193 protein-coding genes, 2 tRNA genes and 1 riboswitch (2 of these 196 only partly in view) are annotated in these 230,686 nt (G+C 63.5%); of the genes, 91 read left to right on the plus strand and 104 right to left on the minus strand.

The window, feature by feature from the left end; all coding sequences use genetic code 11:
• Positions 1–60, plus strand: partial view of a TRAP transporter permease gene (locus tag ACN0X7_RS00250; protein ID WP_417512886.1) — the 3' portion only. It extends 1,707 nt beyond the left edge of the window; the window shows 60 of its 1,767 coding nt (coding positions 1,708–1,767); its start codon lies beyond the left edge, outside the window; it ends in the stop codon at positions 58–60.
• 9 nt (positions 61–69) lie between these two features.
• Here the strand turns inward: ACN0X7_RS00250 and ACN0X7_RS00255 are convergent, their stop codons facing one another.
• Complete coding sequence (locus ACN0X7_RS00255; protein WP_417512888.1) at positions 70–1,290, minus strand: EAL domain-containing protein; 1,221 nt, start codon at positions 1,288–1,290, stop codon at positions 70–72.
• Between the two features lie 75 nt (positions 1,291–1,365).
• Positions 1,366–2,259, minus strand: a complete 894-nt coding sequence (locus tag ACN0X7_RS00260) for a bile acid:sodium symporter family protein (RefSeq protein ID WP_417512890.1) — start codon at positions 2,257–2,259, stop codon at positions 1,366–1,368.
• A 95-nt stretch (positions 2,260–2,354) separates the two neighbouring features.
• Between ACN0X7_RS00260 and ACN0X7_RS00265 the strand changes: the two genes are divergently transcribed.
• The 3 genes from ACN0X7_RS00265 (at position 2,355) to ACN0X7_RS00275 (ending at position 5,057) form a co-directional block, all read left to right on the plus strand.
• Positions 2,355–3,551, plus strand: a complete 1,197-nt coding sequence (locus ACN0X7_RS00265; protein WP_417512892.1) for an FAD-dependent oxidoreductase — start codon at positions 2,355–2,357, stop codon at positions 3,549–3,551.
• Positions 3,548–4,243 carry a VOC family protein gene (locus ACN0X7_RS00270; RefSeq protein WP_417512894.1) on the plus strand — a complete coding sequence of 232 codons (696 nt, stop codon included), beginning with the start codon at positions 3,548–3,550 and terminating at the stop codon, positions 4,241–4,243. Before ACN0X7_RS00265 ends, ACN0X7_RS00270 begins: the two co-directional genes overlap by 4 nt.
• Before the next feature lie 340 nt (positions 4,244–4,583).
• Positions 4,584–5,057, plus strand: coding sequence for a 2TM domain-containing protein (locus ACN0X7_RS00275; RefSeq protein ID WP_417512896.1), 474 nt, complete (start codon positions 4,584–4,586; stop codon positions 5,055–5,057).
• Positions 5,058–5,132: 75 nt separating this feature from the next.
• Here ACN0X7_RS00275 and ACN0X7_RS00280 read toward each other — a convergent pair whose 3' ends face one another.
• The 9 genes from ACN0X7_RS00280 to acnA all read right to left on the minus strand — a co-directional run bounded on the left by ACN0X7_RS00280 (position 5,133) and on the right by acnA (position 17,620).
• The gene (locus ACN0X7_RS00280; RefSeq protein ID WP_417512898.1) at positions 5,133–7,082 is read right to left on the minus strand and encodes a hypothetical protein; all 1,950 of its coding nucleotides are present in this window, start codon (positions 7,080–7,082) and stop codon (positions 5,133–5,135) included.
• Positions 7,079–7,714, minus strand: coding sequence for a 2OG-Fe(II) oxygenase (locus ACN0X7_RS00285; protein ID WP_417512900.1), 636 nt, complete (start codon positions 7,712–7,714; stop codon positions 7,079–7,081). The genes ACN0X7_RS00280 and ACN0X7_RS00285 overlap by 4 nt, the downstream gene beginning before the upstream one ends.
• Entirely contained in the window at positions 7,711–8,649 is a 939-nt protein-coding gene (locus ACN0X7_RS00290) for a mitochondrial fission ELM1 family protein (protein ID WP_417512902.1), read from the minus strand. The genes ACN0X7_RS00285 and ACN0X7_RS00290 overlap by 4 nt, the downstream gene beginning before the upstream one ends.
• Before the next feature lie 169 nt (positions 8,650–8,818).
• Positions 8,819–10,588 carry a 30S ribosomal protein S1 gene (gene rpsA / locus ACN0X7_RS00295; RefSeq protein ID WP_417512904.1) on the minus strand — a complete coding sequence of 590 codons (1,770 nt, stop codon included), beginning with the start codon at positions 10,586–10,588 and terminating at the stop codon, positions 8,819–8,821.
• Between the two features lie 96 nt (positions 10,589–10,684).
• Positions 10,685–11,338, minus strand: coding sequence for a (d)CMP kinase (cmk, locus tag ACN0X7_RS00300; protein ID WP_417512906.1), 654 nt, complete (start codon positions 11,336–11,338; stop codon positions 10,685–10,687).
• 19 nt (positions 11,339–11,357) lie between these two features.
• Entirely contained in the window at positions 11,358–12,263 is a 906-nt protein-coding gene (locus ACN0X7_RS00305; RefSeq protein WP_417512908.1) for a 4-(cytidine 5'-diphospho)-2-C-methyl-D-erythritol kinase, read from the minus strand.
• A complete protein-coding gene (locus ACN0X7_RS00310; RefSeq protein ID WP_417512910.1) occupies positions 12,247–14,010 on the minus strand; it encodes a tetratricopeptide repeat protein in 1,764 nt (587 codons plus the stop codon). Before ACN0X7_RS00310 ends, ACN0X7_RS00305 begins: the two co-directional genes overlap by 17 nt.
• 111 nt (positions 14,011–14,121) lie before the next feature.
• A complete protein-coding gene (locus ACN0X7_RS00315) occupies positions 14,122–14,856 on the minus strand; it encodes a DUF1223 domain-containing protein (RefSeq protein ID WP_417512912.1) in 735 nt (244 codons plus the stop codon).
• 97 nt (positions 14,857–14,953) lie between these two features.
• Positions 14,954–17,620, minus strand: a complete 2,667-nt coding sequence (acnA, locus tag ACN0X7_RS00320) for an aconitate hydratase AcnA (RefSeq protein ID WP_417512913.1) — start codon at positions 17,618–17,620, stop codon at positions 14,954–14,956.
• A gap of 391 nt (positions 17,621–18,011) precedes the next feature.
• On the opposite strand from acnA, the gene ACN0X7_RS00325 reads away from it, so the two are divergent.
• Genes ACN0X7_RS00325 through ACN0X7_RS00335 form a run of 3 tightly spaced genes read left to right on the plus strand, consistent with a single transcriptional unit; the run spans position 18,012 to position 21,726 of the window.
• Entirely contained in the window at positions 18,012–19,352 is a 1,341-nt protein-coding gene (locus tag ACN0X7_RS00325) for a tetratricopeptide repeat protein (protein WP_417512914.1), read from the plus strand.
• On the plus strand, positions 19,352–20,326 hold the full coding sequence (locus ACN0X7_RS00330) for a HEAT repeat domain-containing protein (RefSeq protein ID WP_417512915.1): 975 nt from the start codon (positions 19,352–19,354) through the stop codon (positions 20,324–20,326). The genes ACN0X7_RS00325 and ACN0X7_RS00330 overlap by 1 nt, the downstream gene beginning before the upstream one ends.
• The gene (locus tag ACN0X7_RS00335) at positions 20,323–21,726 is read left to right on the plus strand and encodes a glycosyltransferase family 2 protein (protein WP_417512917.1); all 1,404 of its coding nucleotides are present in this window, start codon (positions 20,323–20,325) and stop codon (positions 21,724–21,726) included. Before ACN0X7_RS00330 ends, ACN0X7_RS00335 begins: the two co-directional genes overlap by 4 nt.
• 33 nt (positions 21,727–21,759) lie before the next feature.
• Here ACN0X7_RS00335 and ACN0X7_RS00340 read toward each other — a convergent pair whose 3' ends face one another.
• The 3 genes from ACN0X7_RS00340 to ACN0X7_RS00350 form a co-directional block, all read right to left on the minus strand.
• On the minus strand, positions 21,760–22,812 hold the full coding sequence (locus tag ACN0X7_RS00340) for a hypothetical protein (protein WP_417512919.1): 1,053 nt from the start codon (positions 22,810–22,812) through the stop codon (positions 21,760–21,762).
• Between the two features lie 82 nt (positions 22,813–22,894).
• On the minus strand, positions 22,895–24,073 hold the full coding sequence (locus ACN0X7_RS00345; RefSeq protein WP_417512921.1) for a vWA domain-containing protein: 1,179 nt from the start codon (positions 24,071–24,073) through the stop codon (positions 22,895–22,897).
• 109 nt (positions 24,074–24,182) lie between these two features.
• Positions 24,183–25,031, minus strand: a complete 849-nt coding sequence (locus ACN0X7_RS00350) for an AAA family ATPase (RefSeq protein ID WP_417512923.1) — start codon at positions 25,029–25,031, stop codon at positions 24,183–24,185.
• A gap of 185 nt (positions 25,032–25,216) precedes the next feature.
• On the opposite strand from ACN0X7_RS00350, the gene ACN0X7_RS00355 reads away from it, so the two are divergent.
• From ACN0X7_RS00355 to ACN0X7_RS00365, 3 genes are read left to right on the plus strand one after another with little or no spacing between them, the layout of a single operon-like run.
• Positions 25,217–25,579, plus strand: coding sequence for an Hpt domain-containing protein (locus tag ACN0X7_RS00355; RefSeq protein WP_417512925.1), 363 nt, complete (start codon positions 25,217–25,219; stop codon positions 25,577–25,579).
• Between the two features lie 27 nt (positions 25,580–25,606).
• Positions 25,607–25,975 carry a response regulator gene (locus ACN0X7_RS00360; RefSeq protein ID WP_417512927.1) on the plus strand — a complete coding sequence of 123 codons (369 nt, stop codon included), beginning with the start codon at positions 25,607–25,609 and terminating at the stop codon, positions 25,973–25,975.
• A 3-nt stretch (positions 25,976–25,978) separates the two neighbouring features.
• Positions 25,979–26,893 carry an NAD-dependent epimerase/dehydratase family protein gene (locus ACN0X7_RS00365; RefSeq protein WP_417512929.1) on the plus strand — a complete coding sequence of 305 codons (915 nt, stop codon included), beginning with the start codon at positions 25,979–25,981 and terminating at the stop codon, positions 26,891–26,893.
• 60 nt (positions 26,894–26,953) lie between these two features.
• Here the strand turns inward: ACN0X7_RS00365 and mscL are convergent, their stop codons facing one another.
• Positions 26,954–27,370 (minus strand): large conductance mechanosensitive channel protein MscL, encoded by a 417-nt coding sequence (gene mscL, locus ACN0X7_RS00370; protein ID WP_417512931.1) that lies wholly within the window; start codon positions 27,368–27,370, stop codon positions 26,954–26,956.
• Between the two features lie 91 nt (positions 27,371–27,461).
• Positions 27,462–27,638 carry a hypothetical protein gene (locus ACN0X7_RS00375; RefSeq protein ID WP_417512933.1) on the minus strand — a complete coding sequence of 59 codons (177 nt, stop codon included), beginning with the start codon at positions 27,636–27,638 and terminating at the stop codon, positions 27,462–27,464.
• Between the two features lie 71 nt (positions 27,639–27,709).
• Between ACN0X7_RS00375 and ACN0X7_RS00380 the strand changes: the two genes are divergently transcribed.
• Positions 27,710–30,142, plus strand: coding sequence for a ligase-associated DNA damage response DEXH box helicase (locus ACN0X7_RS00380; protein ID WP_417513697.1), 2,433 nt, complete (start codon positions 27,710–27,712; stop codon positions 30,140–30,142).
• A gap of 158 nt (positions 30,143–30,300) precedes the next feature.
• Here the strand turns inward: ACN0X7_RS00380 and folD are convergent, their stop codons facing one another.
• The 5 genes from folD to ACN0X7_RS00405 all read right to left on the minus strand — a co-directional run bounded on the left by folD (position 30,301) and on the right by ACN0X7_RS00405 (position 33,404).
• Positions 30,301–31,185, minus strand: a complete 885-nt coding sequence (gene folD, locus ACN0X7_RS00385) for a bifunctional methylenetetrahydrofolate dehydrogenase/methenyltetrahydrofolate cyclohydrolase FolD (protein ID WP_417512935.1) — start codon at positions 31,183–31,185, stop codon at positions 30,301–30,303.
• Positions 31,182–31,484, minus strand: a complete 303-nt coding sequence (locus ACN0X7_RS00390) for a DUF167 domain-containing protein (protein WP_417512937.1) — start codon at positions 31,482–31,484, stop codon at positions 31,182–31,184. Before ACN0X7_RS00390 ends, folD begins: the two co-directional genes overlap by 4 nt.
• Positions 31,477–31,773 carry a YggT family protein gene (locus tag ACN0X7_RS00395; protein ID WP_417512939.1) on the minus strand — a complete coding sequence of 99 codons (297 nt, stop codon included), beginning with the start codon at positions 31,771–31,773 and terminating at the stop codon, positions 31,477–31,479. Before ACN0X7_RS00395 ends, ACN0X7_RS00390 begins: the two co-directional genes overlap by 8 nt.
• Before the next feature lie 78 nt (positions 31,774–31,851).
• The gene (locus ACN0X7_RS00400; protein WP_417512941.1) at positions 31,852–32,253 is read right to left on the minus strand and encodes a Zn-ribbon domain-containing OB-fold protein; all 402 of its coding nucleotides are present in this window, start codon (positions 32,251–32,253) and stop codon (positions 31,852–31,854) included.
• Positions 32,250–33,404, minus strand: coding sequence for a thiolase family protein (locus ACN0X7_RS00405; RefSeq protein ID WP_417512943.1), 1,155 nt, complete (start codon positions 33,402–33,404; stop codon positions 32,250–32,252). The genes ACN0X7_RS00400 and ACN0X7_RS00405 overlap by 4 nt, the downstream gene beginning before the upstream one ends.
• Before the next feature lie 68 nt (positions 33,405–33,472).
• On the opposite strand from ACN0X7_RS00405, the gene ACN0X7_RS00410 reads away from it, so the two are divergent.
• The gene (locus tag ACN0X7_RS00410; RefSeq protein ID WP_417512945.1) at positions 33,473–34,720 is read left to right on the plus strand and encodes a thiolase family protein; all 1,248 of its coding nucleotides are present in this window, start codon (positions 33,473–33,475) and stop codon (positions 34,718–34,720) included.
• Between the two features lie 54 nt (positions 34,721–34,774).
• Entirely contained in the window at positions 34,775–35,482 is a 708-nt protein-coding gene (locus ACN0X7_RS00415; RefSeq protein ID WP_417512947.1) for a DUF899 domain-containing protein, read from the plus strand.
• A 19-nt stretch (positions 35,483–35,501) separates the two neighbouring features.
• Here the strand turns inward: ACN0X7_RS00415 and ACN0X7_RS00420 are convergent.
• Together ACN0X7_RS00420 and ACN0X7_RS00425 are read right to left on the minus strand one after the other, a co-directional pair.
• Positions 35,502–35,576 (minus strand) — tRNA-Gln (locus ACN0X7_RS00420).
• Between the two features lie 59 nt (positions 35,577–35,635).
• Positions 35,636–37,906 (minus strand): xanthine dehydrogenase family protein molybdopterin-binding subunit, encoded by a 2,271-nt coding sequence (locus ACN0X7_RS00425; RefSeq protein WP_417512949.1) that lies wholly within the window; start codon positions 37,904–37,906, stop codon positions 35,636–35,638.
• 328 nt (positions 37,907–38,234) lie between these two features.
• Here ACN0X7_RS00425 and ACN0X7_RS00430 point away from each other — a divergent pair, with 328 nt between their 5' ends.
• Entirely contained in the window at positions 38,235–38,594 is a 360-nt protein-coding gene (locus tag ACN0X7_RS00430; protein ID WP_417512951.1) for a MarR family transcriptional regulator, read from the plus strand.
• The gene (locus ACN0X7_RS00435) at positions 38,587–39,450 is read left to right on the plus strand and encodes an NlpC/P60 family protein (protein WP_417512953.1); all 864 of its coding nucleotides are present in this window, start codon (positions 38,587–38,589) and stop codon (positions 39,448–39,450) included. The genes ACN0X7_RS00430 and ACN0X7_RS00435 overlap by 8 nt, the downstream gene beginning before the upstream one ends.
• Here the strand turns inward: ACN0X7_RS00435 and ACN0X7_RS00440 are convergent.
• A complete protein-coding gene (locus tag ACN0X7_RS00440) occupies positions 39,447–40,271 on the minus strand; it encodes an enoyl-CoA hydratase-related protein (RefSeq protein ID WP_417512955.1) in 825 nt (274 codons plus the stop codon). The genes ACN0X7_RS00435 and ACN0X7_RS00440 overlap by 4 nt on opposite strands.
• Before the next feature lie 25 nt (positions 40,272–40,296).
• On the minus strand, positions 40,297–41,337 hold the full coding sequence (locus tag ACN0X7_RS00445; RefSeq protein WP_417512957.1) for a glycosyltransferase family 4 protein: 1,041 nt from the start codon (positions 41,335–41,337) through the stop codon (positions 40,297–40,299).
• A 281-nt stretch (positions 41,338–41,618) separates the two neighbouring features.
• On the opposite strand from ACN0X7_RS00445, the gene ACN0X7_RS00450 reads away from it, so the two are divergent.
• Together ACN0X7_RS00450 and ACN0X7_RS00455 are read left to right on the plus strand one after the other, a co-directional pair.
• The gene (locus ACN0X7_RS00450) at positions 41,619–42,827 is read left to right on the plus strand and encodes an O-antigen ligase family protein (RefSeq protein ID WP_417512959.1); all 1,209 of its coding nucleotides are present in this window, start codon (positions 41,619–41,621) and stop codon (positions 42,825–42,827) included.
• Between the two features lie 3 nt (positions 42,828–42,830).
• Entirely contained in the window at positions 42,831–43,463 is a 633-nt protein-coding gene (locus ACN0X7_RS00455) for a sugar transferase (RefSeq protein ID WP_417512961.1), read from the plus strand.
• Here the strand turns inward: ACN0X7_RS00455 and ACN0X7_RS00460 are convergent.
• The 3 genes from ACN0X7_RS00460 to ACN0X7_RS00470 are packed head-to-tail and all read right to left on the minus strand — an operon-like array spanning position 43,443 to position 46,191.
• Positions 43,443–44,537: a DegT/DnrJ/EryC1/StrS family aminotransferase gene (locus tag ACN0X7_RS00460; protein WP_417512963.1), complete on the minus strand. Its 1,095-nt coding sequence runs from the start codon at positions 44,535–44,537 to the stop codon at positions 43,443–43,445. The genes ACN0X7_RS00455 and ACN0X7_RS00460 overlap by 21 nt on opposite strands.
• Positions 44,537–45,127, minus strand: coding sequence for a DapH/DapD/GlmU-related protein (locus ACN0X7_RS00465; RefSeq protein ID WP_417512965.1), 591 nt, complete (start codon positions 45,125–45,127; stop codon positions 44,537–44,539). Before ACN0X7_RS00465 ends, ACN0X7_RS00460 begins: the two co-directional genes overlap by 1 nt.
• Positions 45,128–45,129: 2 nt before the next feature.
• Positions 45,130–46,191, minus strand: a complete 1,062-nt coding sequence (locus tag ACN0X7_RS00470) for a Gfo/Idh/MocA family protein (RefSeq protein ID WP_417512967.1) — start codon at positions 46,189–46,191, stop codon at positions 45,130–45,132.
• Between the two features lie 186 nt (positions 46,192–46,377).
• Here ACN0X7_RS00470 and ACN0X7_RS00475 point away from each other — a divergent pair, with 186 nt between their 5' ends.
• The 9 genes from ACN0X7_RS00475 (at position 46,378) to asnB (ACN0X7_RS00515) (ending at position 57,581) form a co-directional block, all read left to right on the plus strand.
• Positions 46,378–47,424, plus strand: a complete 1,047-nt coding sequence (locus tag ACN0X7_RS00475) for a class I SAM-dependent methyltransferase (protein ID WP_417512969.1) — start codon at positions 46,378–46,380, stop codon at positions 47,422–47,424.
• Between the two features lie 39 nt (positions 47,425–47,463).
• The gene (gene asnB, locus ACN0X7_RS00480; RefSeq protein ID WP_417512971.1) at positions 47,464–49,344 is read left to right on the plus strand and encodes an asparagine synthase (glutamine-hydrolyzing); all 1,881 of its coding nucleotides are present in this window, start codon (positions 47,464–47,466) and stop codon (positions 49,342–49,344) included.
• 30 nt (positions 49,345–49,374) lie between these two features.
• Positions 49,375–50,184: a class I SAM-dependent methyltransferase gene (locus tag ACN0X7_RS00485; protein WP_417512973.1), complete on the plus strand. Its 810-nt coding sequence runs from the start codon at positions 49,375–49,377 to the stop codon at positions 50,182–50,184.
• A gap of 369 nt (positions 50,185–50,553) precedes the next feature.
• Positions 50,554–52,119 carry a glycosyltransferase gene (locus ACN0X7_RS00490; RefSeq protein ID WP_417512975.1) on the plus strand — a complete coding sequence of 522 codons (1,566 nt, stop codon included), beginning with the start codon at positions 50,554–50,556 and terminating at the stop codon, positions 52,117–52,119.
• Between the two features lie 39 nt (positions 52,120–52,158).
• Positions 52,159–52,866 carry a WbqC family protein gene (locus ACN0X7_RS00495; protein WP_417512977.1) on the plus strand — a complete coding sequence of 236 codons (708 nt, stop codon included), beginning with the start codon at positions 52,159–52,161 and terminating at the stop codon, positions 52,864–52,866.
• Positions 52,863–53,381, plus strand: a complete 519-nt coding sequence (locus ACN0X7_RS00500; protein ID WP_417512979.1) for a GNAT family N-acetyltransferase — start codon at positions 52,863–52,865, stop codon at positions 53,379–53,381. The genes ACN0X7_RS00495 and ACN0X7_RS00500 overlap by 4 nt, the downstream gene beginning before the upstream one ends.
• A complete protein-coding gene (locus ACN0X7_RS00505; protein ID WP_417512981.1) occupies positions 53,374–54,153 on the plus strand; it encodes a hypothetical protein in 780 nt (259 codons plus the stop codon). The genes ACN0X7_RS00500 and ACN0X7_RS00505 overlap by 8 nt, the downstream gene beginning before the upstream one ends.
• Positions 54,140–55,615, plus strand: coding sequence for an oligosaccharide flippase family protein (locus tag ACN0X7_RS00510; protein ID WP_417512983.1), 1,476 nt, complete (start codon positions 54,140–54,142; stop codon positions 55,613–55,615). The genes ACN0X7_RS00505 and ACN0X7_RS00510 overlap by 14 nt, the downstream gene beginning before the upstream one ends.
• 40 nt (positions 55,616–55,655) lie before the next feature.
• The gene (asnB, locus tag ACN0X7_RS00515) at positions 55,656–57,581 is read left to right on the plus strand and encodes an asparagine synthase (glutamine-hydrolyzing) (protein WP_417512985.1); all 1,926 of its coding nucleotides are present in this window, start codon (positions 55,656–55,658) and stop codon (positions 57,579–57,581) included.
• 9 nt (positions 57,582–57,590) lie between these two features.
• Here the strand turns inward: asnB (ACN0X7_RS00515) and ACN0X7_RS00520 are convergent, their stop codons facing one another.
• Genes ACN0X7_RS00520 through ACN0X7_RS00560 form a run of 9 tightly spaced genes read right to left on the minus strand, consistent with a single transcriptional unit; the run spans position 57,591 to position 67,779 of the window.
• Complete coding sequence (locus ACN0X7_RS00520) at positions 57,591–58,784, minus strand: glycosyltransferase family protein (RefSeq protein WP_417512987.1); 1,194 nt, start codon at positions 58,782–58,784, stop codon at positions 57,591–57,593.
• Positions 58,781–59,827, minus strand: a complete 1,047-nt coding sequence (gene wecB / locus ACN0X7_RS00525; RefSeq protein ID WP_417512989.1) for a non-hydrolyzing UDP-N-acetylglucosamine 2-epimerase — start codon at positions 59,825–59,827, stop codon at positions 58,781–58,783. The genes ACN0X7_RS00520 and wecB overlap by 4 nt, the downstream gene beginning before the upstream one ends.
• A gap of 1 nt (position 59,828) precedes the next feature.
• Entirely contained in the window at positions 59,829–60,911 is a 1,083-nt protein-coding gene (locus tag ACN0X7_RS00530; protein WP_417513699.1) for an NAD-dependent epimerase/dehydratase family protein, read from the minus strand.
• Positions 60,912–60,942: 31 nt separating this feature from the next.
• The gene (locus ACN0X7_RS00535) at positions 60,943–61,800 is read right to left on the minus strand and encodes a class I SAM-dependent methyltransferase (RefSeq protein ID WP_417512991.1); all 858 of its coding nucleotides are present in this window, start codon (positions 61,798–61,800) and stop codon (positions 60,943–60,945) included.
• A complete protein-coding gene (locus ACN0X7_RS00540) occupies positions 61,797–62,729 on the minus strand; it encodes an NAD-dependent epimerase/dehydratase family protein (RefSeq protein WP_417512993.1) in 933 nt (310 codons plus the stop codon). Before ACN0X7_RS00540 ends, ACN0X7_RS00535 begins: the two co-directional genes overlap by 4 nt.
• Before the next feature lie 4 nt (positions 62,730–62,733).
• Positions 62,734–63,672: an NAD-dependent epimerase/dehydratase family protein gene (locus tag ACN0X7_RS00545; protein WP_417512995.1), complete on the minus strand. Its 939-nt coding sequence runs from the start codon at positions 63,670–63,672 to the stop codon at positions 62,734–62,736.
• A 37-nt stretch (positions 63,673–63,709) separates the two neighbouring features.
• Complete coding sequence (gene asnB, locus ACN0X7_RS00550; RefSeq protein ID WP_417512997.1) at positions 63,710–65,638, minus strand: asparagine synthase (glutamine-hydrolyzing); 1,929 nt, start codon at positions 65,636–65,638, stop codon at positions 63,710–63,712.
• Between the two features lie 6 nt (positions 65,639–65,644).
• The gene (locus tag ACN0X7_RS00555; RefSeq protein ID WP_417512999.1) at positions 65,645–66,811 is read right to left on the minus strand and encodes a DegT/DnrJ/EryC1/StrS family aminotransferase; all 1,167 of its coding nucleotides are present in this window, start codon (positions 66,809–66,811) and stop codon (positions 65,645–65,647) included.
• Positions 66,808–67,779, minus strand: coding sequence for an NAD-dependent epimerase/dehydratase family protein (locus tag ACN0X7_RS00560; protein ID WP_417513001.1), 972 nt, complete (start codon positions 67,777–67,779; stop codon positions 66,808–66,810). The genes ACN0X7_RS00555 and ACN0X7_RS00560 overlap by 4 nt, the downstream gene beginning before the upstream one ends.
• Positions 67,780–67,935: 156 nt before the next feature.
• Here ACN0X7_RS00560 and ACN0X7_RS00565 point away from each other — a divergent pair, with 156 nt between their 5' ends.
• The 6 genes from ACN0X7_RS00565 (at position 67,936) to ACN0X7_RS00590 (ending at position 75,921) form a co-directional block, all read left to right on the plus strand.
• Positions 67,936–69,675, plus strand: a complete 1,740-nt coding sequence (locus ACN0X7_RS00565) for a feruloyl-CoA synthase (protein ID WP_417513003.1) — start codon at positions 67,936–67,938, stop codon at positions 69,673–69,675.
• 208 nt (positions 69,676–69,883) lie between these two features.
• Positions 69,884–71,974 (plus strand): flagellar hook-associated protein FlgK, encoded by a 2,091-nt coding sequence (flgK, locus tag ACN0X7_RS00570; RefSeq protein ID WP_417513005.1) that lies wholly within the window; start codon positions 69,884–69,886, stop codon positions 71,972–71,974.
• Positions 71,975–71,990: 16 nt separating this feature from the next.
• Positions 71,991–72,947 carry a hypothetical protein gene (locus tag ACN0X7_RS00575; protein WP_417513007.1) on the plus strand — a complete coding sequence of 319 codons (957 nt, stop codon included), beginning with the start codon at positions 71,991–71,993 and terminating at the stop codon, positions 72,945–72,947.
• Positions 72,948–73,029: 82 nt separating this feature from the next.
• On the plus strand, positions 73,030–74,265 hold the full coding sequence (locus ACN0X7_RS00580) for an acyl-CoA dehydrogenase family protein (protein WP_417513009.1): 1,236 nt from the start codon (positions 73,030–73,032) through the stop codon (positions 74,263–74,265).
• A gap of 22 nt (positions 74,266–74,287) precedes the next feature.
• The gene (locus tag ACN0X7_RS00585) at positions 74,288–75,208 is read left to right on the plus strand and encodes an alpha/beta fold hydrolase (RefSeq protein ID WP_417513701.1); all 921 of its coding nucleotides are present in this window, start codon (positions 74,288–74,290) and stop codon (positions 75,206–75,208) included.
• On the plus strand, positions 75,205–75,921 hold the full coding sequence (locus ACN0X7_RS00590) for a response regulator (protein ID WP_417513011.1): 717 nt from the start codon (positions 75,205–75,207) through the stop codon (positions 75,919–75,921). The genes ACN0X7_RS00585 and ACN0X7_RS00590 overlap by 4 nt, the downstream gene beginning before the upstream one ends.
• On the opposite strand, the gene ACN0X7_RS00595 is transcribed toward ACN0X7_RS00590, so the two are convergent.
• Both ACN0X7_RS00595 and ACN0X7_RS00600 read right to left on the minus strand, forming a co-directional pair.
• Complete coding sequence (locus tag ACN0X7_RS00595; protein ID WP_417513013.1) at positions 75,918–76,406, minus strand: DUF1772 domain-containing protein; 489 nt, start codon at positions 76,404–76,406, stop codon at positions 75,918–75,920. The two genes, ACN0X7_RS00590 and ACN0X7_RS00595, sit on opposite strands and share 4 nt — an antisense overlap.
• Before the next feature lie 7 nt (positions 76,407–76,413).
• Entirely contained in the window at positions 76,414–76,869 is a 456-nt protein-coding gene (locus ACN0X7_RS00600) for a GatB/YqeY domain-containing protein (RefSeq protein WP_417513015.1), read from the minus strand.
• A gap of 216 nt (positions 76,870–77,085) precedes the next feature.
• Between ACN0X7_RS00600 and carA the strand changes: the two genes are divergently transcribed.
• The 9 genes from carA (at position 77,086) to sigJ (ending at position 86,910) form a co-directional block, all read left to right on the plus strand.
• Positions 77,086–78,279, plus strand: coding sequence for a glutamine-hydrolyzing carbamoyl-phosphate synthase small subunit (gene carA / locus ACN0X7_RS00605; protein WP_417513017.1), 1,194 nt, complete (start codon positions 77,086–77,088; stop codon positions 78,277–78,279).
• A 193-nt stretch (positions 78,280–78,472) separates the two neighbouring features.
• Complete coding sequence (locus ACN0X7_RS00610; RefSeq protein ID WP_417513019.1) at positions 78,473–78,835, plus strand: endonuclease domain-containing protein; 363 nt, start codon at positions 78,473–78,475, stop codon at positions 78,833–78,835.
• 87 nt (positions 78,836–78,922) lie between these two features.
• A complete protein-coding gene (gene carB, locus ACN0X7_RS00615; RefSeq protein WP_417513021.1) occupies positions 78,923–82,171 on the plus strand; it encodes a carbamoyl-phosphate synthase large subunit in 3,249 nt (1,082 codons plus the stop codon).
• Positions 82,172–82,262: 91 nt separating this feature from the next.
• Positions 82,263–82,736: a transcription elongation factor GreA gene (greA, locus tag ACN0X7_RS00620; protein WP_417513023.1), complete on the plus strand. Its 474-nt coding sequence runs from the start codon at positions 82,263–82,265 to the stop codon at positions 82,734–82,736.
• Positions 82,737–82,799: 63 nt separating this feature from the next.
• Positions 82,800–83,309 (plus strand): DUF2059 domain-containing protein, encoded by a 510-nt coding sequence (locus tag ACN0X7_RS00625; protein ID WP_417513025.1) that lies wholly within the window; start codon positions 82,800–82,802, stop codon positions 83,307–83,309.
• Between the two features lie 100 nt (positions 83,310–83,409).
• Positions 83,410–84,402, plus strand: a complete 993-nt coding sequence (locus tag ACN0X7_RS00630; protein ID WP_417513027.1) for a hypothetical protein — start codon at positions 83,410–83,412, stop codon at positions 84,400–84,402.
• A 116-nt stretch (positions 84,403–84,518) separates the two neighbouring features.
• Entirely contained in the window at positions 84,519–85,466 is a 948-nt protein-coding gene (locus tag ACN0X7_RS00635; RefSeq protein ID WP_417513029.1) for a hypothetical protein, read from the plus strand.
• A gap of 72 nt (positions 85,467–85,538) precedes the next feature.
• Positions 85,539–86,063: a hypothetical protein gene (locus ACN0X7_RS00640; RefSeq protein WP_417513031.1), complete on the plus strand. Its 525-nt coding sequence runs from the start codon at positions 85,539–85,541 to the stop codon at positions 86,061–86,063.
• On the plus strand, positions 86,056–86,910 hold the full coding sequence (sigJ, locus tag ACN0X7_RS00645) for an RNA polymerase sigma factor SigJ (protein ID WP_417513033.1): 855 nt from the start codon (positions 86,056–86,058) through the stop codon (positions 86,908–86,910). The genes ACN0X7_RS00640 and sigJ overlap by 8 nt, the downstream gene beginning before the upstream one ends.
• Before the next feature lie 14 nt (positions 86,911–86,924).
• Here sigJ and ACN0X7_RS00650 read toward each other — a convergent pair whose 3' ends face one another.
• Entirely contained in the window at positions 86,925–87,224 is a 300-nt protein-coding gene (locus ACN0X7_RS00650; protein ID WP_417513035.1) for a putative quinol monooxygenase, read from the minus strand.
• Positions 87,225–87,339: 115 nt separating this feature from the next.
• On the opposite strand from ACN0X7_RS00650, the gene ACN0X7_RS00655 reads away from it, so the two are divergent.
• Positions 87,340–88,371: a putative metalloprotease CJM1_0395 family protein gene (locus ACN0X7_RS00655; protein ID WP_417513037.1), complete on the plus strand. Its 1,032-nt coding sequence runs from the start codon at positions 87,340–87,342 to the stop codon at positions 88,369–88,371.
• Between the two features lies 1 nt (position 88,372).
• Here the strand turns inward: ACN0X7_RS00655 and ubiG are convergent, their stop codons facing one another.
• Positions 88,373–89,116, minus strand: coding sequence for a bifunctional 2-polyprenyl-6-hydroxyphenol methylase/3-demethylubiquinol 3-O-methyltransferase UbiG (ubiG, locus tag ACN0X7_RS00660; RefSeq protein WP_417513039.1), 744 nt, complete (start codon positions 89,114–89,116; stop codon positions 88,373–88,375).
• A gap of 121 nt (positions 89,117–89,237) precedes the next feature.
• Here ubiG and ACN0X7_RS00665 point away from each other — a divergent pair, with 121 nt between their 5' ends.
• From ACN0X7_RS00665 to ACN0X7_RS00700, 8 genes are all read left to right on the plus strand, one after another.
• On the plus strand, positions 89,238–90,458 hold the full coding sequence (locus ACN0X7_RS00665) for an aspartate kinase (RefSeq protein ID WP_417513041.1): 1,221 nt from the start codon (positions 89,238–89,240) through the stop codon (positions 90,456–90,458).
• Between the two features lie 57 nt (positions 90,459–90,515).
• Positions 90,516–92,777, plus strand: a complete 2,262-nt coding sequence (gene ptsP / locus ACN0X7_RS00670) for a phosphoenolpyruvate--protein phosphotransferase (RefSeq protein WP_417513043.1) — start codon at positions 90,516–90,518, stop codon at positions 92,775–92,777.
• A gap of 156 nt (positions 92,778–92,933) precedes the next feature.
• Positions 92,934–94,133, plus strand: coding sequence for a helix-turn-helix domain-containing protein (locus tag ACN0X7_RS00675; protein ID WP_417513045.1), 1,200 nt, complete (start codon positions 92,934–92,936; stop codon positions 94,131–94,133).
• A 125-nt stretch (positions 94,134–94,258) separates the two neighbouring features.
• Positions 94,259–95,386, plus strand: coding sequence for a flavodoxin-dependent (E)-4-hydroxy-3-methylbut-2-enyl-diphosphate synthase (gene ispG / locus ACN0X7_RS00680; protein WP_417513047.1), 1,128 nt, complete (start codon positions 94,259–94,261; stop codon positions 95,384–95,386).
• Positions 95,387–95,408: 22 nt separating this feature from the next.
• Positions 95,409–96,665 carry a histidine--tRNA ligase gene (hisS, locus tag ACN0X7_RS00685; RefSeq protein ID WP_417513049.1) on the plus strand — a complete coding sequence of 419 codons (1,257 nt, stop codon included), beginning with the start codon at positions 95,409–95,411 and terminating at the stop codon, positions 96,663–96,665.
• Positions 96,662–97,747: a peptide chain release factor 1 gene (gene prfA, locus ACN0X7_RS00690; protein WP_417513051.1), complete on the plus strand. Its 1,086-nt coding sequence runs from the start codon at positions 96,662–96,664 to the stop codon at positions 97,745–97,747. Before hisS ends, prfA begins: the two co-directional genes overlap by 4 nt.
• Positions 97,737–98,591 (plus strand): peptide chain release factor N(5)-glutamine methyltransferase, encoded by an 855-nt coding sequence (gene prmC, locus ACN0X7_RS00695; protein ID WP_417513053.1) that lies wholly within the window; start codon positions 97,737–97,739, stop codon positions 98,589–98,591. The genes prfA and prmC overlap by 11 nt, the downstream gene beginning before the upstream one ends.
• A 176-nt stretch (positions 98,592–98,767) precedes the next feature.
• Positions 98,768–99,367 (plus strand): DUF4167 domain-containing protein, encoded by a 600-nt coding sequence (locus tag ACN0X7_RS00700; protein ID WP_417513055.1) that lies wholly within the window; start codon positions 98,768–98,770, stop codon positions 99,365–99,367.
• 27 nt (positions 99,368–99,394) lie between these two features.
• Here the strand turns inward: ACN0X7_RS00700 and ACN0X7_RS00705 are convergent, their stop codons facing one another.
• Positions 99,395–99,835, minus strand: coding sequence for a tetratricopeptide repeat protein (locus tag ACN0X7_RS00705; RefSeq protein ID WP_417513057.1), 441 nt, complete (start codon positions 99,833–99,835; stop codon positions 99,395–99,397).
• Between the two features lie 133 nt (positions 99,836–99,968).
• On the opposite strand from ACN0X7_RS00705, the gene ACN0X7_RS00710 reads away from it, so the two are divergent.
• Both ACN0X7_RS00710 and ACN0X7_RS00715 read left to right on the plus strand, forming a co-directional pair.
• Entirely contained in the window at positions 99,969–101,423 is a 1,455-nt protein-coding gene (locus tag ACN0X7_RS00710; protein WP_417513059.1) for an aldehyde dehydrogenase family protein, read from the plus strand.
• Positions 101,424–101,568: 145 nt separating this feature from the next.
• On the plus strand, positions 101,569–102,186 hold the full coding sequence (locus tag ACN0X7_RS00715; RefSeq protein ID WP_417513061.1) for a histidine phosphotransferase family protein: 618 nt from the start codon (positions 101,569–101,571) through the stop codon (positions 102,184–102,186).
• 68 nt (positions 102,187–102,254) lie between these two features.
• Here the strand turns inward: ACN0X7_RS00715 and phbB are convergent, their stop codons facing one another.
• The 3 genes from phbB to ACN0X7_RS00730 form a co-directional block, all read right to left on the minus strand.
• Positions 102,255–102,977 carry an acetoacetyl-CoA reductase gene (gene phbB / locus ACN0X7_RS00720; protein WP_417513063.1) on the minus strand — a complete coding sequence of 241 codons (723 nt, stop codon included), beginning with the start codon at positions 102,975–102,977 and terminating at the stop codon, positions 102,255–102,257.
• An 87-nt stretch (positions 102,978–103,064) separates the two neighbouring features.
• Complete coding sequence (locus ACN0X7_RS00725; RefSeq protein ID WP_417513065.1) at positions 103,065–104,240, minus strand: acetyl-CoA C-acetyltransferase; 1,176 nt, start codon at positions 104,238–104,240, stop codon at positions 103,065–103,067.
• Positions 104,241–104,420: 180 nt separating this feature from the next.
• Positions 104,421–105,656, minus strand: coding sequence for an alpha/beta fold hydrolase (locus ACN0X7_RS00730; protein ID WP_417513067.1), 1,236 nt, complete (start codon positions 105,654–105,656; stop codon positions 104,421–104,423).
• Between the two features lie 264 nt (positions 105,657–105,920).
• Here ACN0X7_RS00730 and phaR point away from each other — a divergent pair, with 264 nt between their 5' ends.
• Positions 105,921–106,511, plus strand: a complete 591-nt coding sequence (phaR, locus tag ACN0X7_RS00735) for a polyhydroxyalkanoate synthesis repressor PhaR (RefSeq protein ID WP_417513069.1) — start codon at positions 105,921–105,923, stop codon at positions 106,509–106,511.
• Here the strand turns inward: phaR and ACN0X7_RS00740 are convergent.
• From ACN0X7_RS00740 to cobD, 4 genes are all read right to left on the minus strand, one after another.
• A complete protein-coding gene (locus ACN0X7_RS00740) occupies positions 106,508–107,239 on the minus strand; it encodes a L,D-transpeptidase family protein (RefSeq protein ID WP_417513071.1) in 732 nt (243 codons plus the stop codon). The genes phaR and ACN0X7_RS00740 overlap by 4 nt on opposite strands.
• A 54-nt stretch (positions 107,240–107,293) precedes the next feature.
• Complete coding sequence (locus ACN0X7_RS00745; protein WP_417513073.1) at positions 107,294–108,652, minus strand: aminotransferase class III-fold pyridoxal phosphate-dependent enzyme; 1,359 nt, start codon at positions 108,650–108,652, stop codon at positions 107,294–107,296.
• A 100-nt stretch (positions 108,653–108,752) separates the two neighbouring features.
• Positions 108,753–109,691, minus strand: coding sequence for an adenosylcobinamide-phosphate synthase CbiB (cbiB, locus tag ACN0X7_RS00750; RefSeq protein WP_417513075.1), 939 nt, complete (start codon positions 109,689–109,691; stop codon positions 108,753–108,755).
• Positions 109,691–110,683, minus strand: coding sequence for a threonine-phosphate decarboxylase CobD (gene cobD, locus ACN0X7_RS00755; RefSeq protein WP_417513077.1), 993 nt, complete (start codon positions 110,681–110,683; stop codon positions 109,691–109,693). The genes cbiB and cobD overlap by 1 nt, the downstream gene beginning before the upstream one ends.
• Positions 110,684–110,943: 260 nt before the next feature.
• Here cobD and ACN0X7_RS00760 point away from each other — a divergent pair, with 260 nt between their 5' ends.
• The 8 genes from ACN0X7_RS00760 to ACN0X7_RS00795 all read left to right on the plus strand — a co-directional run bounded on the left by ACN0X7_RS00760 (position 110,944) and on the right by ACN0X7_RS00795 (position 119,082).
• Positions 110,944–111,201, plus strand: coding sequence for a DUF6732 family protein (locus tag ACN0X7_RS00760; RefSeq protein WP_417513079.1), 258 nt, complete (start codon positions 110,944–110,946; stop codon positions 111,199–111,201).
• Between the two features lie 26 nt (positions 111,202–111,227).
• Entirely contained in the window at positions 111,228–112,232 is a 1,005-nt protein-coding gene (locus tag ACN0X7_RS00765; protein WP_417513703.1) for a sirohydrochlorin chelatase, read from the plus strand.
• Between the two features lie 7 nt (positions 112,233–112,239).
• Complete coding sequence (locus ACN0X7_RS00770) at positions 112,240–112,884, plus strand: precorrin-8X methylmutase (protein WP_417513081.1); 645 nt, start codon at positions 112,240–112,242, stop codon at positions 112,882–112,884.
• Positions 112,881–114,083, plus strand: coding sequence for a precorrin-6y C5,15-methyltransferase (decarboxylating) subunit CbiE (gene cbiE / locus ACN0X7_RS00775; RefSeq protein ID WP_417513083.1), 1,203 nt, complete (start codon positions 112,881–112,883; stop codon positions 114,081–114,083). Before ACN0X7_RS00770 ends, cbiE begins: the two co-directional genes overlap by 4 nt.
• Complete coding sequence (cobI, locus tag ACN0X7_RS00780; RefSeq protein WP_417513085.1) at positions 114,080–114,769, plus strand: precorrin-2 C(20)-methyltransferase; 690 nt, start codon at positions 114,080–114,082, stop codon at positions 114,767–114,769. The genes cbiE and cobI overlap by 4 nt, the downstream gene beginning before the upstream one ends.
• Before the next feature lie 3 nt (positions 114,770–114,772).
• Positions 114,773–116,560, plus strand: coding sequence for a precorrin-3B C(17)-methyltransferase (gene cobJ, locus ACN0X7_RS00785; protein WP_417513087.1), 1,788 nt, complete (start codon positions 114,773–114,775; stop codon positions 116,558–116,560).
• The gene (gene cobM / locus ACN0X7_RS00790) at positions 116,557–117,324 is read left to right on the plus strand and encodes a precorrin-4 C(11)-methyltransferase (RefSeq protein ID WP_417513089.1); all 768 of its coding nucleotides are present in this window, start codon (positions 116,557–116,559) and stop codon (positions 117,322–117,324) included. Before cobJ ends, cobM begins: the two co-directional genes overlap by 4 nt.
• Positions 117,325–117,606: 282 nt before the next feature.
• Positions 117,607–119,082: a sensor histidine kinase gene (locus ACN0X7_RS00795; protein ID WP_417513091.1), complete on the plus strand. Its 1,476-nt coding sequence runs from the start codon at positions 117,607–117,609 to the stop codon at positions 119,080–119,082.
• A gap of 12 nt (positions 119,083–119,094) precedes the next feature.
• On the opposite strand, the gene ACN0X7_RS00800 is transcribed toward ACN0X7_RS00795, so the two are convergent.
• Complete coding sequence (locus tag ACN0X7_RS00800) at positions 119,095–120,504, minus strand: PilZ domain-containing protein (protein ID WP_417513093.1); 1,410 nt, start codon at positions 120,502–120,504, stop codon at positions 119,095–119,097.
• A 348-nt stretch (positions 120,505–120,852) separates the two neighbouring features.
• The gene (locus ACN0X7_RS00805) at positions 120,853–121,644 is read right to left on the minus strand and encodes a hydroxyacylglutathione hydrolase (protein ID WP_417513095.1); all 792 of its coding nucleotides are present in this window, start codon (positions 121,642–121,644) and stop codon (positions 120,853–120,855) included.
• A gap of 117 nt (positions 121,645–121,761) precedes the next feature.
• Here ACN0X7_RS00805 and ACN0X7_RS00810 point away from each other — a divergent pair, with 117 nt between their 5' ends.
• From ACN0X7_RS00810 to ACN0X7_RS00820, 3 genes are all read left to right on the plus strand, one after another.
• The gene (locus tag ACN0X7_RS00810; protein ID WP_417513097.1) at positions 121,762–122,565 is read left to right on the plus strand and encodes a crotonase/enoyl-CoA hydratase family protein; all 804 of its coding nucleotides are present in this window, start codon (positions 121,762–121,764) and stop codon (positions 122,563–122,565) included.
• 27 nt (positions 122,566–122,592) lie between these two features.
• Positions 122,593–124,074: a flavin-containing monooxygenase gene (locus ACN0X7_RS00815; RefSeq protein WP_417513099.1), complete on the plus strand. Its 1,482-nt coding sequence runs from the start codon at positions 122,593–122,595 to the stop codon at positions 124,072–124,074.
• A 61-nt stretch (positions 124,075–124,135) separates the two neighbouring features.
• Positions 124,136–124,813: a nitroreductase gene (locus ACN0X7_RS00820; RefSeq protein WP_417513101.1), complete on the plus strand. Its 678-nt coding sequence runs from the start codon at positions 124,136–124,138 to the stop codon at positions 124,811–124,813.
• Positions 124,814–124,818: 5 nt separating this feature from the next.
• Here ACN0X7_RS00820 and ACN0X7_RS00825 read toward each other — a convergent pair whose 3' ends face one another.
• Positions 124,819–125,760: a calcium/sodium antiporter gene (locus ACN0X7_RS00825; protein WP_417513103.1), complete on the minus strand. Its 942-nt coding sequence runs from the start codon at positions 125,758–125,760 to the stop codon at positions 124,819–124,821.
• Positions 125,761–125,859: 99 nt separating this feature from the next.
• Here ACN0X7_RS00825 and ACN0X7_RS00830 point away from each other — a divergent pair, with 99 nt between their 5' ends.
• On the plus strand, positions 125,860–127,467 hold the full coding sequence (locus ACN0X7_RS00830) for a flavin-containing monooxygenase (protein WP_417513105.1): 1,608 nt from the start codon (positions 125,860–125,862) through the stop codon (positions 127,465–127,467).
• A gap of 3 nt (positions 127,468–127,470) precedes the next feature.
• Here ACN0X7_RS00830 and ACN0X7_RS00835 read toward each other — a convergent pair whose 3' ends face one another.
• The 3 genes from ACN0X7_RS00835 to ACN0X7_RS00845 form a co-directional block, all read right to left on the minus strand.
• Positions 127,471–128,088, minus strand: a complete 618-nt coding sequence (locus ACN0X7_RS00835) for a hypothetical protein (protein WP_417513107.1) — start codon at positions 128,086–128,088, stop codon at positions 127,471–127,473.
• A 73-nt stretch (positions 128,089–128,161) separates the two neighbouring features.
• Entirely contained in the window at positions 128,162–129,592 is a 1,431-nt protein-coding gene (locus ACN0X7_RS00840) for a sigma-54-dependent transcriptional regulator (protein WP_417513109.1), read from the minus strand.
• A 101-nt stretch (positions 129,593–129,693) separates the two neighbouring features.
• A complete protein-coding gene (locus tag ACN0X7_RS00845; protein WP_417513111.1) occupies positions 129,694–130,599 on the minus strand; it encodes a transcriptional regulator GcvA in 906 nt (301 codons plus the stop codon).
• A 142-nt stretch (positions 130,600–130,741) separates the two neighbouring features.
• On the opposite strand from ACN0X7_RS00845, the gene ACN0X7_RS00850 reads away from it, so the two are divergent.
• On the plus strand, positions 130,742–130,975 hold the full coding sequence (locus ACN0X7_RS00850) for a DUF1127 domain-containing protein (RefSeq protein WP_417513113.1): 234 nt from the start codon (positions 130,742–130,744) through the stop codon (positions 130,973–130,975).
• Positions 130,976–131,039: 64 nt separating this feature from the next.
• Here ACN0X7_RS00850 and ACN0X7_RS00855 read toward each other — a convergent pair whose 3' ends face one another.
• The 3 genes from ACN0X7_RS00855 to ACN0X7_RS00865 all read right to left on the minus strand — a co-directional run bounded on the left by ACN0X7_RS00855 (position 131,040) and on the right by ACN0X7_RS00865 (position 137,883).
• Positions 131,040–131,762: a hypothetical protein gene (locus ACN0X7_RS00855; protein WP_417513115.1), complete on the minus strand. Its 723-nt coding sequence runs from the start codon at positions 131,760–131,762 to the stop codon at positions 131,040–131,042.
• Between the two features lie 181 nt (positions 131,763–131,943).
• Positions 131,944–134,277, minus strand: a complete 2,334-nt coding sequence (locus ACN0X7_RS00860) for a tetratricopeptide repeat protein (RefSeq protein WP_417513117.1) — start codon at positions 134,275–134,277, stop codon at positions 131,944–131,946.
• Positions 134,278–134,394: 117 nt separating this feature from the next.
• A complete protein-coding gene (locus ACN0X7_RS00865) occupies positions 134,395–137,883 on the minus strand; it encodes a S8 family serine peptidase (RefSeq protein WP_417513705.1) in 3,489 nt (1,162 codons plus the stop codon).
• 230 nt (positions 137,884–138,113) lie between these two features.
• Here ACN0X7_RS00865 and ACN0X7_RS00870 point away from each other — a divergent pair, with 230 nt between their 5' ends.
• On the plus strand, positions 138,114–138,641 hold the full coding sequence (locus tag ACN0X7_RS00870; RefSeq protein WP_417513119.1) for an adenylyl-sulfate kinase: 528 nt from the start codon (positions 138,114–138,116) through the stop codon (positions 138,639–138,641).
• Here ACN0X7_RS00870 and ACN0X7_RS00875 read toward each other — a convergent pair.
• The 5 genes from ACN0X7_RS00875 to ACN0X7_RS00895 form a co-directional block, all read right to left on the minus strand.
• Positions 138,631–139,860: a hypothetical protein gene (locus ACN0X7_RS00875; protein WP_417513121.1), complete on the minus strand. Its 1,230-nt coding sequence runs from the start codon at positions 139,858–139,860 to the stop codon at positions 138,631–138,633. The two genes, ACN0X7_RS00870 and ACN0X7_RS00875, sit on opposite strands and share 11 nt — an antisense overlap.
• Before the next feature lie 60 nt (positions 139,861–139,920).
• The gene (locus tag ACN0X7_RS00880; RefSeq protein WP_417513123.1) at positions 139,921–140,646 is read right to left on the minus strand and encodes an NTP transferase domain-containing protein; all 726 of its coding nucleotides are present in this window, start codon (positions 140,644–140,646) and stop codon (positions 139,921–139,923) included.
• 23 nt (positions 140,647–140,669) lie between these two features.
• Complete coding sequence (locus ACN0X7_RS00885; RefSeq protein WP_417513125.1) at positions 140,670–141,275, minus strand: type 1 glutamine amidotransferase; 606 nt, start codon at positions 141,273–141,275, stop codon at positions 140,670–140,672.
• The gene (locus ACN0X7_RS00890) at positions 141,272–143,587 is read right to left on the minus strand and encodes a PEP-utilizing enzyme (protein WP_417513127.1); all 2,316 of its coding nucleotides are present in this window, start codon (positions 143,585–143,587) and stop codon (positions 141,272–141,274) included. The genes ACN0X7_RS00885 and ACN0X7_RS00890 overlap by 4 nt, the downstream gene beginning before the upstream one ends.
• An 81-nt stretch (positions 143,588–143,668) precedes the next feature.
• Positions 143,669–144,451 (minus strand): class I SAM-dependent methyltransferase, encoded by a 783-nt coding sequence (locus ACN0X7_RS00895; RefSeq protein ID WP_417513129.1) that lies wholly within the window; start codon positions 144,449–144,451, stop codon positions 143,669–143,671.
• Positions 144,452–144,901: 450 nt separating this feature from the next.
• On the opposite strand from ACN0X7_RS00895, the gene ACN0X7_RS00900 reads away from it, so the two are divergent.
• On the plus strand, positions 144,902–146,188 hold the full coding sequence (locus ACN0X7_RS00900; RefSeq protein WP_417513131.1) for a nucleotide sugar dehydrogenase: 1,287 nt from the start codon (positions 144,902–144,904) through the stop codon (positions 146,186–146,188).
• Here the strand turns inward: ACN0X7_RS00900 and ACN0X7_RS00905 are convergent, their stop codons facing one another.
• From ACN0X7_RS00905 to ACN0X7_RS00940, 8 genes are all read right to left on the minus strand, one after another.
• Positions 146,189–146,581 (minus strand): type II toxin-antitoxin system death-on-curing family toxin, encoded by a 393-nt coding sequence (locus ACN0X7_RS00905; protein ID WP_417513133.1) that lies wholly within the window; start codon positions 146,579–146,581, stop codon positions 146,189–146,191.
• On the minus strand, positions 146,578–146,802 hold the full coding sequence (locus tag ACN0X7_RS00910; protein WP_417513135.1) for an AbrB/MazE/SpoVT family DNA-binding domain-containing protein: 225 nt from the start codon (positions 146,800–146,802) through the stop codon (positions 146,578–146,580). The genes ACN0X7_RS00905 and ACN0X7_RS00910 overlap by 4 nt, the downstream gene beginning before the upstream one ends.
• Positions 146,803–146,861: 59 nt before the next feature.
• Positions 146,862–148,454: an acyl-CoA carboxylase subunit beta gene (locus ACN0X7_RS00915; RefSeq protein ID WP_417513137.1), complete on the minus strand. Its 1,593-nt coding sequence runs from the start codon at positions 148,452–148,454 to the stop codon at positions 146,862–146,864.
• A gap of 163 nt (positions 148,455–148,617) precedes the next feature.
• Positions 148,618–150,300: an N-acyl-D-amino-acid deacylase family protein gene (locus ACN0X7_RS00920; protein WP_417513139.1), complete on the minus strand. Its 1,683-nt coding sequence runs from the start codon at positions 150,298–150,300 to the stop codon at positions 148,618–148,620.
• A complete protein-coding gene (locus ACN0X7_RS00925) occupies positions 150,293–151,441 on the minus strand; it encodes an amidohydrolase family protein (protein WP_417513141.1) in 1,149 nt (382 codons plus the stop codon). The genes ACN0X7_RS00920 and ACN0X7_RS00925 overlap by 8 nt, the downstream gene beginning before the upstream one ends.
• Before the next feature lie 97 nt (positions 151,442–151,538).
• Complete coding sequence (locus ACN0X7_RS00930; protein WP_417513143.1) at positions 151,539–153,701, minus strand: PAS domain-containing sensor histidine kinase; 2,163 nt, start codon at positions 153,699–153,701, stop codon at positions 151,539–151,541.
• A gap of 126 nt (positions 153,702–153,827) precedes the next feature.
• Positions 153,828–156,113: an NADP-dependent malic enzyme gene (locus ACN0X7_RS00935; protein WP_417513145.1), complete on the minus strand. Its 2,286-nt coding sequence runs from the start codon at positions 156,111–156,113 to the stop codon at positions 153,828–153,830.
• 242 nt (positions 156,114–156,355) lie between these two features.
• Positions 156,356–157,561 (minus strand): acyl-CoA dehydrogenase family protein, encoded by a 1,206-nt coding sequence (locus tag ACN0X7_RS00940; RefSeq protein WP_417513147.1) that lies wholly within the window; start codon positions 157,559–157,561, stop codon positions 156,356–156,358.
• Between the two features lie 157 nt (positions 157,562–157,718).
• Here ACN0X7_RS00940 and ACN0X7_RS00945 point away from each other — a divergent pair, with 157 nt between their 5' ends.
• Positions 157,719–158,819, plus strand: a complete 1,101-nt coding sequence (locus ACN0X7_RS00945; RefSeq protein ID WP_417513149.1) for an iron-containing alcohol dehydrogenase — start codon at positions 157,719–157,721, stop codon at positions 158,817–158,819.
• A gap of 198 nt (positions 158,820–159,017) precedes the next feature.
• On the opposite strand, the gene ACN0X7_RS00950 is transcribed toward ACN0X7_RS00945, so the two are convergent.
• The 3 genes from ACN0X7_RS00950 to ACN0X7_RS00960 all read right to left on the minus strand — a co-directional run bounded on the left by ACN0X7_RS00950 (position 159,018) and on the right by ACN0X7_RS00960 (position 162,482).
• Complete coding sequence (locus ACN0X7_RS00950; RefSeq protein WP_417513151.1) at positions 159,018–160,139, minus strand: serine/threonine protein kinase; 1,122 nt, start codon at positions 160,137–160,139, stop codon at positions 159,018–159,020.
• A 134-nt stretch (positions 160,140–160,273) separates the two neighbouring features.
• Positions 160,274–161,203, minus strand: coding sequence for a DMT family transporter (locus ACN0X7_RS00955; RefSeq protein WP_417513153.1), 930 nt, complete (start codon positions 161,201–161,203; stop codon positions 160,274–160,276).
• A gap of 100 nt (positions 161,204–161,303) precedes the next feature.
• Positions 161,304–162,482, minus strand: coding sequence for an EAL domain-containing protein (locus ACN0X7_RS00960; RefSeq protein ID WP_417513155.1), 1,179 nt, complete (start codon positions 162,480–162,482; stop codon positions 161,304–161,306).
• Between the two features lie 142 nt (positions 162,483–162,624).
• Between ACN0X7_RS00960 and ACN0X7_RS00965 the strand changes: the two genes are divergently transcribed.
• The gene (locus ACN0X7_RS00965; protein ID WP_417513157.1) at positions 162,625–163,167 is read left to right on the plus strand and encodes a glutathione peroxidase; all 543 of its coding nucleotides are present in this window, start codon (positions 162,625–162,627) and stop codon (positions 163,165–163,167) included.
• A 171-nt stretch (positions 163,168–163,338) separates the two neighbouring features.
• Positions 163,339–164,025, plus strand: a complete 687-nt coding sequence (locus tag ACN0X7_RS00970; RefSeq protein ID WP_417513159.1) for a S24 family peptidase — start codon at positions 163,339–163,341, stop codon at positions 164,023–164,025.
• 6 nt (positions 164,026–164,031) lie between these two features.
• On the opposite strand, the gene ACN0X7_RS00975 is transcribed toward ACN0X7_RS00970, so the two are convergent.
• Positions 164,032–164,904, minus strand: a complete 873-nt coding sequence (locus ACN0X7_RS00975; protein WP_417513161.1) for a TauD/TfdA dioxygenase family protein — start codon at positions 164,902–164,904, stop codon at positions 164,032–164,034.
• Between the two features lie 118 nt (positions 164,905–165,022).
• On the opposite strand from ACN0X7_RS00975, the gene ACN0X7_RS00980 reads away from it, so the two are divergent.
• Together ACN0X7_RS00980 and ACN0X7_RS00985 are read left to right on the plus strand one after the other, a co-directional pair.
• Entirely contained in the window at positions 165,023–165,910 is an 888-nt protein-coding gene (locus ACN0X7_RS00980) for an ABC transporter substrate-binding protein (protein ID WP_417513163.1), read from the plus strand.
• A 14-nt stretch (positions 165,911–165,924) separates the two neighbouring features.
• Entirely contained in the window at positions 165,925–166,824 is a 900-nt protein-coding gene (locus ACN0X7_RS00985; protein WP_417513165.1) for a phytanoyl-CoA dioxygenase family protein, read from the plus strand.
• 327 nt (positions 166,825–167,151) lie between these two features.
• Here the strand turns inward: ACN0X7_RS00985 and ACN0X7_RS00990 are convergent, their stop codons facing one another.
• The 5 genes from ACN0X7_RS00990 to ACN0X7_RS01010 form a co-directional block, all read right to left on the minus strand.
• On the minus strand, positions 167,152–167,544 hold the full coding sequence (locus ACN0X7_RS00990; RefSeq protein ID WP_417513167.1) for a rhodanese-like domain-containing protein: 393 nt from the start codon (positions 167,542–167,544) through the stop codon (positions 167,152–167,154).
• A 76-nt stretch (positions 167,545–167,620) separates the two neighbouring features.
• Positions 167,621–168,697, minus strand: coding sequence for a BMP family ABC transporter substrate-binding protein (locus tag ACN0X7_RS00995; RefSeq protein ID WP_417513169.1), 1,077 nt, complete (start codon positions 168,695–168,697; stop codon positions 167,621–167,623).
• Positions 168,698–168,771: 74 nt separating this feature from the next.
• The gene (locus ACN0X7_RS01000) at positions 168,772–169,692 is read right to left on the minus strand and encodes an ABC transporter permease (RefSeq protein WP_417513171.1); all 921 of its coding nucleotides are present in this window, start codon (positions 169,690–169,692) and stop codon (positions 168,772–168,774) included.
• Positions 169,692–170,765, minus strand: coding sequence for an ABC transporter permease (locus tag ACN0X7_RS01005; RefSeq protein WP_417513173.1), 1,074 nt, complete (start codon positions 170,763–170,765; stop codon positions 169,692–169,694). Before ACN0X7_RS01005 ends, ACN0X7_RS01000 begins: the two co-directional genes overlap by 1 nt.
• Positions 170,762–172,285, minus strand: coding sequence for an ABC transporter ATP-binding protein (locus tag ACN0X7_RS01010; protein ID WP_417513175.1), 1,524 nt, complete (start codon positions 172,283–172,285; stop codon positions 170,762–170,764). The genes ACN0X7_RS01005 and ACN0X7_RS01010 overlap by 4 nt, the downstream gene beginning before the upstream one ends.
• Before the next feature lie 132 nt (positions 172,286–172,417).
• Between ACN0X7_RS01010 and ACN0X7_RS01015 the strand changes: the two genes are divergently transcribed.
• The 5 genes from ACN0X7_RS01015 (at position 172,418) to cobO (ending at position 179,722) form a co-directional block, all read left to right on the plus strand.
• Positions 172,418–173,122, plus strand: a complete 705-nt coding sequence (locus ACN0X7_RS01015) for an SDR family oxidoreductase (protein ID WP_417513177.1) — start codon at positions 172,418–172,420, stop codon at positions 173,120–173,122.
• Between the two features lie 49 nt (positions 173,123–173,171).
• Positions 173,172–173,390, plus strand: a riboswitch (cobalamin riboswitch).
• A gap of 37 nt (positions 173,391–173,427) precedes the next feature.
• Positions 173,428–174,066 carry a HupE/UreJ family protein gene (locus ACN0X7_RS01020; protein ID WP_417513179.1) on the plus strand — a complete coding sequence of 213 codons (639 nt, stop codon included), beginning with the start codon at positions 173,428–173,430 and terminating at the stop codon, positions 174,064–174,066.
• A 77-nt stretch (positions 174,067–174,143) separates the two neighbouring features.
• Positions 174,144–175,175, plus strand: coding sequence for a cobalamin biosynthesis protein CobW (cobW, locus tag ACN0X7_RS01025; protein WP_417513181.1), 1,032 nt, complete (start codon positions 174,144–174,146; stop codon positions 175,173–175,175).
• Entirely contained in the window at positions 175,175–178,987 is a 3,813-nt protein-coding gene (cobN, locus tag ACN0X7_RS01030; protein WP_417513183.1) for a cobaltochelatase subunit CobN, read from the plus strand. The genes cobW and cobN overlap by 1 nt, the downstream gene beginning before the upstream one ends.
• 117 nt (positions 178,988–179,104) lie before the next feature.
• Positions 179,105–179,722: a cob(I)yrinic acid a,c-diamide adenosyltransferase gene (cobO, locus tag ACN0X7_RS01035; RefSeq protein WP_417513185.1), complete on the plus strand. Its 618-nt coding sequence runs from the start codon at positions 179,105–179,107 to the stop codon at positions 179,720–179,722.
• 144 nt (positions 179,723–179,866) lie between these two features.
• Here cobO and ACN0X7_RS01040 read toward each other — a convergent pair whose 3' ends face one another.
• From ACN0X7_RS01040 to ACN0X7_RS01050, 3 genes are read right to left on the minus strand one after another with little or no spacing between them, the layout of a single operon-like run.
• Entirely contained in the window at positions 179,867–180,337 is a 471-nt protein-coding gene (locus ACN0X7_RS01040) for an acyl-CoA thioesterase (protein ID WP_417513187.1), read from the minus strand.
• Positions 180,337–181,359, minus strand: coding sequence for a 2-oxoacid:ferredoxin oxidoreductase subunit beta (locus tag ACN0X7_RS01045; protein ID WP_417513189.1), 1,023 nt, complete (start codon positions 181,357–181,359; stop codon positions 180,337–180,339). The genes ACN0X7_RS01040 and ACN0X7_RS01045 overlap by 1 nt, the downstream gene beginning before the upstream one ends.
• The gene (locus tag ACN0X7_RS01050; RefSeq protein ID WP_417513191.1) at positions 181,356–183,233 is read right to left on the minus strand and encodes a 2-oxoacid:acceptor oxidoreductase subunit alpha; all 1,878 of its coding nucleotides are present in this window, start codon (positions 183,231–183,233) and stop codon (positions 181,356–181,358) included. Before ACN0X7_RS01050 ends, ACN0X7_RS01045 begins: the two co-directional genes overlap by 4 nt.
• Before the next feature lie 197 nt (positions 183,234–183,430).
• On the opposite strand from ACN0X7_RS01050, the gene ACN0X7_RS01055 reads away from it, so the two are divergent.
• From ACN0X7_RS01055 to ACN0X7_RS01065, 3 genes are all read left to right on the plus strand, one after another.
• On the plus strand, positions 183,431–184,216 hold the full coding sequence (locus ACN0X7_RS01055; RefSeq protein ID WP_417513193.1) for a pseudouridine synthase: 786 nt from the start codon (positions 183,431–183,433) through the stop codon (positions 184,214–184,216).
• Positions 184,197–184,775, plus strand: coding sequence for a 16S rRNA (guanine(966)-N(2))-methyltransferase RsmD (rsmD, locus tag ACN0X7_RS01060; protein WP_417513195.1), 579 nt, complete (start codon positions 184,197–184,199; stop codon positions 184,773–184,775). Before ACN0X7_RS01055 ends, rsmD begins: the two co-directional genes overlap by 20 nt.
• Before the next feature lie 63 nt (positions 184,776–184,838).
• On the plus strand, positions 184,839–185,045 hold the full coding sequence (locus ACN0X7_RS01065; protein ID WP_417513197.1) for a dodecin: 207 nt from the start codon (positions 184,839–184,841) through the stop codon (positions 185,043–185,045).
• A gap of 9 nt (positions 185,046–185,054) precedes the next feature.
• Here the strand turns inward: ACN0X7_RS01065 and ACN0X7_RS01070 are convergent, their stop codons facing one another.
• The 4 genes from ACN0X7_RS01070 to ACN0X7_RS01085 all read right to left on the minus strand — a co-directional run bounded on the left by ACN0X7_RS01070 (position 185,055) and on the right by ACN0X7_RS01085 (position 189,274).
• Positions 185,055–185,633, minus strand: coding sequence for a GNAT family N-acetyltransferase (locus ACN0X7_RS01070; RefSeq protein WP_417513199.1), 579 nt, complete (start codon positions 185,631–185,633; stop codon positions 185,055–185,057).
• Positions 185,634–185,694: 61 nt separating this feature from the next.
• Positions 185,695–186,957: a M16 family metallopeptidase gene (locus ACN0X7_RS01075; protein ID WP_417513201.1), complete on the minus strand. Its 1,263-nt coding sequence runs from the start codon at positions 186,955–186,957 to the stop codon at positions 185,695–185,697.
• The gene (gene thrC, locus ACN0X7_RS01080; RefSeq protein WP_417513203.1) at positions 186,954–188,360 is read right to left on the minus strand and encodes a threonine synthase; all 1,407 of its coding nucleotides are present in this window, start codon (positions 188,358–188,360) and stop codon (positions 186,954–186,956) included. The genes ACN0X7_RS01075 and thrC overlap by 4 nt, the downstream gene beginning before the upstream one ends.
• Positions 188,361–188,431: 71 nt before the next feature.
• A complete protein-coding gene (locus ACN0X7_RS01085; RefSeq protein ID WP_417513205.1) occupies positions 188,432–189,274 on the minus strand; it encodes a PhzF family phenazine biosynthesis protein in 843 nt (280 codons plus the stop codon).
• Between the two features lie 107 nt (positions 189,275–189,381).
• On the opposite strand from ACN0X7_RS01085, the gene ACN0X7_RS01090 reads away from it, so the two are divergent.
• Positions 189,382–190,707: an aspartate aminotransferase family protein gene (locus ACN0X7_RS01090; RefSeq protein WP_417513207.1), complete on the plus strand. Its 1,326-nt coding sequence runs from the start codon at positions 189,382–189,384 to the stop codon at positions 190,705–190,707.
• Between the two features lie 13 nt (positions 190,708–190,720).
• Here ACN0X7_RS01090 and ACN0X7_RS01095 read toward each other — a convergent pair whose 3' ends face one another.
• The 3 genes from ACN0X7_RS01095 to folK form a co-directional block, all read right to left on the minus strand.
• On the minus strand, positions 190,721–192,835 hold the full coding sequence (locus ACN0X7_RS01095; protein ID WP_417513209.1) for a RelA/SpoT family protein: 2,115 nt from the start codon (positions 192,833–192,835) through the stop codon (positions 190,721–190,723).
• A 78-nt stretch (positions 192,836–192,913) separates the two neighbouring features.
• Positions 192,914–193,228 carry a DNA-directed RNA polymerase subunit omega gene (gene rpoZ, locus ACN0X7_RS01100; RefSeq protein ID WP_417513211.1) on the minus strand — a complete coding sequence of 105 codons (315 nt, stop codon included), beginning with the start codon at positions 193,226–193,228 and terminating at the stop codon, positions 192,914–192,916.
• 43 nt (positions 193,229–193,271) lie between these two features.
• Complete coding sequence (folK, locus tag ACN0X7_RS01105; protein WP_417513213.1) at positions 193,272–193,844, minus strand: 2-amino-4-hydroxy-6-hydroxymethyldihydropteridine diphosphokinase; 573 nt, start codon at positions 193,842–193,844, stop codon at positions 193,272–193,274.
• Positions 193,845–194,020: 176 nt separating this feature from the next.
• On the opposite strand from folK, the gene ACN0X7_RS01110 reads away from it, so the two are divergent.
• Both ACN0X7_RS01110 and ACN0X7_RS01115 read left to right on the plus strand, forming a co-directional pair.
• Positions 194,021–194,638: an NYN domain-containing protein gene (locus tag ACN0X7_RS01110; protein WP_417513707.1), complete on the plus strand. Its 618-nt coding sequence runs from the start codon at positions 194,021–194,023 to the stop codon at positions 194,636–194,638.
• 11 nt (positions 194,639–194,649) lie between these two features.
• Positions 194,650–195,291, plus strand: coding sequence for a uracil-DNA glycosylase (locus ACN0X7_RS01115; protein WP_417513215.1), 642 nt, complete (start codon positions 194,650–194,652; stop codon positions 195,289–195,291).
• 110 nt (positions 195,292–195,401) lie between these two features.
• Here ACN0X7_RS01115 and ACN0X7_RS01120 read toward each other — a convergent pair whose 3' ends face one another.
• The gene (locus tag ACN0X7_RS01120) at positions 195,402–196,190 is read right to left on the minus strand and encodes an SDR family NAD(P)-dependent oxidoreductase (protein WP_417513217.1); all 789 of its coding nucleotides are present in this window, start codon (positions 196,188–196,190) and stop codon (positions 195,402–195,404) included.
• 60 nt (positions 196,191–196,250) lie between these two features.
• Positions 196,251–196,661, minus strand: coding sequence for a response regulator (locus tag ACN0X7_RS01125; protein ID WP_417513219.1), 411 nt, complete (start codon positions 196,659–196,661; stop codon positions 196,251–196,253).
• Positions 196,662–196,845: 184 nt separating this feature from the next.
• On the opposite strand from ACN0X7_RS01125, the gene ACN0X7_RS01130 reads away from it, so the two are divergent.
• Together ACN0X7_RS01130 and ACN0X7_RS01135 are read left to right on the plus strand one after the other, a co-directional pair.
• Entirely contained in the window at positions 196,846–197,733 is an 888-nt protein-coding gene (locus ACN0X7_RS01130) for an N-formylglutamate amidohydrolase (protein WP_417513709.1), read from the plus strand.
• Between the two features lie 263 nt (positions 197,734–197,996).
• On the plus strand, positions 197,997–198,686 hold the full coding sequence (locus tag ACN0X7_RS01135) for a transglycosylase SLT domain-containing protein (RefSeq protein WP_417513221.1): 690 nt from the start codon (positions 197,997–197,999) through the stop codon (positions 198,684–198,686).
• A gap of 4 nt (positions 198,687–198,690) precedes the next feature.
• On the opposite strand, the gene ACN0X7_RS01140 is transcribed toward ACN0X7_RS01135, so the two are convergent.
• Entirely contained in the window at positions 198,691–199,926 is a 1,236-nt protein-coding gene (locus tag ACN0X7_RS01140) for an MFS transporter (protein ID WP_417513223.1), read from the minus strand.
• A gap of 155 nt (positions 199,927–200,081) precedes the next feature.
• On the opposite strand from ACN0X7_RS01140, the gene ACN0X7_RS01145 reads away from it, so the two are divergent.
• Positions 200,082–201,254: an acetyl-CoA C-acetyltransferase gene (locus tag ACN0X7_RS01145; protein WP_417513225.1), complete on the plus strand. Its 1,173-nt coding sequence runs from the start codon at positions 200,082–200,084 to the stop codon at positions 201,252–201,254.
• 90 nt (positions 201,255–201,344) lie between these two features.
• Here the strand turns inward: ACN0X7_RS01145 and ACN0X7_RS01150 are convergent, their stop codons facing one another.
• The 3 genes from ACN0X7_RS01150 to ACN0X7_RS01160 all read right to left on the minus strand — a co-directional run bounded on the left by ACN0X7_RS01150 (position 201,345) and on the right by ACN0X7_RS01160 (position 206,608).
• The gene (locus ACN0X7_RS01150) at positions 201,345–203,813 is read right to left on the minus strand and encodes a heparinase II/III family protein (RefSeq protein WP_417513227.1); all 2,469 of its coding nucleotides are present in this window, start codon (positions 203,811–203,813) and stop codon (positions 201,345–201,347) included.
• Between the two features lie 81 nt (positions 203,814–203,894).
• A complete protein-coding gene (locus tag ACN0X7_RS01155; RefSeq protein WP_417513229.1) occupies positions 203,895–204,848 on the minus strand; it encodes a D-Ala-D-Ala carboxypeptidase family metallohydrolase in 954 nt (317 codons plus the stop codon).
• Between the two features lie 5 nt (positions 204,849–204,853).
• Positions 204,854–206,608: a L,D-transpeptidase family protein gene (locus tag ACN0X7_RS01160; protein ID WP_417513231.1), complete on the minus strand. Its 1,755-nt coding sequence runs from the start codon at positions 206,606–206,608 to the stop codon at positions 204,854–204,856.
• A 191-nt stretch (positions 206,609–206,799) separates the two neighbouring features.
• Between ACN0X7_RS01160 and ACN0X7_RS01165 the strand changes: the two genes are divergently transcribed.
• Positions 206,800–206,876, plus strand: a tRNA-Ile gene (locus ACN0X7_RS01165).
• Between the two features lie 206 nt (positions 206,877–207,082).
• Here the strand turns inward: ACN0X7_RS01165 and ACN0X7_RS01170 are convergent.
• Positions 207,083–207,958, minus strand: a complete 876-nt coding sequence (locus tag ACN0X7_RS01170) for a hypothetical protein (protein WP_417513233.1) — start codon at positions 207,956–207,958, stop codon at positions 207,083–207,085.
• A gap of 94 nt (positions 207,959–208,052) precedes the next feature.
• Between ACN0X7_RS01170 and ACN0X7_RS01175 the strand changes: the two genes are divergently transcribed.
• The 3 genes from ACN0X7_RS01175 to ACN0X7_RS01185 all read left to right on the plus strand — a co-directional run bounded on the left by ACN0X7_RS01175 (position 208,053) and on the right by ACN0X7_RS01185 (position 222,435).
• A complete protein-coding gene (locus ACN0X7_RS01175) occupies positions 208,053–219,185 on the plus strand; it encodes a beta strand repeat-containing protein (RefSeq protein WP_417513235.1) in 11,133 nt (3,710 codons plus the stop codon).
• A gap of 216 nt (positions 219,186–219,401) precedes the next feature.
• Complete coding sequence (locus tag ACN0X7_RS01180) at positions 219,402–220,670, plus strand: acyl-CoA dehydrogenase family protein (protein ID WP_417513237.1); 1,269 nt, start codon at positions 219,402–219,404, stop codon at positions 220,668–220,670.
• Between the two features lie 91 nt (positions 220,671–220,761).
• A complete protein-coding gene (locus tag ACN0X7_RS01185; RefSeq protein ID WP_417513239.1) occupies positions 220,762–222,435 on the plus strand; it encodes a class I adenylate-forming enzyme family protein in 1,674 nt (557 codons plus the stop codon).
• Between the two features lie 19 nt (positions 222,436–222,454).
• Here the strand turns inward: ACN0X7_RS01185 and ACN0X7_RS01190 are convergent, their stop codons facing one another.
• The 7 genes from ACN0X7_RS01190 to ACN0X7_RS01220 form a co-directional block, all read right to left on the minus strand.
• The gene (locus tag ACN0X7_RS01190; RefSeq protein ID WP_417513241.1) at positions 222,455–223,705 is read right to left on the minus strand and encodes a dienelactone hydrolase family protein; all 1,251 of its coding nucleotides are present in this window, start codon (positions 223,703–223,705) and stop codon (positions 222,455–222,457) included.
• Positions 223,706–223,730: 25 nt separating this feature from the next.
• Positions 223,731–225,302: an SDR family oxidoreductase gene (locus ACN0X7_RS01195; RefSeq protein WP_417513243.1), complete on the minus strand. Its 1,572-nt coding sequence runs from the start codon at positions 225,300–225,302 to the stop codon at positions 223,731–223,733.
• Entirely contained in the window at positions 225,299–226,153 is an 855-nt protein-coding gene (locus ACN0X7_RS01200) for an ABC transporter ATP-binding protein (protein ID WP_417513245.1), read from the minus strand. Before ACN0X7_RS01200 ends, ACN0X7_RS01195 begins: the two co-directional genes overlap by 4 nt.
• Entirely contained in the window at positions 226,150–227,007 is an 858-nt protein-coding gene (locus tag ACN0X7_RS01205; RefSeq protein ID WP_417513247.1) for an ABC transporter permease, read from the minus strand. The genes ACN0X7_RS01200 and ACN0X7_RS01205 overlap by 4 nt, the downstream gene beginning before the upstream one ends.
• A gap of 171 nt (positions 227,008–227,178) precedes the next feature.
• The gene (locus ACN0X7_RS01210; RefSeq protein WP_417513249.1) at positions 227,179–228,186 is read right to left on the minus strand and encodes an ABC transporter permease; all 1,008 of its coding nucleotides are present in this window, start codon (positions 228,184–228,186) and stop codon (positions 227,179–227,181) included.
• Positions 228,187–228,389: 203 nt separating this feature from the next.
• Positions 228,390–229,931 (minus strand): ABC transporter substrate-binding protein, encoded by a 1,542-nt coding sequence (locus ACN0X7_RS01215; RefSeq protein ID WP_417513251.1) that lies wholly within the window; start codon positions 229,929–229,931, stop codon positions 228,390–228,392.
• A gap of 74 nt (positions 229,932–230,005) precedes the next feature.
• A protein-coding gene (locus ACN0X7_RS01220) for a P1 family peptidase (RefSeq protein ID WP_417513253.1) crosses the window boundary here: on the minus strand, positions 230,006–230,686 show its 3' portion. Its footprint extends 300 nt past the window's final position; the window shows 681 of its 981 coding nt (coding positions 301–981); its start codon lies off the right edge, out of view — the gene reads right to left on this strand; it ends in the stop codon at positions 230,006–230,008.

Consider the following 230,686-nt stretch of genomic DNA (forward strand, 5'->3'; position numbering starts at 1 on the left):
CGGGTGATTTCGTTCGTCACGGGCGCGCTGGTGATCTTCGCCCAGCCCCTGGTTCTTTGAAGTGCTGCGTCAGGCGACGCGCGTGTTTCGTTCGGCCGATGCCACCCAGGCCAGCAGATCACCGGCCGCCATCGGGCGCGCCATCAGGAATCCCTGGCCGTAGGCGCAGCCACTCGCTGCCAGCAGATCGTATTCCGCCTGCTGTTCGATGCCTTCGGCGACGGTCGTCATGCCGAGACCGCGTGCCATCTCGACGATGGTGCGCACCAGCTGGCGCGCGCTGCTTTCCTGATGCATCCGGCTGACGAACGCGCGGTCGATCTTCAGCGTATCGAACGGGAAGCGATGGAGGTAGCTGAGGCTGGAATAGCCCGTGCCGAAATCGTCGATGGCGAGCTTCACGCCAGTCCGCTTCAGACGCGTGAGCGCCAGCGCCGCGTGATCCGGGTTCTCGACCAGCAGGCTTTCTGTGAGCTCCAGCTTGATCAGACAGGGGGGCACGTTGCTGGCCGCGATGATGCCGGCGAGCCTTTCGGTCTCTTCGAGATCAATCAACTGGGCTGCGGATACGTTGACGCTGATGAAGGCGGGCGGCGCACCGGTCGGCAGGGCAGCCAGCAGGGCGGCATGATCGCTCAGGCTTTGCGAGAGCGCCCAGCGCCCCATCTCCACGATCATGCCGGTATCTTCGGCCAGGGGAATGAAGTCACCGGGGGAGATGAATCCGTTCTCCGGATGGGTCCAGCGCATGAGAGACTCGCAACCCGCGAGCACACCCGTGTCGAGATCGATGATCGGCTGGTAATGCAGCGAGAACTGCCCGGCCTCGATGGCGCGGCGGAGCTCCCGCTCGACGCCGATCCGCTTGAGGGCGAGGTCGCGCACCTTCTGCAGGGCAATCTGGCCCGCCTCGGTCGCGCGGTCGGTGACGCGCCGCCCGCCGGCCCGGCGCGATGCCTCGGTCAGGCGTTCGGACATCATCTGCAGCATCAGCCGGGTCAGCGGATCCGCATTCTCGATAGGCTTCATCAGGCGGTTGCGACGCAGCACCAGCAGGGTGGTTGATCTCAGGGCACGCGCGGTTGCCGATCGCGGCGCATTTGCGATCAGGGCCATCTCACCGAAAATCTCGCCGGGACCGAGCGTCGCGATGCTGCGCTGATCGTCGCCGGTGCCGATGCAGATTTCGATCAGGCCATGTTCGACGATATAGGCGTCATCGCCGACGTCCCCCTCGCGGAAGACCGTTTCCCCGGCTGTGAGTTCCTGCGCGTGTATGTAATCGGTCATGCTGTTGGCTGCCGCTCGGACGTTCTGGGAACGTGATCGTCGCCGATTAACGTTACGGAAACGTCAACATGCGTGTCAATCTTCGTCGCGGGCCGTCACCTGTCGCCAGACGATGAACGGCGTGATGATGATGTACATGGTCAGCGCATAGACACCGGCGGGCAGGGCATAGAGCGCATATCCGTCGACGGTCTCGACGGCGATGTAGCCGGCCAGGGCTGCCGCGACGGTCAGACCCAGCAGGACGTTCTGCAGGCCTGTCTCGACCGAGATCGTCGCGGCGACCTTGCGGTCGAAGCCGAGCAGGCGCGCGCTGAACCAACCCAGCGCCAGCAGCACGACCGTCAGCGCGACGAGACTTGGACCCAGCGTCGCGATCTGTGCCTCGACGGTCGACCAGTTTGCGATGAATGCCTGCACGACGACGATGGCGAACAGGATGTTGGCGATCCGGCTGATCCAGGGTTCGGCGCGCCGGGCGAAGCCGGTTGCGAAGCGTCTGACCGCGAGACCGATCAGGACGGGAACCGTGGTCAGCAGGAAGATCTTCACCGCCAGACCGGCGACCGGGATTTCGGCGGCGAAGCTCTCGCCCTGGAAATGGCGTACCGCGACGGTCACCAGAAAGGGCACCGTGACGATGACGACCAGGCTGATCACGGCGGTCAGCGTGACCGAAAGCGCGACGTCGCCCCGGGCGTATTTGGCCAGAACGTTCGACGTGATCCCGCCCGGCAGGAACGACAGCAGCATGAAGCCGACCGCGATCGGACCGTCCATACCGAACAGGATGACAATGCCATAGGCGATGACCGGCAGCAGCACGAGCTGGTTCACCGCCCCCAGGGCGAAAGCCTTCGGGCGTGTCAGGACGCGGCTGAAATCGGCAAAGGTCAGGCCGATCCCCAGCGAGAACATGATGAAGGCGAGCGACAGCGGCAGAACCACATCGACCAGAACATTACCCATGCGCGTTTCCCCCTCGCGGCTGCACGACTTCCGGCATACAGCCTATCGACGGACAGGGCCAGCCGTTCCAGAATGGCCGAAGGGGAGAAGGTGCAATGCAACATGTCATCGTCGTGGGTGGCGGGATCGGCGGGCTGACGGCAGCGCTCTGTCTCGCGGCAAAGGGATTCCGCGTCGCCGTGCTGGAACAGTCGGATCGCATCACCGAGATCGGTGCCGGTATCCAGATCAGCCCGAACGGCAACCGCGTACTGTTTGATCTGGGTCTGAGCGATGCACTGGAAGCTGTCGCCTTTCGCCCGCAGATGTCCGAGCGGAGGGACTGGCAGACCGGTGAGGTGCTGGCCGGCGGTCCCCTGGGCGACAGCGTCGTCGAGAAGTATGATTTCCCCTATTACCATATTCACAGGGCTGACCTGATCCGTGTGCTCGCCGACGCTGCGGGTGCCTCGCCCCACATCGAGCTGTACACCAATCTGGGGGTGGCGGACTTCCAGCAGGACGCAGACGGTGTTCGCGTGCATGATCGTTCGGGCGGGGTCCACCGGGCCGATATCCTGGTCGGCGCGGACGGTATCCGCTCGGTCGTGCGCGAGGGCCTGTTCGGGCCGGCCGCACCGACCTTCACCGGCAACATCGCCTGGCGCAGCCTGATCCCGACCGGGAAGCTGCCCGACGGGCTGGTGCGGCCCGCGGCGACGGCCTGGTGGGGGCCGGGCCGGCATTTCGTGCACTACTACGTGCGCGGCGGGGCTTTCGTGAACTGCGTCGCAGTCGTGGAGAAGGAAGGCTGGGAGGTCGAATCCTGGACCGAGAAAGGTGACATTGCGGAATTGCGCGCCGATTTCGCTGGCTGGCACGACGATCTGCAGACCCTGATCGATGCCATGGATTCCGATGCCTGTTTCAAATGGGCGCTGTTCGACAGGCCGCCGATGAATCAGTGGGGCAGTGGACGGGTGACGCTGCTGGGCGATGCCTGTCATCCGACCCTGCCGTTCATGGCGCAGGGGGCGGTGATGGCGATCGAGGACGGTGCCGTGCTGGCCGGTTGTCTGTCGATGGGCATGGATGTCCCCGACGCCCTGCAGCGCTATGAAGACCTGCGCAGGGATCGCACGGCATCCATCCAGAACGGGTCACGGCGCAACGCGAAGCTGTTTCACCTGCACGGAGACGACGCCGTGGACCGCAACCAGTCGGCCGGGGATGACTATCGCGCGACCATCGACCGGCTTTACCGCTATGATGCGCTGACGGCGCATCTGGGCGAACAGGAGAGAACATCATGAACAAGGTTGGTGGACTGCATCACATCGCGATCACGACGGCCGACATGAAAGGGCAGATCGAGTTCTTCACCGACAAGCTGGGTATGGAACTGGTGGCGCTGTACTGGATGCACGGCGTCGAGAACACGTTCCACGGGTTTTTGCGCCTGAATGACGAAAGCTCCATCGCCTTCGTGCACAATCCCGATATCGCGGCGATCCCGGTCAAGCTGGGGCAGACCCATTCGGGGAATCCCGGCGCGAACAGTGCCAGGGGCGTCATGCAGCATCTGGCCCTGAAGGTGGCGGATCATGACGAACTGCTGGCCATGCGCGACCGGCTGCGTTCCAAGGGCGTGCCGGTGATCGGACCGAAGGACCACGGCTTCTGCATGTCGATCTATTTCGCGGGGCCGGAAAACCTGTCGCTGGAACTGTCCTATTCCACCGAACCCATCAACGCGGAAGCCTGGATCGATCCGGAAGTCGTCGGCCTGTGCGGGATCAGCGACGCGGAGCTGGCGCGTTACAAGGTCTCGTCGGATTACACCAACGACGGCGGCCCGGTGCCGCAACCCGGGCCGGACGCGCCCGGCCCGCACATGACCAACTACCCGCCGAAAGTCTATGAGGCGATCCTGAGAACCTCCGACGAGAAGATGCTGGCCAACAGCGAGAACCAGCCGCCGGTAAAGGTCGCGGCAGCGGAGTAGCCAGGAGTTCGGGACACGGCTATCGCATGAAGCATCGAACCCCGGTCGACGTCCCGTGCCATCGCAGGCTTTTCGGGGGCCTCGTCGTGCCGTCCACGGCCCGTCCCCGGACCATGAAGCCGCGACAGTGTCGGGTGCGTGTCGTGTTGCTGTCGCGGCTGGCGTCAGCGACGAAACTGCGCCCGCGCGGCTGTTGCAGGGTCTTTCTCTCGGCGCTCGCGAGTCACCTCCGGATCGTAACGTCGCGATGGCGTCGAGGCTGTGTCATGCTGCTGTCGTGGCAGGCATCCTCTCCTTCTCGCACTGTTTCAGCACGGAGCCGATGATGAGAAAAACAGAGATGATCGTACGCAAGCTCAGGCTCGACAAGGGATGGTCGCAGGAGACGCTCGCGGAAGTGAGCGGTCTCAGCGTGCGCACTGTCCAGCGTGTCGAGCGAGGCGGACAGGCAAGCCTGGAAACGCTCAACGCCCTGGCATCGGTTCTGGAGACCGACGTGAAAACCCTGTCAGGAGAGAATTCAATGACCGCAGAGAAAGCCATGACGGATGAGGAAGCCGACGCACTGGAATATGTGCGCGAGATAAAGGGCTTCTACTTTCACCTGATGTCCTACGTGTTCGTCATCGCGTTGCTGTTTTTCCTTTGGCTGATCGGCGATGCCAGCCATCCATGGTTTTTCTGGCCGGCTTTCGGTTGGGGCATGGGTGTCGCCGCCCACTGGATCGCAATCACGCGCAGCGTGCCGCTGTTCGGCGCGCACTGGGAACGCCAGCAGGTCGAGAAACAACTGGCAAAGCAACGCAAATCATAAACGGAAGATCCCGTCGTGGCGGATGTCGCCGCGACGGGACTCATCTGCGAGAGGTTTCTGTCCGCCGGGGCCGCCTCAGTAGCCGAACATGTGGTCCAGGCTGAAGGCGACGCCGGGGCGGATCAGGCCATGAAAGCCGAACAGGCGGCAGGTGACGTCGCGGATCTGGATATAAGCGTTCTCGCCGGCCCTGGCACGGGTGACGTCGTCGAACACTTCCGAATAGCGGAAATGCCGTGAACCGCCGCGCGGTATCTCGATCCGCGTGGTCGCGATCTGCTCGCCCCGGCCGCTGAACAGGTTCAGGTCCGTGGCGGAATGATCGGCCCAGCGCATGGACGCCGGATAGAGCAGATGGCACATCGTGTCCGCCGTCTCGTCGCCCAGGCGCAGGAACAGGCGCGTGGTCAGTCCGGGTGGCCGGCCCGCGTAGGACTGGGGCTCATCGCGGAAGACGATGGGCATGTTGAACATGTGTGCCCCGAAGATGGTCTCGGCCCGGTGTCCGCTGGCGCGCTGTTCGATGCGGGCGAGCGCGTGCAGCCACCCGTCCGCACCGCCGCCGTCCCGGAAGTCGTACAGGAACTCGACGTGGCCCGTTCCCGACGGCAGTGAGGCCCCCGCCTCGCGCATCCAGTCGTCGATGTCGAGCGCGATCGAGTCGCGCCGCTGAACGCGACCGAGGTATTTCTCGGCGGCCTTGGTCCCGTCCGCGTCGAACAGTTCGATGCGGATCGGCATCTCCATCTGACCGGTCGCCATCGGCGTCGGCAAGCAGGTTGTCGAGAACTCCTCCACCGGCAGCACGGGCAACGGCATGATGTAGCCGCGGCCCAGATGCGGCATGTTCGCCTCGATCTCGGGGTCGGGCTGCAGGTCTGTACGTTCCACGTTCGCATGGGCGATCCGGCGACGGTTCGAACCGGAACGGATGACCTCGTAGCGCGGGCGCACGAAATACTCGCCGGCGCGGATCTCGATCTGGTCGGGAAACCGGGCGTCTGGCAGCAGCGCGCCGACATCGATCATCCGCGTGCCGAACGGGGGGATCGCTTCCGGGTAGGTGCCGACATCCTGGCCGCCCACCAGATTGAAGCCGATCGCATTGGCCGGGATCGGGATCGGGTGGCTGTTCTGGACCCAGAGGACCAGTTGTTCGTCCGCATCCGGTGCCGGCACGCCGGCGTAATACTCAGCGGGCCAGGCATTCGCATCATGCGTGCACGAAAGCTGCTCGACCGCATCGCCGTAAACGTCCAGCGCATATTTGACGATCTCGTGGAACGGCGCACCGACCGCATGCAGGAACAGCGATCCGCAGAAATCGCCCAGGCCGAACCGCTGCCGCACCTCCTGGCTGTCGATGACGATGGTGCTGCCCGCCGGACCCACGTCCTGATCCCATTCGGCCAGAAGCCGCCCGTCCTCGCCCATCAGGCGGCACCACAGGACCGGTGAGCGGTCCCCGACCGACCAGTAGTTCGCCGTGACGACACGCGTGTGCAGCCCCCCGCCGTCGCGCAGCAGGGCGAAGTTGGTCGCGAAGTTCTTCGGGTCCAGATAAGCGTGTTTCACCGTGATCCTGTCGTCGGACAGGCGCAGGACGTCGAGCGTCTCGATGCGCACGCCCTCCGGCAGCACATGGTTCAGGTGGCTGGCCAGCTTGCCGCCGTCATCGAAGGCAGTCATCAGAAGCACATCGAAGGAACCGTCGATATCGGAAATCAGGCGTGCCGGCAGGCCGGCGAAGCTGCGGTCCAGATGTTCGACCTGCTGCACGAAATAGGCGTCGGGCTTCAGCGCCTGCAGGTTGTAGAGCGCATTGACCGTCTGCACTTCGCCCAGCGGATCGTAGATCGCCAGCCGTCCGGCCTGTTCCAGTCCGGCGCGCCAGGCGCGGCCCTGATCGGCGACGGCCGGATGGCCCAGCGCCTTGAACAGCGACGTGCCGCCCGAATTGTTGCCGGGCCGCCAGCCGCTGGAATGATCGGCATTGTTGAAGGTGTTGATATCAAGCTTGTTCATGCCGTTCTCGTCGCGAAGGGGTTGAGACGTTTCAGTGTCGCCGAGAGCCGGTGCCGCTTGCGTTCGCGGTCGGCGACCGCCTGACTGGTGACCCAGTTGATCTGTATCGCCCGGCGGCGGCCCTGAAACGGTTCGTGGCCGTGCCATGAATTCTCCGACCGCCGGAAGATCAGCATGTTGCCGGACGAAGGTTCGATCTCTTCGGCATAGTCATCCAGATCGGTGCCGCTGTTCAGCACGCGCAGACGGCCCCCTTCCTCCCCCCAGGGCGGGTTGAGATAGACAAGCACCGTGATCAGCTTGCTGAGGGAATCGGTGTGAATCTGGCCGTCCTTCAGTTGCGTTGCCCCGCGCACGGTGCAGGTCATCGGGCGGCCGGTCAGGTCGATATCGAACTTCTCGGCGATGGCGTCGCGGAAGTCGGACTGCTCCAGCCGTTCGATCAGCGCATTGAAGGCCGGGCCGCCCTTGAGATCGGCAAGTGGAAAGGAACCAGGCTGCGAAATATCCGGAAAGTCGGCGCCGATGGCGTCCAGACAGTCCAGCGGCACGAACTCCGGCACCAGGACATAGTCGTAAGGTTCGGTCTTCAGCGGCGTCTCTCTCAGGCGCTCCATTTCGACACGGATCATGTGCGCGGTCTTTCCAGCTTCTGCAGATGCTCCGCAAATCGCTGCTTTACGATAGCGGCAACCTTGGCGGTATCATCGAGAACCGGGTAAGTCCAGTGCGCCAATTGGCCGTCCAGCGGGCGCACCATATGCGCCTCTCGCAGGGCCTGGTGAAACCGTTCGAACTTCGCATTTCCGCCGGGCAGGTCATGGACGAACACCGGCTTGCCGGTACCGCAGGCCTCCGAGACCATGTTCACGGAGTCGGACGTCACCACGAACGCATCCCCCAGGCCCATCCAGCCCAGATAGGGATTCGGCTGTCCCTCCTCGTGCCAGACATGGGGCAGGTCGGCCAGGGCGTCGCGGATGATCTTCTCGTTCACGGCTCCTGTGCGGCGCGACGGGGTGACGGCCAGCCCGGCCCCGCTGCTTTCGCACAGGTTGCGCAGTTTTGCCGCAAGGTCACGGCAACTGGCCTCGGTCATCCGATAGACCTTGTTGTCGCCGCCCAGCAGCACCACGATCAGCGGTCGTGGCAGGTGGCTCACGCCGCCGGAGAACCGTTCCGCCGCGGTCGCGATGGCCGCAGCGCTGACCCTGTTCAGCGCACCGAAGGTTTCGATGACATTGTGACCGCGCAACCGATCGTGTTGCGGCGCGACCACCATGTCGAAATTTGAAGGGGTTACGACGGGGTTCTGGATCTGGACGGAGAAGGTCCGGCCTTCCGACGCCTTCCTGATCGCCGTGGACAGGGCCACGGTCTGCCGCCCCGTCGCGATCAGCAGATCGGGCCACGGCGGCTGCAGCGGATCGGACGTATCCGAGAGGGCCTGGAACGGGCGCAGCCAGAGCTGCGGCGGCAGGCTGCGCCATGGATTGCGGACCGCGATCCGTTTCACCTCGGGATCGGCACCCATCGTCTCCGCGAGCCCGAGGCACTGGTTTTCCATGCCCGGCTTCCCGTCGGACAGAACCCAGCACGTGATGTCATTTTCTGGACTCACCCGGAAGCCTCGCCTGTCCCGTTCCCTGAAATGAAAACGGGGAACGGCATCACCGTCCCCCGCTCCATATCATGTCGTGATCGACGCGCTGCAACGTGCAGCCCGTCTGGTGCGATCACTTGTCGTCGTTCTCGTCGTCGCTCTTGGCCTCGGCTTCGGCCTCGGCCTCGGCATCGTCGGTCGAGCCTTCCATGCGGGCCTTCAGGGCCGCGCCCAGAATGTCGCCCAGGCTGGCACCCGAATCGGAGGAGCCGTAGTTCGCAACGGCTTCCTTCTCTTCGGCGACTTCCAGTGCCTTGACCGACAGGTTCACCTTGCGGGTCTTGGCATCGACGCTGATGACGTTGGCGTCCACCTTGTCGCCGACGGCATACCGGTCAGGCCGCTGCTCGGAACGATCCCGTGACAGGTCGCCCTTGCGGATGAAGCCCGACAGCCCGTCCGACGTCTCGACTTCCAGACCGGCTTCCAGCACGCGGGTGATCGAACAGGTGACCGTGTTGCCGCGCTTCAGCGACTTGGCACCTGCGAACGGATCGGACTCGAGCTGCTTGATGCCCAGGCTGATCCGCTCCTTGTCGGTATCGACGTCCAGAACGGTCGCCTGCACGATGTCGCCCTTGTTGAACTGCTCCATCGCCTGCTCGCCGGACATGTCCCAGCTCAGGTCGGACATGTGGACCATGCCGTCGATGTCGCCGTCCAGGCCGACAAACAGGCCGAACTCGGTCTTGTTCTTGACCTCGCCCTCGACCGTCGAACCCACCGGATGCTGGTCGGCGAAGCTGTCCCACGGATTGTCCATGGTCTGCTTCAGGCCCAGGCTGATGCGGCGCTTGTCCGGATCGACTTCCAGAACCTGAATGCTGACTTCCTGGCTGGTCGAAACGATCTTGCCGGGATGCACGTTCTTCTTGGTCCAGGACATCTCGGAGACGTGGATCAGACCCTCGACACCGGCTTCCAGCTCCACGAACGCACCGTAGTCGGTGATGTTCGTGACACGGCCTTCCAGACGCGCGCCCACCGGATACTTCAGTGCAACGCCATCCCACGGGTCGGCCTGCAGCTGCTTCATGCCCAGGCTGATGCGCTGGGTTTCCTTGTTGATCTTGATCACCTGGACCTTGATCGTCTCGCCGATGTTCAGAACCTCGGTCGGATGGTTCACACGGCGCCACGACATGTCGGTGACATGCAGCAGGCCGTCGATGCCGCCCAGGTCCACGAACGCACCGTAATCGGTGATGTTCTTGACCACGCCTTCGATGACCATGCCTTCTTCCAGACGCAGGATCAGTTCCTGGCGGGCTTCGGCACGGGTTTCTTCCAGAACGGCGCGGCGCGAGACCACGATGTTGCCCCGGCGGCGATCCATCTTCAGGATCTGGAACGGCTGCGGCGTGTTCATCAGCGGTCCGACATCACGGATCGGACGAATGTCCACCTGGCTGCCCGGCAGGAAGGCCACGGCGCCCGACAGGTCGACGGTAAAGCCGCCCTTGACCCGTCCGATGATCATGCCCTCGACCCGCTCGCCGGCGTCGTTGGATTTTTCCAGCTTGGCCCAGGCTTCCTCGCGGCGTGCCTTCTCGCGGCTGATGACCGCTTCGTGCTGGCCGTTCTCGATCCGCTCCAGATACACCTCAACGGCGTCGCCGACCTTGATCTCGGCTTGGTTGCCGCCGAATTCGCGCATCGGAATGCGGCCTTCGGTCTTCAGGCCGACATCGACGACGACGAAATCGTTCTCGACGGCCATGACGGTTCCCTTGACGACGGAACCTTCAAGATTGTCTTCAGAGCCATAGGTTTCGTCCAGAAGGGCGGCAAAATCGTCCTGGCTCGGGAGCTGCTCGGCAGCTCCGATTGATACATCACTCATGTAAGAGTATTCTCCTTTCAGCGGCCCGCGGTTTGAATTTGCCGTGCCAGACTGTTGTTTTCACAACCTGATCACCGCACCGTCCGGGCCTTTCCATCAGCCGACGCTGCTCCCGCTCCAACGGGCCGCACACGCCTCAAGGGCTGTGGAAAACGCCGTTTCTATATCCAATTCGGACGTGTCGATCAACACCGCATCTTCCGCGGGCCGCAACGGAGCGCTGCTGCGGGAGCGGTCGCGGGCGTCGCGGGCCTGCAGATCGGTCATCACGTCGGCCAGGCTGACCGAGATGCCCCGGCCGCGCAGTTCCTCGAAGCGGCGGCTGGCGCGGACCTCCGGCGAAGCCGTGACGAACAGCTTCACGTCGGCGTCCGGGCAGATCACCGTGCCGATGTCCCGGCCATCCAGAACTGCGCCCCTGCCGCCGGGCGGGCGGGCGGCGAAGTCCCGCTGGTACCGGAACAGTGCGTCGCGCACGGGCTGCATGACCGCGACGCCCGACGCCAGGTTGCCGGTGGCTTCATCGCGCAGGGCCGGGTCGGCCAGATCGTCGGCAGAGATGCCTTTGGCGGCATCGACCGCAGCATCCGCCGAAGGCTCCGGATTTCCTGATCTCAGCAGCCTCAACGCCGTCGCCCTGTAGAGCGCTCCCGTGTCCAGCCAGTCGAAATCGAAATGTACGGCCAGCCGACGGGCCAGCGTGCCCTTGCCCGAGGCCGTTGGTCCATCCACTGCGATGACACGCGTCATGCTGCTGTCTCCCTGCCGATCACAGAAGCCTGCCGGGCGCGACCCACCATTCCGGATGTGCGCCGGAAAGCTGATCCGCCCGTCGTGCCGCTGTCTGCCAGTCGGCGAAAAGCCCGAAGCAGGTCGCACCGGAACCCGACATGCGCGCCAGAAGGCAATCCCCGGTCTGCGAAAGCGTATCGAGGATGTTCGAGATCCGCGGCAGCAGACGGCGCGCCGGTGGCTCAAGACTGTTGCACGTCCGACCGAGCTGATCGAGCCAACCCTGCCGGTCGCGGGTCGATTGCCAGTCGAAACGTCCGACGGGGGCGAAATGCCCGAAGGATCTGAAATCCGCAAAAACGGCAGGTGTCGGCAGCGGCAACAGCGGATTGACCAGCACAACCCCCAGACCCGACGGCATCGGGACCGTCGCCAGTTCTTCGCCGATGCCCTGCATCATCACCGCCGACCGGTGCAGGCAGGCCGGCACATCGGCACCGAGGGACAGGCCGATCGCGGCCAGCGCGTCCCGGTCGAGGCCCAGATTCCAGAAGCGGTTGAGCGCGATCAGCGTGGCCGCTGCGTCGGCCGAACCGCCGCCGACCCCCGCCGCGACCGGCAAATTCTTTTCCAGGCGAACCAGAATGTCGCCGGACGTCCCCGCCATGCCGCGCAGGGCGGCCGTGGCGCGGATCGCCAGATTGTCGCCGGGGTCACCGCCGATCATGTCGGCGAAGCGGCCCGTGACCGACAGGGTCGCTGACGAGGTGGTACCGGGCAACGGTTCGATGCTGACCCGGTCACCAACGCTGGCGAAGGCGACAAGGCTTTCCAGCAGGTGATAGCCGTCGTCCCGCCGCCCCACGACATGCAGGAAGAGGTTGATCTTCGCCGGTGCCAGTTCGGTGCAGGTAGAGGCCGTGTCCTCAGAAACGGCAGCCACGGAAGTCCTTCGCGCCCGGCTCTAGGCCCTTGGACATCTTTGCACGGATGACCGGAACCGTCTCCTCGTCGGGGTCCAGGGCCAGTGCGTGACGCCACTGGAAGCAGCTCTCCATGCGCCGGCCGACATGCCAGTAGGCATCGCCGAGGTGATCGTTGATCACCGGATCCTCGGGGCGCAGTTCCGCCGCCCGTTCCAGATGCCGGACCGCGGTTTCATAGTCGCCCTTCTGGTAGTAGGCCCAGCCCAGACTGTCGACGACATAGCCGTCGGCGGGACGCAGATCGACGGCCTTCTGGATCATGGCGACCGCCTCGGGAAGCCGGATCTTCTTGTCCGCCCACGAATAGCCGAGGTAATTCATCACCAGCGGCTGATCGGGATTGAGTTCAAGCGCCTTGATCAGGCTCTTCTCGCCTTCTTCCCAGCGGCCCGTACGCTCCAGCGCGATGCCATGGGCATAGAATATCGACCAGTGACGCGCGCCCGGCGTCTCCATCCGCTCGATCGTCTCGGCGTAGACTTTCGCGGCTTCCTCGAAACGCTTGTGGCCCCGCAGCATGTCGGCGAGGGTGGCGAGCGTTGTCAGGTTATCGGGCCGTTCTTTCGACATTTCCCGCAGGATGACGGCTGCTTCGTCGGTGCGCCCGACGCTGTCCAGCGCCCAGGCGCTGCGGATGCGGGCGGCCCATTTGTAGGGCGAATCGTCACTGATCGCCCCGAACGCCGCGATGGCTTCTTCCCAGTGGCCGTCTTCTTCCAGCATGTCGCCCAGAAGCGCCTGCGCCACATCCATATCCGGCTTCACGTAAAGGGCCAGCCGCAGGTAGATCATCGACACGTCGCTCACGGACTCGCGAGAGAGCGCCGAGGCCGCGCCGTACAGCGCTTCCGCCAGTCCGTCGGTCGCCGTCGTCACCGGAAAGGCCTCGGCAATCGGACGGCCGTGATACAGGTAGGCGCGCAGGACCGGGTTCTCGCCATAACGGGCCGTCAGCCCCTTCAGGTACGCCATCGCCGCGTCGGGGCCGTCGCGTTTCTCCAGCAGGGCCGCGTAGACCAGCCTCGATCGCAGGTCCAGCGACACGCCATCGGGCAGGGCGTCGAGCGCATCCAGTGCGCCGGCCGGGTCGCCGGACGCGCCCAGCAGCATGGCCTTGTGATAGGCATGAAACGGCGCGAACGACTTCTTCTTTTCGAGCGGCTTCAGACGCGCCAGCGCCCGCTTCACATCGTCGGACCCGTAGGCCGCCCATGCGCGGAACAGGGGCGCGAGCAACTGCATGCTGCCACGCGCGCTGGCCTTGTCGACCAGAGCTTCGGCCTTGCCATAGCGCTTGTTTACGATGTGATCGGTCGAGATCACCAGGTTGGCGACGGGTGACTGTTCGTAGCGGTTCAGCACGCGCTGGGCGAGCGGCAGCGCACGATCGATGCGGCCGGCCGCCACATCCAGCAGGAACGATCTGCGCACCAGCCATTCATTGTCGGGATCTTCCGCCAGTGCGCGGGCGAAATAGCTGGAGGCCACGGCGGTATCGCCATCCAGTTTTGCCTGTCTGCCAGCCAGAAACGCCCCGATGCCCTCGCCCGAGATGACCGGGAGCGACGAAGATGCGCCGGAATCCTGCGTATCTGCCTTGGCGACCGCAGTTGACTGGGAGAGGCGGATTTCATGCCCGGCGATTTCAGCCTGGGCAAGTGTGGCGGTCAGCAGCAGGATGCCGGTGCCAATGGCGAGTCGCATCCCGTGCCTGGGGAGAGATATCGAACGGTTCATGCAGCTATTCTCTGCGCTGCGCCGCGTCCTGCAACCCGAAATCGTGGCAATTGCGACAACGGTCGCGAAAAAAACCGGTCAACCTTGCGGATTGGCCAGTTGCACTGCGCCCAGAACCGGACCGAAGCCGCCCGCCTGAACGATCACGGCGCAGCCATCGCGGCCTTCGGACCATGCGCGACGCATGTCGACGGGCACCATCAGGCCGGTCGAGCCGTCCCATGTGGCGATCCGTTCGATCTTCCGGACGACGTTGAAATACGACAGGGTCTTGCCGCCGTTCTCGCCGCGCTTGATCTCGACGTCGTGGCGGCTGTCGAAGGTGACAAGCCAGACCCAGGCGGTCTCGTTCAGGTCTCGCGGCTGCAGGTGAACCTGATACTGCCCGTCCCCCAGCGGCTGTGTGCTGATCTCGACCGGCGTGGGGGCCTTTACGTTCCGGATGGCCGTTTCCACCGAATGGCTGCGGCTGCCCACGACCTGATCCTGTCCGCCGATCACGATCTGCGGCGTGTAGGCGTACCGACCGCCCGCACGACCGACATAGTTGCGCTGGCGGGTCGATGATTCGGGCAGCGAAAAGGTGTCACGCCAGCCGATATAGTCCCAGTAGTCCACATGAAAGCTGAGTCCCAGCACATCGTCGCGCTTCACAAGCTCTCCCATCAGCCTGTCGGCGGGCGGGCAGGAGTTGCACCCCTGACTCGTGAACAGCTCGACAACCGTGATCCGGTTGTCCTCGGCCTGGACATTGGCTGACAGTAGCATCAGCGCGGACCCGGCGATGGCGATCAGTCTGGCTGCAGTTTTCATGGCTCAAAAATAGGCAGATGAATGAAAACGGGCGAGTCACATGCGGGTGACTCGCCCGTCATTCGCGACACTGTGATGTCAGCCGGTCCGTGCCTGATCAGGCGGCCAGGCGGCGCAACACGTAGTGCAGGATGCCGCCGTGGCGGTAGTAATCGACTTCGTCAGCCGTATCGATCCGGCAGAGGAGCTGGATCTCTTCGGTCGAGCCATCGCTGCGTTTGATCGTGCAGGCGACGTCCTGTCTCGGCTTGATGCCGTCGGCGATGCCGCTCAGCGAGATCTCCTCCGAACCGTCGAGCTTCAGGCTCTTGCGGGTCTGGCCGTCCTTGAACACCAGCGGCAGCACGCCCATGCCGACCAGGTTCGAGCGATGGATACGCTCGAAGCTTTCGGCGATGACCGCCTTGACGCCCAGCAGGCTGGTGCCTTTCGCGGCCCAGTCCCGTGACGATCCCGTGCCGTATTCCTTGCCCGCGATCACGACCAGGGGCCGACCCTCTTCCTGATAGCGCATGGCCGCATCGTAGATCGACATCTGGTCGCCCGACGGCATGTGGCGGGTCACGCCGCCCTCGGTGCCGGGTGCCATCTCGTTGCGGATGCGGATGTTGGCGAAGGTGCCACGCATCATCACCTGATGGTTGCCGCGGCGCGAGCCGTAGGAATTGAACTCGCGCGGCGGGACCTGATGGTCGGCCAGATAACGTCCGGCGGGATGTTCCTCGCGGAACGAGCCCGCCGGCGAAATATGGTCCGTGGTCACCGAGTCACCCATCATCGCCAGGATGCGGGCGTCCTCGACATTGCTGAAGCCGCCGGGCTCCGCCGACATGCCTTCGAAGTACGGGGGATGCTGGACATAGGTCGACGTGGAATCCCAGTCGTAGGTCAGGCCGCCGGAAACGTCGATCCGCTGCCAGTTCTCGTCGCCCTTGAAGACGTCGCCATAGCGCATCTCGAACATCGATTCCTTGACGCAGGAACGGACGGTTTCGCTCACCTCCTTGTTGGACGGCCAGATGTCCTTCAGGAACACGTCGTTGCCGTCGCTGTCCTGACCCAACGGGTCGTTCAGCAGGTTGATCTTCATCGAACCGGCGATGGCATAGGCGACCACCAGCATCGGCGAGGCGAGATAGTTCGCCTGCACGTGCGGGTTCACGCGGCCTTCGAAGTTGCGGTTGCCCGACAGCACCGAACAGGCCACCAGATCCTTCTCGTTGATCGCGTTGGCGATCGGTTCGGGCAGGGGCCCGGAGTTGCCGATGCAGGTCGTGCAGCCATAGCCGACCAGATCGAACCCGAGCTTGTTCAGGTCATCGGACAGACCGGCGGCGTCCAGATAGTCGGTGACCACCTGGCTGCCCGGTGCCAGCGATGTCTTCACCCACGGCTTGACGGTCAAGCCCCTGGCGGCGGCGTTGCGCGCCACCAGACCGGCGCCGAGCATGACGCTGGGGTTCGACGTATTGGTGCACGATGTGATGGCAGCGATGACCACGTCGCCATGGGTCAGATCGCAGTCCAGTTCCTTGACGCGGGCGGTTGCACCCTTGTCGGCGACGTCGAAGACTTCGGAAAGGGCCTTCTCGAAATCCGTGTCCGCGGTCGACAGCAGCACGCGATCCTGCGGCCGCTTGGGCCCGGCTAGGGCCGGTTCGACCGTCGAAATGTCCAGTTCCAGTGTATCGGTGAAGACCGGATCCACATCGTCCAGCCACAGTCCCTGTTCCTTGGCGTAGGCTTCGGTCAGGGCCACCAGATCGTCCGGGCGTGCGGTGGAACGCATGTAGGCCAGCGTTTCCTCGTCGATCGGGAAGAAGCCGCAGGTCGCGCCATATTCCGGCGCCATGTTCGCGATGGTGGCGCGGTCGGCCAGGCTCATCTGACGGACGCCGTCGCCGAAGAACTCGACGAACTTGCCGACAACGCCCTTGGCACGCAGCATCTGAGTGACGTTGAGCACCAGGTCGGTCGCCGTCGTGCCTTCCTTCAGCTTGCCGGTCAGCTTGAAGCCGACGACTTCGGGAATCAGCATGGAGATCGGCTGGCCCAGCATGGCGGCTTCGGCCTCGATCCCGCCGACGCCCCAGCCCAGCACGGCCAGTCCGTTGACCATCGTGGTGTGGCTGTCCGTGCCGACCAACGTGTCGGGATAGGCGACGGTCTTGCCGTCCTCTTCCTTGGTCCAGACCACCTTGGCCAGATATTCCAGGTTCACCTGATGGCAGATGCCGGTGCCCGGCGGCACGACCCGGAAGTTGTCGAATGCCGTGGAACCCCAGCGCAGGAACTCATAGCGTTCCTTGTTGCGGGCATATTCCAGATCGACGTTGGTCTTGAACGCGGTCGTATCGCCGAATGCGTCAACCATCACCGAATGGTCGATGACCAGATCGACGGGGCTGAGCGGATTGATCTTCTTGGGGTCGCCGCCCATCGATTCGATGGCGGCACGCATGGCGGCCAGATCGACAACGGCAGGCACCCCGGTGAAATCCTGCATCAGCACGCGCGCGGGACGGTACGCGATCTCGCGGTCCGAACGGCGCTCGTTCAGCCACGCGGCGGCGGCCTTGATGTCTTCGACGGTGACGGTGCGGCCGTCCTCATAGCGCAGCAGGTTTTCCAGCAGCACCTTCAGGGACTTCGGAAGGGTGGACAGATCGCCCAGTTCGGCCTCCGCAGCCTTCAGGCTGTAGTAGTCATACGAATGTCCGCCGGCTTCCAGACTGCGGCGTGTCTTCAGCGTGTCCTGGCCCAATTCAAGTCTCCTTCCATGGCATGCAAGGCAAGCGTCAAGACCTCCCGACCCCTGTCGCGATCCCGCTTCCGCCTCTTTTCCCAATCTTCTGACCGCTCTTGTACCAGTTGCCGCCGCCACGACAAACGGACAATCAGGCGCGGCAGGCCTGAAACGTGATCGATAGCCGCGCGCTGGATTTTTTCCGGTCGCCTGCCGGATATTCTGTCCTGGCACAAGCGCGCGTGTTTCCGTCGTAAAACTGGGGGATGGCGTTCATGTACTACTGGAATACCTAAATACAGATGTTTTGAATGCTTCCGCCCAGCGCCCCCTTTTCAACTGCAAGTCCGTTCAATACTGATCGGAGGGAGATTGCCCTTCGGGCGAGTGCGTAGCAGTAGGCCGTTTCATGATTTTCGTTCGTCTTCTCATCCTGCTGATCAGCCTGTCTGCCTGGGCAGGATCGGCCACGGCAGAAACCTTCAAGCAGTTCTACGATCAAGGGCGCGCTGCCCGCGAGGCGGGTGATCTGGATCGTGCCGAAGCACTTTTCAGGGCGGCGATGGACAAGGCACCCGGGAATCCCGACGCCGCCCTGTTTCTGGGACTGACACTGAACGGTCTGGGGCGTCCGGAAGAGGCGGTGCGCCTGCTGGAACCTTTCGTCGAACGGTTTCCCGACTATGTCGGGCTGGATCTTGCGCTGATCCGGGCGATGGCGGCGGTCGGCGATCATGATCGCGCCGAGCGCCGGATGGATGCCCTGTTGCAACGGTTCCCTGACAATGCCGCCGCGCGGGCCCTCGACGCGCGGATCGACCTGTATCAGCAGCGCCCGGCGGAGGCTGAACGCAAGTATGCCGCGCTTCTGTCCGACGAACCCGACAACCGTGCCGCGCAGGTGGGATCGATTGATGCGGCCCTGGCCCTGCCGGATATCGCACGCGCTGAACGCAGGCTCCAGCGGCTGGAGGCAACTTTCCCCGGCGATCCGGCGATTACGTCCCGGCGGGAGCGGCTTCGCGGTCTGAAACAGGCGCGTGATGCCCGCGAGGACTGGATCGTCGCGCTGGGTTACCGGGTCGGCGATTTCGATCCCGACCTGAAACGTCACGAAGGTGTGCTGGACATCGTCCGGGAACGGCCTGGAGACATCTACCGCCTGAGGCTGGAGACCGAGAGCCGGAACGGCGAGGTGGACGCGATCGCGGATGCTTTCCTGACCCCGTGGCGCAACGAGATATATGTACCGACGCTGAGGCTGGGCATCGGACCCGGCAACGACTTCCTGCCCGATTACCGGGTGGGCGCGGATGTCTCGGTGCGGGTGCGCGACGCTGGAGGTCTACTGCCGGTCACCGTGCTGGATGCGGGCATTCTGGCATCGGGACTGAACGATGGTCAGGCCGAGCGGCTGTCGCTCGGCGCGGTTCAGTATTTCGATGTCGGATACGGGTCATTCTACACCACCTTTCGCGGCTTCCTGACCAATGACGAGAACGGCAACAATATTCTCGGCTGGGTCGGGCAGGCGGATTGGCGGTTTCCGGGCGGATGGGCGATCCGCGGTGGCTATGGCGTTGCGCCAGAGGATTCCGAAGGCCGGACGATCGTCATCCGGACGGCTTTTTCGGCTGTCGAGCTTCCATTGTCCGACCGGACGACCGTGATCGGTTCGTTCGCGCGGGAGGATATCCGGGATATCACCCGGCGGTACTTCATCGGTCTGACGTTGAAGTACGAATTCTGATGTTCTTGCTGACCGTGCCGCAGATCATCTGGATGGCCGCCGTCGTGCTGATCGCGATCGCATTGCTGGTGTTCGCCGTTCTTCTGCTGCGCAGGTTTGTCAACGAACTGTTCGAAGCACGCCGCAAGCGGATCCGCAAACAACGGGTGCGCACGCTGCTGACGGAGATACGGGAGCATCCTGATCGCGCCCCTGACTCCATCGATCTGCCGCGCCGAAAACGCGCCGCGTTCGAGAAGACGGCGCTGGCCCTGCTGGACGATCTGAAGGGGCCGGAACGCGACGCGCTGATCCGGTTCCTGATGGCCATCGGCACCATGACGCGCGCGATCAACCGCATGCAGAGCCGGCGCGCAGTCGTGCGTGAGCGATCCGCTGCAATGCTCGGGATTTTCCCTGATGACCGCGCCAGACACCAGCTCACCCTGGCATTGGGCGATCGGGACCTGGCGGTCCGACTTGCGGCGGCTTCCTCGCTGCTGATGTCCGGGGCGGAGATGGATATCACCCGGATCATGGCGGAAATGGATCGCGACGGTGCCCTGTCGCGCGCGCGCGCGTTGTTTCACGGCAAGGGCAGCGTCGAACTTGCCCAGGCGGCGGAACCGCATCTGGACGAGGCGAAGACCAAACTCTTCGGCCTTGAAATCTTCGGCGGGTCGAGCGGGCGGATTGCCGCCCAGACGCTGGTCAGGGAAATCGGGCATCCGGACGGGTCTGTCAAAGCGACGGCGTTGCGCGCGATCCGTGACGAGGACCATCCGGCGCTCGCCGAGGCGGTGATCGACGCCATCGACAATGACGACTGGAAGGTACAGGTCGAAGCCGTGGCCGCGGCGGGGCGGCTGGGACTTGAGGATGCCCGGCCGGCGCTGGAGCCGCTGATCGAGAACGGCGAATGGCAGGTCCGCAATGCCGCTGCCCATGCGTTGAACCGGATCGGGCCGAATTCGGATTCGGCGGCGGATCGATGACCTGGACCGGGTTCGCGGTCGAGTGGCTGCTGCCGGCAGCCAACGTGATCATGCTGATGATCCTGGCAACGGGCGTGTTTCAGTATACGCTCTATTTCGCCCAGATGCTGGTCGCATTCATCGTGTTGCGGCAGGAGCGCGCGCAGCGGCGCGCACTGCGGCGCTTCGAACTGACGAACCGCATTCTGCCGCCTGTCTCGATCATCGTTCCGGCTTTCAACGAAGCGGACCACATCGTCGACAACATCAATTCGATGCTGGCGCTGGACTATGCCTCTCTCGAAATCGTGGTCGTGGACGATGGTTCGACCGACGACATGTTTGCCGAGATCGATCGCCATTTCGAGCTTGAAGAAGCGGAGATGGAGATCGACGAGGCGTTCTCCAGCGAGGAAATCCATACCACTCATCTGTCGCGAAAGCATCCCAATCTGGTCGTCATACGCAAGGAAAACGGCGGACGTGCCGACGCCCTGAATGCCGGTCTCGCGGTTTCCCGTGCCCCGTTTTTCTGTGCGCTGGACGCGGACAGCATGCTGGAGCGGGATGCCCTGCATCGTGCGGTCGGGCCGTTCGTCCACGCGCCGGACAAGGTGATCGCCGTAGGCGGCACGTTGCGTGTCGCAAACGGGTCGATGTTCGTGGCCGGACGCCTGTCCGATGTGCGGCTTCCGGGCAGGCTTCTGCCGCTGATCCAGACGCTGGAGTATCTGCGCTCGTTCCTGATGGCCCGCCTGTCCTGGAGCCGTTTCAACACCGTCATCTGTGTCAGCGGCGCCTTTGGCGTGTTTCTGAAAGAACCGGTGCGCGACATTGGCGGGTTTCGTCCGGGCGCGGCCGGCGAGGACATGGATCTGGTGGTACGGCTGCATCGGCTGATGCGCGACCGGGACCGGGCGTATCTCATTCACTACATCGCCGAGCCTGTCTGCTGGACCCATGTGCCTGAAACCTGGCGGGATTTTGCCAGCCAGCGCATCCGTTGGCAGCGGGGTGCGCTGGAGGTCTTCTTCCGGAATGCGGACATGCTCGTGAAGCCCCGGTACGGTCGTGTCGGCTGGTTCGGACTGCTGCATGGTTTCATTCTGGATGTCGCCAGTCCGGTCCTCGAAGTGCTGGGCTATGTGCTGTTTCCGCTGCTGTGGATTTTCGGTCTGCTGAACCAGGACTATGCGTTCGCCTTCATCGCGATCGTGTTCGCGTTCGGCTTCTTCATCTCGGTGCTTGGCATCGTCATGGACGAGATCGAACTGAAGCGCGTGACCAGCGCCCGGCAGCTTCTGACCCTGCTGGGCGTCGCGGCGGTCGAGAACGTCGGTTTCCGCCAGTATCACAACATCTGCCGCTTCATCGGTACGTGGCAGTATCTGAGAGGGGTCAGGGGATGGAAGAACGGATGAGTCATCGTGAGATACGTGGAAAAACAGAGCGAGTCAGCTTACAAAGCTAGACTCTCTGGCGGCAGTTAGCAGGGGGTTGTCCGAGCGTCTATCCTGTATTTTCTCAAGTGCTTCAGTTAGCTCTATAATCGCGCTGTAGACATTTTTTAGCATTGACACTCTTGCATCATTTTTCGTCTTACTCTGGACATCAAGCCCATCAATGATATCTGTTAAACGTTCTATCCAGACATAATCATTGGACTTTGAATTGGAGAGAATCTCTTCAAATTCGCGAAAGCCAATAACTTCAAATCTTCTGGTCCCCCAACTCGATTCCTTAATCATCATGTCGCCAATTCCATGCTGGAAATCTCGATAAAGCCAACTTTCCCTAGTTGAAACAGCTTGCATCGCTCTTTCAACTGTCTCATCAATCACACTTTGTGAGATATCTGCTCCAAGCGTTCTTTGTGATATCTCAGCAGCCAAATCTTTTGCAAGGCTAGCTTTTTCGTCAGCTTCTAATCCAGTCGCAATTTCAGCGCTGTGCTGGCTGAGATGCCGCTGTAAAATGACATCCAAGTGTGCTGCTATTTCTGCAGGTCGAATGTCAAAATTTTGGTCTATTCTCCATAACTCGCACAGAGCCTGCATCCTTTGGCGCTCGATAAAAGATCCATCTGACAAGGCATGCGAGATGGAACCTAATGCATTCTCGAAATCAAACGCGAAATCTGGTGCATTCAACGAAAAGCCATTAATTTCTCTGCGATATGCACGGATCCATCCAAGAAGTGCTGCGATTCGATATAACGTACTATCAAATTTGTATTTTTCATATTTTGTTGCAGTTTCTCGATTGGAGAAAAATGAATCTCTGCCACGATAAACGAGAAATTCGTTTAGTCGCCAAAAAAGATCAGAAGAAGCTGACTCAATTGGGTCAAAATAGGACGAAAAAATTTTTCGTGAAAGCTTTTCTTCTTTGCGTTCTTCCAAAAAAATTCTGACAACAACTTCTTTCAAAAAAATCCCAATAATCGCGCCACCTATGGAGAGTGCAGCGACAACTAAACGTGGATCATGGCCAAGCAATGTCTCCATCAATCACATTCCGATCATCTTGCATTGAGAATTAGCCCGAATGTGATTGCGATATTAGTTATCTCTGATGTCAATAAAAAAACTACTTCGACAGTTGCTTCATGCCCGCTTCGAGACCTTCGAGCGTCAGCGGGTGCATGCGGTTGCCCATCATCTCCTGGATCAGCTTGATCGACGGCGTGTAGTCCCAGTATTTCTGCGGCACGGGGTTCAGCCAGATCGACTTCTGATAGACGTTCAGGAAGCGCTTCATCCAGACCTCGCCGGATTCCTCGTTCCAGTGCTCCACCGAACCGCCCGGATAGACGATCTCGTAGGGGCTCATGGTGGCGTCGCCGACGAAGATCAGCTTGTAGTCGGCGGGGAACGTGTGCAGCACCTGCCAGGTATCCACATATTCGGTGTGGCGGCGGCGGTTGTCCTTCCACAGCTTCTCGTAGAGGCAATTGTGGAAGTAATAGTATTCCATGTGCTTGAACTCGGTCTTCGCGGCCGAGAACAGCTCTTCCAGGGTGCGGATGTGGTCGTCCATCGATCCGCCGATGTCGAGCAGCAGCAGCACCTTCGCCGTGTTACGGCGCTCCGGCACCATCTTGATGTCCAGATAACCGGCATTGTCGGCGGTCGACTTGATGGTGTCGGGCAGGTCCAGTTCCATGTCCGCGCCTTCGCGGGCGAACCGGCGCAGGCGGCGCAGCGCCACCTTGATGTTGCGGGTGCCGAGTTCCAGTTCGTCGTCGAGGTTCTTGTACTCGCGCTTGTCCCAGACCTTCACCGCGCGGCGATGGCGGCTTTCCTTCTGGCCGATGCGCACGCCTTCGGGGTTGTAGCCGTGGGCGCCGAAGGGCGAGGTACCGGCGGTGCCGATCCACTTGTTGCCGCCCTGATGGCGCTTCTCCTGCTCCTCAAGGCGCTTCTTCAGCGTCTCCATCAGCTTCTCGAACCCGCCCAGGGCTTCGATTTCGGCCATCTCTTCGGGGCTCAGGACCTTCTCCGCCAGCTTCTGCAGCCATTCCTCTGGGATTTCGTGGCTCGCCTCTTCAGAGACGAAATCCAGTCCGTTGAAGCACTTGCCGAAGACCTGATCGAACTTGTCGATGTTCTTCTCGTCCTTCACCAGCGTGGCGCGGGCGAGATAGTAGAACTCGTCGACCTTGTAGCCGGTGACGTGCTGTTTCATGGCTTCAAGCAGCATCAGGTACTCGCGCAGGGTCGCGGGTACCTTGTTGTTCCTGAGTTCCAGGAAGAAATTGACGAACATGTCCGCCTCCCAACTCTGCTGTCCTCGGACTTAGGTCCGGGGCGCTGTGAACCAAACGGTCCGCCTCGACACAGACCCTCGGGTCAGGCCCGGGGCATGCACCAAGATCCTACTTGTTCTGCTCGCGCTTGGCGAGGAAGGCCAGCCGTTCGAACAAGTGCACGTCCTGCTCGTTCTTCAGCAGCGCGCCATGCAGCGGCGGGATCAGCTTCTTCGGATCGCGCGACTTCAGCGTGTCCACCGGCAGATCCTCGCTCATCAGCAGCTTCAGCCAGTCGAGCAGTTCCGACGTCGACGGCTTCTTCTTCAGACCCGGCACATCGCGGATCTCGTAGAAGATGCGCATGGCCTCGGACACCAGTTCACGCTGGATGTCGGGATAATGCACCTCGACGATCTCGCGCATTGTCTCGTCGTCAGGGAAACGGATGTAGTGGAAGAAACAGCGGCGCAGGAAGGCGTCGGGCAGTTCCTTCTCGTTGTTCGACGTGATGATGATCAGCGGGCGCTGCTTCGCGACGACCGTCTCGCCGGTCTCGTAGACGAAGAACTGCATGCGGTCGAGTTCCAGCAGCAGGTCGTTCGGGAATTCGATGTCGGCCTTGTCGACCTCGTCGATCAGCAACACCGGACGCTTCTCGGCCGTGAAGGCCTCCCACAGCTTGCCGCGCTTGATGTAGTTGCTGATGTCCTTCACACGCTCGTCGCCCAGCTGCGAATCGCGCAGGCGGCTGACGGCGTCATATTCGTACAGGCCCTGCTGCGCCTTGGTGGTCGATTTCACGTGCCATTCGATCAGGTTGGTATCGAACGCCTTCGCGACTTCATGCGCCAGGACCGTCTTGCCGGTGCCGGGCTCGCCCTTGATCAGCAGCGGACGTTCAAGGGTGGATGCCGCATTGACCGCGACCATCAGGTCTTCGGTCGCGACGTAATTGCTGGTGCCTTCAAAGCGCATGTTGTCTCCCCGTCCGCTTCGTATGGATGTCTTTAAATCAGATGCTGGGCAAACTAGGTCTACTGACCGGTACGATCAAGTGCGGGTAACCGGGGGCAGCCTGCGGGCTGGCCGGTCTCGCCTTGGCATCCGACTTGCTGTAGCGTGCCGCAAACGCCGGAAAAGCGGATTCGGGGAGACGGGAAATGTCGGAATCAACAGCTGAACAGTTCGACGACGCGGCCTACGGCGCGCTCAAGTCGGCGCTGGGCGATCAGATGGTCGAGATGCTGATGGCCAAGTTCGTGGTGCAGATGCACGAGAAGATCGAACTGCTGAAAGCGGGCATCGCGGCACGCGACATGGCTGTGGTCAAGCAGCAGGCCCATGACCTGACATCCAGCTCGGGTTCGGTCGGCCTGAAAGCCATGAAGCTGGTTGCCAGCGCCTGCGAGTTCGCTGTCAAGGATGGCGAGGAGGAAAAGGCACTGGCGCATGCCCAGGAACTGGTCGACATGGCCCCCGAAACCGAAGCGGCGATCCGCGCCGAACTACCCAATATGGCCTGAACGGCCCTGAAGAAGGCAGAAGTGTAAATGGACAAGCGTATTCTGGTCGTCGAGGACAACATGCTGGTGCAGGAGGTCTATGCCTCCGCCTTGCAGTCGCTGGGCTGCGAGGTGGTGACGGCAGACGACGGCAACGAGGCGCTGGAACTCGCCGATGAGGAAACGCCGGATCTGATCATCATGGACATCATGCTGCCGGGTGTGTCCGGGCTCGATCTGGTCCAGACGATGAAGAAGGACCCGAAGCTGAAGGACGTGCCGATCATCGTGGTCACGACGATGGCGATGGCGGGCGATCAGGAGAAGATCAAGGCGGCGGGTGCCGATGCCTATCTGCCCAAGCCCATTCAGGTCGACGAGTTCATCGAAGCCGTCCGCAAGACCCTCGAAGGATAAGACATGGCTGACTGGCTCGTGACCGGGGGCTGCGGCTTCATTGGCTCGCACCTCTCCGACGCCCTGATCGCGCGCGGCGACCGGGTGACCATCGTCGACGACCTGTCGACCGGCAACCGGTCCAATCCGCCCGCCGACGCCGAGATCGTCGTCGGCGACATCCGCGACGCCGATCTGATGAATCGGCTGATGCAGGGCAAGGATGGCTGCTTTCACCTGGCAGCTGTCGCATCTGTCCAGAAATGCACCGAGGAATGGGCCGACAGTCACAAAGTGAACCTCACCGGCACGATCAACGTGTTCGAGGCGGCGAAACAGGCGGGCCGCAAACCGGTGGTCTACGCCTCGTCGGCCGCGACCTATGGCGACAATCCGAATGTGCCGCTTTCCGAAGACGAGATGATGAAACCCCTGTCGGCCTACGGTGCCGACAAGCTGGGGTGCGAACTTCATGGCCGCGTGGCATTTGGTGTCCACGGCGTGCCGAACACGGGCTTCCGTTTCTTCAACGTCTTCGGCCCACGGCAGGATCCCAAGTCACCCTATTCCGGTGTCATCGCGATCTTCACCGACCGCATCCGCGCCGGGCAGGGGATCACGATCTTCGGCGACGGCGGACAGGTGCGTGATTTCGTCTTCGTCGGCGATGTGGTCCGGCACCTGATCGCGGCGATGGATGCGGGCGGCGGACAGGGCGAGGCCTACAATGTCTGCACCGGCGTCGAGACGTCCGTGCTCGACCTGGCGAACATCGTGGCGGAAATCTGCGGGACCGAGGCGGACATCACCTTCGCGGATGCGCGGACCGGCGACATTCGCACATCGATCGGCAACCCGGCCAAGGCGACGGCGGCCTTCAATGTGCCCGCGCAGATGGCTTTCCGGGACGGCCTGAAACTGACGCTGGAGTCCGAGTAGTTCAGTTTTGTCTGGAATAAAAAGGGGCCGCAGCCGGCATGGCTGCGACCCTGATTGCGATCAGGCCTTTTTCAGGATATCGCGGATCTCTTCCAGAAGCTGGACATCGCGCGGCGGGGGCGGTGCCTCTGCCGGGGCTTCTTCCTGCTTCCGCTTCATCTTGTTCATCTGCTTCACGAAGATGAAGATCACGAAGGCGATGATGACGAAATCGACAATCGTGTTGATGAAGATGCCGTAATTGACGGTCGCGGCACCGGCTTCCTGGGCGGCGGCCAGGTTCGGATAGGTGCCGCCCGACAGGTTCACGTAAAGCTCGGTGAAATCGACGCCGCCGGTGAACATGCCGACGAACGGCATCACGATGTCCTTCACCAGGGACGACACGATCTTGCCGAACGCCGCGCCGATGATGATGCCGATGGCCATGTCCATGACATTGCCGCGCATCGCGAATTCCTTGAATTCCTTGAGCACGCTGCTTCCCTCCTCGTCTTGTGTTGTTCATGCTCCCGCATGCGCCGGAGCGGCCTGATCCCGAAAGCGAATCAGTGTTCGGAATAGGCTATCATAATCCGTGCCAGTTACGGATCATGTCGAGAAAGGGCGCAAGACTGCCTTTCCGGCTCCGGATCGACCAGGCCGGTCGCCAGGCGAGCCGTGTGACCTTGGTCCAGTCCAGCACGCCGTCCGTGTCGGCAGGCGTCGCATAGATGTCCGGGTCATCGGGCTTTTCGGTCTTCATGTCGGCATCATGCGGACAAGAGCCGCCTCATGCCGCATGAACAAAGCCGGAAAAGCGATTACATTCGCCTGATGGATACCGCCGCCGCCTTTGCAAACGCCGGAAATCTGCCGCAGGGCTTCGTCGACTGGTTCGACGGGCGTGGATGGCAGCCCCGACCGCACCAGCTGGCCCTGCTGGATCTGGCGCGGCAGGAACGCAACGCGCTGTTGATCGCGCCGACCGGCGGCGGCAAGACGCTGGCCGGGTTCCTGCCCAGCCTGGTTGACCTGGCCGAGAACCCGCGACCGGGCCTGCATACGCTCTACGTCTCGCCCCTGAAGGCGCTGACCTATGACATTCAGCGCAATCTGGAAGCCCCGGTCCGCGAGATCGGTCTCGACCTGACGCTGGAGAGCCGGACCGGCGACACGCCCCAGTCGAAGCGGGCGCGTCAGCGGCACACACCACCGAACATCCTGCTGACTACACCGGAGCAGCTGGCGCTGATGCTGGCCTCGCGCGACACGCTGAAGATCTTCCGGCACCTGCACACGGTCGTGGTGGACGAGTTGCACGCCTTCGCCGATTCGAAGCGCGGTGACCTGCTGGCTCTGGGTCTGGCAAGGCTGGCGACGCTGGTCCCTGACCACCGGCGTGTCGGCCTGTCGGCGACCATTGCCGATCCCGACCGATTGGCGCACTACATCGGGCTTGCGGGCGCAGAGGCATCCATCGTGCGCGGTGCGCCGGGGCCGAATCCGGAGGTCAGCATCCTGCGTGCCGAGGGGCGTATTCCGTGGTCGGGTCATTCGGCACGTCATGCGATCCCCGAAATCTACGAGACGATCAAACGCCGGAAAACGGTTCTGATCTTCGTGAACACCCGCAGTCAGGCCGAGATCATCTTTCAGGAACTCTGGCGGGTGAACGAAGATGCGCTGCCCATCGCGCTGCATCATGGCAGTCTGGATGTGGAGCGCCGCCGCAAGGTCGAGACCGCCATGGCGAAGGGAGCGCTGCGCGCTGTGGTCTGCACATCGACGCTGGATCTGGGCATCGACTGGGGCGATGTCGATCTGGTGGTGCAGATCGGTGCGCCGAAGGGCGCGGCGCGCACGCTGCAGCGAATCGGCCGCGCGAACCATCGCCTCGACGAACCCAGTCATGCCATGTTCGCGCCCGCCAACCGGTTCGAGGAAATGGAATGTCTCGCCGCGCTGGAGGCGCTGGACAAGCGCGAGGTCGATGGCCCAGAGCGCCGAGCGGGCGGGCTGGATGTACTGGCACAGCACATACTGGGCATCGCCTGCGGTGCGCCTTTCGCGCCGGACGAGGTGTTTCAGGAGATCGCGCGCACCGAACCCTATGGCGATCTGGACCGCGAGACATTCGATCGCGTCGTCGATTTCGTGGCGACCGGTGGCTATGCGCTGAAACGCTACGAACGCTACAACCGGCTGAAGCAGACCGGCGATGGCCGCTATCGCGTCGCCAATCCGCGCATTGCCCAGCAGTACCGCCTGAACGTCGGCACCATCGTCGAGGCCCCGATGCTGAAAGTGCGGCTGAACGGCGGGCGGCAACTGGGCGAGGTCGAGGAATATTTCATCGAACAGCTTTCGCCCGGCGACACGTTCGTCTTCGCGGGCGAGGTGCTGCGCTTCAAGGCGGTACGGGAGACCACGGCCATCGTCACCCGCGCACCGGGCGAGGAAGCCAGCGTCCCCAGCTACATGGGCGGCAAGTTTCCGCTTTCGACATTTCTGGCCGCGAAGGTGCGGCGCATTCTGGCCGATCCGCAGAAGCATCCGGGACTGTCCGAGCAGACGCTGGAGTGGCTGCGGCTGCAGAAGTGGCGGTCCATCCTGCCACGCCCCGACCAGTTGCTGGTCGAGACCTTTCCGCGGGGCAGCAAGCACTACATGGTCGCCTATCCGTTCGAAGGGCGACTCGCGCATCAGACGCTGGGCATGCTGCTGACCCGCCGCATGGAGCGCGCGCGGCTCAGACCGCTCGGTTTCGTGGCCTCCGACTATGCGATTGCCGTCTGGTCTCTGCGGCCGGTCGAGGACGTCGACGGCCTGTTCGACAGGGATATGCTGGGCGACGATCTGGAGGACTGGCTGGATCAGTCGATCCTGATGAAACGGACATTCCGCAACGTCGCGACCGTCGCCGGGCTGATCGAACGCCGGTTTCCGGGGCAGGAGAAGTCAGGCCGCCAGATGACGATCTCGTCGGATCTGATCTACGATGTCCTGCGTGAGCATGAACCCGACCACGTGCTGCTGCGGGCGACATGGGCCGACGCGGCGACAGGCTTGCTGGATGTGCGCCGCCTCGCCGACATGCTGGTGCGTGTGGCGGGCCATATCACGGTCCAGCGCCTCGACCGCGTATCGCCGCTGGCTGTGCCGGTGCTGCTGGATATCAGCAAGGAACCCATACGCGGCGAAGCTCTGGAAGACCTGGTTGCCGAAGTCGCCGACGACCTGATGGCCGAAGCGACGCAGCTGCTCTGACGTCTGTTCAGCCTTCAACTGAAACGGTCAAACGCACTGAGCGTCACCCCTGCCTCCGTGCGCGGGCAACCGTCGATTCAGCGAACGCCGTGCGTACCGGATATTCAGGAAGGCCCCCGGATAAACCGGGGGTGACAGCCCGGGAGTCGGCGATGGCTCTAGGCAGGCTCGTCGATGCCGTTCGCCATGCAGGCGGCGGTGATCGTGTTGGCCAGCAGGCAGGCGATGGTCATGGGGCCGACGCCACCGGGAACGGGCGTGATGGCACCGGCGCGGGGCAGGGCGGCATCGAAGTCCACGTCGCCCACCAGCCGGGTCTTGCCGTCGTCCTTCGGGATGCGGTTGATGCCGACGTCGATCACGGTCGCACCTTCGGCGATCCAGTCGCCTTTCACGAAATGCGGGCGGCCCACGGCGGCGACGACGATATCCTGCCGGCGGCACAGCCCGGCCAGATCCTTCGTGCGGCTGTGGGCGATGGTTACCGTGCAGCTTTCCTGCAGCAACAGCATGGCCATCGGCTTGCCGACGATATTGGAACGTCCGATGACGATGGCGTTCCTGCCCGACAGGTCGCCCAGCCGCTCTTTCAGCATCATGATGCAGCCGCGCGGGGTGCAGGGTACCAGCGCGGGCAGGCCGACCTGCAGCCGTCCGGTGTTGATGACATGAAAGCCATCGACATCCTTGGCCGGGTCGATGCGGTCCAGAACCGCGTTCTCCTCGATCTGATCGGGCAGGGGAAGCTGTACCAGAATGCCGTGGATGCCCGGATCGGCGTTCAGACGGTCGACAACCGCCAGCACCTCTTCCTGGCTGGCGGTCGCGTCGAGCCGGATCTCGTCGGAACGCATCCCTGCTTCCTTGGTCTGCCTGGCCTTGTTGCGGACGTAGACCTGACTGGCCGGATCCTCCCCCACCAGAACGACGGCCAGACCCGGTGTGATGCCGTGATCCTTCTGCAACGCCTCGACCTGCGTCTTCACGCGGGCGCGGACAGTGGCGGCGAATGCCTTGCCGTCGATGATCTTGTCGTCGCTCATGCTGCGGGCTCCCCGAAGGTTTGCGTGATCCGTTGCGCGGTATCTATCGGATCAGCGGCAAACTGCAACGTCTTCAGCCGCGCCGTTTCACCGCGCACGACCTCAATCGTGCCCGGTGCGACTTTCAGCGTCTTCGCGATCAGTTTGACGACGGCCCTGTTCGCCTTGTCCTTTTCCGGGGCGGCGGTCACCGCGACCTTCAGGCGGGCCTTGCCGTCGGCATCGATCTGCCAGCCGTCGATGCTGTTGGCGCGGGCGCCCGGCGTGACCTTCAGTTCCAGACGAACCGCGTCAGGCAAACTGCCCGTAGCCGAGAAGATCGACCAGAATCAGGTTCTTCAGCACGATCAGGATCACGATCAGGATGACCGGCGACAGGTCGATCCCGCCGAGGTCGGGCAGGATACGCCGGATCGGGGCCAGCACCGGCTCGGTCACGCGGTACAGGAAATAGCCGACCTGGCGCGCGAACGGGTTCTGCGGGTTCACCACGTTGAAGGCGACGAGCCAGCTCAGGATCGCGTTCGCGATCAGGATGTAGATGAACAGGGTGACCGCAAGGTCGATCAGGGTCGCAAGCGCGTGCATGGCCGGTCCTCAGAAGGGTGCGTTCCGTCCCGGACAGATAGCCGCGCACGCGCCGATGCGCAAGGGAGCCGCGCAGACTCAGGCGGGCGTCGCCTGCGGGATCTTCATCTCTCCGCGCTGTTCGAAGACCACCCGGACCTTCATGCCGATCTTCACCTCCGATGCGGGGCAGCCGATGACGTTCATCATCATCCGCGGGCCCTCGTCCAGATCGACCAGGGCGATCACATAGGGCGCGTCGGCGGCGAAGGCCGGTGTCGGTGCGCGGTGGCTGACCGTGTAGGTGAAGACGGTACCGGTGCCTGCCGCATCGATCATCGTGAGATCGTGGCCGTTGCACGAGGTGCACAGGCTGCGCGGATAGAGCTGTACCGCACCGCAGGCGCCGCACTTCTGGATGGTCAGGCGCTCATCCGTGCAGGCGGCCCAGAAGGCTTCGGAATCGATGGTGGTTTCGGGGGCGGGTTTCTGCACGCTCATGCCACTTTCTCCAGGATCAGGGAAACATGGGCCGAAAGTGCCCCGCCATCGCCGTGTACGAAACAGGTGGCCGCGTCCGGCACCTGCCGGTCGGCAGCCTCGCCACGCAACTGCTGCACGCCCTCGACGATGTGGAACGATCCGCCCGCCGCGCCGGAATGCCCGAAACTCAGAAGCCCGCCGTGGGTGTTGCAGGGCAGGCTGCCGCCCAGATCCAGCGCGCCCTCGGCGGCCGCCGGTCCCACCGTGCCCTTCTCGAAGAAGCCGATGGATTCCAGTTCGATGGCCAGAGTGATGGTGAAACTGTCGTAGATCTCGGCGACGTCGATGTCGTCGACGGTCATGCCCGCGTCGGCGAAGGCCATGGCCGAGGACTGCTTGCACCCGAAGCTCTGCAGGTCGCGCGGCGCGCCGATCAGATGTTCATGGGTGCCCTTCTGCCCGGCACCGGCGAGACGGATGGACCGGGCCGGGTCGGTCGCTTCCGCCGAGACCAGAATGCCCGCCGCGCCGTCGGAAATCAGCGCGCAGTCGTACAGGCGCAGCGGCTCGGCGATGGGGCGGCTGGCCATCACCTCCTCGACCGTCAGCGGTTTCTTCATCTGGGAATCCGGGTGACGCCGCGCGTGATTGCGGGTGGTGACGGCGATATGGGCCATCTGCTCCAGCGTCAGGCCGGTGTCGTGCATGTAGCGTTGGGCGACCATGCCGTAGGCGGCGGGAATGGTGATGCCGTAGGGCACCTCGTACTGGCCATGTCCGAAATTCGCCAGCGCCGCGACCGCGCTGCCCGGTGCCATGCCGGTCAGCCGGTTGTCGCCGGTCAGGCAGAGCACGTGCTTGCACATGCCGGCCTCGACCAGCGCCTTGGCGGTCATCACCTGCAGGGCACCCGACGTCCCGCCGGCGCTGACGCAGGCCGCGTAGGCGGGCTGGATGCCCAGATATTCGGCGACGACGTGGGCCAGCATCGGATGCGGTTCGGTGAAGGAGTAGGCGCACAGCAACCCGTCCACATCCTTCAGGCTGATGCCCGCGTCCGCGACGGCACCCTGGGCCACGGTCGCGTGCAGCGACAGGCAGCTTTCCTCTGGCAGTTTCCCGCACGGGGTATTGGCGACCCCTGAAATCACGGCTTTCCTGTTGGTCATGCGCTGGCTTCCTCCCCGAAGCCATAGTGCGATATGGTACGCATACGTACAAGCTGGGGAGGCATGCAATGACCGAAGTCTATGTGACGGGGGCGAGCATGACCCCGTTCGGGCGTTTTCTGGAAAAGTCTGTGAAGGATCTGACGCGGGAGGCGGTTTCCGAAGCGCTTGCGGATGCCGATCTTGAGGTGAGCGATGTGGAGGCCGCCTGGTTCTCCAACACCACGCAGGGCGTGCTGGAAGGACAGACGCTGGTGCCCGGGCAGATGGCGCTGCGGGACATGGGTTTCGAAGGCATCCCGATGGCCAATGTCGAGAACGCCTGCGCCTCCGCCTCGACGGCGTTCAACATGGCCTACACCGCGATCAGGGCGGGTCAGTGCGACATCGCGCTCGCGGTCGGTGCGGACAAGATGTACCACGCCGACAAGGCGCGCTCGTTCGAGATCTTCGACGGGGCTATCGATGTACACGACCGCGAGGCGACGTTCGCGCGGCTGAACGCGCTGGGCGACGGCGTGGAAACTCCACCCGAGGCGGTCCTGCCGAACGGCCAGCGCAGCCCTTTCATGGACATCTATGCCAACTGGGCGAAGTTCCACATGAAGAACTTCGGGACCACGCAGAAGCATCTGGCGCATGTGGCGTCGAAGAATCATTTCCATTCGACACTCAATCCCAAATCGCAGTACCGCGACGATATCTCGGTGGAACAGGTCATGGGCGCGCGGCTGGTGTCCTGGCCCCTGACCCTGCCCATGTGCTCACCGATTTCGGACGGCGCTGCGGCGGCGATCCTGGTGTCGGAAAGGATGGCGAGGAAGCTGGGCATGGGCCGGGCCGTGCGCGTCGCGGCGGCGGTGATGGGCACCAGCGTCAATCGCGAACCGGACGATCTGGAGAACCACGTGACCCGGCGTGCCTCGAAAAAGGCTTACGAGTTCGCGGGCTTTGGCCCGGAAGATATTCACGTCGCCGAAGTGCACGATGCGACCGCGATGGGCGAGATCCAGCAGGTCGAGAACATGGGTCTCTGCGCGTTCGGTGAAGCCGGACCGGCAGCCGAACGGGGCGAGACACGGCTGGGCGGACGCGTGCCGGTCAATCCCTCGGGCGGGCTGGAATCCAAGGGCCATCCGATCGGCGCGACCGGCCTGGGTCAGATCTACGAACTGGTCACGCAAGTGCGCGGCGAAGCCGGTGCGCGTCAGGTCGAGGGCGCGCGCCGCGCGATCGCCGAGAATGGCGGCGGCGTCTATCGCTTCGAGGAGGCGACCTGCGCCATCACCGTGCTGGAGGGACCCGCCGCCGCTTGACTGTGGGCATGATCTCCTTAATTTAACCAAATGGTTATTTAATGGAGAGCTGACATGCCCGAACCCGTGATCGCATCGCGCGACGAATGGCTGGCGGCCCGCAAGTCGCTGCTGGCCGAAGAGAAGGCACATCTGCGACGGTCCGACGAACTGGCGGCGAAGCGGCGCGCACTGCCCCGGGTCAGGGTCGAGAAGGACTATCGCTTCATCACGAACGGGGGCGAGAAATCGCTCGGCGACCTGTTCGGCGGCTACAGCCAGTTGATTGTGCAGCACTTCATGTTCGGGCCCGACTGGGAACAGGGCTGTCCGAGCTGTTCGCTCTGGGCCGACAGCTACGACGGCACAGTCGTGCACATGAACCAGCGCGACACCGGCTTCGTCGCCGTTTCCCGCGCGCCGCTGGAGAAACTCAACGCCTACAGGGAACGCATGGGCTGGCGGTTCGAGTGGGTGTCATCGCTGGGCAGCGACTTCAACTTCGACTTTGGCGTCAGCGCGACCGAAGCGCAGATCAAAGCCGGGACGGCCTCCTACAATTTCTCGGAAACGTCGCCGCACGGGGAGGAGATGCCGGGCGCAAGTGTGTTCGCTAAGGATCCGGAAGGTTCGGTCTTCCATACCTATTCCACGTATGCGCGGGGTCTGGATCCGCTGAACGGCATGTATGCCTATCTGGATCTGCTGCCGAAGGGGCGCGACGAGGACGATCTGCCGTTTTCGATGAGCTGGGTGCGCCGCCATGACGAATACGACAACTGAAATCGTCCGCGTGGAGGAGTGGCTGGGGCGGCAGGATTCGAACCTGCGAATGACGATACCAAAAACCGTTGCCTTACCACTTGGCCACGCCCCAACACGCTGCGGGAGATAGCGCATTTTGCTTCGGCCTTACAATGCCGAATTCACCGCCCCTCACGTCGCTTTCCGAAGTGCCTGCCATACCCTGGCGGGTGTGAAGGGTGGCTCCAGGTCGGTGATACCGTCGGCAGTCAGCGCGTGGAACACGGCATTGCCGACTGCAGCCGGCGCACCGTTTGCGCCCAGTTCGCCGATCCCGCGAATGCCGAGGATATTGGTCGGTGACAGGGTTTCGATGAAGCTGGTCTCGATGGCCGGCAGATCATCGGCGCGCGGCATTGCGTAGTCCATGAAGGAGCCCGCCAGAAGCTGGCCTGTTCCGTCCTCGTAGACGGCGTGTTCCAGCAGGGCCTGCCCGACCCCCTGCACCAGAGATCCCTGGGACTGCCCATGCAGCAGCAGCGGATTGACGATCCGTCCGGCGTCATCGCAACTCACCAGTCGCGCCAGCGTGACCTGACCGGTATCGGGATCGATCTCGACCTCGGCGGCGACAACGCCGTAAGGAAAGGCCGAAACCTCATCGGCAAAATCATGTTCGGCTTCCAGCGGCTCGGTCTCGGCCAGGTCGAAGATGCTCACGCGGCGGTCCGTGCCGGTCACCGTGAACGTGCCATCGGCATAGTCGATGTCCGCTGCCGCCGTTTCCAGATGGTCGGCGGCGCGGTCCTTCGCGATGCGGATCACTGCGTCGGCGGTCCGCGCCAGCGTCGTGCCCGAGATCGTCGTCGATGATGACCCGCCCGTGCCGCCACCACGCCGCAACAGCGCCGTATCGCCCTGCCGGACATCGATCCGGTCGAACGGGATCTGCAGCCGCTCGGCGAGGATCTGCGCGTAGACGGTCTCATGTCCCTGGCCGGTCGACTGCGTCCCGGTCCAGGCGGTCACGCGACCGTCGGTGCCAAGGGTCACGCGACTGGTCTCGTTGGTGGAACCCCCGATCCCGTGCAGGTTGCAGGCGAGACCGATGCCGCGGCGCAGGCCCCGGCTTTCGCTGTCCTTCCGGCGTGCGTCGAAGCCATGCCAGTCGATGGCTTCGACCGTGTGCGTCAGCGCGGCGGGATAGTCGCCGCCGCCGTCGAGCACCTTGCCCAGCGCGGTGGTGTAGGGCAGGGCCTGCGGCTGCACCAGATTGATGCGCCGGATTTCCGCGCGGTCCATGCCCAGACGCGCGGCCGCCATATCGGCGAGTCGTTCCAGGCAGTAGATGCCCGGCGGCTTGCCCGCGCCGCGATAGGCATCGACGGGCACGGTGTTGGTGTAGAAGCCGCGCACATGCAGACCGGCGACCGGGATCGTATAGAGACCGGTCAGAACCTTCGCCAGACCGTCCGTGGGCACGCCCGCTGCAAACGACGACAGGAACGCCCCCATGTCCGCATCCGACTGCATCGAAATGGCCTGAAACCTGCCGCTCTCGTCGAAGCCCAGACGGGTGCGGACCACCTGATCGCGCGCATGGGTCTCCGAGACGAAGCTCTCGGTGCGCTCGGAGACCCACCGGACGGTGGCCTTCAGACGCCAGGACGCCCATGCGACCGCAGCCTGCTCGGGATAGACGAAGAATTTCGGACCGAATCCGCCCCCGACGTCGTGGACGCGCACCCTGAGTTGCTCCTTCGGCCATTTCAGCGCGAACCGCGACAGCATGACGTGCGCCGTGTGGGCCCCCTGACAGGCCAGATGCAAGGTGACCGACGGGTCGTCCGCCACGTACTCGCCGATGGCGACCCTGCCCTCGATGGGCGCGCCGGCCATGCGGTTCTGATGGAAGGTGATCTCGACGGCGTGGGAGCAGGCGTCGACGGCCCGGTCGGCGGCCTCGAAATCACCCGCACCCCAGTCGAAGGCCAGATTATCCGCAATGTCGTCGTGGATCCGGGGCGATGTCGTACAGCCCAGGGCGGGGGGCCGGTCATCGATGTCGACCATGACCAGATCCGCAGCTTCCAGGGCGATGGCGCGGGTTTCGGCGACGATCAGCGCGACGGGTTGTCCGACATGATGCACCTGTTCGGCGGGCAGCACGGGGCGCGGGGCCTCGCTGAACGGCGTGCCGTTCCGGTTCTGGACGGGGGCGCCGGTGGGGATCGTCCCCAGCCCGTCGGCATCCGCATCCGCGCCCGTCAGCACCGCCCTGACACCCGGCAGCGCGAGTGCCGCGGAGGTATCGATTGAGACGATGCGGCCGCAGGCGACCTGCGCGCGCACGAAGCAGGCTTCGAGTGCGTTCGGCAGTTCCAGATCGGCGGCAAACCGGCCCGCGCCGGTCAGGAAACGAAAGTCTTCTCGCCGGCGGACCGGATCACCCATCTTCGTCATGTCATCGCTCCGTGCTGAGAAACACCATGAGACGCCGGATTGCCGTACTGCGTCCACATGGTTCTGCCTCCCTTCGCCAACCGGTTCCACGCGACCGCCGGATCGGGTATCATGGTAGTCAACTCAAGATTGAGTATTTCGATTCCGGAAAGGATCGTTGCTGCCGACCCGCGGGGCCAGAATGTGCGCAACCTCCGGAAGAGTGTCCGATTTGCTTTGTACTATCCAATGCTTACGCGCATCCCTCTCATACCGTAGCGTTCATTGCGCGGTGTCTGAACCTGTGACAGGCTCCGTTCACGTTCGGAAATCGGGAGTTTAGAGTGTCATGGGCGATTCAGGTCAGAATCTGGGTCTTCTGTCGGTCTGGTGCGGCGCGCTGACGGAATTTGTCGCGTCGGATTCGCCGGATCTTTCGACCCGTCAGCTCGCGATCATGCTGAACGTCTATCTGCGCCCGGGGCCGCACACGGTGCGGGGGCTCGCCGAGACCCTGAACATCTCGAAACCGGCGGTCAGCCGGGCTCTGGATGCGCTGGGGACGCGGGGACTGGCGCGCAGACAGCGCGACGAGACCGACCGCCGGAACGTGCTGGTGCAGCGCACCGAGGCGGGGTTCGCCTGCCTCAACGGCTTTTCCGAAATGGTGCGGGAATCCCAGCGCGCCGAACTGCGTCTTGATGGCTGAACGGCTCGACAGCCGCCGGCATCCTTTCCGCGCCGATCTGGCCGCCGCCTATCTGCAGGGCCGGGTGGCCGCCGACCGTTTTCAGACACCGCGACGCGCAGTCGTGACGACCGAGATTGCCGCCATCCGCGCCGGGAAAGACGGCCAGTCCATGCAGATTTCGGAGCTGATTTTCGGCGAACCGGTGGACGTCTACGAGACCACCAACGGTTGGTGCTGGTGTCAGGGGGCACTCGATGGCTATGTCGGCTATGTCGAGGACTCTTCGCTCGGCGATCCGGTCGCCGCGCCGACGCATATCGTTTCCGCGCGGCTGAGCCATCTGTTCCCTGAACCGAGCATCAAGCTGCGCCCCGCCGGCCGTGTGACGCTGGGTGCCCGGATTGCGATAAAATCGGTGAACGGCAAGTTCGCCGAGCTTGCCGATGGCACCCACATCATCGCCAGCCATATCCGTCCGCTGGGCAAACCCGAGACCGACCCGCTCGATATCGCGATCCGCTGCATGGGAGCCCCCTATCTCTGGGGCGGGCGTTCATCGCACGGGCTGGACTGCTCCGGCCTTGTGCAGGTCGCCCATCAGGGCTGCGGTCTGATGCCGCCCCGCGATTCGGACATGCTGCGCGACGAACTGGGCGAAGGGAAACCCGTGCCGGACTCGCCTGCCGGACTGGCGCGCAACGATGTGGTGTTCTTTCCGGGCCATTGCATGATCGCGGACGGAGAAGGCGGTCTGGTCCACGCCAACGCTTCGCACATGATGGTGACGCACGAGCCCGCCGAGACCGTGTTTGAACGGACACGAGGTGGCTGGGGATCGGTCACTGCAATTCGGAATGCTTCGCCTCGGAGCTAACGCACCTGCACCGTGCCGAAGACCGGCGTCCGCTTTTCGACGAAGGCGGCCACGGCTTCCCTGTGATCGGGATGTTGCGCGGCGGGTACAAGGATCTCGGCTTCCTGATCCAGCGCTTCGAGAAATTCGGCGTGCGCAGCCCGATCCAGATTGGCCTTGATCCCGGCCAGGGCCGTGCGCGGTCCGGCCGCAATCCGGCGTGCAAAGGCGAAAGCCGTATCGAACAGGTCGTCGAAAGGCACGACCTGGTTCACGATGCCCAGACGCTCACAGCGATCAGCGTCCACCTTGTCGCCGGTGAACATCAGTTCCCGCGCCCGGGCCGTGCCGACCAGCCGCGTCAGCAGCCACGAGATGCCATAATCTCCCGTCAGGCCCACCCGGGCGTAGCCCGTCGCGACGAAGGCGCTGTCGGCAGCGAAGCGGATATCGCAGGCCAGCGCGATGGCGAGACCGGCACCTGCCGCCGGGCCGGGCAGGGCCGCGATGGTCGGTTTTGGCAGTCCGACAAGCGTGCCGGTCAGCGTCCGCTGCCGGTGCTTCAGATCGGCGATCTTCTCCTCGGTGCTCATCGCGGCCTTCGCGGGCGTTCGACCGGCCATGCCCTTCACATCGCCGCCCGCACAGAAGGCTGTCCCGGCGCCGGTGATCAGCAACGCCCCGACGCGGTCATCGTCCCCCATCTGGCGGATCATTCGGCGCAGGGCGGGGGTCAGGTCGTCCGACAGCGCGTTCCGTGCCTCCGGCCGGTTCAGCGTGATGATGGCAACCCCATCGCGAATCTCGCAGAGCAACTGCCCGGTGCCGGTATCGATATTCATGTCTGTCCCTCCCGAAAAGTCTGGCCTACAGATCGAGCGCGTCCAGAATGGTCGCATTGACCTTGTGAACGTCGAAGCGGTCCTCGGCGATGTCCCGCGACCTGTGGCCGTGTTCCGTGGCCAGAGCCGGTGTCCGAATGTATCTCACCATGACGTTATATAAGGCGTCTGCGTCGCCGACCGGAACCAGATAGCCGTTTTCACCGTCGTTCACCGTCTCCCGGCATCCGGGGGCGTCGGTCGTGATCACTGCCCTGCCGGTTGCCATGGCTTCGAGCACCGATCGCGGCGTGCCCTCGCGGTAGGAAGGCAGCACGTAGACGGCGCAGGCGGCGAGGTGCGGACGGACATCCTCCTGAAAGCCCAGGAATTCCATGCCGGACGATTGCCATGCCGCCAGTTCGTCCTCGCCGATGGAATCCGAAGAGTCATCCAGCCAGCCGATCAGCCGGCAGGGGACGGCGGGATGGTCCCGGGCCAGTCGCCGGACGGCCTCGGCATATTCGCGTACGCCTTTCGCCTTGAGCAGCCGCGCGACCATCAGGAAGGATATCTGCGCCGGGATCGGATGTGCCTCGAAGCGGTCGAGGTCAATGCCCGAACCGCCCGTCAGAACCGTCGGCTTTTCGGCGTCCAGAAGGGCGCGGTCCTGCAGCAGTGCGCGGTCATCCGGGTTCTGGAAGAACACCACCTGCGCCTTCTTCAATGCCGCTTTGAGCAGAAACGACAGCACGCCCTGCACCATGCGCTGTCTGAATGACGGTGCGCCGGTCAGCCCGTAGCCGAGCCCGGTCATCATGGGTGCGAACCGCACATTGTGCATCGTCCGGCACGCCAGCCCGCCCCAGACCACCGGCTTGATCGTGTAGGCGAAGACGACATCGACCCGCTCGCGGCGAATCAGTGCCCCGATCCGGGTCCACAACGCCAGGTCGGCCAGCGGGTTCAACCCGGTACGCTGCATCCGAATTTCGTGCGGTTCGGCACCCAGATCCGTCAGTCCCTGACGCGTTGCCTTGTCGATGTCAGGCGCAGCGGCGATCACCCGGTGACCCCGGCGCGTCATTGCCGAAATCAGCGGGCCTCTGAAGTTGAGCAGCGAGGGCGCATAGGACCCGAGGACCAGCACTGTCCCCGGCTCAGCGGCACGATCTGGAGCAACATGTGGAATGCCCTTCGCTCCCTCACCGTCCCGGAATGCGCCCTTTGACCCTGTCTGCATGTACCATTGCCCGGACGGGCCGTCCATGCTCCGGCGGGCCTCTGACGTGCTGCGTCCACTGGACAGCGTGCGCCGCAGAAGGCAAGAGACGGGCAGCACGCGTGGGCATCTTTGGTGGAGCCGTGATGACAGCCGGACGAAACAATGGACTGCTCTGGTCGGGATCGATGTTGTGCATCGGGGCCGCAGCGCCGTTGCTCACCATGGGACGGATCACGATGCTCGCCGTCTTCGCGCTCGGTATTGTGCTGGGGCTGGTGGCCGTGTTCCGCGACAGGCGCCGGGAAATTGTCCCTGTTGCCGTATCGGCGCGGGTTTCCGTTTTGCTGCTGCTCGGCTTTCTTGTCGTGGCAGCGCTTTCCAGCGGCATGAGTCCGTGGCCGGAAGACGCGCTGTTGAAGACGGGAGATCTCGCGCTCCAGATTCTGCTGGTACTGTCGGCCTTGCTGATCGTGCATCTCTGTCCCGACGAATCGCGCCGTCTGCTCGTGCTTGTCTTTCTGACCGCTGTTGCCGTGGCGTCGCTTTTCGCCCTGGGCGACAGCGCCAATTGCGTTGCCAACGCCGAGATCAACGAACTGTATCGCTGGTGCACCAAGCGATCCCGGCACAGGGGGACGGCCTTTGCCGTTCTGCTGCCTCTGATGGTGGGACTGCTCGCTTCATCAAACCGCACAGGCTCGCGACAGCACATCGGCACTCTTGAAGCTCTTTGTGTCGGTGCGTTGGCGATGGTCGTGTTTCTGTCGGGCAGTCGCTCGGGCATGATCGCGGCAACCGGTGGACTGGCGGTCTTGACGGTGTTTGCCGTCGTCCAGGGCTACTTCGGGTTGATCTGGAAGGCGCTTGTCGCGGTGGTCTTGGCATTCGGTGCATCGCTTGCGGCGCTGGCACTTTATGCGCCGCTGATAGTTGAACAGCGGCTGGTCACGTCACACACCGAGTTTGGCGCGTTCAACGGACGTGAGGCCGCATGGCGCGCGGCGATCCAGATGTGGTCAGAGAATCCGTTGCTGGGTGTCGGCGTCTGGAATTTCCGGCAGTTTGCCGACGGCTTTTCGCACCCTCACAATTTCGTCCTCGAGGTCATGGCGGACACGGGCACCCTCGGCGCGCTGGTGCTTGGCGGGGTGCTGCTGCTGCTCGCGGTCCGGTTGCTGGCACGCGTCCGCCTGGGGCCGGCCTCGGCCGGCCTTGCCGCCAGTGTAGCTACCTTCTTTGCGGCGGCTTCTGCAGCGACATCCTTCTTCTACGGCTGGTGGCTGTGCATCCTGTTCGCGGCGCTGGCCATCGGCATGGCTGCGTCGAAACTGGAAGCCGACAATGGACGCTAGGCGGTGAAGCGGCTTTTCGACATCGTGCTCACCCTGCTGGCTGCACCGGTCATTCTGCCGGTGTGTCTGGTGACGGCCCTGCTTGTCGCCAGGCGGCTGGGCAGACCGGTCCTGTTCACCCAGCAGCGCGCGGGCAGGGATGGCCGGATCTTCACGATCTTCAAGTTCAGGTCCATGACCGATGCCCGCCATGCCGATGGCGTGCTGCTGCCCGCCGAGGACAGGCTCACTCCGTTCGGTCGGCGGCTGCGGTCGACCAGTCTGGATGAACTGCCGCAACTGCTGAATGTTCTGCGGGGGGACATGAGCCTTGTCGGGCCGCGACCCCTGCTGCCTGAGTATGTCGCGCGCTACAGCCCTGAACAACGCCGCCGTCTGGATGTGCGTCCCGGGGTCACCGGTCTGGCGCAGGTGCTGGGCCGCAACCGTCTGAGCTGGGATGAGAAGTTCGCGCTGGATGTCGCATATGTCGACAGGCAGAGCCTCTGGCTGGACATCCGGATCATCCTGATGACGGTCGGTGTGCTGCTGAAGCGCGGCGGCGGTGTCGAGCCGGAGGACAAGGCGATCATGGAGGAGTTTCGCGGCAGCGACGATGGCCGTGAACAGCGCGGTTCAGGCGAGAGCGACCTTTAACGCCTGAGCCACCTGGTCGATGTCTTCCTCTGTCAGATCGGGATGCATCGGCAGGCTCATGACCCGTTCGGCGACAGCGTCTCCGACCGGCAGTATCGCGTCGGGATCTGCCACCGCAGGCTGGCGGTTCAGCGGGTAGGGGTAGTGCACGGCGGTGGGGATGCCCGCCGCGGACAGGCTGGCGATCACATCGTCCCGTTTGTCGACCTGGATCGTGTACTGCGCCCAGGCGCTGGTATTGCCTTCGCGAACGTGGGGCAGCGTGTCGATCCCGATCCCGATCGCGCCGAGCCGGGTGTCGTAGAGACGGGCCGCCCGCTGCCGTCCGGCGATGTCGGCCTCGAACACCTCCAGCTTGGTCAGGACGACCGCAGCCTGCAGCGTGTCCAGGCGGCTGTTGATGCCCACCCGGATGTGATGATAGCGCCGGTCCTGGCCGTGGCTGGCGATTTGCCGCATCACAAGTGCCAGTTCGTCGTCGTCGGTGAACATGGCACCACCGTCGCCGTAGCACCCCAGCGGCTTGGACGGAAAGAAGCTGGTGGTCGAGATCGTCGAAAGGGCGCCGGACCGCCGGTTGTTCTGCGTCGCGCCGAAACTCTGGGCCGCATCCTCGATCACGGGCAGGCCATGGCGCTCGGCGATGGCGTTGATGGCGGGGAAATCGGCGCACTGGCCGTAAAGCGACACCGGCATGATCGCCTTCGTCCGCTCGGTGATCGCCGCTTCCAGCAGCCCGGGGTCCATGTTGTAGGTGACCGGATCGATATCGACGTAGACCGGCTTCGCACCCAGCACGGCGGCGGCTTCGGCGGTCGCGATATAAGTGAAGCCGGGCACGATGACTTCATCGCCATGGCCGACACCCACGGCCATCAGCGCGATCTGCAGCGCGTCGGTGCCATTGCCGCAGGCGATGCAGTGCTTCACCCCGATGAAATCGGCCAGCTTGCCCTCAAGCTCTTTTACTTCCGGGCCGTTGATGAACTTGCCATGCGCCAGTACGGCGGCCATGCGGGCATCCATCTGCGGTTTCAGGCGGGCGTACTGTGCCCCGAGATCGACGAACTGCATCAGTTCGGTTTCCGCTTCGAGACGCTCAGCACGCCGTCTTTCAGCGTGTAGCGGTCGCCCAGATTCGGGCATGTCCAGGTGCCCTTGCCTTCGACCGGCAACGGAATCCGCTCGCCGTACAGGCTCATCCAGCCGATCTGCTTGCCCGGCACGCCACCGATCAGGGCGAAGTCCGGCACGTCGTTGCGAACGACCGCGCCGGCGGCGATGAAGGCATGCGCACCCACGGTCGACCCGCAGATGATGGTCGCGTTTGCGCCGATGGTCGCGCCCTTGCGGACCAGCGTCGGGCGGTATTCGTCCTTGCGGCTGATGGCCGAGCGCGGGTTGTAGACGTTGGTGAAGACCATGCTGGGCCCGCAGAAGACGTCGTCTTCCAGGGTCACACCGTCGTAGACTGAGACATTGTTCTGGATCTTCACGTTGTCGCCGATGGTCACATCGTTGCCGACGAACACGTTCTGTCCCAGCGAGCAGCCCGCGCCGATCCTCGCCTGTGCGCAGACATGGACGAAGTGCCAGATGCGGCTGCCTGCGCCGATCTCTGCGCCGTCATCGACGATGGCGGACGGGTGAACGGTGTAGTCCATGTTCAATACTCCAGCGGCAGGCTGATGCGCTGTCCGTCGCGGGCCGACAGATAGGCGGCGATCAGGACTTCGAGCGATTTCAGACCCTCGCGGCCGTCGGTCTCCGGTTCGGCCTCGCCGCGCAGCACCTTGATCACATTGTCATAATACAGCGGGTGCCCGAAGCCATAGACAGATGTCGTCGCATAGCTCGCGTTGGCGACTTCCTCGTCCATCGGGTGGGGTTCGGCGAACTTCCAGTGATCGATGCGGTTCACGGCGACGCCGCCGACGCGCACGGTCCCCTTCTCGCCCAGAATGGTGATGGAGCCCTCAAGGTTCTCCGGATAGGTCAGCATGGACACGTTGACGGTACCGATGGCGCCGGAACGCCAGCGGACCAGCATGGCGCCGGTGTCCTCGACCTCGATGTTGCGGGCCAGGGTCGCGGTCTGGGCCTGGATGCTCTCGATGGGACCGATGAGCCATTCCAGCAGATCGATGTAGTGGCTGGCCTGATTCATCAGTGCGCCGCCGTCGAACTCCCAGGTGCCCCGCCATCCTGCGCTGTCGTAATAATCCTGCGGTCGGGTCCAGAACACGTTGATGGCCACGGAATAGATGCGCCCGAAGCGCCCGCCGCTGACCGCCTTCTTCAGCAGTTGCAGCGTGGCGTTGCGGCGGTTCTGCTTGACCACGAACAGGCGCACGCCGGCGCGGTCGCAGGCGTCGACCATGGCGCGGCCATCGGCCCAGCGCGTGGCCATCGGCTTCTCGGTCATCACGTTGACGTCCATGCGCGCCGCCTCGATCGTCTGCTGCGGGTGCAGGCCGCTGGGGGTCGCCAGCACGACGACATCCGGCTTCACCGCCTCGATCATCTCGGCCTGCGTCCTGAAACCAGGCACATTGTGTTCTGCCGTCACCCGGTCGCGGACGGCGTCCTTCGTTTCGCAGACACCGACCAGCTCTGCGCGGTCCGTATGCTCGGCCAGGGCCGAAAGATGCTTCTCCGCAATCCGTCCGCAACCGGTCACGGCAAAGCGAATCTGGCGGTCACGAAGGTCGGCGGCAGTGGCGGGCATCGGCACAACTCATCTGGTCAATCTGCGATGCCAGTGGTTTAGGCCCTATGTGGGCGGTCCCGCAAGAGTCTAGCCTTCAGGCACCCGGCGCATGAGATCAATTCACAGGCAGCACGGATTGGGATAGACACGCTGCCAGGGGGTGCCTGTATCGCGCCGCCAGAATCAACAAGCCGGACCATTGCCATGTCATCAGCGCCAGACAATACCGATACGCCGATCGAAGCGCCGCCAGAATGGTTGTTCGAGTTGATCGGTTTTCCGAACCTTGGCGAGGGTGAGAAGGCGAAGCAGGCCGGCACCCCGATTGCCGTTCGGGACGGGATTGTCCGTGTGGGACGTGCATTCACCGATGAGCAGACCCAGACGCGCGATGCGTTCGACTTCAAATGGCACCAGCGTGCCACCTACGACAGTCCGCATTTCCGGGCCAAGATGAAGGCATGGCTGATCGGCAAGTACGGCGACCCGGCTGACGAACCCTGGTTGAACGCCGTCCGTGATCGCAAGCCGGTCGTGCTGGATGCCGGGTGTGGCGCGGCCTTTTCGGCGCTGGAATATTTTGGCCCCTACGGTGATCGTATCAACTACGTTGGCGTCGACATATCCGAAGCCGTCGATGTCGCGCGCATGCGTTTTGCCGAAGAGGGTATCCCGGGTGCCTTCATGCAGTGCGACCTGATGCAGATGCCGTTCCCGGATGGATCGGTCGATGCGATCTTTTCCGAAGGCGTGCTGCACCATACGCCTTCGACGCGCGATGCGATCATTGCGGTAGCCCGCAAGCTGCGGTCCGGTGGGACGTTCATGTTCTATGTCTACAAGCGGAAGGGGCCGATCCGCGAATTTACAGACGATTACATCCGCGACCGCATTGCGGACATGAACCCGGAAGAGGCCTGGGCTGCCATAATGCCACTCACGAAGTTGGGGCATTTGCTGGGCGAACTGGATATCGAGATCGATGTGCCTGAAGCGATTGATGTGCTGGATATTCCGGCGGGGAAGATCAATCTCCAGCGGCTGTTCTACTGGCATATCTTCAAGGCGTATCACGATCCCGATTTCTCGATGGACGAGATGAATCACATCAATTTCGACTGGTATTCGCCGGCCTACGCATTCCGTCAGTCTCCGGACGAGGTCCGCGCATGGTGCGCCGAGGCAGGCCTGAACATCCGCAAGATACATGTTGAAGAAGCTGGTATCACCGTGGTTGCGGACAAGGTCTGAAGGGACCACCTTGCGTCTGATGGAAGGGGCCAAAGGTTCATGTGTGGCATTGCCGGATATCTGACACTGGACCGATCCCCGGCCGCGCACCCGGTTGTCGGACGTATGACGGCGGCTATCGCCCATCGCGGTCCGGATGGCGAAGGCACGTATGTCGACGGACCGGTCGGTCTTGGCCATCGGCGGCTTTCGATCATCGACCTGTCAGATGCTGGACGTCAGCCGATGACGGCGCAGGAAGGCCGCTACGCGATTACCTACAATGGTGAGGTCTACAACTTTCAGGAACTGCGCGCCGATCTGCAGGCGTTGGGGCACCAGTTTCATTCGCGTACCGATACCGAGGTTGTTCTGAAGGCTTGGGTCGAATGGGGTGAAGATGCCCTGCTCAAATTCAATGGCATGTTCGCATTCGCAATCTGGGACCGTCGCGAGAAGCAGCTTCTGCTGGCGCGCGACCGCCATGGTGTGAAACCACTCTACTGGACGATTTCCGGCAACACGCTTCTCTTCGGTTCGGAGATCAAGGCGCTGCTGGCGCACGGCAATCTGAAGACCCGCATCGACAAGCCGGGCCTGATGGAATACCTGACCTTCCAGAATTTCTTCTCGGACCGGACGTTGTTCGACGGCGTTCAGATGCTGCCGGCGGCGGCGATTCTGCGTATTGCCGCCGATGATGCGTCGCCGCGGATCAGCCGCTACTGGGATTATCAGTTCACCGAACCCGAAGAGGGTACGCGGCGGTCGCGCGAGGACTACCGAGCGGAACTGGAGCATCTGTTCCAGCAGGCCGTCACACGACAGCTGGTGTCGGATGTACCGGTTTCATCGTATCTCTCAGGCGGCATCGACTCCGGCAGTGTCACGGCTGTGGCGGCCGGGCAATTGCCCCACATGCGCAGCTTCACCGTGGGCTTTGATCTGCATTCGGCGTCCGGGCTTGAGCTGGGCGTCGATGAGCGCAAACCCGCTGAGCACATGTCCTATCTGTTCGGGACCGAGCAGTACGAGATGGTGCTGAAAGCCGGAGACATGGAGCGCGCGATGCCCCATATCATCCGGCACCTGGAAGAGCCCCGCGTCGGCCAGAGCTATCCCAACTACTACGCCGCGGGGCTGGCATCGAAGTTCGGCAAGGTTGTCCTTTCCGGGGCAGGTGGCGACGAGATGTTCGGCGGCTATCCCTGGCGCTATTACCGTGCTGTCGTGAACAGCGACTTCGAGCAGTATATCGACAAGTATTATGCCTACTGGCACCGCCTGATGCCGAACTCGATTCTGAAGAAGCTGCTTGCGCCCGTGATTGGCGATGTTGAGCACATCATGACGCGGGATATCTTCCGTGACGTCTTCGACGGTCACGCCGATCGCCTCACGCGGCCCGAGGACTACATCAATCATTCGCTCTACATGGAGGCCAAGACCTTCATGCACGGCCTGCTGGTGGTCGAGGACAAGCTGTCGATGGCGCACGGTCTGGAGACCCGGGTGCCGTTTCTGGACAATGACCTGGTCGATTTCGCCATGCAACTGCCGGTCAGCATGAAGCTGGGAAATCTGGGCGAAGTCGTGCGGCTGAACGAGAATGAACCCGGTCGCAAGACGCGGAAATATTTCGAAAAGACCAAGGACGGCAAACTGCTGATGCGCGAGGCCATGCGCGCCTTTCTGCCCGACGACATCGTCGACCGCGAGAAGCAGGGGTTCTCGGCACCAGATGCAAGCTGGTTCCGGGGCGAGAGCATCGAATATGTCCGCCGCCGCCTGCTGGAACGCCGTCCGCGCGTTGCCGAGATCTTCGATCTGGACGTGATGCGCGGGCTGGTCGACGAGCACCTTGATGGCAAACAGAATCGCCGCCTTCTGATATGGTCTCTGCTGTATCTGGAACAGTGGTGCGAAACCTATCTCGATTGACCCCTGACGAAGACTGGAAATGGAAGCGACATGAGCAGCGAAAAGAGAACTCCTGAAGAGGTGCGGGCCTATTGGACCGATGCGGCAACGAAGTCGGTCGATCAGGATGGGCTGCGCCCGACGGCCCGTGATCCCTTTCTGCAGCAGGCTGTCGAGGATGCCATGGAACGGCTGATCGGTCCGGGTGCACGTCTGCTGGACGTCGGATGCGGAGATGGGGAGTCAACCTGCCGTTTCGCGGTTCGCGCCGCGAACGTGGTCGGCGTCGACTACATTGACGAATATGTCGAACGTTCGGTCAAACTGGCCAAGGACCGAGGGATCACCAATGCGAGCTTCATGACAGGCGACGTACAGGATCTTTCACCCGTGATCGAGAAGCACGGGCTTTTCGACATCGCGACCTCTATCAGATGCCTGATCAATCTGACTGACTGGGACATGCAGAAGCGCGGTCTGCACCAGATCGCGTCCTGCGTGAAACCGGGTGGTCTTTATGTCACCTCCGAAGGCTGGACCGACGGCGTCGATGGTCTCAACAGGATGCGCGAACGCCGTGGCCTGCCGCCATTCAACGTTGTCGGCTACAACCGCACCATGACAAGGCTCGCTTTCGAGGAGGAAGCCCGCGAGGACTTCATCATCGAAGATTATGTCAGTCTTGGATTCTACATCTTCATGTCTCGCGTGTTCCAGCCGGCCTTCACCGCGCCCGAACAGCCACGGCACGATCATGACATCAACCGGATTGCCGCCGACCTGCAGAACATGCCGGAGATGCGCGGCGTCTTCGATTCCTGCGACTATGCCGGTGTCTATGTGCTGAGACGGAAAGGCTGACGGTTTGATCAATCGGTCGTTCAAGCCGCTCGAACGACGGACATCTGACCGATGCCGAGCCTGAAAACCGGACTCCGTTCTGTCGCGCGCTGGGGGATCTCAAAGTCTCCAGCAGCACTGCTCTTGCTGATGCGTGGCGCACAGCGGCTGCCCGGGCGCTTGCATGGTCGTCGAGTTGCCCTGTCGCGTGGGATCGCGCGCCAGGCCGACCGCCGCCGCGTTCGGGCCTGGCTGGCAGCAGGTGGAGAGGCTTCAGCAGCCGATTTTCGCGAACGGTTGCGGGCTATCAGCGAACCGGGCGTGGCCGCGCTCGTGTCCGCCATTGCCGGAGCGCGAATCGCATTGGCGATCCGCAATCGGACGCTTCTGATGTTTGCGTTCGGTGAAAACCACGGGGATGAGGCAGGGCGTGGCGAAGACCCGCTTCTGATCATGCGTCACATTCGCGATGACGCCGTGGATGAGTTGGTGATTGTCATGGATGGCAGCTATCAGCGCGCCGACTGGCTGCTGGAGGAAATCAGACGCGCTCCCGGTGACGCGTGTGCGTGGTTTTCGGAGAACCGGTGCACCGAGGGCATTTTGACGGCACGCTATTTCGATCATCTGTCGGAACTGATCCGCAAACCTCATCTGCTCGACCTTCATGCCGCGGCGGGCGACGGCGGCCACGACCGATCGATATTCCCGTTCAATCAGCCCGACGTGCTGCCGCCATTGCTTCCGGCGCAGGTCCGGCAGCGGACCGCGCTTTTCCTGCACAACAGTTATTATCACTTCAATCATTTGTCCGATGGTCTGAAGCAGCGCGGGTGGGAGACACTGACGGTTTCGGTTGAATCGCCGCAGTCCGCCAGTCAGCAATTCTATCACGGCGAGGACATGAACCTGTTCGACCCGGACCCGGCGGTCATGGATCAGAAGCTGAGCGCCTTCTTCCAGACGGTGCCGGAACGTTTTGGCGCGATGCATTTCTACGGGTCTGGCAATGCGAGTTTCAATCCCCGCAGCTTTGAACGGTCTGCGCGACCGACACAGCTCCCATGGGATTTTCTGGAACTGCGACGTCACCGGACCGTCATCGGCTACATGCCGAGCGGTTGCATGGATGGCGGGTTGCAGTCGTCGGTGCGTGACCTGACCGGTGGCCTGTGCAGCAAATGCGTCTGGGAGAAGCGCCCGGACGTCTGCAGCGATGCCCTGAATGGCGCGTGGAACCGAAAGCTGCTGCACATCTGTGACTGGATCGGCCTGGAGGCGGACCTGGCGACGACCGAGCGGGTGACGCCAAAAACGGTCTATGGCCCCGTGGCAACGGCGATTGATGCCGCACGCTGGTCACCCGGAATAGACGTGTCCGCAGACATGCGAATCGATCGGGCACCTGACGAGATCCTGATCTATCACGCGGTCGGCAACTATCAGGCCCGCAGGCACGGAGGCCGGGACATCAAGGGTACCGGAGCCGTTTTCGCCGCGATCGAACGGCTGAAACAGGAGGGATTGCCCGTTCGCCTGATCTTTGCGCATGACATTCCCAGTTCGCATGTCCGGTTCCTGCAGGTGCAGGCCGATATTGTCGTGGACCAGCTCAACTATGGCCGCTATGGCGCGAATGCCCGCGAAGCCATGATGCTGGGGCGACCGACGATCTGCCGGTTGGATGCGAATCAGGCGGCACCGCAGTCACCGCTGCGTGCCATCGCCGATGCGCCGTTGATCGATGCCGACGAGGACAGTCTGCACGAGCGACTCAGGGAGCTTGTGCTGCATCGGGAACTGCGCGACATGTTCGGCGCGCGCGCCCGGAAATATGCCGTCGCCTGGTTTTCGTCGGATGCCTGTGCCGCGCGCTACGAAAGGGTGATCGAACGTATTCGCGAAGGGCTGCCGCCCGAGGCGGAAGAGCTCTATCCCCACGACTGGGCGGACTGAGCTTGTGGCAGACCATCGGATAGGCTAGTCGCTCGGCTCATGACCCATATCGTCGCCATCCATCAGCCGAACTTCTTTCCGTGGCTGGGCTATTTCGACAAGATCCGGCGCGCGGACACTTTCGTTTTTCTGGATGCGGTCGATTACCCTCGATCCGGGTCGAAGGGCATGGGGTCATGGACCAATCGCGTGCGCATCGATGTCCAGGGACAGCCGCACTGGATCAACTGCCCGCTGCAGCGGCTGGGCGCGAATCATCCCATCAACGCCTACCAGATTGATGATCGGCAGCCCTGGCGGAAGAAGTTGCTGAAGACGCTGCGCGCCAGCTATGGACGCAGTCCGAATTTCGATGATGCATTTGCCCTGCTGGAACCCCTGATCGCTGATGGTCCCGCAGGTCTGGCGGATTTCAACATCGCAGCAATCAAGACTCTTGCAGGTCATCTTGGCTGTCAGGCGACCTTCGTGCGTCAGTCGGAAATGGCCGTCGAGGGCAAGGCGACCGCGCTTCTGATTGCACTGGTCAAGTCCGCAGGCGGCGACGCCTATCTGGCGGGGGGCGGTGCGGATGGATATCAGGAAGACGGGTTGTTCGCTGAGAAGGGCGTTGACCTGGTTTACCAGAACTTCAGTCCCGCGCCGTACGGCCCTGCCGAGAGCTACCTTCCCGGTCTGTCGGTGATTGACTACCTTATGCGGGACGGCAGCCCGCTCTCAGCGCGCGAACAGGCAGGGGACCAATGATCCAAGGTGACATCGTAGCACTGACCGAGATGCGAAGTCCGGATTCGGAAACCTTGTTCGGATGGATCAATACGCCCGAGACGGTGCGGATGAACGCGCCCTACAGCCCCGTGCACCAGCCTGGACACGAAGCCTGGATGGCGGCTCTGGGTGCCGACCCCGCGCGGGTTGTTTTCGCCATTCGGGACGGAACCGGAGAGCGGCTGCTTGGCATGGTTCAACTGATCGACCTGCATCCGGTCCACCGGTCCGCTGAACTGATCATTCGCATCGGCGAAGAAGGCGAGCGCGGCAAGGGGGCCGGAAGCGAGGCGGTTCGGTTGGCAGTGGAATATGCCTTCCACGATCGAAACCTGCAGCGTGTGTGGCTGACTGTCTTCGCAGACAATGCGCGTGCCATCCGTGCGTATGAAAAAGCCGGGCTGCAGATCGAAGGCACGAAACGGCGCGCCTATTTCATCGACGGGCAATGGCGGGACGGGCTGATCATGGCGGTGCTCCGGGACCATGTCTGAGCGGGACTGGCAGTTGTCCGACTTTCAGGACTTCACCGAGGATGGCTTTCGCACCCTGCTCAAGGCGCTGGCGCGAGGCGGATATCGCTTCGCGGCCTATGGCGATGCAGCAGACGACCGGCATGTGATCTGGCGCCATGATATCGACATGTCGGTACATCGCGCGGCGCGGCTTGCGCAGATCGAGGCGGAAGAGGGGGCATTTGCCACCTATCTCGTCAATCCGCGATGCGACTTCTACAATGTTCTGGAACCAGCCATCTCGGACCTTCTGCGCGGCATCCGTGATCTGGGGCACGAGATCGGTCTGCATTTCGACAGCACCCGATTTGGCGACACGACCTGGACGAGAACAACATTGGTAGCGACGCTGAAGAAGGAAAAGGCGTTGCTCGAGACCATCCTGGAACATCCGGTTCGAGTCGTGAGCTGGCACAATCCGAGCCTCTCAAATCTGATGGACTTCGAAGACGAGGAAATTGGGGGGCTGTGCAGTGCCTACAGCGGGCCGTTGCGCCGCGATTACACCTATTGCTCCGATTCGAACGGATACTGGCGGTTCCGCCCAATGGGAGAGGTGATCGGTGAAGGTCATGAGAAACTGCATCTCCTGACTCATCCCGTCTGGTGGACGCCGGAGGTGATGACGCCGTCGGATCGGATCGACCGCGCGATTCAGGGCAGGGCCGACCGGATCCGGGCGGACTACGATCACATTCTTGGACGGTCAGGACGCGAGAACGTGGGTAGCGGCATCAATGGAACCCGCTAGGGTCGGTCTGGGCCAACTCGCTTCAAGCTCGGTCGTCTATGGCGTCGGCGGTGTCGTGCAGAGATTTCTGGCGTTTCTTCTGCTACCCTTTTTTACCGATGTCCTGACACCCGTCGAATATGGCGTTTTGGCGCTTGTGGGCGTGGTTCAGATCGGACTGTCGACGATCTTCAGCCTCGGCACTGGCAATTCCATCGCGGTGCTCTATTTTCGCGCCGAAGCATCCGCACGGCAGGCAATCATCTGGTCATGTGCGCTCGTGTTGCTGGTTATTGGCGCGCTGAATTTCGCCGTGCTGTTCTATATCTCGCCGTCGATCAGCACACTCGTTTTTGAAACGTCTGAACATGCTGGTCTGCTGCGCATTGCCTTCGCCAGCCTTGTCGTCGCAACCCTGTCCGAGCCGTTTCTGAACTACCTGCGCATGGAACAACGGCCGATGACCTTCGTGAAGCTGACCATCGCCGGCAGCGGTGCCGGCCTTCTCGCAAGTGTTGTCTTCGTCATTCATCTGCAATGGGGGGCGGCGGGGATGTTGCTCGGGACGTTGCTCGGGCATGCGTTCACCATTCTGCTGATTGCCGCAACCGTGGCTCCGCGCATGCGGTTTGCCCTGAACATTTCCATGTGCTGGCCGCTGATCGCGATCGGTTTTCCGTCGATTTTTGGTCAGTTCGCATTTTTGCTGATCGATTATGCCGACCGTCAGATGCTGCAGCGGATGGCCGGCCTCGACCAGGCGGGAATCTATGCCGTCGGCTACAGTATCGGCATGATCATGATTGTCTTCGTCGGTGCGTTCGGGTCGGCATGGCCGCCTTTTTTCGCGTCATATATCGAAAGGCAGTCGGAAGCGCTGGAGGTCTTCGCCCGGGTCCTGCGGCTCTTTCTGGCGCTTTTCGGCTGGCTGACCCTGGGGATGTTCGCCGCCGCCGCACCGATCGTCACGCTCATGACGGCACCTGAATTTCATGCGGGCTGGGCTGTCGTCGGACTTGTCGCCGCAGGCTTCATGCTGAAGGGCTGCTATCTGATCTTCCTGCCGGGTCTGTATTACAACAGGAAACTCTGGCTACAGTCGCTGATCGAATGGATCGCGGCCTTCGCCAATCTTGGACTGAATTTCTGGCTCATCCCGCGTCTTGGTATCGTCGGTGCGGCGCTGGCCACAATCCTGAGCTACTTCGTTCTGGCGGCGCTCGCGTGGCTGGCCGGGCGCCATTTCCTGCCCGTGCGCCATGACTGGTGGCGCAACGTGCTGGCGACGGGTGTTCTGTTGTCTTCCGGGGCCGCACTTTTCCTGCTCGGTCAGCGGGGCGGCATGGGTGCGCAGATCGGTTTCGGGGGTGCGATCATGCTGCTGTCGGGGACCGCACTCTGGTTTCTTGTCGTGACATCGGCGGAAAGAGAGGTCGCACTTCAGCGTATCAACGCCCTGATCGGCAAGGTGGCGCGGCTATGACGTTCCTCAGCCCGAAGCTTGTTTCACTCGGTGCCGCGCCATGTGTGGAATAACAGGGTTCCTGACGCTGCCCGACGGGGCACCGCCGGACAATGCGCTCGCCCGCATGATGGCCACGATCGATCATCGCGGTCCGGACAGCAACGGCACGTTCTGCAAGCCTGAGCACGGTCTGCATCTGGGGCACACGCGGCTGGCCATTGTCGATCTTTCCGAAGCCGGTGCGCAGCCAATGACATCGCACAGCGGTCGTTACACCATTGTCCTGAACGGCGAGATATACAATTTCCGGGAACTGCGGGCTGAACTCGAAACGGCCGTACCCGTCCGGTGGCGCGGTACATCGGATACGGAAGTCCTGCTGGAGATATTCGAACGCAACGGCATTCATGTCGGTCTGCAGCGTGCCGAAGGCATGTTCGCGCTGGCGCTCTGGGACAATCAGGAGAAGGCGCTTTATCTGGCCCGTGACAGGTTCGGCGAGAAGGGGCTTTATGTCGGCCAGGTCGGTAGCACGATCCTGTTCGGATCCGAACTGGGCGCGGTGATGGCCTATCCCGGATTTCGGGGTGACGGCGACAGCAATGCCACCGATCTTTTTCTGGCGCTGAGCTACGTGCCTGAACCTCACACACCGTTCCTGAATGTCCGGAAGCTGCCGCCCGGTACATTTGCCAGGTTCGATCAGGCCCATCGCGACCTGCAACCCGTTTCGTACTGGGACGCGTTCGAGGTTGCTGCCACCGCCCGCAGTTCGGACACCGATCTGACAGGCATCGAGGATCGGATCGAGCAACGGCTGCGGCAGGTGATCCGCAATCAGATGATCGCCGACGTTCCGCTGGGGGCGTTTCTGTCCGGCGGTATCGATTCCTCCCTGATCGTTGCCTTGATGCAGGAAGAAAGCGACCGGCCGGTGAATACATTCACCATCGGTTTCACCGACAAGGCCTATGACGAATCTTCTGACGCGCGCGCGGTGGCCGAACATCTTGGCACCAGCCACACCGAAGTCATGCTCGACTGGACCGATGCACTGGACATCGTGGAACGGTTGCCGGACATGTACAGCGAGCCGTTTGCCGATTCATCCCAGCTTCCCACGCATCTGGTGTCGGCAGTGGCTCGTCGCTCAGTGACCGTTGCTCTGTCCGGCGATGCGGGGGACGAGGTGTTCGGCGGATACAACCGACATGTCCTGGCAGGCCGGTACGAACGGATCAGATCGCGGTTGCCCGCGGCGCTGCGGAAAGGAGTGGGCAAGGCACTGCTTGCTGCAAGCCAGCCCCGGTTCGATCGGGTGACGCGCGGACTCATGTCAGTTGCAGGCAATGGGAGGCTCCGGCTACCGACGGAAAAGCTGAGCAAGGCCGGGGCGGCTCTGGCGGCGGAGCGTGATCTGGATCTCTACCTCCATCTGGTGCGTCGTGATGCGCATTGCGTCGGCGGTGCGGCGTCAGAGCGCCATTTTGAAGCGTTGGCTAGACGTGCCGAACTGCAGGGTCTGTCGCTCTCTGAATTCATGATGCTGATGGATACGGTCACCTATCTACCGGGCGACATCCTTCACAAGGTCGACCGGGCGGCCATGTCCGTCTCTCTGGAGACGCGCGTGCCCTATCTGGATCACCGGCTGTTCGAACTGGCCTGGTCGATGCCCATCGCGCACCGGATCCGAAACGGTGAAGGCAAGTTCGTCCTTCGGAATCTGCTGGCCAAGCGCCTTCCTCGGCACCTGTTCGAGCGGCCCAAGGCTGGCTTCGGCGTGCCAATCGAAAGCTGGTTAAAAGGCCCCCTGAAGGACTGGATGAGTGACCTCGTCTCCGCGTATGCTGCTGCGGAGCCGCGCCATGCCGCGATCGTTCTGTCGGCGCGCGACGACTTCCTCGCGGGCCGGGGCCATTTGCATCATTTCATCTGGAACGTGGTCATGCTGCAGGCGTGGAAGACACGCCACGGCTTCTGATCTGACCGATCAGGCGACCAGTTCAGCGATCCGGGTCATGCGATGGGCGTGGGTATGCTCGGCCAGGACGTATTCATGCGTTCGCCTGACCATCGCCTTGCGCTCGGTTTCGTCCCGCATACGGGCGACCGCGTCGTGGATGTTGCTCAAGTCCACTTTAACAGGAATGTAGTGTTCATCGGCCTGCAGGATATCGTTGTAGCGGCCTTCGATCATGATCTGGCAGGTCATGGTGCCGATGGCGTCGAAATGTCTGGACGAAATACATTTTCCGCTGACTTCCGGCGGAAACGGCTTGGTGTCGAAGAACAGACGCCGGACCTCTTCGAAATCCTTCTCGTCGCCGATCAGCGACTCGTGCCGGATCAGGCCTGATTTCAGACGCTTGACCAACGCCTGACGCATTGACCATGGCAGCATGTGCGCCAGGCGGCGAAGCCATGAGTTGGATGAGATGGTGATTCCGCCCGAACGACGCGCCTTCAGCCATGCTGTGATCGCATTCAGGGTCGCATCATCCCGTTCGATCCAGTAGCCACCGGCCTCGTTGCTGATGGTGGCTTTGCTGGCATTCAGAAAGGCCGCCCATTCGGCGCGATCCATCCGGCTCTCTGTACTCAGATCGAGTGTCAGATCCATATTTTCGCCATGACGTTGGAAATGATCAATCAGCCTGTTGCGATCGTCGTCGCCCAGAAACACCGACGGATACCGGAAGGAACGCAGTCCGATATCGATGGGGCGGTTGTCCAGGGGGCCGGGCCGAAACGCCTCCGGGTTCAGCGCATGCGGCACTGCAGCAGCACGTGCGCCCGTCCCCGCATAGAGAAACGCGCCCGCCTCGGCGAGCAGCTGTGTCCCGACGACATCGGCATTTATCCGTGTGAGGTAATCGATCTTTGGTGCCATCGGTGCGCCGGGAAGATTCACCTCGTTGCCGACAAAGGAGAACAGCTTTCCCTTCCGCGACTGCAGCGCGCCGACAATCATGTTGGCGTAGAGCAGATGATCGGCGTTCACCGAATGCAGCATCGCGATCAGGTCGAATTCGCCAACCCGGCGCATGAAGTCTTCCCGTGGTCCGCCGACCGCGATGTTGAACGTGGTCGTGTCGAACGCGGGTGCATTCACGAAAGCATCACGCCAGTCATCATAGTAGGACGCGCGGCTGCCGTATTCACAATAGAGAACGGCGGTCTTCACGCCAGATACCTGTCGATCTCGGCAACGATCCGGTCAGCCGCACGACCGTCCCCATACTCTGCAATATCCTTGCGCGGCAGGTAGTCCGGGTTCTGCCAGAGCCGGTTCCAGCCGTTCTGCACCGTCTCCACCCATTCGGTCTCATCGCGCAGGGTGACGCATGGCTTGCGGTGGAAATAGGCTTCCTTCTGAAGGCCGCCTGAATCCGTGAACACGTCAGTTGCGCCGCTGAGCAGACGGTTCATGTCGAGATAGCCGACCGGGTCGCAAAGCAGTATGCCGTCGAAATCCAGCCCGAACCGGTCGGCAGCAGCACGCGTGCGCGGATGCAGAGGCCACACGACTGGCCGCCGTCCGGCTTCGGCCTTCAACCAGTCAAGAACGGCGGACAGGTGATCGGCGCTGTCGGTATTCTCGGCGCGATGGATGGTAGCCAGGGCATAACTGCCGGGCGTCAGCGCGAGGGTCTGCAGGATATCGGAATGCTGCTTTGCCTTTTCGATCGCGAACAGCGTGGAATCGAACATGACATCGCCGACATTGTGCACGCCGCTCGTGATCCCTTCGTTGGATAGATTGTCGACGGCCGCAATTGTGGGACAGAACAGCAGGCTGCTCACATGGTCAGCCACGACACGGTTGATCTCTTCGGGCATCGCCCGGTTGAAGGATCGAAGGCCGGCCTCGACATGGGCGACCGGAATGTTGAGCTTGGCCGCGGCAAGAGCGGCCGCCAGCGTAGAGTTGGTGTCGCCGTAGATGAGCACCAGATCGGCGCGCTCGTCCTGCATCACATGTTCGAGGCCGGCAAGCATGCGGCCGGTCATCTCGCCGTGTGAGCCACCGTGAATGTCCAGGTTATGCGCCGGTTTCGGAATTTCCAGTTCGTCAAAGAAGATGTCCGACATCCCGGCGTCGAAATGCTGACCTGTATGAACCATTACCTCGTTCAGGCCCTGAACCCTGCCGAAGGCACGACTGACCGCAGCCGCCTTGATGAACTGCGGCCGTGCGCCGACGACGGTGAGGACGCGCTTTGTCATATCAACGCGGCGTGTCGCCGGTGAGGTGGGTCATGAAGTAGTCGTGCTGGCGCATGCAGCGTTCGATGGTTTCACGGTTCTGCCGTGTCCACGCGACGGTCTTTTCCAGTCCTTCGCGCAGGGAAGTGCGCGCTTCGAAGCCGATCTCGCGCCGGGACTTTTCCGTTGAACCGAAGCGGCAGCCGGACCGGTCCCAGGGGCGGGCCGGGCGGATCTCCATCTCGACCGGGTTGCCGGTCAGGTCATTGATGGTCTCCGCCAGTTCACGGATCGTGGTTTCGACACCGGACGCCAGATTGTAGTTCTCGCCGGGCTGACCGTGTTTGGCGGCGCACATCAAGCCCCGTGCCATGTCCTCGACGAAGATGAAGTCGCGCGTGGTCTGCCCCCCGTTGTCGAGACCCAGCGTCTCGTTGTTCAGGGATTTCCAGACAAAAGTCGGCGTCACGTTGCGCCAGACCGTGTGCGGGGTCCCCCGCCAGCGTCCTGCCCCCAGGATTTCGCGCGGACCGAACACATTCTGGAAGCGGGCCTTCACGACGGGAAGCTGATGCTGCAGGAAGTAGTAATTGCCATAAAGTTCCCCGACCAGCTTGGAGATCGAGTAGGGACTGTCATGGAACAGTGATACCGGCGCGTCTTCCGTGGTTGCACTGGCGTCGTCATAGGTCTTCTCGGCCACAGCGCAGCCCGCCGCAGCGTAGACCACCTTCGTAAGGGACCTGATGTCCTTCAACCGCTCGAAGAGCTTCAGCGAGGTCAGCGTGTTGTTTTCGTGGTCTGCCAGCGGATCGTGGATCGACGACTGATTGCCGTGATAGCAGGACAAGTGCCAGACATAATCCAGATCCTCCGGCAGGGCCTTCAGGATCGTGTCGTCTGTGATCGACCCGAACACGAAGGTCACCCGCGGGTCGTCGGGCACATTCGAGATGTCCGAGGACAGCAGATTGTCGACGATGATGATCTCGCGCGGGTCAGTGTCCAGCAGCGCGGCGACCAGATTGCTGCCCACGAACCCGGCGCCGCCAACAACCATCAGCTTCTTGCCCGCGAAGGTGGAGAAATCGGTCTCTATATCCATCATTGTGCTGCTCTTTGTGTCTGAAGACAGGTCAGCCGCTGGTCGTATCCAGCGGCTTGTAGGCCTCGATATACAGGTTCCAACCCAGCCGCCGGGCGAAGAAATTGTCGCTGCTCCGCGGCAGGACGGGCTTCAGCAGACGGGCCAGCGGGGGGATCAGCAGAAGTTGCTTCCAGCTCAACTGGTTCAGCCTGAAGCGATGCCGTTCGAAAGCCGAAAAAAGGTCCTTCGCCTCGGCTTTGCTGTACACCAGCGCCAGCGGACAGTCGTCGCCGTCGTTCATGTTCAGCGCCTGTTGCTGTGTCTTGCCCCGGTACTTCGGATGCACAAGCCGCTTCAGCCGGATGATCACAATCGTTTTCCAACTGTAGCGATAATAGAGCATGGCGATCAGCTTGCCGCCCGGTTTGAGCACACGATACATCTCGGCGACCATCGGGGACGGGTCCTCGATATGATGCAGCACCCCCATCGAACAGGCGATGTCGAAATGATTATCGGGGAAAGGCAGCTTCTCGCCATCTGTGGTTTGAAAACTACCCTCCAGACCGGCCAGTTCGAACCGCCGACGACTCAGTTCGATGGCTTTGGGTGTGATGTCGACGCCCTCGACTTCCGCCCCGTGCATGGCATAGCGCGACAGCACGTAGCCATTGCCGCAACCGACATCCAGCACGCGCTTGCCTGCGGACGTCGAATAGCCATGGATCATGTCGGAATAGTCGTAGGCCTCGCAGTCGTCATCCTCGCGAATGGCATCGAAGCGGGCGTAGAATTCCGGTGTGCCGGGTTCAGCCGCAATGCCTTCGGCGGCGACCGGGTTGCCGTCCCAGAACGAGCGAACCTCGTCGTTGCTGACCGACTGCGATGATTCAGTGGTACGCGTCATTTTTCCGGCGTGGCCAGATGGCTGTAGATCGCGCTGACGCCGTGTTTGTCATACCAGGTCAGCATCTTCCGGATCGTCTCGTCGAAGCCCACAGCCGCCTTCCAGCCGAACGCGGTCTCTGTGGCTGTCGGATCCAGCACGACGGCGGGCACATCGTCATCGCCGGGCGGAACGACGGGGACCGGCTGGTCGAGACTGATGCCCAGATAATCCACGACGGTGTCGAAGATGTCCTTGATCGAATGGCCCTGACCGGTCGAGACGTTGAAGATGCCTGTCGGCGCTTCCGCTTCCAGCACGATGTCCATAAGCGACAGGAAATCGCTCATGTCGAGGAAGTCGCGGACGGTGTCCGAACAGAAGCAGCCCTTGCCCTCTCGCAGCCGCGTGTAAAAGGTCGGGATCGGTCCGATGGCCAGCCGAGGGCCGGTTACATTGGCCAGCCGCAGCGAAACATGGGGCAGATCCGACATGGCCAGATACTGCTCACCCGCTGTCTTTGAAATACCGTAGCTGGTGAAGGGCGCGGTGGGGGCGGTCACGGGAATAGGCACCTGCGAGGGGCGTCCGTAGCACAAAGCTGTCTGGAAATTGACGAACCTCTGGACACCGGCTTTTGCTGCGGCGTTCACGACATGGATGGTGCCTGTCACGTTGGTCGTGGCGTCCTCCAGCCAGTTGTCGGGCTCCTTGTAGGCGGCGGCACTGTGGATGACATGTGTCGGTAAGAAGTCTGCAAAACAGCGGTCCACCAGCACGGGATCGGCGACCGATCCCTCCACGACTTCCAGACCGTCCATCTCCGGCACCACTTCGCGCCGTCCGGTCGCGAAATTGTCGATGACCAGAATCTCGTGACCCTGCGGCAGGTAGTGCTCGATCAGGTTCGAACCGAGGCATCCTGCGCCCCCTGTGATAAGCAGGCGCATCCGATCACTTCTTCTCTTCGTGTTTCAGATGCGTGTAGCCGCCATGGACGCCGTGTTCAGCGTAATACTCGACACCCCGGCGCACGGTCTCTTCCAGCGGCGTGAAATCCACATCGCCGAAATCCCTGAAGGTGCGCGATGGATCCAGAAGGATACTCTCGGCGTCGTCCGGTCCCAGCTCGCGCACATCCGGTTTCGGATAATCGTTGAGCTTCATCGCCTTCACCACGGCATCATAGAGCTCGATGATCGCGACATCGGTCCCCGACGAGAAATGATAGGCACCGTGACCGGTTCCGTCCGCCGCCTTCACGACGTAGCGCGCCAGGTCGCCGACATAGACGAAGTCGCGGCGTGACTTGGTGACGAAGCACTGCTTGCCCTGGCTCAGACGGTCGAAAAAGATCGGTAACGGTCCGCTGACGTTGCGCGGTCCGATGACGTTCGCCAGCCGGAAAGTGACATAGTCGAGGCCGGACAGACGCAGATACTGCTCGGTGACGGTCTTCGAGATCGAATAGCTGGAATTGTCCGGATCAATCGGGTGATCGAGCGTCACCGGCTGCTCCATCGGCTTCAGGCCATAGCAGAGCGCAGTCTGGAAATAGATGAACCGCCCGACATTGTTCTCCTTGGCGGCCTTGATCAGGTTCGATCCGCCAACCGCGTTCGTCAGCGTGTCGCTGTACCAGTCATCCGGGTCCTTGTAGGACGCGGCGGTATGCACGATCACGTCGGGCTTGAAGTCTCCGATCAACTGATCGACCAGTGGCTTGTCCGCGATCGACCCTTCGACCTGTGTCAGCCGATCCTGGGCCGTCAGATGCTCTGGCCGACCGGTGGCGAAATTGTCGATGCTCAGAACGTCATCGCCGCGCGCCAGCAGGTTCTCGGCCACGTGCGAGCCAACCTGTCCGCAGCCTCCGGTGATCAGGGCTTTCATGCTTCCCTCGCCTTGCAATAGAGGTTCGACACCCGCGTCACGACGCAGGTCCAGATGTCAGCATCTGTCGATATTCGGCTGCCCTATCATGGAATTGCTGATGCCACAATTCCAGACTCAGAAGACCCCACGTCTTGCGGGAGAACTGGCTGGCGTTGCCGAAATTCTTCAACACGGCGTCCTGATTGATGAATTCGCGTGTGCCGGCCTTCGTGCTGCGGAATATGTCCTGCACCATGTCAGACAGTTCGCCGGAGAACCATTCACGCAGAGGGACGGGGAAACCCATCTTGTCGCGGCGCTCGAGAAGGCTCCGTGGCAGTACGTCGGCATAGGTCTGCTTCAGCATGTGTTTCATGTTGCCGTTGGTGAATTTCACGTCGGCGGGAACGGTTGCGGCGAATTCGACCAGTGGATGATCCAGCAGGGGTACGCGACTCTCCAGACCATGCGCCATGCTCATCCGGTCCTCGACCTGCAGCAGCGCCGGCAACAGGCACTTGAAGTCGAAATGGGTCATGCTGTCGAAATAGGCTTCCTTCCGGACATTGTTGTCATTGTTGAAGATCGCGCGGAAATCCTCGAAGACCTTTTCCCGGCCCAGTCCTTCCCATTCGATCTCGCCGTCCATGTCGTTGGAACGATTGACCAGCCGGAAGTAACGGGCATCCAGTTCCCCGAACAGGCCTTCGCGCCAGAACTCCTTGATCAGGGGTTTGTATTCCCGCAGTACGCCCAGGTTCGGAATGATGGATTCCGGTGTCACGACGAAATTGCCGTTCTTGTAGGTGCCGTCGATCGCCGCCTTGATGGCCTGTTCGAAATAGGCAACCACATAGCGCGCATAACCGCCGAAGATCTCGTCGCCGCCCTGACCGCCCAGAACAACCTTCACGTGCTCGCTGGCCAGCTTCGAGACCATGAACTGCGGGAACGACCCGGGTCCGGCGACCGGCACGTCCAGGTGATAGATCACCTTGTCGATATGGTCGCGGAAATCATCTGCTGTGATATCGATCTGATGCAGGGTCGAACCGGCCTTTTCGGCTACGGTTTCCGCGTGTGGGCTTTCGTCGTATCCGGGGAAGCAGGTGAACTTGCCGTGGAAGGCCTGGTCGTTTGCCGGGTCATGCCGCTTCGCCAGCAGTGCAATCAGGCTGGAATCGATGCCGCCCGACAGATAGCTGCCGACGGGCACATCGCTGCGCAGGTGGATGTTGACGGAATCGTCGACCAGCTCTTCCAGCCGGTTGTTGAAGAACGTGGCCGTGTGCTCGAAATCAATCTCGTAGTTCACGTCCCAGTAGCGAGCGATGTGCATCTCACCGTTGCGCACGGTCAGGAACTGACCGGGCAGAAGCTGTTTCACGCCCTCGAACAGGGTTTCCTGCCCGATGGTGTACTGGAACGTCAGATATTCGGCGAAGGCGCTGGCGTTCGTCCGGACATCGGGCAGCATTGGCAGCAATGCCTTGATCTCCGACGCAAAGATCAGCTGTCCATCGACGAGCGTGTAATAGAACGGCTTGATTCCGAAGCGATCCCGCGCGGCCAGCAGGGTCCGGTTCTTCTGATCCCAGAGCGCGAAGGCGAACATGCCGCGCAGATGCTGCAGGCAGTCCGCGCCATGACGGTCATAGGCGGCCAGAATGGTCTCAGTGTCGCTGGCGCTCTGGAAATCCCAGTGACTGGCGAGGGCACGGGTCAGTTCCGGGTAGTTGTAGATCTCGCCGTTATAGGTGATCACCGTGCCGTTTGCGGCCTGCATCGGCTGGGCACCGTGGTCGGTCAGATCGATGATGCTCAAGCGCCGGTGCGCAAAGCCGGACGTCTGCTTCTCATCCATCCAGATGCCGTCACCGTCGGGCCCGCGATGTGCGATCAATCGGCTCATCACTGACAGCTTGCGGTGCAGGTCAGGGACGGGACGACCCTGCAGGTCGACGATGCCGGCGATACCGCACATCGCCTGTCAGACTCCCCTGGCCAGGTCGCGTACGGCGTCGATGACGTAGGCGAAGTCGTCATCGTTCATGCGGTTGTGCAGCGGGATGGCCATGGAGTTGTCGTTGCAGTCCCGTGCAGCCGGAAAGTCGTCGGCCTGCACACCCAGCCGGTCCCGGTACAGACCCAGCATGTGAACGGCATGGGTGCCGGGCCGCGTGGCGATGCCGCGTTCCTGCAGCTTTTCCATCATGGCGTTGCGGGCCATGGGCGCGCCGTCCGGGTCGACATACAGCACGTAAGCCTGCCAGCCGTGGCGTCCGCCGTCCGGTTCGGTGGGGCAGGTCAGCCAGTTGATGTCGGCGAAGGCCTCATTGTACTGCTGCGCACGCACGGCACGTTCATCGATGAAGCCGTCCAGCTTGTCGAACTGCACCAGGCCGACCGCGCCCTGCAGGTCCGTCATCCGGTAGTTGAAGCCCAGAATATCGAAGTCAGGCAGCAGATAGGGGCGCGGACCGTTGTGGCGCTGCTCCTCGGATATGGATGCGCCGTGGTTGCGCATCATGTCCATCCGCGCGCCGAGGTCGGCATCGTTCGTGGTGACCATGCCGCCCTCGCCGGTGGTCACCGACTTGCGGGGATGGAAGGAGAATGCGCCGGCGATCCCCATGCTGCCGGCGGGCCGACCGTTCCAGTGGGCTCCCGCGGCGCAGGCCGCATCCTCGACGATGGCGACGTGGGCGGGCAGGGCGGCGCGCAGCGCATCCATGTCCATGCAGCGGCCGAACAGATGCACGGCGATGACGGCTTTCGTCCGATCCGTGACCCGTGCCGCGACCGAGGCGACATCCAGATTGAAGGTGGCGCGATCCACATCGGCCAGCACCGGTGTTGCGCCGCAGTAGAGCACGACGTTGGCCGTCGCGACCCAGGTGAAGGCGGGCACGATCACCTCGTCGCCGGGGCCGATGCCCATGGCGGCCAGGATCAGGTGCAGCCCGGTCGTGCAGGACGTCACGGCGAGCGCGCGCTCGATCTCGTGGCGCGCGGCAAAGCGCTTTTCGAACTCGGCCACCTTCGGCCCCTGCGTCAGCCAGCCCGACAGGATCGGTTCGCGCACGGCTTCCAGTTCGGCCTCGCCGGTCGACGGCAGCGCGATATGGATCGTGCGTTTTTCTCCGCTGCCGCTCACGCTGCGTTCCTCTGGCGCCAGTTGATCAGACGCTGCAGGCCTTCGGTCAGGTTCAGCCGATAGGTGAAGTCCAGATCCGCTGTCGCCTTTTTCGGACAGCCGATCCGGTTCTGGACCATGCGGCGCGCATCGTCGGCGGAGTAGGGCTTGTATGCGACTTCCAGATCGGAGCCGCGCAGTTCGAGGATCAGATCGCAGAGTTCCTTGATCGAGGTCTGTACGCCGGTGCCGACGTTGTAGAATTCATCCGTCGCCTCGGCCCGCATCGCCTGCACGTTGCAGTGCGCCACATCCTCGACATAGATGAAATCATAGGCCTGACTGCCGTCGCCGTTGATCGTCGGCGCTTCGCCCTCGTCGATCTTGTTCAGCATGATCGGGATGACGCCGGTATAGGCGGCGGTCTGGTCCTGATGCGGCCCGTAGACATTCATGTAGCGCAGACCGACATAGTCCAGCCCATAGCGGTCATGGAACGCCCGGCACATGGCCTCGCAGGAAATCTTGGTCGCACCGTAGAAATTGCGGTTGTTGAACGGATGCTCCTCGGTCATGGGCACCTCGACCGCGTCGCCGTAGACGGACGCCGAAGACGAATAGACCAGCCGCTTGATGTCGTTGTTCACGCAGGCTTCCAGCACGTTGAAGGTGCCTTCGATATTCACGTGAAAGGCGGTGCGGGGGAAATCCTTGCAGTGCAGCAGCCACATCGCGGCCAGATGGAACACGCAGTCCATCCCCTTCATGGCATCGTTCAGCAGGTCGATCTCGCGGATGTCGCCGCCGTTCGGATACATGCGGCATCGCGGATCGGACAGCTGTTCGGCGATGTTGCTCATCTCGCCCCGGGCCAGATTGTCGTAGATCACGACCTCTTTCACGTCGGTCTTCAGCAGTTCCGAGACGACGAAGCTGCCGATGAAACCGGCCCCGCCGATCACGAGTACGCGTGCACCATTCAGATCCATGAACCGTTCCTTCGCTTCAGCCCTGAAAACCCATGCCGCGGCGGGCATCTGCGAATCCGGGACTGTGATATTGATCTGCCCGTCACCTATCATCTATTGCGCCGGATCGCCATGGCAGGTGAGGTACCGGATGACGCAGGACCGGGAGTGGAGCGAATGAACCCGATCGTGAAGACAATGCTGGCGCGGCGCGCCGAGCGTCGTGACATGCCGGACGGCGGTTTCGTGATTTCCTCGCCCGAACCTCTGGGCGATCATCCGGACTCGCTTGGAGCAGTCCTGAGAGATCAGGCGAACCGGAAGCCGGATGCGCCGTTCCTGCGGTATCGGCAAGGTGAAGGCTGGAACAGCCTGAACTATGCCGAGGTTCTGGCGCGCGCCAACGGCATCGCGGCCCGGCTTCTGGAGATGGGACTGACCCCCGAAAAGCCGCTGATGATCCTGTCGGGCAATTCCGTCGGCCATGCACTGGTCATGCTGGGCGCGATTCTGGCGCGGATCCCGGTCGTGCCCGTCTCGCCCGCCTACAGCCTGATGAGCAGCGATCTGGCGAAGATCGATCACATCGCGCGGCTGGTGCGTCCCGGCGGTCTGTACGTCGAATCCCGAGAACCGTTTGTCAGGGCTATCGAGAAGGTCGGTGCGGGCCTGCCCGTGCTGGCGTCGGTCGACGTGATGGCCATCCCGTTCTCCGGCTCAGGTCCTGAAGCGCAGGTCGGGCCTGACGACATCGCGAAGATCCTGTTCACCTCCGGCTCGACCGGCATGCCGAAGGGCGTCATCAACACCCATCGCATGCTCTGCGCCAATCAGGTCATGGCGGCCAAGGGCTGGGGCACGATCGCTGCGGAGGGGCCGGTGCTGGTCGACTGGCTGCCCTGGAACCACACGTTCGGCGGCAACATGTGCTTCAACATCGTGCTGTGCAACGGCGGGGTCCTGCACATTGATGAAGGCAAACCCGCGCCGGGACTGATCGAGAAGACAGTCGAGAACCTGCGGCTGGCGTCACCGACGATCTATTTTAATGTGCCTGCGGGGTTTGCCGCCCTGCTGCCCTATCTGGAGCGCGACGGCGACCTGCGGGAGAGCTTCTTCCGCGATTTGAAGATGATCATGTATGCGGGCGCGGCCCTGCCACAGGATCTTTGGGAACGCCTTGAGGCCGTCGCAGAGTTGGCTGGGCATCAGCCGCCGCTGATGGTCTCGGCCTGGGGTTCGACCGAGACCGCTCCCATGGCCACGCAGGTGCATTTCCAGATCCCGCGCGCGGGCAACATCGGGCTGCCCTGCGCCGGTGTCGAGGTGCGCTTCGCCCCGGTCGGCGGCAAGCTGGAACTGCGGGTGAAGGGCCCGAACGTCACCCCGGGCTATTTCCGGCAGCCCGACCTGACGAAGGCGGCCTTCGACGAGGAAGGCTACTACCGTATGGGCGACGCGGGCACACTCGCCGACCCAGACGATCCGTCTGCCGGAATCATCTTCGACGGCCGGGTTTCGGAAGACTTCAAGCTGACGACGGGCACCTGGGTCAATACGGGCGCGCTACGCACGCGGCTGGTCGCCGCCTGTTCGCCGCTGGTACAGGACGCGGTCGTCTGCGGACATGACCGTGAAGAGATCGGCATCCTGATCTGGCGCAGCGCGGCGGCGGCGGAACTGGACGATGCCGACCTTGCGGCGCAACTTTCCGAAAGGCTCCGGGCCTGGAATGGTGACAATCCGGGCTCCTCAACCGCGGTCCGCCGCTTCCGCATCCTGCCGACGCCGCCCTCGATCGATGCGAATGAAATCACCGACAAGGGCTATGTGAATCAGCGCGCCGCGCTTGCCGAGCGCGCCGATGAGGTCGCGGCCCTGTTTGACGATCGGGACGACACGACTTTCCGCCTTTGAGGTGAACTGGCCCCGGCGTTGCACATTCAGTCTCAGACGATACCGGACAAACCATGGTCCGCAGGTCGATTGGAGACTGAAAAGCGATGTTTGTTCAAAGGCTTGATGCAGAAACAGGTTTGACTCGGGAGCCCGGCAGGAATTGCCGCCGGTGTCAGGTTCCGTCCGTTGTTCCGGCAAGCCTTGCCTGTCTGACGGAGGGTAGCCGATGAGCCTCACCGCTTCACTGAACAGTGCCCTGACGGGTCTGAACGTCGCCCAGCGCGGCCTTGCCGTGGTCTCCGACAATGTGGCCAACGTCAACACGGAGGGGTATGCGCGCAAGGAAGTCGTCCAGACGTCGATCACCCTGTCCGGTCTGGGCGCGGGCGTCGATGTCGAGGCGGTACGGCGCGTCACGGATCAGTTCCTGAACCGGGAATTTCGCATCGCCACCGCCGAGTTCCACCGCTTCGACACCGCAGGCAGCCTGAACGATCAGGTCGTCTCCCTGCTGGGTGATCCGACCGGCGACCGCAACGTGGTCGCCCTGATGGACAAGGTCCTGACCGAGGCGGGCACGCTGGCCGCAAATCCCGAGACGACCGCCGTGCGCGCATCCGCCATCGAGGCGATGCAGCGTCTGACCGAGGATGTCGACCGTCTGGCCGATGGCGTCCGCGACCTGCGCAGGCAGGCCGATCTTCGTGTCAACGAGCGCATCTCGGACGTCAACGTCCTGCTGACGGAAATCCAGAGTCTGAACCAGCGTCTCAGTTCACAGCCGAATGACGATGCGAAGGTCAATCTGATCGACCAGCGCGCGCGGAAGCTGGATGAACTGGCCAGCATCATCGATATCCAGACGACGGGCCAGAATGCCGACCGGGTGCTCATCTCGACCACGGGCGGTCTGCCCCTGATCGATCAGAACGCACGGCAACTGGTGCACGGCGGCGCGAATACGGGTGAGATCGGCGAGGTCTTTCAGCCGATATCGATCCAGCGCATCGATCCCGCCACCCGCATTGCCACGACCATCAGTACCAATGTCGATGACCAGATCCTGTCCGGTGAACTGAAAGGTCTGCTGGAAACGCGGGACGGCAGCCTGAACGATCTCAGCATCGAACTGGGGGCATTCGCGGGACGGCTCGCCGATGAGATGAACCGTGTCCACAATGAATTCACGGCAGTCCCGCCGCCCGCCACCCTGACCGGCAACAACACCGCGACGCTGGCCGGCGACCCGCACGGCTTCACAGGCGTTGCCGCTTTCCATGCCTTCGATGCCAACAACAATATCGTGGCCACGGCCACCATCGACTTCGGTGCCATCGGTGGCACGGTCGGCGACGTGATCACGGCGGTGAACGCAGGGCTGGGCGGTTCGGGGACGCTTTCACTGACCGACGGCACCATGCGCCTGAGCGCTGCGGGCGCGGCGACGGGGGTGGCCATCGCCCAGGACGCGACGACGCCGTCCCAGGCCGACGGACGCGGTTTCGCGCATCGCTTCGGGATGAACGATCTGGTCAGGACATCGGCGGGCCCGCATTTCCAGACAGGCGTCCAGACCGGCACGGCGCACGGCTTCACAGGCTCCGCGACCTTCGAACTGATCGGTCCGGAAAACCAGCGCCCGCGCGCGACGACCATCGACATGGGCGCCATCGGGGCCACGGTGGGCGATCTGGTCACCCAGCTGAACACGGATTTTGCCGGGGTCGCGAGTTTTGCGCTGAGTGCGGAAGGCGAACTGGTCACGACGCCGAATGGCGCGTTCAGCGACTTCCGTCTGGAGATGAGCAATGACGCGACCGAACGCGGCACCAGCGGCACAACGGTGCAGAGTTTCTTCGGAATCGGCACCGAACCGAAAGCGAATGTCGCCGCTGGCATGGAAGTGCGCGGTGATATCGTCAGCAACACGGCGCTGCTGTCGCTCGCCAGCGTCGATGCGACCGGTGCGCCGGCCGTGTTCAATGGCGACAACGCCGGTGCCGTGGCCCTGCAGTCCCTGTCCTTCGTGACATCGGACTTTGAAGGCGCGGGGCGGCTGTCGGCGATGAACGGAACACTGGCCGAGATCGGCGGCGAGTTTCTGGGCCGCGCCGGACAGGCCGCGAGGGATATCGAGGTCCGCACGACCGACCGGGAGGCGCTGATGGAAGATCTGGCGCTGCGTGTCGGCGAGGTGTCCGGCGTCAATATCGATGAAGAGATGGCTCAGTTGATCGAGCTTCAGGCGGCGTTCAATGCCGCGACGCGCGTGATCTCGACGACGAACGAGATGATCGACGCGCTGTTGCAGATTTAAGCGAGGAACGGATCGGATGCGAATAGGTACAGCCAGTCAGAACGACCTGATGGTGCAGCAACTGATGCGCCAGCAGGTTGAGGTTTCCGACACCCAGAGCAAGATCGCGACGGGCAAGAAATACAATGACGTGGGCGGTTTCGGCGCGCGGTCCGCGCACATCGTCAACTCGCACTCGCTGATGAACCAGCTTGACGGCTTCAGGACTGCGAACACGGCCCTGCAGGGCAGGCTGGCGGCGTTCGATACCGGCCTGCGCGAACTGGAGAACATCGGCGGCGAGTTGCGCGATGCGATCCAGCAGGCGCGGGGTATCGGCAACGGCACCGGGTTGCAGTCCGAAGTGCGCGGTCTGCTGGAGCGGGCGGCTTCCGTGCTCAACACCCGTTTCGAGGGGCGCTTCCTGTTCGGTGGCACCAACACCGACAGCCCGCCGGCGCTGGTGACGAACGAAGCCGATATTCTGGCGCTCGCCGAACCGCCCGCAGGGGACTTCTTCGGCGACAGCGGTGTGGTTCCAAGGGTCCGCCTGGACGAGCGCGCGACCATCGATGTGGGCGTCACCGCCTCCGGTGTGGCAGGCGATCTGCTGCATTCGATGCAGCGCATCCTGATGTTCGCCGACGGCACTGTCCCGGCAGGCGCAGGCGCGTTCGCACCGGCGGGCGATCTGGAAGGCCAGCTTTCGGTCAATCAGACCGGCTTTCTGGAAAACGAACTGGCCCAGGTCTTCTCGGCGATCGACACGCTGCAGACGGCGGCGACCGACAACGGTCTGGACATGAAGGCCGTCGAGGCCGTTCAGGCCCGGCTGGGCGAGCAGACCGTCTCGCTGACCGAGATCATCGCCAACGAGGAAGACGTGGACCTGGCCGAGGTCGCCAGCCGTCTGAACCAGCAGCAACTGACGCTGGAGGCCAGCATTCGCATGATTGCGGAGATGCGTTCCATCAGCCTGCTGAACGTCCTGTAGCGCTCCCGTAGTGGTTTTCCCTTAACGCGCCCATCGCCAGACGACATACTCCCGGCCTGTCTGTTGCGCGGGGGAGGGAAGCGTGTCGGCCATTGCGTTCGATTTGCCGGATGATGTGAAAGACGTCGTCGAGGGCCTGCAGGCCTTCGCGCGAAAGGAAGTTCTGCCGCGCCACGAAAAACACCGGGACCTGCTGGAAGATTCGCGTCTGAAGTACAGCGAGGACGGACGTGTTGCGCCCGACGTGCAGAACATCATCCGCGATGTCCGGATGGCGGCGTCCGACGCGGGTTACTATCAGATGTGTGTGCCAGAAGCGCTTGGCGGCGGCGGTCTGGGGATGCAGGCCTACTACGCGGGCTGGCAGGCGCTGTTTCACATGTGCGGGCCGCAGCACTGGCTGATGCTGTATTGCATCAGTCACTGGGCGTTCGGACCCAGCCGCCTGCTGGAGCGGGTCACCGATCAGGCGCGCGCGGAAATCCTGGCCCCGCTGATGTCCGGCGAGAAGGGCATGTGCTTCGGATTGTCCGAGCCCGGCGCAGGTTCCGACGCCAGCATGATCCGGACCCGTGCCGTGCCTGACGGCGACGGCTGGGTGATCGAGGGACGGAAGATCTGGACCACGAACTCACCGACCGCCGACTCCTGCATCATCTTCGCGGTCACCGATCCGGAACGGGCGAAGGCCAAGAAGGGTGGCATCTCGGCGTTTCTGGTGCCGACCGATGCGCCCGGCTTCGAAGTGCAGCGCATCGTCAAGATGTTCGGTCATATCGGCGGTGACGAGGCCGAACTGCGGTTCGAGAACCTGAAGGTCGAACCCTGGCAACTCGTCGGCGAACTGCACAACGGCTTTGCGACCGCGCTGTACGGCGTTTCGCTGGGGCGCGTGTACAATTCGGCGCGCGCGGTAGGGTACGGACGCTGGGCGGTCGAGATGGCGCTGGAGTACTGCAAGCAGCGCGAGGCCTTCGGTCAGCCGATCTCGGAATATCAGGGCGTGACGTTCCCGCTGGCCAGCTCGGCGATGGAACTGCACGCTGCGCATCTGATGGGCCTGAATGCGGCAAGGCTGCTCGATACCGGCGCACCGGCGGTCAAGGAACTGTCGATGACGAAGGCCTATTCGGTCGAGACCGGCGTGAAGGCGGTCGATCGTGCGATGCAGACACATGGCGCGATGGGCTTTACCAATGAACTGGGACTGACTGACGCCTGGCACACCCTCAGGCTCATCAACGTCGCCGACGGCACCAATGAAATTCTGCGTCGCACCATTGTGCAGCGCATGCTGAAAGGCGATGTGGACCTGTGATCGGAACCGGAGAAAGACCGTGATGGACTGGCAGGTCGAAGGCGCTGGCGGCACCATCCTGCGCGGCAGGCGCTGGGATGTGGAAGCGCCGCGCGGTGCTGTCTATCTGGCACATGGCCTTGCCGAACACATCGAACGCTACGACCGGTTCGCGCGGGCGCTGAACGCCGCCGGACTGGCGGTGGCGGGTCACGATCACCGGGGGCATGGACGCACCGCCGCCAGCGAGAACGATCTGGGGCATTTCGCCGATCGGGACGGGTTCGACCTGATGGCGGGCGATCTGGCGGCGGGCATGCGCGCCTGGAGAACCGAACAGCCCGATCTGCCGTTGATCCTGTTCGGTCATTCCATGGGGTCCTTTCTGGTCCAGCAGCTCATGGCCGACGCGGGAGCCGGGTTCGACATGGCGATCCTTTCCGGCTCGAACGGTCCGCCGCCGCCCCTGGCTGCCGCCGGGCGGCTGATCGCGCGCATCGAACGTCTGAGACTTGGCCGGCGGGGGCGCAGCAATCTGATTCACGCACTGGCCTTCGATGCCAACAACAAGCCGTTCGAGCCCGCGCCGACGAAGGTCGAATGGCTCAGCCGCGACCGCGCCGAAGTCGATGCCTATGTTGCCGATCCGCTGTGCGGTTTCGTTTCCACCACGGCGAGCTGGATTGCGCTGCTGGATGCCTTGCCGGGTCTCACAAGCGCCGCCAGTGTCGCCCGCATTGCCTTCGACCTGCCGGTGCTGCTCGCGTCCGGCGACCGCGATCCGGTCGGCGGCATGGGCGACGGCGTGCAGCGCCTGCACGACATCTATGCCGAACACGGCGTCGGCGATCTGACCCTCAGGCTGTACGACGGTGCGCGGCACGAGATCCTGAACGAAACCAATCGCGATGATGTCACCGCGGACATCTGCGGCTGGATCGACGAGAGGCTGCCGTCGAGATGAGCGATCCCGCCTCACTGACGGTTCTGGTCGCCGATGACAATCCTGCGGCCCGCGCGCAGATCGTCGCGATCCTGAACGATATCGGCCACGAGGCGGTGCCGGTGGACAATGGCACGGAAGCGATCTCGGCGCTCTCCGCACTCAGCTTCGACCTGGCGATTCTGGATTTCCAGATGCCGGGTGCGGGCGGCGATGAGGTCGCCCGGCAGGCCGGCGGGACCATGCGGCTGATCGGCCTGTCATCGTCAGGCGCAGATCGGTCCGAATGGGGCGATGCACCCGTGCATGGCTGGCTGGCGAAGCCGGTCGACGCGCGTGCGCTGGCGCTGATGATCCGGTCGGTCATGGACGATGAGGCTGCCGGAGACGGCGAGTCGGAAGAACCTGTCGATCTGGCGCATCTTGCGACCTACACGGCGGGGGAACGGGGTCTGGAAGGCGAACTGGCGGCCCTGTTCAGCGCATCCTGTGAGCGGTACTTCGACGAGATGGCCGGTGCGACCGATGACCGGTCCTGGCGCGAGGCCGCACACGGCCTGAAGGGCGCCGCGCGCGGCATCGGCGCCAATGAGCTGGGGCGCCTGGCGGCCTTTGCCGAGACGCTGGTCGGGGGGCACGCATCGAACCGGCGGCGTGCGGAAACGCTGCAGCAGATGCGGACGGCCGCGGAGCGGGTGCGCCAGTTCTTCGCCGAGCATCTGGGCGACGGTTAGTTCCGCCGGTCTGCCCGGAAGGCGAGCACCAGGAACAGGCACCCGAGGAGGCTGGTCAGGCTGCGCAGATGATTCCATTCGGTCCACGGACCCGAATAGCCGGCCCAGAGCTGCGCGGCGGCCTCGGCGGTGGCCGGAACCGTCTGGACGGCCAGTTCGTCATTCCACGGGACATGCACGCCGGCCGTGACGGCAACGGTGGCCGCCAGGGCGAGAAAGCCCAGCCCGGCGAGAACGCCCGCCGACCGGCTTCCGAAGGCGAAAACGATGATGGTGGTCACCAGCGCCGCCAGCGGTGCGCCGAAGAAGACGATGCCGAACGGCACATTGCGGATATTGGCGTTGACGGACTGCATTGCCGCGATGGCGACATCCGGCGACGCGGCGTCGAGCCCGTTCATCACGGTGAACGACCAGGTGAAGAAGAAGCCCGCGTGCAGGCCCGCCAGCAGCACCGAGGCCAGGAGACAGAGAGCGGAAAGCATCCGCATGTCAGGTCAGGGCGGTTTTCATGGTCTTGCTGGCTTCGCCCATGTCGAGCTGTCCGGCGTAGCGTTCCTTGATGACGCCCATGCAGCGGCCCATGTCCTTCAGGCCGGACGCGTTCAGTTCGTCCCGCACCTCGGCGCACAGCGCATCGACCTCTTCCGGGGACATCTGTTTCGGCAGGTAGTGCTCGATGACGGCAATCTCCGCCTTCTCCTGTTCCGCCAGATCGACACGGCCGCCTTCCTCGTACAGACGGATGGAGTCCCGGCGCTGCTTCACCATCTTCGAGAGAATCTGGATGATCTGCTCGTCCGTGGCTTCCGGGCGCTCGGAATCGGTCCGAGCGCTGATTTCCAGTTCCTTGATGGCGGCCAGGATCAGCCTGAGCGTCGAAATCCGCTGGGATTCCTTAAGCCGCATAGCGGCTTTCAGATCGTCGTTGAGTTTCTGCTTCAGCATTGGAGCCTCCAATGGCAGGAAAGGCGGCGAACCATAGTGGAAATCATTCCGTATGGCAAAGGAGTTTTGAAACTACTAACATATTGAAAATAAACAAAAAAATAGGAATTCACTGCGCTTGACCCACGCGGGCGGAAACACTATCGTCCCGCCAATTTGCGCGAGGATGTCAAAACCCTTCGCGCCCCTTTCCTCGCCGCCCCAAGCACGAGACATATGTCACAGAACGAAAAAAACACCGACCCGCCAGCATCGTCCGGCGGGGCGCTATTCAACGCGGCTGCCCTTGTGCTGGCCGATGGAACTGTCTTTCACGGTGCCGGCATCGGTGCCATCGGCGATGCCGTCGGCGAGGTGTGTTTCAACACCTCCATGACCGGCTATCAGGAGATCATCACCGATCCTTCCTATGCCGGGCAGATCATCACCTTCACGTTTCCGCACATCGGCAATGTCGGCACCAACGACCAGGACATCGAGACGACGACGCCCGCCGCGCGCGGCGTGGTGCTGCGGATGGACATCACCCAGCCTTCCAACTGGCGGGCGACGCGCCATCTGGATGCCTGGCTGAAATCGCACAATCTGGTCGGGATCAGCGGGATCGACACCCGCGCCCTGACACGCCGTATCCGCGACGGCGGCCCGCCCAATGGGGTGGTGGCGCAGGCCGCACCGGGCGCGGCACTGGATATCGATGCCCTGATTGGAAAGGCGAAGGCCTTCCCCGGCCTTGAGGGCATGGACCTCGCCAAGGATGTCACCTGCCGTCAGACCCACGGCTGGTCCGAAGGGGCCTGGTCGATCGGGGATGGCTATGCGGGTGCCGGTACGCCGAAACGCAAGGTCGTTGCCATCGACTACGGCTGCAAGCGCAACATCCTGCGCTGTCTGACGGATGCAGGTTGCGACGTGACCGTGGTGCCCGCGACGGCCACCGCCGAGGACGTGCTGCGGCACGAACCGGACGGCATCTTCCTGTCGAACGGGCCGGGCGATCCGGCGGCGACGGGCGAATATGCCGTGCCGGTGATCCGGGACCTTATCGACAGCGGCAAGCCGGTTTTCGGGATCTGCCTGGGGCACCAGATGCTGGCGCTGGCGCTGGGCTGCGAGACCGAGAAGATGGAACTGGGCCACCGGGGCGCGAACCAGCCGGTCAAGGACTTCACCACCGGCAAGGTCGAGATCACCAGCCAGAACCACGGGTTCCGGGTGAAGCGCGAGAGCCTGCCCGACAGCGTCGAGGAAACCCACAAGTCCCTGTTCGACGGGACGCTGGAGGGCATCCGCCTGAAGGGCCGCCCGGTCTTCTCGGTGCAATACCATCCCGAAGCCAGCCCCGGCCCGCGCGACAGCCACTACCTGTTCCGCCGCTTCACCGACATGATCGACGGGGAGGCGAACTGATGCGGAGCGCTGGCGGTGATACGCGTCCATCTTCTTCTTCCCCCCTGGTGGGGGAAGTGGCCGCGCAGCGGTCGATGGGGGGGATACGGCGTGTCCGGACTGTTCCCAGCGATGTCATAGCACCACCCTTCCGTCTTTCACCCAATAATGGCGAGGGAGGACTCGTGGCACCGGCTCACTTAAACTACGCAGCATGTCAGCCGGTCGCGCGCAGTTCCTCAGGAGAAACCAGACAGAGGCGGAACGCCTTCTCTGGTCACGGTTGCGCGGGAAGCAGGTTGATGGCGCGCGGTTCCGTCGTCAGGTGCCGCTCGGCAGATATACAGCCGACTTCTGCAGTTTCGAGCGCCGTGTGGTCATCGAACTGGATGGGGGGCAACACGCGAAACAGCAGGTGCACGACGAAATCCGAACCCGTTGGATGGAAGCAGAAGGTTTTGTTGTTCTCAGATACTGGAACAGATCGGTATTCGAGCAGCTTGACGACGTACTCTCCGAGATTTTTAAGGTCTGCGTTGAGCGGCGTGGTATCGCGACCCTGTATCCGAAACGGTAACACCCCCACCCCGACCCTCCCCCATCAAGGGGGAGGGAGCAGCCGCGCCATGTACCTGATTGAATCGATCGACGGGGGGACGAACTGATGCCCAAACGTACTGACATCTCCTCCATCATGATCATCGGGGCGGGGCCTATTGTCATCGGCCAGGCCTGCGAGTTCGACTATTCGGGGACGCAGGCGTGCAAGGCGCTGCGCGACGAGGGCTACCGGATCATTCTGGTGAACTCGAACCCGGCGACGATCATGACCGACCCGGAATTTGCCGACGCGACCTATGTCGAACCGGTCACGCCCGATGTGGTCGCCAAGATCATCGAGAAGGAGCGGCCCGACGCCCTGCTGCCGACCATGGGCGGGCAGACGGCGCTGAACACGGCGCTGGCGCTGGCCGAGGATGGCACGCTGGAGAAGTACGGCGTCGAACTGATCGGCGCGGACAGGTTTGCCATCGCCAAGGCGGAGGATCGCGACCTGTTCCGTGAAGCGATGACGAAAATCGGGCTGGAGATGCCGAAATCCGCCATCGTCACCACGCTGGAAGAGGGCCGCGAGGCCATGAAGGAGATCGGTCTGCCCGCCGTGATCCGTCCGTCCTACACACTGGGCGGCACCGGCGGCGGCATCGCCTATAACCGGGACGAATATGATGCCTTCATCGTCAGCGGTCTGGATGCCTCGCCCGCCAATCAGGTGCTGGTCGACGAGAGTGTGCTGGGCTGGAAGGAGTACGAGATGGAGGTCGTTCGCGACAAGGCGGACAACTGCATCATCATCTGTTCCATCGAAAACGTGGACCCCATGGGCGTGCATACCGGCGATTCCATCACCGTCGCGCCCGCGCTGACCCTGACCGACAAGGAATATCAGATCATGCGGGACGCCTCGATCGCGGTCCTGCGCGAGATCGGCGTCGAGACCGGCGGGTCGAACGTCCAGTTCGCGGTCAGTCCCGAGAACGGGCGTCTGGTGGTCATCGAGATGAACCCGCGCGTGTCGCGCTCGTCCGCGCTGGCATCCAAGGCAACCGGTTTCCCGATCGCCAAGGTCGCCGCCAAGCTGGCGGTCGGCTACACGCTGGACGAACTGCAGAACGACATCACACAGGTCACCCCGGCCAGCTTCGAGCCGACCATCGACTATGTCGTGACCAAGATCCCGCGCTTCACCTTCGAGAAGTTCCCCGGTGCCGAACCGGTGCTGTCGACCGCCATGAAGTCGGTGGGCGAGGCCATGGCTGTGGGCCGCAATTTCCAGGAGAGCCTGCAGAAGGCCTTGCGGTCCATGGAGACGGGTCTGACGGGCCTCGATGACATTCCGTTCGAGGGCGACGACGAGGATGCGCTGATCGCGGCGCTGGGCCGCCCGACACCGGATCGCCTGCTGCTGACGGCGGAAGCCTTCCGGTTCGGGCTGGAGAAGGAACGGATCGCCCGCATCACCAGCTACGATCCCTGGTTCCTCGATCAGATCGAGGAAATCGTCGAGACCGAGGAGCGGATCAAGCTGAACGGTCTGCCGACCACAGCCGCGGGGTGGCTGGCGCTGAAGAAGCAGGGATTTGGCGACGCCCGGATCGCCGCCTTGGCCAGAACATCCGAACCCAGGGTCACCGCTGCCCGCCGGATGGCGGGGATCCACGCCGTCTTCAAGCGGATCGATACCTGTGCGGCCGAGTTCGAGAGCGACACGCCCTACATGTATTCGACCTACGAGGGCTTTCCGGCGCCCGATGGCTCGATCCAGGCACCGGAGTGCGAATCCCGGCCGACCGATCGCGAGAAAATCATCATCCTCGGCGGCGGTCCGAACCGGATCGGTCAGGGGATCGAGTTCGACTATTGCTGTGTCCACGCCGCCTTCGCCCTGAAGGAAGCGGGCTTCGAGACCATCATGGTCAACTGCAACCCCGAGACCGTCTCCACGGACTACGACACGTCCGACCGGCTCTATTTCGAACCGCTGACCATCGAGACGGTGCTGGAGATCGTCAGGGTCGAGGAACAGTCAGGCAGCGTGAAGGGCGTCATCGTGCAGTTCGGCGGCCAGACGCCGCTGAAGCTGGCGCAGGGGCTGATGGACGCGGGGGTGCCGATCCTGGGCACGTCGGTCGATGCCATCGACCGGGCCGAGGACCGCGACCGGTTCCAGGACCTGCTGCAGCGCCTCAACCTGCGGCAGCCCCCCAACGGCATTGCGCGCAGTCACGAGGAAGCGCGCGAGCACGCCGAGCGTCTGGGCTTTCCGGTGTTGCTGCGCCCGTCCTACGTGCTGGGCGGCCGGGCGATGGAGATCGTGCACGACATGCCGGGTCTGGACCGCTACATCCGCGAGGCCGTGAAGGTTTCCGGCGATAGTCCGGTACTGGTGGATTCCTATCTGGCGAACGCGACGGAGGTCGACGTGGACGTACTGTCCGACGGGACCGACACCTTCGTCGCCGGCATCATGGAACACATCGAGGAAGCCGGCGTGCATTCCGGCGACAGCGCCTGTGCCCTGCCGCCGTTCTCGCTCAGCCGGGATGTGATCGCCGAGATCAAGCGCCAGGCGTCGCTGCTGGCCACCGAACTGGGTGTGGTCGGGCTGATGAACGTCCAGTTCGCGGTGCAGGACGGGCTGGTCTACATTCTGGAGGTCAACCCACGTGCCTCGCGTACCGTGCCGTTCGTCGCCAAGACCATCGGCACGCCGATCGCCAAGATCGCGGCGCGGCTGATGGCCGGGGAGAAGCTTTCGACGTTCAGTCTGACCGGCGATCCGACGGAGCTCGACTATATCGCGATCAAGGAAGCGGTGTTCCCGTTCGCCCGTTTCCCGGGCGTGGACATCATTCTGGGGCCGGAGATGCGGTCCACGGGCGAGGTCATGGGGCTGGCCAAGGATTTCGGCATGGCCTTCCTGAAATCGCAGCTTGGCGGCGGCACGAAACTGCCGCAGGAGGGCACCGTCTTCATCTCGGTGAAGGACGGCGACAAGGAAATGGCGGTCGGGATGTGCCGTGACCTGACGGAGATGGGGTTCAGCATCGTGGCGACCCACGGCACCTCGCGCCATCTGCAGGATCACGGCATCGCGTGCAAACCGATCAACAAGGTGCTTGAGGGCCGCCCGCACATCGTCGACGCGCTGAAGAACGGCGACGTGCAGCTGGTTTTCAACACCACGGACGGCGAGCAGGCGATCAACGACAGCTTCTCGCTGCGCCGGACCGCGTTGCAGTTCCACATTCCCTACTACACGACGGCGGCGGGCGCGAAGGCGTCCGTTGCGGCGCTGCAGGCCCTGAAAACCGGGCGTCTTGAAGTCGCTCCGCTACAGGACTATTATTAGGCCCGAGGCGCCGGTTGCTGGAAAAGCGACCGGCGCAGCCGTTTCCGGGATCTGACGGAAACCGGCGAACCCGAAAAACTGGAAGTGCCTGATGGAACGAGTGCCCATGACGCTTGAGGGGCAGCAGCGCCTTGAAGCCGAACTGAAGAATCTGAAATCCGTCGAACGGCCTGCCGTGATCCAGGCGATTGCCGAAGCGCGCGCGCACGGCGACCTGTCCGAGAACGCGGAATATCACGCTGCCAAGGAAAAGCAGGGCTTTATCGAAAGCCGGATCGCCCAGCTTGAGAGTGGTCTCAGCCGTGCCGACGTGATCGATGCGGCGGCCATGTCAGGCGATACCATCCGGTTCGGTGCGACAGTCGTGCTGGCCGACGTCGATACAGATGACGAGAGCACCTATCAGATCGTCGGCGGCGAAGAAGCCGACATCGACGAGGGCCGTATCTCGAATACCTCGCCGATTGCCCGTGCCATGATCGGCAAATCGGTCGGCGATGTCGTCGATGTCACGACACCGCGCGGCGAGAAATCCTATGAGGTCGTAGAGGTCCGCTGGGTCTGAGGGCATCTGGCGCTGGCTGCGCCCGGAGGTTTGTGTAGGATGTCGCCTTTTCGGGAGACATTCATGCTCAGACTGCTTCTTACGGCCCTGTCGATTAGCCTGTGTCTGGCGCTGCCGCTGCGCGCGGAAGAAGCGTCCCGCGATCAGGTTCTGAAACTTTACGAACTGACCGGCGTCGAGAAACAGATCGACGCGACGCTGGATTCGCTGCGCGCGCCGCTTTCGAAGATGCTGACACCCGCCTTGCGCCAGGCCGCGCAGAGCCGGAAACTGATTATCCCGGAAGACTTCGACGGGATCGTCGCCGAAGAAATGGATGTCGCCTTCGAGCGGATAAAAGCGGATTTTCTGGCCGAACTCGTCCCCCTGCACCAGCGCGCCTTCACCGAAGACGACATCACGCGTCTCATCGAATTCTACGAATCCGACCTTGGCAGGCGGCTGGTCGCAACGTCGCTGGAAGTTCAGAAGGTCGCGGGCGCCATGGGCCAGGTGATCGGTCAGCAGGTCGGACAGGATCTGGTCAGGGCGGTGCTCACGCGCCTGAACAGGGACGCGCCCGTCGAGAACTGATCGCGCCAACGGTTCAGCGTCAATTGGTAGCGCGCACCTTCCACTCTCGGAAGGCCTCTCCATATTCTTGTCACAACAATAAGAAAGAAGGGGAAAGTTCATGTTCCGCAGGGTTTTACTGGCGGCTGCAGTTGTCTCTTCAGGGTTCGGGGCAGCCGAGGCACAGACACGCACCTACAACGAATGGCAGGACCCGGCCGCGCAGCAGGCGCGGGAACGGCAGACCGACCAGCTCATTTCCGAACTGAGGCAGATTCTGGCGGCCGGTCGCCGCGACCGCGCGGCTGACCCCCGGTATCTCGATGACCTGCAGAGACTGCTGGACCGCCACGAAGCCGCCGAACGTGCCGCAACCGCCGCCACGCCTCCCGCGCCGCAGACCGAGCCGGCGGCTCCGCGCGCGGACATCACGCCCGACCGGGGCCGCTGGCGCCATGTCCAGGACGATTTCTCGGACGGTGACTTCACGAACAACCCCCGATGGATCGTGGCGCAGGGAGAGTATTTCATCACGCGCTCGGGGCGCCTGTCGTCAATCGTGCGGCTGAACGAGACCAACAGCCGCCGCAACGAGCGCCTCGACCCGGTTGCGGAACTGTTCGGGCGGCTGCTGGGCCGGCCGCTCGGCGACCAGCGCCAGGGCCGGGACGACCGCGTATCCACCGAACAGGCTGCGATCTTCCTGCCTCATCGCCTGACCAACGCGTTCGATCTGACCGCGACGCTGGCAAGCGATGCCCGTGCGGGCGGCCTGCTGGAGATCGGCGTGTATCAGGGCGACGATGGCCGCAACGGATACCGGCTGCAGTTCACCGATCAGGGCGTGGTCAAGCTGGTCCGGGTCGGTCAGTCGGTGGTCCAGCTGCGATCCGCCGCGTTCACTTTTCCCGCCCGCGTCAACAACCGTCCGGGGACATATGCGGTGCGCTGGGTGCGTTCCAAGAAAGGCCGGATGCACGTCTGGGTCAGCGGCACGAAGGTCTTCGACGTGACCGACAACGCGTTCCGCGACGATTTTCACGGGTTCCGGATGGTGAACGCCAACGGGCGTCACGGCCTCGATTCCGTGGCGATCAAGGTCGTGAACCGCTGACACGCCTGCCGCGCCGGGGGATGTGCGCACGCGTCAAATCCGCCGCATGGGGTGACCTCGCGTCACTCAATGACCATCTGAACGACCAACAACAATAAGCAACAAGGGGAGCAAACATGTTCCGCAAAGCCGCTCTGGCCGCAGCGATTGTCTCGCTCGGCATCACATCCGTCCCGGCAACCGCCCAGAAATACGAGGCGTGGAAGGACCCGGACAACCGTTTCGAGGAATATCCTGAACATACGCAGAAGCTTCTCGATGAACTCGACAGCCTGATCAGGCAGGGCAAGCGCGACAAGGCTGCCTCGCCCAAGTTCCTGTCCGACCTGGAAGAGGCGCTGAAGCGCCACCGCAAGGCTGAGCGCAAGCAGGATCGCAGGGAAGCCCGCAGGGACGAGCGTGAGGACTCCCGCGATTCAGCGGTTCCGAACATCTCCGACAATTTCGCCGACGGAAACTTCACCGCCAATCCGCGCTGGAACCTGGTGCAGGGCGACTGGTTCATCGCGCGCGGCAATCGGCTGTTCTCGTTCGTGGCGTTCGAGAAGGACAAGCCGCTGACCGAATCCGAAAAGCTCGGCCAGCTGTTCGGTGCGCTGCTGGGTGCCAACACCCGGTCCAGCGAACAGTCCGTCAGCGAGCCTTCCACCATCTTCCTGCCCGGCAAGATCACCAATGCGTTCGATCTTTCTGCCAAGCTTATGAGTGATGATCGGGCGGGTGGTGTTCTGGAAGTCGGTGTGTATCAGGGATCGGATGGCCGGAACGGCTACCGGATTCAGTTCACCGACGGCAAGGCCAAGCTCATCCGTGTCGGCAGCTCTGTGACTCTGATCGGTCAGACGAATTTCCGCTTCCCCGCCTCCGCGAACAACCAGCCAGGGACCTATGACCTGCGCTGGGTCCGCTCGCCGAGCGGGCGTATTCAGGCCTTCGTCGGCCGGGACCGTCTGTTCGACGTGACCGACAACGGGTTCCGCGATCCGTTTGACGGTTTCCGCATGGTGAATGCGGGCGGTCGACACGGACTCGATTCCATCAACATCGACATGTCCGACGGCTGATCCGGCTTCGGTGTCACAAAATCCGGGCCTCCTTCGTCAATGGATCGAACGATCTTTGCGAAGGAGGCTCGGATGGGCATCGGACTGACGGCAATCTATGACGGACGGATCGACAGGGAGGAGCGGCGGCTCGGCGAACCCCTCGACCTCGCCCGGGAAATGCTCGCGGCATCGCCGGGACTGCTGACGAAATATCTCATGGCCGCGCCGCTGATGACCTATCAGCGGGTCGCGCCCGTGGCGGCGGCACATGTCTGCCGGATCGCCGCCCTGCGGTCGGAGGACTGCGGCCCGTGCGTTCGGATCGGGATCGGCTACGCGCGCATGGCCGGGCTGAAAGAATCCGATCTGAAGGCCGCACAGGCGGGCCGCTACGATGATCTTCCGCACGATCTCAGCCTGGCTGCATATTTTGGTGAGGCCATTGCGCTTTCGCTCCCCGAGGTTGTCGAGCTTGGCGAGGCGATCGAGCGCGAATGGGGCCGCGCGGCACGCGTGGAACTTGCGCTGGCTGCGGCCACGGCCCGGATTCATCCTGCGATGAAACGCGGTCTCGGCATGGCCCAGAGCTGTGCCATTCTGAATCTCGATGATTGACCCCACACAAGTTTTCGAATGCGAGCGATCCCGGCTGCTGTCCATCGGTTACCGCATGCTGGGGTCTCTCAGCGCGGCCGAGGATCTGGTGCAGGACTGCTGGCTGCGCTGGCAGGCGCAGGATCACGGATCGATCCGCACACCCGCCGCTTGGCTCACGACCGCCATGACGCGCCTGTCCATCGACCGTCTGCGCGCCGAAAAGACAGTGCGGGAACGCTACATCGGCCCCTGGCTGCCCGAACCGCTGGTGAGCGACGGACAATCCCCCGTGGACCGCGTGGCGCTGGCCGAGGGTCTGACGATGGCGCTGCTGGTGGTGATGGAGGCGCTGTCACCCGCCGAGCGCGCGGCCTTCATCCTGCGTGAGGCCTTCGACTACGACTATGCCGATATCGCCGGTGTGCTCCAGACGACGCAGGCGAACGCCCGCAAGCTGGTCTCCCGCGCACGGGCGCATGTCGACGACGGCGCACCGCGCGAGAAGCCGGCACCGGATATCGCCATCCGGCTTGCGGCGGCATTTCAGAAGGCGTCCGCGGACGGCGATCTGACGCCGCTTGAGGCGCTGCTGCACGAAGACGTCCTGTTGCGGTCCGACGGCGGCGGCAAGGTCATGGCGGCGCTCAATCCGATCACTGGCCGGCAGAACGTCATCCGCTTCCTGCTCGGCCTGGAACGCAAATCCCAGGGCGCGCTGGACTATCGCCTCGCCTTCGTGTCAGGCGGTCCGGGTTTCGTGATCACGGCCGGAACCGACACCTTCGCCGTGGTCTCGCTCGCGACCCGCGACGGCCGCCTGAGCAACATCGATCTGGTGCGCAACCCGGAGAAGCTGGGCGGCTGAGGGTCGCCTGCGGATCAAAGCCCCTCGACATCCGCGACCACATACTTCTTCACATTGCGCTCCAGCACTTCCAGTTCGCCGAGACGGGCGCGAAAGGTCTTCATGTGGGCGACCTCGAAGTGGGCCTTCAGGTGGACATCGCTTTCCCATTCCTCGAACACGCGGAAGGTGGTTGGCTCCTCGATGCTCTGGAAGAAGGCATAGGTGATACAGCCGTCTTCCTTCCGGGTTTCCCTTGCCATTTCGATGGCGGCGGCCTTCGCCGCCTCGACGCTGCTCGCACCCAGTCTGAACGTTCCGCTGACGACGATCATGTTCTTGCCTCCCCTTTTGAAGGCGCAGCTTATGCCGGGTTTACGATTTCTTAAAGCCGGCTGTGCAGGGTGGGAGCATGACCGGAACTCTGTTCGATACAGGACGGGCCGACGCATGATCACGGCCCTGCAGACCTCGACACCGATCGCCCAGTCGGCGCCGGCTGTTGCCGCGCGTCCGGTGCGCGAGGCCGAGCGGGCACCCGTGCCTGCGCGCCCGGAGGAACAGCAGCCCGGTCGCCGCTTCATCGAGCAGCGCGGCCTCACCGTCGCTGGCAGCACGCTGGTCGCGGCACAGGAAGAGGCCGGCAAGCCCCGTCAGACAACCGAAGAGCAGCCGAAACCCGAGACCGGGCTCTCCAGCGATCTGAGCGACGCCGACCGTGACCGGGTGAGGGAGCTTCAGGCCCGCGACCGCGAGGTCCGCGCCCACGAACAGGCGCACGCCCGTGTCGGCGGACAGTATGCGGGTTCTCCGGAGTATGAATTCGAGCGCGGCCCCGATGGCCGCTCCTACGCCGTGGGTGGCCACGTCTCCATCAGCACCTCTCCGGTGCCGGGCGATCCTGCCGCCACGGTGCGCAAGATGGAAGTCGTCAAGCGCGCTGCGCTGGCACCGTCGGAACCCTCGGGACAGGATCGCAGTGTCGCGGCGGATGCCGAGGCGAAGCGTGCCGATGCCAGAGCTGAACTGAACAGTATCCGCGCGGAAGAACAGAGAGCGCGGTTCTCGGGCGAGGACGACGCCGGAGACGCGACCAGTGGACCGGAAATCGCTGCGTCCACGACCGGTATCGACCGGACGGCGGGCGAGGCGGGGCCGGTTGGCGATCCGGGCAGCCTGCCGACCGACAGAACGTCGCCGGGGCAGCAGGATGACAGGCAAACGGGCTTCGGCCCGCAGGCCTCCGACACGATCGGCAGCGGTTTCGGCGATCGTGTCGGAACGGATGGTGTGGAGAATAGCTTCGGTGGACTGCCGGGCGTCTCCGCCTCTTTCGAGACGGCCGCGAACGCCTTCGGTCAGTCTGTCGAGCGCGCATCGGGTGGCCTGACAGGCGGGATCGGCGGTCAGGATATCGCGGCGGCCACACAGGCCGAGGCGCTGTCTCCGACACGCCGCACCGGCATCGACATCCGCGTCTGATTCAGCCGGGTTTCGTCGCGCTGGCGAAATAGTTCACATCGATGTCCGTGGCACTCAGCGAGAAACCGGACAGCGGTGAGTAGACCAGCCCCGTCAGGTCGTCGACCTTCAGACCCGCAGCGCGGCAGTGACGCGCCAGCTCCGATGGTTTCACGAACTTCGAATAGGTGTGCGTGCCCCGTGGCAGCCACCCCAGAATGTATTCGGCACCGACGATGGAGAGGGCGTAGGCCTTGGGCGTGCGGTTGATCGTCGAGAAAATGACCAGGCCGCCGGGTTTCACAAGCTGCGCGATCGAGGACACGAACAGCGCCGGATCGGCGACATGTTCGATGATTTCCAGCGCCATCACCGCGTCGAACTGCTCACCGGCCGCGGCCAGGGCCTCGGCGGTATCGTGGCGATAGGTGACCGGCAGTCCGGCTTCCGCGGCGTGCATACGGGCGGCCTTGATGTTCTTCTCAGAAGCATCGACGCCGGTCACGGAGGCGGCGAGCCGCGACAGCGGTTCCGAAACCAGTCCGCCGCCACATCCGATATCCAGAATGTCGAGATCCGTGAGGGCTTCCCCGCCTTCCGGCCTGTCGAAATGGCGGGTCAGGCGGTGCGTCAGATAGCGCATCCGGGCCGGGGTCAGCCGATGCAGCGGCTTCATGGGGCCTTCGGGATCCCACCATGTCTCGGCCAGTGCCGAGAAGCGCTCGATCTCGGCGTCATCGACTGTCGTTGCAACGGTTTCGGACACGTCTGGCACTGCCTTTCTGCGGCGCCGCACTTGCGGGACGCCTGTCCGATAGTTAAGAGGTGCGCGCGGCTCCGGCAAGGCCGCATGATCTGCAATCCATCTGATTGAACGGCGGTTGGCTATGGCGCGCATCGTCATGAAATTCGGCGGTACATCCGTCGGCGACATCGAACGCATCCAGCGCGCTGCGTTGCGGGTGAAGGCCGAGAGCGACGCAGGGCACGAGATCGCTGTCGTCGTCTCCGCCATGTCGGGCGAGACGAACCGTCTGGTCGACCTGACCCGGGCCGCGGCCCCGATGCACGACGCCCGCGAATACGATACCGTCGTTGCCGCGGGCGAGCAGGTGACGATTGGCCTGATGTCCATGGCGCTGCAGGATCTGGGCGTGAACGCGCGCTCCTGGCTGGGTTGGCAGTTGCCCATCCACACGACCGACGTGCACAGCGCGGCCCGGATCACCTCGATCGAGACCGGCGAAGTCATCCGCCGTTTCGGCGAGGGCCAGGTCGCGGTGGTGGCCGGCTTTCAGGGCATGGCACCGAACGGGCGCATCACGACACTTGGGCGTGGCGGATCGGACACCTCGGCCGTGGCGCTTGCCGCGGCGCTGAAGGCCGACCGGTGTGATATCTATACCGACGTGGACGGCGTCTACACGACCGACCCCCGCATTGTCCCGGCGGCGCGCAAGCTGGACAAGATCACCTACGAAGAGATGCTGGAACTGGCATCTCTGGGCGCCAAGGTGCTGCAGACGCGCTCGGTCGAGCTGGCCATGAACCATGGCGTGCGCGTGCATGTGCGCTCCAGCTTCAGTGACGAACCCGGCACGCTGGTTGTCGACGAGGAGGAAATCGTGGAACAGCAGATGGTCAACGGCGTTACCTATGCGCCGAACGAAGCCAAGATCACCCTGCGCAATGTGGCGGACAAGCCCGGGGTCTCGGCAGGCATCTTCGGACCGCTTGCCGATGCAAACATCAATGTTGATATGATCGTTCAGAACGTTTCCGAGGATGGCGCGACCACGGACCTGACCTTCACGGTACCGCGCGACAGTCTCGACCGGACGCGGAAGGTCCTGGACGGCGTGCGCGAGACGCTGCAGTGGTCGGACATGACTGCCGACCCGAATGTGGTGAAGGTATCCATCGTCGGGGTTGGCATGCGCAGCCATGTCGGCGTGGCAAAGACGATGTTCCAGGCGCTGGCCGAGAAGGGGATCAACATCCAGGTCATCACCACGTCCGAGATCAAGGTCAGTGTGCTGATCGCGGATGAGTATACTGAACTTGCCGTACGCGCCCTGCATACGGCCTTCGAACTGGATGCCGCGTGACGGAATGACCGATGATCCGATGAACCACAGGCCCTTCAATCCCGGAGACGGCTGACCATGAGCGCTGGTGCCATGACCGGACCGCAGTTCCTGATGCGCAGGCTTCGCGAGATCATGCGGAGCAGCGACACGCCCGAGGAACGGCTCAGCAAGGTGGTCCGGCTTGTCGCCGGTGCAATGGTCGCCGAGGTCTGTTCGGTTTATCTGATGCTGCCCGGCAACGTGCTGGAACTGTTCGAGACCGAGGGTCTGAACCGTGACGCGGTGCATCAGACGCGGCTTCAGGTCGGTCAGGGGCTGGTCGGCCATATCGCCGCGACATCCAAGCCGCTGCGGCTGAGGGATGCCCAGGCGCACCCCTTGTTCGAATTCCGCGAAGAGACAGGCGAGGAGATCTACAGTTCCCTGCTGGGTGTGCCCATCATGCACTCCAGCAAGGTCGTCGGTGTGCTGGTGGTCCAGAATGCGCGCAGCCGCGACTATGCGGATGACGAGCAGGAAGCGCTTGAGACCGTCGCCATGGGGTTCGCCGAGATGATCGGTAACGGCGCGCTGGTTTCGCCCAACGTGCTGGCCGAATCGCTGAACGCCAACGCCGGGCCGACACGGCTTACCGGCCGACGCCTGACGGACGGTGCCGCGCTGGGTATGGCGGTTCTGCATGCCCCCCGGATCGAGATCACCCGCACCATCGCAGACGACCCGCGGATCGAACTGGAGCGGCTGAACGCGGCCATTCAGGATGTTCAGGCCCAGATCGACGAAATGCTGTCCCAGCCGGTGCTGGCGGCCGGCGAATCCCGTGAGGTAATGCAGGCGTTTCGCATGTTCGCCCACGATCCGGGCTGGCAGCGTCGCATGCGGGAGGGTGTCTCTGCCAACCTGACCGCCGAAGCCGCCGTCAAGCGGGCCCATGACCAGACCCGGGCGCGGTTCCAGCAGGTGCCGGACCCCTACATCCGTGCGCGCCTCGCCGATATGGACGATCTGGCCAACCGGCTGATCAACCGGTTGCAGGGCGGGTCCAACGTCTTCAACCCCGCGCTGCCCGACAATGTGATCCTGGTGGCGCGCGATCTGGGCCCTGCCGAGATGCTGGATTTCGGGACCGGCAAGCTGAAGGGCGTCATCCTGGAGAACGGATCGGCGGGTTCGCACATGGCAATCGTCGCACGCGCCATGAACATTCCGGTGATCGGGGGCGTCAACGGTGCCACGGAAGCGATCGATCCGGGCGATCAGGTGATCGTCGATGCCGAGCACGATCAGGTCTTCATCCGCCCCGAACAGGACGTCATCAGCGCCTTCGACCAGATCGAGGCCGTCCGGGCCGAAGAACTGGCACGCTGGCGCTCGCTGCGCGATGTGCCGGCGGTCTCCAGGGATGGCGTGCCCGTCGATCTGTTGAGCAATGCCGGCCTCCTGCTGGATATGCAGCATGTCGCCGAGGCGGGCGCGGTCGGTGTCGGCCTGTTCCGGACGGAACTGCATTTCATGGTCCGCGGACGCCTGCCGCGATTCATCGAACAGACCAACTATTACAAGTCCGTGCTGGAACTGGCGGAGGGCAGGCCGGTGACATTCCGCACGCTGGATGTCGGCGGGGACAAGCTGCTGCCCTACATGAAACGCGAGAAAGAGGAGAACCCGGCCATGGGCTGGCGGGCGATCCGTATCTCGCTGGATCATCCGGGCCTGTTCCGGATGCAGCTGCGCGCCCTGCTGGCGGCGTGCTCGGGGCGCGAGCTGTCGCTGATGTTCCCGATGGTCGCGGATGTGGCCGAGTTCAAGGCGGCCCGCGAAGTGCTGAACAAGGAGATCGACTGGGCCCGGAAACAGGGAAGGGAACCGCCGTCCCGGATCCGGCTTGGCGTGATGGTGGAAGTGCCCGCGCTGGTCTGGCGTCTGCCGGCCTTGCTGCCGATGGTGGATTTCATTTCGATCGGGTCGAACGATCTGATGCAGTTCCTCTATGCGGTCGACCGGGGAAGCGCACGGGTCTCGAACCGGTATGATTCCCTCAGCCCGGCGTTTCTTTCGATCCTGCGCCGCATCAGCAGGTTGTGCGAACAGTCCGGGACGCCCTTCAGCATCTGCGGCGAGATGGCCGGGCGGCCGCTGGAGACGCTGGCCCTGCTGGGGCTGGGTTTCACGCAACTGTCGATGCGCTCGAACGCCATCGGCCAGATCAAGGAACTGATCCTCTCGACCGATATCAGGCAGTTGCGCCACGAAATGGAAAGCTGGCTGGGTCGGGACGAACGGACGCTGCGGCCGCTGCTTCAAGAATTCGCCAGCCGCAATCACATAGAGACCTGAAGAACGGGACCGCCTTTCCGGTGCTATCACCCGGAATCGCTTCATTTTTTGCTCTGACTGAGGTATGCAGGTGACGATTCTGACCGGCCTTATTCCGGTCAAGAAGTGCGATCAGAATATTCACGGCTCTTTTTTGAAAAGGACCAAGAAAGCGCGATGGCGGAAAGCAACCGCAGGTTTCAGGACAGTGAACAGTCTGGCGCGCCCCGGCTGAATATTCACGGTATTGAGCCGGACGGGCACGATGACGGGTCCTACTACGACGGTATCGGTGCGGAACTGCGTGCCGAACGCCTGCGCTGTGGACTGACGCTGGACGATGTGTCCAGCCGCCTGAGGATCCGTACCTCGCACCTTGAAGCGATCGAGGCGGGCCGTTTCGGCGATCTGCCCGGCCAGATCTATGCCATCGGCTTCATACGCTCCTATGCCGAATTCCTGGGCGCGGATGGCGATGTCTGCGTCAGCCTGTTCAAGACCGAGGCCGGTCCGGGCGGACACAGCCGCAAGCTGACTTTTCCGATCCCGGCCGACGAGAGCCGCCGGCCCGGCGTGCTGACGATCGTGGTGTCGCTCATGCTGGCGGGGGCGGTCTACGGCGGTTGGTACCTGTATCAGCAGCAGGATGTCGAGGTCGTCGAACTGGTGCCCGAGGTGCCGCCACGCTTCGTCGAGCAGGCGGCGGATGCGGAACGGCGTGCGGAGGTCCGCGCGAACACCCTGGCCGCAGCGAATGCCGCCGAGACGCCGATGCCCGACCTGGCGGAAGGTGCGCCCGATGACCTGCCTGTCGTCGGGCAGGACGGCGAAGTCCCGGCTGAGGGCGTCGCTGAGAACAGCGGTGCCGCTGGTACTGTTCCCGAGCCGATGCCGCTGGAAGTGGCGACCGAGACTGCCGCACCACCGGCGACCGATCAGGAGGCACCGGCACCAGCCCCCGACACGGTCGGGACTGCAGACGGGCCCGTTGCCGATGCGCCGGAATCCAGCGCGACGCCGCTCGCCGACGTGGCGGCAGCACCGCCGCCGGTTCCCGACATCGAGCCCGAGAACGAGACGGCCCCGCGTGTTCTGGGGATCGCGAACCGGGACTCCCGTGTGATCGTGCGGGCGACCGAGGAGACCCGGATCATGGTGCGACTGTCGGGCGGTGGCACCCTGCTGCCGTCGCGCATCCTGAAGCCGGGCGATATCTACCGGTCGCCGGACCTGTCGGGTGTGGTGCTGCAGTCGAGCAACGTGGGCGGACTCCAGATCATCGTGGACGGCCGCTTGCTGGGGCGTGCAGACCGTCTTTCCAGCGACGGCGGGATGCTTTTGCTGGATCCCGACAAGCTCAGATCTGCCGCACAATAGTCGCTGTCGGGCCACCCGGAGCGGGAAACTGATGCCGCGACCGCAGGTCAGCTTGATTGGCCGGTCCCGACACGACATGTTAGCCACAGAATTGTGGACCTTCTCAGAACCATAGGACCTGACCGATGAGCGTTCGTCCCTATCGCGATATCTACCGCCGGGAATCGCGGCGCATCCATGTTGGCGATGTGCCCATCGGCGGGGGCGCGCCGATCGCCGTCCAGACCATGACCAACACGCTGACCTCGGACGCGGATGCGACCATCGCGCAGGTGCGCGCGGCGCAGGAAGCAGGGGCCGATATCGTGCGTGTGTCCTGTCCGGACGCGGAATCGACCGCGGCGCTGAAGAAGATCGTCCGGGCCGTGGATGTGCCGATCGTGGCGGACATTCATTTCCACCACAAACGCGCCATCGAGGCGGCCGAAGCCGGTGCCGCCTGTCTGCGCATCAATCCGGGCAACATCGGTTCCGCCGAACGGGTCCGCGACGTGGTGAAGGCGGCGAAGGATTACGGCTGTTCCATGCGGATCGGCGTGAATGCCGGCAGTCTGGAAAAGGACCTGCTGGAAAAGTACGGCGAGCCCTGTCCCGAGGCGATGGTCGAAAGCGCGCTGGATCATGCGCGGATCCTGGAAGACAACGACTTCTTCGAATTCAAGATCTCGGTGAAGGCGTCGGACGTGTTCCTGTCCGTGGCGGCCTATCAGGGTCTGGCCGAAGCCTGCGACTACCCGCTGCATCTGGGCATCACCGAAGCGGGCGGTCTGATCGGCGGTACCGTGAAGTCATCCATCGGCCTGGGTGCCCTGCTGTGGGCCGGGATCGGCGACACGATCCGCGTCTCGCTGTCCGCCGACCCGGTCGAGGAAGTGCGTGTCGGCTACGACATTCTGAAGTCGCTGGGTCTGAGGACGCGGGGCGTCTCGATCATTTCCTGCCCGTCCTGCGCGCGCCAGGCATTCCCGGTCATCAAGACGGTTGAAGTGCTGGAAGAACGGCTCAGTCACATCAAGACGCCGATGTCGCTGTCGATCATCGGCTGCGTGGTGAACGGGCCGGGCGAGGCGCGCGAGACGGACATCGGCCTGACGGGCGGCTCCAAGGGCCGCAGCCACAAGGTCTACGTCGGCGGCATTGCCGATCACAACATCGACGACGACAAGCTGGTTGACCATATCGTCAGCATGGTCGAGGAAAAGGCCGCAGCGATTGAAGCGGCGAAGGCGACCGGGGCGGCAGACGCCGCCTGAACGCAGGCTCCGGAGAACCAGTTTGGCGAAAGTGCAACCCGTTCGCGGGACCCATGATCTGTTGGCCGATGACTTTGCCGGGCAGCGGGCGGTCATCGACGTCGCCCGCCGTGTCGCGCTGACACACGGTTATCGCGAGATCGCGACCCCGATCTTCGAGTTCACCGAAGTCTTCGCGCGTTCGATGGGCGAGACCTCGGATGTCGTCTCGAAGGAGATGTACACGTTCGAGGACCGGGGGGGTGAATCGATTACCCTGCGTCCCGAGTACACCGCCGCGATCTGCCGGGCCTTCATCTCCAACGGCCTGCAGCAGTCGGTGCCGTTCAAGGCCTTCGCCGCAGGGCCGATGTTCCGCTATGAGCGCCCGCAGAAGGGCCGGTTGCGGCAGTTCCATCAGATCGATCTGGAAGTGATCGGCGCGCCCGAACCGGCTGCGGATGTCGAGGTGATCTCTGCCGGGGCCGAGATCCTCAATCAGTTGAACGTGCTGCACAAGACGGTGCTGCATATCAACACCTTGGGCGATCCCGAGAGCCGCGACGCCTACCGCACGGCGCTGGTCGACTATTTCGGCGCGCACAGGGACAGGCTCTCCGAAGACAGTCTCGCGCGGCTGGACCGCAACCCGCTGCGCATCCTCGATTCCAAGGATGAGGGCGATCGCGCGCTGGTCGTCGATGCGCCGCTGTTCTCCGACTATCTGAACCAGCACAGCCAGGATTTCTTCGGTGACGTGCTGGCCGGGCTGGACACGCTGGGCATCGGATATGAAATCGATCCGCGGCTGGTGCGCGGGCTGGACTATTACACCCATACGGCGTTCGAGTTCGTCACCGATGCGCTGGGCGCGCAGGGGGCGGTGATCGCCGGCGGGCGTTATGACGGGCTGATCGAGCAGATCGGCGGACCGCCGACACCGGGCATCGGCTGGGCCGGCGGGATCGAGCGCCTCGCCATGCTCTCGGGCGTCAGTACGCCGGCACCCCGCCCGATCGTGCTTGTCCCGGTCGGGGAGGCTGCTGAATATGAGGCGTCGAAATGGGCCCAGTGGCTGCGCCGCAAGGGGTTTGTGGTGGAACTGGGCTTCAAGGGCAACGTCGGCAAGCGGATGAAGCGCGCCGATCGCATCGGCGCGGCGTGCGCCATCCTGCTGGGCGATGACGAGCTGGAACGCGACGTCGTGAACCTGAAGGATCTGCACACCGGCGAACAGCGCGAGGTCACCGTCGCCGATCTGGAGGATGCGCTCGCCGCCTACGAAGGCAGCCGCGTGTGATACCGCGCGACCGCTTGCGGCAGATCACAGCGCGCCTGGATGAACTGGCAGCCCTGCTGGCGGACCCGGACGCGGCCGGCAGCGCCGAATTCGCCGGTCTGTCGCGCGAGTATGCCGAACTTTCCCCCGTCGTTGACGCGATCCGCGAACTGCAGGCCAGAGAGACCGAGCTTGGTGAACTGGAGGAACTCGCCGCCGACGCGGACGGCGACGCGGAGATGCGTGAACTGGCACAGGCCGAACTGGCCGAACTGAAGGAGACGCTGCCCGTCCTTGAACGCGACGTGCAACTGATGCTGCTGCCGAAGGACGAGGCCGATGCGCGCAGTGCGATTCTGGAGGTTCGCGCGGGCACGGGCGGCGACGAGGCGGCGCTGTTCGCGGGCGAACTGTTCCGGATGTATCAGCGCTTCGCCGAACTGAACGGCTGGAAGTTTCAGGTCATGGACATGGCCGAATCCGATCTTGGCGGCCTGAAGGAAGGCAGCGCCGAGGTGAACGGCACCAATGTCTACGCGCGCATGAAATTCGAATCGGGTACGCATCGCGTCCAGCGCGTGCCGCAGACCGAATCCGGCGGCCGCATTCATACGTCGGCTGCAACGGTGGCCGTGCTTCCGGAGGCCGAGGAGGTCGACGTCCGGATCGAGGAGAAGGACCTGAGAATCGATGTCTACCGTGCGTCGGGTCCCGGCGGCCAGTCGGTGAATACGACCGATTCGGCGGTGCGCATCACGCATCTGCCGACTGGCGTGGTGGTTACCCAGCAGGACGAGAAATCGCAGCACAAGAACAAGGAAAAGGCGATGAAGGTGTTGCGCGCACGGCTGTATGAGGCCGAACGCAACCGTCTTGCCAGCGAACGCGCTGCCGACCGGCGTGATCAGATCGGCTCGGGCGACCGGTCGGAACGCATTCGGACCTACAATTTCCCGCAGGGCCGCGTCACCGATCACCGCATCAATCTGACGCTGTACAAGCTGCCCGAAGTGATGACCGGCGATGCGCTGGGCGAGATCGTCGATGAACTGATCGCGGAAGATCAGGCACGGTTGCTGGCCAGTCTCGGCGATGATACCTGAATCAGGCACCGTCGAAGGTCTGCTGAGAGAGGGCGCATTGGCGCTGCGGGAGGCAGGGATCGAGACTGCGCGTCTGGATGCGCGCATCCTGCTGGCCCGCATTCTGGATCGTCCGTCGAACAGTCTGCTGCCCGGCGATGACACGCCGGTCGACCCGGATCTTGCCGACAGCTATCGGGCCCTGATCCGGCGGCGGATGGCGCATGAGCCCGTCTCGCGGATCATCGGACGCCGGGCGTTCTACGGGCGCGATTTCGGGCTTTCCCCTGCAACCCTCGATCCCCGGCCCGACAGCGAGGCCGTGGTCGAACTGGCGCTGGAGGGATTGGCCCCGAAAGCCCGGGTTCTCGACCTGGGCACCGGCACGGGCTGCCTGTTGCTGACCATCGTCGCGGAATGCGACGGGGCGCAGGGTGTCGGGGTCGATCTTTCAGATGATGCGCTGGCCGTCGCCCGTCTCAACGCCACGGCACTCGCGCTGTCAGATCGGGTGCAATTTCGGCGCGGGAACTGGCTGGACGGCATCCGGGAGCGCTTCGATCTGATTATATCGAATCCGCCCTATATTCCGGATGCTGACGTCCCGGACCTGATGCCGGAAGTCCGCCTGTTCGATCCGGTTCTGGCCCTGGCGGGCGGCGCGGACGGGCTCGCGCCCTATCGGTGCATCTTTCACAGGGCTTCGGATCATCTGACCGATGACGGGAGGCTGGTGGTGGAGATCGGTGCCGGCCAGGCGGACAACGTGATTTCCATTGCCGAAGCGGAAGGATTTGTCCTGCATCGCACCGCGACTGACCTGGGCGGGCACACGCGCGGGCTATCCTTCACAGTTCCTTCATAAAAAAAGACTTGGAAATCCAAAGGTCCACGCGTACGTTCGCATCAGGAAAACCGCTGCACGCCCACCGATACATGCAGCACTCCCGCAATTTCGTATCAAGCGCTGAGCGATGATCGAACACGTGCTCGACCAGAGGTCGAAGCATGTCAGGACCCAGACAGGCCATTGGCAGGAATATGAGACCACAAAACAACAAGCGTGCGCGCGGTCGCACGAACAGACGTTCGCCGAATCCCAATCGCAGCTATGAAAGCAACGGGCCGGACGGCAAGATTCGCGGCAACGCCAATCAGGTCTATGACAAGTACAGCCAGCTGGCACGCGATGCGTCGGCATCGGGTGATATCGTGACGGCGGAAGGCTACTGGCAGCACGCCGAGCATTATTACCGCATCATGATGTCCATGCAGCAGAACCGGCCGTCGCAGCAATCGTCGCAGAACGATCAGCAGGACAATGACGATCAGCAGCAACAGCCGCAGCAGCAACAGCCGCAGCAGCAGAACAACGAGAAGAACGAGAGAAACGATCCGTCGGATCAGGATCAGCCCGACGTCCAGGCATCCACGCCGCGCGACGGTCAGTCCGACGAATCGGAAACCGCGGGACTGGAGCGCGTGGTGAAGCGCGCCCCCCGGCCACGTCGGCCCCGTCGCCCGAAAGAGCCGGACAATGCGTCCGCTGCCGATGGGGATGGCGACAAGGCTGCCAGGTCGTCTGACGACGATGCGCCGGCCCGGGCGAACCGCGCGACGGCAGAAGACGCAGCCGACTGACGGAGTGCCTGTCCCGCAGGCGCGATGTCAGTCGATGCAGTTTCCGGCCGGGTCTGTGATCCCCAGCCTGGTCAGCAGCCGGTGCGCCTGCGTCCGCGCCCATTTTTTCCCCGCCCCGGCGGCCATCAGATACCAGCACAGCGCACGCTCTTGCGCATGCGGGTCGCTGCCATCCGCCTCGATCAGTTCGACCAGATTCTGCATTGCATCCGGATTGCCCAGCACCGCAGCTTCCGCATAGAGTGCGCGCGCTCTGACCCGATCGGTTTGGGTTCCCGCGCCGGACTGATACATGCTTGCCAGTGCCACCATGGCCTCCGGGTCGCCATTCCCCGCCAGTTCCGACCAGATTGACCGCGCCGTCGCATAGTCGCCGCCGTCGAACGCCTGCATCGCGTCGGCCATCGGGTTGGCAGCAGCGAACTGCGGCAACAGCAGCAACAGGGACATCAGGGCGCGCGTTCGCATGTGACCATCCTAACAGAGTGACCGATCAGGCCTGATAACAGGGCTATCATTCGTGCGTGTGGTCGTGGACAATCGGGCCAAGGTGAAATGTGCCGGTCGATCCGGTCTTACTGGAAGAGGGGGTCTCCAGATCATGTCAGCCGATATTCCGCACGTCCCGTTGCTGGTGCCTGGTGTCGAAAGCAGCGCGAGCCCGGTCACGGTTTCCGCGCCCTGGGATCTGTCGCCCATCGCGACGGTCGCGCGCGCCGACAGTGCCACGGTCGAGAAGGCGCTGGAAAATGCTTACGCGCTTTACCGCGACCGCGACAGCTGGATTCCGATCCGGGAACGCGTACAGATCCTGACGCGTGCCATGTCGATCATGCGGGACCGCCGTGAGCAGATGGCCGTCGAAGCGGCACGCGAAGGCGGCAAGCCGCTGGGCGACTCGCTGGTCGAGGTCGACCGGGCCATCGACAGTGTCCACATCTGCATCGACGAACTGCGCAGCCGTGCCGGCGAAGTCATTCCGATGTGCGTCACCGAAAGCTCCAAGAACCGCGTCGCCTTTACCCGTCAGGAGCCCGTCGGGGTCGTCGTCGCCGTCAGCGCCTTCAACCATCCGCTGAACCTGATCGCCCATCAGGTGGCACCTGCGGTGGCGACCGGCTGTCCGGTGATCGTGAAGCCCGCCGACAAGACCGCCCTGTCATGCCTGCATTTCGTCCAGATCCTGCATGAGGCCGGATTGCCGCCCGAGTGGTGTCAGGCCGTCGTGACCGCCGAGCGCAAGGACGCGACCGCCATGGTCACGGACAGCCGTGTGGGATTCTTCAGCTTTATCGGTTCGGCCAAGGTCGGCTGGACCCTGCGCAGCCAGCTTGCACCCGGCACCCGTTGCGCGCTGGAACATGGCGGCGCTGCGCCGGTCATCCTGACCGACGGTGCCGATCTGGATCGTGCCGTGCCGTCGCTCGCCAAGGGCGGCTTCTATCATGCCGGTCAGGTCTGCGTGTCGGTCCAGCGTGTCTTCGCACCGAAGGCGGTCGCCAGGGAGTTCGCCACGCGATTGGCCGACGCGGCGACGAAGATGGTGGTGGGAGATCCGACCGATGCCGCGACCGAGATCGGCCCCCTGATCACGCCCGGCGAGGTGGATCGTGTGCACGAATGGGTCGAGGAAGCGAAGGCCGGTGGCGGTCAGGTGCTGTGTGGTGGCGAGAAACTGTCGGACACTGCCTACAAGCCGACGGTGATCCTGGATCCGCCTGCGGATGCGAAGGTGTCGGTCGCCGAAATCTTCGGCCCCGTCGTCTGTGTCTATTCGTACGATGACATGGAGGCCGCGATTGATCGCGCCAACTCCCTGCCGTTCTCGTTCCAGGCCGCGGTCTTCGGTCAGGACATCGACCGCATCATGCGGGTCAGCAGCCGTCTGGATGCGTCCGCCGTCATGGTCAACGATCACACCGCTTTCCGTGTCGACTGGATGCCGTTCGCAGGTCTGAAAGAGTCCGGCCATGGCGTCGGCGGTGTGCCGCATTCGATGCACGAGATGCAGGTTCGCAAGATGACCGTCATTCACTCGCCCGAAATCAAGGACTGAGCCGCCTGGCAGACATCTGATTCATTGAACATCAATCATTGGGCGTCAGGTTCGGCCCTGTGCCAAACCCGGCCCCCGTTGATCTGTCGTTCAGGACCCGATGATGCTTTCAAGTCTGCGTAACACTGCCCCGGATTTTCCCGCCATGCCTGCCGATCTGAATTTCGCTTCGCTGATCTGTTCGCGGCTCTGCCATGATCTGGTCGGACCGGTCGGGGCCATTTCCAACGGTATCGAACTGATGGAGATGGAAGACGATCCGGCGATGGCGGGCGATGCGCTCGATCTGCTCAAGCATTCGGCGACCAATGCCTCGCGCCGGCTGATGTTCCTGCGGCTGGCTTTCGGCTCGTCGGGAGGCGATGAGATGCCGTTGGCGATCGATGATGCGCGCCGCGCCGCACTGGACTTCTTCGAGGATTATCGCCTGGATCTGATCTGGCCCGAACCGGCTGAGGGTGCGATCCCGAAGGCACGGATACGGATCGCACTGAACCTGCTGATGGCTGCCGCATCCGGTCTGGTGCGGGGCGGGGAACTGACCGTCGACCTGACATCGCGGACCCTGATGATCACGGGCAGCCACGAACGCGCGGGCCTGTCGGAACAGGTCGTGGATGCGCTTTCGGGTACGACGAAAGCCACCGAAAGCGAGGACGCCCGTATCATCGAATGCTATCTGGCACAGATGCTGGCCGAGGCCGAGGGGCTGGAGATCGACATCAAGCAGAGCGCGGGCAAGTTCATCATCAGCGCGGCATAGCGGGCACAAAAAAGGCCGACACGCCCGCGGGACGCATCGGCCTTTCGATCTGCAGCCCGACGGGGCAATCAGTACATGTGCTGACCGCCGTTGATCGACATGGTCGAACCGGTGACAAAGGTCGCATCATCCGAGACGAGGAACAGCACGCCGCGCGCGATCTCGTCGGCGTGGCCCAGACGGCCGATCGGTATCTTGGCGACGATCTTTTCCAGCACATTGGCCGGGACCGCGGCCACCATGTCGGTGTCGATATAGCCCGGGGCGATGGCGTTGCAGGTGATGTTGAAACGGGCCCCTTCCTGGGCCAGCGCCTTGGTGAAACCGTGGATGCCGGACTTGGCGGCCGCGTAGTTCACCTGGCCGTACTGGCCGGCCTGACCGTTGATCGAGCCGATGTTGACGATGCGGCCGAACCCGCGCTCGCGCATGCCCGCGAAACAGGCCTTGGCCATGTTGAAACAGCCGCCGAGATTGGTATCGATCACCGCCTGCCAGTCTTCGGCGCTCATGCGCTGCAGCGTGCCGTCGCGGGTGATGCCCGCGTTGTTGACCACGATATCGACGGGGCCGACTTCCTTGGCGATCTGTTCGCACGCCTTCTGGCAGGCATCGAAGTCGGAGACATCGAACTTGTAGGACGGGATACCGGTTTCGTTGGTGAAGGCCTTGGCCTTCTCCTCATTGCCGGCATAGTTGGCGGCGACCTTGATGCCCGCGTCGCGCAGGGTTTCGGAAATCGCGCGACCGATGCCGCGTGTCCCGCCGGTGACGATAGCTACTCGTGCCATGATGTGTTTCCTCGTGTTTTTTTGATTGGGGGAGGGCAGGAAGACCGGTCGGTACTGTCCGTCAGTTCCGACCGGCGAGACCTGCGATCAGTCGCGTTCGATGCACATGGCGATGCCCATGCCGCCGCCGATGCACAGCGTCGCGAGGCCCTTCTTGGCGTCGCGCTTCTGCATCTCGAACAGCAGCGTGTTCAGGATGCGCGCACCGGATGCGCCGATGGGGTGACCGATGGCGATGGCGCCGCCGTTCACGTTCAGCTTGTCCGGATCGATGCCGAGATCCTTGCCGACGGCGAGGGCCTGTGCGGCGAACGCTTCGTTGGCCTCGATCAGGTCCAGATCGTCCATCGTCCAGCCGGCCTTCTCCAGCGCCTTGCGTGACGCCGGGATCGGGCCGACGCCCATGATCGCCGGATCGACACCGGCCTGCGCCCACGAAACGATGCGGCCCAGCGGGGTGATGCCGCGCTTCTTCGCTTCATCGCCGGTCATCAGCACGACTGCGCCGGCACCATCGTTGATACCCGAGGCATTGCCTGCGGTGACGCTGCCGTCCTTGGCGAAGGCCGGGCGCAGCTTCTGCATGCTTTCGATGGTCGCACCGTGGCGGATGTACTCATCGTCCTCGACCACCACATCGCCCTTGCGGCCCTTGATGGTGACCGGGACGATCTCGTCCTTGAAGCGGCCTTCCTTCTGGGCCTTCTCGGCCTTCAACTGGCTGTTCAGCGCGAATTCATCCTGGGCATCGCGCGTGATCTGCCACTGTTCGGCGACATTCTCCGCCGTGTTGCCCATGTGATAGCCGTTGAAGGCGTCCCAGAGGCCGTCCTTGATCATGGAATCGACGAAACCGAGGTCGCCCATCTTCTGGCCGTTGCGCAGGTGCGCGACGTGCGGGGCCTGCGACATGCTTTCCTGACCGCCGGCCACGACGATGGAGCTGTCACCGTTCCGGATGGCCTGCCAGCCGAGCGCCACAGTGCGCAGACCGGAGCCGCACAGCATGTTGACGCCCCAGGCAGGGCTTTCGTTCGGGACACCGGCGTTGATCGAGGCCTGGCGGGCAGGGTTCTGGCCCTGTCCGGCCTGAAGGATCTGGCCCATGATGACTTCGGAAACGTCTTCGGGTGCAACGCCGGCACGGTCCAGCGCACCCTTGATGGCGATCGTGCCGAGATCATGCGCAGGCACGGAACCCAGGGCACCATTGAACGAGCCGACGGGCGTGCGTGCGGCGGAGGCGATAACGATATCTGTCATGTTTGAGTTCCTCCCGAGAACTGGATGCCACATCCGAAATGCCGCGATCCGATGATGATTTTGCACTGCAACAATAAATGTTGCGATGCCGCAATAGTGAGTACTGACCGGGCTACTGTAAACAGGTCTTCGAGAAATTGCTTCAGAATGTCGCTGAAATTTGTTGCGGTGCAGCAAATTCTACCCGGCAGTATCGAACCAGGTCTGAAGCGGAGACCAGAGGTTCGACCGCGCGCTGCTGCCGACGACCATTCCGATGTGGCCGGCCTGGGGTTCCAGAACCTGTGCATGCGCGATGCGATCCGACAGCGCTTTCGCCGACGCCGGGGGTACGATGCGGTCTCGCGCGGGGACGGCGATCAGCGTGGGCTGGCTGATCCTGGCGGGGTCGATGATCTGGCCGTCCACGATCCAGCGCCCCGCGGCCGTCAGGTTCTCGCCGAACCAGCCGCCCAGGGTTTCCATCGCGACGCGGGCGGTCAGCGGAACGCCGTCGTTCAGCCAGTCCTCCAGGATGACGAAGCGGCGGGCAGCCTCGCTGTCCGGGTCAAGACGGGCGAAGCGGGTGAACTTGCGCTGGGCCAGTCCCGGATCCAGCGCCGCGAAGAAACTCTGCAACAGGTCCAGCGGCATCTCGCCGAAGACATCCAGCACGGGCCGCCACGTGGGCACGGATTCCGCGAACAGCTTCGCAGGTGCCGAAATGTCCGCATGAAAATCCCAGGGCGTCGCCAGCAGGGCCAGATGGGAGACCTTCTCGCGGAAAAGCTGAGCCGCCGCGACACTCAGCGTCCCGCCCATGCAGTAACCGACCAGGGGAACCGGTCCGCCGGCCACGGCCACGGCATGATCGAGCGCACTGTGAAGTGGCCCGGCGATGTAATCGCCCAGCCCGTGGTGTTTCTCCACCGGGCCGGGTTTCCCCCAGTCCAGCAGAAGGGGGCGGACGCTCCCCTGCGCCGCCAGCCAGCGGCACAGGCTGTTGCCTTCCTCAAGGTCCAGGACGTAGGCCCGGTTCACCAGCGACGGGACGAACAGGGCCGGTCGCCCCGATCCGCCGAAGTCCGAAAGGGTCGCGGCACCCTGCTGCCATACCGTCGGCATGTCGGGTGCCGTCCGATGATACGGATGATCCTGATAGGCCTGGATGCCGCGCAGCATGTCGCCGAGAATACGCTGCGCCTGCTGCCAGATCGCCGCCGTCAGATCGGCATCGCTGACCCCCTGCAGATCCGCGATCAGCGTCTCCGCCCGGGTCCGCAGACTGGGGTGCCAGGGGACCGCGTTTCTACGTGCGAGCGGTGCCGCTGCCGCCGCGCCCGTCAGCCCCATCATCGCGCTGGTCAGGTGCAGCCCCAGCGGCCGCGGGAACAGACGGCGCGCGCCGGTCGGGGTCGGTTCGCTGTTCTCCGCCATAGGTCTCTCTGGTCCACTGCTGCAGCACGGTCGCGAATGATCCGTCCGAAGACATCAGTTGCATCTGCGCCTGCCAGAGACCGATGAAACGGTCAGCCAGCCGGTCGACAGTATCGCCCTCGCTTTCAGACATGGTCCGATCCTAGTCGTTCCGTCAGGGAAACGCCATGCGCTGCCGCTGATGTGCAGTGCGCAAAAATCTTGCGCATCGCAGCATTGTATGGCGATAGTGGGGATTATCGGGACTGTTCGGAAGGGAATGGAATGGCCAAGCGCGACCGCGATACAGATGGACCGGTGACGATCAAGAAATATGCGAACCGGCGTTTGTACAATACGGCAACCTCATCCTATGTCACCCTCGACCACCTGGCCGAGATGGTGCAGGACGACGTGCACTTCGTGGTCTATGACGCCAAAACCAACGAAGACATCACGCGCTCGGTTCTGGCGCAGATCATCTTCGAGGCGGAGGGCAAGGGGCAGAACGTGCTGCCGGTGAACTTCCTGCGCCAGCTGATCAGCTTCTACGGCGACAGCCTTCAGGGCATCCTGCCGAGCTATCTGGAAATGTCGATGGAAGCGTTCGCCAAGAACCGCGAACAGATGAAGGAACAGTTCGGCGGGGCGATCGAAACGCCGATGAAGCAGTTCGAGGATGTGACGCGCCGCAACATGGAAATGTTCCAGAAGGCCATGACCCTGTGGAACCCGTTCGTGCATGGCGGCAACACGCCCGACCAGGCGCCTCCTGCGGAAGAAACCACGCAGGAAGGCGACAACATCGGCCAGCTCAAGGGGCAGCTCGACGAAATGCAGCGCCAGCTTGACCGGCTGATGAAGGGCCGGAACTAGGCCGTATCGTAGCGCGCCAGCGCGGCGGCGATCGTGTGATAGAGCTCGCCGGTCCAGGGCGGCGCGCCGGAAGGAGCCGCAGGGATGCCGAGGCGGCGCATGTCGAGCGGCGACAGGATGACCCGGATATTCGCGATACCCGTATCGGCGGCCAGCACGAACAGGTCTTCCGCGACCGCGTCGGACATCGACAGGCATCCGATCGAACCGCCCTCCCCATGGATCATGATGTCGCCGCCCGGATCCTCCCGACCCTCTGCATCTGCCCTGGCACGATCCGCCGCGTTCGGATAGTTCACCCTGAGTGACAGGTGAAAGCGGCTGTTGGGGTTCAGATAGGTGATGCGGTACAACCCCTCCGGCACCTGACGGTCGCCTTCCTTCAGTTTTGGCCCCGGACCGCCACTGGCCGCCAGTATGGGATCGCTGGCGATCAGGACCGGCTGACCGTCGCGGCCGGGCACCCAGAGTTCCAGCCGTTTTTCCTGTTTCAGCCCGATCAGTGTGACCGAGGCGGGCGGGTAGACCGCGCCATGCCGGGCAAACAGGCCCCGCAGCCTGCGGCGCGCCTCCGGTCCGTAGATCGACAGCACGTCGTCAAGCGATCGGCGGGGCCGGACGCGTGCATAGGCCGAGCGCGCAAGAAAAGAGAGGTTCTCCCGCTGCGCGATGACACCACCCAGGACCAAAGCCGAGAGGCCGAGTTTCAGAAGATATCGCCGTTTCATGCGCCCAGCGTGAAGGCCAAACTGGGCCAGAATTGGGCGGACGCCCGGCGGCGATCAGCCGGTCACGTCATCCAGGGCAGCCTCGAAGCGGTCGAACAGCAGATCGATCTCTTCCAGCGAGATGATCAGCGGCGGTGCGATCACGGCGCTGGGGCCGGTGATGCGGATGATCAGGCCGCGCGCCTCGGCAGCTGCGGCCAGCCGCTTGCCGGTATCGGCCAGCGCACCGGCGGCGGTGGCGTTCGCGCCCTCGGCCTTCAACTGCACGGCACCGGCAAGGCCGATGGTCCGCACGTCGGCAACAGCAGGGTGGTCGGCCAGAGCCTCAAGCCGCCGCGCGAACACCGGCGCTTTCTCCCGCACCTGACCGGGCAGGTCGGTCTCGTCGATGATGTTCAGCATCTCCAGCGCGACGGCCGCGCCGACCGGGTGCCCCGCATAGGTGCCCGCATGGGCGAACAGGCCCTGCAGGTCGCTGTGCGCCTCCAGATCGCGATAGATGTCCCCGGCGACGATGGTCGCGGAAATCGGGAAGTACGCCCCGCTCATCGCCTTTGCGCAGCTCATGATGTCGGGCACGAAGCCCAGCGTGTTCGCGCCGTACATCTGTCCGGTCCGGCCATAGCCCGTGATGACCTCGTCATCGATGAACAGGATGTCGTTCTCGGCCAGCAGCGTGGTCAGGCGATTGAAATAGCCTTCCGGCGGAATCACCAGTCCGGCCGAGAAGCTCAACGGTTCGGCGACGAACGCGCCGATGGTTGCCGCGCCTTCCTGCGCGATGATCTGCTCGACCTCGCCGATCATCCGGTCCGTGAAATCGGCCTCGGTTTCGTCCGGCGTGGCATTGTTGAAGAAGTCGGGCTGACTGACCAGCAGGTGATCTTCCATCGGCAGCGCGAACGCATCGTGCAGCGTCTTCGATCCGCCCAGACCGGCGGTCAGCAGCGTGCCGCCGTGATAGCTGCCGAGGCGGCTGATCATCTTCTTCTTTTCCGGCTTGCCCAGATAGGTATTGCGGTAACGCATGAACTTCAGCGCGAACTCGTTCGCTTCCGAACCCGTCGCACCGAAGGCGACATGCGCGTCGGGGATCGGCGACAGGGCGGCCAGGCGTTCCGCCAGTTCGATCACGACCGGTACGGTGCGCTGCTGTGCGGAAACATAGAACGGCATGTCCTGCATCTGGCGGATCGCGGCCTGCATCAGCCGTTCGTTCGAATATCCCAGCGCCGCGCAGTAGAACGATGCGCTGGCGTCGAGAAACCGTTTGCCATCTTCATCGGTGACGAAGACACCGTCGCCCTTGGTCAGCACCATCGGGCGCTGCTCGCGTGTTTCCCGCAGGTTCGAAAAACCGAGCATCAGCCGCTCGACACCGGTGTTCCGGATGGCCTCAACCGGGTTGTTCATGACCGCACCTCCGAGATTGTTGCCGTCAGCATACCTCATATCGGCAACGTCTGTTGACTGGGAGCGCCCTATTCTTGGCGGATCGCCGGGGGGAGGGTGGTCAAAGGATGATGGCACCCAGGACGGACAGGCCGAACATGACGGCCCACGCCCGCCAGAGAAGGTTGACGCTTTCGGTGATATCGCCCGGCGTGGCATCCGTTCGTCCTTCCGGATGCATCCAGGGGTCATCGACAAGCTCACTGCCATAGCGGCGCGGTCCTGCCAGTGCGAGACCCAGGATCGCCGCCATCGCAGCCTCGGGCCAGCCCGCATTCGGCGAGCGATGCCCCCTTGCGTCCCGTCCCGCGATCTTCAGCCCGCGCAGCGACAGGTCGGCGAGAGCAAACAGGAGGGCGGTCAGACGGGCCGGAACGAGATTCATCAGATCGTCCAGCCGTGCCGCCGCCCAGCCGAAGTGCCGGTACTTCTCGCTGCGATGCCCGATCATGCTGTCGGCGGTGTTGACCAGCTTGTAGGCGATCAGGCCGGGCAGGCCGCCGAGGACAAACCAGAAGGCCGGTGCGACGATCCCGTCGGCGAAATTCTCGGCCCCTGACTCGATGGCCGCCCGCGCCACGCCGTGTTCATCCAGCACATCGGGATCGCGGCCGACGATACGTGCCACCGCCCGCCGTCCCTCGTCCGGTCCGTTCATCAGGCCCAGCGCGACGCCTTCGACGTGCTGGACCAGCGACCTGTGCGACAGAAGGATCGCGGCGGTGATGGCCGAAAGAACATCGGCCAGCGGCAGGGCCTCGATCAGCAGGCCCAGCATGATCCCGCCCGCCACGATCAGGACGACCGCCGCGATCCCGTTGATCTTCTGCTGGCGTGCGCTGTCGGTCTGCCGGTTGAGCCGCCAGTCGAGCCAGCCGATCGCGCGACCGCCCAGCACAATGGGATGGGGGATGCGCGACCAGAGCCACTCGGGTTCGCCGAACACTGCATCCAGCGCCAGCGCGATGGCCAGCAGCAGCAATATCGCGGAGATGTCCATCAGCCTGTCAGCGCCGCTTCAAGCTGTGCCCATCTGGCGGGCGTCCCCGGCAGGCCAAAGCGGAGCCAGTCCGGCGCGTAGTCGAAATCGCGCACCCAGACGTGCGCGGCGGCCAGTCGGTCTTTCCACGCGGATGCTTCCGGGTGGCGCACCGTGACGAACAGGTCGGTTCCGCCCACCAGTTCGAAGCCGACCCCGGTCAGCAGCTGCCGCAACCGGTGCATGTCGGCCTTCAGCCGCTGGCATGTGCTTTCGATCCAGTCCGTGTCCCCGAGCGCCATCGTGCCGACTTCGATGGCCGGCCCGGACACCGCCCAAGGCCCAAGGGCCTGTTCCAGCGTCAGACCCGTGTCGCGATGCGCGACGGCGAACCCGAGCCGGACACCGGCCAGACCGAAGAACTTTCCGAAAGAACGCAGGACAATGACGTTTTCAGGCAGGCGGCGCGATCCCAGCGATACGCTTTCGAGTGTGTCGTGGAACGCCTCGTCAACGAGCAGCAGTCCGACGTGGTCGGCCAGCTTCAGCAGGTCGTCGGCCCTGTGGATTCGGCCGTCGGGATTGTTGGGACTGACGATTGCGACGATATCCAGTCCGCGAAGTCCTTCGAGGCTGTCCGTCTGTCTCACATCCAGCCCGGACGCTTCAAACCGATGGGCATATTCGTTGTAGGTCGGGCCGAGCACGCCCGCGGACCGTGCCGGAGCCCCAACCGGCATGAGCTGGATGAACGCCTGCACACCCGGCCCCGCGACGATACTGTTTGACGGGTCGGAACCGTAGCGGACGCGGGCGGTTTCAAGCAGCCGCGCCATCGCCGATGTCTCGGGCAGGCGGGACCAGGCATCCTGGCTGATTGCGGGAACCGGATAGGGGATCGGATTGATGCCGGTCGACAGGTCGAGCCAGTCGGCGCGGCTGCCGCCGAACTGTGCCACCGCCCGATCCAGGTCTCCGCCATGTTGCTGCACGGTCATGCTGCTGTTCACCATGGCGGCCCCTTGCGGTCAATACCGACGTCGGTGGTCGTGTTTCGGATTGCGTCGGGATGAGGGACGCCATAGGTTGCCGCCCACGACTTCAGGATGGCGCCCCAAGGGAATGACGAAGGGGCTGAAACGATTCCGGTTGCGGTTGACCCAAATCGGGGACCAAGCCCGGACCACCCGTTGATGGCCCCGGTGTCATGCGACCGCATGCACCCGCATCCCCCTCCGTGCGCCACCAGACCGATGACCGGAAGGGAAATGCCATGCCATCACTCTCCATGAACGCCGGGCGCACGCTGGCGATTCTGACAGCCGTATCCGTCCTGCCTGCGAAGGCCTTCGCGCACGGCGGCCATCTTGGCGAACTGGCGGGACATTCACACTGGGCCGGTATTGCAGCGGCTGCCGCCGCGGCGGCGATCGCGGCAGCGGTCATCAAACGGCGCAAACGGCGCGACAGGACAGAGGATCAGCCGGACGAGGCACCGGACGAAGGCGGCGAGCCGGAGACGGCACAGTGAGCGCACTTCCGGCGGACACCGGCATCATGATCTGCGGCCACGGCAGCCGCAGCCAGGCGGCGGTCGACGAGTTTGGCCAACTGTCCGAGCGCCTGCGGGAGCGTTTCCCCGATGTGCCGGTGGACTACGGCTATCTTGAGTTCGCCACGCCGATCATTCGCGACGGGCTGGAAGCCCTGAAGGCGAAAGGCGTGAAGAAGGTTCTGGCCGTGCCCGGCATGCTGTTCGCCGCCGGTCACGCCAAGAATGATATTCCCTCCGTCCTGAACACCTGTGCGGCCCAGCTGGATATGGAGATCGTTTACGGGCGTGAACTGGCGGTCGACCTGAAGATGCTGAAGGCGGCGGGCGACCGGGTGACCGAAGCGCTGGAAAAAGCGGGCGGGGACGTGCCGCGCGAAGAGACGCTGCTGGTCGTCGTCGGTCGCGGTGCGTCGGATCCGGATGCGAATTCGAACGTCGCCAAGGTCGCGCGCATGCTCTGGGAAGGCATGGGTTTCGGCTGGTGCGAGGTCGCCTATTCGGGCGTCACGTTCCCGCTGGTGGAACCGGCGCTGGAACACGCCACCCGTCTTGGATACAGGCGCATCGTCGTGTTTCCGTATTTCCTGTTCACGGGCATCCTGATCGACCGGATCTACAGCTATACCGACGCGGTCGCCGCGCGTTATCCGGATATCGAGTTCATCAAGGCAGGCTATCTCAACGATCACCCGCAGGTCATCGACACGTTCGTCGATCGGGTGCACGAGATCGTGGACGGTCGGAACCTGATGAACTGCCAGATGTGCAAATACCGCGCACAGGTCCTGGGCTTCGAGGATGAGGTCGGCCTGCCGCAGGAGAGCCACCACCATCACGTGGAGGGCATCGGCACCGGCGCGGGGCACGATCATGGACACAGCCACGACCACGCACATGATCACGACCATGCGCACGGTCATGATCATGCGCATGCCGATCACCATCACCATCCCTATCCCCATGCCGATCATCCGCTCGGGCCGAAAAGCATGAAGAAGGACACATGAACCGCATATGACATCCGGCGGTCTTTCATATGAGCGCGACCCGGCGGCGATCTACCGGCAGTCGTTTGCCACGGTCGAGGCCGAAGCGGACCTGACGCATCTGCCCGCCGACGCGCGGGCGGTTGCGGTCCGGCTGATCCACGCCTGCGGCATGGTGGAGATCGCCAGCGACATCACCTGTTCCGATGATCTCGTCACGTCGGCGGTTGCAGCCCTGCGGGCAGGTGCGCCCGTGCTGTGCGACTGTGAAATGGTGCGCGCGGGCGTGATCCGGCGGCTGCTGCCGTCGGGCAATCCCGTCATCGCGACCATCGGTGATGCGGGCGTGCCGGCGCGTGCTGCCGGGATCGCCAACACGCGGTCCGCCGCGGCGGTCGAGCTCTGGGCAGAACAGATCGAAGGTGCTGTCGTCGCCGTAGGCAATGCGCCGACGGCATTGTTCCATCTGCTGGAACTGCTGGATGCGGGCTGGCCCCGACCGGCGGCAATCCTGGGCTTTCCCGTGGGCTTTGTCGGCGCGGCGGAATCGAAGGCTGAACTCGCCGCCGATCCGCGAGGCGTGCCTTTCATCACACTGACGGGTCGCAGGGGTGGCAGCGCCATGGCATCGGCGGCGGTGAATGCGCTGTCGACACTGGCGGCCCGCCCATGACGCGCTGGCTGAGCGTCATCGGGATCACCGAGGAAGGTGCGGACGCGCTGACCGCCTCGGCGAGTGATCTGATCGAGACTGCGGAAGTTCTGATTGGCGGCGAACGTCATCTGGCCATGTTCGCGGATGCTGCCGCCGAGAAGCTGCCCTGGACGCGGCCTCTGAAACATCTGGCGGAACGCATCGGGGAGTTCCGGGGACGCCGGGTCGTCGTGCTTGCGACAGGCGATCCGCTGAATTTCGGCGTCGCGGCGAAGCTTCTGCAGATCGTGCCGATCGAGGAGACGCTGATCGTCCCGGCCCCGTCGGCATTCAGTCTGGTTGCCGCCCGGATGGGCTGGTCCCTGCCCGACGTTGAAACGATCACGCTGCATGGCCGGCCTGCGGACCGCTTCCGGGCCTGGCCGTCGCCGGGCCTGAAGATCATCGCCCTGTCCGGAGACGCGCAGACGCCGCCTCGGGTCGCGCAGATGCTGGTCGAAACGGGATATGGACGAAGCCGGATCGGGGTCTTCGGTCATGTCGGCGGGCCGCGCGAGACACGCGCGGACGTCGTTGCCAGCGCGTGGGGGCCTGAGATCCCCGACCTGAACACCTTGGCCATCGAATGCATCGCCGACGACGGTCTGGTGCTTGTCCCCCGTGTGCCGGGTCTGGACGACGATCTGTTCAGCCATGACGGCAAGATGACCAAGCGCGAGGTGCGCGCGATCACGCTCAGCCGCCTGATGCCGGTGCGCGACGGCCTGCTGTGGGATGTCGGATCGGGCTGCGGCTCGGTCGGCATCGAATGGATGCGCAGCGCGCCGGAGGCCCGCGCCATCGGCATCGAGCCTGATGCGGACCGCCGGGCCATGGCGGCGGCGAACGCCATTGCGCTGGGCGTGCCCGACCTGAAGCAGGTGGATGGTATCGCGCCCGACGCGCTGAAGGACCTGCCGCGCCCCGATGCGATTTTCATCGGCGGCGGTGTGTCCGATCCTGCCGTCATCCGGTCCTGCTGGGACGCCTTGCCGCCCGGTGGACGGCTGGTGGCGAACGCAGTCACGCTGGAAGGGCAGGCCGAACTGATGGCGGCGCATGCACGGCTGGGCGGCGATCTGAACCGCATCGGGATCGATCGCGCGTCTCCGGTGGGCAGCCTGCACGGCTGGCGGCCCGCCATGCCGGTGATGCAATGGGCGGCGATCCGACGATGACCGGCCGCATCATCGGGGTCGGTGTCGGTCCGGGCGATCCGGATCTGATGACGCGCAGGGCCGTCCGGGTCATCGCCGGGGCGGATGCGGTTTTCTATCTTTCTGCGGATGGCAAGCCTTCACGCGCGCTGGCCACGGCACAGGACATCATCGCTATTGGTACGGATCGCGTTGCCATCGAGATGCCGATGCGCAGCAATCCGGAAGCCGGTCGCGCGGCCTATGACCGGGCCGCCGCGGACATCGCGTGCCGCGCGCGGGACGGGCAGACGGTCGCGGTGCTGTGCGAGGGTGATCCACTGCTCTATGGCTCCTTCATCTACCTGCTGGAACGGTTGCGTCCGGACTTCTCGTCGGAGGTTGTGCCGGGTATTCCCTCATTTGTGGCGGCATCGGCGGCGGCGGTCGTGCCGCTCGTCCGTCGCACCGAAAGCGTCAGCCTGCTGCCGGGCACCTTGCCGGAAGCGGAACTGACCGCGCGGCTTGGCGCATGCGAATGCGCTGCCGTCCTGAAGACAGGGTCACATCTGCCCAAGGTCCGGAATGCGCTGGAAAAGGCGGGAATGGCGAAGGATGCCGTGGTCGTCGAGGAAGCTTCGGCAGCTGCGCAGACCGTCACGCGACTGGACGGTGTTTCTGCCGATCGGCTGCCCTATTTCGCAATCATTCTGGCCTGGAGAGGGTAGGGCATGAAACCCGTCATCATCGCACTGGATGCGCGCGGCGCGGCCCTGGCCAGTTCAATCGCCCCCACGCTGGGGGCCGAGACGCACGGTCTGGCAGGGCGGGTCGAGGGTCTGGATCACGCTTTCGATCGCGTCGGTGCCCATCTCGCCGACCTGTTTCTCGCCGGAAGGCCGATCGTCGGCATCTGCGCGGCAGGTATCCTGATTCGTGCGCTGGATGACCTGCCGGACGACAAGCATCTGGAACCGCCGGTCATCGCCCTGAGCAACGGCGGGGAGAGCGTGGTGCCCCTGCTGGGCGGTCATCGCGGGGCCAACGAACTGGCGCTGCAGATCGCCACCATCACCGGCGGGCATGCCGCCATCACCACGGCGGGCGATGTGATCCACGGCGCTGCGCTGGATGTGCCGCCCACCGGATGGCGGCTGGCCAATCCCGGACATGCCAGGGATGTCATGGCGCGGATCGTCGGCGGTGCGGCGTTCCGTGTCGAAGGTGATCTGCCTTTCGATCTCCACCGTCGTGCATCGGCGCGGGCGGACCTGTGCCTGATGGGGACGGATCGTCCTGCAACTGCCGACAAGGATACGCTGGTCTATCATCCGCAGCGGCATGTCATCGGTGTCGGCTCGGCCCGTGGCTGCCCGTCCGATGAGCTGTCGACGCTGGTGCGATCCACGCTTGTGGAACACGGCATCGCCGAGGGTGCCGTCGCCTGCATTGCCTCCATCGATCTGAAGGCGGACGAGCGCGCGATGCTGGAGCTGGCCGAGGCGCTGGATGTGCCCTTCCGGCTGTTCGACGCCGCCGCGCTGGAGGCCATGACGTCGCGGCTGGCCAACCCGTCCGACGTGGTCTTTGCCGAGGTCGGCTGTCACGGCGTGGCCGAGGGCGCAGCGCTGGCCGGCGCCGGATCAGCCAGCACGCTGATGGTTGAAAAGCGGAAGTCGGCCAATGCGACGGTCGCCATCGCGCGGGCGCCGGAGGTTCTCGATCCTTCTGTGATCGGACGCGCGCGGGGTGCCGTCCATGTCGTGGGTATCGGCCCCGGCAAGGCCGACTGGCGCACCCCCGAGGCCGGACGCCTGATTGCGCATGCGGATGAAGTCGTCGGCTACGATCTCTATCTTGATCTGGTGGCGAGTCTGGTGCCGGAAGCCCGGCGGACGACGTTCCCCCTGGGGCAGGAGACCGAGCGCTGCGCCTATGCGCTCGAACGTGCGGGGGAGGGGCGCACCGTGGCGCTGATCTCGTCGGGCGACGCGGGTATCTATGCGATGGCGGCGCTGGTCGAGGAACTGGTGGCCGACGCGAAAGTGTCGGCGGCTGCCCGCCGCGTGGCGGTGACTGTCACGCCCGGCGTCTCCGCGCTGCAGGCGGCGGCCGCCCGGTCCGGAGCGCCGTTGGGACATGACTTCTGTGCCATCTCGCTGTCCGACCTGCTGACACCCTGGGCAGCGATCGAGCGGCGTGTCCGGGCGGCGGCAGAGGGCGATTTCGTCATCGCGTTCTACAATCCGGTTTCGAAGCGGCGGCGAACGCAACTCGCGGCAGCGCGTGAAATCCTGCTGGACCATCGCCCGCCGGGGACGCCGGTCGTTCTGGCCACCGATCTGGGACGTCCGAAAGAGAACGTGCGCGTCACGACCCTGGGCGATCTGGACATCGACGATGTCGACATGCTGACGACCGTGATGGTCGGTTCAACGGCCACACGAACCTATCAGTCTGCCGGTCGGACGCGGGTCTTCACCCCGCGCGGCTATGCAGCCAAGGAGTTTCCGAAATGACAGTGCATTTCATCGGTGCGGGGCCGGGCGATCCCGACCTGATCACCGTCAAGGGTCTGAAGCTGATCCAGTCCTGCCGGACCTGCCTCTATGCGGGTTCACTGGTGCCGCCGGCGATCATCGAGGCCGCCTCGGACGATGCCCGCATCGTGGATACGGCACCGCTGGCGCTGGACGAGATCATCGCCGAGATGGTGGCTGCCAATGCGCGCGGCGAGGATGTCGCGCGGGTCCATTCGGGCGACCCGTCGCTCTATGGTGCCATCGCCGAGCAGATCCGCAGGCTGGACGATCTGGGCATCGACTGGGACATCACACCGGGTGTGCCGGCCTTTGCCGCAGCCGCAGCGGCGCTGGGCAAGGAACTGACGGTGCCGGAGGTCGCGCAGACCGTCATCCTCACGCGCACGTCGATGAAGGCTTCCGCCATGCCCGAGGGCGAGGATCTGGAGACCATCGGGAAGACCGGTGCGACGCTGGCCATTCACCTGTCGGTCCGCAATCTGCGCGAGATCGAGGCGAAGCTGATACCGCTCTACGGTGCCGACTGCCCGGCGATCATCGCCTATCGCGTCGGCTGGCCGGATGAAGCCTTCCTGCACGGGACCCTGTCGGACATCAGACAGAAGGCGCGTGACGCCAAGATTACCCGTACGGCGCTCATTCTCGTCGGTCCTGCACTCTCTGCGGGTGGTTTCCGCGACTCAGCACTGTATGACAGCAGCCACGCGCACGTCCTCCGCCATGCCGGGAAGAAGGTCTGAATTGTATTTCTCTGGCAGGCTGACGGCGTCGATTACCTTCTGAAGCGGACGATATTGGGGCCGCTGACCGGAATTCGTCAATATGAGGTGTGTCGTGCCGGTCTGTGTCCGTTCCGGCACTGTCGGGTATTCAGGTAATGTCCCGACCGCTATGATGTTCAATCTTCATCAACCGGCAAATCAATATAAAACAGTCGATTAGCGCCTGTTGTTAAGATAAAATTCACTCAAACAGATGAAGAATTGGTTTCGAAGCAGGGCGCGAAGAAGTTCACAGTATCCATGTCCGGAATATGGAAATCGAGGGCCGGAAGGGGCGGCGACAGGGAGGCTGTCGGCGATGTGGAACCCGTTGCGCTGAACCTTTTCCTTCTGCGGTTTGCCGACCCGGAGATCGAGCGCCGATACCGGCGGGAGCATATCGCGCGCGTGTTGCCTTTCGTACGGCTTGCGCTTTTCTGTGGTGCGCTGCTCTACGGCTTTTTCGGCGTGCTGGACGCCTATCTGATCGAGCGCAATCTGGAGGCGGTGCTGACCATCCGGCTCGTGCTCGGCTGCGGCACCCTGCTGCTGGCCTGCGCCCTGACCTTCCACCCGGTCTACCGGCGCATTTCACAGCTTATCCTGTCGATCGCCATGCTGAACTGTGGCCTGGGCATCGTCGCGATGATTGCGATCACCGATCCGCCGGCCAGCAACGTCTATTACGCCGGCCTGATCATGGTCATCATCTATGCGTCGATCCTGATCCACTGCCGGCTTTTCGTCGCCATCGGGGTCTCTTCCACCCTGGTCATCGCCTATTGCCTTGTAGTCACCTTCGTCAATCCGCTGCCGCAGTGGGCGTTGGTCAGCAATCTGTTTTTTCTGATCATGTCGCTGGGCGTCAGCCTGTTTGCCACCTACGCGCTGGAGCTTGGCTGGCGCCAGAAGTTCTCACGCTACCTCGCGCTTGAGCACGCGTCCGATATCGCGATCGAACTGAAGAACGAGGCGGTGAGCGCCAACCACGCCAAAACGGAGTTTCTGGCCATCATGAGTCATGAATTACGCACCCCCCTGAACGCCATTCTCGGCTTCTCCGAAGTCCTCAAGACCGGGCTCTACGGCCCGTTGGGGTCGCCCAAGTACGAGACCTACGCGGACGACATCCACGAGAGCGCCCGGCATCTGCTTTCGATCATCAACGACATTCTGGAATTCTCGAAGACCGGCTCCAGTTCGTTCGAACTGGCGGAGGTCGATATCAACGCGCTTGAACTGGTCAATCGATCCATCCGGATCTGTCACCAGCTTGCCGCGTCGAAGGGCGTCCGGATGTCGGTCGATCGCACGGAATGGACCCCGATCATCCGCGTTGACAGGCGTCTGATGCAGCAGGTGCTGGTCAATCTGCTGTCGAATGCGATCAAGTTCACGCCATCGGCCGGCGAGGTCCGGGTTCGCGTCTGGCATGAGCAGGGCGGTGCCTCGCGCATCTCGATCACGGACACCGGCATCGGCATCGCGCCCGAAGACCAGGAACGCGTCTTCGAACCCTTCGCGCAGGTGCAGAGCGCGTTTGCCCGCAATCAGGGCGGGACCGGCCTCGGCCTGCCTCTGGTGCGCCGCATCGTCGAACTTCACGGCGGCCAGGTGAAGCTCTGGAGCAAGCTGGGCGAAGGCACGCAGGTCACCATCGAACTGCCGCCGGACCGGACGAACGGCTTCTCGGAATTCGATGCCGCCCGTCCGGTGAACCTGCGCGAAGTCTCCTGATCCGTACCCGGCTCAGCCGGGTTTGCGGACGTACAGCATCCAGACGCGGCCGGTGCTTTCCTTGCGCACCTCGATCTCGGCGCCGTCGCAGTTGGCGGCCATCCGGGTCATGTCCTCGCGTTCGCGGTACAGCACCCGCCAGTCGGTGATGAATTCCATCGGCCAGTAGTTGCTGAGGTCGGAAGCCGCCATGTTGCCGATGATCAGCGTCCCGCCCGGTGCAAGCTGGTTGTAGAGCTTCGTCACCAGTCCGCGGGCCATCGTATCGCGCAGATAGTCCACCAGACCGACCGTGTAGATCAGGTGCTGCCCTTCCAGCTGACCTTCGGCCACGCCACCGCGCACGATCTCGACGAAGGTCTCGCGCAGGACGCTGATGTCGGCCTGTCCGGCCGTCTGTGCTGCCATTGGCATCAGGCGGCCATAGGTGTCTTCCAGCGCTTCCAGATCCTGGTCGATCAGGGTGAAGTGCACCTTGCCGCTCAGGCGCGTCGCACTCATCACGTTCTCGATTTCCTTCGCGGGACCGCAGCCCAGGCTGGCGATCTGGGCGGTGCCGTCGATGCCGAACTTCTCGATGGCGGCTGCGATCGCCTGCTGCACCAGAATCATGCGCGTCGCGATGCATTCGGCAACTTCCAGACCGATCCTGTGGACCAGCCGGTCGGCCAGGCTCTCGCCCTCGCGGGCCCAGGCATAGACCATCTTCATGATCGCATAGTCGCCGGGATAACCGCGCGGCTTCAGATAGCTGCGGTTCCAGACCGGCCCTGCCATGAAGGCCGGCGTGATCACCTGCTCGGTGTATTGCTTGGTCGCCTGGAACTCGGGCGAGTCCTGCGACATGTCGCGGACCAGGTCCTCGCCGCGCTGCCACAGCACACGCCAGCGCGCGAGCACGCGCTCCTCGACCGCCTGATAGGCGGTTTCGATGGTTTCGCCGCTGGCATCCTGCCCGGCGACCCGCTTTTCAAACGCCTCGATCAGTTCGCGCTGCCAGTTCAGCAGATGCAGCACATCCGCACAGACGGCCTTGTAGGCTGCGGGTACCAGATCCGGCCCCAGCGCGGGCTCGCTCTCCAGGCTGGAGATCAGTCGGGCTTCTTCATCTTGTGCCGCGAGCAGGGACAGATCGGGGCTGGCGTTCACGAAGCTCAGGCCGATCTTGCAACTGCCCGGGAACATCTCGGTTCTGACGATCTCCGCATCGGCGCGGAAGATCACGCCGTCAGGCAACGACAGCCGGAGTTCCACGATATCGCCGATGCAGGCATCCCAGATCTCCGGTGTCTTGCTGTCCACCAGCGAGATGCCGGAGATCGAGATATCGTTGAGTTGCAGATGTTTCTCATTGACATGGGCAGAGATCAGCCCTGACGCAAACAAGTCATTCGCCGCATGGCGCGTCGCACGAAAAAACACTTCTTTTCCTGTCGCTCCGGACAGGTTTTCATAATGCTCCATCGGACCCCCCGAGGTATGAGCACAAACCAAAATCGACCCTATCGACCGATCACTTTTACTGACCACGCGAAAATCTGAACGCACAATCAGATTCGCGTTTACGTAAAAAATATACCTTATGTTAAGGATAAGATGGTTAACGGCGGGGGGCCAAAAGCCGCATTTCGCCTGACAGACAGGCGCACACCGGTAACCCGATCCCACAAATCCGTAGCATCAGGTTACCGAATTGTAAGCTAAATCAAAGTCGTAGTAGCTGTAGCTGGCGTATCAATTGCACTCGACGGTTGCGGTGAAAATTTTTTCTCACCAGCTGTTCCGAAGCTCTCGCAGCTTCAGAAACACGTCGCGCGGCGTCGGATCCTTCGGCAGATCGGGGAATTTCTCGCGCAGGGCCGCGATCACACTGGGGCTGCGGAGCCGGAAGAACGTGTTCACCTCGCGCTCCTGCCCGATGGTGGTCAGCATGGCCTTGGACGGATCCTGATCCTTGATTTCGGCCAGCAGCTTGCGCGCCTTCTCGTTGTCCGGTTCACGGTCCAGCGTGAACTCCAGATTGTTGATGATGTAGTCGTGGCCGGGATAGAGCAGCGTGTCGTCGGGCAATGTTTCCAGCTGCTCCACGAATGTCTCGTACAGCTCTGCCGGGTGGCCGCCGTTGTGGCAGTTTCCGGCGCCCGCATTGAACAGGGTGTCGCCGCTGAACAGCGCGGGCTGATCCGTGTGGCTCTTCAGGCAGATGTGGCACATGGTGTGTCCCGGCGTGTCCATGGCTTCCAGTTCGACCGTCTTGCCGACCTTGATGACGTCACCGGCCTGCAGTCCGACGTCGATGCCCCGGATCTTGTCCTTCGCGTTGGCGTGCGCCAGCAGCCTGGCACCGGTCGCCTCGATCACCTGTGCATTGCCGCCGGTATGGTCGCCATGCTCGTGCGTGTTCAGCACCTGGGTGATGTCCCAGCCCTTGTCCTTGGCCCGGCCCAGGCATTTCTCGTGGTCCAGCGGATCGACGGCCATCGCCTCGCCATTCTCGGGGCACACGATGAGATAGTTGAAATTGCGATAGGCGTTTCCGGTCCAGATCTGCTCGACGATCATCAGGTGTTCTCCATTCCGTGTGCTTGTTTGTAGCGCGCCAGTCCAGCATGGCGCGGGCCGCCTGTCAGCGGGTTTCTTTCCTGATATAACGTGGTCGGCATTCAGGGAGAGACAAGCATGAGCGACAGGATTTCCATAAGCATCACTGACGGCGTGGCAGATGTCCGGCTGAACCGGCCCGACAAGATGAACGCGATCGACCCCGCCATGTTCGATGCGCTGGTCGAGGCCGGCGCGACGCTGGCCGACGACAAGAGTGTCCGCGCCGTCGTTCTTTCGGGCGAGGGCCGCGCGTTCTGTGCCGGGCTGGATTTCGGCAGTTTCAGGAAGATGGGGGACGGCGACAGCACGGCACCGGGCCGGCTGACCACGCGCACCCACGGCATTGCCAACCGCGCGCAGCAGGCCGTCTGGACATGGCGGCAACTGCCGGTGCCGGTGATCGTGGCCATCACCGGCGTTGCGTTCGGTGGCGGCTGCCAGATCGCGCTGGGCGGAGACATTCGGCTGATTGCGCCGGACGCGCGCATGTCGGTGCTGGAGATCAAGTGGGGACTGGTGCCCGACATGGCGGGGCTTGCCATCATGCGCTCGGTCCTGCGGGACGATGTCGCGCGGGAACTCACCTACACAGGCCGCCAGGTCACCGGTCAGGAGGCTGTCGATCTGGGGCTGGCGACGCGGGTCGAAGCGGATCCCCATGCTGCAGCCATGGACATGGCGCGCGAGATCGCGGGCAAGAATCCGGATGCCATCCGGGGTGCCAAGCGGCTGCTGAATCTGGTCGAGGACGCGGACGAGGCAGCCATCCTGATGGCTGAATCCGTCGAGCAGGAGGCCCTGATCGGCAGCCCCAACCAGGTCGAGGCGGTGAAGGCCTGGATGCAGGACCGCGCACCGGTATTCCGCGACGCCGGCTGAGGTCGCCGCTGTGCCGGGATCGCCACTTTGACGGACGGGCAGCAGCGCGTCGAGGTCCTCGTCATCGGCGCGGGTTTCTCCGGGGTGTGCGCGGGAATCCGGCTGGACGAGGCCGGTGTCCGGGACTGGCTGATCGTCGAGAAGGCGGATGGCATCGGTGGGACCTGGTGGCACAACCGCTATCCGGGCGCGGCGTGCGATATTCCCTCGCATCTCTATTCCTTCTCGTTCGAACCCAACCCGGACTGGACGCGGCTCTATTCGGCCCAGCCCGAGATCCGGCGCTACATCGAACGGTGTGTGGACACCTATGGCCTGCGCGACCGGATGCGGTTCGCCCGCAAGCTGGTCGCGCTGGACTGGCGCGCGGACGATGGCCGGTGGACCGCGCGTTTCGATGATGGCGACACGATGGATGCGCGCTTCGTCATCAACGGGTCGGGCGGTCTGCATGAACCGTCCTGGCCGCGCATCGAGGGCATGGACAGCTTTGCAGGCAAGGCCATGCACACCGCCCTGTGGGACGAGAGCTTCGATCTTTCCGGTGCGAAGGTCGCCGTCATCGGCAGCGCGGCGAGTGCCGTTCAGGCCGTCCCCGAGCTGGCGAAGGTCGCCGGCCGGGTCACCGTCTTCCAGCGCACGCCCAACTATATCGCGCCGCGTGGCGATCATGCCTACGACACATCCCGCCAGGCCCGGTACCGGCGTCATCCGTGGCTGATGCAACTGCACCGCTGGCTGATCTTCATGCGGTTGGAACTGACCCTTTTCCCGATCATCAGGCGCCCGGTCATCCGTTCATGGCTGGCCCGGGCGATCAAGCGGCATATCGCAAGATCCATCGATGATCCGGTTCGCGAACGGGCCCTGACACCCGACTACGAGATGGGCTGCAAGCGCATCCTGATCTCGGACGACTTCTATGAAACGCTGCGCCGGGACGACGTTGACCTGGTGACAGCACCGATCAGCCATATTCAACCCGAGGGGGTCGTGACCGACGACCACACCCTGCATGCGGCGGACGTTCTGGTCTACGCGACGGGCTTCGATCTGGGCGCGCACATGCGATCCATCGCGATCACGGGAGAGGAGGGCCGCAGGCTGTCGCAGGACTGGGCGGATCTGGCCGAGGCCTATCAGGGGGTGATGATCGCGGGTTATCCGAACTATTTCATGACGACGGGACCGAACACCGGCGTCGGGACGACATCGGTCGTGTTCATGATCGAGCAGACGGTCGGCTGGATCGTCAAGGCGATCCGCGCAACGGGCGATCGCCACACGCTGGTTGTCCGCGAAGCGGCGCAACGCGCCTACAACGACCGCATTCAGGCGGAACTGCAGAAGACCGTCTGGGCCAGCGGCTGTCAGAGCTGGTATCGGCGCGCGGACGGCCGGATCGAGACGCTGTATCCCTACAACGCGCGCGCGTTCCGCAGGCAGATGAGTCGTCTGAAACGGGACGATCTGATCTTCCGGGGCATGGCCGGGTCGCGCGCCACCTGATCGACAGCCGCCGCCCGATGTGGCAATCAGCGGGTCGATTTCGCACTGACGGGGATGGGACATGGAATTCGAGCAACTGGTGAACACGCGGCGCAGCGTGCGTGGATACAGGAAGGACCCCGTGCCGCGGGCGGTGATTGACGAGATCATCTCGGTCGCCAAGGGGGCACCGTCTTCCATGAATACGCAGCCCTGGCATGTGCATGTGCTGACGGGCGCGCCGCTGGATGAAGTCCGCCGCCGGAACATGGAAGGCATGGCCGCCGGTGCGGAAGTGAAGCGGGACATCGTCTCTCACGGTGCCTACGAAGGCGTCCATCGCTTCCGTCAGGTCGAGATCGCCAAGCAGCTCTTCGCTGCCATGGGTATCGAGCGTGACGACAAGGAACGGCGGCAGGACTGGGTGCTGCGCGGGTTCCGGCAGTTCGACGCGCCCGTGTCGCTGGTTCTGGCCTATGATCGCGAGCTTGACCCGGGTGCCGTCGTGCACTTCGATCTCGGCGCGCTGTGTTACGGTATCGTTCTGGCGGCCTGGGATCGCGGGCTCGGCACGGTCGTGAACGGGCAGGGCATCATGCGATCCGACATCGTGCGGGAAGTCGCCGGAATCCCGGAAACGCAGGTCATCATGACCGCCATCGCCATGGGCTACCCGGATGACAGCTTCTCGGCCAACGCGGTGAAGTCCCACCGCGAACCGAACGACAGCTTCGTCCGATACGTCGGTTTCGACGACTGATCGTTTCAGGGCCAGATCGCAAACACGTAGAGGCAATATCCGGTCAGCAGGGCCGCACCTTCCCATCTGGCCATCCTCAGTCCGGTGTAGGAAAACAGCATGAAAAGAATGCACACGCCGATCATGACAAGATTGTCGAAGCTTACGATTTCGGCGGGTACTCGTGTCGGCGCAACCAGGGCCGTGACGCCGCCGATACCCAGAACGTTGTAGATGTTCGACCCCACGATGTTGCCGAATGCCATTTCGCTCTGACGGCGGAAACCTGCGACTACGGACGTGACCAGTTCAGGCATCGAGGTGCCGACCGCGACGATTGTCAGGCCAATAACGGTTTCGGAGATACCAAAGCCGAGTGCCAGCGCGACCGCGCCGTCCACCAGGAACCTTCCGCCAAAGATGACGAGCACCAGACCCGCAGCTGCGATCCCCAAGGCGGCGGGCAGAGACGTCCGGGACGGGGAAGCGGGCTCAGGTGCATCGCCTTCGGTTGCCCCGCGCCTGCGTTCCTGTCGGAAAGTCCAGATGAGATAGATCGCGAGAGTCGCCAGGAAGCACCCTCCGACGATCCGCCCTAGGATGACCGTTGCGGCCAGCGCTGCAAAGACGACGATGGCAAAAGTCATCACGGCACCGTCGCGTCTCAGTGCGTTTGTGCTGACCACGATGGGGCAAAGAAGAGCCGCGACGCCGCCGATCAGCAAAATGTTCGCGATGTTAGAACCAACAATATTGCCGTAGGCGATGCCCGGCGCACCCGCCAGCGCTGCCTGCACCGATGTGACAAGCTCCGGAGTCGATGTGCCGAACCCCACGAGGGTCAAACCGATCACCAGCGGAGAAATGCCCAGCCTTGTGGCCGCGAGCACGGAGCCGCGCACCAGCAGATCGCCACCGGCGAACAACAGTACCAGCCCGCCTATGAGAGGCAGCCATACATCGGCCATGTCTGTGCTTTCGTCATGCCAGTGACAACCAAATCGATCTTTCCATCCATTCGCATTCCAATCTAGGCTTATGTCTGACGCTGTTGGGGAGCATTGGGCATGAGCGAGACGCACGAACCCGATCTGGATATCGTGATCGTCGGAGCGGGCTTTGGTGGCATGTACATGCTGATCAAGGCGCGGGAGATGGGGCTGAAGGCGAAGGTGTTCGAGCGCGGCGACGGCGTGGGCGGGACCTGGTACTGGAACCGCTATCCCGGCGCGCGCTGCGATGTCGAAAGCATGCAGTATTCGCTGCAGTTCGACGACGACCTGCAGCAAGAATGGGAGTGGACCGAGCGCTATGCGCCCCAGCCCGAAATTCTGGAATATGCCAACCATGTCGCCGACCGGTTCAACCTTCGACCGGACATGCGGTTCGACTGTACCGTCAGGGCGGCGCACTTCGACGAGGCGTCCGGTCTGTGGAAGGTGACCGTCGGCGATGGCGAGACCCTGACCGCCCGGTTCGTGGTGATGGCGACCGGGTGCCTGTCGCAGCCCAACAAGCCGCGTGTCGGGCAGGAGAAATTCCGCGGTCCGATCTATCACACCGGCGAATGGCCGAAGGAGGGTGTGGATTTCTCGGGCCAGCGCGTCGGCATCATCGGCACGGGATCATCGGCGATCCAGTCGATTCCCCTGATCGCCGAGCAGGCCGCACATCTGACGGTCTTCCAGCGTACGGCCAACTATGCCGTGCCGGCCCACAACGGCCCGATCGACCGGGATATGGTCGCCAGGGTGAAGGCCGACTATCGGGCGCTACGGGATCAGGCGCGCCAGATGCCGGCGGGCATCGCCCTGGATTTCCGGGATGTCTCGGTCCATGACGCCAGCCCCGAGGAGCGCCGCGCCATCTTCCAGAAGCGCTGGGACTATGGCGGGATCACCTTCCTGGGCGGTTTCAACGATCTGCTGCTGGATCCCGACGCCAACAGATATGCCGCGGATTTCGTGCGCGAGAAGATACGGGAGATCGTGAAGGATCCGGCGACGGCCGATCTGCTGTGCCCCGACAATGTGATCGGCTGCAAGCGGCTGTGCGTCGATACCGGCTATTTCGAAACCTACAATCGCGACAACGTCACGCTGATCGATATTGCGGGCACGCCGATCGAGGAACTGACCGAGACCGGCGTGAGCGTGGGCGGTGCGGACTACTCTTTCGATGCCATCGTTTTCGCGACCGGTTTCGATGCGATGACGGGCGCGATCCTGAACGTCGATATCCGCGGCCGGGACGGGGAGCGGCTGGCCGAAAAGTGGGATGGCGGGCCGCGCAACTATCTGGGTCTTTCCATGCACGGCTTTCCGAACCTGTTCACCGTGACCGGGCCGGGCAGCCCCTCGGTGCTGACCAACATGATCCCGTCCATCGAACAGCATGTGGAGTGGATTTCGGAGTGCATCGATCATCTGCGCAAGACGGGGGCGTCCCTGATCGAACCCGAACTGGAAGCCGAAGACCGCTGGGTGGCGCATGTCAACGAGGTCGCCGGCATGACCCTGCGCTCGACCTGTTCATCTTGGTACGTCGGCGCGAACGTCCCCGGCAAGCCGCGCGTCTTCATGCCCTATATCGGCGGCTTCCCGGCTTACGTCGCCAAGTGCGAGGAGGTCGCGGCCAGGGGGTACGAAGGGTTCGTCCTCTCACGGGCGGCCTGACAGTCAGGCCGGTTCGGCGGCCTTCTCGGTGCCCTTGCGCCCGGCGCGGAACTTCAGCCGTCCGGCCATGTTCTCCAGACCGTTGAGGCGGCGGTCCACGGCGGCCATGGTCCGGGACAGATCTTCGCTGTCGTCATCCAGGAACGTACGCATGATCGCGGCATAGGCTGCACCCAGCGCGCGAATTCTGATCGCACCCCGAACGCCGCCCGTCGGGATGCCCGCGGCTTCCAGGGTCAGGCGCATCGACCGCACGCCGCTGCCCGACAACAGCCGCAGGGCCGTTCCCGGGTCGCCCGGCAGCCCGGCCATCACCGCGCGGATACCCTCGCGACGATCTCTCAGGAAATCGAACCGCGCCATCAGCAGGGTGAACAGCCGGTCGCGCCGGGACTCGTCGTCCCATTCCTCGTCAACCGCGCCCAGCATGGCCTGGTCGGCACGTTCGGCCAGTATCGCCAGTGCGCCGTGACGGGATCCGATCGCGGACACGACATCGCCGATCTCCAGTTTCGTTTCCCGGGCGATGTCATAGAGAGTCAGATTGTTCCATCCGCCGATGGCTGCCAGCGACAGGGCGGCGTCCATGCATTTTCCGGCATCATCTCGCTTGCGGGCCATGAGACTCTCCTCAGTTCAACCTTACGGACTCATATAGGATGATCGCGGCGGAATTCAGGTCGTCACCGGATTGTCACACGGCCCGTTCCGGTTGTTCGTCCCATCCCTGTTTCTTGCGGTAGATGGTGGAGGGGCTGACGCCCAGCAGCGAGGCCGCCCTGGCGATGTTGCCCCTGCAGATATCGATGGCTTCCTCGATGGCTTCCCGCTCCACGTCTTCCAGCGGACGTATGTCCGACTCGGTCTTCGGGCGGGCGGGTATTTCAGATGCCGGCAGCGCTTGTCCGGATACACCCGGCAGGGCTTCAGGCGGTGCCGCAACCGATGTGATGGCGAGGTTGGGCGGCAGCATGTCCGGCGTCACGGTCTGTCCGTCATACAGCACCGTTATCGAGCGGATGACGTTCTGCAGTTCGCGGATGTTCCCGGGCCAGCGGTAGTTGAGCAAGGCGTGCCTTGCATCGGTCGAGAACGACTTGAAGTCCTTCTTTTCCTCACGGGCGTACTGATTGAGGAAGCGCTCCGCGACCATAAGGATATCCTCGCCACGGTTCCGCAGCGGCGGCATCTGAACCGGGATGACGTGCAGCCGGTAGAACAGATCCTCGCGGAAGCGACCATCCTGGACGGCCTGCATCGGATCCTTGTTGGTGGCGCAGACAAAGCGGACATCGACATTGCGTGACCGGCTGTCGCCGACCCGTTCAAAGGTACCCGTCTGGACGAAGCGGAGCAGCTTGGTCTGCAGATCCAGGTCCATTTCGCAGATCTCGTCCAGGAACAGGGTACCGCCGTGCGCGCGCGCCGCGGCGCCTTCGCGATCCTGAACCGCACCGGTGAAGGCACCGCGGACATGTCCGAAGATCTCGCTTTCGATCAGGCCCTTGGGGATCGCTGCGCAGTTGATGGCCACCATCGGGCCTTTCGCGCGCGGGCTGGAGGCGTGGACCGCCTCGGCGGCCAGTTCCTTGCCCGTGCCCGATTCGCCGACGACGAAGACGGTGGCCTTGCTGGATGCCGCCATCCGGATGGTCTTGTAGACCTGCTGCATCGTGGGTGACTGGCCGATGAAACTGTGGAACTGCGCGCTGCCGCTTTCGGTCTCGGCGACACTGAGGGTCTGGGAGCGGCCGGCTTTCAGCGCGCTGCGCAGCGCCGACACCAGTTTCTCGCTGTTGAACGGCTTGACCAGGAAGTCGAACGCGCCGAGACGCATGGCATCGACGGCGGCATTGATCGATCCGTGTGCGGTGATGACGACGACACGCGGCGCATTGCTCTGCGTGTGCAGACGCTCAAGGATATCCATCCCGTCCATGTCGGGCAGGCGGAGATCCAGCAGCACGGCCTCGAATTCGTGACTGGCGAGCGCGTCGAGCGCGGCCTGCCCGGTCTCGGCGATGGTCAGATCGTAGGGTTCGTCCGCCAGATAGAGCTCATAGGCCCGGACGAGAGACGGGCTGTCTTCGACAAGCAGGACAGGCTGGCGGTCGATATCGGACATGCTGTGATCCATTGGCTTTTCGGCTGAGCGTTGGCGCTCCCCGATTCGCTGCTGATCAATGAATCACCATTGGTTGCAAAATGCAAATCGCTGTTTTTTGGCTATTCGGCGGCTTCTGCCAGCAGCCAGTCGCGGAAGGCGATGATCCGCGGCTGTTCCGCCTTCTCGGGCACGGTGGCGAACCAGTAGGACATGGTCAGCGGCTGTTCGGCTTCGAACAGCGGGATCAGCTTGCCTTCCGAGATGTCCTGATGCGCGATCGATCGCCGGGCGAGCACGATGCCGACGCCGTCGATCGCCGCCTGCAGCGCGTGATCGGCAAAGGAGAAATGCGCCCCGCGCCGCCAGTCGACGATGTCGTCGACGCCCGCCGCGGTCAGCCACGATCGCCAGTCCGGCGTCATCGGATCGAAACGCAGCGAGTCATCGTGCACCAGAGGAAAGCGCGCGAGATCGGCGGGGCTGGTGATGGGATCCTCATTGCTCAGAAGGCTGGGACTGGCCGCCGGCATGATGGTGTCGTCCAGGATCTTCCAGACCTTCAGGCCCGGGTAGACGCCGCGCCCGAACCGGATGGAACAGTCGATGTGGTCACGCCGGAAGTCAGCCATGTCGATGCTGGCCGATATGCGGATGTCATAGTCCGGATAGGCCCGGTTGAAGCGCTCCAGCCGCGGTATCAGCCACTTCACGGCGAATGACGGCACGGTGGAGACGGTGATGACATTGGTCTCGTCCGGATCGTCCAGCACCGACAGGGCATCGACCATGGCGTCGAACGATGCGGAAAGACCCGGCAGCACGCGCCGCGCGCGTTCCGTCAACTCGACTGAACGGTTGAGGCGCAGGAACAGTTCGATTCCCAGAAAATCCTCCAGCGTCCTGATCTGATGACCGACGGCGGCTGGTGTGACCGAGAGTTCCTCGGCAGCCGCCTTGAAGCTTTCGTGGCGGGCCGCAGCTTCGAACGCGCGGAGGGCGTTCAGGGGAGGGAGGCGTCTTTTCATGTCGGCAGATATACTTTTCGTTGTCTGAAAAGCAAGTTTAAGTCGTTTGCTGCTCCACAATAAAGCACCAGATCAATCACAACGGCGTCAGGCCGAGCAAACGAAGGGCAAGATTTCCTTGCCAGAAGATGGAGCAGAAAAAATGACCTACCAGACTTATGACATGCACACCGGTGTTGCCGGCGGCTTCTTCAAGCGCATCGGTGACTGGGCGCTGAACCGGATCGAGGCCATCGCGAGCGTCCGGGCCGCGCAACAGCGTCTGGCCGAGCTCGAAGCGCTGGACAATCGCACGCTGAAGGACATCGGACTGTCGCGGAACGAGCTTCCCTCGGTCGCGCACAATCCACACGATCTCAGCCGCACCGCGCGATGATATGCGCTGCCAGAGGGACCGACCGCCGGCGGCTGCCGACGGTCGGTCCCCTGTTCAGGCGTTGTTATTCCGCGCCGAGTTCGTCCAGAAGTTTCCTGGACTGGATCACGCCGTTCTCATCGGGGTCACCAACCTTCACGGCCTTCTTCAGCAGCGCGATCGCGGCATCGCGATCCTGGCGCTCATAGTCCTCATCCAGCAGGATCACTGCCCGGAAATAGAGTGCGCCGGATGTCTCCAGCAGTTCCGGGTGGCGCAGATAGCGGGTCGCCGCATCCAGATCCCTCTCGGTGCCCTGGCCATTCATCGAATGAACGCCTGCCAGATAGGAACCAAGCCGGGAGTCGAATTCGGCCACCAGCACCTGCGCCAGCGCGAAGCTGAGCTCATAGTTGCGCTCTTCCACCGGCCCGCTGGCCACTTCGCGGGCAATGGTCACGCCCTTGTTCTCGCCGACGGCGCGGACATAGTCGGTCAGAAACGCCGCCCGCTCCACTTCGTGCACCTGATTATAGCGTGCCGCGACATCATCGGCTGACATCGCCTCGAATTCCGCAGTGTCCATGACGGTGGTCGTGGCGGGTTCGGACGGTGTTGCAGGCGCGTCTCCAGTCGAAGCTTCATCGGCGGGCCGGGTCTCGGCGGGCTGTTCGACAGGCACGGTGTCGCCGGAGTCAGTCCGCTCGACCATCCTGGAACCATCGCCCATCAGAAGGTACCAACCGATTGCCGCGACGCCCGCGATGGCGATCAGCAGCAGGATGATTTTCAGGCCCGAACTTTTCATGATGTTCCGTTTCCTAGCGCTAGATTGATCTCGATGATGTTTCCGGACGTATGTGCGTCAAAACGAAATGCCAGCATCGGCGGATCGATATAACTTATCGCCCAATTGGTGCCAAATCTTTCGCCCGAGACGTATCGACGCGCGGTGCGGCGCGCGCCGGGCCGAGGCCGAACCTGTGTGCCTATTCGTCTCCCTCGACAGAGACAGTCTCGGCCAGCAACGATGCGGCTTCCGTGTTGTCGGGATCGAAATGCAGGGCTTTCGCGGCCGCCTCGTGCATCCTGTCGTTCATCCCGAGCCAGTTGAAGCAGCGGGCCACCTGGAGGTGATTGATCGCGGTGTCGGGGTCGAGCCGGGTCAGCCGTTGCCAGTGGGGCAGGGCCCGTGCGTGCTCGCGGTGCCGGCTGAGGAAACTGCCGGCCAGCCGCAGGGCGCGCACGTTGTCAGGCTCCATCTTCAGCAACTGCTCCGCCATCTCCGGCAGTCTGCGGTCATCCGATTTTTCCAGGTCGATGACCTGGAGAAGGCATTTCCGGCGCAGATTTGCCGTCAGATTCGCGAAATCCACGCGTTCGCCCAGCCCACGCGCCGCGATCTCATAGAGTTCATAGACTTCGGATATCTGTCCGGGCGTCGTCGCCTCCGCCTCCAGCGCGCGTGCGCGGTTCACGATCGCGCTGCCCATCGTGCCCAGCGTCGCCGATGCATCCTCGATCAGACCGGCTTCGGTCTCGGGGTCTGCCTTGTCCATGGTGGCCAGGAATGCGCGTGCTGCGCGGGCCACATCCCCGGTCTTCAACAAGGCACGGGCCAGGCTCATGCTGACCCAGGCATTCTGCGGGTTGATGGCCAGGCATGCCTCGAACGCAGCCGCTGCCTTGTCGTAGTCCGCCTGTGCGTGGTGAATGCGGCCTTGCGTCATGTGCGCCGCTTCCAGCGCGATACCGTGGCCGATCATGGCATCGGTCAGCCGAAGCGCCTGATCGAGGCGGCCCTCGGCAAAGGCCTCGCGCGCATCGATGGTGAGCCGCGTGCGCAGCTCACCAAGTTTCGCGGCCCAGTGGTTGCGCTGCTCGGTATCGAGGCGTCGGAGTATTTCCAGCACCGGTATGGCAGCGTGATAGTCAGTTCCATCGTCAATGCGGGCCAGTCGGTCGCGTTGCCGGGCGATCAACTCCGCAAGCTGCGCCCGCTGCGGGGCCTGGCGCGGCAGACCCTTGAGCGTCGCGGCGAGATGTTCGAGCGTCTCCATGTCCCCGGCGTCGATGGCCTTCTCGATGCTTTCGACCAGATCGCCGACGCCCATGCTGGCGTAGGCACGCGCCCGGACGGCCTCGGCGCGTGCATTGCCGGGCGCGCTGTGCAGGGCGATGTCGGCGTAGGTCAGGCAACTCTGCGGCCGGTCCGTCTGGAGGGCATGTTCCGCGATCCGCACGGCGAGCGAGCTGTCCCCGGGCTCACGATCCAGAAGCTCGCGGCACAGGACATCGCGCATCTCGGGGCGAATGGCGCGATCGGGCGATTGAATCAGCCGCCGGAGATCCGCGGTATCCAGTGACGCGATGTCCGGCAGCAGACCGTCCATGGATTGTGTGTCCACATGCCCGTTCAGTGTCGGCACCGGTGCCGACAGGACCTCGCGCACCTTCGCCAGCAAGGAGCGTCCGACGGTCGGTTCAAACTCGGGTGCGAAATGATAGCGGTCCTTGCCGCCGGCTTTCAGCGCCTTCTCCGCCCCGTGCGCACCGACCAGTTGCGTCGGATCGAAGAACCCGTGCCCGAACTCTTCGGCGGCACGTGACAGGAACCGGATGGTCTTCGACCTTTCCTCGATCTCGGCGTCGCCAGGAATGTTGAAATGCGAAACCAGACAGATGCGCGCCGGATGGGTCTGGGCGAGGGCGTCCAGCGCCGTGGTGAAATCTTCCCAGTCGATCTCATGAAAACGGGCGGTCCGGATCACGTCCTGATGGGAGGGCAGCAGGCCCGACGACCGTTGCTGCTCGATCAGTTGCTCCGAGTGATCGCTCAGCCGGGAATCGCCCGAAACCACGCCGCGCCACCAGTCCAGGTAAGGCTTGCCGCCCGAGCGGATGAAGTTTGTCGAGAAATAGTTCTGCTGCAGTTCGAAGCCGCTCGCCGACAGCCGCCTCAGGCCGCTGACCTCGATCACGATGGCATCCAGCCGCGCCACCAGATCGACGAAGGGGCGTGTCGTCGGCCGCATGTTCTCCCGGCCGAATATCATGGCGCGGAGCGCGGTCGGTACGGCCAACTCGCCCTGGCAATAGCGGATGTATTGCAGCGCTTCGTGCGGCGTGTGCGTATAGCAGCTGAAGGGCATCGCGATCAGCCGGACCTCGCCTTCCGCCATCAGGGCGCGCATGGGCCCATGCACGCGGCAACTGCCGATCACACCGATCAGGGCCGGCTCGCCTTGCGCGTTCAGCAGGTGGTCGGATGAAATGACGCGCATGGGCTTGGGTCGTGGCTCCCGGGTGTTTTTCCGCCGCATCGATGACTGCTGAGACGTCCTGCGTCCGGCCGATCGTTTCAGCGTGAATGTGCAGATGTTTGAACCAGGCGTAGACGGCAGGTCAAGCGTGTCGCCGCGTCCGGTCGGGCCGATGGCTCAGAAAAGGTCCTGCTCTGTCGATACTGCGACACCCAGCAGGTCCACGACGGAGCCATTGTCGAACAGGATCCGGGTGTCCAGAACGGAGTCGCTGTTGAGATTCTCGGTCGAGAGCGAGGCGATGGCCAGCCCGGACAGATCGAGGACGTCTTCATCGAGCGTGAAATCGGTGATCGTGTCATGGCTTGCGGGACCGTCGCTGTCCGCGAAGACGAAACGGTCAATCCCGTCGCCGCCCGTGATCACATCGTTGCCGGACCCGCCTTCCAGCCGGTCTGCGCCGGAACCGCCGACCAGCCGGTCGTTTCCGCCCGATCCCAGCAGCCGGTCGTCGCCGGTATCGCCCAGAAGGATGTCGGTGTCATCGCCGCCGATGATCAGGTCATCGCCATCGCCGCCCCTGATCGTGTCCTGTCCGGCTTCACCCGTCAGCACGTCATCGCCGGATCCGCCCAGGACCGAATCGTTTCCGCTGCCACCGGCCAGCCGGTCCGCATCGGCCTCGCCGCTGAGGGTGTCGTCGCCGTCATCGCCGAGCAGGGTGTCGTCACCCGCACCGCCATTGAGCTGATCGTCGCCCGCGCCGCCGCGCGCCGTATCGGCCCCGGCATCGCCGTTGACCGTATCGTTGCCGGCTTCACCCAGCAGGCTGTCGTCGCCGGCACCGCCCTCGATCAGGTCGCCGTCCGCGCCGCCCAGCAGCGTATCCCGTCCGTCGTCGCCGAACAGCAGGTCGCTGCCGTCGCCGCCGTAACTCCGGTCGTCGCCGATGCCTGAGGTGATCGTGTCGGTTCCGCCGTCGCCGCTGAGAACGTCGTCGCCTGCGCCGCCGAAGACCAGATCCGCGCCGTCTCCGCCGGCGACGCGGTCATTGCCGTCGTCGCCACGCAGGAAATCGTCGCCGCCCAGACCCATGACCGTATCGTCATCGACGCCGCCGTAGATCTCATCATTGCCGCCGTCGCCCTTCAGCGTGTCGCGGCCCGCATTTCCGAGCAGCAGATCATCGTCCGCACCGCCCAGAACGTTGTCGCTGCCATCGCCGCCGGTCAACCGGTCGATACCCGCATCGCCGCGCAGGGTATCGTCGCCCGCATCGCCGTAAATCGTATCGCGGTCGGCACCGCCCTCCAGGAAGTCGTTGCCGTCTTCGCCGGTGATGACATCTTCACCATCGCCACCGCGGATCGTGTCCTGGCCCGTGCCGCCGCTCAGGCGGTCTGCGCCGGCATCGCCTTCGACCAGATCGTCACCGGCCTGCCCCAGCAGCGTGTCGTCCGCCTCATCGCCCCGGATCGTGTCGGCACCTGCGCCGCCCTTCAGCGTGTCCGCGAAGATCGTGCCGACGATGTCGTCGGCGAACTCGGAACCCGAGAAAGACAGGGGGCCGACCGGTTCGGGCACGTTCAGGAACGAGAAGACATCCTCGGTCAAGGCGTCGGCCAGCACGTCCAGCAGGGACAGACCGCCGCCCGCCTCGAACGCGATCAGGAAGTTGTCTCCGGCCTGACGTCCAGCTGCGACGAAGCTGTCGCGGTCCGTGATGCCCGCGATTCCGTCCAGTTCGATGCGGTCCGCGGTCACGTCGAAGTCGGTGATCGTGTCGATGCCCTGATCCGAACCGAACCGGAATGTATCCGCGCCCGCGCCGCCGGTCAGCGTGTCATCGCCTGCACCGCCCGTCAGCACGTCATCGCCGCGCGCGCCGTTCAGGTCGTTGGCCAGCGCATTGCCGATCAGCGTGTCGTCGCCGTCGCCGGAAATCGCGTGTTCGATTTCCGTGCCCTCGGCAATCGAGAAGCCCTGACCGGCGAGGGTGCCCGCCGCAGCGGCGTTCAGGTCGATCAGTGCGGCCGCGGTCAGCGCGGCGGCGTTGATGCGGTCGTTGCCTCCGGCGTCGGCCAGTTCCCTGCGGCCTGCATCACCGGCGGCGAACGTGCCGTATTCATCGGTGTAGATGTAATCGTCGTCGCCGGTGAGCACATCGCCGTAGAGGGTCAGTTCCCAGCTGATCAGCGTGCCCACATCGGCGGCGAAATGGTCAGAAACGCTCAGTGTCCAGACGCCGGTCGCGTCCTCGCCCCAGTGACGCGCGCTGGTCAGCACGAAGTTGATGTCGTCCTGGCTGGTGCCCCATGTGTTGCTCGACGACTTGCCGGGCCGGTTCACCAGCACCGACGATGTGCCGTCCGGTGCCGTCAGTTCGATCACCAGATCGCCGATATAGGTGTGGTCGATGTTGATATCGATCTCGACCCATTGCAGGTCGATGGGATCGGTGATCGTGATGCTGTCGCTGACGGTCGCATTGTTCTGGATCGCCAGGAAAGGCGTGCGGGCCGCGCTGATCGCGGCCTCGTTCTGGGCGACCGACTGCTTCGTCCAGCTTTCCGCCAGCCGCACAGCGGCGTGGGCGTCGACCAGACCGAATCCGAAATCGTGGCTGACATGCAGTCCGCCGCCGTTCCAGTCGGCGGCATCATTGATCGTCCAGCCGCTGTCTCCGGCATCGATCTGGCGCGAACTGTAGGCCAGGATTTCCTGCACGTCGCGGTAGCCCAGACTGGCATTGGCCTCCAGCATCAGCGCGATGACGCCGCTGACCATCGGCGTGGCAGCGGATGTGCCGTTGAAGCCGCTGGTGAAATCGCCGCCCTGGAAGCTGCCGGAATAGCCCGCCGCGCCCTGCCGGTCGGTCGTGATGACGCCGCCCAGACCGCCGCCCGCCGCGACCGGTGCGGTGGTGATGACCGCCGCGCCGGGTGTCGAATAGAAGGTGATATCGCCATCGTCTTCCGCCGCGGCGACCGCGATGGTGTGCCGGGAATTCTGGAACGAATGATAGTTGACGTCGTCGCCGCTGCCCCGGCTGTTGCCCGCCGCGAAGACCCACACCGTGCCCAGACCGTCGCGGCCCGTTTCGATAGTGGTTTCCAGCGCGTCGGCATGTGCCTGGAAGGCGAAGGACTTGAAATTGTCGCCAAAGAAGCCGCCGAAACCCCAGCTGTTGTTGGAGATATCGACATTGACCTGCAGTTGCATGTTCTCGGTGATCTGACCCAGCGTGCCGTCGGCACCGAAGCCCATGCGGAATCCGGCGATGGTGGCATCGGGCGCCACGCCGACCGATCCGAACCCGTTGTCGTCCGCCGCGATGATGCCGGCGACTGCGGTGCCGTGCCGGTCATCTCCGATCGCCAGGGCATCGCTGTCGCCGTCGCGTGAATCATTGTCGATGCTGGTGTCGTAATTCGCGATCAGGTCAGGGTGGGTGTGTTCGACACCATCATCGATCACGCCGACGGTCACCCCCGAACCGCGATAGTCATCCCAGACGGGAAAGACGTTCAGGTCGATGCCGGGCGTACCACCGGTCTGACCCGTGTTGTTCAGGTTGAACTGGCTGCCCAGCAGCGGGTCGTCAGGCAATACGAAGGGTGCCGCAGCCAAAGGCTCCGTCGCGTCGGTCTCGTTGTCGGTCTTCACATTACTCAAACCGGCATTTTCCCTGACATCTGCATCCCTGTTATAGGCAATATGTGAACGATACCCAAACAGCGCAGCCCGGATGTGCGCCGGTCTGGCCCGGAGGTGATGGAAATCACGTCATTGTTGACCGGAATGGGGCGGCTATCGCGATCCGAAACGAAAATCGGGTGACGTCCGCGCGGGTTTTTGTCATGACGTCCCGGAACTCTGTTTGAAGGAACAACCGGATGGATAGCGGTACGATCTGGATCACCGGGCTATCCGGTGCCGGCAAGACGACAACGGCCCGGCTGGTCGTGGACCGGCTGCGGGGCGAGGGGCGGTCCGTGATCTTTCTGGACGGCGATGAACTGCGGGCCGTCTTCGGTTCGGACAGTGTCTCCGGTGCCAGCCTGGAACGTGACGGCCGGCTGGCGCTGGCGATGCGGTACGCGCGCCTGTGCCGCATGCTTTCGGCGCAGGGGCAACTGGTCGTCATCGCCACCATCTCGCTGTTTCGCGAGGTGCACGCATGGAACCGCGAGAACCTGAGCGGCTATCTTGAGGTCTTCCTAGACGTGCCGGTGGATGAACTCAGGCGGCGCGACCCGAAGGGAATCTACGGGGCCTACGACCGCGGGGAAGCGCGCAACGTGTCGGGCCTGGATGTTCCGATCGACGCGCCATCCGGCCCGGACATGACGTTCGGATGGGACGACCGTCTGGACGCGGAGACGGTCGCCGCGCGCATCTGCGAACGCGTGCTCAACCGGTAAGCTCGATCCGCCCGCTGAGAATGGCGTCTTCGCCCAGCGTACCCTCACGGGCGACGCGCTCGATCAGGCGCGCGGTCTTCTCCGCCGCACCGGTGGTCAGGTATCGGCCAAATGCCTCTTCCTGCGACCAGGCCTCGAAGCGCGCCTCGAAACCGGCCCAGAATGCTTCGTCGCACAACACGCGAGCGACGGTATCGGGCTCACCGATATCGATGGCAGGCACCATGTCGACCGCGTAGATGTTGTAGCGTTTTTCCAGATCCTCGCGCGAGAGCGGATAGAGTTCCGCTGTCTTCTCCTGTCCCAGGTAGAATTTCTCGCGTGTCACGGCGCTCCGATGGTTTGTCCTGGTGAAGAAGGGGATCACGCGCAGTCCCGTCATGATGGCCGTCGAGAGCGATCCCGACATCACGCCCGCCAGGATGAAGTCCGAGCCGACCCGCAGCAGATCGTTGTATTTCCGGTCCTCGACGATGTGCACATCGTGCATCGCGTACTGATCGATATAGCCCTTGAACGTCTTCACGACGATGATGAACCGGTCGGAGATCTTCGACAGGCTGTTGTCGATCTGCTCGAAATCCGAGGTCTCATCAATGAAGCAGGTGACGATCTTGCGATCATCGTCGGGGCTGAGTTCCAGCAGTTCCAGAAGCTGCTTGCGATGGGCGGCACGCTCCTCGGCGACCGCAAAGCAGATCGGATCCAGATGATACAGTCCGGTGTATCCGGCCTCGTATTCCAGCGCTTCGGCACCGACCAGATGCGGCGCGTTCCTGGGCAGTTCGGCCGCGGTATATTTTCCGGCCCGGCCTTCGTGTGCCAGCGTCCGGCGCGCGACATCGACCAGCTTTTCGGCTGCCGAGATCAGATAGTTCCGGCCACTCACCAGGATGACCGGCGGGGCGTCGGTCGCATGTGCAAAGCCGATGGCCGCCGTATTGACCGGATCCTTGATATGGACGGGAAAGACACGCTTCAACTGCCACTGGTCGCCGGCGACGACATCGCATTCGTTCAGGGCTTCGGTCGCCGGACATTCGTTCAGCAGGTCCAGAATGTGCGTTTCATATGCCTCGCCCACCCGGGCGAGCAGGTCCGCCTTCATTCTCTCGGTGGTCACGAACAACCGCACGTTCTTCGGATCCAGATGTTTGATGACCTGAACAAACCAGCCCTCGGGCAGGGCGATCAGCCCGATCTTGCCAGACTTCGACATGTCAACTTCCTGATTTCTGACGTCTGGATGTCTGCCAGACGGATTGGGTTATCCTGCGGGCTATGCGTCCGGATCATTGGTGTAGGCGGCCAGGTCTTCGCCGGAATCGACCTCGCCCCACTCGCCCCGATAGGCAATTCCCGTCACCGGAACCCGTCCGGCATCGATGATCGCCTGCAGCAGGCTGGTCATGTCCAGCTTCGCGGCCCGGTCGGCGGGCAGACCGTCGAATATGCGGCGTACTTCAGCCCATCCCGCCGGTGAGAACCTGAGCAGGCCCATGTACTGGCCCTCCACCTCCGAGACGGTGTCGGGCTTCCTGCCGATCTCGACGATCCTGTCGCCATCCAGGCGGAAGGTCTCGGCATCGTCGAGCGGATCCTCGAACCGCTTTGACCAGATCTCCAGCCAGTCCGGATCGTAGGTCACGGCGATATCCGCGTCACTCTTCTGCAGCAGGTCCGGCGCTTCCGGTTCGTAGAAGATGTCCGAATAGCTGACGATACAGGCATCCTGCTCAAGCCATTCGGATGCCCGCACCAGCGACGCCACCATGTTGGTCGTCTGCCATGCCTCGTTGACGAATTCATGCAGGCCGTAGGCGGCGAGCTGTTCCCGCTGATAGCCGGTGACGATCCCGATCTCGTCGATGCCCGATGCTTTCAGCGAATCCATCTGCCGGTGCAGCAACGGTTTGCCGCGCAGTTCCACCAGGCATTTCGGCTTGTCGCTGGTCAGGCCCTGCATGCGGCTGCCACGGCCGGCAGCCAGGATGATCGCGCGCATTCCGTTCTCCATTCCCAATGTTTTCAGCGTTCGGACCCGTCAAAGAAGGCCTTCGCAAGCGCCACATGCGCCGGATCGAACGGCGTCTCCCGCTCGGGATGCCACATCCAGCCGAGTACCGGAAGCGACGTGTGGCGCATGGCTTCGATCTCGCCGTCCTCGCTGTGCGCCAGGGCATCGAAATCATCGGGTAGCCCGTCCAGCGTCATGTCGTGATAGCTGTTCACCGATCCGAATGCATTGCCCAGATCGTGCCGTGACCGGACATGACCCTGAACCTTTTTCAGAGTGCCGCCGGATGCGACAGCGATCATCTGCATGCCCCGGCAGATCCCGAGCAGAGGCAGGTTCTTTCTCAAGGCCGCCGAAAACAGCCGCGACTCGGTGGCATCGCGCCGGGGCTCGGCACCAATGTCATTGCCGCCGGACAGGATGATGCCGGCCGGATCAAGCCGTTCAAGAAGGGAGTCCAGCGCGTCGGCATCCAACATGTTCGGAACCGGCACGGCGAGGTGTCCGAACGCGGTCGCCCAGCGGACCAGCGCCTGATCCAGCGCATCCCTTGTCTCGTTGCGATCCGGATAGCGGTCCACGCGCTGGGATACGGCGATGATCCGCGCCCCGGTCATTCGATGACGTCCACCAGCTTGCCGGCGCAGTTGATGTGCAGCACCCGCGCGGCTTCCCATTTGGTGTAATTGGCTTCGCCCGCACCGATCACCGACGGCATGCCCAGTTCGCCGGCCCGGATGGCCATATGGGAGTTGGAGCCGCCCCAGGCCGTGATCAGACCCGCGATATTGCGCGAGAACAGCCAGTCGAAACCCGGATCGGCGTTGGGGATGCAGACGATCTTGCCGGCCAGATCGTCGTGCCGGTCCAGATCGCCGACCGGAGCGGTCACGCTGCCCTGGGTGATGAAGTTGGGGCTGATGCCCGGATACTCGAAGCCCCAGATGTCGTCGGTGGACTGCAGCAGCGGCGGCAATGAAAGCTTCAGCGTGTCCTGGTAGCGGGCGTAGCCGGATTCGATGCTGCGGGCCAGCACGTCCCGTGTGCCCAGCGCCGCGATCTGCAGTTCCTTAACGACGCCGATGTCGCAATAGGAGAGTTCGTCCCGCGAGAAACCGTGCTGCTCGCCCAGATCCTGTAGCAGCGACAGGATATCGGAGAGGTTCCGCGTGAAGGCGAACTTGGCCTGTTCGCGCATCTCGATGCCGGCATGCATGAAATCGAACAGGCCAACCGGATCGGTGCTCAGTTCGTGGTGTTCCAGCAGGTTTGCGATCGCGCGCATCTGTTCCAGGCTGACCATGAAGGCGGGCGCGGCCTCGGCGGCTTCGGGACGCTGCGACCAGTCGAAATAGAAATCGGGCGCCTCGTCATAGCGCAGCGAATTGATGTCGTATGTGCCGGGCCTGAGATGGCCGTAGTGCTGGAGAAAGACCGGCTTGGCCAGTTTCGCCCTGTCGATGGTCATGCGCGAGGTCACGGTGGACACAGACTGCATGAACAGGTCGGTGTCCCGGCTGGTGAAGATGCCGACCTGTTCGAGTGATCGCAGAAGCTGCACAGCGACAAATCCCGCGCGCGCCAGACCGGCAAACGGCAGGGTCCCGTAGCGCTTGGTGTCTTCCAGCAGCCAGTAGATGCGGTCTATCGCGGTCGTGTCGGCGGCGAAGAGTTCGTTGCGGCGGCGCTCCAGCGTGTCCAGCTTGGCCGCATCGGTCATCCACAGACCCTTCTTGGGGTCGATGATGTTGTTGGTCAGCCGCCGGAGCGCCTGCTTGATCGACAGCATCTCGCGGTCGCTGAAGCCTGCATTCTGCAGCGCGGACTGCCTTGTATCGATATCCAGCGAATAGCAGGACAGCACGATCTCGAACTCGATCTTGTCGTGCAGGGCGGGTTCGTCCAGCAGGCGTCCGATGTAGTAGTCGACCAGCCGGTCGGCGAGACTGTCGTCCAGATCGGCGGGGACGAAGGAATTGAAGGACAGGCGGACGTCGATGTAGGGCAGGCCGTGGAAGTGCAGCATCAGGGGACAGCTGCGCAGGTTGCGGTATCCGTAGTTGTGGCGCTGATAGGCCCAGATCGAATCCGTGATCAGTTCGCGATAGAGCGACAGGGCGAGCGGCCGCGGGCGCAGGCCGATGATCTCGGCGGGGTTCCAGTCGGGCATGACCCCGAAGACCGCGCGCGCGCCCTTGACGAACGGATGAGGGCGCATGTTCCGGTCGACCACCGTTTCGATATCTTCCAGCAGCTGCTTCTGGGCTTCCGGTCGCTGCTGCGGTGCCTGCAGGATCAGCGGGCGAGCCTGCAGCAGCCACAGGCGCTCGATGCCGCTTTCGTCCGGTGCGACCGCGAACTCCACATCGACGGCCTGCCCGCCGGCGAGGTCCAGCAGTTCCTCAAGCAGCGCCATGACCGGCTGAAGTATGCCGGGGGCGGGTCTTGCAGACAGGGCCGCCTGCTGCCAGCTTCGCACGGGCTTGCCGCTTGTGGCCGCCGTGGTGTCGCCGTCCTCGGTCCAGTTGACGATCCGGTAGGGGGCCGCCGTGCTCGGATCATGGGAAAAGGCCACGCCGGCACGGACGACGTTCGACAGCATGGGCTGCACCAGCACCTGATCGCCGGGTTCGGGCGTGCCGTATGCGTCGATCACCGCCTCGATGGCGTCGGCGACATTTCCCGCCGCAACGTCCAGCAGCGAAAGAAATGCCCCGGCATTGGAGGCGTGTTCGGAATCCTCTCGCTGGCAGCTTGAACGAACGATCAGCGTCCGCTCGGCGAAGGTCTCGCGAATGGTATCAAGAAGGTCTGCGCGCCCTGTGCGCCACGCCTCGACCGAGAAATGGACCTGCGGGACGATCGACGCATTCTTCAGGTGCGCCTTGAGGTCCTCCAGTGTCTGGGCTTTCGTCGAGAATTGAAACATGACGCGTCCTCAACCTATCCGGCGCTTGCGGGCAATCGATGACGGCCCCTCATGATCGGCTCCCCGACGGTTGCCCGACCCTCAGTCGACCCGGGCCGCGGACCAGGCGCGTGTCAGATAGACGGCCTCGATCGTCTCAAGGCCCGCGATCGTTTCTTCCACGAAGGTCAGGAAGCGCGCGAAGTTCTCGGCACCGATCTGAACGGGCAGGTCGTTGACCGAGCGCCAGGCGCCGAGATAGCGGTCGACCGACATGTGGATCGTGTGCCGGCCCTCCAGATAGACGACATCCGTGAAAGGCTCGCAGGCCCACAGCTTCTCGGTCAGTTCGTTGGCCAGCCCGGCGCGGCCTGACGATACCCGGCGAACATCGGGATAGGTGGTGGTCAGATATTCCTCGATCTTGTGGGTCACCGGGTTCGCTTCGGTCATGCGCGGGTTCCAGATGGCCGTGAACCGTCCCCCCGGCCGCAGCACGCGGTGAAATTCCCGCAGGGCGACATCGAAATCGGCCCAGTGAAAGCTGGACGCCATGGTGAGCCAGTCCTTCGAGCCGTCCGGCAGATTGGTGACTTCGGCGGAACCGGCGATCCATTCGATGGAGGTGTTCCGGGAATCGGCCTCACCGGAGCTCCGCATGTCATCGTTCGGCTCGACAGCGACGATGCTCTTCGGGCCGAGATCATGGATCATGCGCGTCCAGATGCCGGTGCCCGCGCCCACGTCTGCCACGTCCATTTCCGCCACGGGCTTGCCGACCATGCCGACAAGGCCTTTCAGGACCGACTCCGCATAGTCGGGCCGGTTCTTGGAATATGCCGCAGCCAATCCGGTGAAGTCGCCTGCCGCCAGTTCTTTCGCCATGTCTTCCGCAACCTTTCAATCGTTCAGTCAGCCGAGGGATCGCAGACGGTTCAGAACCGCCTCGGAACGCCGATCCGTCGAACCCGAATCACACATCCAGTCTATCTGCAAACAGGATCGGCGCACCTGCCGTGGCATCGGGTGGATGACTGCCGGTCCATCGTGATGATCCGTCCGCGGATACTGTCTATTTGCCGACTGTTTAGATGAATTCTCGAACAGGCGAAACCCGTTCGTTCCGTGCGCTGAATCACGCTCGGAAGCCATTCAGCGCCGGTCGCGGCCGGTCGGCGCGACAATGCCCGGACCGAGCTCCCGGCGAGCGTGCGTCCGATCGCCGTCACGGTGTGCGATCACGTCTATGGATAGTTCATGGTGAAGCCTTTATACGAGGGGCGCTCGTTCTTCGGGGTGGCCGTTGCCGCCCGCTCTTGTGTTTCAGGGGGCCACATGTCGGTTTCGGAAAAGATTGCGGTCGTCGGTCTGGGGTATGTCGGGCTGCCGTTGGCCGTGGCCTTCGCGCGCGCCGGGCTCGACATGGTCGGCTTCGATATCAGCGAGAACCGCGTGAAGGAACTGAACGCCGGTCACGATCACACGGGCGAGGTCGAGCCGGAGGACATGGCCAGGATCGGCGGTGTATTTTCGTCGGACCCGGAAAGCCTTGCGGATTGCGATATATACGTCTTTGCCGTGCCGACGCCGGTGGACGACGCCAACGTGCCGGATTTCGGCGCGCTGCTGGGGGCATCCCGACTGGTCGGACCGTACCTGAAACCGGGCAATCTGGTGATCATCGAATCGACCGTCTATCCCGGCGTAACCGAGGAGATCGTCGGACCGGAACTGGCGCGCGTGTCGGGTCTGAAACTGTTCGACGAGATCAAGCTGGGCTACTCGCCAGAGCGCATCAATCCCGGCGACCGCGAACACACACTGGAGCGGATCGTGAAGGTGGTCTCCGGGCAGGACGCCGAAACGCTGGCGCGGGTCAAGACGCTGTACGACACCGTCATTACGGCGGGCACACACCCCGCCGAATCGATCAAGGTCGCCGAGGCCGCAAAGGTGATCGAGAACATCCAGCGCGACATCAACATCGCGCTGGTGAACGAACTGGCCATGCTGTTCGACCGCATGGATATCGAGACCGAGGCCGTGCTGCGCGCGTCCGGCACCAAGTGGAATTTCCTGCCCTTCCGCCCCGGCCTGGTCGGCGGTCACTGCATCGGCGTCGATCCGTACTATCTGACTCATCGCGCGGACCAGCTGGGCTATCACACGCAGATGATCAGCGCGGGGCGGCGCATCAACGACAGCGTCTCCGGCTTCATCGCGCAGAAGGTGCTGGAACTGCTCTACCGCTCCGGTCCCAAGGCCAAGAACCGCAAGGCCGCCGTTCTGGGGCTGACGTTCAAGGAGAACGTGCCCGACCTGCGCAACAGCAAGGTCGCCGGTCTGGTCGAGAAACTGAAGACGTTCGGACTGGATGTCGTCACCCATGATGCCGTGGTGACATCCGAGGAGGCGCGGGCCGAGATGGGTCTGACCGTGTGCGCCGACGATGACATCCGCGACGCCGATTGCGTGATTCTGGCTGTGCCGCACGACGCCTACATGAAGGACGGGGCGGCCTGGGTGCTGGACAAGCTGGGCGACGACACCATCGTCGTGGATATCAAGAGCAAGCTGGACCGCAGCCTGCTGAAGCCCGGCCAGCAGTACTGGAGCCTGTGATCAGGCGTCATTTCGAACCACGCGTTCGCGCAGCCACTCCTGAAAATCCTCTTCGTCGAGCGTGCCGTCGGCTACCCTGAGCATTGTGGTAACGGCGTCAACGTCATCCGCAACCAGTTCGTAACCGTTGAGCACCAGAAACAGTTCGCCCGCGACAAAGGCCGTGCGCTTGTTGCCATCCAGAAACGCATGGTTCCGGGCGATGCCGTAGACGTAGCCGCTGACCAGATCGACAACGTCATCCGAGCCATAGGCAGCAATCTGCTGCGGTCGTGCGAGAGCAGCCTCAAGCAGGCCCTGATCTCTGATGCCCTCAATGCCGCCGTGTTCTCTGATCTGTTCTTCGTGGATCGCTTTGATCGTGGCAGGTTCGATCCATATCCAGTCTATCACTTCGCCAGTTCACGAAGCACGGAACGACGGCGTTTCATGATCTTGCGGGCTTCGTCCATCTGATCGCTGACTTTCTGATCATATGTTGAGAGCCGAATGCCATCCTTGGTTTCGACAACGAACAGTTCGTCATCCTTCTCGACGTTCATTCGCGCCAGCAGTTCCTTCGGCAGGATCACGCCCAGCGACGATCCGACCTGGCGGACTTTCAGGACAGTCATGGTCAACTCCTCATGTTATTACATACCTTATAACATGAGGTGGCCTTGCCGAAAAGCAATCAGGGGCGCATCCACATCCGACCCTTGCCGGATTTGCGCAGCGGCGCGGCCAGGTTGGCGAAGTCGCAGAGGAGCGGGCGTGTCGTCCGCGGATCGATCATGTCTTCGATGGCGAAGGTTTCGGCGGTACGGAAGGGCGAGCGCAGCTTGTTCAGCCTGTCGGTGATGGTGGCCAGTTCCGCCGCCTCGTCATCCGCAGCGTCCAGATCGGCGCGGTAGGCGGCCTCGATCCCGCCTTCCAGCGGCAGCGAGCCCCAGCGTGCCGACAGCCAGGCATAGCGGTAGTAGAACCGGCCTGAAGGCGCATGTGCCCCGCCGGCAACGCCGAACGCGTTGCGGATGATGATGGAACACCACGGCACGGTGGACTGTTCGATGGCGGCCATGGCGCGCACACCCAGACGGATCGTACCCTTCTTTTCGGCTTCCAGACCCACCTGGAATCCCGGACAATCGCACAGATAGATCACGGGCAGGTGGAAGGTTTCGGCCAGATCGACCATGCGAATGACCTTCTCGCAGGCCTCCGCCGTCCAGACGCCGCCATAGTGGAACGGGTCCGAGGCCAGCAGAACGACAGGCCAGCCGTCAAACCGCGCCAGTCCGCCGATCACCGAACGTCCGAACAGCGGTGCCATCTCGAAGAAGCTGTCTTCATCCGCGACCATTTCGATGATCTTCCGCATCTTGTAGACCTTGCGGATATCACGCGGGACGATGGTGAACAGCTTTTCTTCCTGCCGGTCGACGGGATCTTTCGGTTCTGCGCGTGGGGGCAGTTCGTCCACCGACTGCGGCATGTAGGACAGGAACCGGCGGGCCTGCTCGAAGGCGTCCTCTTCCGAATCCGCTGCATTGTCGACCCCGCCCGCCGCAAGCTGGATCTGCCAGCCGCCGAGTTCCTGCTTGGTCAAATCCTGACCGATGCCTTTCACGACCGGCGGTCCGGCGACGAACATCGCGGCCTGCTCCTTGACCATGACCGAGAAATGCGTCGCGGCCAGCCGCGCGGCACCCAGGCCCGCGACCGAGCCGAGCCCCAGACCGACCGTCGGGATCTCGCCCATGTTGATCATCAACTGCTCTGACCCGAACGACTGGCCCTGACCGCCCGGCAGATTGGCGTGGCCGGTCGTTTCGATGGTCTTCACCGACCCGCCGCCGCCGGACCCCTCGATCATGCGGATGATGGGGACGCGCATGTCGCGGGCGAGCTGCTCGGGGTAGAGCGCCTTGCCCTTGTTGGTCGCATCCGCCGAGCCACCGCGCACGGTAAAATCGTCACCGGAAATCACCACCGGACGGCCGTTCACCATCGCCCGACCCATGACCGAGTTGTTCGGCATCAAATGAATCAGCTGGCCGTGCTCGTCATACTGGCCCTTGCCGACCAGCCGCCCGATCTCCCTGAAGCTGCCGGGGTCGGCCATCCGGTCCGCACGTTCGCGCACGGTCAGACGCCCGCCCGCGTGCTGGCGCGCCACCTTGTCCGCGCCGCCCATGGTGCCGGTCATCTGCTTGCGGAGATTCAGTTCGTCCAGTTCGGGCTGCCAGCCTTTGGCAGGCGCTTCGGGCTTGTTTGAGTCGGGCATGTCTGTGGTTCCTCAACAACGTCAGTTTTCCCTCCCCCTTCGAAGGGGGAGGGTCAGGGTGGGGGTTGGCTGCGGTGGAGACACATTCGGCATCGTCCAGCCATCAACCCCCTCCGACCGCTGCGCGGCCACCTCCCCCTTTGCAGGGGGAGGGAAGGTTCGGTTACGCACGTCCCCCGCGCAGCAGTTTGCCGGGCAGAGAGCCCTTCGCGTCAACGGCGTCCGCGCCGTTCTGGCGGATGACGGTGCCGTTCACGACGACGGCGTCGATGCCGTCGGCCTCGGAGATCAGGCGGTCCGCGCCGGCCGGGAAGTCCCAGACGCGCTTCACCGGCCCGCATCCGACGGTTTCCGGGTCGAAGATGACGATGTCGGCGGGGCGGCCTTCGGCCAGCGTGCCGCGGTCGGTGATGCCGAACACTTCCGCCGGGCGGCTGGTCAGCATGCGCACGGCCTCCTCGATCGAGAAGACCTTCTTCTCGCGCACCCAGCGGCCCAGCAGGTGGGTCGGCAGGCAGGCATCGCACAGCTGGCTGGCATGGGCACCGGCATCGGACAGGCCGATCACGGTGGCCTTTTCCTTCAGCAGAGGTTCGACCTCGGCCTCGTCATGATTGGCGACCGGCATGCGGAAGCGGGCTTCCAGATCGGTTTCCAGCGACATGTCCAGCAGGGCGTCGGTCATGGGCTGTCCGCGTTCGGCGGCGACTTCCTCAAGGGTTTTCTCGGCCCATTCGGGGTGGCCCGGCACGTCGGCGATGATCGTCATGTCGAAGCTGCGCTGGAATCCGGGGCGGATGTTGCCGGACAGCTTGTGGCGGAAGGCGTCACGGAAATCCGGGTCGGCGTAGAGGCGCTTCTTCTCTTCGAAGCTGGCACCGCGCACCGGCTTGAAGACCGACACGGGTTCGAAGATGAAGGGGGCCTTCATCTGGATCTCGAACATCAGCGCGCGCGGTGTCACCTGCGGCACCACATCCAGCCCCTCGGCCTTCAGTTCGCGTGTGCGCTGCAGATGCTCTTCCGCCGTGCCATCGGCAAGCTGGGTGCCGGACAGCAGCGCCGTCCAGGTCACCGGGCGGCCTGTGTCGCGGGCGATTTTCTCGAACTCGGGGATGAACAGGTCGCGGCCGATGGTGGCCTGCAGGATGCCCTTGTCCTTCTCGCCCAGAACGCCCGCGAGAATCTCGATCTCCTCCAGCGAGGCGAGGCGGCTGGGGACCGGGCGGCCTGCATAGCCCGTGTGTGTCACGGCCTTGGACGTGGCGAAGCCGATCGCGCCGGCGTCCATCGCCTCCTCGACCAGCCGCTTCATCTCCGCGACTTCCTCCGGCGTGGCCTCACGCTCCGTCGCTTCCTCGCCCATCACGTACAGGCGCAGCGGTGTGTGACCGCAGAAGACGCTGATGTTGATGGCCGTCCCCAGCTTTTCCAGTACGTCCAGATATTCCGGGAAGCTCTCGAAACCCCAGTCGCCGAGGCCCTGTTTCAGGGCATCGACGCTCATCCCCTCGACGTTTTCCAGCGTCCGCATGATCAGGTCGCGATGGTTTGGGCGCGTGGGCGCGACCGCGAAACCGCAATTGCCCATGACCGCCGTGGTCACACCATGCCAGGGCGAGATCGACAGCATGCGGTCCCAGACCACCTGCGCGTCGTAGTGGGTGTGGATATCGACAAAGCCCGGCGCCACGACATGGCCCTTCGCGTCGATGGTGCGTTCGGCGTCGCCGGTGACATTGCCAAGTGCCACCACCTTGCCGTCCTTGATGCCGACAGAACCGCGATAGCCTTCCGAGCCGGTACCGTCGACGATCAGGCCGTTTTCGATTTTCAGATCAAGCATGTGCTGCCTCCTTCATGTGGGGCGCGTCGGGAATGGGCAGATCGTAGAGATCGCGCACATTGTCCCGGAGGATGCGCTGTTTTTCGTGCATGGTCAGGTCTTGCGTCTGCTGGGCCAGAATCTCCTGGGAGCGGGGCCAGGTCGCATCCGAATGCGGAAAGTCGTTGGCCCACATCAGGCGCTCGACGTTCAGTTCGTCCTTCGCCTTGAAGGCCGACCAGTCGTCCTGGAACGTCAGATAGATGTTTTCCTTGAAATAATCAGACGGCATCCGCTGCAACTCGTCGCATTTCATCCAGTAGCGATGGTGGTTGTAGGCGTGGTCGGCACGGTACATCCAGTGCGGTGCCCAGCCGGCATCCGCCTCGACGCAGACGATCTTCAGGTCCGGATGCCGGTCGAAGACACCACCGAAGATGAAGGTGCCCAGGATGTCCTGATTGCCGCGGATGATGGACTGGAAGCCGTTGATCTTCGGGCCGCGCGTCGGGGCGATGCCCGCACCCGACGACGTGAGGATGTGGAAACTGAGCGGCATCTTCAGGGCCACGGCAGCCTCATAGAAGGGGTCGTAGATCGGATCGTGATAATCCGACAGGGCCGGCTCACCGGGCATCATCACGCCGCGAAAGCCGCGCGCCTTCAGATCCTGAAGATCGGCGATGCCTTCCTCGACCGTTCGCATGGCGATCTGTGCCATGCCGAACAGGCGTCCGGGCGCATGATCGCAATATTCCTCCAGCCACAGATTGTAGGCATTGAAGCAGGCGCGCTTGAAGTCGAAGTCGGGATGATTGCACAGCAGCATGCCGACCGACGGGTAGATGATCTCGCCGAACACACCGTCGCGGTCCTGATCGGCCAGCCGCTTCGTCGCGTCATAGCCGCCCGGATGCAGGTCGCGATAGTTGTGCGTTTTGTATTTCAGGTCCTTGGGATCACGTCCGGCGGCCGCGATCAGGCCCATGGGGATCGGACGGTCCAGTCCCGGTATCCGGAAGACCTCGCCCATCTTCGGGTCATTGACGATATGCGGTGCCTTGTCCGCCCAGGCCTTGTCGATCCGCGCCGAATAGCAGTCCGGCGGTTCGGTGATGTGCGAATCCGCCGAAATCGGAACGATGATCTCACTCGAAGACATGGCGTATTCCTCCCCAGAAACACGATGATCGACCCATCGTACGGCCAGGGCGCGCGGCTGTCAGCAGCGATGTCGGAATAGCAGAGCGGCTTCCAGCTCAGGCGACGGCAGCTTTCGGGACGCGGTCGGGGATGGTGACGATGACCGTCGTGCCTTCGCCGGGGCGGCTCTCCACAGTCAGATCGCCACCGTGGATCTGGGCGAAGCGCAAGGCCAGCGGCAGGCCCAGGCCGGTGCCTTCAAACTTGCGCCCCAGGGAACTGTCGATCTGCTTGAAGGCGGTCAGCGCGCCCGGAATGTCCTCGGGCTTCATGCCGATCCCGGAATCCGCCACGCGGATCTCGGTATGGCCGGGTATCCGTCTGGCCCTGACCTCGATCCGGCCGCCTTCCGGCGTGAACTTGATGGCATTCGAGATCAGGTTGATCAGGATCTGCTTGATCTTCTGCATGTCGGCGATCAGTTCGTCCGCGTCCGGATCGATCGCCAGTGTCAACGCGGTCTCGCGATCGCGCGGGCAGGCCATGCGGGCACTCGCCTCGATCACCGACCGCAGGGACATGGCCTGCGGGTGAAGCTCCAGCTTCCCGGCTTCCGCCTTCGAAAGGTCCAGGATGTTGTTGATCAGCGTCAATAGATGCTGGCCCGAACTGAGAATGTCGTTGGAATATTCCTTGTAGCGCTCGGTGCCCAGCGGGCCGAGACCCTCGGTCGCCATGACTTCCGAAAAGCCGATCACGGCGTTCAGCGGCGTGCGCAGTTCGTGGCTCATGGCGGCCAGGAATTCGGACTTGGCCCGGTTCGCGGCTTCCGCCTCGTTGCGGGCATTGGCCAGATTGTCGGCCAGTTCGGACAGCGCCTCTTTCTGATCCATCAGTTCTGCGCGCGCGGTTTCCAGCTGCTCGATCTTGGCGTCCAGTTCGGCCTCGTGGCTCTTGTGATCGGTGATGTCGGAAACGACCATGACCGCGCCGTCATCGGCACTTCTGTTCAGGCTGATCTTGAACCAGCGGTTGTTGCTGGCGCGGAACTCCCGCCGCATCTTCACGTTCTCGATCTCGGCGGCCACGGTCGCGGTGGCCCCCTTCGGCGAGACTTCAGGGATGCGCAGCAGGCCGGTCATCAGCAGTTCGTTCACCAGCGACGTCAGCTTGACGCCGGGCCTCAGCATGTGGGCCGCCGGCGCGAATTCGTTCGCCAGTCGGCTGTTGCACATCAGGAACTCACCCTGCGGATCGAACAGGGCAAGCCCCTCGGATACCGATGCGATGGCGTCATGAAGCGCCCGGTTCGCGGACTCGGCGCGGGTTTCGGCAAGATATTCTCTCGTGACGTCGGCTGCCGCCCCTCTGAAGCCCAGGAAGCCGCCGCTGTCAGAGATGCGGGGCCGTCCCGCAAACCGAACCCAGACCTGGCCGTGTCGACCGCTGATCCGCAGCGGGATCACGATATCGCTGAAGCCGTCCTGATCCTGAAAGTGGCGCATCAGTTCGCGGATATCGACCGGCGCGGCGCGCACGTCGGCAACTTCGATCACCCTTCTGCCGACCAGCGCCGTCACCGGCGCGCCAGTCAGCCGCGCGAAACTGTCCGAGACTTCCGTGAAAACATGTTCGGTGTCGGTTTCCCATGTCCAGTCGGATGCGATCTCGGCCAGTTGCGTGAACTTGCGTTCGCGCTTCCGGGACTCGTCGTCGCGTCTGACGCGGTCGCTGATGTCGCGGGCGAGCATCAGAACGGCACCGGACGGTGTCGGCTGCTGTCTTATCTTGACGATGGGGCCGTTCGGCAGGGCCAGTTCGATCGTGGTCCCGCGCCCGGACCGGAAATCTTCCAGGGTCTGGTCCCCGGCGTGGTCGGAACCGGCGGGCAGGAGAGGTGTTGCCGAGGCCAGCAACTCGTCGGCCAGACGTTCCCGTCGTTCGGCCCCGGGCAGGCTGGCCAGGATACCGCCAGGTTCGTCCAGGGGCAGGCCGGACGGGTGGTAGAGGGCAATACCGTCGAACATGGTCCCGACGGTTTCGGCGATCTCGCCCGTGAGACGGCGTCTGCGCCGCACATGCATGGCGTGCGCGATGGCGAAGCCCGACAGTCCGGCGAGAATGGCGATGCCGACCGGCGACGCATGGCCCAGACCCGTTTCCGCAACCGCGGGCAGGACAAGCGCGACGCAGACTGAACCGGCGACAACGGCCCCCAGCGCGGTCGCCAGGCGAAGCGCACCACCGAGACGGCGTTCTTTCCGGAAAACGTCAGCCAACATTGGCTCCTGACAGTCGATTGGTCGGTTCCAGTCGGAACCTTAACCTGTTGACTGTAAATGGAGACTTAAGAGCGTTTTTCGCCGGGATCCGCGCGGGTTTCCGGGGCGCACGCGTGCTTCAGATCAGATGTCCGTGCCACCGCTGGTCCGCTGCTCGGCTTCATAGGCGGCGAGCGCCGCGATAGATACCAGATCCGAAACCGTCGAGCCGATCGGCACGACCTGAACCGGATGCGACAGGCCGACCAGCATCGGGCCGATTGCCGTCGCATCACCCAGCGACTGCAGCAGCTTCCACGCGATGTTGGCTGATTGCAGGCCGGGCATGATCAAAACGTTGGCCGGTCCCGACAGGCGACAGAACGGATAGAGTTCCATCAGTTCCGGATTCAGCGCGACATCGACGGACATCTCGCCGTCATATTCGAAGTCGGTTTCGCGGGTCTCCAGCAGGCTGACGGCCTCGTTGATGCGCTGCGAGGCATTGTGCGGCGAATTGCCGAAGTTGGAGTAGGCGATCATCGCGACGCGCGGCTCATGACCCAGGCGGCGTGCGAACGCGGCGGACTGGACCGCGATATCGGCCAGTTCGACGGAACTTGGCAGTTCATTGACCGACGTGTCGGCCAGAAACACCGTACGTCCGCGCGCCAGCAGGATCGAGATGCCGAACACGCGCGAACGGGGCATCGGGTCGATCACCCGGCGCACATCCTCATAAGCGACCGAGAAGCGCCGCGTGACGCCGGTGACCATGGCGTCGGCATCGCCGTGCGCCACCATCAGGGCACCGAAGACATTGCGGTCCGTGTTCACCAGCCGCTGGCAGTCGCGATAGAGCAGACCCTTCCGCTGCCAGCGTTCGTACAGGTAATCGTAGTAGGTATCCCGGCGGTCAAAGTCGCGCGAACTGACCACGGTCACCTCGTCGGTGTCGTGGCCCATGGCCTTCAGCTTTTCGTGGACGCGTTCCGGATAGCCGATCAGGATCGGCTCGCCGTAACCCTCCTGCTTGAAGGCCAGCGCCGCGCGGATGACCTTCTCCTCCTCGCCTTCCGCGAACACCACGCGCTTGGGTGCCGCGCGCACCTGATTGAGGATCATCTGCAGGATGCCGGTGGTCGGGTCGAGGCGGGCCTTCAGGTCCACCGTGTACTGTTCCATGTCGACGATCGGACGGCGGGCCACGCCGCTGGCCATCGCGGCCTCTGCGACCGCGGGCGGCACAGCCGAGATCAGGCGCGGGTCGAACGGCGTCGGGATGATGTAGTCGGGACCGAACTGAAGCTGCGTGCCGCGATAGGCGCGTGCGACCTCGTCGGGCACGTCCTCGCGCGCCAGATCGGCCAGCGCCGTCGCCGCCGCGATCTTCATCTGGTCGTTGATGGTGCGCGCGCGGACATCCAGCGCACCGCGGAAGATGTAGGGAAAGCCGAGGACGTTGTTGACCTGATTGGGATAGTCCGACCGGCCCGTCGCGATGATGGCATCGTCACGGACTTCCTTGATCGCTTCCGGCGTGATCTCGGGATCGGGGTTGGCCATGGCGAAGATGATCGGCTGGTCCGCCATCGACCTGACCATGTCCTGCGAGACGGAATCGGCGACCGACAGGCCGAAGAAGATGTCCGCGTCCACCATGGCTTCTTCCAGCGTCCGTGCCGGCGTGTCGGCGGCGTGGGCGGACTTCCACTGGTTCATGCCCTCTTCGCGGCCCTTGTAGACGACGCCCTTGCTGTCGCACATGATGACCTTGTCGTGGGCGATGCCCATGGCCTTCACCAGTTCGATGCAGGCGATCGAGGCCGCGCCCGCGCCGTTCACCACCATCTTGCAGTCGGCCAGATTGCGCCCGGTCAGCAGGCAGGCATTGATCATGCCGGCGGTGGCGATGATCGCCGTGCCATGCTGGTCGTCGTGGAACACCGGGATGTCCAGCATCTCGCGCAGGCGCTGCTCGATGATGAAGCACTCCGGCGCCTTGATGTCTTCCAGGTTGATGCCGCCGAAGGTGACGGCGATGTTGCGGACCGTGTTGACGATCTCGTCCACGTCCGTCGAATCGACCTCGATATCGATGCTGTCCACATCGGCGAAGCGCTTGAACAGCACCGCCTTGCCTTCCATCACCGGCTTGCCGCCCAGCGGGCCCAGATCGCCGAGGCCCAGCACCGCCGTACCGTTGGAGATCACCGCGACCAGGTTGCCCTTGGCCGTGTAGTCATAGGCCAGATCCGGATCTTCCGCGATCAGGCGGCAGGGCTCGGCCACCCCGGGGCTGTAGGCCAGCGACAGGTCGCGCTGCGTCGCCACCGGCTTGGTCGGCACGATCTCGATCTTGCCGGGGCGTCCGGTCGAATGGAAAACCAGCGCCTCTTCGTTGAGGCTCTTGTTGCGATCGTCGGTCATGGTGGGTCCTGACGGGGTGTTTGGGTGGGCAGTCGAAGGTGAAGCGCTGATATAGCCACGGCATGCCCCTCACCGAAAGAGGAAACCTGTCAGGCCGTTACCAAACCGACAGTTCGGGCCAGTCGTCCGCGCCATGGGTCTGCATGTGAGAGACATGATGGCCGCGTATGACTTTCGTCATGTCCTGCGAGTCAGGAGCCGCGCTGCGTGCCGACCGGCCATCCCACGCAGCGCGGTTTCGTTCAAAGCCCCAGTACCAGCTTGGCCATGATGTTGCGCTGGATCTCGTTCGAGCCGGCGTAGATGGACACCTTGCGGTAATTGTACATCTTCGGGCCGACGCCGGAGGCCCATTCCGGGCCGATGGGCGGTTCGTTGTCGCCGAACTTCAGCGGCTGGAACGGGGACTGCTTGATGCCCGCGGCCTCGAAGGCCAGTTCCGAGACAAGCTGCTGCAGCTCGGAACCGCGGCACTTGATCATGGAGCTTTCGGGGCCGGGGTTCTGGCCCGATGACAGGCGGCCCAGCACGCGCAGTTCGGTGAATTCCATCGCGTGGATCAGGCTGTCGGCGTCGGCCATTTTCTTCCTGAAGACCGGATCGTCGATCACGCGCTCACCGTTCTCGTGCTCTTCCGAGGCGATCAGGCGCACCTTGTCCATGCCGCGCTTCAGACCCTGGCTGTAGGTGCCGCCGCGTTCGAACTCCAGCAGGTACTTGGCATAGGTCCAGCCCTTGTTGGGTTCGCCCACCATGTTTTCCTTTGGGATCTTCACGTCCTCGAAGAAGACCTGATTGACCTCCTGCAGGCCCTTCACGGGCTGATCGACAGTGATGATCGGGTCGACGGTCACCCCGTCGGCGTCCATCGGCACCAGCACGAAGGAAATGCCTTCCTGCGGCTTGCCCTCGTTCGAGGTGCGGACCAGGCAGAAGATCCAGTCGGCATACTGGGCGACCGACGTCCAGATCTTGGAACCGTTCAGCAGCCAGTGATCGCCCTTGTCCTCGCACTTCATCTTCAGGCTGGCGAGGTCGGAGCCGGACCCCGGCTCGGAATAACCCTGGCAGAAGATGATGTCGGTGGCCTGGATCTTTGGCAGGAACTCGTCCTTCTGTTCCTGGGAACCGAATTTCATGATCACGGGGGCCAGCATGCGCGGGCCGAAGGGGATGGTGATCGGTGCACCGGCTGCCGACATCTCGGCGTCATAGATGTACTTCTGCGTCGGCGACCAGCCGCAGCCGCCGAATTCGACCGGCCAGTTCGGGGTCGCCCAGCCCTTCTTGTGCAGCGCCTTCTGCCAGCGCACGTGCAGATGCTTGGGCATGTAGCCGGCGCGCGTCTTCTTCATCGCGGCGCGCAGCTCATCATCGAAATTCTCGTCCAGAAAGGTGCGAACCTCCTTGCGGAAGTCTTCGTCTTCGGGTGCGAAATTCAGATCCATCTTGGGCATCTCCCCGGGAATTTGGTTTCTGCAGCGAATGTTGCCCATTCCTACGCATGGTTCAAGGCAAACGGTTTACCGCAACGTCAGGCAAATCGGCCTGCGTGCATGACAGAGGCAGCAGGATACGGCAGTCTGACGACGGGAGGAGAACATCATGATCTATGATTTCAACATCACGGGACCGGACCGCATCATCAGCGGGATCGGCGCACTCAGCCAGCTTGGCGAGGCGCTCGATCAACGGGGCTGCCAGCGCGCGCTGGTCCTGACCGGCAAAACGCTGGCCACCAAGACCGATCTGGTCGCGCAGGTCGAGGCGGCGCTGGGCAAGCGCCATGCCGCCACTTTCAGCGGTTGCGCCCAGCATGTGCCCGAAAGCACCGCCGACAACGCCGTGCAGGCCGCCATGGATGCGGACGCGGACTCCATCGTCATCTTCGGCGGTGGCAGTCCCATCGACACGGCCAAGCTTGTGGTCAAGCGCATGAACGATGCGGGCAAGGGCGCGCCCGTCCAGTTCGTGATCCCGACGACGCTGTCAGCCGGGGAATTCACCCACGCCGCCGGTCTGACCAGCGAGAAAACACGGGTCAAGGCGGTGATCGTCGATCCGGTCATGCAGCCTGAGGTGATCCTGTACGATCCGGAACTGACACGGCCGACGCCAACGGACCTGTGGCTGACGACCGGGATCAAGGCGCTGGATCACGCCGTCGAGGGTGTCTGGTGGCCGAACTGCCATCCGTTTCTGGAAACGCTGCGGCTCGGCGCGATCGCCGATCTGCGCGCCAATCTGGCGGCGTCCAGGGACCCGGATGCGCTGGAGGCCCGGCTGGCGTGCATGCATGCCGCCTGGAAATCCATCTGGGGCCTTTTGAGCGCGTCCAGCGTCGGCTTCCGGCTCAGCCATCCGCTGGGCCACCAGATCGGCGCGCGCTGGGATGTGCCGCACGGGGTGACGTCCTGCATCGCGCTGCCCGCGGCCGCGCGGTTTCTGCACAGCCGATCGAAGGATGCGCAGGCGAAAATCGCGCAGGCCATGGATCTGCCGAGCCCTGAGGGTGCCGCGCCGGGTATCGAGGCCTTTCTCAACTCGCTCGACGTGCCGCGCAGGCTCTCGCAGACCGATGCGAAGCGCGACGAGATTCCGCTGGTGGCAAAGGCCGTATCCGAGGAACTGTCGCATCTCGGCGCACCCGACAGCGATATCGCCACGCCGGACGCGCTGACCGAACTGCTGGAGTCAGTCTGGTAGAGATCGCGGGTTCTCACCTGTTGCGGGACTACCTCGGCAGGAACAGCCGCATCTCAGTGTGTCACCCCCGGCTTGTCCGGGGGCGGCGGACGGACCGGCAGGCCCGGCGTCTGACTGATGCTCAGCAGGCCCCCCGCACGGCGGCGGCGATGACAGGCCGAGTGTATTTGTTCCGTCAGGTTCAGGGGCGATGTAGCGTCAGAGCTTGGGGAAATAATCCTCCAGGCCGCCCTCGCGCCGCACGTCCGCCGTGCAGCAGTGCAGCCCGCCGCCAAAGGCATAGGCATCGCGCAGGTCGACCGGGATGACGTTCTGGCCCAGCTTGTCGAGTTGTTCCATCTGATGCACTTCCGAGGCCTCGACGCAGACGGTCTTGGGATCCAGCACCAGCACGTTCATCGACAGCCAGGTCGAGGAATAGCAAAGCGGCGGCGGTGAATTGTGCGCGGGCCGTGCCGCGTCCACGATCTCCCAGCCGTTGCGTTCGAACATGGCACGCTGTTCGTCAGGCAGGCGGCGCTCAGGGTTGTTCAGGATCAGGCCGGGCCGGATCGGCGTGAAGGTCGCGTCGATGTGGATGGGGTAGGGATCGCCGGGGAAGTTGACCGTGTGCACGCGGTGATCGGGGAAGTGACGGCGCAGCCAGTCGATGCCCTTCAGGTTGGTGGTAAAGCCGTGCTGCACCACCAGATCCCTGCCGAAGCGCAGCACGTCGGCGGCGTCGAACAGGGGCTCCTCCTCGGTGGTGACGAAGAACTTGTCCGCCGTCCATTGCAGGCGCTTCTCGACCCCGATCTTGTCCGACAGATAGTCGGGGCGATAGTCGGCGTCGGTCAGGCGCGGCTTCGGGGCCGCCTCGTGCCGCATGCCGGGGTCCTCGTCGTAGTAGCGCTGCAGCAGCGGGCGATAGCAGAGATATTCGAACCACCGGCACCTGTACGACATGGTGGCCTCAAGGATTTCCTTGCCGACGGTCAGCAGCACGTCGCGGGGCGGCATGCAACCGAACATGGTCTCGGTTTCCCAGTCGGGCGTTGCGGTCGGCTGGTTGAAATCGAGGGGGTCGGGCCGGTCCACCCGCACGCCGCGCTTGCGCAGCATGTCGGCGAAATTGTCGAGCAGTTCGTTGGCGCGATCGACGGTCTCCTGCGGGCGCGGACCGTACTGGCCGCGCATGTCGCTGTCCTCGGGCACCTTGGCGTCCAGAGCCGGTTCCGGCGGCGGGATGCAGCAGCCATCGGCCTTGCCCACGATCACATGTTTCAGCGGATCCCACTCGTTCCAGGATTCAACGACGGTCGGTTCGGTTGCTGTGTTCATCTGCGCCACTCCCTTACGGAAGCGCTGCCTAAAGCGCCCGGCTTCGACGATCAATCGGATTCGCTTTGGTCTCGGGAAAAACAACCGGGCGACAGTCGACCGCAGCACGACATGCTGGCGGCAGTCGCGCGGCGTCAGGCTTTCTGCGCGACCTTGCGTTCGCGGTAGAGCACATATCCGCCTGAACTCACGATCACGCCGGCACCGATCAGCATCGTCATCGTCGGCATGTCGCCGAAGATCAGGATGCCGGCGGCGATGGCCCAGATCAGTTCCGTATAGATGAACGGCGCGATGGCGGAGGCTTCGGCGCGTTCGAAGGCGCGGATCATCAGGAAGTGGCCTGTGCCGCCGATCAGGCCCATGGCCGCGAAACCGATCCAGTGCAGCGGCTCCGGCGTCTGCCAGACGAAGGGCAGGGGGATCGTGGCGACCACGGCACCGACGATGGCGGTGTAGAACAGCGAGTTGATGGGCGGCGCGGCACCCCGGATCATCCGGGTCATGATCATGAAGCTGGCGTAGCAGGCAGCCATGGCCAGCGGCAGCAGCGACCAGGCCGAGAAGTTCGCCTGATCGGGCCGCAGGATCACGAAGACGCCGACGAAGCCGACCAGCACGGCCCCCAGGCGGCGCGGTCCGACCTTTTCCTTCAGGATGACCACGGACAGCACGGTCACCATCAGCGGCGCGACATAGCTGATCGCCGAGACCTCGGCCATCGGCATCATCGACAGCGATGTGAAGCCGAACGCGGTCGCCATGAAAACAAGCACCGAGCGCGAAATCTGCAGCCCCAGCTTCTGTGTCTTGAACAGCGAGAGTATCCGCGTCGGGAACAGCAGCACGATCAGCAGGACGTGGAAGAAATAGCGTCCCCAGATCACCTGCTCGACGGGATAGATCGCGGCCAGGGACTTGGCGGTCACACCCATGCCGACGAACAGCACCAGCGCAAGGCAGTACATCCCGATGCCCTGCAGGGTCGGGTCGACGATGCGCCGCGGCGCAGCCTTGGCAAGGGCGGGGACGCCGTCGGGATTGTTCAGGGTGATCTCGCTCATGAAAACAAGGTAGCGCCCTTTCGCAGGTGCACAATCAGCACCGGACGCGGCAAGCCATGCATTCAACGCATGGCTTGGAGAGGCCTCTCGAAAGGTTTTGTCAGGATGCTTCGGCCATGCGCCAGCCGTCTTCCTTCATCTGGCGCGGTTCGCCGAACAGATAGCCCTGGGCCAGCCGGATGTCGGCTTCGACCAGTTCGACGACCTGGTCCTCGGTCTCGACCTTGTTGGCGATCAGCTGCACGCCGGCGTTCGAAAGCGATTCCCGCACGCTGCCCGCCGAACGGCCGCCGTCGCGGATCAGCGGATCGGTGTCGATCTTGATGAAGCTTGCGCCCCGGCGGACCAGTTCCATGAAGTCGAGATCCAGCGTGTCCACATGGTCCGCCGACAGCCGGAAGCCGAGCAGGGTCAGCGTGTCGATGTTGGCCTTTGTCCGGCCGCTGGCGGCCAGCAGGTGCCGGGCTTCGATCTCGAACACGATGCGGTCGGCCATCTCCTGGTTGCCCGAGAGGAATTCGGCGAACTGTTCGAAGAATTCACCGTCATCCAGCGTGTAGTTGGACAGATTGCAGAAGAAGGCGATGTCGGCGAGATCCGGCCCCTTGCGGGTCTTCAGTGTCTGGATGCAGCGGAACAGCGACAGGTTGTCGATCGCGCTCGTCATACCGGCCTCTTCGGCGATCGGCATGTACTGGTCGGGCGTGATGATGCGTCCCTCGGCATCGCGCAATCGCGTCAGGCACTCGTGAAAGGCCGAACGCCGCTGCGGCAGGCGGACGACCGGTTGCAGGTACAGGTCGATACGGTTTTCCTTCAGCGCCTCGGTCGTCGCCGTCAGCAGCGCGGCGCCGGTCAGCTTTGCCGCCGGCTTGCTGTCCGCGATCGGCTGAACCGCGGCGGCGGGGGCCTTTTCGGCCCCTGTCCTGGGCACTGCCAGCCGTGCGAGCTGGCTGCGCACCAGCCGCATCTCGGCCAGCAGATCACCCTGATTTCCACCCGGTCCGATCTTGGCGATGCGGTTGTTGATGTCTTCGATGGCCTTGCTGTGCGACAGGCGTGCCCGGCGTTCCTCGTCGATGCGGCCCAGCAGATGCCGGCGTTCCATGCGCCGCGCGATGCCTTCGGCGATCAGGATACCCAGCAGCAGAACCGCCGTGCCGATCATGGCAGCGCGCTCGATGCCCGTGTCGGGAAGCACGCGATAGGCAGCGATGCTGACCGAGACGGCGAACAGCACGCTGGCGACGTGAAACATGGAAAGTGCGGCGAAAGGCATGGATCCGATGGTTTCCCTGATGCGTAAATCTCACGAATCATTAACCAAGGAACCTTTTCGTTCGGTTAACGCGGCTTTGCTGAGATACTCGTCGCCGCACCGTAGCGAAACGCCCTGAGTTGCCAGCCGGAGGAGCCGCCAGATGTCGTTCATGAGAAAGATCGGAGTCCTGTCCGCCCTGCTGCTCGCGTTTCCGGTCTTCGCCGGACCGGCACACGATTACAGCTTCACGTCGATCGACGGCACGCCGATGCCGATGGCGCAGTTCAGGGGCAAACCCGTTCTGCTGGTGAATACGGCGTCCTTCTGTGGCTTCACCTATCAGTATGACGGCCTTCAGGCGCTCTATGACACCTACCGGGACAGGGGGCTGGTAGTGCTGGGTGTGCCGTCCAACGACTTCGGACGTCAGGAGCCGGGGTCCGAGAAGGAGATCAAGGAATTCTGCGAGGTGAACTTCTCCATCGATTTCCCGATGACCGAGAAACAGACCGTCAAGGGCGACGGCGCACACCCGATCTACCAATGGATCGGTGACGAACTGGGCCGTCGGAAACTGCCGCGCTGGAATTTCTACAAGTACCTGATCGGTGCCGACGGTGAACTTGTCGCGGGCTGGTCGAATCGGGTCGAGCCCATGTCCGACGAAATCCGGCTGGCGGTCGAAGCGCAGCTGGCCAGGTGAAGGGTCGGTATCCGGAACCGGTATTTCATGGCAGTTCGTCAACCTGAGGCTTTGCTGATCAGCCCTGATTCGCTCCGCAAGGCCCCTGAATTCTGGGAATCGCAGGATGGCTTTCAGGTTTATGCGGTATGAATACTAGTATTACCGGCATAACGGTGTCATATTGCTGGCATGATGAATCAGGATCTGCTTGACCGTATCGATCAGCGCCTTCGTGCGAAGGATCTGACCGACTATCGCGCTTCGATGCTGGCTGCGGGCCGGCCGGAGATCATTCGCAACATCCGCCGCGGCCTGTCGAAGAATCCGCGGCGCGACACGCTGGAGAAACTGGCCGGCGTTCTCGACTGTTCGTTCGAGTGGCTGGCCACGGGGCGGGGGCCGGTTGAACCGCCTGCCGACATCGGTGTGGTCCCGGGCGATGGTCCCGGCCTGCCGCCGCGCGAACAGATGCCTTCCGATATCCCGGTCATGGGCACGGCTGCGGGCGGCCTGGAAGGGGCCTTCCAGATGCAGGCCGGCGAGGCCATCGACCACGTCCGCCGTCCGCCGGGCGTCGCCACAGCAGTGGATGTGTACGCGATCTATGTGGTCGGCGATTCCATGGTGCCGCGCTTCGAGGAGGGCGAACTGATCTACGTCTCCGGCAAGCGCCCGGCGCGACCGGGCGACTATGTTGTCGTTCAGACCAGCAACGCGGACGGGGAAATCACCGCCTGGTGCAAGAAGCTGGTCAGCCGGGATGCGAAGAAGATCGTGCTGGCGCAGTTCAACCCCGAAGGCACGTTCGAGGTGCCGTCCATGTCGACGGTGGCGGTGCATCGGATCCTGACGCTGAACGATCTGTTCGGCGTCTGACGGGCCTTATTCGTCCGGCGTCGGACCGGCGCCGGTGACGCGGGTCTGCCGCATGTAGCGGCGGTATCTGTCGGCGTCATAGCCCGCGCCGCGATGCAGCAGGCAGCGATTGTCCCAAATGACCAGCTCGCCGGGTTGCCAGCGGTGCGTCAGAATGTGCGCCGGACCTGTCGCGCGGGCCAGCAGGTCGTCCAGCAACGCGCGGCTGCGGGCCTCGTCCCAGCCGTCAATGACCTTCGCGTGGGAGCCGACATAATAGTTCGCCCGCCCGTTGCGCGGATTGCGCCGGACCAGCTTCTGCGGCACAGGGGGCAGCGAAGCCGCGTGCTCGGGCGTGACGGCATCGGGGGCGACCTTCGATCGCGAGAAGACATAGTCATGAATGGCGATCAGCGGATCGATCTCCTGCTTCTCGGCGTCCGACAGCCGGTCGTAGGCGGCGCGTGCACTGACAAACAGCGTCTCACCACCCTCATCGGGCACCTCGTGGACCGACATGATCGAGACCATGGACGGCACCTTCCGGAACGATGAATCCGTGTGCCACATGTTGTTGCCGGTCTGGAACACCACGCCCTTCGCCATGTTGCCGTGGCGGACGCCGTTCTCGTCGACATTGCCGATGCTGCCGAAATAGTTGACCTGACCTGTCTGGCCCAGAATGACGTGGTTCGGTTCCGGCTCGCCCAGCAAGCGCGTGAACGCGAGTTGCTGATCATCGTCCAGAAACTGGTCCGGAAAGCAGACAAAGGAATGTTCGTCGATGGCCACACGGATCGCCTCGATCTGCGGTGCGGAGAGCGGCGCTTTCAGGTCGATGCCGGTCAGCGTGGTGCCGAACTCCTCGTGCAGCGGCGCGGCATGAAAGTGTGATGTCATGGCGTTGCTCCTCCCAGAAGCCGACCGCATTTGATCATCGGACGCATCGACTTCCAAGCCTGCTGTCTGCACACTGGCATCCAGCAAACGACATGGCAGATCGCGGGGAGGCGGTAGTTTGGAAAAGATCCGTATCGAATTCACATTGTTCTCGGCCTTCTATTCGCCGCTGATCGCGACATTCGCGGGCGGCTTCCTGAAGGAGGAGGGGCTTGAGGCCGACTGGACGGTATCGCCGCCGGGCGTCTCTGCCATCGCGGCGCTGGAGCAGGGCAAGGCCGATGTCATCCAGTCGACACTGAGCCGCGGTTTCGGCGCGCTGGACGGCAACGAGAAACCGTCGGAGGTTCATTTCGCGCAGATCAACGAGATGGACGGTTTCTTCCTGACCGCGCGCGATGCGGATGCCGACTTCGACTGGAAGAAGCTGGAAGGGGCCGATGTCGTCATGTTCGGCGCAGGGCAGCCGCTGGTGATGTTCAAATACGCCTGCCACAAGGCCGGAATCGATTTCGACAAGATCAACGCGATCACGCCCGGTGGCGCGGCGGCCATCGACACCGCCTTCCGCGACGGCCAGGGGCAGTATGTGCAGCAGCAGGGCCCGTTCCCGCAGCAGCTTCAGGCCGATGGCGTCGGCCATGTGGTCGCTCAGGTCGGCAAGCAGATCGGACCCTGCGGCTTTTCAAGTCTCGCAGCCTTGCCGGAATGGCTGGAGACCGACATGGCGCGCGCCTTCATGCGGGCGTACCGCAAGACGCGCGTCTGGATGAACGAGACCCCGGCGGCGGAGATCGCCCGTGCCGAAAAGCCGTATTTTCCCGATACGGACGAGGCCGTGCTGGCCGACTGCATCGCCACCTATCAGAAGCTGGGATGCTGGACGCCGCATGTCGAGATCACACAGCCGGCCTATGAGGCGATGCTGGACATTTTCGAATATGCGGGCGGTCTGAGGCGGCGCTACGACTACGATCAGGTCTGCGCGCTCCCGCCCTCGGGCTGAACGGGAAGGCGCAGATGCTGGTCGAGGACATTCTGAAACATCCGCCGGCGGTGCTGTCCGGGGATGACCGCGACAGGTTCTTCGACGAAGGCTGTCTGGTGGTCGAGAACGCCGTCGACGCCGGCTGGCTGAAGCGTCTGCGCGACGCCATGGCGGAGATGGTGGCGCGCAGCCGCGAGGTGCGGGAAAGCGACGGCATCTTTGTGCTGGAAGACGGCCACTCGGCAGACAATCCGAGGCTGCGCCGGCTTTCCAGCCCCGTCATGCATCATCCCGAGTTCTGGGCGTTTGCCAGTGAATCCCGTTCGGCGGATATCGCCACCGATGTCTGCGGCCCCGACGTGAAGTTCTATCACTCCAAGCTGAACTTCAAATGGCCGGACGGCGGGCAACTGTTCGACTGGCATCAGGACATTCCCGCCTGGCCGCACACGGACTACAGCCCCGTGACCGTGGGGATATATCTTGAGGACTGCGGGATGGAGCAGGGGCCGCTGCGCGCGATCCGCGGCAGCCACAAGCCGCCGCTGCATTCGATGTACGACCGGCAGGGCAACTGGACCCTGCGCATCCCAGAGGAAGACCTGCCGGTGGGCTGGGAGGACGATGTGGTCAGCCTGACCGGTGCCGCCGGTTCAGCCGTCCTGATCAACTGCCGCGTCATCCACGGCTCTCAGGCCAACGTCAGCCAGCGGATGCGACCGATGCTGCTGAACGTCTACAGTTCTGCCGACAGCATGCCCTATGTGACCAACCCGATCCCCAGCCCCTACGAAGGGGCCATCGTCCGGGGAAAGGCCGCGCGTTTTTCGTGCCACGATCCGCGCGGTTGCGAACTGCCGCCTGACTGGTCGGGTGGCTATGGCGGCCCCTGGAAACACCAGCAGGGGCAGAGCGTTACGGGATCGGATTGAACGGTCAAACGCACAGGCTGTCACCCTCGCCTCAGTGCGGGGGCAACGGACGACCGAGCGAACGCGAAGGTTCAGAACGGCCCCCGGATAAACCGGGGGTGACAGTCCGCGAGTCGGCGATTCAGCGAAAGACGGGACGGCTCTGGGGCGTCCCAACATTTGATTGAAACGGTCGAACGCACCGGGTGTCACCCCCGCCTGCGTGCGGGGGCAACGGACGATCGAGCGAACGCCGCGATTCAGAAAGGCCCCCGGATAAACCGGGGGTGACGGTCCGGGAGTCGGCGGGTCAGCGAAAGACCGCACGGCCCCGGAACCAGTGCGCGCTTATTTCTGCTGGACGGGTTCGATCTCATATTCGGCCTTCTTCCAGTCGCCGAAACCGCCGCCGATGTGACAGACGTTCGTCAGGCCCAGATCCTGCGCGACCTTGGTTGCCAGGGCCGAGCGCCAGCCCGCCGCGCAATAGAAGACAAACTTGTTGCCGGTCTTGAAGACGTCCTTGGTGTAGGGGCTGTCGTCGGCGATCCAGAATTCCAGCATGCCACGCGGGGCGTGATAGGCGCCGGGAATCTTGCCCTCGCGCCAGAGCTCACGCACGTCGCGGATATCGACGATGGTGTAGCCATCCTTGCCGACCAGTTCCTTGGCTTCTTCAACGCTGATCGTCTCGACCTCGCTCATGGCGTTGTCGACCATTTCCTTCATCGTGGTAGGCATTCTCATGATCTCCCCGGTTTGTGTGAAGCCCCCGGGCCGACGCCCGGGGGTCAGTCGTGCAGGCGCGCGGCACCGATCAGTTCGGCACGCTGCCTTCGATACCCTCGACATAGAAATTCATGCCGAGAAGGTCCTTGTCCGATGCGGTCTCGCCGTCCTTCAGCCAGACCGAACCGTCCTGCCTGTTCAGCGGACCGGTAAAGGGATGCAGCGTGCCCAGCGCGATGGCATCCCTGGCCGCGTCTGCAAGCTTGCGGACATCGGCGGGGACCGCGTCGCCATAGGGCGCGAAGGCCACCATGCCGGACTTGATGCCGCCCCAGGTGTCGCCGGCTTCCCATGTGCCGTCCAGCGCGGCCCTGGCGCGGGCCACATAGTAGGGTGACCAGTCGTCGATGATGGCGGTCAGCTGTGCGTTCGGGCCGAAGCGCGCCACGTCGGAGGCCTGACCGAAGGCGTGGATGCCCTTCTCTTCGGCCACCTTCATGGCGGCCGGACTGTCGGTATGCTGCATCAGGATGTCGGCACCCTGATCGATCAGGGCCCGCGCGGCATCGGCTTCCTTGCCCGGATCGAACCAGGTGTTCACCCAGACGATCTTGAACTGAACGTCCGGATTGACGGACTTCGCGGCCAGATAGGCCGCATTGATGCCGCGCACCACTTCCGGAATCGGGAAGGATGCAATGTAACCGACGGTGTTGGTCTCGGTCATCTCACCCGCGATCAGCCCGATGACATAACGGCCCTCGTAGAACCGCGCGGAATAGGTCGCGACATTGTCGGCCTGCTTGAAGCCGGTCGCGTGCTCGAATCTCACGTCCGGGAATTTCTTTGCGACCTTCACCGTCGGATTCATGAAGCCGAAGGAGGTGGTGAAGATCAGGTCATTGCCGCCCTGCGCGAGTTGGCGGATGACACGCTCGGCATCCGGCCCGTCGGCAACGCTTTCCACAAAGGTGGTTTCGACCTGGTCGCCCAGTGCTTCCTCGATGGCCTTGCGGCCCTGATCATGTTCGTACGACCAGCCCAGATCGCCGACCGGGCAGCAATAGACGAAACCGATCTTCAGCTTCTCCGCCGCCTGCGCGGGAAGGGCCAATGCCGCGGCCATGACGGCTGCCATGACGGGGACGGCGACGCGTTTGAACATGATGTCTCTCCGTAGCGTGCGAATGGAACTGATCCGATTGAGTAGCGGTCTGAGCGTCATGGTCAAGGGGCGGTTCAGCGCGATGCGTGGAAAATGCGTCCCAGACTGCCGGGCGCGCCGAGCGCTCGGGCCCCGCGGCCCCGGGAAATCAGCACCAGCACCACGATCGTCGCCAGATAGGGCAGCATCGACAGGTACTGCGCGGGAATATCGACGCCCGCGCCCTGGATATGCAGTTGTGCCACCGTGACCCCGCCGAACAGATAGGCGCCCGCCATGGCGCGGCCAGGCCGCCAGCTTGCGAAGACCACGATGGCGAGGGCGATCCAGCCCCGTCCCGCTGTCATGCCCTCCGACCACAGCGGCGTGCGCGCGATGGACAGATACGCGCCGCCGATCCCGGCCATGGCCCCGCCGAACATGATGGCCAGCATTCTGACCCGCACCACCGGAAAGCCGATGGCGTGGGCCGCGTCGTGGTTCTCGCCAACCGCGCGCAGGATCATGCCCGCGCGCGTATCGTTCAGAAACCATGCGATGGCGATCACCATGACGATCGACAGGTAGAACAGGGCTTCATGCGCAAAAAACAGCGGTCCCAGAAGCGGCATGTCGCTCAGTCCGCCGATCTCCAGCCGGGGCATCGCCGGTACCGAATACCCGGAATAGCCGAGCCCGAGCAGGGCCGAAAGACCCAGCCCGAAGATCGTGAGCGCCAGTCCGGTGGCCACCTGATTGGCCAACAGGATCTGGGTCATCACACCGAAGATCAGGGCCATCGCTGTGCCCGCGCCGGCGGCGATCAGCACGCCCAGCAGGTGCGACTGCGTCTCCGCCGTCACCACGAACCCGGCGATGGCACCGACGATCATCATGCCCTCGACACCCAGGTTCAGCACGCCGGCGCGCTCCACCACCAGTTCGCCCAGTGCGGCGAACAGCAGCGGCGTTGCAGCCAGCATCATGCCGATGACGATATCGACGGCCAGTTCCATCAGCCGGCCTCCAGCTTTCGCGCGCCCAGGCGCAGGCGGTAGCTGGCCAGCAGATCCATGCCCAGCAGGAAGAACAGCAGCATGCCCTGAAACACGCTGGTGATGGCGCTGGGCAGTTGCATCTCGATCTGTGCGGCCTCGCCGCCGATGTAGGTCACGGCGATGACGATGGCAGCCAGCACGATGCCGACGGGGTTCAGGCGGCCCAGAAATGCGACGATGATCGCTGTAAAGCCATATCCGGCGGGCAGGCTGGGTACCAGCTGCTCGACCGGGCCGGCGACCTCGAACGCGCCGGCAAGCCCGGCAAGCCCGCCCGAGACTGTCAGGCAAAACCAGATGATTCGCTTCTCCCCGAAACCGGCGAAGCGTGCGGCGCGCGGCGACTGGCCCAGCAGCCGGATCTGGAAGCCGACGACGTGCCGGCCCAGCAGCAGCCAGCCGATCAGGGCCACGACCAGGGCGATCGGAAAGCCCACATGGGCGCGCCCGTCCTCGAACAGCAGCGGCATCAGGGCGTTGTCGTGAAAGATACGGCTTTCGGGGAAGTTGAAGCCGTCCGGATCGCGCAAGGGGCCGGTGACCAGCGCGCTGAGCAGCAGCGCCGCGACATACACCAGCATCAGGCTGACCAGAATCTCGTTCGCGCCGAAGCGCGTTTTCAGGAACGCCGGGACTGCCGCCCAGGCCATCCCGCCTGCGATGCCCGCCACCGACATCAGCGGCAGCAGCCACCAACCCGAAACGTCATAGAAGGCGAGCGCGACCGCGCTTGCGGTGATCGCCCCGATGATGAACTGGCCCTCGGCACCGATGTTCCAGACCTCGGCCCGGAACCCGAGCGACAGCCCCACCGCGATCAGGATCAGCGGCGCGGCCTTCACCATCAGTTCGGATATCTGATAGGCGTCCGAGAAGGGCGAGAAGAAAATCACGCCGATCGCCCGCACCGGATCCTGGCCCAGGATCGCGAACAGGATCAGCCCGGACAGGATGGTCAGCACCACCGCCAGCGCCGGCGTCAGATAGACGAGAGCCGTCGAGGGCTCGGTCCTGCGCTCCAGCCGGATCACGCCGCTGCTTCCCCCTGCGCCTCGATGATCCCGCCCATCATCAGGCCGATCTCCTCCACCGACAGGTCAGCGGTCGGTCGGGCTTCCGAAAGCCGGCCCTCCGACAGGATGGCGAGCCGGTCGCTGATCCGGCGCAGCTCGTCCAGATCCTGGCTGATTACCACCAGCGCCGCGCCCGCCCGGGCCAGCTGGTCCAGCGCGGTATGAATGTCGGCAGCGGACCCGGCATCGACACCCCATGTCGGCTGCGCGACGATCAGCACGCCGGGGTCCTGCATGACTTCCCGGCCCACGACGAATTTCTGCAGGTTGCCGCCCGACAGGCTGCCCGCCGCCGCGCCGGCGCCGGATGCGACCACCCGGAAGCGCTCGATGATTTCGCCGGCGAAGGCCGCCGATCGCAGGAACCGAAGGAAGCCGCGATGCACCAGGCCGCGTTGCTGACGGCTTGCGATCATCGTGTTTTCGGCCAGGCTCATGGTCGCGACCGCGCCGTGGCCCAGACGCTCTTCGGGCACGAAGGCCATGCCCAGTCTGCGACGCCGGACCGGACCCATCTGGCCGATGGCCGTGCCGTCCATGACGATCGTGTCGTTGTCTGTCAGACGTTCGCCGATCAGCACTTCCATCAGCTCCGCCTGCCCGTTCCCGGCAACGCCGCCGATGCCGAGAACTTCTCCCGCACGGACATCCAGTGCGATGTTCTTCAGGCTGGTGCCGAAGGGGTTGGCCGCGGGCATCGACAGCCGGTCGATCTTCAGGCGCACGTCCCCGACCGGTGCCGGGGATCGGACCCGGTCGCCCAGCGCCGATCCGATCATCATGGCCGCCAGGGACGCGGCGGTTTCCCGTGCGGGGTCGCAGGTCGCCACCACCTCGCCACGCCGCAGCACGGTCGCCGCGTCGCAAAGTGCCCTGATCTCATCCAGCTTGTGAGATATGTACAGGACCGAACAGCCTTTTTCCTTCAGCCGTCTCAACACCGCGAACAGACGCTCGACCTCCTGCGGTGTCAGCACGGAGGTCGGTTCATCCATGATCAGCAGCTTCGGATCCTGCAGCAGGCAGCGCACGATCTCGACACGCTGTTTCTCGCCGACGGAGAGATCGTCCACCCGTCGGGCCGGATCGACCCTCAGCCCGTATTCGGCGGAAACCGACCGGATGCGGTGCTCCAGGTCGGGGCCGACTCGTTCTGCAGGCAACCCCAGGGAAATGTTCTCGAACACGGTCATCGCCTCGAACAGCGAGAAGTGCTGGAACACCATGCCGATACCGGCGTCGCGCGCGTCGGCCGGCCTGCTCGGGCGATAGCGGTTGCCTTCGACTATCATGCTGCCGGTATCCGGCTTCATCACGCCGTAGATGATCTTCACCAGCGTCGACTTGCCCGCACCGTTCTCGCCCAGCAGGGCGTGGATGCTGCCGCGATCCACGCTCAGGGCGATGTCGCGGTTGGCGGCAACCCCGGGGAAGGACTTTCCGATACCTTCCAGATGAAGAAATGGCGTGACGGTCATGGGTCGCTTTTCCCACGGCTGCGGTGATCTGCGCAAGCGGCGCGACGGGGCTGGCACATTGACAGGAACCGCAGGCGGTCCTACTCGAATTACAGAGAAGAAAGAAACTTTTTCAAACGGGGGACACACGGCATGGACGTCAAGGGCAAGAAGGCCATCGTATTCGGCGGCACATCGGGTATCGGTCTGGCTGCTGCGAAACAGCTCGCCGCGAAGGGCGCGCAGGTTGTCGCCGTCAGCCGGAACCCCGATCGCGCAGGCGATCTGCCGCAAGGCATCACCACGGCAAAATGCGACGTCCGGGATTCGGATGCGCTGACCGCCCTGTTCAAGCAGCACGCGCCGTTCGAGATCCTGGTCAGCGCCGCCACCGGTGGCGACCGCGCGGTCGGACCTTTCCTGTCGATGGAGATGGAGGGCTTCAAGGCCAGCTTCGACAAGATGTGGGGCTATGCCAATGTCGTGCGGTTCGGCACCGAGCACATGACGGACGATGGCAGCATCGTCCTGGTCAGCGGCACGCCCGCGCGCAACGCCAAGCCCGGTCAGATCGCCATCGGGTCGGTCGGTGGGGCGGTCGAACAGTTCGTTCGCACGGTCGCCGTCGAACTCGCGCCGCGTCGCATCAACGTGGTGGCACCGGGCATGATCGATACGCCGATGGTCGCGCTGGAAGGCAAGGCCCGCGAGGAGTTGTACACCAATGCGACCGCGAACCATCTGATCCCGCGCGCGGGCAGGCCCGAGGAAGTCGCCCACGGCATCCTGTTCGTGATCGAGAACGACTTTGTTACCGGCACGACAGTCGATGTCGATGGCGGCTGGCTGCTGTCGTAGCACCGCCCTGACATGTCGTTTGTCCGGTTGCGCCGCATCCGGATATTCGCCAGAGTGACGATGCAACGGTTTCACCGCAGCCGAACGGCGAGGTGGATGACAAGGGAACACGGTGCGGCGTACCCAACAGGGACCAAGACCGTGGCTGCCCCCGCAACTGTAAGCGTCCGGGTCACTCCAAGACGCCACTGGCCTCATGGGCTTGGGAAGGCGGAGTGATCTGACAGGGACGCGAGCCAGGAAACCTGCTGTTGCATGGAATGGAACCAATTGTCCGCCGGTGGGGCGGAGAGGGAGCAGAACAGATGATTTCACGGATTTCACGCGCCGGGCTGGGCGCATTCACGGTCTCGATGCTGGCGGCGGGCGCGGCACAGGCGCATCATCCGCTGGGCGGCGGTACGCCGGAGACCTTCATGCAGGGCTTCCTGTCCGGCATCGGCCACCCGATGATCGGCATCGACCATTTCGCCTTCATCGTCGCGGTCGGCCTCGCAGCCGCCTTCTCGGCGAAGCGCCTGCTGACGCCGCTGGCCTTTGTCGTCGCGACCATGATCGGCTGCATGCTGCATGTTGCCGGGATCATGCTGCCGCTGCCGGAACTGTTCATCTCCGCGTCGGTCGTGGCGCTGGGTGCGTTCGTCCTGTCGGGCCGCAAGATGGCACTGCCGGGTCAGCTCGGCTTCTTCGGTCTTGCCGGTCTTTTCCACGGGTTTGCCTACGGCGGTGCCATCATCGGTGCGGAATCGACACCCCTGGTCGCCTACCTGGGCAGTTTCGCCGTCACCCAGTATCTGATCGCGCTCGGCGCGATGCTGCTGGTGACCACGGTCTGGAAGGCCGCCGATTCGAAGGCGATTCAGCCGCGTATCGCAGGTGCGCTGGTCGCCGGCGTCGGCTTTGCGTTCTTCTTCGAGAACGTCGAAGGCATGATCCTCGGCTGATCGCCCGCCGATCCGATATCGCCTCCCCCGGCAACCGGGGGAGGCATTTCTGATTCTCAAGACTTGGGAGACCGGGAATGAACAAGATTCCCGCGACCGTCGTTACCGGGTTCCTCGGAGCCGGAAAGACGACGCTGATCCGTCATCTGCTGCAGAACGCGAACGGCAAGCGCATCGCGCTGATCATCAATGAATTCGGCGATCTGGGTGTCGATGGCGAGGTGCTGAAAGGCTGCGGTGAGGAAACCTGCCGCGAGGAGGATGTCGTCGAACTCGCCAACGGCTGCATCTGCTGCACGGTTGCCGACGATTTCGTGCCGACCATGACGGCACTGCTGGCGCGTGAGAATCGGCCTGACCACATCGTCATCGAAACGTCGGGACTCGCGCTGCCGCAACCGCTGGTAAAGGCGTTCAACTGGCCCGACGTGCGGAACCAGGTCACCGTCGACGGCGTCGTCACCGTCGTGGACGGCCGTGCCGTCGCCGATGGCCGGTTTGCCCATGACGAGGCCGCGCTGGATGCGCAGCGGTCGGCCGACGAGATGCTGGATCATGAAACGCCGCTGTCGGAGCTGTTCGAGGATCAACTCGGGTGTGCCGATATCGTGGTCCTGAACAAGTCGGATCTGATCGATGAAACCGAACTGGCCCGGGTGATGCACGAACTGGGGCACGACATGCGCGACGGTGTGCGTGTCATCCGATCCAGCCACGGCGAGGTACCGACGGCCGCCCTGTTCGGGCTGGGCATGAGCGCCGAGGACGATGTCGTCAATCGTCCGACCCACCACGAACGCGAAGGCGCTGAGGATCACGACCATGATGACTTCGACAGCTTCGACGTCACGCTGGACGAGGTTCCTGACCCGAAGGCCTTCGCCGAGCACGTCGCCGATGTCATTCGGCGTCACAATATCCTGCGTCTGAAAGGCTTTGTCGCTGTCGCAGGCAAGCCGATGCGGCTGGTCGTGCAGGCCGTCGGTCCGCGCATCGACAGCTATTTCGACCGCCCCTGGAAGGCGGATGAAGCGCGCGCCACGCGGCTTGTCGTGATCGGCGAGACCGGGTTCGACCGCGCGGCGATCGAGGCCGACCTGAAGGGCTGATGCACCTCCTTCAGGCTCAGCCGGGGGCGATCGAGGATGGCGAGGAAGCCATCGATCTGGCGCAGACGCCCGCCGATGTGCTGCTGCTGACGGCTGCGGACACCGAGATCGCGGCGCTGGCGGGCGCGCGTGCGGAACTGGGTGCGGATGCGCCCACGCTGCGCCTGGCCAACCTTTCATTTCTGAAGCATCCCATGTCCGTCGATCTGTTCGTCGAGAAAACGGTGACCGGATCGCGCATGGTTGTCGGGCGGTTCCTTGGCGGTGTCGGTTACTGGTCCTACTGCATCGAGGAAATCCAGCGCGCGTGCGCCGAACGGAACATTCCGTTCGTCTGTCTGCCCGGCGACGACAAGCCGGACGCCGAGCTGACCGCACTGTCCAGCGGCGACAAACGGACGGATGAGCTGCTCTGGCGCTACCTGACCGAGGGCGGTCCGGCCAACAGCCGTCACTTCCTGCAGGCCGCAAGGGCCATGCTGGACGGGGGTGCAATGCCGCCGCAGCCGAAGCCGCTCCTGCGGGCGGGCTTGTACCGGCCGGGCAGGGAGGCACCGTCCGTCGGCGAGGTCTGTCCTGATCCCGACCGGCCTTCCGCCGCCATCGTCTTCTATCGGGCACTGTTGCAGGGCGGTGCCACGGCCCCCGTTGACAGGCTGGTCGAGGCACTGGAAAGGCGCGGCATCCAGCCGGTGCCGGTATTTGTTTCAAGCCTGAAGGATCCGCTGTCGGCGGAAGTGCTCCGCGACCTGATGGCCGAGGCCACCGTCGATATCGTGCTCAACCTGACCGCCTTCGCCGTCGGCAAGCCGGGCGAGGCGGACGGTTCGGCAGAGATCGTGCCGACCGTGCTGGAAGCCAACGACACGCCGGTGCTGCAGATCGTGTCGGGATCCAGCACAGCCGAAGTCTGGCGGGACTCGGCACAAGGGCTGGGTCCGCGCGATATCGCCATGCATGTCGCCCTGCCCGAAGTGGATGGCCGGGTGCTGACCCGGGCGATCTCCTTCAAGGCCGAAGCGCGTTTCGATACGGACGTGCAATGCGGAATCGTGACGCCGGAGCCGGTGCCGGGCCGCGTGGATTTCGTGGCCGATCTGGCAGCGAACTGGGTCAGGTTGCGCCGCACCCCCATAGCGGGCCGCAAGGTCGCCCTCGTGCTGGCGAACTATCCGAACCGGGACGGACGGCTGGCGAATGGCGTCGGCCTCGATACGCCGGAGAGTGTCGCGGGCGTGCTCAGGGCGCTCGACAAGGCGGGCTACAATGTGACGGGTTGGCCAGCCGATGGTCGTTCCTTGATGGACGCCGTTCTGGCAGGGCCCACCAATTGGCTCACCGACCGCGTCGAGCGGACCGGCGGCGTGGTCCTTTCGTCAGAAGACTACCTGGCCTTTCTGGAAACGATCCCTGCCGAAGCGCGTGCACGTGTCGATGAACGCTGGGGCGCACCGGAAGACGATCCGTTCTTCGACGCAGCGCGCGGCGGATTTGTACTCTCGGCGCTGGAATACGAAAACGCGGTGGTCGCGATCCAGCCGGCGCGCGGTTACAACATCGACCCCAAGGACAGCTATCACAGCCCCGATCTGCCGCCGCCGCACGGATATCTGGCATTCTACGCCTGGCTACGGAAAAGCTTCGGTGCCGATGCCATCGTGCATTTGGGCAAGCATGGCAATCTGGAGTGGCTGCCCGGCAAGGCGCTGGCGCTGTCCGACGCCTGTTTCCCGGAGGTCGCGCTGGGGCCGGTGCCGCATCTCTATCCGTTCATCGTCAACGATCCCGGCGAGGGCACGCAGGCGAAGCGGCGCAGTTCCGCCGTGATCATCGATCACCTGACGCCGCCCATGACCCGCGCCGAGACCTACGGTCCGCTGAAGGACCTCGAAGCGCTGGTCGATGAATATTATGACGCGGCGGGGCTGGACCGGCGGCGACTGGAACATCTGCGCAAGGAGATCCTTTCGCTGGTCCGGACGGAGAATCTCGACGCGGACGCGGGGATCGATAGCGGCGATGCGCCCGACGACGCGTTCGCCAAGCTGGACAACTACCTCTGTGAGCTGAAGGAAGCCCAGATTCGCGACGGCCTGCACATCTTCGGTGCGTCACCGGAAGCGGAACAGCGCCGCGATCTGCTGGTGGCGCTGGTGCGTGTCCCGCGCAAGGGTGGCGCATCGCTGCATCGTGCGATTGCGGCTGACCTGAACCTCGGCTTCGACCCGCTGGACTGCGAGATGGGTGCGCCATGGTCCGGACCGCGTCCGGTAGAGCTGCAGTCGGTTTCGGATGAACCCTGGCGGACCTTCGGGGATACCGTCGAGCGCATCGAGGAACTGGCGGCAGGGCTTGTGGAACTCGCGACAGGGTATGGTGCCGTTCCGGGGCTTGACCCCGGAACCCAGCGCGTCGTTGCGACCGGACTGGGCAGCGGGATCAAGTCCCGCTATGGGCATATGCAAGGCACGGATGCAGTGCTGGCTGAACTTCAGGACCATGTCGCGCCAACCCTCGATGCCTGTGGTACTGCCGAGATGCGGGGGCTGCTGCAGGGGCTGGATGGCCGCTTCGTACCGCCGGGTTCGTCCGGCGCACCGACCCGGGGACGGCTGGACGTGCTGCCGACGGGCCGGAACTTCTTTTCCATCGACAGCCGCGCGATGCCGACCGAGGCCGCGTGGACGCTGGGCTGGATGTCGGCCAGCCGACTGATCGAGCGGCACATGCAGGATCAGGGTGACTATCTGCGGGCCGCGGCCCTGACGGCATGGGGCACCTCAAACATGCGCACGGGCGGCGATGACATTGCGCAGGCGATGGCCCTGATCGGCGTGCGACCGACATGGGAGCCCGCGTCGCGGCGCGTGACGGGTTTCGAGATCATTCCCGCATCCGCGCTAGGGCGTCCCCGTGTGGACGTGACCCTGCGCATCTCGGGCTTCTTCCGCGACGCTTTCCCGACGCAGATCGACCTGTTCGATTCCGCCGTACGGGCTGTGATGGCGCTGGACGAAGCGCCGGATGACAATCCACTGGCGGCGGCCTACCGCCGTGATGTGGCCGGTCTGGTCGATGAGGGCATGGATCACGATCAGGCGCAGCGACGCGCGGGCTTCCGCATCTTCGGTTCCAAACCCGGTGCCTACGGTGCCGGACTGCAGGCGATGATGGATGAACGGCTCTGGGACGACGAAGGCGACCTGGCCGACAGCTTTCTGAACTGGGGCGGCTATGCCTACGGGTCGGGGGCGGATGGCGCGCGGGCGCGTGGCGCGCTGGAAACGCGTCTTTCCCGGGTGGAGGCCGTGGTGCAGAATCAGGACAACCGCGAGCACGACCTGCTGGACTCGGACGACTATTACCAGTTCGAGGGCGGACTGACGGCGGCGGTGACGCATCTGAAGGGCGACGCGCCGGTCACCTATCATAATGATCATTCCCGGCCCGAACGTCCGGTCATCCGCACGCTGGACGAGGAAATCGGGCGTGTGGTCCGCTCCCGCGCCGCCAACCCGAAATGGATCGCGGGCGTCATGCGGCACGGCTACAAGGGCGCGTTCGAGATGGCGGCGACCGTGGATTACCTGTTCGCCTTCGCCGCAACGACACGCGCCGTGAAGTCCCACCATTTCGATCTGCTCTGGCGGGCCTATCTGGACGATGACGATGTGCGGGATTTCATTGCCGAACACAATCCGGCAGCATTGCGTGAAATGGCAGACAAGTTCGACGAGGCGATGGCGCGGGGCTTCTGGCATCCGAAGGCAAATGATGTACGGGGCCGACTGGAGCAGTTGAAACATGGATGAGGCGTTTCGGTCCCCTCGATCTTTTCCGGGATCTGATCCCGGAAACCAGACCGGGATCGACGCTGAACTGGGTTCCGGGATCAAGTCCCGGAACGGAAATGTGTTTGGGGAGCCAACATGACCGACGAGCGAAACACGAACGAGCGCCACAATGAAAAAATGGCCAAGAAGAAGGCCGCGCGCGACAAGATCATGGCCGCGAAGACCGGCGAGAAGGGCCTGATCGTCGTCCACACCGGTAAGGGCAAGGGCAAGTCGACGGCGGCCTTTGGCATGATCTTCCGCTGCATCGCGCACGACATGCGCTGTGCCGTGGTGCAGTTCATCAAGGGCGGCATGGATACGGGCGAGCGCCGCCTGATCGAGCAGAAGTTCTCCGACATCTGCTCGTTCGACACGATGGGCGAGGGGTTCACCTGGGAGACGCAGGATCGCGCGCGCGACATCGCCAATGCCCGCGCCGCCTGGGAACGGGCGAAGGAACTGATCCTCGATCCCGAGATCCGGATGGTGCTGCTGGACGAACTGAACATCGCGCTGCGGTACGACTACATCCCCGTGGAGGAGATCGTGGCCTTCCTGCGCGACGAGAAGCCGGAGATGACCCACGTCGTCATCACCGGCCGGAACGCCAAGGATGAACTGCTGGAGATTGCGGATCTGGCGACCGAGATGACCCAGCTGGCGCACCCGTTCCGCGACGGCATCAAGGCGCAGCAGGGGGTTGAATTCTAGAGGGGTCCTGTCGTCGCCTGAATCGCCGGCTGCCGGGCGGTCGCCCCCGTTTTGTCCGCGGCCTTACCAACACGCGCGGCGTTTGCTGAAGCCACCGCTGCCCCCGCACGGCGGCGGGGGTGACAGCCTGCGTGCTTGAGCGTTTCAATCAGATGCTGGAACGCTTTGGGTTTGGTGTCTGCCGACCATCAACCCGGTCAGGGCATCCCGCATGGCTTCGGTCAGTTCTGTCGGTGCCGAACCGGTCAGGAAAACTATGGTGCCGAGAGCGGTTGCCACGCAGAGATCGTCCTTGAAGATGCCCTGGCCCACGGTCAGCGAGGTTCGCCCGATCCGGGCGATACCCGTGCCGATCTGGACCTCGCCGGGATAGTGGCTTTCACGCAGGTAGTTGACCGTAACGGAGGCGGCGATGAACCGTTCGCCTTCGCCGGCCAGCGGACGGATGAAGCGATCCATCAGATCCAGCCGCCCGGTTTCGGCATAGGCAGCGTAGGCCACATTGTTGATGTGGCCGGCCTGATCCGTATCGCTGAAGCGGACCCGGTCCGTGATCCAGAGCGTGTAGGCCTCGGCCCGGGTCAGATCGGGCAGGGCCGCACCTTTCGCCGCCATCAGACGGTCCAGGTCGTGCCCGAATGCAGCAGTTCCTCGATCGAGTTGATTTTCGCCGATGACCGGGCGACCTCGTTCTGCTGGGTCACGGCGGCCTCGTAGGTCGTCTCGGCGGGGTTGTTGTAGAGCACGCCGATGGCGACGGGGAAGTCCGGACGATCCATGGCCGCCAGCATCTGGGCCAGCATCAGGTTGGTCTCGTCGTGAACGATGATGTCGTCCAGCGTAACGCCGTCAACACCGATTTCGACCACGGAAAGGCGCAGGGTCTTCGGGTCCAGACGCAGGCCCGTGCTGTCATCCGGTCCGAACGTCAGCGGTTCGCCGTGCTTCACGTGGATCTGCGCATCGACTGCGATCGACTTGTCCACGACATTGTCGAAGATGCCGTCATTGTAGACGATGCAGTTCTGCAGGATCTCCACGAACGAGGCACCCTTGTGGGCGTGCGCGCGCTGCAGCATGCCCGGCAGTTCCTTCTGGCCGCGATCAATGCCGCGTGCCACGAAGCGCGCACCGACGCCCAGCGCGGTCACGCAGGCGGACAGGGGCGAATCGACCGAACCGGCGGGCGTGGAGGGAGACCGGGTTCCCTTCCGCGACGTCGGTGACGCCTGGCCCTTGGTCAGGCCATAGATCTCGTTGTTGAACAGCAGGTAGTTCACATCGACGTTGCGCCGCAGCACATGCATCAGATGGTTGCCGCCGATGGACAGGCCGTCGCCGTCGCCCGACACCAGCCAGACGTCCAGTTCCGGCTTGGCGAGCTTGATGCCGGTCGCGAAGGCCGGCGCGCGGCCATGGATGGTGTGGAAGCCATAGGTGTCGACATAGTAGGGAAAACGCGCCGCGCAGCCGATGCCGGAGACGAAAACGACGTTCTCCGGTGCGGTGCCGATGTCGGCCAGCGCCTTCTGGACGCCCTTCAGGATCGCGTAGTCACCGCAACCGGGACACCAGCGCACTTCCTGATCGGTGGCGAAATCCTTCGCCGTCAGCTTGATCGCGGTCTGGTCGTTCATTGGGTCGCTCCCAGTGCATTCTTGATGGCGCCCTCGATCTCGCTGATCTTGAAGGGCATGCCCTGAACTTTCGTCAGGGGCTCGATATCCAGCACATATTCGGCACGCAGCACGGTCGAAAGCTGACCGTGATTCATCTCGGGGCAGATCACCTTGTCGAAGCCCCGCAGCAGATCGCCGAGGTTCGACGGCAGCGGCCAGATGTGCCGCAGGTGGATATGACTGACGTCGCAGCCCTGGTCGCGCATGTTGCTGACCGCGCGGCTGATGGGGCCGAAGGTCGATCCCCAGCCGATGATCGCCAGCTTGCCGCCGTCATTGCCCTGATCGACGGCCTGCTGCGGAATATGTTTGGCGACGTTGGCGATCTTCTGGTGGCGGACGTCGGTCATGCGCTGATGGTTCATCGGCTCATAGGAGATGTGGCCGGTATCGAAGTCCTTCTCGATCCCGCCGAGGCGATGTTCCAGGCCGGGCGTGCCCGGAATGGCCCAGACCCGCGCAAGGGTCTCGGGATCGCGCAGGTAGGGCGAGAACCCTTCCGGGTCGGTGTGGTGCTTGACCGGGAACTTCTCGTAGGTGCTGAAGTCCGGGATCGACCAGGGCTCGGACGCGTTCGCGACGTAACCGTCGGTCAGCAGCATGACCGGCGTCATGAACTGGACGGCCAGGCGGCAGGCCTCGATCGCGGTGTCGAAACAGTCGCCGGGACCGTTGGCGGCCAGCACGACCAGCGGGCTGTCGGCGTTGCGACCGAAGACCGCCTGATACAGGTCCGATTGCTCCGTTTTCGTCGGCAAGCCTGTCGAGGGGCCGGCGCGCTGTGAGTTGACGACGACCAGCGGCAGTTCGGTCATGATCGCGAGGCCGATGGCCTCGGTCTTCAGGGCGATGCCCGGCCCCGACGACGATGTCACGCCAAGCTGGCCGGCATAGGAAGCGCCGATGGCGGAGCAGACGGCGGCGATCTCATCTTCGGCCTGGAACGTCGTGATCCCGAACTGCTTGAGGCGGGACAGGGTATGCAGCAGCGACGAGGCGGGCGTGATCGGATAGGAACCGAAGAACATCGGCAGTTCGGCAAGCTGTGCGCCTGCGACCAGACCCCAGGCCAGGGCTTCGGCCCCGGCGATGTTGCGGTAGCGGCCCTTGGTCAGTTCGGCCTGCTGGACGGTGTAGCCCAGAATCTCGCCGGGCAGTTCCACCGTCTCGCCATAGGCGTGTCCGGCGTTCAGCGCGGCGATGTTGGCGGCTGCAAGATCGGGCTTGGACTTGAACTTCGCGGTCAGCCAGTCCACGGACGGCTTCCGGTCGCGTCCGTACATCCAGTAGATCAGGCCCAGCAGCCACATGTTCTTGCAGCGCAGGCCGTCCTTGTTGCCCAGCCCGAATTCCTTGACCGCTTCCAGCACCATCTTCGACACGTCGATCTCGATGACCTGATAGCCGTCCAGCGAGTCGTCCTCCAGCGGATTGCTCTCGTATCCCGCCTTGCGCAGGTCGCGATCCTTGAAGGTGCCGCTGTCGACGATCACCAGGCCGCCCTCGCGCAGGTTGTTGATATTGACCTTCAGGGCTGCCGGGTTCATGGCCACCAGAACATCCGGCTGATCGCCGGCGGTCAGGATCTGGCGTGACCCGAAATTGATCTGGAACGCGGACACGCCGAACGTGGTGCCGACGGGCGCGCGGATTTCCGCCGGAAAGTCGGGGAATGTCGCCAGATCGTTGCCGGTCAGGGCCGTCGAGTGGGTGAACTGGGTACCGGTGAGCTGCATGCCGTCACCGGAGTCGCCAGCAAACCTGACGACGACGGACTCCAGAACCTCACGATTGCCCTCGCGCGGTTCGATAACCTCAGCCGTATTGGACATGGATTTTTTTCTGCCTGATCGCTGTAACGAATACACGCCCTCCCCGGCGCGGCAGCCGTCACGGAATCGGGGTCAGCAACAACTGCAACACGCAACATAAGGCGCGGACCCGCCAGCGGCAACGGCCAGCTGTAACAATCCGGCGTGAGTGCGGAATGGTGCTGTTCTCAAAGGACTTTCGGGCTTAGGTTCCCCGCATGAATGACAGCAGTGACAAGGGCGATGCGCCGAAAGGCGAAAGAATCGCCAAGCGGCTTGCCCGTGCAGGTGTCGCAAGCCGTCGCGAGGTCGAACGCATGATCGGCGAGGGGCGGGTCCGGCTGAACGGCGAGAAGCTGAACACCCCGGCGGTTCTGGTCGGCGCGGACGACCGGATCGAGGTGGATGGCAAGCCCGTGGGCGCCGCGGAACCGCCGCGGCTCTGGCGCTATCACAAGCCCGCCGGGCTGGTCACGACCGCACGCGACGATCACGGACGGCAGACCATCTACGACCAGTTGCCCAAGCGTCTGCCGCGCGTCATGTCTGTCGGCCGGCTGGATCTGAATTCCGAGGGACTGCTGCTGCTGACCAACGACGGGGGGTTGAAGCGAACCCTGGAACTGCCCGCCACGGGCTGGACCCGGGTCTATCGCGTGCGGGCCTTCGGTGGCGTCCAGCAGGAACTTCTGGATGATCTGCGGCGCGGAATCACGGTCGACGGCGAGAAGTTCGCGGGTATGGAAATCGATGTGGAGAAGACCTCGGGCCGCAACTCCTGGCTTCGCGTTGCCATCAAGGAAGGCCGTAACCGTGAGGTGCGCCGGGCGTTCGATACCATTGGCCTGACGGTCAACCGGTTGATCCGCGTCAGCTACGGGCCGCTGACGCTGGGCGATCTGCCACCGGGCCGAACGGTCGAGGTGCCGGGCTTCGAGATGCGCAAGATGCTGCGCGGGGTGTTCGATCTGCCGAGGACGCGCGATGCGGATCGTCGGCGGTAAGTCCCGCGGCCTGAAGCTGGCCGGATTCGACGTCAAGGGCATTCGCCCGACCACGGACCGGATCCGCGAGGCCCTGTTCAACATTCTGGCCCACGACGCGGACCTGCGCAGCGACGCCGGACCGTTTCCCGCAGGCGCACGGGTGCTGGATGTCTTTGCCGGTACGGGCGCGATGGGGCTGGAGGCGCTGTCGCGGGGCGCGGCGCATGTGGCTTTCATCGAGAACGGCCCGGAGGTGTTGAAACTGCTCGATGCCAATATCGAACGGTCGCGCGCCGTTGCCGCGACCGAAATCGTGCGCCGCGATGCGACCACGCCGGGCCGCGCGCGTCGCGCATTCGACCTGGTGCTGATGGACCCGCCCTACGGTCAGGGGCTTCATGCGACCGCGCTGCGGGCTCTCGACGAAGGCGGGTGGCTGGCGGACAGTGCGCTGACGATCGTCGAAACCGACCGGCGGGATGCCTTCGATCTTCCGGCGGGTTTCGAACAGACAGGTCAGCGGGATTATGGCCGGACCCGCCTTGCGTTCCTTCGCCGCGTTCAAAATCCTGACTGAACGACCATGTGACCTGTATCGGTGCCGGAGAATGCACCGGATGCAAGTAACAGGAGTACAGTCATGAGTGATGCCATTTATCGCAAGGTCGAGGTTGTCGGCTCGTCGAAGAAGAGCATCGAGGATGCCATCGAGGGTGCCGTCAAACGGGCCAGCAAGAAGCTGCGCAACGTCGAATGGTTCGAGGTGATGGAAACCCGTGGCCACGTCGAGGACGGCAAGGTCGCCCACTATCAGGTTGTCGTGAAGGTCGGCTTCCGCATGGAATAGCGACCGTCGCTAATCGAAGGCAGGGCGCGGGTCGCTGTCCAGGATCGCGAACAGAAGATGGTCCTGCCAGCGCCCGTTGATCCTGAGATACCGGCGCGCGTAGCCTTCCTCGGTGAAGCCGCACTTGCGCAGCAGATCGGCGCTGGGCCGGTTTCCCGGCAGGCAGGCGGCTTCGACGCGGTGCAGTCCCATGTCGCCGAATGCCCATTCGATCGACAGGCTGATCGCCGCGGCCATGACCCCCTGGCGTGCAAACCGGCGTCCGACCCAGTATCCGGCTGATGCGGACTGCGTGACGCCGCGCCTGACGTTGGAGAAGGTGATGCCGCCCATCAGCTGATTGTCGGCGTTCGAGAAGATGAAGAAGGCATAGGCCTGGTCGGCGCGGGCATCGCGCTGATAGAGCCGGATACGTCTGCGGAAGCCGAGTCGGGACAAGGCATCGGCGGGCCATGTCGGTTCCCATTGCTCAAGAAAATCTCGGCTTTCGGCGCGCACTTCGGCCCACATGCGCCAGTCGCTGCTGATCGGCGGACGCAAATGAAAACGCGGCCCTCTCAGAACCGGTCTCGCATCCTCACTTGTCATGCCTGCGAACATTCTGCACGTGTCTCTGGATCATACCCGGACGCAGTGTAGCACGAACCGGTTACCGGAACCTCTTCGCGAAAGCATCTTCCGGCTCAAGGTGCGACGCAGGTCCGATCACGGCCACAGCCGGGGTGCAACCGCCATCGAACAGCCGCGACGCCACCCGGCGGATGGCGGCCTCGTCGACCTGATCGACCTTCTGGAGCATGTCTGCCGTGATCTGGGGCGTGCCATAGATCAGCGTCTGGCGCGCGATCTGTTCCAGACGCGCCGATGAACTTTCCAGCGCCATCACCATGCCGGCCTTGATCTGCGAGCGGGAGCGGGCGATCTCCGCCTCGGTGACGTCGGTGGCCGTCCGCCGGATTTCGTCCACCAGAACGGGCTGCAACTCAGCCAGGTCCTCCGGTGCGGTGGCCGCATAGACACCGAACATGCCGCCATCCATCATCGACCCGGCGAAGCTGAAGACCGAATAGGCGAGGCCGCGGTTTTCGCGCACTTCCTGGAACAGGCGCGAGGACATGCCGCCGCCCAACAGGCTGGACAGTACCTGAACCGCGGTGAAGTCGGGATCGTCATAGGCCACGCCCTCGACGCCGAAGGTCAGGTGTACCTGCTCGATCGCGCGGTCGTCGACGATGCGCCCGCCTTTCCAGACGCCGGGCTCCGGGGCATCCATGGGGGCATCCGCAACATCGCCGAAGCGATCCTCGGCCATCTTCAGAAAAGCCTCGGCATCCACCGCGCCCGCCGCAGCCAGCACCATCCGCGAGGCGCAATACCCGCGGTCCATGAAACCGCGCAACTCATCTCTGTTGAACCTGCCGACGCGCTCGGGCCTGCCCAGGATCGATCGGCCGGCCGCCTGATCCGGATAGGCGGCTTCCTGCAGATTGTCGAAGACCAGATCGTCCGGCGTGTCGTTGACCTGCGCGATCTCCTGTCGGACCACATCGCGTTCGCGTGCCAGTTCGTCTTCCGGAAACGTCGAGTTCAGGACGATATCCGCGATGATGTCGGTGGCGAGATCCAGATCTTCCTTCAGCGCGCGGGCGTAATAGGCGGTCTGTTCGCGGCTGGTGTAAGCGTTGATATAGCCGCCGACGCCTTCAATCTCCTCCGCGATCGCACGCGCGGACCGGCGTTCGGTGCCCTTGAATGCCATGTGCTCCAGCATGTGGGCCACACCGTTCTCGTCGGCGCGTTCATGCCGGCCGCCGACATCGACCCAGACGCCGACCGAACTCGTCTCGACGTGGGGCATCGGGGCGACGGCGACGCGCAACCCGTTTGGCAACGTATGCAGATGCTGGCTCATCGGCTCACCGTCGCGCGTTCGATCATGAATTTCTGCAGCGCCGGCAGGTCATTCGGCAGATCCGACGACCGTTCCGTCCGTTCCATCAGATCGCCGACCCGCGCGGGCAGGGCGGGGCGCTGGCCGATGGCCTTTTCGACAGCGTCGGGAAACTTTGCCGGATGCGCGGTGGCCAGGCTGATCACCGGCGTTTCAGGATCGACGAAACCGCTGCCGCGCGCGATACGCGCGGACGCCGTGCCGACCGCCGTGTGCGGATCGATGATCTCTCCGGTCTCGGCAAAGACGCGGCTGATCTCGTCGAGGGTCATCTCCTCGTCCACCCGGGCAGAGGCGAACTGCTGCTGCATCTGCCGGAAGGCCGCGCCTTCGATCGCAAAGCCGCCCGACTGCTTCAGTGCGTCCATCATGCCGCGCACGCGGGCACCGTCGCGCCCCACCATCTCGAACAGCAGCCGCTCGAAATTGGAGGCGACCTGAATGTCCATCGACGGGCTCATGGTGGCCGTGACGCCCTGGGTGGCGTAGCGACCGGTTTCGACAAACCGGTGCAGGATGTCGTTCACGTTCGCGCCGACGATCAGGCGTCCGATATCGGCACCCATGGCACGGGCGATGTGTCCGGCAAAGACATTGCCGAAATTCCCCGACGGCACCGAATAGACGATCTTCCGTTCGGTCGATCCGCCCAGCGCCAGCGCGCCATGCACGTAATAGACGATCTGCGCGGCGACACGCGCCCAGTTGATCGAGTTCACGGCGGAAAGGCGCATCCGGTCGCGGAAGGCCAGATCCCCGAACGCCGCTTTCACCAGCGCCTGGCAATCGTCGAAGTCTCCGTCGATCGCGATGGTGTAGACGTTCGGTTCGTCGACGGTGGTCATCTGCCTCCGCTGGACCTCGGAGACGCGGCCCTTTGGAAACAGGATGAAGATATCGACCGCATCGCAACCCCGGCAGCCCTCGATGGCCGCCGATCCCGTGTCGCCGGAGGTCGCGCCCAGGATGGTGACCCGCTCGCCGCGCGCCTTCAGCGCATGGTCGAAAAGCTGCCCCAGGATCTGCAGCGCGAAATCCTTGAAGGCCAGCGTCGGGCCCTGGAACAGTTCCATCAGCCAGTCGTTCGGGCCGATCTGCTTCAGCGGCGCGACGGCCACGTGATCGAAGCCACCATAGGCCGACCGGGTCATGTCGCGCAGGTCGGATTCGCTGACGGCATCGCCGGTGAACATGGCCAGCACACGCGCGGCCAGGTCGGCGTAGTCCAGATCGGCCAGCCTGGCCCGGTCCAGCGCGGGCACGGTCTTCGGAACGTACAGACCGCCATCGCGGGCCAGCCCGGTCAGCAGGACGTCTTCGAAGGACAGATCGGGGGCCTCGCCCCGGGTGCTCTGATAGATCAAGATGGATGCTCCGGCATTTCTCGGGGCGTTCTAGAGCATTTGCACATGTGCAGGAACCGTCTGTTTCGCCGTCAGAGTTCCAGATGCCCCTCGATCAGAATCTGCGTTGCGCCACCGATCAGGATACGGTCCGGATTCCCGGCATCGCGACGGATGTGGATCCGGCCCTTCCGCCCGATGACCTGTCCCTGTGAGACCAGCAGATCCCTGTTCAGCCGTTCTTCGGCGTGCATCCAGCGGGCGATGGCGGCGTTCAGCGATCCGGTGATCGGGTCTTCGCTCATACCGCTCGACGGGGCGAGCATGCGGGTTTCGTAGTCGCATTCGGACCCTGCCGGGTATGGGCCGATCAGGCCGATGGCCTTGAAGTCGGGCCAGCGGACCTTCGATGAATCGACCGCCAGCACATCTTCGGCGCTCGCCAGCTCCAGCACCTGCCAGACCGGTCCGTTTTCCAGGGCGGCACTGCGCACGATGCAGGCAGGATCGATCCGCAGCCGCTCGGATATGCGTCTCTGTTCCGCCGGATCCATGGGCCGGATGTCCGTGGGCGGTGCGGCGAACGCGGGGACATCGCCGCGAATGTCGATCTCGACCAGACCGACGCCACACATCTGCCGCACCACGCCCGGCGTTCCCGGCGTGCCGCCCGTGTGCAGCCAGGCCGCGCAACTGCCCAGGGTGGGATGACCGGCGAATGGCATCTCCCGCGTCGGTGTGAAGATCTTCAGCAGATAATCCGCCCGGTCATCCTCGGGCGGCAGGATGAAGGTCGTCTCCGCCAGATTGGTCCAGGCAGCGAACCGCTGCATCGCTTCATCCGAAAGCCCTGCCGCATCGAGTACCACCGCCAGCCCGTTGCCGCGTGTGGGCTCCGACGTGAAGACATCGCACTGGATGAATCGCCTGCGCATGGCTGTTTGTCCCTTACCGATGGTCCGCTTTCTCCGTGCGTTCATCTTTGACCGCTGATAGGCTCCGCGCCAGATTATTCATGCCATTCAAGCTGGGGGATCACGCCATGAGCATTCAGCAGAACATCCCGAACGATCTCGACGCCTTCTGGATTCCGTTCACGCCGAACCGCCAGTTCAAGAAGGAGCCGCGCATGCTGGTCGCGGCCAAGGACATGCACTACACGTCGGCGGACGGGCGGCAGATCCTGGACGGCTCGGCGGGTCTCTGGTGCGTGAACGCCGGCCATGCCCGCGAGAAGATCGTGGAAGCGATCAAGCACAACGCCGAGACGCTCGATTTCGCGCCGTCGTTCCAGTACGCCAATCCGATGGCCTTCGAACTGGCCACCAAGGTGGCCGAACTGACGCCGGGCGATCTGAACCGCATCTTCTTTACCAATTCCGGTTCCGAAGCCGTCGATACGGCGCTGAAGATCGCGCTTGCCTATCACCGCGCGCGGGGCGAGGGCCACCGGACCCGGCTGATCGGGCGCGAACGCGGCTATCACGGGGTGGGGTTCGGCGGCATTTCGGTCGGCGGTATCGTGAAGAACCGCAACGTGTTCGGATCGCTGCTGGCCGGTGTCGACCACATGCCGCACACCCACGACCTGAAACGCAATGCCTTCACCAAAGGCATCCCCGAACATGGCGCGGAACTGGCCGACGAGCTTGAGAACATCCTGACCCTGCACGATCCGTCCACGGTGGCGGCGGTGATCGTTGAGCCGATGGCCGGTTCGACCGGTGTTCTGGTGCCGCCGAAGGGCTATCTCGAACGGCTGCGCAGCATTTGCGACAAGCACGGCATCCTGCTGATCTTCGACGAGGTGATCACCGGATTCGGGCGGCTGGGCACGAATTTCGGTGCCCAGCGGTTCGGCGTGACGCCGGACATGATGACCATGGCGAAGGGGCTGACCAACGCCGCCGTGCCGATGGGGGCCGTCGCTGCGCGGGAAGGCATCTATGACACCTTCATGACCGGCCCCGATCACATGATCGAACTGTTCCACGGCTATACCTATTCCGCGCATCCGATGGCCTGCGCAGCGGGGATCGCGACGCTGGACCTCTACAAGGAAGAGAAGCTGTTCGACCGGGTGGCGGAGCTGGAGGACTACTGGCAGGAGGCCGTGCACGGCCTCGCCGACGCGAAGAACGTCATCGATATCCGCAACATCGGACTGGTGGGGGCCATCGAACTGGCACCGCGCGACGGCGAACCGACCAAGCGCGGCTTCGAAGCCATGATCAAGGCGTTCGAGAAGGGGGCCATGGTGCGCGTCACCGGCGATATCATCGCCCTGTCGCCGCCCTTCATCATCTCGAAAGATCAGATCGACGAACTGATGGTGACGGTCCGCGAGGTGCTGTCCGAGATCGACTGACGACCGGACCGCGTCAGGAGCGCGGGCGCTCGACCCTGTCGATACCCGGTTCCTGCGACAGCGCGCGGATGATGTCGTTCAGGTGGCGCACGTCGCGCACTTCGATATCCAGGGTCAACACCGCAAAGTCGGGGCTGGACCGGGTCATGCGCAGGTGCACGATGTTGCCGTCATGCTCGGCGATCACGCTTGTGCTGCGGCTCAGCATGCCCGGCCGGTTCGGCATTTCAGCCTCGATGCGCCCGACATAGAGCTGGTCGTCATCGTCCGCGCCCGACCAGGCCGTGTCCAGCCAGCGCTCGGGCATGTCCTGCACCAGCGCCAGCGCCGAACAGTCGATGGCGTGGATGTGGATGCCTCGCCCTTCGTGGGCGATGCCGACGATGCGATCGCCGGGAATGGGATGGCAGCATTCCGAGAAATGGACCGCGTGTCCGGGGACAAGGCCACGGATCGGTAATGCGTCGTCCTTCTTCCCCTTCTTCGGCTTCAGCTTCCGGCGCAGCGATTTTTCCGCCGGGAACGCTTCTGCCAGCACGTCCCGCGGCCCGACCGTGCCGTCACCGACCGCGACGTAGACGTCGTCCATGCTGTCATAGCCCAGTGCCAGGACGACCTTGCCCAGTTCCTTGGGGCGGAAGTTCCGGCGCGCCGCGGAAAAGGTGGTCTCCAGCAGACGCTTGCCGGCACTCATGTGCTCGCTGCGCACCTTCATCCGCGTGGCGCGGCGGATGGCGGCGCGGGCCTTGCCGGTGATCGCCATGTTTTCCCATGACGGCTCCGGGCTCTGGCGCTCGGACGTCAGGATCTCGACCTGATCGCCATTGCGCAGGGGGCTGTACAGCGCCCGCGGGCGTCCGTTGACGTTCGTCCCGACGCAGGTGTTGCCCAGATCGGTGTGCACGGCATAGGCGAAATCGAGCGGCGTCGCACCTTGCGGCAACTGGATCAGCCGGCCCTTCGGCGTGAAGCAGAAGACCTGATCGGCGTACATGTTCAGCTTGGTGTTATCCAGGAACTCGTTGAAGCTGGCGGCATCGTTCAGGATATCCAGCAGTTCTCTCAGCCAGCGCTCTTCCTCCAGCGCGGGCCTGGTGCCGCTTCGCCCGCCTTCCTTGTAGCGCCAGTGGGCCGCCAGTCCGAACTCGGCCTGTTCGTGCATGTCTTCGGAACGGAACTGGATTTCCGTGCGCATACGCTCCGGTCCGATCACCACCGTATGCAGGGACTGGTAGTTGTTGCGCTTGGGTGTCGAGATGTAGTCGTCGAATTCGCCGGGCACCATCGGGTAGGCCTGATGGATCGCACCCAGCGCCTGATAGCAGGTCGCCGTGTCGGCAACGATCACGCGAAAGCCGAAGACGTCGGCCAGTTTCTCGAACGGGATCTGCCGGGTCTCCAGCTTGCGCCATATCGAGTAGGGGCGTTTCTCGCGACCGGTCACATCCGCCTGGATCCCGGCATCGGTCAGCCTCTCGGCCAGTTCGTCCCGCATCCGCGTGATCAGGTCGCCTGCCTGCGACCGCAGTTTCTGAAGCCGGGCAACGATGGTCGCATAGGCGTCCGGTTCCAGCACCTGAAAGGACAGGTCCTGCAGTTCCTCCTTGAACTCGTGCAGTCCGACACGCTCGGCCAGTGGCGCGTAGATTTCCATGGTTTCCTGCGCGATGCGCCGGCGTTTCTCGGGCTTCAGAAAGCCAATGGTCCGCATGTTGTGCAGCCGGTCGGCAAGCTTGACCAGCAGGACCCGGATGTCGTCGGACATGGCCAGCAACAGCTTGCGGAAGTTCTCGGCCTGCTGGGTCTCGTCGGAATTCAGCTCCAGGCGCGACAGCTTGGTGACGCCGTCGACCAGCCGCGCGACTTCCTCGCCGAACTGCTCGGCAATCTCCTCGCGGGTCGCCCGCGTGTCTTCGATGGTGTCGTGCAGCAGGGCGGTCAGGATGGACTGGCAGTCCATCTTGTAGTCGGTCAGGATTCCGGCGACTTCAAGCGGATGGCTGATGTAGGGGTCGCCGGAGGCGCGCTTCTGCTTGCCGTGCGCCCGCATGGCGAAGACATAGGCCTTGTTGATCAGCGCCTCGTCCACACCCGGATCGTAGGCCAGCACCGAATCAACAAGTTCCATCTGCCGCATCATGCGACCGATTCTATGCGATTGTTCAGGATCGTCGAGCCCCGATCAGCGGGGTTGGCTGCGGCAGTGTCAGCTGTCGCCCGATTCGCCGGAAGCCAGCGCGGCCAGTTCGCGGCGCATGCGCTCGGCCAGATCGTCCTCTTCCGGCTCGTCCCGTTCGACACGCTTCTGAAAGCTGCTGATCAGCGCTTCCTTCAGTTCGGCAGGCTTGACGCGCTCTTCAGCGATCTCGCGCAGGGAGACCACCGGGTTCTTGTCATTGTCACGATCGACCAGCAACTCGGCACCATTGGAAATGCCGCGGGCGCGCTGGGCCGCCAGCAGGACCAGCTCGAAACGGTTATCGATCTTGTCGATGCAATCTTCGACAGTGACACGGGCCATGAAGGGGCCTCCTGAAGAGCATGAATGCGATGAAGAGCGCTATTTAGCTACCCGCAGCGCCGCCCGCAAGATGTTTCTCGGCCATCTCCGTCATGGGTTCGACGCCCGAGCAGTCGATCTGGTCGATCAGCCGGTCGATGTGCAGACCGCTCTCGGGGTGGCACCAGTCGGGTGCGATCTCGCGCATGGGCAGCAGGACGAACGCGCGCGCGCTCATGCGCGGATGGGGCAGGTTGGCGACGCCGTGAACGCTGCACGGGGCGCTGCGCAGACCGTTGTAGCTGATCAGGTCCAGGTCGATGCGGCGCGGTGCCCACCGTTCCATGCGGACACGGCCGAACGACCATTCGACCTCATGCAGCGTGTGCAGCAGGCTGTCGGCATCCATCTGGGTATCGATGACGGCTGCGCCGTTCACATACCAAGGCTGCCCGCTCAGGCTCGCGGGCCAGGGCGGGGAACTGTACCAGCGGCTGCGGAGGGCCACGCGGACACCGCGCTGCTGCAGTTCGCCAAGGGCGGCTTCCAGCGTCCGCGCGGGAGCTCCATGCTCGGGATGCGGCAGATTTGCGCCCAGTCCGATGATGATCACGCACGCCTCCTGCACGGCAGCCATTCCGCCGCATCGTTCCGTCGCTTTGGGCTGGCTTTCGCCAGGCCGTCAGCCTATGTCAGACCTATCGCCGAACATCAATTACCGGCGCGCCAGAAAGCGGCATTTTGATGTCGCCCCTCAACGCGCCGTGCTGTGCATAGAACATCAGGGGTTTTTTGAAAATGGCCGGTATGGATCTGAACATTTATCCGAACGACAAGGTGGTGCTGTTCATCGACGGTGCCAACCTCTATGCGGCGGCGCGGACCCTCGGGTTCGATATCGACTACCGCAAGCTGCGTTCGCAGTTCGCCAAGCAGGGCACGCTGATCCGCGCGTTCTATTACACGGCGCTGATGGAAGATCAGGAATATTCGCCGCTGCGGCCGCTGGTCGACTGGCTGGACTACAACGGTTTCACCATGGTGACCAAGCCGGCGAAGGAGTTCGTCGGGCACGACGGCCGGCGCAAGGTGAAGGGCAACATGGATATCGAACTGGCCGTCGACATGATGGAGATGGCCGAGTTCATGAATCACGCGATCCTGTTCTCCGGCGATGGCGATTTCCGCAGCGTGATCGAGGCGGTCCAGCGCAAGGGCGTGCGGTGCACGGTGGTCAGTTCGATCAAGACCCAGCCGCCGATGATTGCCGACGAACTGCGCCGTCAGGCCGACCAGTTCGTCGAGCTCTCCGACCTGCAGGGCATGATCGCACGCGAGGGCGGTCGACCGCCGCAACCGCGTCGGGACGTACCGGCCCCGGATCTGGCGGACGGGGACGAGGATCTGGACGACGATCCGCTGGTCCGCTGAGTCCGGCTGAAATGCCCGTCGAACCGCCCCCCGACTGCCAGCTTTGTCCGCGCCTGGTCGGCTTCCGGCGCGACAATCAGGCCGCCTATCCCGAATTCCACAATGCACCGGTGCCGTCGTTCGGCCCCATCGACGCCGGCGTGCTGGTCGTCGGTCTGGCGCCCGGTCTCAAGGGTGCCAACCAGACAGGCCGCCCCTTCACCGGAGACGGCGCAGGGGACATGCTCTATCCCGCGCTCATCAAGGCCGGATTCGCACAAGGGTCCTATGGCAGGTCCGCCGATGACGGTCTGCGGCTGGTCGGCTGCCGCATCACCAACGCGGTGCGATGCGTGCCGCCGCAGAACAGGGTGACCGGTGCCGAAGCCGCGACCTGCCGGCCGTTCCTGATCGCCGAGATCGAGGCCATGGCGAACCTGCGTGTTCTGCTGGCGCTGGGGCGTGTCGCGCACGAGGCGATACTCCGCACGTTCGGCCTGCGGCTTGCGGATTACCCCTTTGCCCACGACGCCATGCATGACCTGCCGAACGGCCTGATCATGGCCGACAGCTTTCACTGCTCACGTTACAACGTGAACACGGGTCGGTTGACCGAACCCATGTTCAGCGCCGTTCTGCAGTCGGTCCGCACCCTCGTCGATGGTGTTCGCTAGGGCGAAAACAGTCTGAATGGAACCATTCAGACTGTTTTCAAGAATGGCAACTACCTGTGCGAGTTGCGTTATTTCGATTTCATGGTGATTCCATGAAAACGAAAAACGCTCTAGAAGACCCAGTAACCGCCGTCGATCAGGAAGCTTTCCGCCGTATGGAACGATGACGCTTCCGACATGATGTAGACGGCGATGCCGCCGAAATCCTCGGGCTTGCCCCAGCGGCGCATCGGCATGCGCGGCATCACGTTGCCGCTGAAGCGGGGGTCGGCGAAGGCCGCTTCGGTCATCTCCGTCTCGATCCAGCCGGGCAGGATCGAGTTGGCGGTCACGCCGTGGCGCGCGAACTCGACGGCAAGCGCGTTCATCATCGAAACCAGCCCGCCCTTCGACGCCGCATAATGTTCGTTGCGTGCGGGGCCGGAGAGGGCAGCCAGCGAGGCCGTGCCGACCAGCCGCCCGAACGGGTCGCCGTTCTTCGAGCGTTCGACCATGTGCCGGGTGGCCGCGCGGAACGTGAAGAAGCAGCCTTCCATGTTCACGGACATGACATGCCGCCATTCCTTGATCGTCATATCGGTGAAGGCGTTGCCGCGGGCCGATACGCCCGCATTGGCGAAACAGCCATCGACGCGACCGTGTTTCTCCAGCGTTTCAGCAAAGCACTTGTCGACATCGGCCTCGTCGGCAACGTCGCAGACCAGCGCCGAATGGGTGCCGGACGGCCCGGCGGCGCGGATCTTCTCCAGCGCCTCGTCGTTCTTGCCGGACTTCCGGCCCCAGATGCAGACGTCGCCGCCAGCCGCGGCGATGGCTTCGCCAAAGCCCAGGCCGATGCCGCCATTGCCGCCGGTGATCAGGGCGACCTTGCCCGTCAGGTCGAAGGGTTGATACGCCATGTTGAGAAACCTCCCCAGGTTCTGATGAATGGAATGAGTGTTCGGCAGAGCGGCCCGGAGTCAGGCAGGCGGATCGGTGGGGCCGCCATGCTCGTCGGAAAGGGTGACGCCGGCTTCGTCCAGAATCAGCTTCACCTCGGCCACCACATCCTTCAGGTGGAAAGGCTTGGACAGGACCTTGGCGGCGTGCTTGCCCTGGCGATGGGACTGCATCGCAACGGCGGCAAAGCCCGTGATGAACATGACCCGGATATCCGGGTCGGCGCGTTCGGCCCTGCGTGCCAGTTCGATACCATCCAGTTCCGGCATGACAATATCGGCGAGCAGCAGGTCGAACTTGTCCGGACCCAGATGCACCAGTGCTTCCATGCCGTCGCGCACGGACACGACATCATGGCCGTCCCGCCGGAGCGCGCGGGCCAGATAGGGACGCAGGGAGTTGTCGTCTTCCGCCAGAAGTATGCGCGCCATATTGGTCCCTTGATCTGTACGGTTGCCGGTTTCCGCCAGCGGTTCATGCCCGCATTATGATTACGTCATCGGGTCGCGCAAGTGAACGCTTGGCGACGGTCGGTGGTGCGTCCTATCATGGGGGCCGAGAAGTTCCCAACCGGCTATGGGCCGGCAGCCGCCCCGGGAGGCCTGGCCCTTGCAGATCGATCCGACCATCAGCCTGATTGATCCGCCCGTTGCGCTGGAACGACCTGCCGACCAGTCGCTGGCCGTCGTGATGGCGTCGCCGCATTCCGGGCGCTTCTATCCGGATGCGTTCATGGCGGCTTCGCGGCTGGACGCGCAGGCCATCCGCAAGTCCGAAGACAGCTTCGTCGACGAGATCTTCAGCCCCGCGGTGATGCGCGGCGCGCCGCTGCTCAGCGCGCTGTTCCCGCGCGCCTATTGCGACGTGAACCGGGAGCCGTACGAACTGGACCCTTCCATGTTCACGGATGCGATCCCCCCGCATGCCAACACGCGGTCCCTGCGGGTCGCCGGTGGTCTTGGCACCATCGCGCGGGTCGTCTCCAGCGGCGAGGAAATCTATCAGGAGAAGCTGCCCTTCGCCGAGGCCGACCGCAGGATCCGGCGATACTACCGTCCCTATCATGGGGCGCTTGCGGAACTGGTCGATCAGACGATGGCCCGTTTCGGCACATGCCTGGTGCTGGATTGCCATTCCATGCCTTCGACAGCGCTGCCCAGGGACAGGCGCCGCCGTCCGGAACGCCCGGATATCGTGCTGGGGGACCGTTTCGCGACGTCCTGCGCCCGCAGCCTGACCGATCTGGCCGACGAATTTCTCACCGCACGCGGCTATCGCGTGACGCGGAACGCGCCGTACGCGGGCGGTTTCTGCACCAGCCACTACGGCCGTCCGGCCATCGGGCTGCACGCGCTGCAGATCGAGATCAACCGGGCGCTGTATATGGACGAACGACGCTTTCTGCGGCTGCCGCGCATTGTCGACCTCGCCAGTGACATGGCTGACCTGGTCGAGGTTCTGGGCGTTTCGGAAGCGCGCGACGTGCCCGAAGCAGCGGAATAGCGCCAACCGTCCGGCAGAAAAAAGGCCGCTCCACGAAGGAGCGGCCCAAGTCTAGGGAGGAAACGCCCGGAAACCGGGCATCCGGCCTCGACACAAGAGCATCGAAACCGTGCGTTCAGACTATCTCGCAAGTGCGATTGTGCGCAAGCGAAAGAATGCTGCATATGCAAAATACGCGGATCAGGCAGGCGATCGCAGCAGATGCCGGTTCTGGCTCAGGGCTTGCTTGGTGGTTGTCAAATCTGATCCTGACGAGAGTGACAATGAAATTCCTGCCCACCCTTGCCGCACTGATCTTGTTGGCGCTTCCCGCCGCCGCGAACACGATCCCCACCGACGACAAGGCTTCACAAGCCCGTGCATGCAGGGATGCGACGGCACAGACCGAGCAGCGCTACAGGATTCCCGCCGGGCTTCTGGGCGCGATCGCCCTGGTCGAATCCGGACGCAGCATCAAGGGCGTGTCGGCAAGAACTGCCTGGCCGTGGACCATTCATTCCCAGGGCACCGGGCGCTGGCTGGATACGCGCGATGAAGCCATTGCCATGGTTCAGGATCTGAAATCGCAGGGTGTGAAGAACATCGATGTCGGCTGCATGCAGGTGAACCTGATGCATCATCCGGATGCGTTCAAGGATATGAAGTCGGCCTTCACGCCCGCCGTCAACGCGGACTATGCGGGCAAGTTCCTGTCGGAACTGTTCCAGGAAACGAGGTCCTGGACGCGGGCAGCCGCGTTCTATCACAGCCGCACCCCGGAACGCGGCAACAACTACCGCAAGCTGGTTCTGGCCGCCTGGAACGGTCAGGCAACGGCCATCCGCAGGGCGGTCCGGAACGAGGTGCGTGCCCGTACGGGACGCAACGTCTCGGTGTCGGGCAAGCTGCGCCGCCTCGGTTCGTCGGTCTACATCCAGACCGGACGCAACGCGATCCGCATCCGCAAGTACTGATCTCTCAGGCCGGTTGCGGCTTGCGGGGACGTCGGCTGAGCAACAGCCACAGCGCCAGCGACATGTTCAGCAGGTTGAAGGCCACGCCGTTCATGAAGGCGGCCGCGTACGATCCCGTCAGGTCGTAGATCTCGCCTGAGATCCAGCCGCCGATGGCCATGCCGATCACCGTCGACATCAGCACTAGGCTCACGCGCGCGCCGGCCTCGGATGCCTTGAAATAGTCGCGCACGATCAGCGCATAGGACGGCACGATGCCGCCCTGACTGAGGCCGAACAGGGCCGAGACGACATACAGCGACGTCAGACCGTCGAACGGCAGGTAGAACAGCAGCGCGAGGCACTGCAGGCTGGACCCCAGCAGCAGCGTGCCGACCCCGCCGATCTTGTCCGCGATCAGTCCTGACGCCAGCCGGCTGACCACGCCGAAACCCAGCATCAGCGACAGCATTTCCGCGCCCGCCGTGGTCCCGAAACCCAGGCCCGCGCAGTAGGCGACGATGTGGACCTGCGGCATGGACATGGCGATGCAGCAGGCCAGTCCGGCACAGACCAGCAGGATCTGCAGGGCGCGCGGCGACAGGCCCGCCGTCATGGTGCCGAACATCGCCGGTCCGGTGGCGGCGATCGGGTCTTCCAGCGACGCGCGCCGTTTCAGCAGCATGGACAGCGGCACCATCGTGCAGACGCAGAAGATACCGACGTACATATGCGTGTCGCGCCAGCCCTCGGACTGGATCATCGCGGTCAGGATGGGCGGCCATACGGTGCCAGCCAGATAGTTGCCGCTGGCCACGATGGCGACGGCGATGCCGCGCCGCTTGCGGAACCAGAGCGTGACATCGGCCACCAGCGGGCCGAAGGATACCGAGGATCCCAGCATCCCGATCAGGATCGACTGGGCCGCCGCGAACTGCCAGAGCGACTGCGCCTGCGAGGCGAGGATGTATCCGAGACACAGGAAGACGCCCGACATCATGAGCGGGACACGGATCCCGAGCCTGTCCGTGACGCGGCCCATGGCGATCCCGCCGATGGCGAAACCGATCAGCGTCGCCGTATAGGGCAGCGAGGCCCCGCCGCGGTCCACGCCGAACTCGGCCTCGATGGTCGGCAGCACGATCACGACGGACCACAGGCCGATCCCGCCGATCATCGCGATCAGCAGCGAGATCACCAGCCGGCCCCAGGCGTAGGGGCTGTCTGCCAGATCGATAGATGGATCGGATGCGGTGGACATGTCGGTAACTCCCTCGGGTTCCTCCCGCTATCGGATCGGCTGAAGGACCGCAAGCACCTTCAATTGACCCATGCGTCAGGCGGACTGGTCAAGAATGCCCATTTGATGTTTAACCACACATACGGAACGAAATAACGCGATTGAGGAGAACGAACATGGCTGAAGCCTATATTGTCGAAGCTGCCCGGACCGCCGGCGGTCGCCGTGGCGGCAAGCTGCGCGACTGGCACCCCGCGGACATGGGCGGTGCCGTTCTGGACGCGCTTGTCGACCGGTCCGGCATTGATCCGGCAGCGATCGAGGATGTGATCATGGGCTGCGTCGGCATGGCCGGCGAGCAGAGCTTCCACATCGGCCGCAACTGCGTGCTGGCCTCCAAGCTGCCAGAGAGCGTGCCCGCCGTGTCCATCGACCGTCAGTGCGGGTCGTCCCAGCAGTCGATGCATTTCGCGGCGCAGGCCGTCATGTCGGGGACGATGGATGTCGTGATCGCCGCCGGTGTCGAAAGCATGACCCGCGTACCGATGGGCACGCCGACGAAGCTGCCGATGGAACACGGCCTCGGGTCGCCGAAAAGCCCGAAGATGGAAGAACGCTATCCCGGCATCAACTTCAGCCAGTTCATGGGCGCGGAGATGATGGCCAAGAAGTACGGCTTCAGCCGCGACGAGCTGGACGCCTTCGCGCTGGAAAGCCATCAGCGTGCGATCAGGGCGACCGAGTCCGGCGCGTTCGACAACGAGATCGTGCCGCTGGAAATCGATCTGGGCGACGGCAAGCAGATGCACACCACCGACGAGGGCATCCGCTTCGACGCCACCATGGAAAGCATCGGCTCGGTGAAGCTGCTGCAGGAAGGCGGTTCCATTACGGCGGCGAACGCCAGCCAGATCTGCGACGGGTCGTCCGGCGCGCTGATCGTGTCCGAGGCCGCGCTGAAGGAACACAACCTGACGCCGATGGCGCGCATCCACAATCTGACCATCACGGGCGGCGATCCGGTCATCATGCTGGAAGAGCCGATCGGCGCGACCGAACGTGCGCTGAAGCGCGCGGGCATGAAGATCGACGACATCGACCTGTACGAAGTGAACGAGGCCTTCGCGCCGGTACCGATGGCCTGGATGAAGATGATCGGCGGCGACCACGCCAGGCTGAATGTGAACGGCGGTGCCATCGCACTGGGTCATCCGCTGGGCGCATCGGGCACCAAGCTGATGGCGACCCTGCTGAACGCCATGAAGACCCGCAAGGCGCGCTACGGCCTGCAGACCATGTGCGAAGGCGGCGGGCTGGCCAACGTGACGATCGTCGAATATCTGCACTGATCGGCACGAACACGGCCACGATCCCGAACAGGGGGCGCAGTCCGATGGCTGCGCCCCTTTTTCATTGCGGACCTCGGGTGTCTGCCGATCTTACCTTGTATGGATATCGCCGCTCGCGTCGATGGTAAGTTCCCGGTCGGGCAGGCTGACGGTGATCGATCCGTTATCGGACTTGCCCGTGGTGACCGCAGGGCGCTCACGGCAGTCGAAATCGATCAGATGTACGAAGCGGACCGTCCAGGCTGGGGCATCCGCCGTCCATCGGTAATGCCACCTCTCGGGTATCCTGTCGTATTTCGCGGGCAACGGGGGCGTCGGATAGCCTTCCCAGATCGCGGCGGTGCCATCGGGTACCTGCAGCGGGATCACGCACGTGACCCCCGAGGGCGATATGGAGCGAACGATATTTCCGATCTCTTCGAACGGATCCGGACTGTGCAGGTTCCACTCGAACCGCCTGGGGGTCTCCGACGAAAGGATGTCGCTGACCAGCAGTCGGTCCGGCGGCAGAAGGGCCAGCGTGCGCCGCGCGACGGACAGGGCGCCTGAATAGGCCCGCTCGGCCGAGCCCCGGACAATACTGACCTCACCGACGGTTTCGAACCGATCGATCTGCCCGGTCGCGTCGAGTTGCCCTGTCGCCTGTCCCTGACCGCCGTCGAATGTGATGGCGTTGTGCGCGGCGGTCTGCCGGGTCCAGCCGGTGTGGTGCGGCGAACCATACTGATCGTAGAGCCCGCCCTGGGTCAGAACCGGCGCGCCATCGCGGAATGCGACGAAACTGTTCTGATCGGCGTGCGAGTGACTGCCGGAGCCATAGGGGCTGGCGCGGAAGAAGATGGCCACGGATGCCGCATCGCCTCCGGCGCGCATCGCCGCATATCCCGCGTCCTCGAAAACAGCCGCCGTTGGCAGCGCGAAATCGCAATCGGCCTGCGATCCTCCGCCGGTCGGCGTCAGCAGACCCTCGTAGCCGACAAGGAAATCGCGGCTGTCGGATGTTTCCGCCGGATCGGGAGGTGCATCCCACAGTCCGGCGACACGGCACCAGAACGCATCTCCCGTGCGGTGAAACAGCATGGCGGACAGCGCGGAAACCAGTTCGGGATGGAAGAATTCCGCACCATCGCCGAACACATTGCCGCGCACATCCGGTCGAATGAAATAGTTGGCGAAGATGCCGAACTGGCGGAAATGGGCAGATCTGTATCCGTCCCATCCGGTCGCGTGCTTGATGGTATCGAACTTCGCCAGCAGATCGACAACATCCCAGATGGCATAGTTCAGCCCGTTGCCATAGCCGCCGTCCTCACCGATCCACGGGTTGCCGATGTGGCTGAGCAGCGGAAAGGTCTGCGCGAACCAGAATTCGGCTATCGGCAGATCTTTCGCCATCACCGAGGCAATCGCCGTGATGGCGGCCAGGTTCCGGAAACCGTGTGAGTTGTAGTGGTGGTTGGCGAAGGACTTGTGCCGGTTCAGGATGAAGCGGTCCAGTGCGTCGTTGGTCCGGATCTCGACGACTTTCAGGATCTTGCTGCGCGTTTCTTCCTCAAGCGCGTCATGCAGCAGGTCGTAGGCCAGCGCGAGGTAGAAGGCGACACGGATGTTGCAGAGATCGTTGCTTTCGATGCCGGTGGCACCCGCAATGTCCAGGTCGAGAAGGGTGTTCAGAAGGGTGCGTGCCAGATGGCGCGCCGGCGTCTCGCCTGTCAGGACCCAGACAGCGCTGGCATCCAGCAGATTTCTGGAAACCGTCCAGACGAACTCCCTGTCACAGGCGCTTACGTTCGAATCGTGATGGATATGCGTCCGGTAACGTTCCAGGAAATCCGGGCGGTTGATAAGCTCTTCATCTTCCTTCCTGATTGACGCAAGGAGGGTTGCCACGATGGCCCTCTGCCGGGCGTTCTCAGGTTCTGCCAGGCTGTTTGCGGATCGCATCCGGGCCGGCAGGGCACGCGGGCGGGGCGATTGCTGTGCGTTTCGAAAAAGCTGATCGGCGGGCGGTGCAGGATCGGCAAGCGCGCCGGATTCGACGGTGAATTCCACCCATTCCGACCAGTCCTGCGCCAGATGATGGTTGTGCCAGACCCGGAACCGCCAGCGGTGCTTGCCGGGCTTCAGGGAGCGCAGCGGTTTGAAGTGGTTGCCCTGAAAGATGTGGTGATGCCGGGGGGAGTCGGTTTCATCGATCTGCAGTTCGGTGATGCCCGAGGGCGTGGCGGCCCGGGTGAACGTCGGCGGGTTCGAAACAACACGGTCGCCCGGTCCGGGGTTCGTGCGCGCGAGGCGCCGCTGGCTTCCCGTGTGCGGGCCATCGGCCAGAATCGTCTGGATGCGCTTCAGTCGCAACTCGTTCTGTGCGGTCAACGCTTCATCCCCCGATGCGGTCGAGAATGTCGGGGGGCTGAAAGCAAGCACGATGATTCCGGCGATCAGATATCGCATGATGCGGGACACCCGCCTCGACCAGCGCGAGGGATGAGTACCGGGATCCACCATCAGCCCGGAGGCGGAAACCTTCACGCTCGACCCTGCACCTGCTTCTTCAGCCATGGGGAGAGGCTAGTCCAGATCGCCGGAGATGGACAACGGGACGATGCCGGGCCGCCCCTGTTCCTGATCGCCGGGGTTCTTCTAGCGTCCCCAGCGCGCCTGCTGCCCGCGGCCGTCGATGTGCACGAACGGGCCGTGCACCGCGTTGGCCTTGTAGGAACCCAGACCGCCCCTGGGCAGATCCTTGCGTTCCTTGAAGATGCCCGACGCGAAGTCGAACAGCCAGTTGGCGTCGTGCTTGGAAATCTTGCCGTCGCCGGAAAGATCATCCATGACACCGTCGGTCGGCTGGGCATCGACGTAGACGTCAGCCGCGTCGCCGTACATGTGCCGCGAGAACTTCGCTCCACGGATCGCGGTATTGTAGAACGGCGTCCTGAACCCGCTCATCACGAACAGCGTCTTGGCGTTGGTTCTCCCGGAAGATTGAAGTTCGGCGAGAACGGTCTCCAGACGCTTCAGCAGGGAAGGGGTGACCAGCACGAACTTGGGCCAGTGGTTCGGCTGCTGTTTGCACAGGAACTGTCCGATACGGAAATGCGGGGACACGTCGGCGTTTGCGTCTTCGGGATTGTTCAGCCGGATGTATCCCTTCGGCGCATTCTTGGGATAGTTCCCGATCCGGTACCCGTCGATCCGTCCGTTCCGTGCGGAGGAGGCCGGCTGGAGCACGAAGACGGAAACCCTGTTGGCCAGTTCGCCCGTCGGTTTCAGGATGGTGACCTCAGCAACGCCGGGGCTGTCGGGGGCTTCCCATACGGTGACCGCCCCGCGCCGCGAGACGAACCTGCCGTTCACGCGCATCGCATAGCCCGACGGCAGTGTGAAGCGGACTTTCTCGCCCGGCATCGAAGTGGCAAACCAGACCGGATAGGGCAGCTCTTCGCCCTGCACCATCACGTTCTTGATCGGGTGTTCCGCAACCTCGGGAGGCTGTCCGCCGATCAGCTGCGATATCTGGTCCTTGGCCGTGGCAGCCAGCCCGGCAACCGAGGCGACGACCATCACCGACACGGCAAGCACTTTCCAACCCATTTCGATCAGCTCCGGTCTTTGTTCAGCGGCTTCGATCGCGTGAGCGTGCGATCACGCGGCACGTAGAGCGGTGCCATCTCCCTTACCATTTCGATGTCGTCGCTGCGATCATAGATATCTCTCCAGAAATTGACGCTGCCGTCGTCGTCCACGGTCACGGTCATGTAGGTGATGTGAACCGGCACTTCCTCGGCGAGTCCCATCCAGACCCGTTCCTTCGAATCCAGGTTCTCCTGAACCTTGGTGGCGCTCAGTTCGTTGTCGTTCGAGGCGATCCACGTCGCCATCTCCTCGGGGCGTTCCAGACGCACGCAACCCGAACTGAAGGCCCGCTTTGCCCGATCGAACAGATGCCGTGACGGCGTATCGTGCATATAGACGGAATACTGGTTCGGGAAGATGATCTTCAGACGTCCCAGGGCATTGTCCTCGCCCGGTCCCTGCACGAGCTTGTAGCGGTGCGCCGACGACGGGTCGGTCCAGTCGACCTCATAGGCGCTGACCTGCTTGCCGGTGCTGCGTTCGAAGATGCTGTAGTTGCCGCGGGTGGCGTAGCCCGGATCCTTCTGCAACTTCGGCAGCTTGTCGCGGCGGGCGATGCTGACCGGCACGTTCCAGCGCGGGTTGGTCACCACATATTCGACCTCGTCGCTGAACACCGGCGTCTGGCGATCGGGGCGCCCGACGATGGTCTTCATGCTGATCTCGCGTTTGCCGTCGTTCCAGCCTTCCGCAGTGTAGGACGGGATATTCGCCCAGACGTGCTTGTCGCCGAAATAACCCTGCGCGCGGAACCGGAACATGGTGTCGACGATCCGGTCGATCTTCGATTCGGCGCTTTCGTTCAGGGCCTCCAGCGTGTTCGGACCAACGATGCCGTCGGGTTTCAGGCCATGCCGTTCCTGGAAGGCTTTCAGCGAACGGACCAGCTTCGGATCCAGCCTGTCCAGCGGGCCGTCGACGGGCTCGGCGATATCGCCGTAGCCCTCCTTCGCCAGCCGCGTGCGCAGCGCGGGCATGCGGGGGTCCCGGTCGCCCGGACGCACCAGATCGCCGTCGGGAATCGCGAGCCAGCCGCCGTCCGCTGCCAGCATCCGGTATTTCTTCAACGCGCCCTTCAGCAGCTCATACTGGGGGTGTTCGGGTTCGAGTGCGTCCAGCGCCGCAGCCACATCGCCATCGCCCGCCATATGGATTGTCTCGGTCAGCAGGGCGCGGTTCGGCCTGTTGCGCCGGGCTTTCACGGCCTCGCCTTCGTCGTGAAGGCCGCCGCTCACCTGGCTGGCGAGGCGAACATAGGCCGAACTCAGTTCGATATCGGCGCGCGCCGCAACCGCCGGGTCGTCGGAGTCGCGTTCGCTCACCAGCTCGTCGATGGCCCGCAGCGTCGCCGGCTTGACGACCAGACCGCGGGAAAACGCGTCGGCCACGGCATCGTAGAGATCATGCGCCGTGTCGCTCGTCCAGATCGGTTCGAACACGTGCCGGGCATAGGCCTGGCGCAGGGCGAGGACCGCCCCTTCCTTGACGTCCTCCGACAGTTCGTCCTCGATCAGGCCGTCGAGGACCAGCGTTTCGATCTGTTTGCGGATCGGCTCTGCAGCCGGGCGTCCGACCCGTTCCTCGATCTTCTGAGACCCGATTGCCAGGGGCGGCTGCGGTTTGACGGTCATCTGCGCATGCGCGGTGGCAGGGATGATCACGCCGGCGGCGACCAGAGCCGTCAGCGCGACCGGAAAGAGGCGGCCGCGGCGTTTCACCGGGCGACCGGCAGATATGGAGTGGTGAAGAAGATGGGGGGACATTGTACGGTACTCATCATTTTTTTTATTGTACGATGCCCCTTACATGGGGTGGCATCCGCTGCTTGCGAGGTGCGCTATTGTCGCGGAGCATTGACGCCCCGAAACCCGTGGGATACCCACATCATTCTCCGCCTCGCCGGGGCACCGGGCCTGTAGCTCAATTGGTTAGAGCCGACCGCTCATAACGGTCTGGTTGCAGGTTCGAGTCCTGCCGGGCCCACCAACACCTTTTCACGCAGTGAAACGACGGAAGTTTGCTCAAATTTTGGTGTTGCGGCAGTCGTTTCGTCGAAACGACGAGAGCAGCCAGCGTTCAAGCGAACATCGCTAAGCTCCACCATTTTGATATTTTACAGAATGAACCAACGAGAGTAGCCATCCTTCTCGCCCTTCCCCTTTTCGAACGGGTGGAGAACGAACCGGGCGCGTCTAGAACCGGTAACCGGCGAACAACTGGCTGTTCATGGCCCAGACGGCCCGGCCATCCTGGCCGAACAGGCTGCCGTTGATGCCGTTCAGGCCAAATTTCGCGCCAGCGTACCAATGGTCGGTGAGATGAAACCGATATCCGGTGGTGACGGCCCAGACCGGTGCGATGACCGTGTCTCGATTGACCGAAATCTCCGGTGCAGCCAGCAGAGGTGAATTGGTCCTGACCACGGTTTCGAGGTCCAGGCGCGAAAGTCCTGCCTGCAGCGAAAGAAAGGACGACCCGGCCCGCGAACTGAAGAGCGTTGCGGACAGTCCGAGCATCAGGCTGTCCACGCGCGCGTTGTAGCTGATGTCGTTGAAGACAGGATCTGCGATCACCTGCACACCATCTGGAAAATCAGCCCGTGCATCACCGGACATGCGGCTGTGTCCATACGTCAGACCCAGGGAAATGGCGTCGTGGAACACGCCATCATACCAGATTTCCAATTGTCCGAGTGCGCCGCGCCCCCCAAGAAACGACTGGAAAGCCAGGTCCACCGGATCACCGACCAGGCGGGCACTGAACGGGCTGTCCACGCTGGCGATCTGGAAACCACCACCAAGTTCAACTCTGAGAGGGAGCCTGCGGCCCGTTGGTGAGGCTCGTTTCGAATTTATATCAACAGGCTTCTGCGCAGGAGGGCTGGCTGCCCGGGTTTGTTGGATGGCCCTGTCGTAACACCCGAGTCTTTGTTGCGGATCCGCTATTGCGGAACACCGCAGGATCTTTTGATCGACGTCGGCCGCAACAGGGGCGGCAAACAATGAAAACAGGAGGATGACGGCGCGCCCGCATGCACCTTTTCCGAACGCCAGAATACCATTCACCATGACAGGCCTGTTTTTCCCACATCTATTGGTTGCAGTGTTTAGGAGGTTAATCGAGAATGATCTTAACAAACCGTGAGCGTGAGGGACCAGCAATATGGCCGAACTGCGATTTCTCACTGGCGCAATCGCGTTCGGTGAAAGCCAGGTGGATTTTCTCGATAACAATCTGTTTTTGTTGGAGAACGCTGGCGAAGCTGTTCTGGAAAGCATCAGCAGTTCGCTGATTCGGATTCGCGTGCCCCAGTCCGAGGGCGCGGATGTGTTTGTCGATTTTGCGGGCAGTTTCTCCATCAGTTCCTTTGATCTGGCCGATCTGCTGCAGGACATTCGCGACGGCAACGCCAGCGGCTCCGTCGATACAGCGACGGTCACGCGAAGCGGTGAGACCATCGCCTCGGCCACATTCTCGAACACACAATGGACGCAGACGAATTCGGCAGGCACGGTCACCTTCGACGGGGCGCTCTCGAACAGCCTTTCGCTGCTTGGTGCCATCCTTACTGAAGATAGCGCCGATGACGCATTCCTGCGTTCCCGGACCCTCACGCGCATTCAGGCCGATGATGGCACAAGCGATATATTCGACCTCGACCTGACAGGCCCCGGCGAAGCGATCTCGGTCGCGGATGTCATTGACGGCGCAACCCTTGATCCCTTCGGCGGGACCGACGACACGCTTGATCTGTCTGGCCTCTCCGAGAGCGGCATTGCTTTTCGCGTCACTGACAATGATCAGGGCAACGGGCTCCAGTACGAGATCGGCGATCCGCAGAACGTTTCACCCGATGTCATCCTAAATCTGGCCGATGCCACAACCGTAGGCATCGGCTTTGTCGGCAACGGTTTGACCTTGGCTCCGGACACCGAGTTCGAGACGATCATCGGCGGCCTGGGCAACGACCGCCTGACCATCGCAACATCATCGGCAACGGACTACCGGTTGGAAGGTGGTGGCGGAAACGACAGTCTGCTGGGCGGCATTGCCGATGACACGCTGGTCGGCGGTGCGGGCGATGATGTGCTGGCCGGGGGTGTCGGCTCGGATGTGGCAGTCTTCAACGGCGCGCGTGGCGAATATGTGGTGGCGGTTACTGGGGACGGCACGTTCACCGTGGCCGATCAGGTTTTCGGTCGCGACGGTACGGACACGCTTTCCGGGATAGAGACGCTTGAATTCAATGGCGTCGCCGTGGCGCGCGACGCGGTGATCAATCTGGCGCCCGTCATCGGTCTCGGTGTGCTGGACACCTCCAATGTCGATCTGGCGAATCTGGGTGAGCGCGGCTTCACGATCCGATCCGAAGCGGTTTACGGCGGCGCTGGTATTGCGGTGAGCGCTGGCGGCGACGTCAACGGTGACGGTTTTGACGATGTGATAGTCGGCGACCGGTTCGCGTCGCCGCCCGGGGTCCCTTCCGGCGGAGCGGCGTTCGTGATCTTCGGATCAGCCAACCCCGGCGATGTGCTGCTTGACGATGTAGCGGGCGGTACCGGTGGCTTCGTCATCAACGGCACCAGCCCCAACGAATCTGTCTTTGGACAGGCGATCGGCGGCGGCGGCGACGTCAACGGCGACGGGCTCGATGACCTGATCGTCGGCTTCGAGGGGGCGGATTTCAGCGGGTTCAACACGGGCGGCGCGTTTATTGTCTTTGGCAAGGCCGACGGGACACCTGTCAATGCCGGCAGCGGTGGTTTTGCGATCAAGGGTATCTCCTCCAACGACAATGCCGGCGGCGCAGTCGCTGTTGCGGGCGATGTCAACGGCGACGGGCTGGACGATCTGATCGTCGGCGCGCGAAACGATGACCCGAACGGCAGTGCATCGGGCGCAACCTTTGTCGTGTTCGGCAAGGCAAGCGGGGCCACGGTCGATCTGGCAGATGTCGAGGCAGGTAATGGCGGCTTCGTCATCAATGGCGACAGCGCCAATGATCGGTCCGGCACGTCGGTCAGTTCGGCCGGTGATGTCAACGGCGATGGGCTGGACGACCTGATTCTCGGCGTGCCCAACGACGATCAGAATGCCGCCAATGCCGGGTCGGCGTTTGTGGTGTTCGGCAAGGCGGACGGGACGGCAGTCGAGTTGTCGTCGGTGCGCGCCGATGCAAGTGGCTTTGCCATCGACGGCGCTTCTGCAAGCGATTTTGCCGGTCGTGCGGTCAGCGGTGCAGGGGATGTGAACGGCGACGGGCTGGCGGACCTGATCGTTGGAGCGCAGAACGCTGATCCGAACGGGGGATCGTCCGGTTCGGCATATGTCGTGTTTGGCAAGGCGGACGGTACAACAGTTTCTCTCATCGATGTTGAAGCCGGTGTCGGCGGCTTCGCCATCAACGGCGTATCCGGATACGATCTGGCCGGGCGATCGGTCAGCGGTGCGGGCGATCTGAATGGCGACGGGCTGGATGATCTGATTGTCGGTGCGCCGGGCAATGGAACGAATGGTGCCGCCTTCGTTGTATTTGGCAAGTCTGATGGTGCCGCTGTCGACCTGTCCCAGGTTGCAAACGCGGTTGGCGGTTTTGTCATCACCGGGCCGTCGGGCTACAGCTATGCTGGACGTTCCGTTTCCAATGCGGGCGATATCAATGGTGACGGACTGGACGACCTGATCGTCGGTGCTCCCTATGATTCGCCGTCGGGTGCTGCCTTTGTCGTTCTTGGGCGAAAGGTTGTTGAAACGGATTTCTCGACGTTGCCGGCTCTGTCCTTGTTGTCGACCAGCATCGGCGTGATCGAGAACCTGCAGATTTTTGACCCGGATCTTGAGGGCACAGCCAATCAGGGCGAAGTCACCCTGATCTTTTCCAATGGCACAACCAATGTGATCGACGCTGCGGGTGCCGTGATTGCGGGTGACGAATCTGCTAGCGTCACCATCACCGGCACCCAGGATCAGATCAACGCGGCGCTTGAGCGGGTAGAGATCACGCCCGGTGCCGGGTTTACCGGTGACGCCACCCTGACCATCACAGTCTCCGATCTTGGCAATACCGGCCCGGGCGGTGCGCTGACCGATACCGAAGTCTTCAATATCAGTGTCTTCGACGCAGCCGTCCTGTTTTCGAACAATGCGGATGTGATCAATTTCGATGATGTGCTGGTGGCGGATTCTGCCGACGATAACAACACCTCGGACGCGCTTGGCGGCGACGACCGGGTTACCCTGCCCAGTTCGCTCGCCGACGCGGCGGAAGCAGGTTTCAACGTCAATGCGCCCTTCCTTGGGGGGCTGGGTGATGACAGCCTGACCGGTCAGGGTCTGAATGACCAGATATCGGGCGGTGTGGGCAACGATACGCTGCTCGGCAACGCTGGAAATGACACGCTGGAAGGCGGTTCGGGCAATGATGTCATCAACGGCGGAGACGGGAATGACCTGCTGATCGGCGGCGCGGGCGACGATGTTCTGAATGGCGGCACCGGCAACTTCGATCTGATCACGCCTGGCGACGGGAACGACACGGTGCTGTCGGCAGGGGCCGATACCGAAGTCATCACCGTTCATGAGATCGAAGCGGGTCGTGGCGATGACACCTTCGATTTCGCCAATCCGGGATTGCTGTTCGCGATCTTGGATTATGGCAATGAGACTGCGGCAATCACATCGGATATCGGTGCGACTTCGGGGACGATCATCAAGTCCGCCGGCGGCACCGACACCATCCTGAACAACGATCAGTTTGCCGATTTTCTGTCCGGCTTCCGTATTGTCGGCACTGCGTTCAACGACAGCCACACCCAGAACCTGAACAGCAATGACGAGTTTCTGGAGTTTCTGGGCGGTGACGGCAACGACTCAGTGTCCGGCGGGCAAACCGGTTTTCTGCGCGTCAACTATGTGTCCGATCCCGGCGGGATAACCGCCAACCTGGCGACCGGTTTGGTGATCGACGGGTTCGGCAGCACTGACACCGTCAGCAACGTCGACGAGATTCACGGCAACAATTTTAACGATTCAATACTTGGATCCGCTGCAGATGAACGGTTCATTCCGCTTGGCGGCATCGACACGATTGATGGTGCTGGCGGTATTGATCTTGTCCGTTTTGATCGCAGCGGCGTTTCAAGTGTCAACGTCGATCTGGCTGCCGGAACGGCCACGGGCACGGCATTCGGACAGTTCTTCACCCATACGCTGTCCAACATCGAGGAGGTTCGCGGTTCCAGAGACGGCTTCGACAACATCACCGGTGATGTCAACAACAACCTTCTCATCGGCCGGGGCGGCGTCGATAGCCTCAACGGTGGCGCGGGCGACGACACGCTGGCGGTCGATATCGAGACCGACAACACGGTTACCACGGATTTCTTTGTCTCCAGTTCGGGCAACGACACCTTTGATTTCGACCATGCCGGCGGCACGTTCGTGGTTCTGGAATATACTGCGGAATCGTCTGCCGTTCAGTTCAACGTGGGCAATACGACCGGTACGGTGATCAAGTCTGCCGGTGGAACCGATCAGTTGATCAACGTGGACCAGCTGGACGGAACAATTGCCGGTCTTCAGACCCGCGGCTCGGGCTTCGATGACACGATCGTTGTCGACCTGATCGACCAGAACGAGTTCGTGTCGCTGGTTGGCATGGGCGGGAACGACACGATCACGGGCGGCGGGGGCTTTGATCGTATCGCCTATTTCAACTCACCCGGCGCGGTGAACGTGAACATCGCCACGGGCATTGCCCTGGATGGCTTTGGCGGTACGGATACATTCTCGGCGATCGATGAGGTTCAGGGGTCGAACTTCTCGGACACGCTCACGGGCGGGGCGGGGGATGACCGTTTCATCGGTCGCGGCGGCGATGACACCATCGATGGCGCAGGCGGTCGTGACCTTGTGCGCTATGACCGCTCCGGCGTCGAGTCCGTCGTGGTTGATCTGGAGGCCGGAACCGCCATCGGCACCCGCCAGGGAACGGCCTTCAACCACACGCTGGTCAGTATCGAAAAGGTCCGCGGATCACGAACCGAGGACAGCACGCTGCGCGGTGCCGGAGAGATCGAGAATTTCCGTGGCGGCGCGGGTGATGACGTCATTGACGGGCGTGGTAACTTCGACGAAGTCAATTTCTTCAACGCCACGGGTTCGGTCACGGTCTCGCTCGGTTCCACGGCGACCGCCACCGGCCTTGGCATAGGCACGGATACGATTTCTAACGTCGACTTCTTCTTCGCCAGCGCCTTTGACGACACGCTGACCGCGGACGAGAATTTCGACAACGGCATTGATTTCCTGTTCGGTGATCAGCGCCTGTTCAACCGCTTCGACGGTGGCGCGGGTGACGACACGTTTGCCGGTAATGGCGCGACGCGCATCCAGTATTTCAACGCGACCGGTGGTGTTGTCGTGGACATGGCAACCGGCACGGCAACAGGTGATGCGTCGGTCGGAAATGACACTTTCGACAATGGCGTCTTTGAAATTCAGGGGTCTCAGTTCGCCGATACACTGCAGGGTTCCGATGCGACGCCATTGATCACCGGCTTTGAGAGTTTCATCGGCGGGGACGGGGCGGATCTGATCGATGGCCGCGGCGGCGAAGACAGGGTTTTCTACCAGTTCGATCAGGCCGGTGTGAACGTCGATCTGGCTGCCGGTACCGGCATCGATGCGTTCGGCAACACCGACACGCTGGTTGGCATAGAGCACATCCATTCGGGCGCGGGCGACGATACCCTGTCGGGCGATGCGGGCGACAACATCTTCGAACCTGACAATGGTGCAGACCTGATCGACGGTCGCGGCGGGACCGATACGATCCTGTACGACAATCGGGCCGGTGGTGTGTCGGTTGATCTTGCAGCGGGTACCGCGATCGACAACGACGGCGGTTTCGACACCCTGACGTCCATCGAGAACGCTTTCGGCTCCAATTTCGACGATACGCTGCTGGGCAGTGCCGGCGCGAATGAGTTGCGGGGTCTGTTTGGCGACGATTTTCTTGGCGCGGGCCCGGGCAACGACACACTGTTTGGCGGCGAGGGTAACGATACCCTGTCGTCCAGCGGCGGCGGTTCGAACACGCTGCGGGGTGGCGCTGGCGACGACAGCGGCATCGGTGCGAATGGCAGCGACACGTATGTCTACGATTCTGGTCTCGACACGCTGCAGGGCTTCTCACTCGGCGCGGGCATTGACGATGTGATCGACCTGTCGGCGCGCGACGATGTGTTCGATCTGGCGGGGCTGCTTGCGATCTCGCGGGATGCGGGCAGCAACCTGGTGATCGAGTTCAATGACGGTGTGGATGAACTGATCGTCCGCAACGTCAATGAAGCCGATCTTGCGGAAGACGATTTCCTTTTTGCCGTGCCGGAAAACCTCGTCCTCAATGGCGATGGCAACGCCAACACCCTGACAGGTGGTGCGGGCAATGACACGCTGAATGGCCTGGGCGGCGACGACGACCTGAACGGACTGGGCGGCAATGATCAACTCGATGGCGGAGATGGCGCCGATACCCTGAACGGCGGCACCGGCGATGACAGCGCCAGCGGCGGCGGCGCGAATGACAATATCGACGGCGGCTCCGGGGCGGATACGCTGGACGGCGGCACCGGAGACGATCTGCTCACCGGCAGCGGCGGCGCGGATTCCGTTCTGGGCGGCGCCGACGACGACCAGGTCTTCGGTGGCGGCGACAATGACACCGTATCCGGTGGCGCGGGTGATGATGTCGTCGGAGGTGATGACGGCGATGACAGCCTGCTGGGTGATGCCGGCAATGATACGCTGGTCGGTGGTGAAGGCGATGACACCCTGAACGGTGGCGATGGCGCGGACAGCCTGAACGGCAACAATGGCAACGACAATATTGACGGCGTCATTGGTTCTGACACGCTGGACGGCGGCGCCGGCGATGATCTGCTGACCGGCAATCAGGATGCTGACTCCGTGCTCGGCGGTGCCGGCAATGATCAGGTCTTCGGTGGCGCCGCCGACGATACGGTCGACGGCGGTACGGGCAATGACATCGTTGCAGGCGATGACGGTGACGATGTCCTGCTGGGTGGTACCGGCAATGACACGCTGGTCGGCGGTGACGGCGCGGACACATTGACCGGTGGCGCAGGCAACGACAGCGCAACAGGGGGTGCGGGCAACGACCTGATCGTGTTTGGCGCCGGCATCGATACAGTTGCCGGCTTCAGCGCAGGCGCAGGTGTCGGCGACGTCCTCGACATCTCCAGCCGGGACGAAGTGACCGATCTGGCGGGCCTTCTGGCGATCTCCCGCGATGCAGGGGCGAATCTGGTCATCGAATTCATTGACGGCGTGGATGAACTGATCGTCCGCAACGTCAACAAGGCAGACCTGAATGCGGATGACTTCATCTTCGCGGCGGTCGCGAACCAGAATCTGGTCGGTGACGAGAACGCCAATACCCTTGTCGGGGCCGGTGGCAATGACACCATTGCCGGTCTTGGCGGAGCGGACAGCCTTGTTGGTGATGCAGGCGATGACTCGATTGACGGCGGCAACGGTGCGGACACTCTGGATGGCGGCCTCGGCAACGACACGCTGCTGGGCGGCCTCGGCAGCGATCGGCTGATCGGCGGCGCTGGCGATGACAGTCTGGATGGCGGTGATGCCGCAACCGATGTGGCCGATTTCACCGCCGCGACCGTCGCAATCAACGCCGACCTTCTGGCCGGCACCGCGACCGGTCAGGGCAACGATATCCTGGTCAATATCGAGCGCCTGGAAGGCGGCACCGCAGATGACACGCTGCTGGGTGACGACGACAACAACACGATTTCAGGCGCGGCAGGATCAGATTCGATCAACGGTCGCGGCGGCGATGACGTGTTCGGCGCGAACCTCGGGACGGGCAATGACACCATCATCGGTGGCACAGGCAGTGATCGCTTCTTGCTGGTCAATCATGCCAATGCAAATGCCACCGTGACGATCTCCACGTCCGGTGCAACCACAACGATCACAGGCGGCGGCGAGAACTTCCAACTGACGGAAGTGGAGCAGATCGATTATGTCGGCGGGACTGGTGCGGATATTGTCAATGCTGCCAATAGTTCCGTTAACCTTTTTGCCAGCCTCGGTGATGGCAATGAATCAGCAACTGGCGGAAGTGGAGACGACACGCTGGTTGGTCTGGCTGGCGACGATGTGCTGGACGGCAATGAGGGCGATGACGTTTTTGTTTTCGGTGCGGGAGATGGAACGGATCTTGTCAGACAAGGCGCAGCAGGCGACGTTGACGTCATTCAGTTCGCATCCGGCGTTTCACTTTCCGACATCCGTTTGGTCAGGGGTTCGAGCGATCTGATCCTTGTCAATGACGGAACCGGGGATGCCGTCACCGTTCAGGGTTCGATTGGCACGTCAACAAATGACATTGAAGGCACCATCCGTCGGGTCGATTTCGCTGATGGTGGCCAACTCCTGTTCGACAACGGGTTGAACCTTGTTGGCACGGCGAATGCCGAGAGCATCAACGGGTCCAGTCTGGGTGACACGCTGGTTGGTCTGGCTGGCGACGATGCGCTGGACGGCAATGAGGGCGATGACGTTATTTTTGATGGCGCAGGTAACGACAATGTCGCTGGAGGGACGGGGAATGACACGATCTTTGGCGGAACCGGCAGCAACACGATAGCCGGTGGCAGCGGCACGGATGTGTTGGTGCTGGAAGGCGATGTCTTCGACTACAAGCATGATTGTGTGTTTTCGGGAGACGTCTTCTTTCGCCGTCTGAATGCTCCACTGGAGGAGTTCTTCGGTTCCAGCATCGAGATCGTCATCTTCAACGGTGTCGCCATTGATTTCGCTGACCTTCTGGCCACAGCCGTCATGGGCACGAGTGATGGTGAGACACTCCTCGGTGGCTCAACCAACGATTTCCTTGGTGCGCTTGAAGGCGATGACAGTGTCGATGCAGGAGCTGGAAACGACATCGTCAACGCCGCTGAGGGCGACGATACGGTCACCGGTGGGTTGGGCGACGACAGTCTGGACGGCGGCGACGGGGCGGATCTGGTCGATTTCTCCACAGCGGGCGCGGGTGTGGCCGTTGATCTGGCAGCCAACAGTGCGACGGGCGGTGCGGGTACTGATCTTCTCGCACGGTTCGAGAACGTGCGCGGCTCAGCCTTTGACGATACGCTGACGGGCGACGCGAATGACAACCGGTTCTTCGGTGGCGCAGGCAACGACAGTGTTAACGGCGCGGCCGGTACCGACCGTATCGATCTGACCGGCAGTGTGGGTGACTTCGATTTCAGCTTTGCAGCCGATGGTGCCATGACGGTGTCGGACACGGTTGGCGGCGAAGGTGCGGACACCATCACCAACGTTGAGACCCTGGCCTTTGATGATGCCACGCTGACGGTTGCCATTCAGACGGTGGCCGGAGACAGCTTCTTCGGCGGTAGCGGATTTGACATCATCGCGGGACTGGGCGGGATCGACGATCTGCGTGGCAACGGTGGCAACGATCTTATCGATGGTGGCGCGGGCGGGGACCTGATCCTGGGCAATGCCGGGGCGGATACGTTGCAGGGTGGTCTGCAGCGCGACACCATCTTTGGGGGAGATGACAATGACGTCGTCATTGGTGGCGCTGATGTCGACTCTCTGCGTGGTGACGGTGGCAACGATCTGCTGGACGGCGGCGACATTCTCGATTTCATTTCCGGCAATGACGGAGACGACACGCTGATCGGCGGCGATGGCAACGATCGCATGTTCGGCGGCGAGGGCGCTGACTCGCTGCAGGGCGATACCGGCAACGATCAGATGTTTGCCGACGCGGATGCCGACACGCTGTTCGGCGGCGCAGGCTCCGATCGCATGGATGGCGGAACCGGCGACGACAGCATGGATGGCGGCGATGACGGTGACGTGCTGTTCGGTCGTGCAGGCAATGACACCCTGTTGGGCGGCGGCGGGCTGGACGTGATCCTTGGCGAGGCGGGATCGGATTCGATCTCGGGCGGTGCGGGCAATGATGACCTGCGCGGCGGCACCGAGAACGATACCCTGTCCGGCGGTGCAGGCGTGGACCAGATGCAGGGCGAAGCCGGTGACGACAGCATGTCCGGCGGCGATGACACCGATATCATGCAGGGCGGTGAAGGTGCCGACGTGATGGCGGGCGATGCGGGCAATGACCGGCTGTTCGGCGATGGCGGCAATGATACGCTGACCGGCGGCACGGGTATCGACCGGCTGGATGGCGGCGATGGCAACGACAGCCTGGACGGTGGGGACGATCTTGACGATCTGCTGGGCGGGGCCGGTCTGGATACGCTGATTGGCGGCGACGGCGGTGACCGCCTGTTCGGACAGGATGGCGATGACCAGCTGTTCGGCGGCCTTGGCGCGGACCGTCTTGATGTCGGTGCGGGCAACAATCTGGCCGAGGGCGCGGCCGGCAATGACACGCTGATCGGCAGGACGGGCAATGATACGCTGGATGGCGGTGGCGACAACGACATCATGTTCGGTATCGAAGGTGCCGACAGCATGTCCGGCGGCGCTGGCCTTGATGTCATGCTGGGGGGCATCGGCGACGATACCGTCGACGGCGGCGCGGGTGATGACCAGATATTCGGGCAGGATGGCGCAGACAGTGTTTCCGGTGGCGACGGCAATGACCGCGCTGACGGCGGTGAAGGTGACGACGCGGTCACGGGCGGGGCCGGCAACGACACGGTCATCGGTCGCGGTGGTGCGGATACGCTGACCGGTGATGCCGGCGATGACGTGATTTTCGCCGGAGCCGGCAACGACAGCGCGAGCGGTGGTGACGACAACGACCGCATGGTTGGCGAGAACGGCGACGACACGCTGCTTGGCGGTACCGGCAATGACACGATCGAGGGCCGGAATGACAATGACAGCCTGTCCGGTGAAGCGGGGGCCGACCTCCTGCTGGGGCAGAGCGGGACAGATCAACTGGACGGCGGTGCCGGCGCCGACATTCTTTCCGGCGGTGCCGGTGATGACACGCTGACAGGTGGGGCGGATATCGACCGGTTCCAGTTTTCATCGGCTGACGGGGCAGGCAGCAATGACACGATCACCGACTTCGTTGTGAGTACCGATCTGTTTCAGGTGTTTGGCCTGACAATCACCTCGGTGGCTGACGCGGATGCGGATGGTGACACAAATGTCGACGATACCCTGGTGACCTTCTCCAACGGAGCCACGGTCGGTCTGATCGGTGTGACAGGTCTGCAGGAGAGCGACCTGTTCTAGCAACGCCGGACGACGCCGTGTTCCGCATGCAACGGGTTGAGGGCTCCGTCCCGGTCAGGGGGGACTTGTGTCCGGCGGCCGCGCGTAGTCAAATGGCCTCACGCGGTACGGGGAGCAACCGCCTCGTTTTTTCCGGGACGTCAGGGTTCGGGCTGTTTTATGGCGGCCCGTGACAGGTCGTTCCCGACCGGATCTCAAAAGGGGAGAAGTGCAGCAATGCCTGACTCAGCAAGCAGTTCGTATGCGAACGACGATCTCAACAATCTGACGATGTCCGAAGAGGCGCGGCCTCTGTTCGACCACGTGAAGAAATTCATCGCCGATGTGGTCGATCCGATGTCCGAGGAATTCCACAAGCTGGGCGAAGGCCGCCCTGACATCTGGCAGTATGCGCCGGGTCAGCTCGAGGTGCTGGAGGAAGCCAAGAACGAGGCCAAGAAACAGGGCCTGTGGAACTTCTTCCTGCCGGATGCCGAAACCGGCGAGGGCCTGAAGAACCTCGACTACGCCTACATCGCTGCGGAACTCGGCAAGAACTCGCTGGCCTCGCAGACCATGAACTGCTCGGCCCCCGATACCGGCAACATGGAAGTGCTGGAACGTGTCGGCACGCGCGCGCAGAAGGACAAGTGGCTGAAGCCGCTGCTGGAAGGCAAGATCCGGTCAGCCTATGTCATGACCGAACCGCACCGCGCATCCTCGGACGCCAAGAACATCGGCATGGAAGCCAAGCTGGACGGGGACGAATATGTCCTGAACGGCGAGAAGTATTACGCGTCGGGCGCCGGCGACCCGCGCTGCAAGATCATGATCGTCATGGTCAAGACCGACCCCGATGCGGCACCGCACAAGCAGCAGTCGCAGATCCTGGTGCCCATCGACACCCCGGGCGTGGACGTGCTGGGCCCGATGCATGTGTTCGGCGACCCCGATGCACCGCACGGTCACATGCACATCCGCTTCACGGACGTGCGCGTGCCCAAGGAAAACATCCTGCTGGGCGAGGGGCGCGGCTTCGAGATTTCGCAGGTCCGTCTCGGACCGGGCCGTATTCACCATTGCATGCGCTCCATCGGTGCTGCCGAAAAGGCGCTGGACCTGATGATCAACCGCGGCATCAACCGCGAAGCCTTCGGCAAGCCGATCATCCAGCTTGGCAAGAACATCGAGACGGTGTCGCGTGCGCGGATCGAGATCGAGGCCTGCCGCATGATGGTCCTGAAGGCCGCCAAGGCCATGGACGTGCTGGGCAACAAGGAAGCTCGTGTCTGGGTCTCGATGGTCAAGGCCATGGTGCCCGAGAAAGTCTGCAAGATCATCGACGAGGCTATCCAGATTCACGGCGCGACGGGTGTCTCGCAGTGGACCCCGCTGGCCGAGATGTACGCCAAGCAGCGCACGCTGCGTCTGGCCGACGGTCCCGATGAGGTGCATCACTTCGTGGTTGGCCGTTACGAGGTCCAGAAGCACGGCGGCATGCTCTAGGAGCGCCACCGACCATCCGGACGGATGACCAATTCCGGCGCGTGAGAGGCTCTCCGCTTCTCCGCGCCGGTCTTGTTTTGCGAGAACGCCGATGACACGCGATGAAGCGCTGGCCCAGCTCACGGGGCCGGGACAGGAACACGAACTGGTGTACGGGTCGGTCTTCGGGCGGCCCTGCCGCGTGTTCAAAAACGCACCGGCCACCCTGCGCGATCTGTATGCCGACAATCGCAGTGACCTGCCGTTTCTGGTCTACGGGGACGCGCGTCTGAGTTTCGAGCAGGCCTGGCAGGCGGCAATGACGCTGGCGCACCGTCTGGTCGATGATTTCGGTGTTCGGCCCGGCGATCGGGTCGCGATATCGATGCGCAACTACCCCGAATGGATCATCGCGTTCAAGGCGGTGACCTCGATTGGTGCCATTGCGGTCGCGATGAACGCCCATTGGCAATCGGACGAGATGGCCTTCGCTCTGAATGACTGCCGACCCTCGGTACTGGTGGCCGACCGCGAGCGCCTTGAACGCCTGGCAGGCTGCGAGACGGTGCCCGATGGCCTGCGGGTCATCGCCGTCCGGGCGGACGATATTCCGGCAAGCGCGGTACGCTGGGATGATCTGATGGCCGGACCCGTGGCGACCGGGATGCCCGACGTTCCGATGCAGCCCGATGACGATGCGATCATGCTGTATACGTCAGGATCGACTGGCTATCCGAAGGGTGCCGTATCCTGTCATCGCAATGTGATCACGGCCCTGATGAGCTGGGAACTGGATGCGCAGGCGGGGGTGCTGACCGGTGCGCTCGCCGCCCCCGATCCGGATGCGCCGCAGGGTGCGGCCCTGCTGGGGGTGCCGCTGTTCCACGCCACCGGCAGCCACGCGAACTATCTCTCGTGCTATCGCGCGCAGCGGCGTCTGATCTGCATGTACCGCTGGGACGTGGTCGAGGCGGCGCGGCTGATTGAGCAGGAGCGGGCCACGATGTTCATCGGACCGTCGGCAATGACGGGCGATCTGGTGAATCACGCCAGGGCGACAGGCAAGGATCTGTCGTCGCTGACCACGGTTGGTGGCGGGGGCGCGGCCCGCGCGCCCGAACAGGTGCGCGGCATCCGGGAAGCCTTCGCGAATGCGCAGCCCAACACCGGTTGGGGTATGACCGAGACGAACGCCATCGGCTGCGGCGTGACCGGCCCGGCCTACCTTCAGAAGCCCGCAAGTTCTGGCCGGTGTTCCGCGGTGCTGGACATGCGCATCGTGGGTGACGATGGCTCTGTCCTTCCGACCGGTGAGCGCGGCGAACTGCAGGTGCGCGGTACATCGATCTTTCGCGGCTACTGGAACCGGCCCGATGCCAACGCCGCGACCTTCGACGGCGACTGGCTGAAGACCGGCGATGTCGCTTGGATCGATGACGAGGGCTTCGTTTTCATCGTCGATCGCATCAAGGACATGGTGATCCGCGGCGGCGAGAACATCGGCTGCGGTGCGGTCGAGGCGGCGCTGCTGGAACACGACGATATTGTCGAGGCGGCTGTCTATGCCGTGCCCGACGCTCGACTGGTCGAGGAAGTCGGCGCGACGCTCTATGTCCGCGCGTCGCTGGAGCCGGAACAGGTCAGGGACTTCCTGTCGTCGCGGCTGGCGCAGTTCCAGATCCCGCGTTACATGCAGTTCCGGACCGAGCCATTGCCGCGTACCGCGTCCGGCAAGATCCTGAAGCGGGAACTGCGCGACGAGGCGGTCCGACAGTTGGGTCTGTGATCGGCGAACCGGGGTGCGGTCAGATCGGTTTGCCGTCGCTGGTTTCCCAGTTCTGCATCAGCCCGTTGGACGGCAGGCTTTCGTCGATCAGCTTCTTTGCGGTCTCCGCGCCTGCGACCGGCAGGCCGGCCGGGTCCAGCTTTCCGATCTGCACCAGCACCGACGCCTGATCCCAGTAGATGTGCTCGTGATACAGCTTCTCGCCACGGAAGTTGACGATGGCGACCAGCGGCACCTCGACGTACTTGCCGGTCGGTTCGACGCCGGGCAGCATCCAGTCGATCTCGCATGTATGGGTGAAGCAGAAGATCATCTCGTCCACCAGCCGATCCGCGCCAATGGTGCGCGAGACGGGGATCAGCTTCGTGTCCTCGGGGTTCGAATTGACGAAGTGATACTTGTAGAAGCGTTTCAGATGGTCATGACCGACGCCGCCGGTCATGGTCGGGATGTGGTTCACATACGGTTCGGCGACCATCGTCGCCATGGTGGCATCCACGTCGCGGGTCGCGAATTCGTAATAGCAGTGCATGTCCCAGAGGTGTTCCAGGTCGTAGATCGGTCCGAGCACCTGCCGGAAAGCCGACAGCGTCCGGGAATAGGCCATCATGGTGGCGGGCTTGTCGAAGCTCGGGCGGCCCGGCGTCGCAAAGGCGTGGTCGAGGCCTTCGTAGAGATAGGTGTTGATGTGCGGCACGGTCTCGGTCGCGGCCATGATCTTCTCGCGGGCCTCTGCCGGGCAGAACCCGTCCTCGCCCGCGAAATGCAGCATCATGGGTACCGAGATGTTGTCCATCTCATCGAGATGATCTTCGACACCGACCGCATAATAGCCGACCGACACGTCGATGTTCGTGCGCGCTGCCGTCAGCCACGCCAGCAATCCGCCGAGGCAATAGCCGACCGCGCCGACCTTGCCCACAACGCCGTCCAGACCCTTCACGGTGTCGATGGTCGACTGGATGTCCTTGATGGCCTGATCGACGTCGAACTTCTGATAGAAGGCGAACGCCTTCTCGAAATCCGCCTCGTCATAGCCCAGCTCGACACCCGGCTCCATGCGCCAGAACAGGTCGGGCACAATGGTGACATAGCCTTCCTCGGCATAGCGTTCGGCCATGGACTTCATGTAGTCGTTGATGCCGAAGATCTCCTGCAGCAGGACCAGCGCCGGGCCCGAACCTTTCTCGGGCTTGCAGACGTACGCCCGGAACGTACCGCCGTCGGCGGCGGTCACATCGACATAGGTGCCACTGTTGTTCGCTGTCATCTGACTGTCTCCCTGAGCCTTCGCCTCAAACGTACTGCATCATGTCCTTGTGGACCGCCATCGGGTCCGCGGCAAGCCCGGCCTTCACGCCTTCGGCCATGCCGCCCGGATAGCATTCCCAGTCGCCTGCTTCCAGCGCGTCCAGCGCGGTGTTGGCGACGTCCATCGGGTCTTCCTTCGGCGGCGGGAAATCCCTGCTCATGTCGGTGTCGATAGCCCCGGGCAGCACCGCCAGCACCTGGATGCCGTCATTCTGCCATTCCGCGCGCATCCCCTGCGTCGCGCTGTAGGCGGCAGCTTTCGATGCGGCCAGCGACCCCATCAGCGGCAGGTTGGTCAGGCCCAGGATCGACAGCATGTTGATGACGCCGCCACCGCCGTTGCCCTGGATCACCGGCCCGAACGCGCGTGCCATGTTCAGCAGCCCGAAATAGTTCGTCGCCATCTCGGCTTCGGCGGCCTCGTTGCTGCCGCCGCCGATCAGCTTGGTCATCCGGTTGATGCCGGCATTGTTGATCAGCAAGGTCGTGTCGGGCGCCACCCGGGCTGCTGCCGCGATCTGACCGGCGTCGGTGATGTCCAGCGTGACCGGCACGATCTCCACACCGTTGATCTCTGGCGGCAGGTCGGACCCGGTCCGCGTGGCGGCATAGATCTTCTTCGCACCGCGTTTCGCAAGCGCCTCGATGAAGCACTTGCCGACGCCGCGATTGGCGCCCGTGACAAGGGCCACGCTGTCCTTGATCTGCATCCCGTTCTCTCCTCCGGTCATGGTGCGGCGCTCCAGCCAGCCCGGATCTGGGTCCGGCAACGGGATCGCTGCAATCAGTTCTTTCGTGTAGCTGCTCGCCGGCGCGTTAAACAGGCGCGCCGCGCTTCCCTGCTCGATCACTTCGCCCTGCCGCATGACGTACACGCGTTCGCACAGGTGCCGGACCACCGACAGGTCGTGGCTGATCAGGGCCACCGACAGGTTCAGCCGCTGCGACAGATCCTTCAGCAGCCGCAGCACCTGCGCCTGTGTCGACACGTCCAGCCCGGAGACGATCTCGTCGGCCAGCACGAAATCCGGCTCGACGGCCAGCGCGCGGGCGATGCCGATGCGCTGGCGCTGCCCGCCGGACAGTTCGTGCGGATAGCGGTCGAGGAACGCCGGCGGCAGGCCGACATCGTCCAGCAGTTCGATACAGCGCGCCTGCTGCGCAGCGCGGCCCATTTTCGGCCTGTGAATGGACAGCGGGCTGCGCAGGATGCGACCGATCGTATGGCGCGGGTTCAGCGACGACAGCGGATCCTGAAAGATCATCTGCATCCGCTGCCGCATGGGGCGCAGGGCAGCCTCGTCCAGATGGGTGATGTCCTGACCTTCAAGCCGAACCTCTCCGCTGGTCGGCTCGTGCAGGCGGACCAGACACTGCCCCAGCGTCGTCTTGCCGGAGCCGGACTCGCCGACAATGCCGACCATCTCGCCGCGTCCGATCTCGACAGAGACGCCGCGCAGGATGTGGATCATCGGCGGACGACCGAACAGCCTCGGGCGGCTGCGGTCGGGCAGCGACAGATGCACATCGTGCGCTTCGATCAGCGGTGCGGTCATGGTTGCACCCGGTCAAATGCCGCGATCTCGCGGGCCAGGTCGTCAAACACATTGTCGTCGATCGGCACCATGCCCAGTTCGGGCCGGTCGAAGCGGGGGCTGGCATCCATCAGCGCGCGGGTATAGGCGTGCTGCGGGTCTGCGAATATCTCGGTAACCGGTGCCTGTTCAACCAGCAGCCCTGCGTAAAGCACGCTGACGGAATCGCAGATCTGCGCCACCACACCCAGATCGTGGGTGACGAACACCATCGCCGTGTTGTGGCGGTGCTGCATGTCGCGGATCAGGCGCAGCACCTGTTTCTGCACGGTCACGTCCAGCGCGGTCGTGGGCTCGTCGGCCAGGATCAGCTTCGGATCGGTCGCGAAAGCCGACGCGATCAGCACGCGCTGCCGCATGCCCCCCGACAGCTCGTGCGGATAGCTGGCCAGCACGCGCTCCGGCTCGCGGATCTGCACGTCGTCCAGCAGGCTGCGCATTTTCTGCATCCGGTCCGGTTTCGACAGGCGGAGTGAGCGCATTGCGTCGCCCAGTTGCGCACCGATCTTCCGCGACGGATTCAAGGCCGACAGCGGATCCTGCGGGATGAAGGCGATCTCGCCGCCGCTGGCAATGTCTCTGGCGCGGTGGTCCTTGCCGTCGACGCGGATGCTGCCGCCGGTGACCTCCAGACCGCGCGCCAAGATCCCCAGAATGGCCTTGGCCAAGGTCGACTTGCCCGCACCGCTTTCGCCCACAAGACCGTGAATTTCGCCGGGTGCCACCGACAGCGATACCGACCGCAGCAGGCGTTTGCCGCTCGCCGCGACCTCGACCGACAGGTTTTCGATGTTCAGCGCGAGGTGGTTCATCGGCGCATTACCGGATCGATGCGCAGGCGCAGGGCGTCGCCGAAGCGGTTGAAGGCCAGCACCGTCAGACACAGCGCCGCCAGCGGGAACACCAGCACCCACCACGCATAGTGGATCACCTGACGGCCCTCGGCGATCATGCCGCCCCAGGTGGGCGTGTCCGACGAGACCGAAAGGCCGACGAAGGACAGGATGGCTTCGACGATGACGGCGATGCCCATTTCCAGACTCAGCAGCACGATGACGGTCGGTGCGACGTTGGGCAGGACTTCGCGCCACAGGATCGCGAAGCGGGTCAGGCCGATGGTCTGCGCCGCATCGACATAGTCTTCCGACGTCTGGGCCTGTGTCTCGGTACGGATCACGCGACAGAAGCGCGTCCAGTCGATCACGGCGATGGCGATCACGACCGAATGCAGGCCCGTGCCGAGCACGGCCACCAGCAGGATCGACAGCAGCACCGGCGGAAACGACATCCAGATATCGACCAGCCGGGAGATCAGCATGTCCACCCAGCCGCCGAAGAACCCGGCCAGCAGCCCGAGTGCCGTCCCGATCAGGCAGGCGAAACTGGCGGCGAGCAGGGCGACGATCAGGGCGGTCTGCGTGGCGTGGATCAGCCGCGAGAGCACATCCCGCCCCAGACTGTCGGTGCCGAGCCAGTATCCGGGCTCGGCGTCCGCTGCCCAGAACGGCGGCAGACGCTCCAGCAGCAGATCCTGCTCCAGCGGGTCGACCGGCGCGATCAGCGGCGCGAAAAGCGCCAGCCCGACAAGCAACAGGATGAAGCCGCCTGAGAGGATCAGCGAAACGGGCCAGCGCCGCGCGTGCCGGATCTGAACGGCAGCGGTCATGGCTTTGTGCCAAGGATTTCTTCCCCCTTGATGGGGGAAGTGGCCGCGAAGCGGTCGATGGGGGTGATACGGCGTACCCGAGCCTTGTTCGGCAACGCCGTATCACCCCCACCCCAACCCTCCCCCATCAAGGGGGAGGGAGATTCTGCCAGTCGCGTCAGCCAAAAACACTCACCCATGACGCAGTCTCGGATTGATGGCCGCGGCGAGCAGATCGACGCTCAGGTTGATCAGGATGAACATCAGGCCGAAGGTCAGCACCAGTCCCTGGATCAACGGCAGGTCGCGGTTGATGACGGCGTCGATGGCCATGTTGCCGAGTCCCGGATAGGCGAAGATGCGTTCCACGATCACCGTGCCGCCCAGCAGGAAGGTGAACTGCACGCCGGTCAGGGCGAGCGTCGGCAACACGGCGTTGCGCAACGCCTCCCGCCAGATCGTCGCGAGATCGGAATAGCCCTTCAGTCGCGCCAGCAGGACATAATCCTGGCTCATGGCCTCCAGCAACGCCGCCTTGAGAACACGCGCGATGACGGCGGCCAGCGGCAGGGCCAACGCGAAGGTCGGCATCGCCATGTGGGACAGGACATTGGCGGTCACATCAAATCGAAATCTGACAAGACTCTCCACCAGCAGAAAGCTCGTCGCGAAACCGGGGTCCAGCACGGGATCGATGCGCCCCGACACGGGCAGCACCGGCCAGATCACACCCAGCAGAAAGACGAAGGCCAGGGCCCAGATGAATTCAGGAATGGCAAGTGAGATGCCGTTGGCGCTGTCGATCACGCCTTCCGACGTACGTCCGCGCAGCCGGGTCGAAAGAATGGCGATGCCCGCGCCCAGCACGACGGCGACCAGCAGGGCGAGGAAGGCGAGTTCGAGCGTGGCGGGCAGCCTTCCGGCGATCAGGTTGACCACATCCTGACGCAGGCTGATCGATGTGCCGAAGTCGCCGCGCAAGACATCGCCGCCCCAGATCAGAAACTGCTGGAACAGCGACTTGTCGAAGCCGTAACGGGCTTCCAGCGCCAGAATGTCGGCCTCGGTCGCGCCCGGTGCGATCATCATGGCGATGGGATTGCCGGGCACGGCACGCAGCAGCACGAAAACGACAATGGCGACACCAACCAGGGTCAGCGCCGCCAATGCCAGTCTGATGCCGAGCAGTCGCCAGATCATGGAGCGCGCTCTTCCTTGAAGGTCGTCAACAAACGAACGCAGTCACGCACGCGGTACATGCTTGACTCTTTTCCGCCTTCGGACTCGATCCGAAGGCCTCCCGCGCCGGTACTTCGACGCCTTCAACGAGGCGATGTGTGAGGCCTTCGGGTCAAGCCCGAAGGCACCAAAAAAACCATCGGCGTGCATGACCCAAAGGAGACCTACTCTCCCTTGGTGAACCAGTAGGGCTGCAGCGCACCCGACACGTTCGGCACGATCTTCACCCGTTCGTTCACCACGATCGGCTGCACGTACTGCAGCAGCGGGATCACATAGCCCTGTTCGGCGATGTAGCGATCCACGGCCTTCCAGCCCGCGATGCGCTTCGTCTCGTCGGCCTCGCCCCAGAGCGGGCCGATCATGGCGTCCAGATCGTCGGTGTCCCAGACCGAATGCGGCGAGGGGCCGAACATGGCGAAACCGGTCGAGGTGGTCGGATCGCCGATGGCGTTGCCCCAGTTGTAGAAGGCCGCCGGAGCCAGCTTGTCCTGCGCACGCAGCTCGAAATGCTTGGCGATCTCGTAGACCTCGATCTCGGCCTCGAGGCCGACCTTGCGCCACATGCCGACGATGGCCTGGATCATCTCGTAATCCTTCGGCTTGAAGCCGCGCGTGGTCTGGATGGTGAAGGTGACCGGATTGTCGGTGCTGTAGCCGCTCTTCGCCAGCAGTTCCTTCGCCATGTCCGGGTCGTAGGGCACGTCGATGGACGCGTCGAACGCGGCATACTCGGGGGCCTGAAGTGTATCGATGGGCACGCCATAGCCCTTCAGCAGACGCTTGACGATGGCATCCTTGTTGATCGCCATGTGTGCGGCCAGACGGACATTCTTGTCTTCCATCGGGCCGACATCGTTCAGGAAGATCATGCCGATGTCGGAGACGGGCGTGGTGACGCCGTTCAGGCCGTCTTTCTCCGTCAGCCGCTCGAAATCCTCATACGGGATTTCCAGCGTGATGTCGGATGCACCGCTCTCGATCTCGGCCACACGGCTGGTCGCGTCGGGCACGAACTTGAAGATCACCGTATCGAACGCCGGTTCGCCGCCCCAGTAATCCTTGTTGGCCTTCAGACGCAGGAAGGCACCGCGCTCGAACTTGTCGACCATATAGGGACCGGTGCCAATAGGGGCCTTCTCGAACCCCTCCTGTCCGACCTTTTCCATATAGTCCTTCGGCACGACATAGCCGGTCAGGAACGCCATCCACTTGAACAGGGTCGGTTCATAGGACAGGACGTCCGCCGTGATCCGCTGCCCGTCGATCGAGAAATTGCCGATCTTCGACCAGATGAACTGGATCGGGTTGCCGGTGTCCGGCTTGCCCGCGCGTTCCAGCGAAAACACCACATCCTCGGGCGTGAAATCGGAGCCGTCATGCCATTTGACGCCGCCGCGCACGTCCATCCAGACCTTGGTCCTGTCGTCGTTCCAGCCCCAGTCGGTGATCAGGCCGGGCTGAAAGCTCAGGTCCGGTCCCTGTGCGATGAACTGGTCGAAGACGCTGCGATAGATCGCCTGAATGGTCGGGTTCACCGCCGACAGGCCCACCGTCGGATCCCACGACGGCAGGGAGACGTTATAGGCGATGGTGACGGTTTCGCTGTGTGCGCCCGCAGTTGCGTCGGTGGCGGGCGCGGCGAAGGCCAGCCCGAGCGCGAACGCGCCTGCGGCAGCCAGCCGGAAAGCTGATCGTGTTTTCATAATCCCTCGGTTCCCTGAAGTCGTTCGTTTTCGTTGCCGGAACAGTAGTCCGGGTGTCCTGTCCCGTCCAGAAATCAGATGCTGCCGCGATAGCTCCGCATGCCTGCGATATCGTCGGCCAGCCAGACCGCGCGGGCGATGGCGCGGGCGAGGCAATCGGCGGCGGCGCTGCCGATCTGGCTCAGGCCGGAGGGGTCCGGGACCGGACGTCTGGCCGTGGACAGGGCGAAGACCGTATCGCCGTCGAAGGGTGTGTGGACGGGCCGGATCGCGCGGGCCAAACCGTCGTGTGCCATGGTCGCCACGCGTTTCGCCTGACCCTTGGACAGGGTTGCATCTGTTGCGACGATGGCGATGGTCGTGTTCGCACCGGGCAGGGCGGTGGCGACATCCGCCTTGCCGTCGGCGCGTGTGGTCGGTGGCGGGTTGCCGCCGAATTCCTCGCCCTGCTCGAAGGGCCAGGCCCAGAAGGTCCGTCCGTCCGGCATCACCACAGAGCCGGTCGGATTCGCCGCGACCAGTGCGCCGACCGTCGTGCCGTCGTCCAGGACAATCGAGGCGCTGCCCAAGCCACCCTTCAGTGACCCGGCGGTCGCGCCCAGACCGGCACCCGCGTTGCCAAGCTCGAACTCGACGGCGGCATTGTCGGCGGCCTGTTTGCCCAGCGCGCGATAGGGCGGATCTTCGCCCCAGTCCTTGTCGCCGCCGTTCATCAGATCGAACAGGATGGCCGACGGGACGATGGGCACGTGAAA

The organism is Minwuia sp., from assembly GCF_048263705.1.
Taxonomy (GTDB): Bacteria; Pseudomonadota; Alphaproteobacteria; order Minwuiales; family Minwuiaceae; genus Minwuia.

Bases quoted from the DNA above. Each gene is read 5' to 3' on its own strand.
- ACN0X7_RS00450 (WP_417512959.1), top strand. From the start codon at position 41,619: ATGACAGCCGGACGAAACAATGGACTGCTCTGGTCGGGATCGATGTTG.
- ACN0X7_RS00475 (WP_417512969.1), top strand. From the start codon at position 46,378: ATGTCATCAGCGCCAGACAATACCGATACGCCGATCGAAGCGCCGCCA.
- ACN0X7_RS00935 (WP_417513145.1), bottom strand. From the start codon at position 156,113: ATGACCGACGATCGCAACAAGAGCCTCAACGAAGAGGCGCTGGTTTTC.
- ACN0X7_RS01185 (WP_417513239.1), top strand. From the start codon at position 220,762: ATGACACGCGATGAAGCGCTGGCCCAGCTCACGGGGCCGGGACAGGAA.
- cobO (WP_417513185.1), top strand. From the start codon at position 179,105: ATGACCGACGAGCGAAACACGAACGAGCGCCACAATGAAAAAATGGCC.
- ACN0X7_RS00730 (WP_417513067.1), bottom strand. From the start codon at position 105,656: ATGGCGGAGAACAGCGAACCGACCCCGACCGGCGCGCGCCGTCTGTTC.
- ACN0X7_RS00970 (WP_417513159.1), top strand. From the start codon at position 163,339: ATGATGAATCAGGATCTGCTTGACCGTATCGATCAGCGCCTTCGTGCG.
- cobN (WP_417513183.1), top strand. From the start codon at position 175,175: ATGCACCTCCTTCAGGCTCAGCCGGGGGCGATCGAGGATGGCGAGGAA.
- ACN0X7_RS00440 (WP_417512955.1), bottom strand. From the start codon at position 40,271: ATGAATATCGATACCGGCACCGGGCAGTTGCTCTGCGAGATTCGCGAT.
- ACN0X7_RS00400 (WP_417512941.1), bottom strand. From the start codon at position 32,253: ATGAGCGTGCAGAAACCCGCCCCCGAAACCACCATCGATTCCGAAGCC.
- ACN0X7_RS01070 (WP_417513199.1), bottom strand. From the start codon at position 185,633: ATGACAAGTGAGGATGCGAGACCGGTTCTGAGAGGGCCGCGTTTTCAT.
- ACN0X7_RS01210 (WP_417513249.1), bottom strand. From the start codon at position 228,186: ATGATCTGGCGACTGCTCGGCATCAGACTGGCATTGGCGGCGCTGACC.
- ACN0X7_RS00805 (WP_417513095.1), bottom strand. From the start codon at position 121,644: ATGATCGTCGAGCAGATCTGGACCGGAAACGCCTATCGCAATTTCAAC.
- ACN0X7_RS00665 (WP_417513041.1), top strand. From the start codon at position 89,238: ATGGCGCGCATCGTCATGAAATTCGGCGGTACATCCGTCGGCGACATC.
- ACN0X7_RS00575 (WP_417513007.1), top strand. From the start codon at position 71,991: ATGCGAATAGGTACAGCCAGTCAGAACGACCTGATGGTGCAGCAACTG.
- ptsP (WP_417513043.1), top strand. From the start codon at position 90,516: ATGAGCGCTGGTGCCATGACCGGACCGCAGTTCCTGATGCGCAGGCTT.
- ACN0X7_RS00760 (WP_417513079.1), top strand. From the start codon at position 110,944: ATGCCATCACTCTCCATGAACGCCGGGCGCACGCTGGCGATTCTGACA.
- ACN0X7_RS00830 (WP_417513105.1), top strand. From the start codon at position 125,860: ATGAGCGAGACGCACGAACCCGATCTGGATATCGTGATCGTCGGAGCG.
- ACN0X7_RS00280 (WP_417512898.1), bottom strand. From the start codon at position 7,082: ATGAACAAGCTTGATATCAACACCTTCAACAATGCCGATCATTCCAGC.
- ACN0X7_RS01215 (WP_417513251.1), bottom strand. From the start codon at position 229,931: ATGAAAACACGATCAGCTTTCCGGCTGGCTGCCGCAGGCGCGTTCGCG.
- ACN0X7_RS01125 (WP_417513219.1), bottom strand. From the start codon at position 196,661: ATGGCGCGCATACTTCTGGCGGAAGACGACAACTCCCTGCGTCCCTAT.
- cobW (WP_417513181.1), top strand. From the start codon at position 174,144: ATGAACAAGATTCCCGCGACCGTCGTTACCGGGTTCCTCGGAGCCGGA.
- ACN0X7_RS00900 (WP_417513131.1), top strand. From the start codon at position 144,902: ATGTCGGTTTCGGAAAAGATTGCGGTCGTCGGTCTGGGGTATGTCGGG.
- cobI (WP_417513085.1), top strand. From the start codon at position 114,080: ATGACCGGCCGCATCATCGGGGTCGGTGTCGGTCCGGGCGATCCGGAT.
- ACN0X7_RS00405 (WP_417512943.1), bottom strand. From the start codon at position 33,404: ATGACCAACAGGAAAGCCGTGATTTCAGGGGTCGCCAATACCCCGTGC.
- ACN0X7_RS00560 (WP_417513001.1), bottom strand. From the start codon at position 67,779: ATGGATCTGAATGGTGCACGCGTACTCGTGATCGGCGGGGCCGGTTTC.
- ACN0X7_RS00335 (WP_417512917.1), top strand. From the start codon at position 20,323: ATGACCTGGACCGGGTTCGCGGTCGAGTGGCTGCTGCCGGCAGCCAAC.
- ACN0X7_RS01065 (WP_417513197.1), top strand. From the start codon at position 184,839: ATGAGTGATGCCATTTATCGCAAGGTCGAGGTTGTCGGCTCGTCGAAG.
- ACN0X7_RS01050 (WP_417513191.1), bottom strand. From the start codon at position 183,233: ATGTCCAATACGGCTGAGGTTATCGAACCGCGCGAGGGCAATCGTGAG.
- flgK (WP_417513005.1), top strand. From the start codon at position 69,884: ATGAGCCTCACCGCTTCACTGAACAGTGCCCTGACGGGTCTGAACGTC.
- ACN0X7_RS00880 (WP_417513123.1), bottom strand. From the start codon at position 140,646: ATGCGCGCGATCATCCTGGCTGCCGGCCGTGGCAGCCGCATGCAGGGC.
- ACN0X7_RS00600 (WP_417513015.1), bottom strand. From the start codon at position 76,869: ATGCTGAAGCAGAAACTCAACGACGATCTGAAAGCCGCTATGCGGCTT.
- ACN0X7_RS01015 (WP_417513177.1), top strand. From the start codon at position 172,418: ATGGACGTCAAGGGCAAGAAGGCCATCGTATTCGGCGGCACATCGGGT.
- ACN0X7_RS00340 (WP_417512919.1), bottom strand. From the start codon at position 22,812: ATGGAGACATTGCTTGGCCATGATCCACGTTTAGTTGTCGCTGCACTC.
- carA (WP_417513017.1), top strand. From the start codon at position 77,086: ATGTCACAGAACGAAAAAAACACCGACCCGCCAGCATCGTCCGGCGGG.
- ACN0X7_RS00285 (WP_417512900.1), bottom strand. From the start codon at position 7,714: ATGATCCGTGTCGAAATGGAGCGCCTGAGAGAGACGCCGCTGAAGACC.
- ACN0X7_RS00330 (WP_417512915.1), top strand. From the start codon at position 19,352: ATGTTCTTGCTGACCGTGCCGCAGATCATCTGGATGGCCGCCGTCGTG.
- ACN0X7_RS00940 (WP_417513147.1), bottom strand. From the start codon at position 157,561: ATGGATCTGAATTTCGCACCCGAAGACGAAGACTTCCGCAAGGAGGTT.
- sigJ (WP_417513033.1), top strand. From the start codon at position 86,056: ATGATTGACCCCACACAAGTTTTCGAATGCGAGCGATCCCGGCTGCTG.
- ACN0X7_RS00850 (WP_417513113.1), top strand. From the start codon at position 130,742: ATGACCTACCAGACTTATGACATGCACACCGGTGTTGCCGGCGGCTTC.
- ACN0X7_RS01115 (WP_417513215.1), top strand. From the start codon at position 194,650: ATGCCCGTCGAACCGCCCCCCGACTGCCAGCTTTGTCCGCGCCTGGTC.
- ACN0X7_RS00705 (WP_417513057.1), bottom strand. From the start codon at position 99,835: ATGCGAACGCGCGCCCTGATGTCCCTGTTGCTGCTGTTGCCGCAGTTC.
- cbiE (WP_417513083.1), top strand. From the start codon at position 112,881: ATGACGCGCTGGCTGAGCGTCATCGGGATCACCGAGGAAGGTGCGGAC.
- ACN0X7_RS00410 (WP_417512945.1), top strand. From the start codon at position 33,473: ATGACCGAAGTCTATGTGACGGGGGCGAGCATGACCCCGTTCGGGCGT.
- ACN0X7_RS00590 (WP_417513011.1), top strand. From the start codon at position 75,205: ATGAGCGATCCCGCCTCACTGACGGTTCTGGTCGCCGATGACAATCCT.
- ACN0X7_RS00345 (WP_417512921.1), bottom strand. From the start codon at position 24,073: ATGTTCGTCAATTTCTTCCTGGAACTCAGGAACAACAAGGTACCCGCG.
- ACN0X7_RS00315 (WP_417512912.1), bottom strand. From the start codon at position 14,856: ATGAAAACTGCAGCCAGACTGATCGCCATCGCCGGGTCCGCGCTGATG.
- ACN0X7_RS01180 (WP_417513237.1), top strand. From the start codon at position 219,402: ATGCCTGACTCAGCAAGCAGTTCGTATGCGAACGACGATCTCAACAAT.
- ACN0X7_RS00950 (WP_417513151.1), bottom strand. From the start codon at position 160,139: ATGAACACAGCAACCGAACCGACCGTCGTTGAATCCTGGAACGAGTGG.
- ACN0X7_RS00745 (WP_417513073.1), bottom strand. From the start codon at position 108,652: ATGAACAACCCGGTTGAGGCCATCCGGAACACCGGTGTCGAGCGGCTG.
- ACN0X7_RS00955 (WP_417513153.1), bottom strand. From the start codon at position 161,203: ATGAGCGAGATCACCCTGAACAATCCCGACGGCGTCCCCGCCCTTGCC.
- ACN0X7_RS01140 (WP_417513223.1), bottom strand. From the start codon at position 199,926: ATGTCCACCGCATCCGATCCATCTATCGATCTGGCAGACAGCCCCTAC.
- ACN0X7_RS00290 (WP_417512902.1), bottom strand. From the start codon at position 8,649: ATGGAAAACCAGTGCCTCGGGCTCGCGGAGACGATGGGTGCCGATCCC.
- ACN0X7_RS00840 (WP_417513109.1), bottom strand. From the start codon at position 129,592: ATGTCCGATATCGACCGCCAGCCTGTCCTGCTTGTCGAAGACAGCCCG.
- ACN0X7_RS00425 (WP_417512949.1), bottom strand. From the start codon at position 37,906: ATGACGAAGATGGGTGATCCGGTCCGCCGGCGAGAAGACTTTCGTTTC.
- ACN0X7_RS01195 (WP_417513243.1), bottom strand. From the start codon at position 225,302: ATGACCGCACCGCTGATCGAAGCGCACGATGTGCATCTGTCGCTGCCC.
- ACN0X7_RS00640 (WP_417513031.1), top strand. From the start codon at position 85,539: ATGGGCATCGGACTGACGGCAATCTATGACGGACGGATCGACAGGGAG.
- ACN0X7_RS00310 (WP_417512910.1), bottom strand. From the start codon at position 14,010: ATGCGACTCGCCATTGGCACCGGCATCCTGCTGCTGACCGCCACACTT.
- ACN0X7_RS01040 (WP_417513187.1), bottom strand. From the start codon at position 180,337: ATGGCGGCGAAAGGTGCGGCCCTGCCCGATCTGACCCGGGCCGAGGCC.
- ACN0X7_RS01150 (WP_417513227.1), bottom strand. From the start codon at position 203,813: ATGGCTGAAGAAGCAGGTGCAGGGTCGAGCGTGAAGGTTTCCGCCTCC.
- ACN0X7_RS00595 (WP_417513013.1), bottom strand. From the start codon at position 76,406: ATGCTTTCCGCTCTCTGTCTCCTGGCCTCGGTGCTGCTGGCGGGCCTG.
- ACN0X7_RS00360 (WP_417512927.1), top strand. From the start codon at position 25,607: ATGGACAAGCGTATTCTGGTCGTCGAGGACAACATGCTGGTGCAGGAG.
- prmC (WP_417513053.1), top strand. From the start codon at position 97,737: ATGATACCTGAATCAGGCACCGTCGAAGGTCTGCTGAGAGAGGGCGCA.
- ACN0X7_RS00630 (WP_417513027.1), top strand. From the start codon at position 83,410: ATGTTCCGCAGGGTTTTACTGGCGGCTGCAGTTGTCTCTTCAGGGTTC.
- ACN0X7_RS00890 (WP_417513127.1), bottom strand. From the start codon at position 143,587: ATGTTTCAATTCTCGACGAAAGCCCAGACACTGGAGGACCTCAAGGCG.
- ACN0X7_RS00445 (WP_417512957.1), bottom strand. From the start codon at position 41,337: ATGACGCGCCGGGGTCACCGGGTGATCGCCGCTGCGCCTGACATCGAC.
- ACN0X7_RS00465 (WP_417512965.1), bottom strand. From the start codon at position 45,127: ATGGACTACACCGTTCACCCGTCCGCCATCGTCGATGACGGCGCAGAG.
- ACN0X7_RS00490 (WP_417512975.1), top strand. From the start codon at position 50,554: ATGTTTGCGTTCGGTGAAAACCACGGGGATGAGGCAGGGCGTGGCGAA.
- ACN0X7_RS01200 (WP_417513245.1), bottom strand. From the start codon at position 226,153: ATGAACCACCTCGCGCTGAACATCGAAAACCTGTCGGTCGAGGTCGCG.
- ACN0X7_RS01020 (WP_417513179.1), top strand. From the start codon at position 173,428: ATGATTTCACGGATTTCACGCGCCGGGCTGGGCGCATTCACGGTCTCG.
- ACN0X7_RS00820 (WP_417513101.1), top strand. From the start codon at position 124,136: ATGGAATTCGAGCAACTGGTGAACACGCGGCGCAGCGTGCGTGGATAC.
- asnB (WP_417512971.1), top strand. From the start codon at position 47,464: ATGTGTGGCATTGCCGGATATCTGACACTGGACCGATCCCCGGCCGCG.
- ACN0X7_RS00355 (WP_417512925.1), top strand. From the start codon at position 25,217: ATGTCGGAATCAACAGCTGAACAGTTCGACGACGCGGCCTACGGCGCG.
- ACN0X7_RS00700 (WP_417513055.1), top strand. From the start codon at position 98,768: ATGAGACCACAAAACAACAAGCGTGCGCGCGGTCGCACGAACAGACGT.
- cobM (WP_417513089.1), top strand. From the start codon at position 116,557: ATGACAGTGCATTTCATCGGTGCGGGGCCGGGCGATCCCGACCTGATC.
- ACN0X7_RS00650 (WP_417513035.1), bottom strand. From the start codon at position 87,224: ATGATCGTCGTCAGCGGAACGTTCAGACTGGGTGCGAGCAGCGTCGAG.
- cbiB (WP_417513075.1), bottom strand. From the start codon at position 109,691: ATGGACATCTCCGCGATATTGCTGCTGCTGGCCATCGCGCTGGCGCTG.
- ACN0X7_RS00895 (WP_417513129.1), bottom strand. From the start codon at position 144,451: ATGGCGAAAGAACTGGCGGCAGGCGACTTCACCGGATTGGCTGCGGCA.
- ACN0X7_RS00855 (WP_417513115.1), bottom strand. From the start codon at position 131,762: ATGAAAAGTTCGGGCCTGAAAATCATCCTGCTGCTGATCGCCATCGCG.
- ACN0X7_RS00655 (WP_417513037.1), top strand. From the start codon at position 87,340: ATGATCACGGCCCTGCAGACCTCGACACCGATCGCCCAGTCGGCGCCG.
- ACN0X7_RS00510 (WP_417512983.1), top strand. From the start codon at position 54,140: ATGGAACCCGCTAGGGTCGGTCTGGGCCAACTCGCTTCAAGCTCGGTC.
- ACN0X7_RS00675 (WP_417513045.1), top strand. From the start codon at position 92,934: ATGGCGGAAAGCAACCGCAGGTTTCAGGACAGTGAACAGTCTGGCGCG.
- ACN0X7_RS00540 (WP_417512993.1), bottom strand. From the start codon at position 62,729: ATGCGCCTGCTTATCACAGGGGGCGCAGGATGCCTCGGTTCGAACCTG.
- ACN0X7_RS00350 (WP_417512923.1), bottom strand. From the start codon at position 25,031: ATGCGCTTTGAAGGCACCAGCAATTACGTCGCGACCGAAGACCTGATG.
- ACN0X7_RS00795 (WP_417513091.1), top strand. From the start codon at position 117,607: ATGTCCGGAATATGGAAATCGAGGGCCGGAAGGGGCGGCGACAGGGAG.
- ACN0X7_RS01205 (WP_417513247.1), bottom strand. From the start codon at position 227,007: ATGACCGCTGCCGTTCAGATCCGGCACGCGCGGCGCTGGCCCGTTTCG.
- ACN0X7_RS00885 (WP_417513125.1), bottom strand. From the start codon at position 141,275: ATGACCGGGGCGCGGATCATCGCCGTATCCCAGCGCGTGGACCGCTAT.
- ACN0X7_RS00255 (WP_417512888.1), bottom strand. From the start codon at position 1,290: ATGACCGATTACATACACGCGCAGGAACTCACAGCCGGGGAAACGGTC.
- ACN0X7_RS00375 (WP_417512933.1), bottom strand. From the start codon at position 27,638: ATGAAGACCGAAAAGCCCGATGACCCGGACATCTATGCGACGCCTGCC.
- ispG (WP_417513047.1), top strand. From the start codon at position 94,259: ATGAGCGTTCGTCCCTATCGCGATATCTACCGCCGGGAATCGCGGCGC.
- ACN0X7_RS01075 (WP_417513201.1), bottom strand. From the start codon at position 186,957: ATGAGCCAGCATCTGCATACGTTGCCAAACGGGTTGCGCGTCGCCGTC.
- ACN0X7_RS00960 (WP_417513155.1), bottom strand. From the start codon at position 162,482: ATGCCTTTCGCCGCACTTTCCATGTTTCACGTCGCCAGCGTGCTGTTC.
- ACN0X7_RS00995 (WP_417513169.1), bottom strand. From the start codon at position 168,697: ATGTTCAAACGCGTCGCCGTCCCCGTCATGGCAGCCGTCATGGCCGCG.
- ACN0X7_RS00610 (WP_417513019.1), top strand. From the start codon at position 78,473: ATGTCAGCCGGTCGCGCGCAGTTCCTCAGGAGAAACCAGACAGAGGCG.
- ACN0X7_RS00765 (WP_417513703.1), top strand. From the start codon at position 111,228: ATGATCTGCGGCCACGGCAGCCGCAGCCAGGCGGCGGTCGACGAGTTT.
- ACN0X7_RS00470 (WP_417512967.1), bottom strand. From the start codon at position 46,191: ATGCCCGCCACTGCCGCCGACCTTCGTGACCGCCAGATTCGCTTTGCC.
- ACN0X7_RS00325 (WP_417512914.1), top strand. From the start codon at position 18,012: ATGATTTTCGTTCGTCTTCTCATCCTGCTGATCAGCCTGTCTGCCTGG.
- ACN0X7_RS01045 (WP_417513189.1), bottom strand. From the start codon at position 181,359: ATGAACGACCAGACCGCGATCAAGCTGACGGCGAAGGATTTCGCCACC.
- ACN0X7_RS00975 (WP_417513161.1), bottom strand. From the start codon at position 164,904: ATGACATCACACTTTCATGCCGCGCCGCTGCACGAGGAGTTCGGCACC.
- ACN0X7_RS01120 (WP_417513217.1), bottom strand. From the start codon at position 196,190: ATGGCGTATCAACCCTTCGACCTGACGGGCAAGGTCGCCCTGATCACC.
- ACN0X7_RS00740 (WP_417513071.1), bottom strand. From the start codon at position 107,239: ATGAAACGGCGATATCTTCTGAAACTCGGCCTCTCGGCTTTGGTCCTG.
- ACN0X7_RS01010 (WP_417513175.1), bottom strand. From the start codon at position 172,285: ATGACCGTCACGCCATTTCTTCATCTGGAAGGTATCGGAAAGTCCTTC.
- ACN0X7_RS01190 (WP_417513241.1), bottom strand. From the start codon at position 223,705: ATGACAGCGAACAACAGTGGCACCTATGTCGATGTGACCGCCGCCGAC.
- ACN0X7_RS00270 (WP_417512894.1), top strand. From the start codon at position 3,548: ATGAACAAGGTTGGTGGACTGCATCACATCGCGATCACGACGGCCGAC.
- asnB (WP_417512997.1), bottom strand. From the start codon at position 65,638: ATGTGCGGTATCGCCGGCATCGTCGACCTGCAGGGTCGTCCCGTCCCT.
- ACN0X7_RS00380 (WP_417513697.1), top strand. From the start codon at position 27,710: ATGGATACCGCCGCCGCCTTTGCAAACGCCGGAAATCTGCCGCAGGGC.
- ACN0X7_RS00415 (WP_417512947.1), top strand. From the start codon at position 34,775: ATGCCCGAACCCGTGATCGCATCGCGCGACGAATGGCTGGCGGCCCGC.
- ACN0X7_RS00460 (WP_417512963.1), bottom strand. From the start codon at position 44,537: ATGCAGTTCGTCGATCTCGGGGCACAGTACGCCCGCCTGAAACCGCAG.
- ACN0X7_RS00710 (WP_417513059.1), top strand. From the start codon at position 99,969: ATGTCAGCCGATATTCCGCACGTCCCGTTGCTGGTGCCTGGTGTCGAA.
- ACN0X7_RS00875 (WP_417513121.1), bottom strand. From the start codon at position 139,860: ATGTCGAAGTCTGGCAAGATCGGGCTGATCGCCCTGCCCGAGGGCTGG.
- greA (WP_417513023.1), top strand. From the start codon at position 82,263: ATGGAACGAGTGCCCATGACGCTTGAGGGGCAGCAGCGCCTTGAAGCC.
- asnB (WP_417512985.1), top strand. From the start codon at position 55,656: ATGTGTGGAATAACAGGGTTCCTGACGCTGCCCGACGGGGCACCGCCG.
- ACN0X7_RS01055 (WP_417513193.1), top strand. From the start codon at position 183,431: ATGAATGACAGCAGTGACAAGGGCGATGCGCCGAAAGGCGAAAGAATC.
- phaR (WP_417513069.1), top strand. From the start codon at position 105,921: ATGGCCAAGCGCGACCGCGATACAGATGGACCGGTGACGATCAAGAAA.
- ACN0X7_RS00435 (WP_417512953.1), top strand. From the start codon at position 38,587: ATGGCTGAACGGCTCGACAGCCGCCGGCATCCTTTCCGCGCCGATCTG.
- ACN0X7_RS00770 (WP_417513081.1), top strand. From the start codon at position 112,240: ATGACATCCGGCGGTCTTTCATATGAGCGCGACCCGGCGGCGATCTAC.
- ACN0X7_RS00915 (WP_417513137.1), bottom strand. From the start codon at position 148,454: ATGCCCGACTCAAACAAGCCCGAAGCGCCTGCCAAAGGCTGGCAGCCC.
- ACN0X7_RS00565 (WP_417513003.1), top strand. From the start codon at position 67,936: ATGAACCCGATCGTGAAGACAATGCTGGCGCGGCGCGCCGAGCGTCGT.
- ACN0X7_RS01155 (WP_417513229.1), bottom strand. From the start codon at position 204,848: ATGGGTTGGAAAGTGCTTGCCGTGTCGGTGATGGTCGTCGCCTCGGTT.
- ACN0X7_RS00500 (WP_417512979.1), top strand. From the start codon at position 52,863: ATGATCCAAGGTGACATCGTAGCACTGACCGAGATGCGAAGTCCGGAT.
- ACN0X7_RS01085 (WP_417513205.1), bottom strand. From the start codon at position 189,274: ATGCGCAGGCGATTCATCCAGTGCGATGTCTTCACGTCGGAGCCCACA.
- ACN0X7_RS00275 (WP_417512896.1), top strand. From the start codon at position 4,584: ATGATCGTACGCAAGCTCAGGCTCGACAAGGGATGGTCGCAGGAGACG.
- ACN0X7_RS00395 (WP_417512939.1), bottom strand. From the start codon at position 31,773: ATGCACGCGCTTGCGACCCTGATCGACCTTGCGGTCACCCTGTTCATC.
- ACN0X7_RS00485 (WP_417512973.1), top strand. From the start codon at position 49,375: ATGAGCAGCGAAAAGAGAACTCCTGAAGAGGTGCGGGCCTATTGGACC.
- ACN0X7_RS00265 (WP_417512892.1), top strand. From the start codon at position 2,355: ATGCAACATGTCATCGTCGTGGGTGGCGGGATCGGCGGGCTGACGGCA.
- folD (WP_417512935.1), bottom strand. From the start codon at position 31,185: ATGAGCGACGACAAGATCATCGACGGCAAGGCATTCGCCGCCACTGTC.
- ACN0X7_RS00925 (WP_417513141.1), bottom strand. From the start codon at position 151,441: ATGTCTTCGAGTGAGATCATCGTTCCGATTTCGGCGGATTCGCACATC.
- rpsA (WP_417512904.1), bottom strand. From the start codon at position 10,588: ATGAGTGATGTATCAATCGGAGCTGCCGAGCAGCTCCCGAGCCAGGAC.
- ACN0X7_RS01175 (WP_417513235.1), top strand. From the start codon at position 208,053: ATGGCCGAACTGCGATTTCTCACTGGCGCAATCGCGTTCGGTGAAAGC.
- ACN0X7_RS00430 (WP_417512951.1), top strand. From the start codon at position 38,235: ATGGGCGATTCAGGTCAGAATCTGGGTCTTCTGTCGGTCTGGTGCGGC.
- ACN0X7_RS00725 (WP_417513065.1), bottom strand. From the start codon at position 104,240: ATGACAGATATCGTTATCGCCTCCGCCGCACGCACGCCCGTCGGCTCG.
- phbB (WP_417513063.1), bottom strand. From the start codon at position 102,977: ATGGCACGAGTAGCTATCGTCACCGGCGGGACACGCGGCATCGGTCGC.
- cobJ (WP_417513087.1), top strand. From the start codon at position 114,773: ATGAAACCCGTCATCATCGCACTGGATGCGCGCGGCGCGGCCCTGGCC.
- ACN0X7_RS00965 (WP_417513157.1), top strand. From the start codon at position 162,625: ATGTCGTTCATGAGAAAGATCGGAGTCCTGTCCGCCCTGCTGCTCGCG.
- ACN0X7_RS00585 (WP_417513701.1), top strand. From the start codon at position 74,288: ATGGACTGGCAGGTCGAAGGCGCTGGCGGCACCATCCTGCGCGGCAGG.
- ACN0X7_RS00505 (WP_417512981.1), top strand. From the start codon at position 53,374: ATGTCTGAGCGGGACTGGCAGTTGTCCGACTTTCAGGACTTCACCGAG.
- ACN0X7_RS00845 (WP_417513111.1), bottom strand. From the start codon at position 130,599: ATGAAAAGACGCCTCCCTCCCCTGAACGCCCTCCGCGCGTTCGAAGCT.
- ACN0X7_RS00860 (WP_417513117.1), bottom strand. From the start codon at position 134,277: ATGCGGCGGAAAAACACCCGGGAGCCACGACCCAAGCCCATGCGCGTC.
- ACN0X7_RS01145 (WP_417513225.1), top strand. From the start codon at position 200,082: ATGGCTGAAGCCTATATTGTCGAAGCTGCCCGGACCGCCGGCGGTCGC.
- ACN0X7_RS00870 (WP_417513119.1), top strand. From the start codon at position 138,114: ATGGATAGCGGTACGATCTGGATCACCGGGCTATCCGGTGCCGGCAAG.
- ACN0X7_RS01135 (WP_417513221.1), top strand. From the start codon at position 197,997: ATGAAATTCCTGCCCACCCTTGCCGCACTGATCTTGTTGGCGCTTCCC.
- ACN0X7_RS00920 (WP_417513139.1), bottom strand. From the start codon at position 150,300: ATGCTTGATCTGAAAATCGAAAACGGCCTGATCGTCGACGGTACCGGC.
- ACN0X7_RS00990 (WP_417513167.1), bottom strand. From the start codon at position 167,544: ATGCCTACCACGATGAAGGAAATGGTCGACAACGCCATGAGCGAGGTC.
- ACN0X7_RS00825 (WP_417513103.1), bottom strand. From the start codon at position 125,760: ATGGCCGATGTATGGCTGCCTCTCATAGGCGGGCTGGTACTGTTGTTC.
- ACN0X7_RS00945 (WP_417513149.1), top strand. From the start codon at position 157,719: ATGATCTATGATTTCAACATCACGGGACCGGACCGCATCATCAGCGGG.
- ACN0X7_RS01170 (WP_417513233.1), bottom strand. From the start codon at position 207,958: ATGGTGAATGGTATTCTGGCGTTCGGAAAAGGTGCATGCGGGCGCGCC.
- ACN0X7_RS00910 (WP_417513135.1), bottom strand. From the start codon at position 146,802: ATGACTGTCCTGAAAGTCCGCCAGGTCGGATCGTCGCTGGGCGTGATC.
- ACN0X7_RS00810 (WP_417513097.1), top strand. From the start codon at position 121,762: ATGAGCGACAGGATTTCCATAAGCATCACTGACGGCGTGGCAGATGTC.
- ACN0X7_RS00535 (WP_417512991.1), bottom strand. From the start codon at position 61,800: ATGACGCGTACCACTGAATCATCGCAGTCGGTCAGCAACGACGAGGTT.
- ACN0X7_RS00545 (WP_417512995.1), bottom strand. From the start codon at position 63,672: ATGAAAGCCCTGATCACCGGAGGCTGCGGACAGGTTGGCTCGCACGTG.
- ACN0X7_RS00715 (WP_417513061.1), top strand. From the start codon at position 101,569: ATGCCTGCCGATCTGAATTTCGCTTCGCTGATCTGTTCGCGGCTCTGC.
- rpoZ (WP_417513211.1), bottom strand. From the start codon at position 193,228: ATGGCCCGTGTCACTGTCGAAGATTGCATCGACAAGATCGATAACCGT.
- rsmD (WP_417513195.1), top strand. From the start codon at position 184,197: ATGCGGATCGTCGGCGGTAAGTCCCGCGGCCTGAAGCTGGCCGGATTC.
- carB (WP_417513021.1), top strand. From the start codon at position 78,923: ATGCCCAAACGTACTGACATCTCCTCCATCATGATCATCGGGGCGGGG.
- ACN0X7_RS00260 (WP_417512890.1), bottom strand. From the start codon at position 2,259: ATGGGTAATGTTCTGGTCGATGTGGTTCTGCCGCTGTCGCTCGCCTTC.
- ACN0X7_RS00835 (WP_417513107.1), bottom strand. From the start codon at position 128,088: ATGGCCCGCAAGCGAGATGATGCCGGAAAATGCATGGACGCCGCCCTG.
- ACN0X7_RS01000 (WP_417513171.1), bottom strand. From the start codon at position 169,692: ATGGAACTGGCCGTCGATATCGTCATCGGCATGATGCTGGCTGCAACG.
- ACN0X7_RS01095 (WP_417513209.1), bottom strand. From the start codon at position 192,835: ATGGAACTTGTTGATTCGGTGCTGGCCTACGATCCGGGTGTGGACGAG.
- ACN0X7_RS00635 (WP_417513029.1), top strand. From the start codon at position 84,519: ATGTTCCGCAAAGCCGCTCTGGCCGCAGCGATTGTCTCGCTCGGCATC.
- wecB (WP_417512989.1), bottom strand. From the start codon at position 59,827: ATGACAAAGCGCGTCCTCACCGTCGTCGGCGCACGGCCGCAGTTCATC.
- cmk (WP_417512906.1), bottom strand. From the start codon at position 11,338: ATGACGCGTGTCATCGCAGTGGATGGACCAACGGCCTCGGGCAAGGGC.
- ACN0X7_RS00495 (WP_417512977.1), top strand. From the start codon at position 52,159: ATGACCCATATCGTCGCCATCCATCAGCCGAACTTCTTTCCGTGGCTG.
- folK (WP_417513213.1), bottom strand. From the start codon at position 193,844: ATGGCTGCCGTGCAGGAGGCGTGCGTGATCATCATCGGACTGGGCGCA.
- ACN0X7_RS00625 (WP_417513025.1), top strand. From the start codon at position 82,800: ATGCTCAGACTGCTTCTTACGGCCCTGTCGATTAGCCTGTGTCTGGCG.
- ACN0X7_RS00530 (WP_417513699.1), bottom strand. From the start codon at position 60,911: ATGGATATAGAGACCGATTTCTCCACCTTCGCGGGCAAGAAGCTGATG.
- ACN0X7_RS01090 (WP_417513207.1), top strand. From the start codon at position 189,382: ATGAGCATTCAGCAGAACATCCCGAACGATCTCGACGCCTTCTGGATT.
- cobD (WP_417513077.1), bottom strand. From the start codon at position 110,683: ATGGTGAACAGCAGCATGACCGTGCAGCAACATGGCGGAGACCTGGAT.
- ACN0X7_RS00985 (WP_417513165.1), top strand. From the start codon at position 165,925: ATGCTGGTCGAGGACATTCTGAAACATCCGCCGGCGGTGCTGTCCGGG.
- ACN0X7_RS00365 (WP_417512929.1), top strand. From the start codon at position 25,979: ATGGCTGACTGGCTCGTGACCGGGGGCTGCGGCTTCATTGGCTCGCAC.